This window comes from Pedobacter sp. 22226 (genome assembly GCF_052045455.1).
GTDB lineage: Bacteria > Bacteroidota > Bacteroidia > Sphingobacteriales > Sphingobacteriaceae > Pedobacter > Pedobacter jeongneungensis.
In genome coordinates this window covers 288,356-519,041 of record NZ_JBQEPB010000004.1, presented here as the reverse complement: position 1 = coordinate 519,041, position 230,686 = coordinate 288,356, and the positions used below count along the sequence as shown (strand labels likewise).

The following is a 230,686-nucleotide window of genomic DNA, read 5'->3' as shown; positions in this document are numbered from 1 at the left end:
CATCGGTAAGCACTTCGTTATAATCCATCCTAACTGCACCTTTGGTGCAATTTGCCACACAGGTACTGCATACACCACCCCGACAACTATAAGGAAGTTTAATTTTATTTTCCAGCGCAACATCTAAAATCCGCTTTGGCCATGGCACTTCAAGATTGTACAATTCTCCTTTGAAATTTAAAATAACCGAATAGGTATTTTTATCGACTATTTTTTCAGAACTATCATCTTCATCCACCTCATCTTCCGGCAGTACAAAAGTCTCTCTTTTAATCTGTGTAATATCGAAACCCATGCCCAATAAGGTAATCCGGCATAAATCCATGTAAATGATGGGTCCGCAGCTATAAAACAGCGCATTATCCCTATCGAAATGTAAATGTTCTTTGATTAATTTCTCAATATAGAATTTATTCAGCCTGGCTGTCATTAAGTTTTTACTGTTGCTAAAAATCCAGACAATTTTCAACCTGTCAGGATATTTTTGTTGCCATCCGATCAGTTCATCATAAAACAAAGTTTCCTCTTTCGACCGGTTACTATATATTAATGTAATCAAAGATTTTTTCTCGCGTACCAAAGCTGTTTTCATAATCGAGAACAATGGCGTAATACCCACACCAGCGGCAAAAAGAAAAAGATCCCGTTCCAGATTTTCTTCAGGCAAATAACTGAACAAACCCTGCGGTTCCTGAGCAAAAAGAACATCGTTTACCGAAGTTTTATGATGCAAAAACCTCGAGATCTCTCCATTCTCCACCCGTTTCACCGTAATGGCCAAAGGCTCGTTCACATCCGGCGAACTATTAAAAGAATAAGATCTTCTCACCTCTTTATGTTGCCCCTGAAAAACCAGCGACAAAAACTGTCCTGCCAAATATTTTGGATATTGATCTACTTCCTCAAATTGAAAGGTAATATTATCACCCGGTTGATTGATGATCTTATTGATGCGCAGTTTGAACATATTGCAAAGAAAGGAAATTGGTTTCAATAGTTCAATCGTTCATTGGTCATTAGTTTATTGGTAACTGAAAATGGGTTAATTGTTTCAATTGGTTAATTGGTTAACTGTGAATTGCAAACTTCTAACTGCAAATTGCCAACTGAAAACTGTTAATTGGTTTGTTGGTTAGCATAATGCAGAAAATATTTCCGTGTCAATCCGTGCATCCGTGGCTAAATGTTCATTAGCTCATTGGCCACTGGTTTATTGGTTAGCATAACGCATAAAATAACTCCGTACCTTAGTAACCTTGTGGTAAACAATATCCATCAGCAAAACAAATCGGTGTAATCCAACAATCTGTGAAACCACCGTAAATAAAAAGCGTCCCGATTTAAACCGGGACGCCTTACCAAATGCTTGTCTTTATCTTAATTATATTATTCGGCGTTGTAGGCCAATAATACGCGCGGTTTTGCGTAACCGTAACGTTTCGGATGTTCCATAATCTGTTTCATAGAAATCACCTTATAAACATAGCCACCGGTTTCGCGGTTAAGCCTCATTTTATAGTAATTATCCTGATTTTGATTATCGATCTGCTTGCGTAAGCGTCCGTCGCCAACATTGTAAGCCGCAGCTACCAATGTCCAGCTTTCTAAACCTTTATACATTTCTTTAATGTATTTACAGGCTGCAATGGTCGATTTGCGCAGGTTATAGCGCTCATCAACATTCCCATTTACCCTCAAACCATAGTTGCGGGCTGTGCCGGGCATAAACTGCCAGATTCCGGCTGCACCTTTTGGAGAAACACCCTGAGTCATTCCAGATTCGACCAAAGCCAAATACTTAAAATCATTGGGGATTCCGTAAGCAGCGAGAATGGGTTCAATTACAGGAAACCATTTTGCTGCTTTTGCATGCAGGCGATTGGTTTGGGTATTTCCGTAAGTGTGTGCTGCGAGAATTTTTTTCATTTTGCGTTCTACCTTTTTATCGCCTAATGGCAGGGTTTCTTCCGCGAAATTCAACTGTGCCATTAAAGATTGAGGGGTTTCCTCGTTTTCTACTTTAACGCTATCAGATTTGGGTATTGTAGTGTTTAATTTTTCTTCTTTTAAAAGACTTTTTTGTGCTAAGGGCATTTGGTAAGCGAACACTTTTGCCAAGATAAATAGTGTTGCCACTACCGCAAATGGTACGATGTGTTTCTTTAACATTTTCCTCCTTTTTTTGGTGAACTTATATAAAAACGTTGGCAAAGGTAAAAAATAATAAGCACATTATCAAACAGTTACAGAAATAAGGTCGAAAATCGGCCTCTAAAGTGCTTTAAACGTGGATTTTAAATTTTGATTTTCAGACAAATTTCCCTATATTAGAGGCTATTTTTTTATCTGATTTTTCAGCTCTTAAAATTGTTATGTTCATCATTTTTTCATAAATTTGCAGCCCGCATTTTTAATGCGTTAAAAGCGTATCATGATAAATAAAAACAACAGGAACAGTCGGGATGACAAGTCCAAACCAGGCAGTCGGAGAACAGAAGGCAGAAGTAGTTCGGCCGGGTCTGACAGAAAGAGATCAGACGACAAAGACAGCAAATTCAAAAAATCATCCGATTCTAAAGAAGGCTTCAGACCCAGAAGCGCAGACGGCAAAGATTTCAAATCAAAATCTTTCGGAGACAAAAAAGATTTCAAACCAAGATCAGGCGGACGTGATTTCAAATCAAAAGATTCGGAGCCACAAAGTTTCAAATTCGGCGATCGCGAGTTTAAATCAAAAGATGCAGCATCAGAAGACCGCGGTTTTAAACCGAGAGAAGGTAAATCAAGAGATTACAAGCCAAGAACCGGCGACCGTGATTTCAAAGGTGGATCGAGAGACTATAAACCAAGAACCGGAGACAGGGATTTTAAACCAAGAGAAGGTGGTGCAAGAGATTATAAGCCAAGAACAGGAGAACGTGATTTCAAATCTAAGGATGGAGATTCGAGAGATTTTAAACCGAGAACTGGCGACCGCGACTTTAAACCAAGAGAAGGCGGATCGAGAGATTACAAACCAAGAACAGGAGAACGCGATTTCAAATCGAAAGATGGTGGATCGAGAGATTTCAAACCTAGAGAGGGTGGCTACAAAGATTACAAATCGAGAGGTAAATCAGACGATTTTAAGCCAAGTGCCGGAAGTTCTAGAGATGTAAAACCAAGAGAGCCAAGGGAAGGCGACACCCGTCCGTTTAGAAAACGCGAGGAGGCACAGCCAAGAGATACAGAATTTAACCGCCCCGAGCGCACTGTAATTACCCAGGGCCGTAAAACAAATGAAGATAAAGGCTTAATTCGCCTGAACAGATATATTTCAAATGCAGGCATCTGCTCCCGTCGTAAAGCCGATGAGTTAATTATTGCCGGTATTATTACCGTAAACGGCGAAGCCATTACCGAGCTGGGACATAAAGTTGACCCTTCAAAGGATTTGGTTCGTTACAACGGAGAATTACTAAAACGTGAGAAAAAAGTTTACGTTTTATTAAACAAGCCAAAAGATTACATCACCACTACCGACGATCCACAGGAACGCCGTACAGTAATGCAACTGGTTGATAAAGCCAGTCGCGAGCGCATTTACCCGGTTGGCCGTTTAGACCGCAATACCACCGGTTTATTATTAATGACCAATGATGGTGATTTAGCAGATAAATTATCTCATCCTAAAAACGGCATCACTAAAATTTACAATGTAGAACTGGATAAATCTTTATCACAGGGCGATTTAAATAAGATTGCTTTTGGTTTAGAATTAGAAGATGGCTTAATTAAACCTGATAACATTTCTTACGTTACAGGCGGAACCAAAAAAGAAATCGGTATCCAGATCCACAGTGGAAAAAACAGGATTGTTCGCCGTATTTTTGAACACTTAGGTTATAATGTAGAAAAATTAGACCGCGTAGTGTATGGCAATTTAACCAAGAAAGACCTTCCTCGTGGCAGATGGCGCTATCTTGAAGAACATGAATTGGTTCAGATTAAACATTTAATAAAATAGTATTTGAAGGCAGCCAGTTGGCTGCCTTTTTTGTTATTATTGTTTTTTACCACCAAGTGCACAGAGAAAAAGTACAAAGGTTACCGCATAGGCATCCATTGGAATCAGTCTCTAATAATTAAGAAACATCTTTCCGTGTTTTCTGTACCTCCGTAGCCAACTTTCTTTATATTTGTTAAAATCAATACCATATTTCATGAAAAAACTTAGTTCACTGCTCATACTTTCTATATTTTCGACCCTTACTTTTGCCCAGAAAACAAATTACAATCTGATTGTAGGCACTTACACCGCACCAGGGAAAAGTGAAGGAATTTACACTTATAACTTTGATGCATTAACTGCCGCTACAAGCATAAAAAGTATTGCAAAAAACACGGCAAATCCTAGTTATGTTGCCGTTTCGCCCGATAACAAGTTTATTTATGCCGTTAATGAAACCGGAGCAACCAGTACGGTAAGTGCATTTAAATATGATGCAAAAACAGGTGAGTTAACCTTTTTAAACAACGTTGACAGTCATGGGGCTGATCCTTGTTTTATTACGGCTGATGCAAAAAATGTAATTGTTGCCAATTATAGTGGTGGCAGTTTAGCCGTATTTGCACGAAAAGCTGATGGTTCTTTAACGGAAGCTTTACAAGTGATTAAACACACCGGAAAAAGCATTGATCCGAAAGGCAGACAGGAAAGCGCTCATGTACACATGACAAAATTTACGCCGGATCATAAATATTTAATTGTCAACGACCTGGGTGAAGATCAAACTTATATTTACAACTACAACCCAACTTCGAAAGAAAAAATATTAACGATAAAATCAGTGCTTAAAACCAATGCAGGTACTGGTCCAAGGCACATTACTTTTAGTCCGAATGGAAAATTTGCTTATCTGGCACACGAATTTAACGGCAGCATTACAGCTTTTACTTATGCAAACGGAACGCTAACCAAAATCCAGGAGATTGGCACGACCCCAAAAGATTTTACAGGCAAGGTTGATGGAGCAGATATCCACGTTTCGGCAGATGGAAAATTCCTATACGAAACCAACCGCGGCGATGCCAATAGCATTTCTGCATTCTCTATCTTACCTGCCGGAAAGCTGAAATTTATTGAAACCGTAAGTACATTAGGCAAAGGACCAAGAAATTTCACAATTGATCCAACCGGAAAATTCTTATTAATCGGACATCAGTACACCAACAACATTGTTATTTTTAACCGCAACAAAACCACAGGTAAATTAACCGATAGTGGTAAAAGAATCGATGTTGGTGCGCCGGTTTGTTTAGTGTTTAACTAATCAGGAAGCCAATGGAAAACTTCGATTGGACCAAATTCACCCTCAGGATCGCCATTAAAGCAAAGCTTGAGGACATTTACAACGCCTGGACAAAGCCCGGTGGAATTGAAAAATGGTTTTTAAGCGATGCGTTTTTCACTGATGAGAATCATGTATTGCTCAGTAAAAACCAGAATGCACTCAAAGGAGACCGATACAAATGGATCTGGTACCTTTATGATGACATCGAAAACGGAACAGTAACCGAAGCAAATGGTACAGACTATTTTCAGTTTACTTTTGCCGGAAATTGTCTGGTTGAGATCAAACTTAGTGAAGAATTTGAGTACACCGTTGTAGAACTGACCCAAAAGAATATTCCTGAAGATGATGATTCAAAAAAAAATATCCGCTTAGGCTGTCACAACGGCTGGAGTTTTTATCTGATTAATTTAAAATCTGTTTACGAAGGCGGTTTAGATTTAAGAAATAAAGATAACCGGTTTAAGCCGATGCTGAATAATTAAAACATAATAATAATTCGGAATATTAGCTATTGATATTCCTTAGACTACTTTAAATAATTTTCCGTTAGAATAAAAATGAATAAAAAATTACTGATACTTCCATTTCTGGCATTAATTGGATTGGAGGCATGCCAAAATAAAACAAAGCAAGGTGATGATGAAAATGGAGAACAGACTACCGTAAAATTATCATCCCCCGATTTTAATGCGGATAGTGCCTATGCCTATACTAAAACGCAAGTTGATTTCGGTCCACGGATTCCGGGTACTGCTGCACATCAGAAATGCGCAGATTATCTGGTTGCCAAATTAAAATCGTTCGGTGCTGAAGTAAGTGTACAGGGAGCGCAAACAAAAACTTACGATGGTAAAAGTTTTCAGTTAAAAAATATTGTTGCCGCTTTTAATCCGGGTAAAAAAGACAGGGTTTTAATTACAGCCCATTGGGATGCGCGCCCTTTTTCTGATCAGGATGCCGATCCGGCAAATCACACCAAAGCATTTGATGCAGCCAACGACGGCGCCAGCGGTGTAGCGGTTATTTTAGAAATGGCGCGCCAGATTCAGCAAAAACAGCCCAATGTTGGGGTAGATTTCGTACTCTGGGATTTAGAAGATTATGGCAAGGCAAATGATGAAACACCCGACGAAACCACCTGGTGTTTAGGTTCTCAATATTGGGCCAGAAAGGCAATTGCTTCAGGCTATAAAGCTTTGTACGGCATTAACCTGGACATGGTTGGTGGTGGCAATGCTCAATTTACCCAGGATGAAATTTCGCGCCAGGCTGCCCCAACGGTGGCCGATAAGGTTTGGGACATCGGGAATGAGATTGGTTACTCTTCTTATTTCACCAAAATTCCGAGCGGAAAACTGGTAGATGATCATTTCTGGATGAATAAGGCAGGCGTTCCTTCTATCGATATTATTCATTATAACGACAACAGTGGCTTTTACATCAACTGGCACACCCAACTGGATAATTTAGCAAATATTGACAAAAATACGTTAAAAGCCACCGGACAAACGGTTTTAGAAACCATTTACAGAGAAAAATAAATGGCAACAATGTGCAATTGTTAATTATTTTTAAGACCATACACCAAAGAAACTTTTATATTCGCCAAATAATATTATCTAAACTAATAATGAAACAATTATTTTCAACTGCAATAGCTTCGCTTTTAGCCTTAGGTGCTTTTGCCCAAAAGAGTGACGGGACAACCAAATCTTTAGTAAATGCTGAAAAGGATTTCGCTAAGTCGATTGCCAAAAATGGAGATAAAGAAGCATATCTGGATTATTCATCCCCTAATACATTAGTATTCAGACCAAATCCCGTTAATGCAAAAACTTTTTATACTGGAAAGTCAGGTGCTGAAAAAGATGTAACCTGGACGCCAAATCTGGCAAAAGTATCTCGCAGCGGCGATTTAGGTTTTACTACAGGTCCGTACGAAATCGGAACTTCAGAGAAAAAATATGGTCAGTACCTTTCGATCTGGAAACCGGAAAACGGCAGATGGAAATTAGCAATCGATTTAGGTACGGAAAGCAATAAACCTTTGGCCAGTGTTACGCCATCGTTTGTGGAGCCAAAAGATCATGTTGCGCCAAAATTCTTAAACGAAAGAGAAATTAAAGCCGGTAAAGATATTATCTTAACAACCGAAAAAACGTTAAACACTTTACTTAAAACGCACGGAATTGCAGCATTTGGTGGTTTTTTAACCAGTGATGCACGTTTGCTTTTCCCGGGTAATGAAGCCATTGATGGAAAAGGAAAAATTATTGCGTTTTATAACGGTATGATCAGCAAAATTAATTTAAAAACCACTGGCGTTGATAAAGCTATCGGTAGCGATTTAGCTTATACCTATGGTGTAGCAACTATCGATTATAAAGCTGATTTGCGCGAAAGTTTTAACTACGTTTTTGTTTACGAAAAAGCAGCAGATGCCAGCTGGAACTTAATAGTACAGGCTTTTGTACCTGCAGAAAGATAAAGCAACAATGTGAATTAAAGAGGGCTATCGATAAAAAGAGGCCCTTTTTTTATGTCGGCATTTTGCATTTACCTGCACAACCATTCGGGTTTAGCCCCGATTGAAGCGGTATCCTTGCAGCGCAGCGAAAAGATATAGCGCAAAGCGGGAACAAACATTAAAAACAGCACAATTTTTGCGCTTCAAAAAAAATAATGACAAATAACACAGCCTATTTCACTTTTAAAACCCATGCATAAAAAATTACTTCTATCCGTTACGCTCGCGTTATTCTTTTTTAATGTTTCGGCCCAAAAGAAAAAATTCGATATACAGGGGAAAGCCGGCGCAAGGGGAATCATGCCCGAAAATACCATCGAAGGTATGCTGAAAGCCTTAGATTTAGGCGTTGCTACCCTGGAAATGGACGCCGTTATATCAAAAGATAAACAGGTGGTACTTTCGCAGGAGCCTTATTTTAACAACGAAATTTCGCTGCAGCCGAATGGTAAAGCGATAACCCTGAAAGACCAGAAAAATTTCAACATTTATAAAATGGACTACGAGCAGGTGAAAAAGTTCGATGTGGGGAGTAAGGTGCACAGCCGTTTTCCGGGACAGATGAAATTTAAGGCTTATAAACCCCTGCTTTCGGAAACCATAGATGCTGCCGAAGCTTATGTGAAAGAACACAAACTGGCTAAACCGATGTACAGTATTGAAACCAAAACGATTAAAAATGGCGATAATGAATTCCATCCTGAGCCCGCAGAGTTTGTAGATCTGATTATGGAGGTAATTAATGCTAAAAAGTTAAGTAAAAGGGTCATAATCGAATCGTTTGATATGCGTACGCTTCAATACCTGCATGAGAAATACCCTAAAGTACAAACTTCGTTACTCATTGATGAGAAAGAACCTTTTGAAGATTATATTGAAAAATTAGGTTTTAAACCAACTATTTATAGTCCTTATTCCGTTCTTGTTGGTAAAGGGCTGGTTGACCGCTGCCATGATATGGGTATTAAAATTATTCCATGGACGGTGAATACGGTTAAAGAGCTTAAATATTTTATGGATTTAGGTGTAGATGGCGTGCTTACCGATTATCCTAATATTATGAGCCAGTTGGATAACTAAGCTATCACTGGTGTCTTATCGACCGAAATAAAACAGCATTTAAAATGCCGTGCTATTACACGCTCGTTTGGAAACGAGCGTGATCAACTCAAATTTAACCTATCGGCCGGTGTCACACCGACCGAAATGAAAGTTTAGCTGGTTGGTGTGACACCAACCAGTAAGAAAAGAAAACCTAATAAACAAAAAAAGCGCTGAAAATCAGCGCTTTTTTTGTTTGATCTTTACTAATGCCTAGTGGTGCGATTCAGGCGCTTCTGTGTGGTGTGCTTCAGTTTTCTCGTGCGAAGAAGTTTCTTCACCATGGTGAAAAATTGGTCTTGTGAAAGCCACAAGCAGGATTAAAACAATAATCCAGGCCGTTAATGGTAATGCCCAAATGCCTTTAGTTTGCTGAACTGGCGCGTGTGAATCGTGAGCTGACATATCGAATATTTTTGATTTAAGAATTTATGCTTTGTAATTGTGTGGTAAAGATAATAACAAAATTAAAATAAAAAGATAAAATGCCGATTAATGCAAAAGGATAAAAGGCTTAGCCCTTTATCCCTGTAAATCATAAATCATTTTTTTGGTGCTGTTCATTTTGCTTTTAATGCGGTTCTGATGTTCAAGTAAAGCACTGTGTTCATCCTGAACGGCATTAAAGAGTTCTGCTTTTTTAAAATAGTTCGCGGCTTCTGTAAAATTCTGTTGCTGCTCGGCATGTAAACCTAAACTTTCATAAATATGGGCTTCGCAAACACCAGCAATGCTTAAAGCTTTATCGGCAATTTGTTTTACCAGTTTATGCATTTTGAGGGTAATTACCAGCTTTAAATAAGGTTCATACACATCCGGAAAATCAGCATCAAGCTCTGTGCAGCGCTTGTAATAATAACCAGCAGTTTTGTAATCTTTAAAACGCCCGTGATAAATATCTCCCAATTGAAAATAACCCCTGGCGTAATCAGGATCGAAGGCAATGAGCTCATTAAAATACTGAAGTGCTTTAGGCAGCTCGCCCCAGTGCAATTCTTCAATGGCCTGCAGATATTTCTCTTCTACAGTAGTATAAATGTCCATAACGGATATCATTAATTAGTTAAGCGGTATTTTGCTTAGCAAATGGGTAATTAATTGATTTTTTAAATTTTGGTTTTATGCTATGATGGCAAAAACGCTAAGGGTTGGGAAGGAAATTTAAATTAATACCCAAACCCTTTATGCCACAAGACGGGCTAAAGTGCGATTTTTGGATATGTAATTGACGTAGCATTGCTGTAAATTTGATGCAAAGATATTTATTTTCAACAAATTGCAAATTATTTTTTTCGACCAATCAGCTTTTCATATTAACAAGCGCATTTTTAATCTGCCGCCGGTGCCTTAAAATATGAACAATGGCATGTTCGAGCATCTGTTCTACATCATACTGTTGCCCCCACCTGGTATTGATTTTTTTGGATTGATCGAACTCCTCCATTACAATATTGGGGTTTCTGATGAAAAAATCTTCATTGTATTTTAATGCCTCCCGGATTCTTGACACATAAAATGCTACCTGATCAAATTGTAGGCGCTCTGGCCTGATAGTTTCCAATCCAATGGAGTTTTCGATATAAACTGCATAACTGAACATCGAAGCGCTTACGTGTGTTAAAATGGCCTGAATTGAGATGCAATCAGGGTTTGAACTCTTTGGTTCGATGGTTTGAAGCAACTGCTGCTGGCTGATTGGCTTAATTATTTCAATCAGCTCATCAACCGCTTTTTTATATTCATCCATAAGTGCAGCAATTGCACCGGTAAGATTATTGGCTTCCATCGTTAAACAAATGTAATTGTTTGCCTGAGACTTTTATGTTGGTCGGATTTGTAATCCCGACCTGTGTATAAAAGGATTTCAAATCCTTAGTTCGTTAAACGGGATTGCAAATCCCGACTAGCGGAATAATTTATTCGCATAAAAGCCGATATGAGCGACAGACACGTTAACGTAAATAACTCCTAAAAGTTACCGTCATTTCGAGCGGAGCACAGCGAAGTCGAGAAATCTAACATCGAGATAGATCTCTCCATTCCACTGCGTTTCAGTCGAGATGACGATTCTATTACAATAAATCTTTAATGATTTTTTCGATTGATAAGCCTTCGGCTTCGGCCCTGTAATTACGCACAATACGGTGACGTAAAATAGGTTCTGCTACGGCTTTTACATCTTCAATATCCGGAGAATATTTTCCGGTAACTGCTGCGTGGCATTTTGCGCCCAGCACTAAAAATTGCGAAGCACGCGGACCTGCACCCCAGCTAATGTACTTATTCACGGCCTCGGTAGCAAATTCGCTATTTGGACGGGTTTTAGCAGCCAGCTTAACGGCATATTCCAAAACATTATCTGTAATGGGAATATCACGGATCAGTTTTTGGAAATATTGAATATCATCTGCATGGATAATTTTCTGCAGCTGCGTAGTTTTGTTACTGGTGGTATTTTTAACAATGTTCAGTTCATCTGCAAAAGCAGGATAATTTAACTGAATATTAAACATAAAACGATCCAGTTGAGCCTCGGGTAAAGGGTAAGTCCCTTCCTGCTCAATCGGGTTTTGTGTAGCCAGAACAAAAAATGGTTTTGGTAAAGTATGGGTCTGGCCGGCGGCGGTTACCGATTTCTCCTGCATGGCTTCTAACAATGCAGCCTGTGTTTTTGGAGGAGTACGGTTAATCTCATCAGCGAGGATAATATTAGAAAAAACAGGCCCTTTTATAAACTTAAAGTGCCTGTCTTCTCCTAAAATCTCTGCACCGATAATATCGCTCGGCATTAAATCGGGTGTAAACTGGATCCTGTTGAAATCGAGGTCTAAAACAGAAGCCACGGTTTGTACAAGTAAAGTTTTGGCTAATCCGGGTACGCCGACCAACAGACAATGTCCGTTACTGAAAATGGCGATTAAAACAGATTTTATGATGTCATCCTGTCCAACTACTACCTTACTTATTTCGGCTTTAATGTTGTTGAAAGATTGGTGAAGTGCATCAACAGCTTCTACTTCGTTCTTATACTGCATTGGTGTTATTTTGCGGCTGTGGTTTTAGTCCAGATTTTTAATTCATCACAGGTATTAAATTCGTCGTCGATTTTGATATAAGTGCTTTCGCGACGTTTCTCAAACCATTCGCTTAAAGTACGATTAATTTTATCACTTTGTGCAGCATCCCTGATTTTTGGAAAATCCTGTTTCAGGTTTGCTTTGTGTGGTGGAATTTTAGATTTTAAATAAAGAATGCGGTAACCTTGTTTTCCATCAGGAGCTGTAAATAAATCAGGTTTAGAAACACCACCAATTTTCATACTATCGATTACCAAAAACACAGATGGATCTAATTTGTCAACCGGAATAAAAGTACTTCTTGCCTGAACGTTTTCGGCATTAAGCATCATACCACCATTATACTTAGTTTCTTTATTATCCGAATACAGGTTAGCAGCAGCCGCAAAACTTATTTTTTTACCTATAATGTTATTGTAAATACTATCTGCGTGAAGTTTTAAACGTGTTAAACTTTCTGGTGTGGTTTTAGGCATAATTAAAATGTGCCTTACGTGCACCTGCTCGCCCCTGCGCTCTAATACCTGTAAAAAGTGAAAACCGTAATCTGTTTCGAAAACCGGTGAAATTTCACCAGCCTTCAATTTAAAAGCCCATGCGGTAAATTCTTTAACCATGGTGTTTCTATCGATAAAACCATAATCACCACCGTCGGCAGCAGAACCCGGATCTTCCGAATAGGTTTTAGCCAATACTCCCATATCTTCGCCTGCTTTAACCCTTAAACGCAGCGCTTCGATTTTATCGCGGAATTTTTGTTTCTCGGCCCTGGTTAACTGAGGATTTAAAATCACCTCACCAACTTCTACCTCAGTGTTAAACTCGGGAATGCTATCGCCCAATGATTTGAAATATTTTTCAACTTCCATTGGGGTAACGTTGATGTTTTCGGTAATTTTTTGCTGCATTTTCTGTGCAATCAATTCATCTTTTACCGATGGTCTGATTTCATCCTTATATTGCAGAACCGATTTGTTCAAAAACTGTTCTAAACGCTCTTGTCCACCCGCACGCTGCATACTGTAACGCATGCGTTTATTTACCTCATCATCAACCGCGCCATCTTCTACCATTACCGAATCGATTTCGGCCTGTTGTTTAAGGAGTTTCTGGGTTAAGGTTTGCTGTAAAATTTTACATTTAATCTCATCATTGGCCGGGTTACCCTGATAAAGGTATTGGGTGTATTGTTGGTTTAAATCCGATAGCAGGATAATGTTATTTCCTACCACAGCAGCAACTTTATCTACAGTATGCTTTTGCGCATAACTGTTTAAAAACAGGCAAATTAAAGCGGTTGCTACTAAAAAAACTTTCTTCATTCTATTTGTTATATTTTGCAAATTTAATATTTATGCTCACTCTAAATCAATTCTGGTTATGGCTTAGCAAGCTTTTTAAGCTCATTATCGTTAATCTTAACCTGATATTTTTGTTTAAGGCTTTTCAGCCATTTATCCTCTAAACTCAGCTGATAATCGGCAATTACCTCGCCCCTAACTTCGCTCAGGGGTTTGTTATAGTTTTGTTGGTTTTTATTGTAAAAATCATTTATCGCCTGGTCATCTTCCTGTGCCTTGTTCCAGATTTTTTGTTCCGAAACGTTGAACATTAAAACACCTTCGCGGTATTCATTCAATAAAAAATCGCGGTCTTTATTACTACCACCAACTTTTTTATGCGTTATTAATGCGTCCTCATATGTTTTAACTTCTTCCTGATAACTGGCACTTTTATCCAGTCCCATATCGCGGGCATCCAAAACTTTGAGTTTAAAATTTATATACAGGTTTAAATAAGCTTGTAAGGTATCGTAAGCAGCACTGATGTTTCCATTGTGGCTTTTTTTGTATGCCCACATAAACTCCCTGGCACTGATTGATTTACCGTTTACAACAGCCACGTTTTGTGCAAACGAAATGCTATAAATAAAGCTAAAAACAAATAGGCAGTAAGCTTTCCTCACACAGAGCACTCTATAAATTTTAAGGGATAAAAGTAACAATTAGCGACGCTATTATAAGATATTTAACTAATTTTAACAGAAATTATTATCCTACAAAAATACGAATGGAAAACCAGGTTACCAACAATGCAAACGCTTTACGTTTATTTTTTACCGACGAAGTTTTCGTGGTGAAGGATGAAAGTGTAGAAATTAGGCCTTTGCGTAATCCTGAGCCGGTTTTTGTTTCGGAAAAAGTTTCTGTTGTTGAAGAAAAAGAAACGGTTTTAAAGGCAGAAACTGTTCAAATTCCGGCAATTAAAACTACAGAAACACCAAAAGTTTATCCACAAGCTCCTGAAATTCCGCCTATTGTGGCCGAACCACTACCCGAAAAAACGTTTAAATTTTTAGGTGGAAATAAAAAATCGGTACTGATACTGGTGAATGATCAGCAGCATGATGTAAGTACGGAACAAGGCAGGGAACTGCTTCGTAAAATTGTAAAAGCGGTTGATCTGGGTACACCTGATTTTGCAGTATTGAACTATGCAAATTACAAAGGGACAGAATATGTAGAACTGCACCGCTTTTTTAAACCCGTTATTATGCTCTCTTTCGGGGTGGAAATTGCAGAATTAAAATTAAACCTCACCTGGCAGAACGAAATCATCATTCACGAAAGCACCAAAATCATCTTTGCACCAAACCTTCATCATCTGGATAGTGATTTAACTGCGAAGAAAACGCTTTGGGGCCACCTGCAGAAAATTAAATAGCTTGGGAATGGAGTATAAAGTAGTATCAGGTTTTTAGCATCAGGTTATTAGTATCAAGTATCAAGATGTGGTATCATAGCCTTTACGTTAAAACCTAACCTTTCAACATTCCAACTTTTTAACCTTTCAACTTTTTAACCTTCCAACATTTCAACCATCCAACATTTTAAAATGAAAAAACTCGTTTTTGCCACCAACAATCAACACAAAACAGAAGAAATACGCGCTGCACTTGAAGGTAAATATGAAGTACTGAACCTGGAAGACATTGGCTGTTTTGTCGACATACCTGAAACGGCAGATACTTTTGAAGGTAATGCAAGTTTAAAAAGCGGTTACGTGGCAGAACATTTTAATTTAGACTGTTTTGCAGATGATAGCGGTTTGGAAGTAGCGGCCTTAAATAACGAACCGGGTGTGTACTCTGCAAGGTATTCTGGAAGTCGCGACAGCGCAGAAAACATTCAGCTTGTTTTAAAAAAACTTGAAGGAAACAGCAACAGGAGAGCCAGGTTTAAAACGGTAATTTCGCTGATGCAGAATGGCGAGAATCATATTTTTGAAGGTGTTATTGAAGGAACCATCAGAACCACATTATCTGGTTCGAAGGGTTTTGGTTATGATCCAATTTTTCAACCGGACGGCTATGATATCACCTTTGCTGAAATGGATATGGTAGAGAAAAACAAAATCAGCCACAGGGCCATTGCACTAAAGAAAATGATTGATTTTTTAAGGGGGTAGAGCGTTATAGTTTGAATAGATTAATAAATTTCGAAAGGTCGTCCTTTCGACCGCAGCGGAGAAATCTGCATACTTAAATTTTTCTTTTATATTTCTCCATTTCACTGCGTTCCAGTCGAAATGACGACAATACTAATTACATTTTACCAGCTGGCTTTTTTACCTGTAAAGTATCTTTTTTCACCTGAACACTATCCTTTTTTGGTAAAATGGGTTTAATACCAAAGTTAGCGGTATCTGCCTGCTTGCTAACTGGCAGTTTCTTATCCACATTTAAACTGTCTTTTCCCGGTACAATTTTTGGTTTATCAATAGGCATGTTACTGGCAGATTTACCTACCGGAACAGCTGTTTTTGCACCTGCAACAACAGGTTTGCCCGCCACGGTTTTTGCTTTTGCCTTGGGCTTGGGCTTCCCTGAGGAACCAACAGCATCTTTTTTTGATTTTGGCCGCTCGCTAGGTTTCCACGAAAAACCCTTTAAAGCATGATCTTTTGCTATGGTATTTTCGGGGTTTAGTGCACCTTCAACCCCTTTGATGTACACGATATCTTCGATGGCATTTTCCGTATTCTTAAAAATAAACTTAATTCTGCTGCTTAGCGTTTGGTTCATTTCTTTGTACACTTTTGTACTGTCATCCTGGGTATAATAAATACTTTCGGCGTTTCCATCTACATAAAGATTCTTCAATTTTCCGTTATAAAAGAAACCAGTCATTAATCTTCCTTTTATTTGGTTAAATCTTAACGAATCTTTTGGTGTATTAACCAGAAATGCATTTTTAATAGCCTGTAAATTATTCAGCTTTTTGTTTTTGAACTGCACATAAATGGTATCGCCAACCTGTTGCGAGCCTTCCGACCAGATAATCGGGTTACTGTAACAGCGTAAGGTAGAATCGGCACTGGTATAAAAAAGACTATCGGTTTTGGCCTGAATATTTGTTTTAAAGATTTTAACACCATGGTAAGCCTTAATAATACGCGCCTGAACAGTATCAGCAGGGTTAAACTTAGCAGTATCGGTCGCTTTGCCAGGCTTTAGATTTCCAATCGCTTTTGTTAAACTGTCTTTAATGCCAGATTTAGTTACCTTATTTTGCAGACTATCAATTTTTGTTTTTGAAACATCCTTAGTAATCAGCGCTGATTTGTTTGTAATCTTTTTCTGCATGCTGTCGATCTTCATTTTTGAAAGATCTTTTACATTTAAGCCGGTTTTATCCGTTATTTTCTTTTGCAGGCTATCTGTTTTAAATTTAGGTAGGTTTTTAATCAAAGAATCGGCCTTGTTTTTTAACACATTACTCTTTTGCAGGCTATCGGGGTTAATGGTGGATAGCCCTTTGCTGAGTGAATCTACTTTCGATTTTAAACTATCGGTACTTTTATCTTTCAGGTTGAACAAATCTTCCGTTTCAGCATCGCCTTTACCTTTTTTCTTTTTGTCTGCCCTTCGTTTACTTCTGTCTTCTTTTTGGGTAGACTGGATTTCCGGTTTCACTTTTGGTTCGCCCTTTTCCTTTTTCCCACCGCCATCTTCATCGTCCTCTCCAACCTGGTTATCGGCTTTAATTGAAATTTTGGGAATCAGTTTTAAAGTTTTTTGCAATACCATTTGTGTTTCTAAGGTATCTGCCCCCATCCATAAACTATCAGGCCTTTTTTTATTTTTCACCATTACCGAATCTTCGGTACCAATACCCAGATAGGCATTCCGGGTTACAAGCGTACGTTGATCAAGCTTATAATAATAACCTAAATCGCCGAACATTTTCATCTTATCCTTGGTGTCAGAAAAAACGATGTTTTTAACTGCCTTGCCAATTCCTTTTTTGCCGTAATAATATAAACTATCCCCTTTTAACGATCGTGTACCCTGTGTGTAAAGATTTTTCTTGCCGAAAAAAGCATCTTCCGTCATGGTATTATACTGGCCATTTTCGGTGTAAAGGTTATCGTCTTTTCCTTTGATATTGGTTGGGCCATAAAAGAAAGTCCATTTACTTTGAGTGTTGTAACTCATTGTATCTGATTTAATTACCGATTGCGGTGTAACCACCACCACATCGTACCTAAAATAAGCATCGTTTGAATTACTAAAGTAATAGCCGTTTTTACTGGTGAGTGTTACCTCTTTATTTACAATTTTACCGCCGCTGGTATAAGTACCTATTTTGCTGAGTGTATTATAATCTAAAATATTGGTGGTTAAAACTGATGTTGGATCGATCATCCTCACATTTCCCGTTAAATGCGCCTGCTTTTTATTTCCGTCATATTCCAGCTGGTCTGAATAAATATCGGTGGTAAGCTGGTTGATGTGCACATTTTTATAAGCTTCAAAATAATTCCGCTCGCTGTAAAACACAGCACTATCGCAGGCTAAAGTGGCGTTATCTTGCTGAAAAACAACAAAATTCAGATACGTCGCTTTCTTTTTAGTGTCACCTGAGATATGCCGGTAAGAAACAATCTTGATCTTCGAAGCGGGTTGCTGACCAAATAAAAATACCGGACTGATTAAAAGAAATAAAAAGACAAATAGTTTTTGCACACTACAAAGTTAGTTTTTTGTTCCGAACGTTCGGAATACCAGTTAAAATTAAATATTTTTGGTGGATGTTACCCGTACAGCCATTTCAGGATTTTATTGAACAGCAGCAATTATTTGTTCAGGGTAACAGGATTCTTTTGGCCGTTAGCGGAGGAAAAGATTCGGTATTAATGTTGCATTTATTTAAAGCGATAGGCGTTGATGTTGGAGTAGCACATTGTAATTTTAATTTAAGGGCCTGTGAGGCACAACGTGATGAAAGTTTTGTTGCATTACTGGCCAAAAATTTAGGGTTACCTTTTTATGTAACGCATTTTGACACCAAAAAATATGCAGCCGAAAATAAAATTTCGACGCAGATGGCCGCCCGTGATCTTCGCTACCAATGGTTTGAAAAAATCAGGCTTTCGGAGCAGTACGATTACATTGCCTTAGCACAGCACCAGAATGATGCGGTTGAAACCGTATTGATTAACCTTACCCGTGGCACAGGAATTAGCGGATTGCATGGCATTTTGCCTAAGCGCGACCGGTTGATCAGGCCTTTGCTGTTCTTAAACCGGCAACAGATTGAAGAATTGGTGACCGACAACAACATCGATTTTGTGGAAGACAGCTCGAACGCCAGCACCCATTATACCCGGAACAAGATCAGGTTACAGGTTGTACCGCATTTGCAGGAAATTAACCCAAACCTGGAGAAAACCTTTGCCGAAAATATTGCCCGTTTTGCTGAGCTGGAAACTTTGTTAAATGTTCAGGTTCAAAAACTGGCAGATAAAATTTTAAACAAAAGGATTGATGGCATTTATATTCCTTTAGCAGAAATTACACGATTAAAACCTCAAAAGCTATTACTTTACGAATTGCTTAAGCCTTTTGGCTTTGGTGAGAATGTAATACAGGAAATCCTGGATAGTTTAAAGGCACTTAGCGGAACACATTTTTTTAGTTCAACCCATCAGGCCATTATCAATAGAAATGACCTGGTAATTGTTGAAAAAAGTGCTTCGGTTAATGCCAATCAGTTTATCCACCCGGCTACCGAAGGCATTGTTTTCGGAGATCACGAAATAGTATTAAAATTTACAGAAGAAATAAAATTCGAATCGAACCCGAATAAAGCCTATATTAATGCCGGTAAGCTAATTTTTCCACTGGTATTGAGGAACTGGCAAAACGGGGATAAATTTATCCCGCTGGGTATGAGAAGTCTGAAAAAAGTAAGTGATTATTTTATAGACGAAAAAGTTCCACTACATTTGAAAAACACCACCCCTATTTTAGTAAACGGAAATGGCGAAATTGTTTGGATTGCAGGTATGCGACAGGATAACCGATATAAATTAACTACTGCAACAAAAAAAGTTGCTATATTCGAACTCAAAATTAAATAAGTGGAAAGCAGATACGCCTATATCGAAAAACAATACATCGGCCGCGATTATGTCCGCATTTTTATTCGGTTAATTATGGCTGCTTTCTGTTTTGCGGCCTACGTATATGAGCGCGACCGCGATAATACTCAGGATCTGTTTCTGGTGGTAGGCTTCGGGATTATCGGTGTTTCTATGCTCCTGTTATTTCTGATCCAGTATAAAATTATTGTAGATAATGGCAGCATGGTACTGGATGGACTCTGGACAACAAAACGGGTTAAAATAGATTTAAACAGCATTGTTGATGTGCGCAAGGCAACCTATAGCCGTTATTTTTTTAATAATCCTGTTTATAACCTCCATACCAAAGGCACTATCCGTTTCTATTCGTCAGGTAAAGATGCCGTTGTATTAACCGATCGTGATGGTTTAGAATATTTCATAGGCACACAACGACCTAATGAACTGTTTTTGGTGATTAAAGAGGAAATGAGAAACCTCAAATAGTTGCACTCGTTTTCTCATAAAAATCTCTACTTATTATCTAGTCTTTATTATTGCAATAGGCCGACACGCATTATAGATTAAAATCGGGTACATTTGCGGTAACAACAATACGTTTATAATGAAGATAGGAATTGTTTGCTACCCCACTTTTGGCGGTAGTGGAGTAGTTGCAACAGAACTTGGTAAGGCGCTTGCTAACGAGGGTCATCAGGTTCACTTTATCACATATAGTCAGCCGGCCAGGCTCGATTTCTTTTCTGCTAACCTTTTTTATCACGAGGTTTCGGTTAGGAATTACCCGCTTTTTGATTATGCTCCTTACGAATCGGCATTGGCCAGCAAACTGGTAGATGTTGTCCGTTTTGAGCAACTGGATGTATTGCATGTTCATTATGCCATTCCGCATGCTTCTGCTGCTTTTATGGCCAAACAGATTTTAGCCAGTTATGGCCTTCATATCCCGGTGGTAACCACTTTGCACGGTACCGATATTACTTTGGTGGGTAAAGATCCAACCTATAAACCTGTAGTAACTTTCTCTATTAACCAAAGCGATGGCGTAACCACCGTTTCGGAAGATTTAAAAGAAGATACCTATCGCCACTTCGAAATTACAAAAGAAATTAAAGTCATCCCTAATTTTATCGATTTTAGCAGGTTTAGTTTACAGGCAAAAGATCACTTTAAAAAAGCAATTGCCCCAAATAACGAACGGATTTTAATCCACACCAGCAATTTCAGAAAGGTAAAACGTACAGAAGATGTAATCAAAATTTTCGAAAAGGTACAGGCGGTAATTCCATCAAAACTGTTAATGGTTGGCGATGGACCGGAGCGTGTGTATAACGAACAGCTTTGCCGGTCGCTTAACATCTGCGAAAATGTGCGCTTTTTAGGTAAACAGGATGCCGTAGAGGAAATTTTATCAGTATCTGATCTGTTCTTAATGCCTTCAGAATCAGAAAGTTTCGGATTAGCTGCATTGGAAGCCATGGCTTGCAAAGTACCGATAATTACCACCAATGCCGGTGGTTTACCGGAACTTAATGTAGATGGTTTTTGCGGTTACATGAGCAATGTTGGTGATGTTGATGCCATGGCCGCCCACGCCATGGAAATACTGAAAGATGATGAAACATTGAACCGTTTTAAAGAAAATGCTTTTACAAGAGCACAGGATTTCGATCTGAAAAAAATCCTTCCGGAGTATATCAATTATTATAAAGAAGTAATAGAAAACTCTTTACAAGCTAAATATTAACCGCTTATTGCGTTTTATGATATGAAGTTTTGCAGTGTAAATGCTGCAAAACTTTTTTTGTGCCCAATTTTACCATTAGGTTAGGTTATTGTTAATATTTCAAAAAACAAAACTTTCTCAAAATCAAATGATTATAAATCGTATCTTTGCGGCCTTGAAACGGTTTGGCGGATAGAATTGCTAAAGTCGTTTCATCAAAATTAAAAAAGAGGTTAGCCCAAATGAAAAAAATAGTTGATTACAGAAAGCTTTTGAACGTAGATAAAAATGCTGAGTTAAAAGAGCTTAAATCGGTGTACCGTACATTGATGAAAGATTGTCACCCTGATAAATTTCAGCAGGAAGAAGAGAAATTGGATGCAGAAGCAAGAAGTAAAGAAATTATCGAAGCTTACCATTTCTTAGTAAGTATTGCGCCTGAAACCCGTGAGCAAAATATCGAAACGTACACACAAACCACTACTTTATCTAACATTCAGGATTTCGAATACAAACAACAGGTATTAAATATCCAGTTTTTTGATGGAAGTGCTTACGAATATTTCGATGTGCCAAAAGCAATTTATGTGAAACTGGTAAATGCCGATTCTCCGGGACGTTTCGCCCGCAGACATATTTTTAACGAATTTCCTTACCGCAACGTTGCAAGGGTAGCGGAAACAGCATAAAGTCAATAACTAAAAAAGGTCCTGATGAAATTTCATCAGGACCTTTTTTTACACCTTCATTTATGAATCAGCGATAATTTATTGTTAATACCCGGCGTGCTAAACCAATTTTTCTCATCGTTTAAACGACTCATGACTTTGGACTATAGACTCAGGACTACTTAAGCCTTACTCCAGGTCGTTCCCTCTTTACCATCCTTAAGCTGAATACCCAATTCCTGCAATCCGATACGGATACGGTCTGAAGTTGCATAATCCTTATTGGCTTTTGCCTCGGTTCTTAGATTGATTACCATATCTAAAACGCCGTTTAAGTCGTTTCCTCCGGCATCTTCATCCTTCAAACCTAAAATATCGAATACGAAATCGTTAATCAGCTGTTTTAGTTTTTCTAAAGCTTCGGCTGAGATTTTCCCTTTACCATCGTAAACGGTATTGATGATGCGAACGGCTTCAAAAAGCTCTGCAACTAAAATCGGACTGTTAAAATCGTCATTCATGGCTGCAATGCATTTCTCTTTCAATGCATCAATATCAAAATCGTTTTGCTCAGAAACCGATAGTTTATCTAGAAGGCCAATTGCCGACATTAAACGGCGGAATCCTTTCTCCGAAGCATCCAGAGCATCGTTAGAAAAATCTAAAGTACTGCGGTAATGTGCCTGCAACATGAAAAATTTCACCGTCATCGGGCTATAACCTTTTTTCAGTAAAGGGTGGTCGCCCGTAAACAACTCTAAAGGAAGAAAGCCATTACCGGCCGATTTAGACATGCGTGTGCCATTTACCGTAAGCATATTGGTATGCATCCAGTAGCGTGCAGGCTGTTTATGGCTGCAGGCTTCAGATTGTGCAATTTCGTTGGTATGGTGCGTGGCCGCTAAATCCATTCCACCACCGTGGATATCAAACTCGGCGCCTAAATATTTAGCGCTCATGGCCGAACATTCAATATGCCAGCCCGGAAAGCCCATGCCCCATGGCGATTGCCATTGCATTAAAGTTTCAGGTTTGGCTTTTATCCAAAGGGCAAAATCCAGCCTGCCGCGCTTCTCATCCTGTCCACCCAGTTCGCGGGTATTGTTCAGCATGTCTTCCAGGTTGCGGTTGGTTAAAATGGTGTAATTATATTCCTTACTGTATTTTTCTACATCAAAATATACGTTACCGTCCACCTCATAACCATAACCATTCGCAATAATCACCTTAATCATTTCTATCTGCTCAATAATATGGCCGGTAGCCGTAGGCTCAATACTGGGCGGCTGGGTATTAAACATGCGCAAAACATCATGGAAACCCAAAGTATATTTCTGTACAATTTCCATCGGCTCAAGCTGTTCCAATTTTGCACGCTTTGCAAATTTATCATCACCTTCATCCCTGTCGCCCTCCAAATGGCCGGCATCGGTAATATTGCGCACATACCGCACCTTATAACCAGCATATTTAAGGTACCTGAAAATTAAATCGAAAGAGATAAAAGTGCGACAGTTGCCCAGGTGCACATCGCTATAAACGGTCGGACCGCAAACATACATCCCAACATTGGGTGCATTTAAGGGTTGAAAAAGTTCTTTTTTGCGTGAAAGCGTATTGTAAAGCTGTAAGCCAGTATCCATATTGCAAATGTAAGATTTAGTTAGAAAGTTAAAACCTTTAAAATGGTAATGTTTGGCTTATGATTTTTAGCTAACATTTATCCACTGGGCAGAATGATTATTTTATACTGTTGGATTGTTTGATTGCTATATTGTTTTATTGCCAGTTTGTTATTTGGAAAGCTGCTTTAGTGCTCATCGGTTACAGCAGTCCCTCTTCCGCTGTAGCTTCGCCGAAGAGGCTCAGGCTGCCGCTCCAATAGGGTTTAGGTGGCACGGGCTGGTGTTATTAGGAAGATAACCAGCAAGCATCCGTGTCGTCAGGATGTACATATGAATAATTTTTTAATCCTAATTTAGCTTAACATAATAAATTTTCAACAATGGTCGAAATCAGGGTAATAACCGAAAAAGATGCAGAAAGTGTAGCCGGGCTATCCACACAATTGGGTTACCAAAGCAATATCGAACAAACACTGTTCAGGATCAGGCAAATCAGCAACAATAACAATAACTGCGCTTACGTTGCCCTGCTCGATAATAAAATAGTCGGCTGGATCCACGGTTTTTACACTTTAAGGATAGAATCAGATCCTTTTGTCGAAATCGGCGGATTAGTTGTTGATGCTGAATACCGCAACCTAAAAATCGGGAAACAGTTAATTGATCGTGTAAAACTTTGGGCAAAACAGCAACAAGTAAAAAAATTAAAAGTGAGGTGCAATACCAAACGCACCGAAAGCCATCAGTTTTACGAGCGAATTGGTTTTACAGAGAACAAACGGCAGATTGCATTTGAAATGGATCTGATTTAGACCTCATATATAGTTACAGTTAACCTGACGAACCCAACTATTATTACAACCCTCAAACATTTCGGCATTGCAACAATTCAATCCTATTCATTAACTTTGTACCATGATTGATTTACCGGTAGTACCTGCTGTAACTGAAGTTAAACGCAAACCAGATTGGTTACGCGTAAAATTGCCCGTTGGTAAAGAATATGCACAAGTTCGCAGTTTAGTAGACACGCATAAGCTGCATACCATCTGCGAAAGCGGAAACTGCCCGAATATGGGCGAGTGTTGGGGTGCAGGTACGGCAACTTTCATGATTTTAGGGAACATCTGTACCCGCAGCTGCTCTTTCTGTGCCGTGGCAACGGGGCGCCCCTTAGCAGTTGATGTTGACGAGCCTAACCGCATTGCCGATTCGGTAAGGTTAATGGGTGTAAAACACTGCGTAATTACTTCGGTAGACCGCGATGATTTAAAAGATGGCGGTTCAATTATCTGGGCTGAAACCCTACAGGCCATCCGCAGAGAAAGCCCGATAACTACTTTAGAAACCTTAATCCCCGATTTTAAAGGTCAGTGGGATAATTTATACCGCGTTTTAGAAGAACGCCCTGAGGTGGTATCGCATAATATGGAAACCGTTAAGCGTTTAACCAGACAGGTACGTATCCAGGCTAAATACGACAGAAGTTTAGAGGCTTTAAAAAGAATTTCAGAATTTGGTTTAAGAACCAAAACAGGTATTATGCTTGGCCTTGGCGAAACTGAAGAAGATATTTTCGAAGCCATGGATGATTTAGTGGCCAATGGCGTGCACATCCTAACCTTAGGTCAATATTTACAGCCAACCCGCAACCACCACCCTGTGGTAGACTGGATCCACCCTGATACTTTTGCCATGTACAAAGAAGCTGGTTTGGCAAAAGGATTAAAATATGTAGAAAGTGGTCCGCTGGTACGTTCATCTTACCATGCAGAAAAACACCTTTTCCCGATTGAAGGGATAGCATAATTCTATTTCTTGGAAATAGATCTGTAATGTTTTAAAAATCGCACTCTCAGATGGAATGCATTTTTAAAACATTTTTTTGCTTTTGGTGTTCTGTATTGTATCTTAGTGACCAATAGTGACTGCATTAAAAAAATTAACCCTATCTGAGCCTGAACTTGTTCAAGCACTGCAATCGAAAGATCCGGCGGTACTAAAAACACTGTACAGCATGTATTCGTCAGCACTTTATGGCGTTATTTCACGCATTATTACCCACACAGAGCTTGCAGAGGATGTATTACAAGAAACTTTTGTAAAAATCTGGCAGTCTGCAACACACTATGATCATACAAAAGGACGTTTGTTTACGTGGATGATGAATATTGCCCGCAATTTATCGATCGACAAACTCCGTTCTAAAGATTTTAAGAATTCACTCAAAAACCAAGATATAGAAAATAACGTAAGTTTCGTTGATGAACAAAACAAGGTTACGTTTAATCCTGATGTTCTTGGTGTTAAGCAACTTGTAGACAACCTTAAACCGGATTTACAAGCAGTTCTTGATTTAGTTTATTACAAGGGTTTCACACATGTGGAAGCCGCAGAAAAGTTAGATCTGCCATTAGGTACGGTGAAAACCCGGATCCGGTTGGCTATTATTGAATTGAGAAGGAATTTTAATTGAGCGTGGAAAATTTAAAAGCATATATCGAATCTGGAGTACTTGAACTGTACGTTTTAGGTGATTTATCACCTGAAGAAGCGTTGCAGGTTGAGGAAATGGCATCTCAAAGCTCCGAGGTAAGAGATGAAATAGCTGCCATTGAGCAGGCTATGGAGCAATATGCTATGCAAAATGCTGTAGAACCATCTGCAGATGTAGAAATAAGATTATTCGAAAAGTTGGGATTAAGTGAAGTTGAAGAGAATGTGAATGTTCAACCCGAACCAATTTATACAGAAGAACCAAGAATTATACGTTTAGATGGAAGTGATGCCAAAGTGAGAACTTTACGTTACGCCTTAGTTGCTTGTATAGCTTTATTGGTAGTAAGTACAGCTGCATTGTTTATTACCTATAACAAGTTGAACGCTGCACATGATCAGATTGCAAGTTTAAACCTGGATAAGCAAAAGTTTGCCGGCGTAGTAAATAAACTGGAGTTTGAAAACCAGGGCTTAGATAATATGGCTGCCATGGCCGATAGCAAAGAATGGGCAACCATCAGAATGGCAGGACAGGCTTTTAGCCCAACTTCTAAAATGAAGGTGTACTGGAACAAAAAAGATAAAAGTGTACTGATTAATTATGTGGCGATGGATTTACCTAAAACCGATGCAGAACACGAATATCAGTTATGGGCTTTGGTAAATGGAAAACCGGTAAGTTTAGGCGTATTCGGTAAAACTGATTCGACCAATAACGAAGCACTTGTAAAAATGCAGACCATTCAGGAGGCACAGGCCTTTGCCGTAACCTTAGAGCCTATGGGCGGAAGCGTTAACCCAACCATGGATAAATTAACCGTAATGGGCGGTGTATAATCAGAAGTTATTTAATCAACATATTAAAATCCCGGCATTGATAAAATGTCGGGATTTTTTGTTTCCTTCCTGCTTGAATGTTATTTCGATTGAAGCGCAGCGAAACGGAGAAATCTAAAAGTGGGGTAAAATATTCGAAAATTTCCTAATAAAGGTAGTTAAAGCTGCGCATTTATATTAGAAAATGATCATTTAAAGCTCCGTAGGTGCTGTAGTCCCGTTATTCACTCCAATCTTTTTATTGCTAATATTGCTACCAGGCAAAGGGTTTATTTTAATATTACTCAGGCAATAAAAAGGATTTTCGTTACTACCGGGTTTAGGAATTGATGTGCGTGGCTCCTGGCCATTTAACCGTTGTGCTGCGCCCTGCAACCCTCAATAGTTGTACGGCCCGTGCCATTTAAACCTGACAGGAGCGAACACCGAACGCAGAGAGGTAAAGCGAATGGCAGGACTGTCGTTGTCTAAATGCTTCTGTATGTGCTTTCCAAAAAAGCGGATAAATATTTTTTTACTGAAAGAAGCGCAATACATGATTAACACATGCAGAGAGACCTTATCATAAAGATCTCTCCGCTCCACTGTGTTTCGGTCGAGATGAAGATTCGGTAATTATGATTTCGCGGCGTATTTCACTTCTTCGTAAGGCTGCACCAGCACCCATCCTTCGCCAAAAAATTCCAGCTGGAACGATTCGCCGCTTCCCCTGCCGATAAAAGAACCGAAAGTTAAATTGGTTTTAATGTTTGGGGTTAAATTTTCAGACCAGGCCACGGTAGCATTAGGATCGGTATAAACCGGTTGATTAGCTGTAACCCTCAATAAAATCGGTTCGCCATGCGTGGTAATGGCAATATAACCGCTTCCAGATAATTTCACCTGAAATAAACCGCCGCTCATCATTCCGGCGATGCTTTTGAGCATTTTAATTTCGTTTTTAATGTTTTCTTCCAATGCTAAAACATCATTCCCATTAACAAAAACCGATTCGTTTTGAAGTTTAATGATTTTAACCTTTTTGCCTTCATCAGCCAGGTACAATTTACCGGTACCGGTTGCGTGCATCAGTGATGTTCCTTCACCAGAGATGGCTTTTTTTAATAAACCACCCAAGCCCTTGCTTAATAAACCTTCTCTTTTAAAATCGATATGACCAATATATGCCACCATTGAGCCTGCTTTGGCCAAAATCTTTTGGTTTTTCAGGTTAACTTCGAGCATGGCGGGTTTTTCCAATTCAAAAAAATCGTTTTCTGCCGGGTTTTCTGCCGATTCCTTTATGAGTTCGTTCAGCGTGTATTCTTTTTGTGCCATAATAATTTCGTTTTCCTTTTTTAGATATCTGATTAAATATTCCCTTAAGCTATAAATTATTAACTATAAATATAGTAGAAACAGGGATATTTTTTTTTACACATTGACTTAAAACTATCTGGGGATCAATAATTTAATTTCTCCTGATATTCTTCTAACCACTTGTGAAGCGGTAACCACGAAGTGCTCATGAGCCAGATCATCACCAGCTTTCCCATGAATGTAACAGGCTAAAATGGCAGCATCTGCAACTGTATATCGCTGCGCCACAAAGCCTGCAATAATTCCGGTTAAAATATCGCCCATCCCCCCTTGCGCCATCGCCGGATTACCAGTCGGGTTAATCAATACTTTGCCCGTTGGAAGACAGATAAAAGTATATTGGTTTTTAAGTATGATAACAATCTTTAATTTTTTTGCCTGTTCTCTGGCCGATTGCACCCTGTCCCACCAGCTTTCATGTTCGCCAAACAACCGATCGAACTCTTTCATATGGGGGGTAAGAATGGTGTTTGGGGCAAGTTTATCGATCAGATCGCGTTTTTCGCCCAATATATTCAAGGCATCCGCATCAATTATTAAAGGCTGTTTAAACAGAACTAAACTTTCTAATAATTTTTCATTTTCAGGATCTGTTCCTAAACCCGGTCCGATGGCTATGGCCTGGTATTTTTTAAGGTCTTCAATTCTGGTGTATTCATCTCTGGGCAATGCCATCACCTCGGGCAAGGTCGTATTTAACGCAATTAAACCACCCTGCGGAATACAAGCCGTAGTTAAACCTGCACCGGCATGCAAACAAGCCATTGATGAAAGCAGAGCGGCCCCCATGGTATTGGTATTCCCGGCGATAATTAATGCGTGACCATAGGTTCCTTTATGGCTAAACAATTTCCGCGGGCGAAGGATATTTTGAATATCACTCTCTTCAATCAACTGAAAAGCAGCATCCTGTTTTTGAATAAACCCTTCATCCAAATCAATTTCTACTACTTCAAATTTTTCGGTTGCAGCTGCAGATTCGGGAAAGAAAAAGTTAATTTTTGGACGTTGAAAGGAGATTGTTTTGTAGGCTTTGATGCCATTATATACTTCAGGCAATTTTCCTTCAGCAAAAAAACCTGTAGGTACATCAACAGCATACACCTTTTTATGTTGTTTGTTAATAAACTGCACCAGCTCTTCATAATCGCCAGCCAGCGCTTTATTTAAACCAGAACCTAAAATGGCATCAATTACTAAATCTGCTTTAAGGCTTTTCAGCTCGGAAGGCTGGTTAATAACTACTTTTTTGCAGCGCGATTCGTCTATCCGTTGCAGGTTAATGGCAAAATCGTCGCTTTGCTTGTTACTGAAGTTGATGATATACACTTTTATATTCTGATAACCATTAGCCAGCAGCAAATGGGCAACAGCCAATCCATCTCCCCCATTATTTCCTTTGCCGCAAAAAACAGCAACACTTTTAGTGGGATCAAACTCATCTCTCAAAAAACTTTGTACAAAGGCCCTGGCGGCTTTCTCCATCAGATCGATTGAAGCAATTGGTTTGTTTGCAATGGTAAACTGATCGGCACTGCGCATTTGGGCAGAAGTTAGCAACGTTCGCATCTTACTAAGATAAAGTGTTTAAAATGATTAACCCTAAAGCACAGATAATGTTTTTATCCACCCTGTCAAAATAGGTTAAAGTAAAACGGACCGATTTAAATTAGTCCTTATTTGCAAGCAATGTATATATTAGACAAATAATAACATTCAGAAATCTTTAACGTTTTCTATTGAATTAAATTAAATCTCAAAACAATGAATCAAAAACCATCGAATGCATTCGTGGCTGCGGCCTGGATGGCATTAGGTATCGGAATGATCGGCTTTATTGTAGGCCTGTGGCGTTCGGATATGCTCCTCAACGAAAAAGGATATTATTTTACGGTATTGATGTTCGGCCTTTTTGCTGTAATCTCTTTACAAAAAGCTGTTCGCGATAAACTGGAAGGAATTCCGGTTACTGAAATTTATTACGGCATCAGCTGGTTTTCTACGCTGTTAACCATCACCTTACTGGTAATTGGTTTGTGGAATGCCACTTTACTGCCTAGCGAAAAAGGTTTCTATGCTTTTGCATTTCTACTCTCTCTGTTTGGTGCCATTACGGTACAGAAAAATACAAGAGACAGCCAGATTGTGAATAAAAACCGCGGTGCGGAGTAATGCTTAGCGGCTGTATCATTAGCGATTTCACTTTAGGCGCTGCCATTTTTGAGCCTGTCGAAACACCTTAAAGCGTATTTAAGTGAATCCTTCGACAGGCTACTATGCGCAGAATCCTGTTCAGCTGTGAAAACCTGTAGCAAAACTGAAAAGACTATGTCTGATAAAATAATTATTGGTGTTACCGACTGCAGCAAGTACGCCATTTACCGTGACTGGGTATTATCTTACAACAAAAATGTAGAAGTAATCCAGCTCGGGTACAAGCTTAACAATTTCGACGAGATCAAAAAGTGCGACGGTATCGTTTTAACCGGAGGTGAAGACGTACACCCAAGATTTTATAACCATCCCGAATATTATCATTATTGCTACGAGGATGATATCGATGAAAAACGTGATGAATTTGAATTTCAGGTTTTAACCTATACCGAAGCCCATTCAATTCCGGTTTTAGGCATATGCCGTGGCATACAGGTTGGGAATGTATTTTTTGGCGGCACTTTAATCCCCGATATCGCAACCTGGGGCAAATTTGATCATTCAAAAATGCACGATAAATCAGACCGCTATCACGAAATTTTGGTGAATCCTTCTTCATGGCTTAACCAGATTGTTAATACTGACAAAGGCCTGGTAAACAGTAACCACCATCAAAGCACTGATAGAACTGGAAAAGGGCTTGTAGTGAGCGCAATCTCTCCTGATGGGGTTACCGAAGCCATGGAACGATTGGAACCAGAAGGAAAATCGTTTTTATTATTTGTACAATGGCATCCCGAACGTTTAAAAGATCAGCAAAGTCCGTTTAGTAAAAATATACACGAGGCATTTATTCGTGCGATAAAGTTAAATATTAACCACAGCTAAAAAGGGTTAACACAGATCCTTATGATTATTACATTTTAAAATCTGTTGCAAAAACAAAGAATACGCATATCATTAACCCGGTAACTGAAGAAATCATTACCAGTTTAGAAAAGATAATTTGACCACGCTTCTTTGATAAACGAATTTAATATCATGTCAAAAAATCCAGCTATATTATAATTAATATGGAAGATAAACAGCTCATTGAAGGCGAAATTGCCGAATATCTATTAACTGATGATGGAATACTGATTTCGTACAGTAAAAGTATTTTACGTACCGTAGAAAATATTTCGGCCAATGTTGCACTGGTGAAGAAAATCACGGGAAATAAAAAAGTTCCACTGTTAATTTATTTAAAAAATTCGCCGGTTCCGGATAAAGAAACAAGAAAATTCTCGACAGAGCAACTGCCCCAAATTTATACTGCAATGGCCATGGTTTCGAAACCAGGTCTGGCGCAATTGATTATGAAGATTCTTTTCAAGTTTCAGATTCCGCCTATCCCCATGAAATCTTTTACAGATGATAAAAAAGCAATGGAATGGCTGAAGCAGTTTTTGTAAGTGAACCTTTATTTGTATCATTAAATATTACTAAATATTTAACACTCCATGAAAAAAAACATGATTTACGGTATCTTACTCTGTACGGCATTTTCGTGTAATGATGCTGAAACACAAACCAATAATAAAGAAACACCTGCAGCACTACAGGACGACAAATCGTACAATATTATTTCGAAAAGAGGCAGTGGGGATTTAATAGAAAATTTATATGCTGATGCAGTAAGTAAAGATTCTGCGCTAAAGAAATTGGCAGAAAGTATCAATGAAATCAGGAATGGAAAAACTGATTCGTTAAAGAAATTTGATATTTATGATAGAAAAAACCAGGAGTACTTCACATCTGCCAATTACCATTTAAAAGAGATCAAAGATTCTCTGTTAAGAAAAAGTTTAACCACACTGATAGCCAAAAATCTCGAAGAATATAACGACAAGGTTTCATCGCATCGAAAACTGGTTAAAACGATAAATGCCAAAATGGTTTCTTTAAACGACCTGGAACTGGCATTAAAAGTCTCCAGAACATTCCCATTGATCAAAAAATACCAGAAAGAAAACCTGCCAAACCAAAAATCTATTTTAAATTTAAGACAGAACATCGATCAGGCGATTAAGCTGGCAGATACGCTTTACAAGAGTAAAACACAATGATTCCGATAGATAGAAGATATCCGCAAAAACTATGAAAGGTATAATGATGCGACCATCCTAAAAATTATTTCAGGAGCTAAAGGTTCATTAACCACAATAATAAAGAGATTTAATCGAAAAAGGGTAGAGTCAGCCGAGTAAAAACTCCTGTTATTCCATTAATAAAATCTAAATCATGACTACTCCAGCGCACACTAAAAATAGCTGGTTAATTAAGCAACGTTTTTTTAACCGGCATCCCAAAGAATTATTATTTACCCCACAATTCATATCATTTGGCAATCAAAAACTATCGGTTTCGACAATAAGTGATTTATCCCAGGGAGAGCCACTACAATACAGGTTTGGCATCGAATGGATTAGAGGATTTGAATTTACGGTTGGGAGAAAGTATCAACTATTTATTAAAAATGGAGATGGGGAAACGATTAAAATAAGTTTCGGTTCTTATTATGGCATAAATAAAATCTCCCTATTTAACCAATATATAGAAATATTAAACCAATTATGGCGAAGTTATTTCGATGGTTTAGTTGATCAATATCTGGAGCTTTTCAAGCAAAAAATACCATTTACTTTGGCTAATGTGAAATTTGATGAGTTTGGCATTAAAATTAAATCCGCAAGCTTCATTAAAGAAGAAGAAAAATCATTGCCCTGGGATGATGTAGGTACCAAAGATTACCAAACCTATTTTGCCATATTTTCGAAACAAGCCCCATCACTTATCAATAAAGGTTACAGCTACTTAGATAACTGGAATACTAGAATTTTATATAGCGTTGTCCAAACCATATTATTAAGAAGAAAAGGCCAAAAAAAGTTTGATAATTAGTCTTCTATTCTCCACGCCCCTTTCTCATTGCACTCTGCCAATTGCTCAAATTAAATCTTTTTTAATAAATTGCGGATTATACTTATCCGGTTAACCCGTTTTAATAATTTTAATGAAAAAGTTATTTCTGATTATCTCCTGCTGCTTCTTTACAGCCAATACATTCGCTCAATCTATTGTTACAGAAACTGAAACCGGCGATGCTGAAAGCGCTGTAGCGCAAACACCAATTGCCATTATTCCGGAACCTGTTTCATTGGTAAAAAAAACCGGAACCTTTACCTTACCCGAAAATGTAATTATTCAATCGGTTAAAAGCGGGGAGTTAAAGCAATCTATTGCTTACTTATCAGATCGTATTACCACTGCTACAGGCAAATTTGTAAGCACGGTGAGTAATTCCAGTCACCCAACCATTAAACTGATTTTAAACACGCAGGAGGATACTCAACTCGGTAAAGAAGGTTACAAACTAAACGTTAACCCTACGCAAGTGGTAATTACCGCGAACCAGCCAGCAGGTATTTTTTATGGCGTACAATCGTTAATCCAGCTTTTTCCTGCCGAAATAGAGAGCAAAGAACTGGTTAACGATGTGAAATGGAAAGCACCTTGTGTGGATGTAACAGATTATCCTAAATTGGGCTGGCGCGGTTTAATGTTTGATGTAGCCCGTCACTTTTTTACCAAGCAGGAAGTAAAACAGTTTATTGATGACATGGTACGTTATAAATTTAACTTACTGCATTTGCACTTAGCGGATGATGAAGGCTGGAGAATCGAAATTAAAGGTTTGCCTAAATTAACCGAAGTTGGTGCCTGGAGCGTTAAAAAAACAGGAACCTTTGGCGATTTTACGCCACCAACTCCTGATGAGCCCCGTACTTATGGCGGTTTTTATACCCAGGAAGACATTAAAGAACTGGTACAATATGCACAGGATCGTTTTGTAAATATATTACCCGAAATTGATGTTCCGGGCCATAGTTTAGCCATTATTGCTTCTTATCCGGAGTTATCATGCACGCCGGATGCGGTGAATTATAAAGTACGCTCAGGCGAAAAAATTATGGATTGGAGCCGTGGTGCGCCGCCAACAGCCCTGGTCGATAATACCCTTTGCCCTGCAAATGAAAAAGTTTATGTTTTTTTAGATTCAGTACTTACACAAGTAGCCAAACTTTTCCCTTTCGAATACATCCACATGGGCGGTGATGAAGCGCCTCATAATTTTTGGGAAAAGAACGATCAGGTAAAGGCATTAATGCAGCGCGAAGGTTTAAAAACCATTCCGCAGGTACAGGCTTATTTTGAAAAACGGGTAGAACAGATTGTGATTTCGAAAGGTAAAAAATTTATGGGCTGGGATGAGATTCTGGAAGGTGGCGTATCGCCAACAGCTGCAGTAATGAGCTGGCGGGGAATGAAATACGGTATTCAGGCCGCTAATGATAAACATAATGTAGTAATGAGCCCTACTGATTTTGCTTACCTGGATTATATGCAGGCAGATCAGATTACAGAACCAAAAGTTTATGCCTCTTTAAGGTTAAATAAGGCTTATCAGTTTAACCCGGTTCCGGCTGGTGTAAATGCGCAGTATGTTATCGGCGGGCAGGCAAACCTTTGGACGGAACAGATTTTCACCTTCCGCCAGGTAGAATATATGGTTTATCCGCGTGCATTTGCCATTGCCGAATCAATATGGAGTCCTATTGAAAAGAAAAACTGGACCAATTTTGTTGATCGTACGCAACAACACTTTAAACGCCTGGATTTAGCAGAGATCAAATATTCGCCGGCCATTTACGATCCTATTTTTACCGTAAAACGCAGTGCTGATAAACAACTGATGATAGAGCTTACACCTGAAATTGACGGTTTGGATATTTATTACAGTTTTGATAATTCTACTCCAGATCGTTTTTATCCAAAATATACTACTGCACTGCAGGTTCCGAAAGATGCCAGTATGTTGCGTGTAATTACGTATCGTGGTAAACAACCAATCGGCAGACTGATTAGTATGCCTGTTGCGGATTTACAGAAAAGGGCCCGTTAAACAATCAGCATTAAGATTCCCGCCTTCGCGGGAAAGACGAAAATATTAATAATGGGAAAAGAAATCGAGCGCAAATTCTTAATTGATCAGCAAAAGTGGGATAACCTTAACAAACCTGAAGGAAAACTCTTCAGGCAGGGTTATTTACTTACTGATAAAGATAAAACCATACGGGTAAGGGCTACGGAAACCAAAGGGTTTTTAACGATAAAGGGCCAAACCGTTGGGGCCACAAGGCTGGAATATGAATACGAGATCCCGGTTGGTGAAGCCACAGAATTATTAGATCAATTCTCGCAATCAGAACTTTCTAAAACACGGTACGAAATTACATTTAACGGCAAACTTTGGGAAGTGGATGTATTTTCAGGAGATAATAAAGGCTTAATTGTTGCCGAAATTGAACTGGAAAGCGAAGATGAACATTTTGATTTACCGGATTGGGTAAGCAATGAAGTTACCGAAGATGCAAAATATTATAATTCTAACCTTACCATTAAACCCTTTAAAGATTGGGTTTAAATTTCCAAAGTCTGTTTCGTAATAGTTGGGTTTGCGTTAGGGATTGTAAGGGTTTAGTACCGGTTCTTCATCGGTACCGGAGCGAAGCGCAGCCCTGAAAAGCCCGCCCTTTGGGGAACGCCCAAAGCAGTTTGCAGTTCTCAGTTTACAGCTCTCAGTTTGCAGTTCTTAGTTTGCAGTTCTTAGTTTGCAGGTTTTTAAACGATGCAGCTCTCAATGAGGCCTATAAAAACATGAATAACCCGGTTTAAGCCTGTGAGGTCTATACAGCATTTAAAATTTATTTAAATTTTCTACCGGATTTTCTTTTCTATTTAAACTCATTTCCTATATTAGCCTTATCGAATTCATCCTATCGATAGCAAAAAAGAAATTATCCCAGTTTCTGTGATTTGCAAATTCAAATAATATCAATTATAAAACCAAAAGGATGAAAACAAGTAAATTTTTAATGAGCATGGTTGTTGCGGCTACACTGTTTTGTGTGGGTTGTAAACCAAACGATGCGGCTATTCAGGCTGCAATTCAGGCCAAAGAAGCGGCTGGCATTACGGTAGCTGTTACCAAAGGGAACGTAACCTTAACCGGCGTTGTTGACGATGAGGCAATAAAAACCACAGCAGGAGAAATTGCAAAAGCCGAAAAAGGAGTAAAAACAGTTACCAATAACTTAATTATTAAACCAACTGATTTACCGGTAGTAATTGCAGATGATGCTGTTTTAATTAAGAATGTTGCCGATGCCACAAAAGATTTCCCAACGGTGAAGGCAGCGGTTAAAGATGGTGTGGTTTTATTAACCGGCGAAATTAAAAAGGCGTCGTTAATTACCCTAATGCAACATTTAAGTGCGTTAAAACCTAAAAAAATCGACAATAAACTAACCGTTAAATAATTCTAGTGATGGCATTAACAGATAAATATAAGGCATTAACCGATGCTGCAAGTGCAGCAGGTATAACTGATTTATTGGTAAGGGAACAGGATGGCGTTTTATACGTAGATGGTACTGCAGCCGACGGCGCAACCAAAGACCACCTTTGGGAAGTTTATAACCAGATTGATCCGAACTTTACTTCCGGCGATTTGGTGCTGAACGTAAATGTAGCCATTGATGCGGCCGTAACACATGCAAAGGTAATTACAGAAAGCAGTAATTTAAATATCCGCAAAGGCCCGGGTACCGATCAGCCCGTTGTAGGTAAAGCGGCACATGGTGAAGTGATTACTTTGGTTAACAGAAGCAACGATTTGTGGTGGCTGGTTAGAACCAAAGATGGCGAAGAAGGTTATTGTTATGCACAATACCTGGAAGCGCAGGCATAAAAAAAGACTTGGCAGGTTTTAAAAAACCTGCCAAGTCTAATCAATAATAATCTATTTAGCCAATGGCAAGCCTGCATTTGGCTTAATAATGCCTTTTAGTTCTACATCGAAAACCAATGGTGTAAACGGATTGATCGGTCCGCCGCCATTTTCACCAAAGCCTAATTTAGATGGTAGTATCATTTTAATCTTACCACCTACCCCAATCAGCTGAATACCCTGAATAACACCTTGTGGCAATTGTCCTAAGGGTAAACTGCGCGGTACATATTGTACGCTTTCTGAGAAAATTCCAGCTTCTTTTGCAATTTTAGCATCCGAAGTATCGAAAACATTTAATGTTCCGTTCGACTTTTTATTGGTAAACTGACCGGTATAGTCCATTAGCACTGTATCGGTTAAAGTTGCCCTTTCTGAATTTCCTGGTGCGGTAATCACATACTGCAAACCAGATGGCGCAGTAGTTACTTTCAGGTTATTCTCCTCTACATATTTAGCTATTTTGGCCGGTTCTACCGTTTTGTTTTTTTCGTTTAAAGCTTTGTATTCTGCCTCGAAGAAAAGTCTTTTCTTTGCCTCAAAAATAGAATCAGGATCTTTTCCTTTATGTAATACTTTCTCAATTTTAATGGTGAAAGAAGCAATATTCGATTTTAACCCTTTTGGTTTCGGCTGTCCGGAATATTTCTCCATCGAATCGAGGTTTAGTTTAAAAACTGCGCTATCGCCTTCTCCAAGCAATTTCAAGCCAGAAGCTAAATCACCTTTAAACATCGATTTACTGATGGCAAAAAAAGCAGGCCGCTCATTATCATAAGTGTTCACCATTACCGAATCGGGATTGGTATTGGTTTCTACCGTTTGTACACCGTTTAATTTTACATAATCGCCATCCTGAATTTTTGGCTTACCGTCACTTTTATAGATCTTGTAAGTCATATCTCCTTCACCCTTTTCGAATTTGTTACAGGCAGATAGTCCTGATGCTGCTGCCAAGAGAATAATTATTCCTTTTTTCATTTAATATATTAATTAAAAATCAACCTTTAATCCGTTTCGGGATATTAGGCCATTTTATTAGATCAGACAAAGATAGACTATAATAAGTTTTTACGAATCTTTGCAAAGTTTTTATTTCTTGGTTCTGCGTCAAAAAAAATCAGGCAAAAAAAATCCTGCTTAACTGAATAAGCAGGATTTGAAATATGTTTTCGAAAAATTATTTTTTAACTGGAGCTGCTGCTGCCGGAGCTGGAGTTGCTGGTGCTGGTTTTCCTTTGATAATGTCTTTAATTTCAAGATCAAAAGCAATCGGGCTGAAAGGCATAATACCAACTTGTGGTGCGCCTTGCTCGCCATAACCTAGGTTAGAAGGAATAATAACTTTGATTTTACCACCTTTACCAATTAACTGTAAAGCCTCGGTAAATCCTGGAATAGTACCACCAACCGGCATTTTTTGAGGTCCGTAAGGTTTGCCTGCTTTAAATTCGTTTTCAGCTTTAGCCAGTTTCTCGTCGCTTGTATCGAAGATTTTATATTTACCATCTTTACCTTTTTTAGTTACTCTACCAGTATAATCAATTAATACGGTATCGCCTAAAGCTGGTTTTTCTGCACTACCAGGAGTTTCGATGATGTAGTGTAAACCACTTGCAGTAGTTTTGGTTGCCAGTTTAGTATCTTCTAAATAAGCTTTAAGTTTAGCAGGTTCTGCAGCTTTCTTTTTCTCTGAAGAAGCTTTATAATCAGCCTGGAAAAATTCTGTTGCTCTTTTGTTGAAAGTAGAATCAGCTTCGCCAGCTTTTTTCTTAAATACTTTCTCAATTTTAACAGTGAAAGTGATGTATTTATCGTTTTTAAACTGCTCTGGTTTTGGCTGTTTGCTATGGAAAGCCATCGTATCCAAATTCACTTTAAAAGTTGCGCTATCGCCTTCTCCGAACAAGGTTAATACATCGTTCATATCGCCAGCATACATTTTTTTCTGTGCAGGAAATACAGCAGGAGTTTCGCTATCGAAAGTGCTTGATAAAACTGAATCTTTATCGTTTTTCTGGATAAAATTCATTTTAACGATGTCACCTTCTTTAATTTTTTCGTTACCTGCCGAGTGGTGGATGGTATATAATAAACCACCAGCTCCCTTTTTCTCTTGTTTACATGCCGCTAAGCCTAAAGTAGCTGCTGCTAGAATAATAATTCCCTTTTTCATTTATTAATTTGACTTTTTTAAGTTTTAGTGTTTATTTCTTGCCCTCAGGCGATCAATTGTTCTTTATATTCTGCTAATATCGATTTAAATTCGTTAACTACATCAGCTAACGGTTTTTCTGCTGCGCCACCGGCCGCATTTCTATGTCCGCCACCGTTAAAATATTTTTTACAGATTTCATTTGCAGGGAAATCTCCGGTAGACCTTACCGACAATTTAACCTTATCGGTACGTTCGATAATCAAAGCTGCCAAACGGATTCCGTTGATTGATAATGCGTAATTTACCACCCCTTCTGTATCGCCGGTTACACTGTGGTATTGGGCTAATTCTTCTTTTGTAACCGAAATTATAGCAGTATTGTATTCTCTTAAAACCTCTAATTTGTTTGACAGGCAGTAACCTAAAAAGCGTAAACGGTTTTCGCTGGCATTATCATATACCAATTGATGGATTTTCCAGTGCTCGGCACCTAAATCAATCAGGTTTGCGGCAATCCGGTACACTTCAGAAGTTGCAGACTCGAAACGGAACGATCCGGAATCGGTCATAATACCCGTGTATAGGCAAGAAGCTACATCTTTATTAATCCCGGCCTGATCATCCAGCTGGTTCACAATAAAATCATAAACCAATTGTGCCGCTGCACAGGCATTAATATCCCAATGGCGGTAATCGTCAAAATCCTCCGGTTCGAGGTGATGATCGATCATGACTTTTTTAGCACCTGCTGCCCTTACCAATTCGCCCAGTTCGTTAATGCGGCTTAAGGTATTAAAATCAAGGCAGAAAATGATCGATGCTTCATCTACCAGTTTGGCGGCCTGTTCTTGCTGTTCAGTAAAGATAATTACATCACCGTTATTCGGCATCCAATGTAAAAAAGTAGGATAATCTGTTGGGGTAATTACCCTTACATGGTGGCCTTTCTGAATTAAATATCCATATAATCCCAGCGATGAACCCATCGCATCGCCATCAGGTTTATGATGCGTAGTGATCACAATCCGTTGTGGCGTAGCCAATAATGTTTTTAATTCAGTTAGTGTAAGCATATATTTTTCGAGCAGCAAAGCTAAGTAAATTTAGAATAGGATTAAAGGATTTTAGGATTAACAGGATCATATAGAACAGGATTAAAGGATTCCGGGATTTGCAGGATGATGGGGCAACATGATTAAGTTAGGCGATTTGGTATATTTCACCACAGACAGCCGGTGGCTAAAAACCTGAATTATCGTGCCTGATTAACGATTTAATGCATTTTTACCATCCTGAATTGATGGTTATTGATTATTCATCAATTAAAACGTATTTTTGCAAAAAATTTGATATCAAAAGCACAATGAGCACTAACAGAACTTTTACCATGATTAAGCCAGATGCAGTAGCAAACGGCTACATCGGATCGATCATTAACGACATTACCAATGCAGGTTTTAAAATCATTGCATTAAAATATACTAAACTTACCGACGAAACTGCTGGCCAGTTTTATGCAGTACACGCTGAGCGTCCGTTTTACAAAGATTTAGTAAGCTTCATGTCTTCAGGACCAATTGTTGCAGCTATTTTAGAAAAAGACAATGCGATTGAAGATTTCAGAAAACTGATCGGCGCTACTAACCCGGCTGAAGCTGCAGAAGGAACTATCCGTCAGAAATATGCAAAATCTATCGATGCAAATGCGGTTCACGGTTCAGATTCTGACGAGAATGCAGAAATTGAAGGTAACTTCTTCTTCAAGGCTGACGAGCGTTTCTAATTTTCACGAACACAATATTTATTTAAAACCCCGAAATTTCGGGGTTTTATTGTTTTATCTATTTTGTATCTTTCGGCCTTAAAAATAATCAACACTATAAAATAAATAATGAAAAGAATTTTCTTAGCGGTATGTTTATCGGGTATCGCTGTTGCCTCTTACGCACAAACCAAAACAGCAGCAAAAAAACCTGTTGCCAAAAAACCGGCCACAGCCACTAAAACATCAACAGTTAAAGCTGCTGGCTTACAATCGTCCCTGGATTCTACCAGTTATGCCTTTGGTACCTCTATCGGTACAGGTTTAAAAACAACCGGTTTATCTACCTTAAATTACGATGTATTATTGAAAGGCTTAAAAGATGCTTTTACAGGTGGCAAGGTAATTTTAACTCAGCAACAGGCACAACAATGCATCAACGAAGCGTTATCTAAGGCATCATCAGTAAAAAACAAAGCAGAAGCTGAAGCAAATAAAATTAAATACGCACCAATTATGAAAGAAGGACAGGATTTCTTAGAACAAAACAAAAAACGTGCAGGTGTACAAACAACTGCAAGTGGTTTACAGTATGAAGTTTTAACCGCTGGTACAGGCGTTAAACCACAGGCTACCGATTCGGTATTGGTACACTACAAAGGCACATTGTTAAACGGAAAACAATTTGACAGCTCTTACGACAGAGGCGAACCGATTTCTTTCCCTTTAAACCAGGTAATTAAAGGCTGGACAGAAGGCGTACAATTGATGCCGGCTGGTTCTAAATACAAATTTTTTATCCCTTACAACCTGGCTTACGGCGAGCGCGGAGCAGGAGCGGATATTCCACCCTACAGCACTTTGATTTTCGAAGTTGAGCTGTTAAAGGTTAACGGAAAATAAACTCTATTCGTCATTTCGAGCGAAGTGCAACGAAGTCGAGAAATCTATCAAGACAGATCTCTCTCCCGAATATTCGGGACGTTACAGTCGAGATGACGATTTTTTTTTGAATAATCCTTAGTCCGTCATTTCGGGCGGAATGCAACGCAGCCGGGAAATCTGCCGAGTCGATTAGTTGTTAACCCCTCACCACAAAAAATCTCTTTAGAATTGAGCTAAATAACCCCACAATTAAAACTTTATTTAATATTCGATGTTAGCTATTACAAATTAACATAGATATGAAAAAAGCATTCCCTTTAGCACTGATCGCATTTTTATGCACTACCTTAAGTAGTTGTGAACTAGTAGAAGGTATATTTAAAGCCGGCGTTTGGGTGGGCGTAATTGTAGTTGTAGTAGTGGTTGCGCTGGTAATCTGGATTTTATCCAAAATATTCGGCGGAGGAAGGAGTTAATCCTGAGTCTACAGTCCTTAGTCGGGAGTTTAATTCCCATTAAAATATAAAGGGCATGAGTTTTAAACTGATGTCCTTTTTATTTTGCCTATAAAAATATCATTTCGGTAATTACCTCGCTCCCGGCATGCTCATTCAGCTTTTGAATAATGCCCTGGCGCACCATAATCAGTTCGTTTTTGATTACTGATGATTCTATGCGCAAAAACAGTTTTTTATCGTGGATATAAATCTGTTTCGTCCGGTTAGCTATGGCGGTGCCCATAATCTCCGGCCAAATCGACAAAATCGAAGTTTCATCAAATTTACGGCGCAAACGATACACATCCAGCATTTTGCTGATGGCATCTTTTACGGTAACATCATTGGGTTTACGCATTTTCTATGGTTCCGTTATCAACTTCAAACAAAGTTACATCAACTTCTATTTTTTCGAAAATTGATTTTACCCTTTCTTTTCCGGTATCTGTAATAAATATCTGCCCAAAATCATGGTGGGAAACCATTTGCATCAGTTTTTGAACGCGGTGATCGTCTAGTTTATCAAAAATATCATCCAGTAACAGCAGCGGTTTAAAACCTTTGTTTCTCGCGAGGTAAGCATACTGGGCAATTTTTAAAGCAATTAAAAATGATTTCTGTTGACCTTGAGAACCAAACTTTTTTAAAGGCATGCCACTGATTATAAAAGCGAGTTCATCTTTATGGATCCCGGTTGTGGTCCGTTCCAATACACGGTCTTTCTCTACCGATTTTTTCAACAGCTCTTCAAAAGTAGCGTCATTTAACTGCGATTGATAATTCAGCTCAACAATTTCCTTATTTTCGGTAAGGTAGATATAATAATGATTAAACAACGGAATAAATTCATCCATAAAAGCTTTACGGATGGCAAAAATTTTATTCCCGGCAATAATCAGTTGCTCATCTAAAATTTCGAGCAGAGTTGGGTCGTATTTTCGGGTAAGGGCAATCTGCTTTAAAAAAGCGTTGCGGTTTAACAGGATGCGGTTATAGGTAATCAGCTGATCGAGGTAATGTGCATCGGTTTGCGAAATTACGTTATCGATAAATTTCCTCCGCTCTTCACTCCCTTCCATAATCAGATTTACATCATAAGGCGAAACCATTACCACCGGGAAAAGTCCGATATGATCGGCCAGTTTATCATATTCCTTTTTATTTCGTTTAAACTGTTTTTTCTGGTTGCGTTTTACCCCACAGGAGATTTTTTCGTTTTTTTCGTTGCGGTCAAAATCACCCTGGATCATAAAAACCTCTTCGCTGGTTTTTATCTGCTGACTATCGATCGGGTTAAAGTAACTTTTACATAGACAGAGGTAATGGATGGCATCGAGCATATTGGTTTTGCCCGAACCGTTGTTACCCGTAAAAACGTTCACAGTTTCCGAAAAATGGAGATCTGCATCGCTATAGTTCTTAAAATTTAGAAGGGTAATGTTTTTTAACCACATAAATATGTCACAAATTTACCGTTTTTTAACCTCTTAACATCCATTGTTTAAAATTAACGTTAATTACATTTAAAAAAATTGTACTTTCATAGCAAGGAAAAAATTTAGATGGTAGCACAAAAAATGTTAGAGGGAAATGTTCTCTGGTCTTACGACCACGAACTGACCAATGAAAAAAGTTCAGGCTGGATCAAAAAAATTGCCGGTTTATTCTCGTTTTTAAAACCGCTTCATAATCATGAAGGTAATATCCTGTTGGCATCAAATGGTCTTTTTATTACCGGCGATGAGCAACTGGAACTTCCATTATCCCATATAGAAGAAGTTTACATGGGCTTTGATGATGTTTTCCCGGCCTCATCTGTAAAAAACTTCGGTTTGTTCTGGCAACCAATCAGGATCCGGTCGACCATTAGCCGTTCCGAAAGCCAAACCGTGTACCTCGTAATTAACCATACGGGGATTTTTAGCGACAACCAAACCTGGTTTAATACCTTAATTAGCCTGCTGCGTTAATTGTTGAAGGTATTTTAATCTTTCCTATCCTAAATAACTAATGTTTAATTAAATACTTCAAAATAAAGATTGATACTTTGATTGAAAAATGTATTTTTGCAATCTTAAATTTTTTAAACAAACATGTCTACAACAGATAACCAGACAATTCAACCAACTAAAAAAGGTTCATTTTTACAAGAGAATAATAAGAGCTTACTGTTTATTGCAGGTGCTGTAGTTTTATTAGTTTTAATATATCTTTGGTATCAAGGCGTGTATTTAAAAGGTCGTGCTGAAGAAGCTGCCAGCAAAATGTATAAAGCAGAACAATTTGTTGGGGTAGATTCATTATCAAACAAAGCAGTAAAAGGCGAAGGTGGTTACCCGGGCTTAGAGCAGATTGCAAAAGAATACGATAACACCAAATCGGCAAACTTAGCCAATCTTTATTTGGGCGGTATCTATTTACGTAAAGGCGAATACAAACAAGCGATCGAATCGTTAAGTAAATATAGCGCTACGGGTAGTCCCGTTGCAGATCCATTGGCTTTAGGTTTATTGGGTGATGCTTACAGCGAGTTGAAAGATTTTAAACAAGCAGCAACTTATTATAAAAAAGCAGCAGATAAAGCCAGTAAATTTACTTCGCCAATGTTCTTAAAAAAATTAGGATTGGTTAACGAAAGTCAAAATGATTTTAAAGGCGCTGTTGAAGCCTATACTAAAGTAAAAACACAATATCCGGAGAGTGCAGAAGCGCAATTAATTGATGCTTACATTGCAAGGGCTCAGGAAAAAGTTAAATAATCATTAACTAACTATATTTTATTAAAAGATCATCGAAAGATGGTCTTTTTTTGTTTAATAACCCTCTGTTATCTCAACAACTCCATGTTTGGTTAAGTTACCAAACAAATAAGAACAGCCGTTTTTTTCTGGAAATCAGGTACAGATGCTTTTAGGTTGATGCAGTCCCGCTCTCCGTTTCTTCCGATGCCAATTGATCTGGTATGGTAATTTATAGATATGCATCGGAACCACTGCGATCGGGTTTAGGTGGCATGGTTTTGTTGTGCTATTTTGGGTTGCAGGATGCAGAAAAATTGTCTTCAATGCTCTGTGAGGACACAGACCATGGATTAGTCGAGATAACTACAACTAAGAACATCCGTTTTTTTTTGGAAATCACATGCAGATGCTTTTGGTTGATACAGTCCCGCTCTCCGTTTTTTCCGATGCAGATTAATCTGGCACCATAATTTATTGATAAGCATCGGAACCACTGCAATCGGGTTTAGGTGGCAGGGATAGTAATGCTATTTTGGGTTGCAGGATGCAGAAAAATTATCTTCAAATGCTCTGTGAGGACACAGACCATGGATTAGCGGGATGACAGCATGAACAATTAACCCCTGAGCGTCGTCGAAGAGTAAACAATTAACCGATTAACCAATAAACTAATGGCCAATAAACCAATGACTAATTAACTAATGACTAATGAACTTCTTACTTATTAAAAGCCGTCATAGTATGCGCTGGCCCGATGGTAACGAAACTTTTAATCAGTTCTACACTTTTATCAATTAAAGCAGGCAGTTCCAATTGTTCGTTTTTATCAAATAAGCCTAAAACAAAATCTACCTGCCGGCCTTTGGGGTAATCGTTACCGATGCCGAAACGTAGGCGTGCATAATTTTGTCCGCCGCAAACTTCTTCAATGCTTTTTAAACCGTTATGACCAGCACTCGAGCCTTGTAATTTCAACCTTAACTTACCCAATGGCAAAGCAAGGTCATCTACTATTACCAGCACGTTCTCAGGCGCAATTTTCAGTTCTTTCATCCAATAGTTAACCGCCTTACCGCTCAGGTTCATAAAGGTTGTTGGCTTAATTACGTGTAGTTTTTTGCCTTTAAAGCTCACTTCCGAATAATATGCGAGGCGGATATTATCAAAACTACCACCTAAACCTTTAACCAGTTCATCGGCAATATCAAAGCCAATATTATGTCGGGTATGTGCATAATCCGGTCCGATATTTCCCAAGCCAACTATAAGATATTTCATGGGGCAAAGGTAGAAGCTTAAAGCGAAAAGACCAAAGACTAAAGCGAAAAGTCGGAAGTTAAGGGTCCGAAGTCCTGAGTCGTGAGTACTAAGTCAAAATACCATTAAGGGGGGGTAGCGTTGGTAAATTGACCGCTTAAAAAACAAAAAAGCGTTCCGACTTAAATCGGAACGCTTCATCTTATAATCAGGAAATCCTAAGAATCCTGATTATTTTTTACCTTTAGCAGCTTCAGTTTCTGCTTGTTTTAATGCTCTAGACATTGCAACAGAAACGATAGTATCTTCAGGAGTGTTAGTGATCACATATTTCTGACCTTGAAGATCGCGAACACGGAACAAGCTACCTACTTCTAATTTTTCTAAGCTTACTTCTACGTTTTGTGGCATATCAGCTGGTAATGCTTTAACACGTAGTTTACGTAATTTCTGGATTAATTTACCCCCCATTTTAACACCTGGAGAAGTTCCTGTTAATTTAACCGGGATCTCCATAACGATTTCTTTCTCGTCGAATAACTGAAGAAAATCGATGTGCATTAATACGTCGGTAAGTGGGTGAAACTGAGTATCTTTAACGATAGCTTTAGTTTTAGTACCGTTTACATCGATTTCCACAAAATTAACTTCCGGGGTATAAATAACATCTCTTAAATCAGCAATGACCACAGCTAAGTGTTGTTGCTCTTTTCCACCATACAATACCGCCGGAACTTTACCTTCGTAACGAAGTTCCTTGGCATCGCGTTTCCCTACGTTCTCTCTTGGAGAACCGCTAATTGCGATTGTTTTCATTTTTTATTTATTTAATTATTAGTAGTAAGTATTAAGTATCGAGTATCAAGACTTTAAGCCTTTAACTTTTTACCTTCAACCTTATTTAAACTCTTTTTTATGTTTAACTGGTTAATTGTTCAAATTGGTTAACTGAAAATAAATCTAAATTAACCGATTAACCAGTTTATAAAGTTAAACTACACTTAACTTTATACCTCTTTTTTTGTAAAGCGTTAGGCGGCTGGCGTTTTAACCGCTTATCGCAACACGCTAAACGATTTGCACTACACCCTAAACAAATCACTAATCGATCCATGCTCATTTACATTGGCAATTGCCCTTGCAAATAAACTTGCGGTACTTAAAACCCTTATTTTCGAACTTTCCTGTTTTAACGGGATTGTATCGGTAACAATCAGCTCAGTTAACACCGAATTTTCTACGGTTTCTATTGCTTTGCCTGATAATACCGCATGTGTACAAACGGCCCTTACACTTGCAGCACCATTTTCCATAATCAGGGCAGCAGCTTTTGATAAGGTTCCGGCAGTATCGCAGATATCATCTATCAATACTACATCCTGTCCGGTAACATCACCAATAATCGACATTGATTCAATTTCGTTGGCACGTTTACGGCGTTTATCGCAAATAATTACCTCTGCATTAAAAAACTTGGCAAAAGTACGCGCCCTGTACGAACCGCCCATATCTGGCGATGCGATGGTTAAGTTTTTTAAGCCTAAGCTTTTGATATAGGGAACAAAAATTACCGATCCATCTAAGTGATCAACCGGAATATCGAAGAAACCCTGTATCTGTGCAGCATGTAAATCCATCGTCATGATGCGGTGGATACCTGCTGACTTTAATAAATTGGCCACCAGTTTGGCGCCGATTGCTACACGCGGTTTGTCTTTTCTGTCCTGACGGGCCAAACCATAATAAGGAACCACTGCTGTAATATAATGTGCAGATGCTCTTTTAGCGGCATCAACCATTAGCAAAAGTTCCATTAAGTTATCGCTGGGCTGATAAGTAGACTGGATTAGAAAAACATCGCTACCACGGATCGACTCATCAAAGGAAGGTTGAAACTCTCCATCGCTAAATTTGTGGATGGTTACGCTACCAAGTGGCTTGCCGTAGTGTTCGGCAATTTTCAGTGATAATCCCTTAGAACCTGTTCCGGAAAAAAGTTTTACCGGGTTAAACTGCAATGGCATGGTCCGTGTGTAGTTTACGGTTAAAAAAAATCGGATCATGTAGATTTAAACATGATCCGACGTTAAATTTCTGTTGTCCGACCTGGATTCGAACCAAGACAAACGGTACCAAAAACCGTTGTACTACCCTTATACTATCGGACAAAATTTATCAAGGATATTCTCCTCGAAAGGGAATGCAAATGTAGGAACCTTATTTTAATTATGCAAGAGTGATTTTAAAATATTTTTAATTTCTTTCCTGCTGTTCTTTGTTTGCGATGCAAAGATAAAAAAATGATCATATCTGATGCAACATTTTATTTTTTTCTACGACTTTTTTTACTGCGAACCACTTAAATCATTTATTATCAAAGACTAAATTTTTACTATGAATTACTCAAGGATCAACACCATTGGAGGCTGGCTCTGTTTTACCATTGCCGCACTCACGTACATTTTAACTTTAGATCAATCGGTAAGTTTCTGGGACTGTGGCGAATTTATCTCCTCAGCCTTCCGAATGGAGGTAGTGCACCAGCCTGGCGCCCCCATTGTCTCTATGATCCAAAGATTATTTTCCACACTGGCTTTTGGCGATAAAACCAAAGTAGCCTACTTCGTAAATATTGCTTCGGCGCTTGCCAGTGCGGGTACTATTTTATTTTTATTCTGGACCATTACTGCCCTTGCGAAGAAGACAGTGGTTAAAAAAGGTGAAGAAATTAGCAAGCAACAGATCATCGGCATTATGGGTGCAGGTGTGGTTGGTGCGCTGGCTTATGCCTTTTCTGATAGTTTCTGGTTTTCGGCGGTAGAGGCTGAGGTTTACGCCATGTCGTCGCTTTGCAGTGCTATTGTATTTTGGGGCATCTTAAAATGGGAATCGCAGGCCGATGAACCAAAAGCAGACCGGTGGTTACTTTTTGTAGCTTATATTATGGGGCTTTCTATCGGTGTGCATATTTTAAACCTGCTTACCATCCCTGCATTAATATTTGTTTATTATTTTAAAAAGAACCCAAGCCCTACCTGGCAAAGCATTGTAAAAATATTTTTTGTTTCTGTTGCAGCTTTAGCGGTGGTGCAATTTGGCATTATTCAATATGTAGTATCGCTTGCCGCGAGTTTCGATTACTTTTTTGTAAACACCATGAACCTGGGTTTCGGCACAGGAATATTATTTTTTGCGGTTTTATTAATCGGAGGCTTAGTTTATGGTATCCGTTATTCTATCCTTAAAAATAAAAGGGCTTTAAACCTGATTTTGCTATTCACCGTATTGCTTTTGTTCGGTTACAGCTCTTTTGCACTGTTGGTTATCAGGGCGCAGGCCAAACCCAATCTCAACAATTACAATGTAGATAATGTATTCTCACTTTCGAGGTATTTAGGCCGCGACCAATATGGCGACAGGCCTTTACTTTATGGCGAGAATTACAATTCAGAAAAAACTGATATTAAGGAAACAGGTAAAATTTTCCGCAAAGGGGATAAAAAATATGAATCTGCCGGAACAAAATCAGCTTACGTTTTTGCCGATAAAACTTTAATGCCAAGGATGTACAGCGATAAACCCGAGCATGTACGGTTTTATAAAAACTATATGGGTTTTGATGATGAATATAAACCTACGCTGGCAGATAATTTAAAATATCTGTTCTCTTTCCAGGCGGGACAGATGTATATGCGTTATTTTATGTGGAATTTTGTTGGAAGGCAGGACAATGAGGATGGGCAATTTGGCGGAAAAGATGGCAACTGGCTTAGCGGCATTAAACCGGTTGATGCGATCAGATTGGGCAGTCAAAAAAACCTCCCCCCCTCTATTGTGGAGAACAAAGCTTATAACAGGTTTTTCTTTTTACCTTTAATTATCGGCCTCATCGGAGCCGTTTGGCATTTTAAACGCAACCAGAAAGATGCCGGCATTATCGGTTTGTTATTCATTTTTACCGGAATTGCCATTGTTGTTTACCTGAATTCTGTTCCTATTGAGCCCCGCGAAAGGGATTATGCCTATGTAGGCTCATTTTACGCCTTTGCGATATGGATTGGCTTAGGTGTATTTGGATTGAAGGAATGGGTGTTTAAAAAGTTAACACCGGCACGGGCGGGTATTTTTGCATCGGTTATTGCATTATTTGGTGCGCCAATAATAATGGCCAACCAGGGCTGGGATGATCACGATCGTTCTCAAAGCCATGTAGCGAGGGATATGTCGGTAAATTACCTAAAATCATGTGCGCCCAACGCCATTTTATTTACCTATGGTGATAACGACACCTATCCGGTTTGGTATGCGCAGGAGGTAGAAAATGTGCGTCCGGACGTACGCGTGGTAAACCTGAGCCTATTTACTGCCGACTGGTACATTGATGGCATGCGGAAAAAGCAAAATGAATCGGCTCCATTGCCCATCACCTTAAAACCTGAACAATATGTTGAGGGTACGAGAGACATTATGTATTATCAGGATTATAAAATTGCCCAACGCGTTGAATTGCAGCAGATTTTAGATATTCTCCTCTCCGACAATGACGATGATAAGGTAACCATGAACGATGGTTCCAAGTACAATGTGCTTCCGACTAAAAACCTGAAACTTGCCGTAAGTCCGCAACAGGTTTTAGATACCGGTACTGTACCCAAAGAAGATGCGGGGAAAATTGCAAGTAGTATGGAATGGACTTTCAATCAAAATTACGTAACCAAGGGAACGCTTGCTTTATTTGATATTTTAGTGCACAACAACTGGGAGCGGCCGATTTATTTTACCGGCGCCATGCCTGATGAGCAGTATTTAGGATTGAACAAATACCTTTATTCGGAAGGTTTGAACAAAAGGCTGCTTCCTTTGAAACCCGATACAGCCATCACGGAAGATTATGAACGCATTAATATTAAACCATTGTACAATAACCTGATGAATGTTTATAGTTATGGTAACATTAAAAATGCCAACCATTTAGACAGGCAATCGGCTGATGATGTAACCATGCTCTCGAATATGTTTAACGGTTTGTTAAACGGCATGATCAACGAAGGTAAGATGGCGGAAAGTAAAAAAGTGGCAGATAAATACCTTGAAGTAATCCCAGCTAAATTTTACAGCATGCGCCAGGTAATGAGCACCTATTATTTTACTGAAAGTCTTTACCGCTTAAACGACTTAAACCATGCCAATGCAATGATTAAAAAAACAGCCGATTATGTTGGGAAAGAACTGACCCACCTGGCCGATGTTTCGGAAAGTAAAAACCAGTTAACTTCTGAACAGGATGTACGTTTTTACCTTAGTTATTTAGGTCAGATGGTAAAATTAACAGAGGTATTTAAGCAAGCCGGGTTGAGCAAAAGCCTTGAAAAACAATATAATGATTTGTTTGCGCGTTTCGCACCATATGCAAACGGTTAACCCAAAAACATTCTAAATTTTAACCCATAGGCAGATTTTAAGATTTTTGCTTATGGGTTTTTATTTTCCAAATCGCTTTAAATCCTTTATGTTAACTGGCTTAGGCCGTTAAAAATTGTTAAATCAATCTAAAAATTTACCTGTTTTATCGACTAGAATAGTTAATTTCGGCAGCATTTTTATGTGAAAACAATTTTTAATATCATTAAACAAACCAATGAATTATTCAAAAGTTAATAATATAGTAGGCTGGATCTGCTTTTTAATTGCTACACTAACTTACGTTTTAACCTTAGAGCCTTCTGCAAGTTTCTGGGACTGCGGCGAATTTATCGCATCGGCATTCAGGATGCAGGTTGTACACCAGCCGGGTGCACCTTTATTCTTAATGATCCAGCGTTTCTTCTCTATTTTCGCAACAGGAGATTTAACCAAAATTGCTTACTGGATGAACGTGGGTTCGGCCGTTTCAAGCGGAGCGACTATCTTATTCTTATTTTGGACAATCACTGCACTGGCTAAAAAAACAATATTAAAAGCTGGCGAAGAACTGACTACAGGCAAACTGATCAGCATTATGGGTGCCGGTGCCGTTGGTGCTTTAGCTTATACTTTTTCTGATAGTTTCTGGTTCTCGGCTGTAGAATCAGAGGTTTATGCGCAATCGTCGTTATTTACTGCTATTGTTTTTTGGGCCATCCTTAAATGGGAAGCACATGCCGATGAGCCACGTGCCGATCGCTGGTTATTGTTTATTGCCTATATCATGGGTTTATCAATCGGTATCCACTTGTTAAACTTATTAACTATTCCGGCACTTGCTTTTATCTATTACTTCAAAAGAACAGATAAAGCAACAACAGCAGGGATTTTCAAAACACTTATTGTTGGTATCTTAATTTTAGCGGTAATTCAATATGGAATTATCCAATACCTCGTTTCGTTCGGTGCTTATTTCGATCTTTTCTTTGTAAATACTTTAGGTTTAGGTTTTGGAACCGGAGTTTTATTTTTCGCTATTTTATTAATAGGTGGAATGGTTTGGGGCATCCGTTATTCGATTAAACACCAAAAGAAATTATTGAATTTAGGTTTACTTTCTGTGGTATTAATCATTTTCGGTTATGCATCTTTCTCGATGATCATCATCCGTGCGAAGGCAGATCCAAACTTAAATAACAGTGCTCCTAAAGATGCTTTCTCTTTTCTTAGCTACTTAAACCGCGAACAATATGGCGACAGGCCACTGGCTTACGGACCAAATTATAACTCTGAAAGAACAGGGGTAACGGAAGGAAAAACCATCTGGAGAAAAGGTAAAGACAAATACGAAGTAGCGGGTAAAAAAACCGACTACGAGTACAACAACAATACGTTACTGCCACGTATGTACAGCGATGATGCAAGGCATGCGAGTTTTTACAAAGAATGGATGCACCTGGATGATTCAAAAAACCCTAACCTGGTTGATAATGTGGGCTTTTTGGCCAGTTACCAGATCGGTTACATGTACATGCGTTATTTCTTCTGGAATTTTGTTGGTCGCCAGAACGATGAGCAAGGTCAGGGAAGTGGTTTTGAAGGGGAATGGATCAGCGGGATTAAACCTATTGATGCTATGCTGAGAGGCGATCAAAGTCATTTGCCACCTTCAACTGTTGATAATAAAGCTTATAACCGCTTCTTCTTTTTACCATTAATTATGGGAATAATCGGTGCGCTTTGGCATTTTAAACGCAACCAGAAAGATGCTGGTGTGGTAGCTTTATTGTTCTTCTTTACCGGTATTGCGATTGTATTGTATTTAAATCAGAAACCATTAGAGCCACGCGAAAGGGATTATGCATATGTAGGTTCGTTCTATGCCTTTGCCATATGGATCGGTCTTGGGGCGCTCGCCATAAAGGAATGGTTATTTAAAAAATTAACCCCAACCACGGGTGCCATTGGTGCCACGGTAATCGGTTTACTGGCCGCTCCGGTAATCATGGCTGAGCAGGGCTGGGATGACCACGATCGTTCTACCAAACTGGTTCCACATGATATTGCATTGGATTATCTTCAATCGTGTGCGCCAAACGCCATCTTATTTACTTATGGTGATAACGATACTTACCCGCTTTGGTATATCCAGGAGGTTGAAAATGTACGTCCGGATGTGCGTATTGTAAACTTAAGTTTGTTCGATACAGATTGGTACATCAATGGTTTAAGACAAAAACAAAACGAATCGGCACCATTGCCAATTACCATGAAACCTGAGCAGTATGTACAGGGCGAAAGGGATGTAATGCCATACGATGATTATAAAATTGCAGGCAGTATCGAACTTAAAAACGTAGTTGATTTATTGTTATCAAATGACGATAGTGATAAGGTACCGATGCAGGATGGCACAAAATCGAACTTCCTGCCGACTAAAAACCTAAAAATTACAATAGATCCGCAACAAGTGGTGAGCACAGGAACGGTGCCGGCAGCTGATGCTTCGAAAATAGCAACAGAAATGGACTGGAAGTTTAACAAAGGTTATGTAACCAAAGGTACGTTGGCCATGTTCGATATCCTTGCCCACAATAACTGGAAACGTCCTATTTATTTCGCATCTACCGTGCCTTCTGAGCAATATAATGGTTTAGATAAATATTTGTACAGCGAAGGTTTAGCTTTACGTTTATTGCCTTTAAAAGCTGATACAACGGCGTCAGACGAGAGGCCTGAGCAGTTAAATACGCCTGCGATGTACAATAATGTGATGACCAAGTTTAAATGGGGCAATATGAAAACTGCCAAATACTTAGATCCACAATCATCTGATGATACTTTTATCTTCACCAACATTTTCAGCAGCTTAACCGGCAGCCTGATTAAAGATGGTAAAATTGATGAAGCGAAAAAAGTTGTAGACAAATATTTTGCGGTAATGCCAACTGATAAATTCTTCGGTATCCGTACCGTTGTAGTGAAATTCTACATGGCCGAAAACCTATATAAATTGGGCGAAACGGCGAGGGCGAATGATATTATGGATAAATCCGGAGAGTATATTAACAAAGAATTAACCTACTTAGCTGATATTTCTCAATCGAAAGGTTTAACCGGATCGCAGAATATTCAAACTGGTTTATATTACCTGGATAGGATGATTAAAACCAGTAAAGCTGCTGGTCAGGATAAACTGAGTGATAAACTACAGAAAACATTTAATGCTTTAGAGAGCCGTTTATCAGCTTTCTTCCCGCAACAGGGTCCGCAGCAATAAGCGGATATTGAAATAGATTATAAAGCAGCTGCATTAATTTGTAGCTGCTTTTTTATTGTCCAAACCTATTGCGCTTGCGCTCGTTTCTAACGAGTTCATTAATAGCTTTACGATTTTATCGTAAAATATGATATCCTATTTATACGTTTGAAACGGGAATGAGCAATGAACACTATACTAATCCTATGATCTCTCTCAATAAATAAATATATTTATTACATGTCAGATCAATATCAAGCCAGGGATCCGGAAGGAATTTATTTTCTAACCTTTACAATTGTGGATTGGGTTGATATATTCACACGGGTTTCCTATAAAGAAATCATTATCAATTCGCTAAAATATTGTCAATCAAAAAAGGGATTGACGCTTTACGCCTATTGCCTAATGACCAATCACATACACCTTATTGCGTCTGCCAGTGGAAATACAAAGCTTTTTGAAATTGTTAGAGATTTTAAAAAATTCACAAATAGAGCGATTATCGAAGAAATTAATTCAGGGAATGAAAGCCGTAAAAAATGGTTATTAAATAAATTCGAATTTGCAGCAAAATATTCAACCCGCATCGAAAACTATAAAGTTTGGCAAGATGGTTATCATGCTGTTGAATTAATTACTCCAGAGTTTACCTATCAAAAACTAAATTATATACATCAAAATCCGGTTCGCGCTGGAATTGTAGCTGATCCCGAGCATTACACATATAGTTCTGCATCTAATTATCATACGCTTGGTGGACTATTAGAAATTGAATTGTTAGATGTAAATTAATACATAAATAGCTGTGTAGTATCGTAAATACGATAAGTTATTTACACGCTCGTTAGAAACGAGCGCGAGCAACCCTTGAGCAACCTTGATAAATGCTTGCGCTCGTTTTCCAACGAGTGCAGCAATAGCCCTACGATTTTATCGTAAAATCCAGAAATATACAGATACTAACACCGTAAGATACAGTATCCTATTTACACGCTCGTTAGAAACGAGCGTGAGCTACTGATAATGTTCGCGCTCGTTTCCAACGAGTGCAGCAATAGCCTTACGGTTTTATCGTAAAACAGATAGCCCATTAATCAAACCGTAAAATACGAAATCCTATTTACACGCTCGTTAGAAACGAGCGCGAGCAATCCACAAAAAAATCCTGTTCAGCATTACCGAACAGGATTTCCAATTTTATTTTTAAAAATAATTATTCGTTTACAACGCCCATCGCACAGAATTTGTCAATTCTTTGTTCGATCAGCTTATCGGTTTTTAATTTACCAAGAGCGGTTAAATCTTTTACAATATACTCTTTCAACGTTTTGCCCATCAATTCCGGATCCTGGTGTGCACCACCAAGCGGCTCAGGGATAATGCCATCAATCAGTTTGTTGCCAAACATATCGTCAGAGGTTAACTTAAGGCATTCTGCGGCTTTCTCTTTAAAATCCCAGCTTCTCCATAAGATAGATGAGCACGATTCAGGAGAGATAACCGAATACCAGGTATGCTCCAGCATATACACTTTATCGCCGATACCAATACCCAAAGCACCACCAGAGGCACCTTCGCCAACAACAATACAAATGATTGGCACACGCAATACCGACATTTCCAACAGGTTTCTGGCAATCGCTTCACCTTGTCCACGTTCTTCTGCCTCTAAACCCGGGTAAGCACCCATTGTATCGATAAAAGAAACCACAGGTTTATTAAATTTCTCAGCTAAACGCATTAAACGTAACGCTTTACGGTAACCTTCAGGGTTAGCCATCCCGAAATTACGGAACTGACGCTCTTTGGTGTTTTTACCTTTCTGGTGACCAATAACCATAACCGTTTGACCATTAATGGAAGCAAAACCACCAATAATCGCCTTATCATCCTTTACCGTTCTATCGCCATGCATTTCGATGAAATCATCACAAATCATGTTAATATAATCGAGGGTTTGCGGACGATCAGGGTGACGGCTCATCTGAACCTTGTTCCAACCGGTTAAATTTTGATATAAGTTATTGGTAGTTTCATTTAATTTACCATCAAGCTCGTCTAACGTGGCAGACATATCTACCTTGGTTTTTTCGGCAACTTGCTTAACCTTTTCTATCTGCTGAACTAAATCGGCAATAGGTTTTTCAAAATCGAATGATGTTTTTATCTGCTGCATAATTGAACCACAAAAATAAGTAATTATTTTTAGTTTGTAGCGAACAGTTTTTTTGTTTGCGTTTTAGTGGATAAATTACTTTAGCAAGACTGATAAAGAGCGTTACAAATACGATTTATTTCTTTTTTTTGGAAAGCAGTTGCAATGGTGCTTGGGTTGGTGCTCTCCCGCCATCGTTGCTGCTCCGATGAAAAATCGGGAGCATCCACTAAGTCGGGTTTAGATTACAACAGTTCCTGCTACTATGAGGGGTTTCCGTGCCACCGCCTGATTACACCAAACGGTCCTACGGAACGTAAACGCCAATCATAATTGGCTATCCGGGAATCGTCCCGATGGGACGCTCTGTGTTATAAAACCTTACGTTCCATCGGCCAATTTTTAATTTTCGTTGGATAAGGCGTCCCATCGGGACGCTTCCCAGGTAGAAAAAAAATAATATTTTATTTTTTGTGTCGTTCCATAGGATCGTTTCATTTTTCGCTAAAAGAAAAATATTTGGCAACCATGCAGGATCTCCGTGCCGCAGACCAATCCCCCTTAGCCCTGATTGAAATGAAAAGCCCGCAATCCCGGTTTTTCATCGGGAGAGGACTTGTAATGTAAAGCAGGACGAACAATTAATCATTGTACAGCATCTGCGCTCCAAAAAAAAATAAAAATTATTTTAAAGCATTTACAATAATTAGCCAGGTGATGAAATCTTTAACGATTTACCTGAAATCGCTAGAGATTTCTCCATTTAGTAGCACTTCAATCAAAACGATGACCAATTTTTTTAAAATTTAGCCGCCACGCCTGCTTTTGGCAATGCTTTTTTAATAAACTCGCGGATATGGTTATTCGCTGTTTTCAGGTCATCCTTACGCAGGTACATCATGTGCCCGCTGCGGTAACCTTCCCAGCTCATTCTATCCTGAAGTTTACCCGCAGCATCTAACTGCCACATGCTGTATTTGGCATTAAAATAATCGCAGGCGCCATCATAATAGCCCGATTGGACTAATAAATGCAGGTATGGGTTTTGCGCCATGGCCTGACGGAGGTTATCCCCTGTCTGATCGCCGGTTTTATCCCAGGGATATACCGAACCGAACATGTTATATTTTAAATCGGTTTTATAATTAAGTTCGTTACGGATGTACATATTAATGGCTGGCGTAAAGGAGTGCAGCCACGAAGTCAATTCAGCATTATAATCAGGTCCTTCACCTGCGCCCATTTTATCGATGCCACGGTAGCGCGAATCTAAACGGCCAACAGTAAAACCTTTGTCCCTTAACAATTCTTTCCAAAAGAAATCGGTAGGTATGTTAAGGTTATAATCTAAAATCACTTTTTCTGAAAGGCCAGAATAACGGGCCATTTTTGTTGCTATGGCTTTCTTTTTATCTGCACTCAGCATGCCGCCCTGCGAAATGGCCGGGATCAGCTCGTTGATGGTAAAATTTTCTACTTCGGGCAACATTGCAGTTAAATCTTTGCCCTGTAAATCGGCTGCCAAAGCTTTGTGGTACCAGGCAGTGGCTGCAAAATAAGGCAAACGCAGCGCCGCATCAACCGGGCCACTACGCTCAATACCCAGCTCAGTAGGCGATACGAGCACCACACCGTTTAAATACATCCATTGATTGTTCTGCAGCTCCAAAGCCAAACCCGAAACACGGGTGGTGCCATAACTTTCGCCAATTAAAAATTTTGGCGAGGCCCAGCGATTATTACGGGTTACAAAAGTATTGATCCACTCGGCCAGGTATTTAATATCGGCACGTACGCCAAAAAATTTATTAGTCGGGATATCTTTGCTCACCGCTCTCGAATAACCGGTATTAACGGGATCGATGTAAACTACATCGGCAACATCTAAAATAGAATATGGATTTTCTTTATAACCATAAGGTTGTACAGGATAACCTTCGTCGTCGATGTTCAGCACCACCGGGCCGGTATAGGCAATGTGCATCCAAACGGAAGCAGAACCTGGTCCGCCGTTAAATGAGATCACCAAAGGGCGCTTATCCCGGTTTTGTACATCGCTACGCTCGTAATAGGTATAAAACAAGCCGGCAATGGGTTTACCATCTTCATCCCAAACCGGAAGTGTACCTGTGGTAGCTTTGTAAGGAACAGCTTTTCCATCAATGGTTACCGAGTGATTGGTTACAACCGAGCTTTCTACCTTAATGGTTCGCTCATTGGCTGATGATTTGGGTTCATCTTTAACGGTAACCTGTGTAGTGGTTACGGTTTCTTTCGATTGATTCTTTTTCGGTGCCTGTTGTGCATGTACAAACAATGTGGCACACAAAAATGTGGTGAGTATAAATCTGAATTTCATTTGAAAGTTAGTTTGGTGCATAAATATCAAATTAATGCGCCGTTAATCAAAAAAACTGATTAGAAATGTTACCATAAAAAGCCTGCCTTGCCCAAAAAGCAAGGCAGGCATAAGGTTCACACTATTTTACAAAGTCTTCTGATCTAACTTCTGTCCAGTATTTACGGATTCATTATTTTAATCAGATCTTTGGTAACCTTAAAATTTGGATGAACAATTGTATTATCATGTGGCGAAGTAAGTGCAGCATCTCTATCAATTGCATAGCTAACCACTCCACCTTTTTTGCTGCCTCCGGTTGGCTGCCACCTTGCATAATCGTATGCCCTGCCTGTACCATTTTGGGGGTAGAAAACATCATCCCAATAATTACCCGGATATCCGTTTTCCTCATAAAAGGAGAACCCCGGTACAAATTTTTTCGACGGGATATTAGGTGAAAAGGTATTCCAGGTATTCTGTAATGTAGACGAGCCCCTGCCATAAGCCTGAAGCCATACATAATCGATCATTCCACATACATTTTTAAAAAACGGAGTATTGCCATCCTGATTGGTATCATAGGTGAGCAGTTTCCCTGTTCCTGATTTTGGCCCCAGGTAGGCGGATAGGGCTGTATAAATTCCCGTTTTCTCTGTTAATTCGGCACCTGTAACATTATGCTCAATATCGATGTCGAAGCCGTCCAAACCATATTTATTAACCGTTTCATCCATTATTTTTTTGGCTGCGGCAGCGTAACCGGCGGCATTCTGACCGGCACCTGCCGGCATGGTTAAAGAGCCCGTAATAATCACTTTTGTTCCTCTCGCATGCAGGTATGGAATATAAACATCCTTTAGCTTCGTCCAGTAGGGCGAATCGCTTGGGGTGTAATTCGTAAATACAATTACTACATCCAGGCTATCAGGCAATTCAGTCATAACCGGATCATTCGCATTTCCACTTACTACCCTATCACGCCAGGTACGATAAAACCCCGCGGTTATCTGGTGATCACTTTTTTTATAGGCAATAAGGTTCTCCAGGCTGGTGCCTGATGCTAAAGCAGACTGTTTATTTTTTAATGACAACTGATTTTCCTGTTGATCATCAACAGCATTTTTTTTACAGCTACTCAAATTAACGATTACAGCTGAGGTAAGAATGACCAAAGCTGCTTTTTTAAAGATTTTCATAGGTTAAATATTTAGTTAAAGTTTTTTTTAGAACTTAATCCAAATACAATACCAGCAATAAAATTTCTGTTTATTCCATTACTGATATTTTGGGTGTACGACAAAATATAGTTCCAGAATCATTTAGCGCTGCTATTTTTATTCATAAAGAAATTCCATTTTTTTAAAAGAAAACAAAAGAATGAATTTACCTGCAATTCGATTCGGGGAAAATCATCTACAAAATGTAGAAATTTAACCCCAAAAATATTGAGCCTTAATCAAAATGGATTACTTGTAGTAACATAAAAAACCAGCAAAGCTTTTGGCAATGCCGGTTCTGCAAAAAACTGCTGCAAATAAAGCAGTAGACCTATATTAAGTAACCAGCTAACCTTTTTGGAGCAACTTTAACATGAGCAGGTGTAAAACTGCTAAAAATGCAAATGATAAAAGCGATGGCTGCCATCAACAAGGTAATTGATTTTTCATTTTAACTGGTTTAAACAGGTTGAGATTTATACAATGGCTCTGGTTTGAGACGCTATTATACAGCTAAGTTAAAATTTTAATTATCAGCTTTTTACCAAAAATGCTGCGCAAACGTTTGCCCAAAATCAGATCAGATAAAAAAGCCGACAACGCAATAATGCATTGTCGGCTGAATGATAAACCGGGATGATTTATATATTATTTATCCCACCAAACCCTGCCGGTGAGGTTATCGCCACCAGGTACAGCTGAAGAAGCTGCTTTGTAATTGGTGTTATTTTTAGCCGCTTCTTCTACCGGGTATGGGAAACGGCGTGGAATAGTACCATTAGTAGCATTGCCTGGATAAACTACCGGGGTTAAAGCCGGAAACCCAGATCTGCGCCAGTTAGACCATGTTTCATAAAAATCGAGCATAGTACAGGTATGTAACCAATATTGAGTATTGATCATTTCTAAACCGTTTGCTGCAATGTATGGATTGGCTGCAGCATAAGCATCAGCAACAGTACCCGAAATGGCTAAGCTTGCATCATACTGCGATAAAAAAGTAATACCAGCTGACAATCCACTGGCGTAATGGTTAGCAGCAGAACCACCTATTGCCCATCTTTGCGCAGCTTCTGCTAATAAAAGTTCGCTTTCGGCATAGGTTAAAATAAAAGTTACACCGTCCTTTTTAATCATTGCCGGATTTGGTGAAGAGTAAGCCGGAAACGTGGTATAAGAGGCATCCTGCCTCACATCCCTTCCAGCAATCCCGCTTAAATCTTTCCCGTTAGGCATTCCTTTCTGCACAAGCGGATCAGCACTGTAATTAGGGTTTTGAGCTTTACTGTTTTCATCAAGAAAAAGTCCGGTAACGGCAACTTTTCCTAATCGTGGATCGTTTGCGGTTTTTAATTTATTGATAAAAGTCTGCGACCATTTCACATAATAATTTTCCTGCCCACCATCGCCTGCCAATACCTGGCTATTACGATTTTGAGTTACCCTCGCACCTGAGACATCATGTTTTACAAAAGCATTATCATCATTACTGATCATTGTTTTACCGATTACCTTCTGAGCGTAGGCCTTAGCCGTATTTTCATCAACTTTGGTTAAACGCATAGCAATGCGCAACAGCAAAGTGTTTCCAAAGCGCTTCCATTTATTAATGTCACCTTTGTAAATGGCATCTCCGGTTACTTTATCGCCATTAACATCCAATGCATTTGTAGCCTCTTCTACCTCTTTTAATAAATCGGTATAAATGGCCTGTTGTTTATCATATTTTGGTGCAAGATTACCGGTATAATAACCTTGTCCAGCTTCTGAGTAAGGTGCATCGCCATACAGGTCGGTAATGCGCTCAAAAATCAATGCTTTCCATAAGCGGGCCACCTGACGTACATTATTATATTTCGGAACCCCTTTTGTAAACTCTACAATATCTACAATCGGCTTAACCTGTTCTACATAAGCACCTACTGTAGTACTGCCCCAGTAAGCTGCGGTATAACCTTCGTTCAGTAAATATTTATCTCCTGCCCAATAACTCACCACGGTAGAAAGTCCCTGCATCATGGTAGAAGAATAAATTAAATTTCCCCTCCAGGTATCGTAAGCAAAATCTATACTGCCTGTATAAGTAAGTTGTGCAGTGGTTAGGGTATAATTAGGATCAAATGTTGCTGCGCCGTAAGCAGATGGGTTGGTATTAATATCCTCGAAATTTTTGGTACAAGCCGAGATCATTAACATGCCGCTACAAAGTAACAGGCTATATTTTTTTAATATGTTCGTTTTCATTGTTCTGTCTGTTTAAAATTTAAAGCTTCACACTAAGGTTTATACCAAACGTTCTAACCGGTGGTACACCACCCAGTTCCAGTCCTGGAAAAGTTGCGTTATAACTCGATTCAGGGTCGATATTATCCGTTTTTTTCATCAGGATAAACAGGTTCCTGCCTACAAGGCTCACATTTAAGCCCTGTATTTTGTTGTTGAACATTTTTGCAGGGAAATTATAACCCAAAGTCATTTGCCTGAACTTGATGAAACTTGCATCCTGCACAAATTTATTAGACACATTATCTGCTGATAGCTGATAGTAAGTTGCGGCCGTGTTACCCAATGCTTCGCGGTTTTCGAGCGTAGCCTGGTGTAAACCAAAAACATAACCATAATAATCAGTTGCAGAGAATACCTTCCCCCCCCATTTACCATCAATTAGGAAAGATAGGGTTGCACCTTTATAATTAAACTCGTTGTTCCAGCCTGCAAACCATTTATTGTAAGCAGAACCATAGGCAACCAGGTCGCCACGCTGCGGAGCATTATTTGCACCCAGCATAATATTTCCTGATGCATCATACTTATAATCGTAAGCCATTACCTGAGAAGCAGCTTTACCCGGAATGTTCTGTAAAAAGCCTACGCCCGATCTTGAAGTAGCAATCAGGTTTGAGGTAACCCCATCAGCAAGCGAGATCACTTTATTATCGTTATATGATCCGTTTAAAGAAGAAGTCCATACAAAATCCTGGTTCTTTACCACCTGGCCAGATAATAGCAGCTCTACCCCTTTATTTTCGATTTTACCAGAGTTCAAAACCGCACCACTAAAACCAGTTGAGGTAGAAGTGGTTACAAAAGTGATTTCATCTTTAGATATTTTTTTGTACCAGGTAAAATCAAGATTTAAACGATCGCCGAAAAAGCGCATTTCGGTTCCTATTTCCAATTCTGATGCTTTAGAAGCTTTTAAAGCAGAATTTGGAATATTTACGTTCGAAATGGTGCCCAATGGCAGTCCGTTTAAAACTTCGCTTCTTAAACTATAAGTCAGTAAGGTTTGATAAGGATCGGTAGCCTGACCAACTACAGCATAACCTGCCCTAACTTTACCAAAGCTTAAGAATGATGGTTTCCAAAGTTCAGAGAAAACAAATGAACCGCTAATGGAAGGATAAATCACATTTAACTTATTATCTTTACCAGGAGTGGCCAGGGTAGAAAACCAATCAGTGCGGCCACTACCGGTTAGATATAAAATATCTTTATAGGCAAGTTCAAGCGTACCGTACACCGATTGTGTTTCAGCTTCGGATGCCACATAAGCCACCGATTTATTTTTAGCATTTAGAATATTATAAACCCCAAACACGGCAAAATCAGAACCACTGTTTGTGGTTTGAGTTATACTTGTTCTGCGGTAACTACCACCTATATTTGGTGTAACAGAGAAATCTTCATCTACTTTAAAAGGCTTTCCGATTAATACATCCACATTGATATCAGCAAATTTAGTGGCTTGTTCTACAATTTTACCAGGCGCATAATACGCTGTACCAGATGGAACTACATTTTTATACGTATCGTTATAACCATCGCGACCAGCACGTCCCTGTAAAAATAAACCGTTATCGAAAGTATAGCGGGCGTTAAAAGAACTGATCAAACGGTCGCGTTTGGTATCATTTACAAATTCGTTTGCCGCAAACCATGGATTAGTTGCATATGCATTGCCTTTATTATACTGGATTTCATTTCCATTGGCATCTTTCCATGGATCGAGATCTTTTACACTTACACTGGTTGGTAAAAAAGCTACGTTATAGTTGGCATTACCTGCACCATCCGAAACCATTGGCCTGTTTTTGGCCTGCTCTAAAATATAGTTCATGCGGGCATCAATGGTTAAGCGTTTAATTGGGTTAAAAGTACCTACCAGGTTAAAAGACTGCCTGTTTAAGCCAGAGTTTGGCACAACAGAATTGTTATGAACATCATTTGCAGATAAACGGATGGTACCCCCATCAAAACTCTTGTTTAAAGCAACCGTGTTAGACCATGTGCCACCCGTGCGGTAAAAATCTTCGATATTATTTTTCTGCGCAGAATATGGCCTGCTTACGCCATCAAACTGAACCACATTAGATCCGTCTAATTTTGCACCCCAGCTTGATCCTCCTACCTGTGCTGCAGCAGCGGCATCAGTTGGTTTTACTCCATTGGCGCCTTGTCCGTAAACATATTGCCAGTTGGTTCTGTCCATTACCTGTTCTGCAACATAATTGGTATTAAATTCGATGCTGTTGCCTTTTCCGCTTTTGGTGGTAATCAAAATTACACCTGCTTTAGCACGGTATCCATATAGGGCCGCAGCGGCAGCACCTTTTAATACTGAAATACTTTCAATATCATCTGGATTCAAGTTTCCGACTGCATCTCCTAAATCTGGAGCATTATCGTACTGACTACCCGAATTGCCATTAGCATTTAGGTTATTTAAACCTACCGGTTTATTTTCCATTGGCACACCGTTAATAACATATAAAGGCTGGTTGGTTTGGCTTAAGCTTGATACCCCACGAATGGTTACGCTTGTTGCGGCACCAGCACCACCAGATGTTGAGCTGATATCTAAACCAGCTACTTTACCTACCAAAGAGTTAGCCACATTATTTTCTCTCGCCTGGGTTAAGGTTTCGCCACCAATCTGCGTAACCGAATAACCTAAAGCCCTTCTTTCTTTTTTAATACCCAGAGCCGTTACTACCACATCGGTAAGCTGTTTGGTATCTTCAGTTAAAATAATATTAATGCTAGTTTGTGAGCCAATGGCTACTTCTTTGGTCTGAAAACCCGCATAAGAAACCACCAGAACTGCATTTTCAGGTGCGTTTAAAGTAAATTTTCCGTTTATATCTGTTGAGGTACCTATCCCCGTTCCTTTAACCCTTACACTGGCACCTGGTAAGCTGCCACCCTGGGCATCTTTTACCGTTCCCGAAATAGGAACCTCTTTATTTTTGCTAATGACAATTAAGCCACCATCAGAAACAGAATATTTCAGGTTTGTTCTGTTTAAAATGGCTGCCAAAACATCGGTAACCAAAGTATTGGTTACAGTAATGCTTACATCCTTATTAACAGGAACGTAAGACGAGCTGTAAACAAAATGGTAACTGCTTTGCTGCTCAATAATCTGTAAAACCCTGGCCAGTTTTGTTTTCTTAACATCTAATGAAATTTTTTCCTGCGAAAAAACCGATGCGGAAACATTAAGGCAGGTAATGAACACCATAATACAGGCTAGTTTCATTAGCATAATGAATTTTAGGAGCGCTTTATATTTGGGGCGCCCTTGCAGTAAGTAATAATAAATCATATTTTTGTTTTTTTTGGTTGCATAAGTTCCTGGCAGCAATCTGTTTGCGCATAAACTGCCATTAATTGATCAAAAAAGAAATTCAAGAGGGCGGTGCTCCAACACCGTCCTTTTTTCTTCTTATTTTGAGATGATTACCTGTTTCCCCTTTATCTCATATTTAAAATTATTTTCAGTTGCTTTTAAGGCGTGTAATACCTCTTCTATACTCTCGTTGGTAATGGTTGCCGTAAAACGGTATTTTTCCAAAGCCGGATCGGTAAAGCTGATTTCAACATTATACCATTTCTCGAGCACATTTTTAATCTCATCAAAATTCTGGTCGTAAATTTCGATCCGGTTCTGTGTCCAGGCCGTTTCTACAATAGTACTGTCCTTAATTTTGGTATAGTGATTAATGGTTATTTCGGGCTGTGGCGCCATCGGCTTAACCAGTTTGTTTTTTTGCTGCTGCGGCATCACTTTGTAAAACGTAACCTTCTGGCTCGGCTTTAAAGTAATTACACCGCCGTTTCCGTTTACGCCTTCCATGGTAATTAAACCGCGGATTAAGGTGGCTTCTGAGCTAATTTCATCCGGATAAGCTTTTACATTAAAAGCGGTACCCAGTACATTGATGTTAAAATCGCTGGTATGTACTTTAAAAGGCTTATCCTTATTGTGCTTTACATCAAAAAAAGCTTCACCAGTTAAAGTAACTTCTCTGTATTTATCGTTAAAATCTTTAGTTAATGATAGAATACTCTTAGCGTTTAAAAGTACCGAAGTACCATCCGGTAAAATAATTTTTTTCCGCTCGCCGCTTTTTGTGGCAAAAGTATAAACCATCTGAGCTGGTTTATTTGCCTCACTGTTTTTATAAAAAGTATTATAAATTAAAACGACACCAAACACCAAAATTACCGCTGCTGCAATTTTAACCCACAAATAACGGTGCAGTTTTACCACCTTTTCTTCAGGGGCAGAAAACATATGTTCTTTAAAATTTTCTACCTGCTTGGCCAGCGGACGTTTATTTCCGCTCAATATTGCATAAAGCTTTTTTGCCTCTGCAATTACTTCCACCTGCTCAGGGTGTGCATTAATATACTTCTCCCAATATCCAATGCATAGCTTATCCGTTCCGGCGCAGTATTGCTGGAAAGTGCTATCGACAAGAAAATCTTCTGCATTGAATTTACTTCTATCAACCATTCTTTTTGCCTTTTATATAACAGTGCCCAAAAACTTTACTTTTTCCTAAGGAAATTTTAACTTTTTTTTAACATCACCGAATATATGCACTGCAATAGCTTTAAATAAAGAAATTTAATTTGTTTAAACTAAATTTATGAAGTTTAAAAGGGGTTAAACACGGAAATAACTTTGGAAGTTTTCTGATTATTTTTTGGGCGTTTTAATCCGCTATAGCTCCTGGTTACCCTTCGATTCCGCTCAGGGTGACAGTTAATCCCTATCCCCTCTTAATGGAAAACCCAATTTTTCATGATCTGGAAAGCAAGTGTATCACTTTTCGGTTTCACCCGCCCCGTGCTGCGTTACAAATCCTCGCCCTCATACTTCGGGCTGTGGGTTTTCCACTGTGCCCGGGTTTAGCTTGCAGGGTGAGCAGAACTATTAAAGGTTTTTGGCTATCGCCGGAACAGGACCTTGTTAAATAAACGTGACAGGAGCGACAGCCCCGAATTTTTCATGAGGGCTATAGCAGATGGCAAAGCAACAGCACCGATGAAAAACAGACCGCTGGTTTTCGGATAAAAAGTGTTGTTACCTTTCTATTAGACTCTGAATAACACAAAAAAAGATATCACAACTGCAGCTGATCCCCTATAGATCTCTCTATTCCGCTACGCTCCAATCGAGATGACGGAACGATTAGATTTACGAAGTCATCCTTTTGCTCAGGCCCCAAATGATGTAACGCGAAGATTTTATGCGTTAAATTCCTTCCGCAGGATTTTAAGCGCATCGTAAATGGTATTGTAGGCAGTTTTTATTGTCTGATTGCTTTGTTCTGCAATCTGCTCGTAACTTAAACCCTCGAAAAATTTTAAATGGATCAGTTGTTTTTGCTTAAAAGTGAGTTTTTCCAATGCATTTTTGAGTTGATGTTTTACAAGCTCGTCGCTCTGCACCTTTACTATAAACTCTTCGTAACTCATTTCCATCCAATCGCCATCGGCGCCGGCATTAAAAAGTGCATCGTTAATTTTGCGCTTTCTTTCGAGAATCCTCAGCAATTTGCGTTTAAGGAAGGTTCGCAGGTAGGCTTCAACATTATCAACGCGGGTTAGGCTCTCGTGTTTCTCCCAAATGGTGGTAAAAACCAGGTCGGTGGCTTCGCTGGCAGTATCTGCATCAGCACAAACCCTGATCCCGAAATTAACCAAAGGATAATATAGTGCGGCATAGAGGTCAAAAAACGCATTTTTATCGCCAGTCCGTAACCGTTCCCATAATAAATGATGCGCTAATTTGTTATCCATTAAGTTGTTAGTTGTTATCGCAATATTAACTAAAAACAATAAGATTATTACTAAGTTTCAGTTCGTGACGACATGAACCGAGGGAAAAATGTTTGCGCTCGTTTCCAAACGAGTGCATAAATAACTAAACGATTATATCGTTTGCAAACGATAAACTATTCAACGCTCGTTAATAAACGCGAGTTAGCGAAGGATAGAATAATCAACTAAGGTTGAATAAATAAAAAAAGTCGTTATTGCGATGCATGAAGTAATCTTAAAGCACGCTTTAAGATTGCTTCGTCGGCTGAAAAAGCCTTTTCGCAATGACGACTCCTCCCTGGTTTTGGAAACCTGATAGGTTTAAATATTTATTTTAAAGCCGTTTTACTAAAAATATGGTATTCTCCGGGGGCTAAAGTTTGGGCATAAATGCTGGTGTTTAAATTAATACCTGTACCTACTCCATCAATCCAGCTACCAGCCGATCCGAAATCGATATTGGCAGTTTGATTTACCACATCAAAATTACCCACCACCACAACGGTATTGCTGCCTTCAGTTAATTTGATGTATTTAATTCCGCCTGCCAGGTTATAGGTTGAACTGGTTGAATTAAAAATGCTGTTGTTCTTTTTTAACCGGATAAATTTTGCATAGGCATCGTACAATGCTTTGCGGCTCGGATCGCTGTAATAATCCCATTTAATTGGTTTTTCGCCCGTTCTGTCATTAAAATCGATGTTGATATCGTAACCCAGTTCTCCAAATTGCCAAACCATTTTAGGTCCGGGGATGCTGAATAAAAAGGCGGCAGCTAGTTCTTCTCTTTTTAATGAGGTGGCCAGGTTTCCTTTAATTACATAACTGCCAGAAGCATTTCCATAAGTGATATTCTTAAAGTTTAAACGCTCCTCGTCGTGACTTTCGCCATAGGTAACCAAACCGTCAGATTTGGTAAATCCATGATTGGCATAAAAGCCCCATTGAAAGTTAGAATTATCCAGCCAGCCCATGGTAGCCTCGTTCATATTGTAATTGAGGTTGTTCCATAGCATCATGCCATCGTCGGCCAATACCTTTTCTTCTGATTGTTCGGCAAAATGTTCTAAAATCACATAAAAATTATTGGCATCCACACTTTTAATAAAAGCATTATAATCTTTCCAGATGGCGATACGGCTGGCATCGTATAACCTGAACTGCGCATCATCTGTTGATGCTTTCTGGGTAAAACCTTTCGAAAGATCGAAACGGAAACCATCAATTTTATATTGCTGCATCCAGAATTTCATCACATCTTTCGAGAATTTTTTAGTGGCCGGGCTTTCGTGGTTAAAATCATAACCTACATTAAAAGGATGTTTGGCATCAACATTAAACCATGGGCTATTCGCTGTAGGTTTTGACCCATCAAAATACAATTGTACCATCGGCGATTGTCCGAAAGAATGGTTCAGCACCATATCCATAATCACGGCTATACCCCGGCCATGGCACTCATCGATAAAATTCTGCAAAGCTGTTTTAGTACCATAGTACTTATCTGGCGCAAAATAAAATGACGGATTGTAACCCCAGCTCAAGTTTCCTTCAAACTCATTTACCGGCATTAATTCGATGGCATTTATGCCCAGGCCGGTTAAATAATCGAGTTTGGCCAATGTTGAAGCATAATTATGATCAGTTGTAAAATCGCGAACCAGCAATTCATAAATCACGAGGTTATTTTTATCCGGACGGGTAAAACTGTTATTTTTCCAGGTATAAGTGAGCTGATTGGCCTGCATTACACTAACAATGCCTGTGGTTTTACCTGTGGGATAAGCCTTTAAATTTGGGTAAGTTGCAGCCGAAATGTATTGATCGTTATCAGGATCGAGCACTTTTTCAGAATAAGGATCGGCAACTTTCAGGTTTCCATCTACATAAAACTGATAGGCATATTCGGTAGCAGGATTTAGGTTATCAATTTGCACCCACCAATAATTTCCATCGGTGGTATTTTTCATCGGTGTTGCAGTTACAGACCAGTTGTTAAATTCTCCGATCAGTGCAACCGATGTTTTATTCGGTGCATACAAGGTTACAATGGCCGATGTTCCGTTATTAATAAACACAACACCATCTTTTGCACCTGCAGGTAAATCGGCTTTTTGGTTGGTTGGCGTTGGCTCAACACCACCATCAGACGCTTTTTTACAGGCGGTACTAAACGCTGTTACCAATAGCAACAGGTAAATGATTGTTTTGGCTCTTTTTGTTTCGTGCAGACACGAAGCAACGCGGTTGGTTATTCTTTTCATTTGGTTAAAATTTCAGGATTTAGCTTATATGGGTTCGTGTCGCCACGAACAAGAGCGAGTTTTTTACCACAGAGAACACCGGGTTTTTAACAGCGTGCACTGAAAATAAATATGTATGTTATTCGGCCTGTGTCGCCACAGGCCGAAATATGGGTAATGATCTGTGAGGACACAGACCATGGAGTTACCATAGAATTAATGTTTTAGACTGATCGATTTTCTTCTACTTCGAGTTTTGAAGCTAAAGCACCATCTGTATTTTTAGTTTCTCTAATAAACACATAACAGATTACAGCGGCCAAAATCATCAAGCCACCTCCTAATTGTACCGCTAAAAGTCTGTCGTTATTCAAGACATTTCTCATTAACCACCCAAAACCTAATGAAGCAATGATTTCGGGTAATACGATAAAGAAGTTGAAAATGCCCATATAAATCCCGATTTTATCTTTTGGTAACGAACCGCTCAACATGGCATAAGGCATAGAAAGGATACTGGCCCAGGCAATCCCAACACCTGTCATACATAAATACAACATGTTTTTATCGTGCACCCAGGCTACACTGATCAAACCAATGGCGCCGCAGACTAAACAAAGTGCATGTGTGGTTTTGCGACCCAACGCATCGGCAATTTTTGGTAAAACCAGTGCGAACAAGAAAGTAATTACACTATAATAAGCCAGGGTTAAACTGCCAAAATCGGCACCATGGGCATAAACCGGATCTGCAGCATCTCTACCGCCAAAAACATTAACCGCTACGGCAGTGGTGTAATAAAACCACATTAAAAATAAACCCGGCCAGGTGAAAAACTGCACCAAAGAAACGATCTGCATTCTTTTGGGCATGTTCCTTAAAGCATGAAAAATTTCGCGGGCACCACCTCCAAAACCTTTGTTGCTTTCTTTTACTTTTTCTTTAAAATCAACATCCTGTGGCGGATATTCTTTGGTGGTAAAAACCGTCCACAATACCGCGGCGAAAAAGAAAAATGCGCCGATATAAAACGAAAACTTCACATTTTCGGGAATATTTCCCTGTTCTGCGGTATTGGTTAAATGGAAAACATTGTTCATGATCCACGGCAATGCTGAAGCCACGCTTCCACCTAAACCAATCATCATGCTCTGCATGATAAAACCGCGATTAACCTGACTATCAGGTAATTTATCGGTAACAAAGGCACGGAAAGGTTCCATCGCGATATTTCCAAAAACATCCAAAATCCAGAGCAATCCCGCAGCCATCCATAAAGCACTGCTATGCGGCATAAAAATGAGCGCAATACTGCTCACAATGGCACCAATCATAAAATAAGGTCTTCTTCTACCCCATTTTGGGTGCCAGGTACGGTCGCTCAGGTAACCAATTACAGGCTGTACCAGTAATCCGGTTAAAGGTGCTGCCAAAAACAACAATGGAACCTGATCGGGATTAGCACCCAGGTTTTCGTAAATACGCCCCATATTGGCCCTTTGTAAATCCCAACCGAACTGGATCCCGAAAAACCCCACGCTCATATTAATGATTTGTGCGAGTGTTAATCTGGGGTTCTCGAATATTGTTTTTAAGCTCATTTTGTTTGGTTTAAGCGCTTAGCGCAGGGCGTATAGCGTTCTTTCTGTTAAATAAATTATTTTAAATACTATTCATCTGTTCACCTTTTTTACCGCTAAACGCATGGCGCCAGGTGCATAGCACAGACTTTTAAAATTCTATCACCTGAGCGCTAACCGGCGCCAGGTTTACGGGTATGCTTGTTCCTGCGGGAATATTTAATTTTTTATCTGTTAACAGTTCCGTAACCGGAGATGAGTTTTTCACTTTTAAAATCTGATCAGGGATTTCGATGTTAGCGGTTAAAATTTCTGTCCGGTCGAAATTGGCCACTACCAATAAACGCTGTTTGCCAGAATAACGGATAAAAGCATACATGCGGTTATTCATGTTTCCGGTAAGTGGCACCTCATAAATTTCGCCATTAACTACGGCATCACTTGTTGAAGTTACTTTTAGCAATTGCTGATAGTAAGCCCTTAAGTTTTGTTGGGAAGGGCTTAATTTTCCTCCATCGAACAATCCGCCGTTCATCCATTTCTGGTGATCAGGAACGCCCCAATAATCAAAAATTGTGGTGCGGTTATCATCGCCGCCAAAACCTTCCTGACCTCTGCCCGGTTCGCCGACTTCCTGTCCGAAATAAAGCATAACCGGACCAGCGCCCAATGTTGCCGAAACAACCATTGCAGGTAAAGCCAGTTCAGCTTTACCTGCAAATCCTGCCGATGCAATGCGTTCTTCATCGTGGTTTTCTAAAAAGCGTAACATGTGTTTGCCAAAACCAGCACTTTCTACCTGCCACACGTGTTTAATCGCTGCTACATCTGCAGTTGGTTCATTTCTGATTAATTTTTTAAGGCCATCGTATAAACCTACTTTATCGTACAGGTAATCGAATTTACCCTCTTCTAAATATTGTTGGTACACTTTCGGATTGTAAGCTTCTCCCAGGAAAATCAGATCAGAATTTACTTTTTTAACCTGCGGAATTACCCAGTTCCAGAATGCAATCGGCACCATTTCGGCCATATCGCACCTAAACCCATCAACGCCTTTACGCGTCCAGTAGATTAAAATATCGCGCATTTTTAACCAAACCGGAGGAATGGGATCAAAATATTGTTTTTCGCTATTCTGATAATCTACACCATAATTTAATTTAATGGTTTCGTACCAGTCATCATATTTGGGCCGGGCAGAAAATATATTATTACCTGTGGCTTTTGCAGGATTTTCTTCAAATTTACCATCCTGTAGCGCTGAAAGCGGCGTTTTTTGTCCGTTTGTTGGAACCGTTAAAGCCTGATCCGGGATATAATAATAATCATTTTTTGTGCTAAAGGCTTTGGTTACATCATCCTGTGCGCCAAAGTCGGTTACGCCATTTGGCTTTACATAAGAATGGTAGCTCCTGGCAACATGATTTGGAACAAAATCAATAATCACCTTTAAATTTTTGGCATGTGTTCTTTTAACCAATGCTTCAAACTCTTTCATCCTTTTTTTAACATCAACTGCCAGATCGGGATCAACATCATAATAATCGCGGATGGCATAAGGCGAACCCGCCCTGCCTTTTACCACATCGGCGTCATCAACCTTGATTCCGTAAGCAGAATAATCGGTTAAACTGGCGTGTGCAATGGCTCCTGTGTACCAAACATAGTTTACATGGAGTTCTTTTATGCCATCGAGTGCTTTATCGGTAATATCATTAAACTTACCAGAACCATTTTGCTCAATGGTTCCGTAAGGGATATTAGTGGTATTTTTATTCCCGAACAAACGGGGCAGTAACTGGTATATAACGATCTGTTTATCGTTCATTTTGGGATGTTTTTGTGCAAAAGATGATGATGAAATAAATAAATAGAAAATTGTCATCATGCAAACAACCGCATTAAGATTGATTCGCCGTTCCTCCTCGCAATAACGAAGTATTGAGAAAGTGACATCTTCCATTTTACATTTTACCTCTACAATCATACCAACTCGGCGTTATTAACTTCAATTTCGGCATTTCCGGCCAGTTTATAGTTCTGATTCCGGATCCCGATTTCTAAATCAACAGCGGCATGGTTTTTAATGCTGATGCCGTTTTCAGTGATATTGATTTTCAAGGTTGCCCCTCTAAACCCAATGGTAAAGGAGAACGATTTCCATTTGCCAGGCAAAAACGGGTTAAACTGCAGTTTACCGTCGCGCACACGCATGCCCGCAAAACCTTCTACCACACTCATCCAGGTACCGGCCATAGAGGTAATGTGCAAACCATCTTCGGTATCGTTGTTATAATCATCGAGATCTAAACGGGCGGTACGTAAATAAAATTCGTAAGCACGGGCCTCGTCGCTTAACTTCGCAGCTAAAATACTGTGGACGCAGGGCGACAAAGAACTTTCGTGTACGGTACGCGGTTCGTAGAAATCGAAATTACGTTTAAGGGTTTCGAGGTCGTAATCTTCTTCAAAGAAATATAATCCCTGTAATACATCAGCCTGTTTAATAAAGTTTGAACGTAAAATCCTGTCCCAGCTCCATTTCTGGTTAATTGGTCTTTCGCTGGCAGGCAAATCTTTAACTAAAATTTGCTCTTTATCTAAATAACCATCCTGTTGTAAGAAAATGCCTAGTTTTTCATCCTCTGGATAATACATTTTTTCGATAATATCAGCCCAATCGGCAAATTCCTTTTGGTCGAAGTTTAAGCTTTTTAGCAGGCTGTTATATTTTTCTGGTTGTTGTGTTTCTACAATTTTAGCAGCTTCTGTGGCATATTTCATGCACCATGTGGCCAGAATATTGGTGTACCAGTTATTGTTTACGTTGTTTTCGTATTCATTTGGACCAGTTACGCCAAGCATTACATATTGCTGTTTATCGCTGCTCCAGTTAACGCGCTGTTTCCAGAAACGGGCAATGCCGATTAGTACCTCCAAACCGAAATCAGAAAGGTAGCTTTCATCGCCGGTGTAACGGATATAATTAAAAATGGCAAAGGCAATGGCGCCGTTACGGTGGATTTCTTCGAAAGTGATTTCCCACTCGTTGTGGCATTCTTCGCCGTTCATCGTTACCATTGGATAAAGCGCTGCACCATCTTTAAAACCTAATTTCGCTGCATTTTCGATGGCTTTACCCAATTGTTTGTGGCGATAAACCAATAAGTTTTTGCTTACTTCCTGCGGGGCCGTGGCCAGATAAAAAGGCACACAATAAGCTTCGGTATCCCAATAGGTAGAACCTCCGTATTTTTCGCCGGTAAAACCTTTCGGGCCAATATTTAAGCGGTCGTCTTTACCGGTGTAGGTTTGGAAAAGCTGAAAAATATTGAAACGGATAGCCTGCTGGGCCGAAACATCGCCTTCGATAATGATATCGCTTTCTTCCCATTTAGTAGCCCATGCTTCGGTTTGCTCTTTTAATAAAGTATCGAAACCTTTGCCTGAGGCCTTGGCAATTACAGATTTGGTTTCTTTTAAAAGTGATTCTTTTGGATAATTTTCGGAAGATAAATTAGCCGCGATTTTAACCAGAGTGATTTCTTCGTTTGCTTTAACATCTACCGAAAAAGTTTGTCCGACGAATTTCTCTTTGCGCACAGCTTCCGGATTAAAGTCTGATTTTTCTGCATTTTTATACAGTTCTATATTGCTTCCGGTGCAAACTTCAAATTCGGTTTTCTTTGTTCTTAGTTTGATGTAAGCCTCAGTTCCTGAAATTTCATCAGCAACCAGATCCCAGAATTTTTCATCGTAGTTACTGTCCTGATTTTTAACATCACCATCAATAAAAGGTGTTAAAGTTAATTTACCATCAAAACCCAGCGGCGTAATGCTGTAACGGATGGCCCCAACTTCATCATCGGCTATGCTGCAAAAACGTGTTGATTTAACTTTCAGGGTTTTACCGCTTTTTAATTTCGCAGTAAAACTACGCTCTAAATATCCGGCGTGCATATTCAGCACACGTTTAAAATCGCTTACTCCGGCAGTTGCCAAATCAAGGATTTCACCGTCGATTTTCACTCCAATACCTATCCAGTTGGCTGCATTTAAAACTTTTGCGAAATATTCGGGGTAACCATTTTTCCACCATCCCACACGGGTTTTGTCGGGGTAGTAAACGCCTGCAACATAGTTTCCGGGTAAGGTTTCTCCGGTATAGGTTTCTTCAAAATTGGCACGCTGCCCCATACGGCCATTGCCCAGACTGAAAATACTTTCTGAAATTTTATTTAAATGTGGATCAAAGCCTTCTTCGATAATATTCCACTCATCTGCTTTAATGTAATTTTTCATAATATAGTATCAGGTAGTTAGTATCAAGTAATTAGTATCTGGTATCAAGATAAATTCACTACTTGATACTTGCTACTTAATGCTTGAGACTCCTTTACAACTCTTCTAAATCTTTAACTGTTAATTTGTCTAATCCGCTTACTACCACATCTGCCTGGGTGAGTATGCTTTTTTCACCGATTCCGATGGCTTTCATACCACCTCTTTTTGCGGCTTCTACACCTGCAACGGCATCTTCAAAAACCACACATTCATCGGGTTTAAATCCTAGAAGTTCGGCTCCTTTCAAAAATACTTCGGGATCGGGTTTTGATTTGGTTACCATATTGCCATCTACAATTTCATCGAAGAAATGGGCAAGGTTTGTTTTTTCTAAAATGATGCCTGAGTTTTTACTTGCTGAACCTAAAGCCAGTTTGTAGCCGGCCTGGTGTATTTCGGTTAAAAAATCAACGGTTCCTGGCAAAACTTCTGCAGGTGTCATTTTGGTAATCATATCTACATACCAGCTATTTTTTAAGGTGGCCAGTTCTTCTTTCTCTGCATCAGTTTTTTCTACGCCACCCCAGGCCAAAATTTTATTTAAGCTTTCTACGCGGCTAACGCCTTTTAACTGCTCATTTTGCTCTTCGGTAAAATCGAAACCCATGGTGTTGGCCAAACGCTTCCAGGCCTTGTAATGGTAAACTGCAGTATCAACCAGTACGCCGTCTAAATCGAAGAGGCAGGCTTTGATGGAAGATGTTGGATGTAATATGTTAGATGTGTTATCTTGCATGTTTTTATCTCTAGCCGTCGAATGAAGTCGACAGCAATAAATTAATTTAGCTCCAGTACCAGCGTTGTTTTAGCGGGCACTTTAATGTTTTTAAATTCGGTGTTTTCGCCGGTGATTACGTTTTTGGCGGAAGTAATTCCTGTTGTTCTTTCGGCGAAGCGATCGGTATTTAATGTTTTATCTTTCTCTGTGTTATTTACAACAACCATTACGGTGCCTTTTGGTTCTGCATTGTAGCGGAAATAAACATAAATATCATCCTGTGGCACAAATTGCATCAATTTACCTGTTTGCAGGGCTGCGCTGTTTTTGCGGAAATCAGCAAGCGTTTTTACAAAATTAAAAGCTTCATTTTCTTTGTTTGTACGACCATCGGCAACGAATTTATCTTTTTTGTCGCCTTCCCAGCCGCCTGGAAAATCGGAACGGATTAAACCATCGGGATTGGAAAAGTTTTTCATCAGGATTTCTGTTCCGTAATACATCTGAGGAATGCCACGCATGGTTAACAGAATACTCATTCCCATTTTATATTTGTCGAAATCTTCGCCCACCATCGAATAAAAACGGCTCATATCGTGGTTATCCAGAAAAATGCAGTTGGTATTCGGGTTTTTGTAAAGAAAATCGTGCGCCAGGGTTGCATATAAACGATTAATGCCATCAACCCAGCCATTTTTACCATTGATACCTTCGTAAATGGCATCTTTTAAAGTTGCATCGGTAATGCCCTGAAGATGGGTATCGAAACCGCGGTTAACGGTATTTCCTCCGGTAAAGAAAGCCTGATTGGCCACAGCGGTAACCAATGTTTCGCCAAAAACCGATAAATGCGGAAATTCTGCCTGAACTTTTAAAGCCCAGTCGGCCATGTAAACCGGATCGTTATAACCGTAGGTATCTAAACGTAAACCATCAATACCTGCATACTCGATCCACCAGATGTGGTTTTGGGTCAGGTAATTTTGTACATAAGGATTACGCTGATTTAAATCAGGCATTGAAGGTACAAACCAACCATCAAGCATCTGTTTGCGGTCGGCAGCAGAAGCATGAATATCCATTACCGTTTGATCGCGGTAACTGGTTTGTGTATATTTTGGCCATTGGTTTAACCAGCTTTTCATCGGTAAATCTTTATAAAACCAATGCTGGGTACCAATGTGGTTGTGTACAATATCTTTGATCACTTTTAAACCCTTTGCATGCGCAACCTCAACATACTTTTTGTAAAGTGCATTGGTACCATAGCGTGGATCTATTTTGTAGTGATCGGTTACCGCATAACCATGGTAAGAAGCATGTGGCATGTCGTTTTCTATCTCCGGGGTCATCCAAACGGTAGTAATTCCCAAATCTTTCAGGTAATCGAGGTGATTGATTACACCCTGAATGTCGCCACCATGACGGTAGTACATGCTATCGCGGTTTAATGCAGTTTCGGCTAAGCCCTGCACCACATCATTGCTTTTATCGCCATTCGAAAAACGATCTGGCATTAAAAGGTAAATAAAATCTTTGTTGGTTACACCCTGAATCCTGCCGGCGCTTTTATCGCGGTTTTTTAATTCGTAAGTGTAAGTAAATATCTTTTTTCCGTTAACGGCAAAGTTAATCGGGAATTTTCCGGCTTTGGCAGCGGGAGCAATTGTTAAATCAAGAAATAAATAATTCGGGTTTTCAACTTTATTAACTTTTAGAAGCTTTACACCCGGATAAGTTAAAGAAACGGAACTTGAAGCAATGTTTTCACCATGGACCAGCAACTGCAGCTTAGGATTGTGCATGCCTGTAAACCAGAACATAGGTTCAATACGTTCTAATTGCTGGGCAAAAAGGTTATTGCCTGATAAAAATATAATCAGGACGGCTAAAAATGTCCTTTTTAAAAAAGAAGCGTTAGTTTGAGCATTTAATGGCAACTGAGAAATTGAAAAGGTATGAAATCTGTTCATGCTAAAACTTTAAAGTTTTAAAAAAAGCCCTGCAGTATGCAACTGCAGGGCAGATAATAAGGATTAGTTTTTAACCATTGTAGCTTTTTTAGCAGCTACATCTAAAGTAATGGTATAAGTTCCGGGAACGGTTACGGAAATGTTGTCGCCGTTATTGGTTAAAGCAGTTAAACTGCCACCCAGGTTAACTGTCCAATCGTGTTTGAACCTGAATTTCAATGCACCAGCAGTTAAGGTAGTTTTGATAGAATAATTATTAGATTTTCCGTCATTTACCACTTTCATATCAGTATCATTGTTCCAGCCGCCTAAGGTAGCATCTCCAATAATCGACCACTCGTTTGGTGTTGTAAAAGCGATGGTTTTGGCATTTAAATCAACGGTTACCTGTTTCACAATGGCATCCGGCGATTTTAAATTATCGCCAGCACTACTGCTGATTTTGCCTGCACCTGCATCGCCATAGGCAACATCCCATTTTTTGGCAGGTGTAATTTTAAACTCCAGGTTTCCGGCGGTATAAGCAATCATACCCGTATAAACACCATTGCTTGATAAAGAAATTAAACTATCGGCAGTTGTTGGATCCCAGCCCTGGTAAGCACCCGGAACGTAAATCCATGCTGAAGCCAGATAAGGCGTGGCATTTAACGTAATTACGTTTGAATAAGTTAAATCGTTTACGGCAGCGCCTGATTTTAACCTTACTTCTAACTGGGCAGCAACACCAACTTTCCCACCCAAAGCCAAAATCATATTGTTGATTTCGGTTACGGTTGGTGCATAAGTTTTAGTGGTAACCACCACCTCTTTTGGAGCGGCAAAGTTAGTACCCTTTAAATCAAACTGCAGTGTTGAGGTTACCGGCACTACATAACCTGATGATGTGGCCAGCGGATAACTTAATGTTAACGCCGGCTGCGCCCCATTTGACTGTACCAAACTCAATGTGGTAGCAGATGCGGTTAGTGTACCGGCTGCGCCAACAACTGAAACCGTTTGGGTTTCGTCTTTTTTACACGACCAAAGCGATAGTGCTACAAAGCAAAAGGCCAGGGATTTGAAAAATATTGATTTCATCTCTTATAAATATTAAGATTAATAACCTGTGTTTTGAACCAGATTCGGATTGGCAATTAAATCTGCCGCCGGAATCGGATAAATGTTGCGGTAAGCTGGAATAGAAGTTCCGGCTTTAACCCCACCTTTAAATGGCCATAAGTAAGTGCCACCGGTAAATTTACCAAAGCGCACTAAATCGGTACGGCGGTGACCTTCCCAATATAATTCGCGGCCGCGCTCATCGAGATAAAAATCTACTGTTAATGTTGCCGGAACCACATTACCTGATGTATTGCCATAAGCACGTTGGCGCAATGCATTAACATATTCGAGCGCTTTCCCTGCATCGCCACCTGAACCACCACGGGCAACCGCTTCTCCGTAAATCAGATATTGCTCAGCCAAACGGAAAATGGCAAAATCCAGAGAGCTGAACGTTCCGTTTAATGAAGGAGGTATGGTACTGGTACCAATGATGTTTTTAAATTTTGTAACACGTAATCCATCTGTAAATACGCCAATTTCATCAACCGTATTTTTAGCACCAAAGAAAACACCTCGTTTATCTAAAGTTCCGTTTGCATCAGGAAATAATGCAGGCAAATTCTGACGGGTTCTGTTACCGCCCCAACCACCACTTGGCACACCATAAGATGCTGTACCCATATCGGCGTTAATCCCAGCATTAATCAGAAATGTAGTACCTCCGTAATTGGTACCGGTTACCCCATCATAGTTAATGGTTAAGATGTTTTCGGTATTGTTGATGTTGTTATCTGCTTTAAAAAGATCCATATAACTGGCTTTTAAGCTATAACCGGCAGCAATAACCTTGCTCGAGTAAGTAATGGCTTCGGTATATTTTGCGGTTCCGGTGTACACCTGTGCATTTAAATATAACCTTGCCAGTAAAGCCCAGTCGGCACCTTTATCTGCACGGCCATATTCGTTGCTGCGCGCACCGGCTAAATCACCTTCAATTGCTTTCAATTCTGATTCGATATAAGTAAAAAGGGCAGCCCTTTGGATCTGTTTTGGGGCAACTTTACCAATTTCATCGTTTTCGGTAACAAAAGGCGGATTACCAAAAGCATCTAAAAGCACCCAATATTGGTAAGCGCGTAAGAAACGGGCTTCAGCACGGTAACGGGTAATATCTGCAGCATCGGTACCTGTAATGTTGCGCGAAGCTAATTTCTCTGGCGTACTTTCGCGAAGAAATTCATTACAAACCGTAATCTGTAAAATACTTCTCGAATATAATCCCCTTAAAAACTGGTTATCTACACTTGGTGTGCTGTAATCCAGTTCCGGAATACCGGTATCACCCCAGGCACAAATGGCCTCATCGGTTACCAGCTCCTGCGAAGTCCAGAATAAACGAAGGAAATCTGCAAAACCTGAGTTTAGTCCGCCAATATCGCTGTTATCCGATCCGGTAGAACTGGTTAGTGCATAAGCCGCATATAGTTTAACCAAACCTTGTTTGTAACCTGCCGGAGTAGCATAAACGGTTGCCGAAGTCACATCGTTAGTGGGCAATACGTTTAAATCATCTTTTTTACATGAATTTAATGACAACAATAAAACACCTGATGTCAATATTATTTTAAATGAGTTTTTCATTTTTATCTCCTTATTAAAAACCAACATTAAAACCTAAAGTGTACGTACGCGGACGTGGATACAGGTTATAATCAATACCACCGCTCAACTCAGGATCTATACCATTGTATTTGGTTACGGTAAAAACATTCTGGCAGTTTGCCGATATCCTTAACGATGCAGTTCCGGTTTTAGATAATTTGCCGGCGTTGTAAGAAATACCTGCATTATCCATTTTCAGGAATGAAGCGTTTTTGATATAATAATCGCTTAAGAACTGGTTGTTCTGGAAATTGGTTGCCAGAAAATCTGTAGATGCATTGTTGATTACACCTGCCGGACTTAAGATATTCGCCCTTACACCAAAGTTTGAAGAAACGTTGTCGTATATGTAATTGCCGAAGTTTGCCCTAAGTGAAGTGGTAAAACTCCATTTTTTGTACGAAAAAGAAGTGTTGAAACCCAGGGTAATGTTCGGATCCGGTGATTTATAAAAATACTGATCGCTCGTATTGATTACCCCATCTTTATTTAAATCTTCATAAACACCTTCTAATGGTTTTCCATCGGCATTATACACCTGTTTGTACACGAAAAACGATCCGGGAATCTGGTTAACTGCGTTGTATTTTAAGGTTACACCAGTACCACCTGTAATATCACCCGCTCCCACTTTCGAAGCCGGATCAGGATTTAAGGTTAAATTGGTTACTTTTCTTTTGTTGTAAGCCACGTTTACACCAAAATCCCAGCTGGTATTTTCGGTTTTGATTGCCGAGAAGTTTAAACTTCCCTCAACACCCTTAACATCCATATTACCCACATTTGTAGTTAACTCGTTGTTAAAGTTTGTACCTACCGGAATATTGATTTTACTTAATAAATCAGATGTTTTTTTGTAATATACATCGATGCTTCCATATAAACGGCCTTTCATAAAACCATAATCCAAACCTGCATTATAGGTAGTGGTGGTTTCCCATTTCAAATCAGGATCGTATGCTGCCGGAGTATAATAGTTGTAAAAAGTATTGCCGATCTGGTATTGGCCGGTATTGCTGTTGGCATAATATTTTGATAAGTAATCGTAATAACCGATACCATCTTTATTACCTGTTTGACCGTAACTTAAGCGGAGTTTTAAATCAGATACCGAAGTGCTGTTTTTCAGGAAATTCTCGTTAGAAATTCTCCAGGTAAAAGCAGCTGAAGGAAAATAACCCCAACGGTTTTTCTCTGCGAATTTAGAAGAAGCATCAGCCCTTAAAGTTCCTGATAAAATATATTTATCGGCTAAAGTGTAAATAAACCTTCCGTAGTAAGAAAGCAATTTATCGCGATCGGTAGAGAAAGGAAAAACAGGAGTTACCAAAGCCTCTCCGGTTCCTTTGTAAGAAGTAAAGTTGAAACCGGTTTTGGAGTTATCGTAATACCCGTAACCTGCGGTTACATCAAAACGGCTTTTAATACTTTCTACCGTATGTGCATAGTTTAAGTAAAACTCAGAAAGTTTGTTGGTTTCTGTATTCAAAGAGTGGGTGTATGATCCCAAAGTTGAAATGCTCTGTGCGGCAAAAACCGGGATACGAACCTCACCATAACCTTTAGACAGATCGTAACCTAAGTTTAAATTGGCGTGCAATTCTGGTAAAAAATGGAAAGAGTAATCGAAACGTGCATTACCAAAACTTCTTTCGGCATTACCGTTATTATCGTTTAACCTGATTAAACCAACCGGGTTGCGCGGTGCATTAGGATTTACAGAACCATCGCTTCTTAACCATTCGTAATAGTTACCAAAATTGTTATTTGCATTAACCGCTTGTGTAGGATCGAACTGGATGGCAGCCCCAACAGCACCGGAGTTAGCAAAATGCGACTGGGTTAATGCACCTTTTAAATTCAGGTCGATTTTTAAATGATCCTGGAATAATTTTGGCGAAATACTGATTGCACCCGTACCACGCGAAAAATGATCGGTAATTAAAAGACCCTGCTGATCTAAATAACCAGCAGAAACACGGTAAGGAACACCTTTAAAAGAACCTGCAATGCTTAAGCTGTTATCGGTAGAAAAGGCATTCTGATAAATTTCATCCTGCCAGTCGGTATTAGAATTGCCCAGTAAAGCTGAAAATTTCTTGCCATCATCGTATGAAGCATTTGGATTGGCATTTACAAAATCGCGGATCTGACCTGATGACAGGATATCAACCTTTTTAGCTACCGTAGCGATAGAGTTATTGGTGCTGAAATTAAACACCGGCGCACCTGATGCACCTTTTTTGGTGGTAATTAAAATGACCCCGTTTGATGCCCTCGAACCATAAATGGCTGTTGCATTGGCATCCTTTAAAACGGTAAACGTCTCAATATCGTTCGGGTTAACCAATGATAAGGGACTTGGTGCATTACCAATAGAGTTACCACTGAAAGGAACCCCGTCAATTACAATAAGCGGATCGTTACTGGCATTAAGTGAAGCACCGCCACGGATACGGATGGTACTCCCCACCCCTGGCTGACCGCTGTTTGAAATAATGTTCACACCGGCAACTTTACCCTGAATCAGTTGCTCAGGTGTAGTAATGGTACCTTTCTGGAAATCTTTCGAATTTACCGTACTGATAGATCCCGTCAGGTTTTTCTTCTCTGCCGTACCGTAACCAATTACCACCACCTCATTCAGTTTTTGTGCATCGGGCACCAACTGGAAATTTACGGTAGCATTTGCCGAAACGCTAACAGTTTTATCAAGGGTTTGATAACCGATAAAACTTGCCGATAAGGTAACCGAACCATTCGATAAACCTGCAAGTTTAAAACTACCGTTGCCATCTGTTGATGTACTTCTGGTTGTACCTTTTACAATTACAGAAGCGCCGGGCAATGGCAGACCGGTTTCGTCAAGCACTCTACCAGATACTGATCCGGTTTGTGCTTTTACCATTAATGCTGAAAAAACCAACAGCACCAAAAGCCCCTGTTTTAACAGGTAAAATACTCTCATATTTGAAGCTCGTTTAAGTATAAAAATTTGGTTAAATATTATAGTGATTTACACATAGGCCTAATTTACAGCTGTTAATGAGATTTCAAAATTTATTTAATAAATATATTTCGGAGCTAAACCAGCGCTTAAAATTCGGGTTAAAAACCAGCTTTTAGACGGGTCTAAAATATCATATTAAATAATTGTTAATTATTTAATTAATTGATTTACAAATAATTATAAATGTTAAATTTCAATTTAAAGTGTAATTTTTACACTAAGCTATTTTTGAGGTATTTTTCGGGAACGTTCCCGAAGAAATCAGATCAAAATTTCGTCATCTTTCGGGAACGTTCCCGAAAATCGGACAGAATTCTGCGTATTTTACACTAAGTGAAGAAATTTTTTGAAAAATTACAGGTTAAAAAACAGTGATTTTTTGAGTCGGTTTTTACCCTTTTCCGGTCGAATTCCGCTTGATTATTGCGGACTCCAAAACCACCTCTTTCGATTGATTTTTATCGGCGTTATCATCCAGAATAGTGAACAATAATTTTGCAGCCTGCTCGCCTATTTCGGTAGCGGGCTGGGTAATGGTAGTGAGTGATGGATTTAATAAGGGAGCAATTTCCAGACTGGAGAAACTGATCACTTTTAAATCGTCAGGGATGCTGATATTCAGATCGTAACAGGCATAGTATGTGGCAAAAGCCAAACGCTCTACCGAGGTAAAAACACCATCGGGTTTTAATTGTGTTAACGCTTCTTTAATAATGATGCTGTTTTCTTCGTAACTGTTGCTGCAATCTACAATCAGGTTTTCTTCAAAAGGCACCCCGTGTTTGGCAAGGGCATCGATATAGCCCTGCATACGCGTTTTACCGATAGATAAACTTTTGTTTACCACTAAATAGGCGATTCTTTTGCAACCCTGCTCAATTAAATGTTCTGTTGCCAGAAAACTGCTGTTGTAATCGTTGGTAATTACCCGTGGGGTTTCAATGTCTTCGTAAATACGATCGAAAAATACCAGCGGTAACCGTTTTGCCCCAAATTTATTCAGGTAATTATGATCGTTGGCTTCACCTGAAACCGACATGATAATCCCATCTGCCCTCCCGTTATGCAAATGGCGGATAAAAGTAACTTCTTTCTGGTAATCATCATCAGTTACATAAATGAGGATATGATAACCGTTTTCCCTCGCCACACGCTCAATGCCGTGAATGGCCTGCGAAAAATAATTATTGGCAAGTTCGGGTACAATTACGGCGATGGTTTTACTTTTTTGCTCCCGTAAATTACTGGCGTAATGGTTGGGTTGATAGTTTAATTCTTTCGCCTTGGCCAGTATAAGCGCCTTGGTAGCGCCACTAATGTCGCTATTATCCCTAAAAGCCCTCGAAATTGTAGAAGTAGATAGATTTAAAGCTTCTGCTAACTTCTTAATATTGATACTATCCATTTTTGGCGACTCAAGCTAATTCGATTTGAATTAACGCTGTAAATATAAAATATTAATGCGCGAATATCTGCTATGTAAAATAAATTATCGGTTAATTCACTATCGCGGGAATAAAATAGCTGCACTTTGCCAATTGACATTAATCAATATTTGATGTAAAATTCTTTAAATAAATATTCGTTTTTTTTAAAACAAAAAGCATCTTTACGGCATTAATCATTATACGCTGTCAATTATCTTCTCATTTACCTGTTGCGAAACAAAACTATATGGAAATAAAATTACAAAATGGGAAATAAGAAAATACTCATTGCAGACGACGACGAGGGCATTGTTGATGCTGTAACGATGATTTTGGAGGTAATGGGTTATGAGGTTGAATATACCTATGATGGCGGAGCAGTAATTGATGCGGTTAAAAACAGACCTGATTTGATTCTGCTTGATATCTGGATGAGTGGTTATGATGGAAGGGATATCTGCAAACAGCTAAAAAACGATCCTGAGTTTAAGGAAATTCCGATTTTAATGATTTCTGCAAGCAGGGATATCAGGCAATCGGCACTTGATGCCGGTGCAAACGATTTTATGGAAAAACCATTTGAGATGGATTCGTTATTAAACAAGGTAGAAGTTTTATTAGATTAAACCCTTATTATCATAGAGACGTCACCCTGATCCGATTATATCGGATTTATTTCAGGGATTAAGATTGCGTTAAGCTTTATCTTGACTAATAAGAATTAGCTCTAAAAAGATCCTGAATCAAGTTCAGGATGACGATCGCAGAGGAAACCGAGCAGCAAATCTTATCTGTATAAGCGCTGCTAATCATTCAACTTCCTTAAAATAAATCCGTTCAGGCAGCTGTTTAAAAACAAATTCGGTTACGTTACAGAGCCAAAGTTTATGGTTTTTAAATTCGCCCCTAAGCTTTCCAGCATATAATCTCCACCTCCGCCCAGATTTTCTTCACGAACGTAAACCAGGTTTAAAATTTCGGCATTTTTGATCTGTTCATCTGCCATCAGCAATTTGCATTCGCTTTCATTCGCCGAAATCCAGTTTAATAGTTCATCAGCTCCTTCTACCATTTGTAAATCTTCAATAGATCCGCTCCATTCGGGTATATCGGCGTACCATTCGTGTTTAGCATTTTTATAAAAGCGGATTACTCTTTCCATATTTTGTAAAGAAAAAAATTCTATTCCAATAATACTAAAAAAAATAGCGAAATTTAGCTATTCCCGATGTCTGATGAAACCCCAATAGCTTTAAGAAAGATTATCCACATTGATATGGATGCTTTTTATGCGTCGGTAGAACAACGTGATTTCCCAGAATACCGTGGAAAGCCACTTGTTGTGGGAGGCAAACCGGATAGTCGCGGAGTAGTATCAACCGCAAGCTATGAAGCACGTCAATACGGAATCCGTTCGGCAATGTCCTCAAGCAAAGCTTATCAGCTCTGTCCTTCAGCCATTTTTGTGTATCCGCGTTTTGATGCATACACCACGGCTTCTAAAGCCATCAGGGAAATTTTTAGCCGTTATACCGATCTGATTGAGCCTTTATCTTTAGATGAAGCTTATCTTGATGTTACTGAGGATAAACTGGGAATTGGCTCTGCCATTGATATAGCACAATCAATTAAAGACGCGATTAAAAACGAACTGAATTTAACGGCATCTGCAGGGGTATCGACCAATAAATTTGTGGCCAAGGTTGCTTCGGATATGAACAAGCCTGACGGCTTAACCTTTATTGGCCCATCGAAAATTGAAACTTTTATGGAAAAACTCCCGGTAGAGAAGTTTTTTGGTGTGGGTAAAGTTACGGCGGCCAAAATGAAGGCCATGCAGATAAATACGGGAGCGGACCTGAAAAAATTAACCGAAGAACAACTGGTTGCCCAGTTCGGAAAATCGGGAAGGTTTTATTATAAAATTGTACGCGGGATTGATGACCGGCCTGTGAGGGCCAACCGTGAGGCAAAATCGGTAGGTGCGGAAGATACTTTTGCGGAAGATACCAACGAGGATTCGGTAATGCAGGACCTGCTGAAAAGGATCAGCGAAATTGTAGCCCAACGCCTGGAAAAGCATCAGTTAAGTGGTAAAACGGTGACTTTAAAAATAAAATTTGCGAATTTTAAGATCATTACCCGCAGCAGGTCTTTTGCTGTACCGATTAATAAAGCGGAAGTGATTTATGCTGAAGCGATAAAACTTCTGGAGGAAGCGGATATAGGCATAAGCCAGATCAGGTTGTTGGGGATTACTTTATCGCGGTTTTATGATGATGTTGAGATTGAAAAAACAGAGAATAACCAGCTGGAATTTGAGTTTTAGGTTTAATGGTATGTTGAGACATGTACCAAGGCCAAAAGAAAGTCGTTATTTCGACTGGAGCGCAGCGGGACAGAGAAATTTTTGAAGTTTATTTGAAGCAATCTAACAGATTTCTCCACTGCGGTCGAAATGACGATTTATCTCATTTGATAACTACCGTAGTTTTTTACCATATGAGGCATTTAAGAAACATATAAGCCTATAATGTTGCAGCACTAGAAATATCGTCATTTCGACTGGAGCGCAGCGGAAACAGAGAAATTTTTGAAGTTTATTTGAAGCAATCTGACAGATTTCTCCACTGCGGTCGAAATGACGATTTATCTCATATGATCACTACCGTAGTTTTTTACCATATGAGGCATTTAAGAAACATATAAGCCTATAATGCTGCAGAACTAGAAAAGTGTCATTTCGACTGGAGCATGCAGATCCTTCACCGGTTGCGGAATGCCTGCCTGTATAGGCGGGGAGAAATTTTTGAAGTTTATCTGAAGCATCTGGCAGATTTATCCACGGCGGTCGAAATGACGATTTATCTCATGTGATCACTACCGTAGTTTTTTACCATATGAGGAATTAAATAAAATATAAGTTGCAGGTTGCCTGGTGATTAGTTATTTGCAATGGCCATTGTTTATAAACCCGATTGAACGGAAATCCTTTTTGTTGCAGCAACTTACACACGATCACTAACACCTCACAAAAAGATTGCAGGGAAAGCGGGGCCGGAGACAGCCAAGAACCACAGCCGATCATTTTCAAAACATATTAAGATTGCTTTATTCGAGGCCGATGGGGACTAGAAATATCGTCATTTCGACTGAAGCGCAGCGAAATGGAGAAATCTATGAACAAGATAATTTATGAGATATCCAGTTAGATTGCCCGGCTATGTTACACTACGCCCGAAATGAAATCCTAGGAAGACAACAGGGATAAAACACCCCGTCCTGCGGACACCCCTCTGAAAGAGGGGAATGGAGTGCACGATGGGAATACAAAAGGTCCTGCAAATTAATGCAGGACCTTTGACTGTTAATTTAAAGGGTGAGAATCTTATTTACTGTTTAATTTATCGGCAAGCATTTTCATATAGAAACCGCCCACAACGCTACGGGCCTTAAAGTTATCGCGGATACCGGTATTTGAATCATAAAAATCGTTCAAAGGCACTCTCGATTCTGTTTCGATGGCATGTTTATAAACCGGATGAACCAAAGCCTCGAATTCTTTTTGGGTTGGTGCAAAAGTTGCCGTCCACAAAATCCAGTCGTTTTTGGTATAGGCTTTTCTACTGTCTAATGGAATACCGTATCTGTTTTGTTTGGTGAGGTAATATTTGGTTTCGGTATCGTAAATCTTCTGTGGAAACAGGTTTAAGTTTAACACTTTATCCCAAACCAGGTTGTATTTCTGGCTCCAGGTATCTTTATTGTCGAAGGTTAGGGCATAATGGTCGCCGGCATCAGCCATTTCTATCCATTTTGGCACCATGCTTTCGGCAATATCCCTGTATTTTTTGGCTACATCATCGTAACCCAGGGTCTTGGCCATTTGGGCATAGCAGGCAATACCTACAATCGCTTTTACCGATAAATTGGCATTACGGGCCAGGTGACCAGCAAAATCATCGGTACAAAGTTGCGTTTTCGGATCTAAACCCTCTTTGGTTAAATAATCAACCCAGGTGGTTAATGTTTTCCAGTGTAATTTCGCGTAATCGGCATTTCCCTGTGCCTTGGCAATGGCAGCTGTTAAAATGATCATATTGCCTGATTCTTCAACCGGCATTGGTTCGCCATAAGTTTGTCCGTTGGCCAATGGGTAGGTACCCAAATCGTGTGCGGCCCAGGGGTGAGGGTATTTTCCGCTTTCGCTGAAATAGAAAATACCATTTAACATACCTTGCAGTAACTGCGGATTGTAGATAAGGTACAACGGTGCAGACGGATAAGTTACATCAACGGTATTAATGAAACCACCGCTGTTATTCTCTTTTGATAACCACAAAATTTCACCCTGCTGGCTTTTAACCAAAGTGTGTGCTGCAATACTCTGGCGGTAACCTAGAACGCACAGATCGGCATACTCTTTACCGCCTGATTTTAAGGCATCGGCATATAAGGTTTTATTAAAAGCTTCACATTTCTGAATCACCGCTTTATATTCATCTGCCGCAGCAGTTAATTGCCCTTCAATGGTTTCTTTACCAGAAGTGTTCCAACAGGGCCTTAAATTTTTGTTGAAATATTGAACAGAATAAATTTCATCGTAACCCAACTCAACATATTTTTCTACAGCAGCTTTCCCTACCGCACCAAATGGAATGATGGTGTTAAGCGCCAGCATTTTGCCCTGCTTAGCGGTTGAAGCGGAATTGCCCTTTCTAAAAGCATCAGCTGCATCTTTTTCGGCAGTTACAAACTGAATGGCGTTACTGGTTTTTGGAGCCGCTACATAAAAGTAACCCCAATCAATGCGCATATCATCACTGGCTTTTTGAAGGATTGGCTGTTCTACCGTTCCCGTTTTCAAAACCGATAATTTAACTGTTGCGTATTTGGTTGCCGTAACTTCTTGCGAAGGGCGGTAAACTGCAATGTTAGAAGAAGCACTTAAATACACTTTTACCTGGTGTGTTTTACCATCGTTGGCCTTAACCTGATAAGAAACGTAAGAAACCGGGCGTGCAAACAAACCTAAATCGTTCATTAACAACGGTGAGGTAAAAGTTAGTTTTAAATCAATTTTGCCACAGGTAAAGTTGTAAATGGTTTGCGTAGCATTAATATCAACACTTTTTTGCTTAGCCAGCTGTACTTTTTCGGCATTGTCTTTTAGCTTATCTACCAGGCCAAAATCAAGGAAACGGCCGCCGGCGGTATTGATCAGGTGGATGGCAATTACGTTAGCTCCTGCCTTTAAGGCACTTTTATCGCTATTGCTTAAAGCAATGTACTGGAAATTGTTTGTCCAGCCTTCTTTGGTATAAATTTTCTTGCCGTTCAAATAAACTTCGATATTATCGTCGTGGTTTATTTTTAAGAACAGCTCATTTATTGAGGCCGGATTAGTCACGTTAAAAGTTCTTCTTACCCAGATATCGTGCGATTTCCAAAGTGTTTTTACGTTTTTGGCATCATCGCCAATGGGTGCGGTGCCGGTTTGCCAGTTGCCCGGGTTGTAGTTTGCAGCTTTCCAATCGCCTTGTGGCTCGCTTTCTGTATATTTAACTTCGTAACCTTTTTCGTCAGAAGCAGGTACAACTGTTTTATAGGTAGTGGTTTCTTTACCTAAAAAGCGATAAATACCGCCATCAACATTAATTAAGCCTAAAAGAGAATTATCGGCGCCGGTCCAGTGTTGGGTAGAAGATTCGTTTAATTTATCGGTAGCAGACCAGATACTGAAATAGGTATTGTGCGTAATTAAGGGGTAAGCGGGTGCCTTTCGCTCCTGCGCTTTTAGCAAACTCCCGACTAATATGCAGCCAAGTATGCCGAAGAATTTTAAGGTGTTGGTTTTGTTCATAATTTGTGTGTGTATTGAAGTATGATCGTATATTATGGTTAGATTAACGCTGGTTAAACGTTTTACTAAAGTATAAAATATAATTTACTTTGAAGAAAGATTTCATTTTTTAATTGTCTGATTGACATTTAAACTCATAAGCTAAAAAAATACATGAAGTTTTTAAGCCTCATGTATTTTTCAAATGTGTGGAGCGTATTTAATTATGGTTGTTTTTTGTTGATCGTCCATTCGCCCAGTTGAAACACACGGCTTCCCCTGTTGGATTTAATGTACAAACGGTAGAATTTATAAGCGATGTAATTATCAAAGTGGAAAAGTTTGGTTTGTTTCCTGCTCGGACCATCATTTGTATTTTCCCACGGACAAGCCGTAACGGTATGCAGGTCGGTATATTGAATGCCATCTAAAGAACCCTGTAAAATCCAGTACCTTGGATCGCGGTCTGCAGCATCGTTGCCCGATGTTAAGGTATACGCACCCACCACCTGTGGCGTATTCAGTTCGAAAGTACATTTTTGGGTACCATCAAAACCAGCCTGTAAAAATTTGGTATTGATATCCTGATCGACTAATTTTTTAGAACCTTCCGGAGAATCGGGACCCGCACCAGCCTCCAGGTTTACCGAAAATTTCCCTCCAACAGTTACCATGTAGTTTTCGCCATATTTGGTAGGATCGAAATTAGGATCAACAATTTTTAAGTTAATCTCTTTTGTAGCCGAATACCCCTGCCCGTTTCTGATTGTTAAAATTACACGATATGTACCCGGAAACCTGTAAACGTGTTTTGGTGAGATTTCTACTGAGGTACTATCATCGCCAAACTGCCACAATAACGTTTTATAATTAGTTGGAGTGGCTGTAAACTGAACTTCCTGGTACTTTACCGGATTTGGAATGGTATAATCAAATGTAACCAATGGTTTTGGTTCTTCCACTTCCGGAACAACTTCATCGTTACCGCTTTTTTTACATTTTACCGTTAACACGACGATAAGCAGTAAAAGCGAGCAGACGCTCAATAATCTTTTCATATTACTTTTCATATCAATTCAAGTTTAAGGAGTTGGAAATAATTGTGTTTTAGGTACAGCGCGTCGGCCTGTAATTCCTGCTGAAGGCACTTCATATTCTAAATATGCCTGCTGTCCGCCAACATTTTCACGATGATGTGCTTCAATTCTATATCTGATACCACGTTCTAAATGTATCGTTGCATTTCTTTCCGGCTTATCCCATTGGGTGGTATAATCGTTTATAATAGCTTTCCCGTTGATAAACAACCGACATCCATCGTCCCAGCGGGTTTGGTAGAAAATATAATCGCCCCTTACCGGCGCAAGGAATTCGCCACTCCATTTTGTAGCAAAATTATCCCTGCTTAACGATTCTCCGGCTGCATTTTTAACGCCGTCAGGCCAGCCATCTCCCGAAAATTCTATTGTTCCATCAACCCTTGTAAGAAAAGGTGCCCGGCCATCATCAGGATCTAATTGAGTATTGGTGTAATATTTAGCGATTAAACCTGTTCCGTTCCCCAAAATTGGCGAGTTATTATCTAAGTTCACATTTGGATCGATGATTACAATCACTTTTCCTTTTGTAGGATGGATTACATGATTGGTATTTTCGGCAAGACTTAATGCAAAGGCGAACTTTTTATTGGCTACGATATTTGCATCGAAAACCGGCCAGGGTATGGTTAACCGTACTGTGGCACTGCTGGCACCTGTATTAAACCTGATTAAAGTATCGAGTGAAAAATCTTTTGCCGCCAGATGAATGGCATCAGCAGGAAGCGTACCTCTCGAAACTAAAGTAGCAATGGTATCTACATTATCTCTCACCTTTACATTAAAGGCTGTAGAAGGGGCATTTTCCAAACTGATAATAAGCGGAAAAGTAACCCCGGCCGGCCCCACAATATAATTGCCCTGATAAGCGATGCTATAAGTACCACCACCCTGCAGCGTAAGAAAATGTACATCAGAAGGTTTAAGTAATTCGGAGGTATTGATGACTACCAGAATGGTCGATTTTCCATTGGCAATTTTATTTCCTTTACCTGGCGAAGAGAGTTTTAAAGCAAAAGCCACTTTTTTACCGAGATAACGCTCTAAGGTAGCCCTGCGTACAATGGCAATACCTTCGGCATTATCTGTTCCGTAGGCGACATTAATTACCGTTGGATATTCTACCGCGGCTGAGGGCATTAATATGGCATTGGTTAACCCTCCGTTATTGATTAACTGGGTAACAGTATCGTTATTAAGGGTTAAACCCACCTGGAAAGCCTCTTCGGCCATACCCGAAAGGGAAATTTTAAAGGGTACCCTAACAAATTGATTGTCGATGGTTACATTGCCCACTACAATACCCTCGCCGGTAATGCTCCTGTTTGCAGCATCGGGCAGTTTTAAATCCTCTACCTGCGATTGTTTACAAGAATAGGCACCAATAATGATGGTTAAGCCCATTACCATTGAATATATAATTTTTTTCATTTTCGATATTTTTTAAATGATCCGAAACTATTGTTATTGATCTAACCAAACCCTGCCGTCAAGCGCCCAGGTTTGTTTATTTGCTATTTTTAACCAGTTGATTACCTGTGCAGGGATATCAGAGGTTTGGGGCACTAATGCAGCGAGTGTGCTTGCCGATGGCGGACAGATTAAATCGTTAAAATTTTCCCATGCATAAGGTCCAAGTAATTTAAAATCGCGTGCCTGAGAAGAAAGATCAACCATTTTATCGCTGTTTCCATCTGTAGCTGGCCAGTAACCCACCAGGAAATTGTATGATGGGTGACTTTGATCGATAGAAGTTTCGCAGGCATATTGCCCGATTACGCCATCCGGAACCGACAGTTTAAAGAACCTGATATCAGTTACATAATAATCTGGTTCTCCATGCCCGTCACCATTTAAGAAACCCAGTTTCAATGCATTTGAATTGGCCAGAGAGCCGGAATTGGTAATTTCCAACTCATTGTTAAAAACACCGTTGGTATAGGTACGGATAAACCTTTGGTTACCGCGCTGCTCTAATTTTACCGATAGGTTTTCCCATCTGCCCTGAACCAGGTCTCCGCCCCTGCACTGGCGGTAATCGCCATCTTTTGTGCCCCTCCATTCGAAATACCAGTATTTATCTTCCAGGTAAATTACCCAGCCTACACTTGGATGACCGCTAGACCATTCGTTCCGTTTACCTAAAATGCTAGGGTAGAAAAGTTTCTCCTGATTCTTTTTAACCTTCAGTTCGATGGTCATTTTGGTGGTATCATCAATATTGTACACCGTTGCATCTTCGCCTGCAATTTCTGCCCTTACCTCTTTACCCGTCATTTTAACTGTTTTACCTAAGTAACGGTTACCTGTAAAGGGTTTAACCAAAATTCTTTTGCTGTAGGTAGAACTGTAATAGATTACAAAAGCATTATTAGCAGGCTTGCTAAAAATTGTCTGGTCATCTGCATTTGGCGGCAGGGTAAATGCCCCGCCATCGCTTGAAGCGATTACAACCAGCCAATCTTCGTTGATGTAGTTTGTGCGTTTTTTTAAAGCCGCCATGATCTCGCCTACACTGCCATCAAATTTTTCGATGGCCGATTTATAAGCCGGAAAAGAATTATCATAGCCCGAAGCCATACCTGCTTTATCTACATCGGTAAAATGACCCACAATTACCGATGCGGTATCGGTATTTAACTGATTGATAACTGCCGCCTTCACCTGGTCATCGTTGGTTACCAGGCTACTGATATCGGCCCCTGTGGTTAACGATTTAAATACGGTTGATGAAGTATAAGCTGCAATTTTAATCTGCGGTTTTACCTCTTTAATCCTTTTAAAAATAATTGGATAGTTCTGCAGGTTGTTATTGGTTAAATTATCATCGTTTACGAGGTGTTTTCCTTTTTTTACCCCGGTAAGCATATTGGCCCAATTGCTGGCATTCTGCGTAACTTCGGGTTCGTTTAATGCTACCCAGCTATAAATGGAGGTTGGAAGTAAGGCGTTAATATTAGGGATATTCGCCGTTGATACCGACTGACCCCTGGCACCATCAACAATGAGGTACAAAACCTTACGGCTACCATACCTTACTTTAGTGGTATCGGTACCATCTTTTGGGGTAAGTGTTCTATCGAAATCTTTATTACAGGAAAATATGGCCGTTGTAATTATTGCGGCCATCAGACCGATCAATAATTTATATTTTTTCATCATGCTCATCATAATTTATCTTGGTTAGGCGTCTTATTCAATGGTTACTCTCATAATGCTATTAAATGGCTGGTTATCGAAGCGGCTAAAGCCACCGATTAGCAACAATGCTTTTTTGCCATCTGCAGATTTTGTTTCAATTACATCAGATAAACTTCCCTGGAAAGGGCCTGTTGCATTGTAACCTGGCGCCAGTAAGCCTGCTGGTGTAAGTACCATAAAGCCATTTCGGGTTACATTGTTATATTTTCTGAAATAACCACTTACTACAATCAGCCCGTTCGAAATCTGCTTGGCAAACTCCGGATAACCACCTTCAAATGATCTGGCACTAAACGATTCGTCAAGGCTGCCATCTTCATTAATCAAAGCTATTCCATTGGCCGGTTTGCCATTGTATTTGGTAAAACTTCCGGTAATCAGATATTTTCTGGTGGTGGCATTATAGGTTAAATTACCAATGCCATTATCTGCCCCGGTACCCGGATTAAAAGAAGGATCAACTGTTCCGCTGGCTGTTAAACGCAATATGCGCACCGCAGGCTGATCATCGAATGTACTAAAGTTACCAAACACCATCAGTTTTTCTAAATTGGCTGCATCGGTATGCATGTAGGTACCAATAGGCCCGTTTGCGCTTACATTCCCTTTGTTTGTTGAGGTGTTAAAACGGTAAGTTTTATCCAGTGAACCATCTAGGTTAAACCTTAAAATCTGGCGGATTTCGGTACTGTCTACAATAACGGTATCTCTGGTAAAATCATAGTTATCTTTATTATAGGTGCGTTTAACATAGTACCTGAAATCACCTGTGGCCAGTATTTTTCCCTGGTGAGGATATATTCGGCTGATATAAGCATTTGTACCGCCATTAAATTTTGGAAACCATTTCTGGGTTACGGTATCGGTAACGGTTGGTTTTCTTTTAGTCTGGATTTTAACAGTATCTATGGCGCCATTTGTGAACAGCGTAGTAATGTTACTGATGTTTTCGGTACGTTGATTGTAGCCACTAAAACCACCGGCAATAACAAAACGGCCACCTACCTCAATGATTCTTGACAACGATCCGTTTGCCCCTTTTCCGGTTCTGAATGTGCGGTCGTAATCACCATCCAGCGAGGTTCTGGCAATCCTGTTGATCGGTGTAATAAATCCTTTATTATCATAATTGCTAAAACTGCCGATTACGATGGCCCTTCCATCAACCATTTCGTAAAACTGGCTTACAAAATTATTTGCACCTGATGTTGCTTTCCAGGTAATGTCATTTTTAATGATACCGCTTACCGTAAACTGTGGCCCCAGAATTAACTGGTCGCCAATGGCAATAGAGGTAATACCTGTACTGCCGGCATCAGGTACCTTAACGGTAATTTCAGTTGCGGTTACGTTTACTACTTCAGCCTTTTCTCCATTAAACATAAAGGTGAGCTGATCTTTATAAGGCAATAACCCCGTTGCTTTTACGGTAACGGTTGTACCTACAATACCCTCTGCAGGTGTTGGCGGTGCTGTTTGACTGATGGTTATGCCAAGTGGTTCTTTTCCACTACCGTAGGGTTCGGCACCTAGTTCTTCTCCTTTTTTGCAGCCCTGGATGGTTAAGCTAATGAGGAAAAATACGGTTAGAATATATTTGATTCTTTTCATGATTTAATTCTTTTCTAATAAAACCTATTTACTTCCACCTGGCAGTAACCCGCTAATAAATACATCGTTCCAAAACTCTGACTGACTAAAACCAAGATATGCGCCGGTATAACTTAAACTATGCACCACTCCGTTGGTTGGTTTTATATCAGACGATGCAACCGGCACCGTTATCCAGTTATCATTTGGCTTTGATACATCGGGAATATAAGAAAACACTAACTGCCTGTAACCAATATACTTAACTCCGTTAGCATCGCTAAAGTTTACCCCGATATTAGCTACGCTGTTATTGTAATCATAGTACAGCGCGCCGGGGTAAATGCTGCGCAGGCCAAGATCGATTTGCGGGTAATCCTTTAAGCGGTTTACGCCTTTAAACATGTAGCGCTGCAGGTATTTTTTCCATATTGCAGGCGGAATCTGATCTAAGGTTTTAACGGTATCTTTACCGGTATAAAACAAAAAGGTATTTAAGCCTCCTGTTCTAATGGTGCCTATGGTTCTTCTTACCACATCATCATCAAAAGCGAAGAAGGTAAAATCTTCTGAAGTGAACTGTTTCTCCATACCTGCGAGTTTTACAATCTGCGCCACGGTATCGAAAGGAACTTTTTTGGCTTGCAGGTATTGCAGCATATTGCCCGGATAATCAGGATTTGCCCTGCCTCCATCTATATAATATTCGTCACGTTTACAGGCATTAAGCAAGAGTAAAAGTGCTGCACATATCATTATTAGCTTTTTCATATCTTCTAAATCTTTCTTATAAATTAATTACCTCCGTTAACCCAATACTCGTTTAATACCATATACGGGTTGTTATTCAACGCGTTCGAACTGATTGGCCAGGTCCATGCGCCACGGTTAAATTTATCAGCTGTAAGTACATTGTAAGACCACTGGCTGCTTAAAATTCTTTTGGTACGCACGAGGTCGAAATAATGATGGCCTTCGCCGATCAATTCCCTTGACCGTTCGTAAAAAATAAAATCTTTAAGGTTTCCGTTACTTGAAGTGTATGGAGAGGCACCTGCACGGAGCCTGACCATATTTAACAATTTAATGGCATCATTATCCTGATCGGAATTGGCCATTGCTTCTGCGGCCAAAAGAATTTCGCCACCATACCTGAAGATCATAAAGGTATTATCAGGGTTGGCATCTTCTTCACCGGTAGAAAATGAGTTCTGGGCAAATTTTAACATCATAAACTTTCCGTTATCCGCAAAAATATCCTCGTTAAACCAGGTGGTAATCCTTCTGTCGCTGCCATCCTGAAATATTTTCTGCATGTACTCTCCCCTGTAGTAAGCAAAACTTACACGGTGGGTATATTCTGGCCTTTTATATGGATAATGCAAAAACATATCGGCAACCGGGGCAAGATTTGTGTTGGCATCACCGTAATTGATACTGCGGTAAAACTCGAACAAGCTCTCATCCGACCGGCCTTTTATCACTGTGGCCCACTCATTTATCGGCAATAACCTGTAGGCATTGCTTGCAATAAGCTCACGACCAAGATCGGCAGTTTCCTCATAGTATTTTTTAGCATTACTGGGATCGAAACCCGCATTCCACATGTTCATTTCCATCATCAGGGCAACAATACTCCCCCTGCTAGCCCTTACGCCTTTCAGCGCAGGATCGGTATAGGTCCATGCGATATCATTTTTGTAGGTTTTAAGGTCGGCAATGCATTTGTTTAACACCGATACAAAGTTCTCTCTTGGTAATGCAGCAGAATGAAACGGATCGGTATAATACACCACATTTCCGTACAGGCGTACCATAATAAAATAACTCAATGAGCGGATAAATGCGGCCTCTGCCTTGAATGATTTTTTTTCGGCTTCGGATACACCGGGGATGCCTTCATCAAGTTTAGCGATTAGAATATTTGCTCCCTGGATGGCCTGGTAATACCCTGTCCAGTCGGTTATTCTGTAAAAATTATAATTAATGTCATTAACCCATGGCACTCCGCCGCTAAGTAAGGTTAATAAATTGTTTTTGCCTAAAACCTCTACAAATGAGCGTGCCGGTGCATGGTCTGACTGGCTCTCATAAAGTACTTCGCCCGAGCGGTACTCGCCTGTTGCACCAATGTAATGGGTTTCGTTGTACTTGTTAAAAACAATTCTTGATAAATTGTAAATATTGGCCACCACATCATCTTTAGACTGGAAGTAGTTATTTCCTGTTAATTTATCTAAAGGCTGTACATCGAGGAACTTTTTACATGCAGGCAGGCAAAAAGTTGCGGCTATAATGATCGTATAAATGATAACTTTTTTCATGATAGTATTAATTAGTTGCCTGTATTAAGTTCTAAGTTTAAACCAATGTTATAGGTACGTGGAACAGGATAACCTGTTGAAATATCTCGGCCTAAAGAGGTTACGTTTTCAGGATTTGGCCCGCTGTATTTAGAGAAAGTAATCAGGTTGTTGGTAGAGGCATAAATCCTTAACTGGTTAAGCCCGAACCTGCTGATCAGTTTCTTGTTAAACATGTACGAAACGGTTACGTTACTCACTTTAAAATAACTTCCGCTTTCCTGCCAGAGGGTTTGATCTGCACGTAAAGGCTGGATCTGATCAAAACGTTTATAATCATAAGGATAAGGGTATTTTGCAACATCGCCGGGTGACCTCCAGATATCAAGGTCGTTTAAAGGCACTACTGATTTTTGCGAGAATGGATCACGCATAATACCAATCCTATCGGCTAAAGCATTGTTCAAAATCGTTCTGTCGGCGGTATAGGTTGCATAAATATTTAATCCCCAGTTTTTGTACCTGATGTTTGTAGACACCCCGCCCGTAACCAAAGGCTGCGAGTTTCCGGTTACTTCATAATCCCTGCCATCTAAAATATAATCGCCGTTAACATCTTTCATGATCGGATCGCCACCCAGGAAAAACTGACCGTTTGACTGGTATCTTTTTCCGGTAACGGGATCTACAGGCACATCGGCATCGGTTTTGTAAACGCCCTGATTGATTCTTAAGTAATTTGATAAGGTATTTCTACCAACACGGTAAACATTGTGTTGTAAATAAGCCGACTCATCGAACTTAATGTACTGGCCATTATACTCGGCCGGTAATTTTAGCAGTACATCGCGGTTTAGCGCTCCGTTTACTGATACCGATATATCTAAATCCTTGCTCACCACCGGCCTAACGGTTAGCATTAACTCTGTACCGTAGTTGGCAATACCCAAATCGTTACTGGCCAGTTTATTAAAACCTGTAGTATTGGATAAGAACCTGTCGAAAAGCAGGTTATCAACCTTTTTAAAATAAGTATCGAAGTTTACAGAAATCCTGTCGTTAAAGAAACCTAAATCAAAACCTAAGTTATACTGTGTGGTGGTGGTTGGTTTTAAGTTTGGATTTGGTACAAGATCAAAATCGATACCGATGGTTGGGTTGTTGTTAAAATTACCGTTAAGGTTATAAATACCATAAATACTTTGCAGGTTGCCTGTAGGCACAATGTTTTGCCCCCATGTTAACCTTAAGCTACCATACGATAACCATTTTTTATCGGCCAGCCAGTTTTCTTTGTTAAAGTTCCACCTTAAACCTACCGATGGGTTTTTAGAGTATGGATTTTCTAAACCACTTGATGATGTTCCATCTAAACGGTAAGAGAACTCGGCAACATATTTTTTATCGTAATCGTATGATAATGAACCCGCAAATGATGCAATGGTTGCATTTCTGTAATTGCTTAATACACCACCACCTCTCGAGTTATAGTCGTCATAACCAATTGGCCCCTGTAACTGATCGTTCGGGATCCTTTCCTGGCGGGTAATTCCTGCCTGTGCACCCTGTTTATAAATCTCATTAAAGGTGTTAATGAAAAGGTTGTGTTTTTCGCCAAAAGTTTTTGCATAAGTAATACCGTTACGGTTATACAACTGATAGTTCCTGCCCACATAATCGTAAAGTTTGGCATACTGGCCATTTGCGGCAGCTGGTGTAAAGGTAGATTCGGTATCTGAAGTATAATCGTAACTTAAGGTAGATGATAATGCCAAACCCGGGATAAATTCGTAACGGGCTTCTACGTTGGTTCTTAAATTTCTGGAGTTATTATCATTTAACGTTTGCAAAGCCGACAATACACCGCCTGTTGCCTGATAAAATGATGGAGGAGGCAATAATGTAGAGGCCTGCCCGTTTTCTGCAACTCCCGACTGAAGTAAACCTACACCATTACCTTTGTTCTGTTTACCTACCGAGCCATTGATGAAACCAAAAAACCTGAATTTATCGTTTGGTTTAAACTCCATGTTCATGTTGAGGTTATAACGGTCGTAACCTGTATTTTTAATTACCCCTTTTTCGGTATAGTAACCTAAGTTTGCCTTATAGTTAAATTTAGGATCGCCGCCATCAAGTGCCAGGTTATGGCTCTGGTTATAGGTTGTCTGGAAAAACACATTCTGCCAATCGGTAGAATTGTTCCAGTAAGCGTTTAAACTGTCAGATAAAAAAGCCGTGTTCGAAATCCTTCTGATATCATCAACATTTGAGGCATTCAGGATGATTTGCTGGATTTTTAATGATCTTTCAGAATTTCCGCCCAAAGTTTCGCGCAGTTTAGGCGGGGCATTAACGAAAGCATTGGTAACATATTTAATTCTTGGCACTTTAGAGTTACCTCTTTTAGTGGTGATGATGATTACACCATAAGCCCCTCTTGAGCCATACATGGAAGTAGCCTGCGCATCTTTAAGGATCTGGATATTTTCGATATCTTCCTGAGGGATCAAAGAAAGCGGACTAACACCAGGACCCTGTGATTGAAACCCAAATTCGGCAGCTTTATCGGCATCCAGTGGTACACCATCAATAATATATAAAGGCGATGTTGGTTGTAAAAACGATTCGTTACCACTGCCGGATATGCTTAAGCTCGATAAACCACGCACCTGTACCGATCCCCTGAAACCTGGTGCACCGGTATTGTTCTGAATATTTAACCCCGGAACTTTACCTTGCAAAAGTTGCTCAACATTTGATACCGGAATATCCTGAACATCTTTCGCCTGGATTAAAACCGACGATCCTGTTGTGGTTTCCTTGCTCCTTTTCTGGTAGGCCACAATAATTACCTCATCTAAAGCTTTACGGTCTTCGCTAATGGTAACTGTAATGTTGGTAGCGCCGGTAATTTTTGTTCTCTGTGTATTAAAACCCAGAAATTTAAATAACAGGTTTCCTCCAACGGGTACATTAACCGTAAACTGCCCTTTCCCGTTGGTTTGGGTAAGGCCTTTATTGGTTTCTTCCAGAATTACGGAAACTCCCGGAACCCCCTGTTTTGTTTCTTTATCTACAACCGTACCATTCACAATGATGTATTTTTCCTGCGAATAAGCACTCGTGCCGCAAATCATGCACACAATAAGTAGTGCATAAAAAAGTATATTTCTTTTCATAATATTAGCGTTAAATATCACCTACTCGCTGGCGAATTTTGGATTCTCGTTTTTAAAGTGAAATACAATTTCCCAGTCTCCGGCTTTGTAAATGGCGAAGTCGATGCCGAAAACCGCTACCGTACGTCCGCCGCCAAAAGCACCCCTGGAGTAACTAAGCTCAGCCTTTGCCCTCGAACCCCCAAGCGCATACGAGGTTGGAATTTCTACCAACGGAATTGGATAAGCCACATCGTACTGCACATATTTGTCGGTTTTTTGCATGTTAAAGCCATGGATCATTTTATCCCACTGTGTTTCGTTAAAAAAAGCGGGGTTAATTTCTACCGAATCTTTATTTAAAGCCTTGATCCTTAACGAATGGCCATTGCCTCCGGTAAACGGACGGATATAAACCACTATATCTTTTTTATCATTATCGCTTACCAAATTTTTGTTGGAAGTAGCGCCAATTACATTGCCTATGTATGGGCGGATATAATCTCTTAATTTTTTATCCAGGGGAAATTTCGGATCGGGTGCAGGTAAACCTGTGTAAGCATTAAAATCGTTTGATGGCTCATACGGGCGCTCGCGGAAAGGCCTGATCTGAAAATCCTTGATCAATCTTTCCCCGCCGGTATTTTTAACCTTCACATCAAAAAAACGGGTATCCTGACTAAAGTTGGTGCTATCTGTTGGCCTTGGGGCAATTAACTGGTTGGTAGATGAAGCCCACAAAATGAACTGACCGGAAGAACGCATTTCGAATAACTGGTGCTCCTCGATTTTTCTTTTTGCTTCTATCTCTGCTAAACTTTTTTCGAGGCCAGTGTATGGCGCCGTCCAAACATAGGTTGGTACCTTTTGGAAAATATCACTTACTGGTCTTCCATCACCAAACCTTGCATTCACGATTTCGAAAGTGATGGGCGCAGTGGAATTATCGCCATTAAACCCTCCAATCAAATTATTACGGCCAATAATCGGTTCGAGAATTTTATTGCTAAAATTTACATTGTTGCTTAAGTAATCTTTTTCTTCTGGCAAATTATACAGCTTTTTACATCCGCTTGCCATAACCAGCACAAACAGTACAAAAAGAAGTTCCTTTTTTACGATTGATTTCATAAGTCTTTCTAATTTATTTTTTCCGTACTCCATCACCTATTTCGTTTTATTAATTGTCCATTCTGCAAGCTGAAATGTACCGCCATTCCTTAATTCTGTAATGTTTATACGGTAATACTGGTAAGCAACCGTGTTGGTACACCTAAATATTTTTTGCTGGTACCTTTCTTCGAAAAAGAAGTTGGTAACGCGGTGCAGTTCGGTCCAGTTAACCCCATCCTGCGAGCCTTCGTATGTCCAGGCCTTAGGATCTCTTTCCGGGGCATCGTTAGCTGATGTTAATGTATAAACCGACGATACTTCTGGTGTTTTAAGTTTGAATTGCATGGTTAAAAACCCATTTATATTGCATAAAAACTTAGTGTGGTCATCGCCATCGATTACTTTTTTAGAGTTTTCGCCACTGGTTGGTCCACCGTCGTTTTCACGGTTGGAAGAGAAAGTACCTCCTATGGTAACCATTAAATTTGGTGGAGGCGGAACAAAAGTTAAACGGGTAACAAAGCCATCAAAACCGAAGGTATGATCGGGACTGATGACATGAACAACTCCATTTTTAGTTCTGATGTTGTTTGAAGCCGTTGTACTGGTGGCCCAGTTTCTGATAAACTTACTTTTTTTAGTATTGCTAAACTCGATCACTTCTGGTCCGGCACCAACCTCGCCCGATGCCGATCCTTTGGTTGATTTTGCATGCATCGGATAGGCAACTTTTACGCTGGTTAGGTTTAAACCATCCTGAAGTTTTAAAGAATCAGTTGTTTTTACTCCTCTGATGATGTAATAAGATACCATCGTATCCAGTTGTATGCCATCAATATTAGATAAGAATAAAGGATCCTTATCAGATAATTTCCTTAAACTGTTTAAATTTTTTAAAGCCAGCTGAAAGCTCGGATTGGTTACGGCAAACAGGGTTACATTACTATCGGTAAGTGTTTTCTTTAAACCCATCCGGTCAATCGCCACAATGAGCGAATCGTACACGCCAGGTTTACTTTTTAAATATTCGTAGGTATTTCCTGCAAAAGGAACTGCCTCATCAGAAGCATCGTAATAGCCCCCGTTCTTTTTACAAGCCGAATACATCAGGGTGAGCAATAAAAGCATAGCTGCTGTCCCCACATATTTTACAAAATTTTTCATCTGTTTATTATTTTAATGGTGATGAAGCCTCCATAATCCCGAAAGACCATAGTGGTTTCATATATCTATTATTTAGCGCCAGTAAGGGTTCTGGGTTAATAAATTATTCTGCAATAAAAGTTTGCGCGATATTGGCCAATAAATGCCTCCCGAGTTAATCAGGTTCATAAATTTGGCATCGTTCTGTCTTATTTTATTGTAGCGGATTAAATCGTACCACCTCTGGCCTTCGCCCATTAATTCGCGGTGACGCTCTTCGAAAATCATTTTTAAGATATCATCATTCAAATTAAAGCTGAATGATGAACCCGCAACAGTTCTCCGGAGAAGCACGTTTAGCAATTCGTTGGCAGCACCTTCCTGATCGCCAAGCACAGACAGCGCTTCGGCACGTAATAACACGATATCTTCCAACCGCGTAAAAATTAATGCACTGGTAAAGTACCTGAAGTTAGGATCAGTGGTACCCCCCTGAATTACCTTTATTTTACTAAAAATTGGATATTTGCCATTCAGGTTGGTGAAATAACGATCGTATTTAGACTGACCTAAGGTATCTACAGCAAATCTTTCGTCGTTTGGCCAGTTAAAATATTTTAAGATCGAATCTTTTGGCAGATAAATATCAGGGATTGCTTTTGTGGTAATTGGTTCGGCAAGTGTAAGCTCTTCTATATGGCCTGTTGATGAACCATCGATATGACCATAATCTGAATTAAAGCCAAACATCTGCCTGAAGTTTTTATTATAGAAAAAGCCATTTGAGTTTGATAAATCCTGGCTGGATGTAAAGCCTCCACCACTTTTTCCGTAATTATCTTCTACAAATTTTGCGTATTTCGCTACGTTCGAGTAATCGGCTGTCCAGGCGGCAACATGCGCTAAAACGGCATAAGCTGTAACTTTAGTTGCTAATGCACCTCCCCAACGGGTTCTGTCTTCATTATAATAGTTACTTGGCTGCTGTATATCGCCACCACTGTAAATGTATGGCAGGTCGGCAGCAGCTTTTAAAATTTCAGATTCTACCCAGGCCAAAATTTTTGCCTGACTTTCTCTTGGTTTATTTTCAAATACCCCCTCATTAGAAGAAATAATGAATGGCACATCGCCCCAGATCCGCACCATGTAGAAGTATGCAAAAGCCCTTAAAAACCTGGCTTGTGCAATATCAACCGTCATGTTATTATCAGAGTAGCGTTTATCGGTTGCTTTAACATGCCCAACGTTTTCAAGAAAAACATTCGCACCATTTACAATCGCATAAAATCTGGTCCAGTCTGAAAGTGATTCTACCACCGGATAAGACGCATTTAAATTATTGCTGATAATGGCTTTTAAATCCTGACGTTTCGGACTGGTAAATTCGCCGGTTCTTACATCGCCGTAAATCCAGTGGCCATTGTTATCAGATAATGCCGAGCGCGTAAGGGCATAAACCCCCATAATACCGGCACGCGCATCCTCAACCGTGTTCCACATGTTTTTCTCGCCCACAACCCGGGTAGAATCTGTTTCCAAAGCCTTATTACAACCCGATAAAGCAATTACAGCAAGCAGAAATGAGTATAATATTTTCTTCATCATTGTTGATGTTTTGTTTGTATTTCTTTCCATATTATAATTCCATTTTAACACCCAACGTATAGGTTCTTGGGATTGGTTGACCGTAGCCTGTATCAATGCCATCGTAACCTACCAGTTCAGGATCCTGACCCGTGTATTTGGTAATTACGAACACATTATTTACCGAGCCATATACATAGATTTTATTCACCTTAATGTTTTTACGCTTTAAAAAGTTGCCAAAATCATATCCAAGAGAAACTGATCTTAATTTTAAGAATGAGCCGTTTTCAAGGAACAGATCCTGATCGGTACGGTAAGGAATTATGGTACTCCAGGGATTATATAAAGGATATTTGCTGTAATCGCCTCTTTTTTCCCAGAAGGTGATTTCTTTAACCGATGCTACATCTGTACTTCCTTCGTGGTTTACAAAATCGAAACGGTTAGCCATTTCTTCATTAATGATTTTTCTGCCAAGATTAAAATACAGGTTGGTATTTAAAGTCCAGCTGCCATACCTGAAAGCGTTATCAAACCCTCCTGCCAGAACCGGCAAAGAATGTCCTTTTAATACTTTGTCTTTTTCATCGATAATGTTATCGCCATTTTGATCTTTCCATTTCGGATCGCCGGCTTTTAACGGTGTACCATTGTATTTTAAAGGCTGTCCGTTAACAACAGGCACCTGACTGTTTGCGGTATAAATCCCTTCATTTTCCAGTAACCAATACTGATCTACCGGTTCACCAACTTTTAAAAACCTGTTACCGATGATAATTTCGTTCAATCCTCTTGGCAAGGCGGTTAGTTTATTACTGTTATGGTTCAGGTTTAACGAAGAGTTCCATGAGAATTTGCTTTTAGCAATTACCAGCGCACTGATGGTTAAATCTACACCGGTATTGCTCATATTCAATCCACTCTCGATAGATTGCTTGTAACCATATTCTGCATATGACGGGATGCCCAGCAATTGGTTTTTCTCTGCTTTGGTATAAAAATCAAGCGCTACATGCAGGCGGTTTTTAAGCATGGCTACATCTGCACCAATATTTAACTGATCTGAATACGACCATGGCACACCATAACCTACCCAACCGAATGAATATGGCCTGGTTAATACCCCGATTGCATTATAACCCGGAACAGTTAAATTTCCGGTGTAACCAACCGATGCACTGTACTGAGGCCCCTGTGCATAATTATCAAAGGTAAAAGCCCTGCCCATTCTGCCCGCGCTGGCACGCAACACCAGGTCGTCGATAAATTTTTCGTCTTTAAGCAGTTCGTTTTTGATGTTCCACGCTGCTGAAACGGTAGGCGAATAAAACCAGCGCTTTGTTGGTTGTGCATTTGATGAACCATCTGCCCTTAATATTCCCGATAAAAAGTATTTATCATTGTACGAGTAATTTACCTTACCATAAAATGATAACAGGTTATCGGCGGTTTTATCCAGGAAACGATAAGTTAACTCTCTTGGAAATGCTGTTGGCACCAGGTAGTTGGGGTTATCGGCACCGTTATCGAGTTTAGGTTTAGAATCCAACAGGTTGATTTTGATATAATCATTGGCCCCTTTATAAGCATAAGCATAGTTGTACTTATAAATATCCCATATCATGGACTGGCCCAGTTCGAAATGAAAATCGTGTACTTCTCTAAGTTTCAGATCATAAGTGGCCTTATTTTCCATCATTAGCCTTTGGTTAAACCCATAATAGTTAGAGGCATAGCTATTACCCTGCAACAATGTTCTTGCATAGAAAATATCCCTGTAACCTTCGTTATAATCTACATTGAAAGATGAGCTGATGTTAAATTTGCCCAATGTGGCCACCAGTTTGGCAAAGCCCTGGATGCTATTGGTTTTGTTATCATCAAAACCTTTACTGTATGAATTTAAGTAACTGGCATAATAATCTTTATTGGGTGCCAGCGGTGCACTTAGGTCAGGAAAATAGTTGATCTGTGCAAACCTGTCTCTTAAGGTTCTGTTTCGATCGCGGTTTAAACGGTTACCATTAATCATGGCCGAAAACAACAACCATTTAACCGGTTTCATGTTGATATTGAACATGGCGCTATAACGATCTAAGCCAGTATCATCAGCAACGCCACTGCTTTTCGTATTCCCTAAAGAGAACCTGAAATTTGCACGGTCAGAACCACCGGTTAAGCCTAAGTTAATGCCATAAACTAATGCATTTTTATAATATAAATCGGTCCAGTTAGATTTGCCGCTATATACATTATTAAGCGAATCACTTAAATATACCGGATAAGCTTCATCATCAGAGTACCTGCCGTTAGTGGTATAAATATCGTAGAAACGCTGTCTGAATTCATTCTCATACTTACCGTTAATGGTGTTTACAACTGGCTTTTGTGCCATACCGATATACGAGTTAAAACTGATGCTGCGCGAAACACCGTCAGGAGCTTTTGTTTTAAGCAGGATAACACCATTTACACCTCTTGGGCCATAAACAGCCGTACTGGCCAGATCGCTCAAAACTTCTATAGAAGCGATGTTGTTCATATCAATCCCGGTAAGCAGGTTAGTGGCAGGACCAATCCTGTTGAAATCATACTGCTGGATATCAAAAGCGAAAGGATGCTCGCCAATTAAAGGCACACCATCCAGCACCACCAATGGCTGTGAGGCATATACATCTTTTTTAGACAGCAACGGCATTGGCGCTCCTCTTAAAAACATATTTTGTATGGTTCCCGGTTCGCCTGAGGGCTCCTGAACATACAGGCCGGCAAAATTGCCCTTTAAATTTTGCTGTAATGAAATGGCCGGGAAAAGAGAAAGGTCTTTGGTATCTTTCTGCACACCACCCGATAGTTTGTTATAAACTGTTTTCTGACTGATCTGCTTTAAACTATCTTTCCGCAGTGAATCTTTTAGGGGTACGAACTTAATTTTCGTCGTATCCTGAAAGATCAAATAATTAATTGTTAGGCCTTTACTGATTTTTTTGCCCGCTGCAAAAACTGGTAAAACGTTTAATGTAAACGCGGCAAAAAAGACAAGGCACGCCCATAAGTATCGCATAGTTAATGGATCTTTAATTGGTAAAAAAATGATTCTTAAAATTTATTTTTTTGGAAACGGCAAGATATATCCTTGATTAGGGAGATAGGTACTTCTGGAGTAATAGTTAGGGATTCTCATAAAATTTAGCATTTGGTTAAATCAAATATATATATACTAAATCGTTTTAACAACAAATTGTCATTTTTATGAAATTTTTATTAAATCCGATAATAATATTCAATTATTAACAATAAATGTCAATTTGACACATAAAAAAATCAAATATTATTAAATTATATTAACATTTTAATCCGCTAGAAAACAGCATATAGCGATATTTTACACCCCTGATTACAATAAATTGAGTGATATTATGTTGCAGGAAATAAATCTAGTTAAACGTTTTACCTAAACTGTTTTTAAGCAGGTTTTAACTACGTAATTATAGTATAACAATCAATATCTGTGTACATCACACTTAACATAGAATTAATATTACAGAATAGCTTCCATAAATGCATTGTTTGAAATACGAATCATAAATTGCTGAACCGCAACTATTTTTCTGTAGCAACATGATAAAGAGGATCTTCAATGATATTTACCTCAATAATTTCGTCCGCATTTTTTAGAAGGCGCTTACAATCTTCGCTAAGGTGCTTTAACTGAAGTTTTTTATTGGCTAAGCGGTACCTTTCGGTAAGTTTGTTTAGGGCATCTATGCCCGACATATCAAAAACCCGGCTGTGTCTAAAATCAACGGTAACCGTTAAAGGATCATCGGCAACATCAAAAAGTTCGTTAAAATTGGCTACTGAGCCGAAAAACAATGGACCGAATACTTCGTAGTGCTTTACACCATCTACATCAATATACCTGCTGGCCCTTATCCTTTTAGAGCTTTGCCATGCAAAAACAAGCGCCGAAATAATTACGCCGATTAATACTGCCAGGGCCAGATTGTGCAACCATACGGTAATTACGGCTACTAAAATACCAATAATAATATCCTGTTTGGGCATTTTATTGATTACCCTGAAACTCATCCACTCAAAGGTACCAATAGCTACCATCATCATTACGCCAACCAATGCAGCCATAGGCACACGGTCGATTACCGGGGCGCCTATTAAAATGATGAGCAATATGGTTAATGCAGCAATAATGCCCGATAACCTGGCCCTCGCTCCTGCCGAAAGATTTACCAGTGTTTGCGCAATCATCGGGCAACCGCCCATACCGGTAAAAAAACCATTTAACATATTGGCAATCCCTTGCGCAATGCTTTCACGGTTGCGGTTCCCTTTGGTTTCGGTAATTTCATCAACCAGGTTTAAAGTAAGCAGTCCTTCGGTTAAGCCCACACCGGCCATAATAAGCGAGTAAGGGAAAATAATTTTAAGCATATCGAGATTCAACGGCACTTTAGGGATATGGAATGGCGGGAAACCACCGTTTACCGAGGAGATATTCTTTACCAGCCTGGTATCGATACCAAAGCAAAGCACAATTAAAAAAACCACGATGATGGCCACTAAAGAAGCTGGAACAGCTTTCGTTATTTTGGGAAGGATAATTACAATGGCTACGGTAAGTAAAACCAAACCAAGCATAATATACAAAGGCGGACCGCTTAACCATTCCACCCTACCGTTTACCAGGGTTTTAAACTGTTCTAACTGCGACATAAAAATGATCACGGCCAAACCATTCACAAAACCGAACATTACCGGCTGCGGAACAAGCCTTACAAATTTGCCCAGCTTAAAAAGCCCGACCATAATCTGGATTACACCCGCCAGCGCTACCGCAGCAAACACATATTCAATGCCCTGCGTTTTCATTAAGGCGATAAGAACAATTACCGTTGCTCCTGCCCCGCCCGAAACCAAACCTGGCCTTCCGCCTAAAACAGCAGTCACTAAACCCATTATAAAAGCGGCATATAAACCAGTTAATGGAGGAAACCCAGCCAGGATAGCAAATGATAATGATTCGGGGATCATCGTCATGGCAACCGTTAAGCCTGCAAGGATTTCGGTTTTATAGTTTATTTTTTTTGAAAAATCGAAAAGCTGCAGGTAGGGTTTCATGTAAGGAATAATATTAGAGGAAACAAATATCCGATTTTATAACAAAATACAGTTGATAATAATTTCATTCCGATTGATAATATACCCTCTTATGGAATATTGGTGCTCAATTGCTTGTCAGGACTAGACCTATATTTAATCTGCGTCCTTCGCGTCATCTGCGGGAAACAAAAATCCTGCAAACAGATCTTTTACCACTGGAGATATCAATAACCAAATCAGCTAAAAATGCCGGTACATAACTTGCTAATCAAACGGTTGCGCGGAGTTTTACCGGCAATCATTGTTTACAAGGCCCAAATAATTGATATTCTGAAAGGAAACGTAGTCATTATAAGACCCTGGGTCTATTTACTTTAGCATTTTCGAATACAATAACAGGCTATTAATTGTCACTTTTACATTTCTTATTGCCTGTAATACGTCTTTTTCTGCCTTATTCACCCCAGCACCGCATTTTATATTGCCACAAACGTTTGCGTGGAGTTTGCTCCCCCATTTATTTGATCGCAAGTGGTTTCATTTCTAAATTACGGCTTCAGCCGTTCGAAAAGCTGCAACTAAACTATTAACTAACAAAACAAACAACCATGAACAAATTAAAAAAAAGGCAAGCCCTTCTAACCGGCTTGTTTTTAATGTTCTCTCTTTTGGCCTTTGCGCAGGTAAAAATTACCGGTGTTGTAAAGGATAGTGATGGAGGAACTGTACCAGGTGCAACCGTGATGATTAAGGGAACCAGCACTGCTGTAAGTACCACACCCGACGGTAAATTCTCAATCAACGCTCCGGCAGATGCCATCTTAACAATCTCTTTTATTGGTTATGACCCACAGGATGTGCCTGTTAATGGTAAAACCACATTAAATGTAGTGCTTACATCTTCTGCCAAATCGCTAAACGAGGTGGTGGTAGTGGGTTACGGCATGCAAAAAAAGGTAAACTTATCCGGTTCGGTAAACACGGTAGATACCAAAAACATTGTAAACCGTCCGGTTACTTCGCTTACCAATGCTTTACAGGGCGCCGTACCCGGCATGGCCATTAAAGCTACACCTGGCGATGTTGGCGGCGACATTGGTACCATTAACGTACGTGGACGGGGTAATTTAGGTACTTCAGAGCCGCTCTTCGTGGTAGATGGGGTAATTGTAAATTCGGGTGATTTTGCCCGCATCAACACCAATGATGTAGAAAACATTTCGATCCTGAAAGATGCCTCGGCCTCTGCCATTTATGGCTCGAGGGCTGCCTATGGTGTAATATTAATTACGACCAAACGAGGAAAGAAGGGCGAAATGACCATTAATTACAATGCTTATTACGGCATTCAATCGGCAACGGTTTTGCCAAACTGGGTTGGCGCTTATGATTATGCTACTTTGCGTAACGAGGCTGCGACCAATGCAGGTAAAGCTCCGGTTTACTCGGCCAGCGATTTAACCAAGATCCAGAATCAGTCAGACCCGGATCGTTTTCCGGATAACGACTGGTATGCTTTAACCTTAAAAAACACTGCTCCGGTAATGGAACATGCCATTAATGTTTCTGGTGGTGATAAAACCAGGTATTATTTAAGCGGAGCCTATTTTAACCAAAACTCCCTGGTTCCGGGAAAAGATTTAACACGTTACTCGTTAAGGGCAAATACCGAAACCCAGGTAAGTGATAAATTTAAGGTAGGTACCAACATCTCATTTATCCGTGATGGTTTTGATAATAAAAACGGATTAATCGATTTTACCAGTTTAAACAGGCTTACTCCATTAGTGGTAAATAAACAAACCAATGGTAACTGGGGCAGCATGAACGGTGGTAAAATAGACGGAACGCTTGCCGCAACCAATACGGTTAGGAAGCTGGAAGAAGGTGGCCGTAACTCGTACAATACCAACCGTTTTATTGGTAATTTAAACGGAACTTACACACCAGTAAAAGGTTTAGAGATCAGTGGTTTGGTTTCTTACAATTTCTATAATACCTTAAACAGTGCATTTATCAGCACCATTGATCCGATTCCGGATTTTAATACCGGTGCACCACTTAGCGGAACGGCTGTAAATACCAACCAGCTTACGGAAGAATGGCAAAACATTGGTCGTTTGCTAACCCAGGCAACCGCCAGCTACGAAAAAACAATAGATAAACATTACGCCAAGTTGCTGGCAGGTGCTTCTTACGAAAATAACAACACCAGGATAATCAAAACCATCCGCAAGAACTTTGTAAGTAACGATTTAAATGCCATAGACGGTGGTTCAAGCGATCCGTTAAATACCACCGCATCAGGCAGTATTCAGCAAAAAGCTTTCGAATCGGTATTTGGCAGGTTTAACTACGCTTATAACGACCGTTATTTATTCGAAGCCAGTGTAAGGTTAGATGCTTCTTCTCAGTTTGCTCCTGGCCACCGCTGGGGTGCGTATCCATCATTTTCGGGTGCATGGAGAATCTCACAGGAAGATTTCATGAAAAACATCAGCTGGATATCTGAATTAAAACTCCGTGCATCGTGGGGTAAACTGGGTAATGTAAATAATGTAGGCCCTTACGATTATTTCGATGGTTTAAAAACAGGAACTGCAGCAATCCTCGACGAATCTAAACAGGATGGTGTTTTCCCGAATAAAATCTATAATCCACGCTTATCATGGGAAAAAATCGACATGACTAATATTGGTGTGGACGTGAATCTTTTCAAAAAGCTGAGTCTTCAGGTTGATGCCTTTGACCGTTTAACCAATGATATTTTATTGCCCGACCCAACTATACCAACAGAAGCAGGTTTAGTAACTGATCCTGATCCACTTAAAACCCAAAATCCATCTATTAACCTTGGTCAGGTGAGAAACAGGGGCTTCGAACTTTCGTTAACGTACAACGGACAAATCAACGATTTTAAATATTCAATCGGTGGTAACCTGAGTAAAATCTGGAACAAAGTGGTAAGCTTAGGTGATGCTTCAGAAACGCCTCCAAGCGGATATTATATCAACAGGGTTGGTCAGCCGATCGGTTCGTTTTACATGTGGCAATCAGACGGCTTATTTGCAAGCGATGCGGAAGTTGCCCAGCATGCATTTCAGGCCAATGGAACAAAAGCTGGTGACATTAAATATGTAGATCAGAATGGCGACCATAAAATTGACGGAGATGACCGCGTAATTGTAGGTAACGATGTGCCTTACCTTATCTATGGACTTAACTTTTCGGCAAATTACAAAAACTTCGATTTTTCAGTTTTAGCCAATGGAGTAAGTGATGTTAAGGTATATCTGGAAAGTGAAGCATCACAGGCTTTCTTTAACGGTGCTGGTGCAAAAGAATATGTATTAGACCGATGGACTGCCGCCAATCCTAATCCAAATGCAGCCTACCCAAGGGTTCTGGTATCTGGCGATAATACACAGAACTTAAAACAGTCTGATTTCTGGTTATTCAATGCAGATTACTTAAGGATTAAATCGTTAACCCTGGGTTACAGCTTGCCAAAATCGGTATTGGATAAAATTAAAATCAGGGGATTGAGGATTTATGCATCAAGCAATAATCCGTTTACCATCCGCGGCGATAAAAGGTTAAAGGATTTCGATCCGGAGGCTGCTTCTCAGCGTGCAGCTTATCCACAGTTAAAAACTTATTCGTTCGGTATTAACCTTACCCTTTAACAAAAGCTTTTTATGAAAAAATTAATATATATATCGTGTTTAACTTTTGCCAGCCTGGCGATAAGCAGCTGCAAAAAATCGGCAATCGATTTTATTCCACAAAATGAGGCTTCGAACGCTACCTTCTGGAAATCACAAAAAGATGCCACTTTAGCCTTAAATGGTTGTTATGGTTATTTAAATAATGCTTTTAATAACGCCTACGATGATGGAGGATCAGACAATGCCTATGCCCAGTATCCGTGGGAAAGCAATGCCACAGCTATTGCTGCCGGTAACATCAATGCCACAATTGATCAGGGTTATAACAGCCGCTATGTCTATATCCGCAGGTATAACTATTTTCTGGATAATGTGGGCAAAACACCAATGGGTGCCGATTTAATGAAAAGATTTATTGCCGAGGCAAGGGTTTTAAGGGCATTAACCTATTTCGATCTGGCCAGAACATTCGGTCCGGTGCCGTTATTAAAGGTAGCGTATAGCGATCCGCACGAAACCGGAATTGCACCAACGCCAGAGGCCGAGGTGATTAACTTTGCCATTGCTGAAATTCAGAGTGCGCTAACCGATCTGCCGGCCACTTATCCTGGAGGCTCAAGTGTTGAAACCGGACGAATTACCAGCGGCGCAGCATGGGCCATTTTAACCAGAATACAGTTACAATATGGCAAATATGCCGATGCGGTTGCCAGTGCTCAAAAAGTAATGAGTGCAGGTTATCAGTTGTTCAGGGTAAGTACATTAGCTCCTGCTGATACGCAGGATGATTTTGGTTCTTTTGTAACTTTCGCCAATGACGCCGAAAAACAGAAATTTTATAAAGGTTTGGCCAGTTACGAGCAACAGTTTTGGCAAATTAATGAGGGAGCCAGCAAAGAGAACATTCTGGTTTCCCAGAATATTACCAATTCCTCTTATGAATATGGTAACGGTTTAAGAACCTTGTTTCCTCCGGGCAATTTAGGCGGATGGAGTTCGATTACCCCTACACAGGAAATGGTAGATGCCTACTGGGATAAAAATGGCAATCCATTTACTCCACCCGATGCAGCTACAAGGGCAAGCAATTATAATAACGGAACACCAAATGCGGCCTATGCAGATGAATTTAAAAACCGCGATACCAGACTTTATGCCAGCATATTATTCCCGGGTACACCCTGGAGCCGCTTTGATAGTGGTTATAAATTCTCGTGGGGAAAAGGCGGTGGAAACAACAGTGTAACCGGTTACAACTTTAAGAAACTGGTAGACCCTGCTTTTACCCAAAACGATTGGGATGGCGCACAGGATTTCCCGATCATCAGATACGCCGAAATCCTGCTGGCTTATGCCGAAGCTAAAAATGAATTAAGCGGACCGGATGCGAGCATCTACGCGGTACTCGACGATATCAGGGACCGTGCCGGAATGCCGGCTGTGGTTCAGGCTACTTATAATACGAAAGAAAAATTAAGAACATTCATCCAGCAAGAACGCCGCATCGAACTGGCAGCAGAAGGTCAGCGTTTCTTTGATATCAGACGCTGGAACATCGCCAAAGATGTAATGAAAACCACTCACGATATCACCAACAGTCCGGTGCAGGAGCGTGTATGGGAATCTAAATTTGTATTGATGCCTTATCCTCAGGCAGCCTTAGATGGCAACCCGAATTTAAAGCCTGCCCAATCGGCAAAAGGTTATTAGAAAAAAAGTCCCGATCTAAAATCGGGACTTTTTTTTTTGTCTGGAAAGTCAGGAGACCGAGGTCGGGAAGTCCGAAGAAAAATAAACCTTAATTTCCAATGGTGAAAAAGTCGGGAAGCCGGGAGACCGAGGTCGGGAAGTCCGAAGAAAATAAACCTTAATTTCCTTAACCTCTTAATGGTGAAAAGTCCCGAAGCCAGGAGACCGAGGTCGGGAAGTCCGAAGAAAAATAAACCTTAATTTACTTAACCTCTTAATGGTGAAAAGTCTGGAAGCCGGGAGACCGAGGTCGGGAAGTCCGAAGAAAATAAACCTTAATTTCCTTAATCCCTTAATGGTGAAAAAGTCCCGAAGCCAGGAGACCGAAGTCAGAAAGTTTAACGTATAAGTAAAAAAGCTTATTACATCTTCCTGCCTTAATAGTAAATCAAAAATACCCTTTATCTTTATCACCCAACATGCACCACGAATTGAGAGCACATATAGAAAAGATAGTCCCGTTAACAGATGAAGAATTTGCTTTTGTAAAGGAACATTTTATCACTAAAAAATTCAAAAAGCATCAATTCCTCATTCAGGAAGGAGAAAATGTAACCTATTCTTATTTTGTAGTTTCAGGGCTTTTAAAACTGGTACATACCGACTATTCAGGCAAGCAGCACATTGTTTCGTTCGCCATGGAAGACTGGTGGGAAAGTGATTACCTGGCCTATTTTACACAAAGTAAGGCAACCATGAGTTTAGAATGCCTGGAAGACACCGAAGTATGCTGCTTTACCCTCGAAAATTACCGTAAATTATGTGCCGGCCTGCAAAAGATGGAACACTTTTTCTTACAGAAAGCAAACTTTGGCCATATCGGATCTCAGCGCCGAATTTTATCTTTACTGACCTCTAATGCACAACAGCGTTACGAACAGCTGTTGAAACAATATCCTGCCTTGTTCCAAAGGGTACCTAAATCATTACTGGCTTCTTATCTGGGTGTTTCGCGCGAAACATTGAGCAGGTTTTCTGTTTAAAATAAACCATATTATGATGGATACTGAAACAAGTTCAGCATGACGAAACGCTTAGCAAACTTATCCAACTAATTCAACAACTGCTTTTTAAATACATTCGGACTAACGCCCACTTCCTTTTTAAATAAACGCGAGAAATAAGAAAGATTCTCAAACCCCAGTGCGTAGGCAATTTCCGAAACCGATTTGTTCTCTCCGATCAGGCGGTTTTTGGCTTCAGATATTAAATAAATATGAATATGTTCAAGGGCTGTTTTTCCGCTTTCCTGTTTTAATACATCAGATAAATAACCTGCAGAAATATTTAACCGTTCGGCCATATAATTTACCGAAGGTAATCCTTTACTCGCCAGTAATCCCCTGGCCACATAATTGTTAATCTCCTCATTAAATCTGGTTACCGTTTTGCCCGAAATCTCTGTCCGGTTAAGGAACTGTCTTTTGTAAAACCGCTGACTATACTTCAACAGCGTATCTACATTTGCCAAAATCAATTCCCTGCTGTATTCATCCTGGTTATTAAGGTATTCATTTTCAATTTTATGGAAAAGTTCCCATACCGTTGTTTCCTCACTGGGCGAGAGGTGCAGCGCTTCATTGGTTTCATAATCAAAGTAATGGTACTTTTTAATTTCATCATGCAGGTTATGCCCGTTCAGGAAATCCTCATGGATAAAAATCAAAAAGCCATCTTCCTCAAATTCGAGGTTTTTCATTTCAATAATCTGGTTGGGCTTAAAAAACATCATCGAGCCGTTCTCATGGTCGTATTTAGTACGCCCGTAAAGCACCTGCCCGGCAATAATCTTTTTAAAACCGATCATATAAAAGTCGCTCGTAAATTCACGGTCGCCCATGGTACACGTGCGGTCGCAATGGTAAACGCTAAATAAAGGGTTTTCGGGTGGTGGAAGCACATTTTCCCGATGCAGCTCTACCAAACTTTTATAATGTTTCATCCTGTAATATCATTACAAAAACAAGCTACGCAATTACCCGCATAGCTTGTTATTTAAACCTTTAATATGATTGATTAATGACCATGTGCCTCTGCAGAAACCGTTGCCCATTCTTCAAATTCGGCCAAACGCTCTGCATAAACCTTTTTAACACCAGGATATGCAACCTTACCCAAAAGAAAATGTAAAGGCGGGTTTTCGCTATCAATCAAAGCCAGTACCGCTGGTGCTGTAGCTTCTGGTTTGCCCCAGGTATCAGGTGTTGCTCCTTCAGCAAATGCTTTTTTAACCGGCTCGTACACTTCCAGAGGTGCTGTCTGGAAAGCCGAAGCACCCGACCAATCGGTAGAAAAACCGTTTGGTTCTATTAAACTCACGTTAATACCAAAACCTTTTACTTCTGTAGCCAGTGTTTCGCTTAAACCATTAACCGCATATTTAGAAGCATTGTATAAGCCCAGCACCGGTAGCGTTACCAGTCCTAAAAAGCTCGATACCTGGATAATATGACCGCTTTTTTGTTCGCGCATTACCGGCACCACCGCCTGTGTTACCCACAGCAACCCAAAAAAGTTGGTTTCCATTTGTGCACGCGCCTGTTCTTCGGTAGTTTCTTCAATAGCACCAAATAAACCAAAGCCAGCATTGTTGATCAATACATCAATTCGGCCGAAATGTTGTTTAACCTTATCTATTGTTGCAAATGCGGCGGCCCTATCGTTCACATCCAATTGCAGAGGAAGTACCGCATCGCCGTAAGCCTCAACCAGGTCGTTTAAATCGTTGGTATTTCTTGCGGTCGCTGCAACTTTATCGCCACGTTCTAAAAGGGCCTTAGCCCAGATTTTACCAAAGCCGCGAGAGGCACCGGTAATTAAAATTATTTTCGACATCTTTTTCTTTGTTAAATATTGATAACAAAGGTATTGGCCATGCTTCAAAGCGATTTATACAAAACACGGAAGTATTAGCACATTTTAAGGGGGGATTAATATTCACTAATAAGCCATAGGTTTAAAAGCACAGGATATTCTTTTTGGAGCGCAATTTTTGTGCTGATAGGTCGGGTTCCGTCCTGCTGTTTGTTCAATCCTTTTGGTGGAACTTGCTCCGAAGAAAAAATCATCGTTTCCCAAAAGGGATTTCACTGCCATCAGGGCTATTTAACAACGGCCGGGTAAAATCCACTAAAGGATTAAAAATACAAAATGACGGTGGTTATAATAAAGCAGGTATTCAATACCAGCAATAGGTTTAAAAGCAACAGGATATTCTTTTTGGAGCGCAATTTTTGTGCTGATAGGTCGGGTTCCGTCCTGCTGTTTGTTCAATCCTTTTGGTGGAACTTGCTCCGAAGAAAAAATCATCGTTTCCCAAAAGGGATTTCACTGCCATCAGGGCTATTTAACAAGGGCTGGGTAAAATCCACTAAAGGATTAAAAATCCAGCTGACGGAATAATCATATTAAATAAAATTACAGCTATATAAAAGGCCGCTACAATATAAAATCGCAACAGCCTGATTTAATTATTCAAGCACCCTGTAATTACTTAAGTTTTAGTGATGTATTTCGACAATGGAAAATCTTTATACTGCCAGTGGAAACTCAACTGCTCTATCTTTTGTGCACTGTGGTAGCCCGAAATATTAACCAGTTTAGGGTTAAATCCGTCGCTAAGATCGGCTGTAAAATAAGTATTGCCAATGCTGCCTCCACCAGCGGTACCAGCTTTTTGGGTACTAAACCAAAGGCCATCTACGTGGCGGTTGGCGTAACCAGTTACATGGTTGATGTATTCGCCATTGCCTACCGTTAAAGTTTCTACCGAACTGCCGGCTTTTCCCTTTAAACCTTCAGATGTTTCGCTTCCATCGTAAAACACTTCCAGCCCGCATAATCCGCCAGCTTCGGCATATATTTTTATCTTACTGATTACACCATTCTCTTTTCCTTTAAATTCTGTTGTTTTATATGGTCCGCCAAACGAGCCTGTTGTTTTACTGGTAATGGTTTCCTCATATTTGGCATGTTCCGGATCAAAATACTTCCAGAGTTTTGCAGGAAGTAAAAATTCATCGAGTTCTGTGCCGTATTGAACCCTAACCTGGTTTTTACGTTGCTCTGCAGCATTGCCGGCAAGTTGTTTATAATCTTCGTCGCCTATTCTATTAGAAGTAAACCTCCATTCCATTTTCCAGCCGTCGTAAGTATCAACCGCTTCCGAAACATGGGTATCGCGTGGCAATTTGCCTCTCCCTTCAATGGTATAATCCCTCCTGTCTTTTACCTGTGCCATCCTGAAATCCATCACGGCTTTTCTGCTTTTCTCTACCTCAGCGCTATATTCTTTTATTGAGGCCCTTAGTTTCCGAAGGTTATTGGCTTTAACCGCATCAGTGGCCTCAATACCATAAAGGTCTTTATACTTGGTTACCATCAGGTTCCTCAGGGCAATCATTATTGTACCTAAACCCACCAGGTAAGGCAATACTTCTTTCGATTGATGCAGAAAATGAGGCTCTCTTCTTACAATACTTAAAATTACATCGTCAATTTTACTCCCTTTTAAGCCGCTCTCGGTATTGATTTCTGCAAGGCTTTTTAATTGCCCTTCCAGCATTTCTTTAAGTTGTTTTAACTGCGATTCTTTAATCAGTTCCCTGATCCGCGCATCTACATAAACCTTCATTTGCTCCCAAAGATTGGCCAGTTTATCTTCCTTGCTCCAAAAATGCTCAACAATCGCTTTAAGTCCACCACCAACTTCGGGCAGTACACCAATAAGCCCTAAAGCAGCGGTATGGGCCATTTCGTTAATTTCTATAAAAGACGCCGGACTATCGTCGACAGGTTGGTTAATTACCGCTACAGGTTTAAAAAGCTGGTTATCGGTTGTGGTTAAACGGTGCTGTACCACCTCGGCATTATCAGCTGTACTTAAGCCATAAACATCGAGATATTTGCCACTGTTAAGGTTCATGATGCGGTAATATCCGTCACCTGCAGGTATAAACCTGAAATGCAGGTTAGCTTTGTTGGGTTCCCAATGCCAGGAAATGGGGCGTACCCCGTCATCTTTTGAACTATTATGTATAGCTAAAAAACGTTCTTTGTAAGGCTCCATTAAAATCCAGTGGAAGTTGTTTCCAAAATCGAACCGAAATTGCTGCTGTTTGTTGTCAGGATCGAATTTCATCTGGATCAATCCAATTCCGAGATTGGTGTTGGCAAAGCCAAGTGCTTTTGCACTATGCTTCGCAATCAGGTAATAGCTCTGATTGGCTAAAGGTTTAAACGACATGGGATGAGGGTAATTAAATTTAACTAAATGTATCTAAATTAATCTGGATACAGGATCATCATTAATGAGTAAATGCGAAATAGTCCGGAGACCGAGTTTGGAAGATCGTAATGATGGAAAAGGTAAGATGGGATAAGTCCGAAAGTCGGGAAGACCGGGGTCGGATGATAAAGGATATAGAATGATGGATGATGGAAAATGTAAGATGGATGATGGGATAAGTCCGAAAGTCCGAAGACCGGGGTCGGATGATAGAGTACATAGAATAGCGACCCGGCTCTGCGTTCCTTGTGCTCTTCTCTCTTTGCTCTTTGCTCTTTGCTGTTAAATTAGCTTTTTTTTGCCACCGATGCACAGAAAACACGGAGGATTTGGTAAACACTTCATTTTTACTAATTCTGATTGAAGGATATACAGAAGGTAGTTTTTGTAAAAGCAGAAAATCCTATTAAGGCGGCATCACATCCGTCGCGTTTTACCCCTTAACTTGTCGTTTTTGCACGTTAACACCTATGGCTAATGCCTGTATCTTTGAGTAAACTAAATAAGAAAACAAATATGGCAACTCAAATTTTTGTAAATCTGGCTGTTAGCGACCTTAACAAATCAGTAGAATTTTTTACCAAACTTGGTTATACTTTTAACCCGAAATTTACCGACGAAAAAGCAACCTGCATGATCATCAGCGATACGATTTATATGATGCTGCTCACCAGAACCTTTTTCCAGACTTTTACCCAAAAAGAAATTATTGATGCCCACAAAGCCATAGAAACTTCCATTGCCTTATCGGCCGATAGTAAAGATGAGGTAAACGCCATGGTAGATAAAGCGGTAGCTGCAGGTGCAACCATACCGAACCCGTCTACAGATTATGGCTTTATGTACCAGCACAGTTTCGACGATCTGGATGGCCACCACTGGGAATATGTGTGGATGGACCCAAATGGTATGCCGGAGCATCAGGACTCATAATATAATGCATCATAAAAAGGCAGGCAACGATTTTTCGGGCTTGCCTTTTGCTTTTTCTATTGTTGATATCAGCCAGAGGCTGGCACCACCGAAAGACTACCTGCTTTTGGTAAATAAGAATTCTGCCCCCTGTGAATTGATCAGGATTAAATTATCGCGATCTGATTTAACTACGCTATAAATCTCCTTGCGTGGCGGTTCTATCATAGTACGCTGTGGCTTAAGATCAACAAATACATCACTTCTTTTTTGTAGAAATTTGCTGAAAGGGATAATTACACGGTTATAACCTATAAAATCAACTGTGAAATATTGGATTTTTTGTGATTGATCCACCCGCAGACTGGTTTTTCCCTCCGACATCGAATCTGCAGCAAAAACAATATTAAATTCTCCATCCCTTAAAGCAACCTGCACACCATTCATCGGTATTTTGCCGTCAAATGCCTGAACAAAGATATAAGTGTATCCGTACAGCTCTTTACCGGTGTTGATTTTATAGGTAGATGAATCTTTATCTTCCAGCTTAAAATAGTTCAGGTAAAGATGATCATTATCCATTCTAAATGATCCCTCACCATATTTGCCGCTAACGTGCCCGGTTGATCGATCTGTGAAACCAGAGCCATTAAAAGTTAATGTTCGTGTGCCTGCATCTACGCCGGCAGAATAAATGTAAGTGCCTTTTATTTGTGCAAATGAAATTCCTGTTATTAAAAGGAGGATAGCTGTAATCGCGTATTTGTTAAGCATATTACCCGTTTATGGTTTTAATTTAAAGGTCTGAAATTTCGTCTAAGTGTTTCGCTGCGGCAGCTGGTATTATTTCGAAAATTTAATTTTCTTTTGGTATGCTTTCTTAATTTCAATCAGTATCACGCCGTTAGCGCCTCTAGCACCATATATTGCTGTTGCCGAGGCATCTTTTAGTACTTCTATTTTCTCAATCCATTCAGGCGATATTTCACCCATCCTGGAAGGATCGATGATACAGTTTTTACGACCAGCATACACATAGCAAAGCGGCTTTTGATTTACCGACACTGCTGCAATGCCCCCCAGCATAATCCTTCGCTCGGCGATTAATTTCACCACAATGTTGTTGTTAATGTAAACCTCCGCTTTCGAAAAACCTGGTAAATTAAAGATGAACTTACTAAGCATATCCCTATCGGTCAGCCTAAGTTCAAATCTGCCAGTTGAGTCGGTAACGGCCAGCACCTTTTCATCGCCCTTTTTCCTGATCTCTACACCACCTAATGGCCGGCCATTTACATTATCGGCCACTTTACCCATAATCATAATACTTAAAGGCGGCAAACTATATGGTGCTTCAAAGGGTAAAGATGAAGATTTAGGATGTTGTTCGCTGGATAATGCCTTAGGTTTTAAATTTTGTGCCTGGGCCGGACTAACTACAAATGCACCTAAAGCGAATGGCATTAGCCAGTGCCAGCTAAGCTTTGACGAGGGCAAAACAAGCTCCCGGTTTAACTGGCTGGCAAGCACCCTTCCACACACATTTTCATTTTTATTTTGAAAGAAAAGCAATAATTCCTTATCTGATTTGGCCGTAAGATCAAGAATGTTTTTTTCGCAACGGCTGCAATGATGGTTTCCATCTGCGCGTTCAATCTCACTCCATTGTTGTGTACAGGGATTGGTTAGTACTAATTGTAGACTTTTCATGCTTAAGGTTTTAAAGAAGATGCAATAAGGTATTTTATTCCATAATACAATCAGCCGGTATTTTATTGTTCTTCTAAAACATACAAATCTTCTCAAAGAGAATTTTTCGCCATCTATGGAGTAATCTTATCTATTCATCGACTACACCTTTAGTTCGGTATCGTTTTAATCTAAATTAGTCATACCGATTTTAGATTAAAATAATTAAAGCACTTTTTACAGATAGTTCGTGCAGGTAAATGCGCTTATTATGAAATAATAAAATCGTATTGAAGGGAAACCTTCGTGCCAGCTAATAATTAACCAAACACTAAACTACATCATGAATAATATGCATTGTTTTAAACCGGCCTATGAGAAACAGTATATTAAATTTATCTGCTAAGTAGGGGTAAACGCCGCCATCAGCCATACATAAACGATGCTAAATCCGGCATTAACAGAATGCAGGGCGTAACAGCTTAGATCGATCCAAAATCCCGGAAATTAGCTTAACAGGCACTGTAAATACCTGCTCAAATATCGGCATATACATGGTTTTTAGGGATCATCCAAAAAGCACTTGCTAACCCAAATACACCAACTCCTGCATCACCATTTAACCAATAGTTGTAAAGTATGCTGCTTTCTTTTTGCGCAGTATTAAATGATGTTCTAAAAGGAGATGATATGGTGAAAAACAAAATAAACTGATAATAATATACTGTAAACAAAATGAAGAAAATTTATTCAACCATCAGTGCCATAAAAATCGCATTTCCCGGTGCAACCGGTGATCTGTGTAAACTGGCATTTCTCGGCCTTACTGTGCTAGGCTTACAAAACACGGCCAAGGCCGGAGGAATTGTAACCAATAAAACCGGTGTTTCAATGCTAATAACAAGGCCCGCAAACAATTTCGGGAGCAAAATATTTAAACCCGTCAATGGATTGGTAACTGATGAAACAGGAATTCCACTGCCTGGCGCAACCGTTGTTGCTAAGGGCACCAACGCCAAAACACTTACAGACAGTGATGGAAAATTTGCGTTAAATGTTCCAGACAATGCCACAACCCTGGTAATTTCATACATTGGCATGGAGTCTCAGGAAGTGAACATCAGCAACCTGAGCAACGTAACTATAAAGTTAAAGCCCTCAGGCAGCGCCAACCTGTCAGAAGTAGTGGTTACCGCGTTAGGTGTAAAACGCGAAAAAAGGGCGCTTACCTTTGCGGCACAGCAACTTGCAGGTACAGAACTTACCAAAGCCGGAAGCCCCAATTTTATGGAGGCTTTAAGCGGTAAAGCTGCTGGTATTGATATCGGAATAAGTAATTCAGGTGTGGGCGGTTCAACCAAAACAGTATTAAGGGGTTCAAAATCTATTGCAGGAAACAGCGAAGCCCTTTTTGTAATTGATGGAGTTCCTGTGGTAAATAACAAAGCGGGGCAACCGGGCTCTTATGGCGGAACGGATGGTGGTGATGGTTTATCAGCACTAAATCAGGACGATTTTGAATCGGTTACTATTTTAAGGGGTGCAAACGGATCCATTTTATACGGTAGTCAGGGTGCAAACGGTGTAATTTTAATTAATACTAAAAAAGGTCAGGCCGGAAAAGTAGCCATCGCTTTAAATTCTACAACAAATTTTAGCACTGCAGCTACATTACCAGAATTTCAGTTTAATTATGGTGCTAAAGACGGAAATGATAGAAGCTGGTCTCCATCAAAGGGAAATTACCAAAGCAACTATATTGATGATTTTTTTCAGACAGGCGTAAACACCATTAATTCAATATCCGTATCCGGAGGAAATGAAAGAACAACTACTTATTTTTCTTATGGAAATAACTACGCCACAGGCATTGTGCCTACCAGTACTTACAATAAGCATAATGTAACTTTAAGTCAGGAAACAAAATTATTTGATGATAAGCTTACACTTAGCGCGAATGTAAGGTTCTCTTACGAAAAATCAAAAAACCGCCCCGGGGCAGGTTATTACAACAACCCGTTAACGGGATTATATTTATTTGCCCGCGAGAGAAATTTTGATGATTACAAAACCAATTATCAGATTTTTGATGCTACCCGAAATTTGTACAAACAAAACTGGTATTCGAGCGAAGAAAAACAGAACAACCCTTATTGGGAATTGTATAACGACCCAAAACTTTCTACCAGTAACAGGGTAATTGCTACGGCAAAAGCATCATACGCATTTTTACCGCATTTTAAATTTGATGTACGTGGAAACATTGATTATAACGATAAACTATTGGACTATCGTTATGCTGCAGGCGGTAACCCGGTAAGTGTAAGTTCTAACGGAACCTGGAATTATACCAAGTATAATGACAAGGCCTTATATGGTGATGCCATTTTAAGCTACGACAATACTTTTGGTAAATTCAATTTAAATAGTGTATTGGGAGGAAGTATCCAGGATTATACGTTTAATGATGGGATGACTTTTGCAAATGGTATAGTACCGCTTCAGTACCCAAACTTTTTTAGTTTCGCAAACCTGCCATATAATTTAGTAATTAATCAAACCTATAGCAGGGTACAAAAACAAGGCTTATTTGCAAATGCTTCTTTAGGCTTTAAAGATATGATTTATTTAGATCTGGCAGGCCGTAATGACTACGCATCTACACTGGCGACTACCGGAAATGACTCCTATTTCTACTATTCAGGTGGTTTATCGGCAATAATAAGCCAAATGATAACCCTGCCTAAAGAAATCAATTTCTTAAAACTGAGAGCATCAACATCAAAAGTAGGTAATGAGGTGCCCTATAATATTGTAAACCCTGGCAACACCATAGGTGGTGCAGGTGGGCCAGATGGCATAGGCGGTATTAACAGAAATACACAAACACCATTTGCAACATTGGTACCCGAAAAAATAATCAGTAACGAGATTGGTTTGGAAAGCCGTTTTCTAAATGATAGGTTAAACTTTGATATTACTTATTATAAAAATACAAGCACGAATCAATTTTTATCTTTAACAGCTCCTTCGGGCTCTGGTTATACTTTTTATTATGTAAATGCGGGTAAAGTAACTAACCAGGGTTTTGAGCTAACACTGGGTGGATACCCGATAAAAAATGACAATTTTACCTGGAACTCAACGCTGAATTTATCGCAGAACAAAAATAAAATTGTAGCGCTTATAGCCGAAAATCCAGAATACCAGGTAGGTAGTAACGATGAGGGATTTAATTCAATCATTAAATCAGGCGGTTCTTTTAACGATTTATACATTTATAAGCTTGCACGTAATGCAACCGGCCAAATCATATTAGATGCCGATGGAAAGCCAACCAGAACCACTAACCAAGAATATGCAGGAAATTTAAACCCGGATTTTATCAGCGGATGGAACAACACATTCACGTACAAAGATTTCACTTTAAGTGCTTTGGTATCGGCTAAGTTTGGTGGTGTTGCCTTTTCTAAAACAGAAGCTTTCTTAGATTCATACGGAGTAAGTAAAAGAACAGGCGATATTCGCGATGCCGGACCAACCATGCCAATCAACGCCATTAAAGGGAATACACCCGTTACATCAATCGACCCGGAAGAGTACTATAAGGTAGTGGGCGATCGAAATGGAATTATGGAACCTTACGTGTTCTCCAGAACCAATGTTCGTTTAGCGCAGGTATCATTAGCTTACACTATACCTGTCAAACGTTCTGCTATTAAGTCGGCGTCTGTTTCGTTAATTGGCCGTAACTTATTCTTCTTCTACAAAAAAGCACCTTTCGATCCGGAGCAAGCAATGAGTACAAACAATAGCAATCAGGCAAATGATGTTTTTGCAATTCCTGCAACCCGTTCTTATGGACTAAATCTTAAGTTAAACTTCTAATATCTTAATAATGAAAAAATTATGTTTAATGGTGCTTGCTTTGATTTTACTCAATTCCTGCACCAAAAATTTCGAAGAGATAAATACAAATCCGAATCAGATAACAGATAAGATGTTAGAACAGGATTTTAATTTAGTAGGTTCTTCTTTTTCAGTGATGTTATTTAACCTAATGGGACACCAGGTTGAAGAAGATTTGTGTTACGATAACTGGATGGGCTATATGGGTACACCCACCCCTTTTGTTGGGAATGTAAACAACACCACCTATTACCTGCGCTGGATTGATTCTTACTGGAACCGTATATACGGCAGTGTAATGTCACCTTCAAAACAGGTAATACAACTTGCCCAGGAAAAAAACTTACCATTGTTTGGCGATTGGGCAAAGTTGGTTAGAATTCTGGCAATATCTAAATTAACAGCTTTACACGGACCGGTAATTTATTCTAACTATGGAACTTCAGGATTGGGTTCAATTAAATACGATAAAGAGTCAGATCTGTATAACAATATGTTTACGCAATTAGATCAGATTGAAGCAAATCTCAAAGCCAACACATCGTATGTGGGCTTTATCAAATTCGACCCAAGTTATAAAGGCAATATCAACTCATGGTTAAAATTGCTTAATTCAGTACGGTTGCGTTTGGCCATGCGTTTGGTTAAGGTTAGCCCTGCAATTGCTAAAACACAGGGCGAAAAAGCTTTGTCAGACCCGGTTGGATTAATTACCACTAATGCCGAAAATTTCCTTGTACCTCTTAATGGCAATGTAATGCCAGTTGCAACAATCAGCTTTGACTGGAATGATACACGGATGGGTGCTACAATGGAATCTTTTATGGTAGGCTTAAAAGATGGCCGTATAGCTAAGTATTTTAATGAAGTAACCGATGCTTCATTAGTTTCTGATCACCCTGCTTATAAATATAAAGGTATCCGCGGCGGAGCATTTATAAATGCCAAAGATGACAGGGTTTCGTATTCAACGGTTAATACAGATTTCAAATCAGTACAAAAGCGAAGAGGGTTTACTGCATCGGAAACAGCCTTTTTAAAAGCTGAAGCGGCATTAAGAGGCTGGGCCGGTGCCGGCGATGCCAAAACCAATTATGAGGATGGCGTTCGTTTGTCGTTTGCCGACTGGGGAGCTGCCGGTGTTGATGCCTACCTGGCAGATGCAACAAGCAAGCCTATTAATTATGTTGACCCAAAAGACAGTAAAAATAATTTCACGCCACTTTCTACCATTACGGTAGCATGGGATGCAGGCGATTCTGATGAACTGAAACTGGAAAAAATTATCACCCAAAAATACTTGGCTACTTTTACCAATACTTTAGAGGCCTGGGTAGATTTTAGAAGAACAGGATATCCAAAAATTCCGCATGTGGCTAAAAATGACAGTAGTCCAGATTGGGGCATTATAGCACCCAATCAATGGATAAAACGACTTGTATTTGTACCTGCAGAAAGAACCGGGAATGCTACGGCTGTGGCAGAAGCGACTACTTTTTTAAGCTCAGGTAAGGACGACATCGCTTCACGCCTGTGGTGGGATACACCTGCAACGAGTAATTTCTAAATCATTTAAATAGTGCTTTAAAAAATGGCTGCCTTTATGGTGGCCATTTTTGTAAAAAAAACACTAATAATGTCACATTCTGATTTTTCGTGTGTCTTTTATCGATATGAATAAAGCCATACTTTTTGCAACCCTTTTATGCGCTTCCATCACTCAAAGTATTTGGGCGCAAAAATCTGTAAACCTGATCACTACAGATATTGACCATTTCTGGCAGGCTTACGATAAAATTATCTCCACAAAAGATACGAGTGCGCAATACGCGTATCTTAGTACCTTATTTCTGGAGAAAGCCACGCCTGGCCAAAAAGCAATGATAAAGGCCAGGAACTATACTACAAAAGATTACCTCAAAATTATTACGGAGCAACAAACTTATTTTAATTCCATCCGTGCCAATACCTTAAAAGCGAAAGATTATGCAAAGGCCATCGCCATAAAAGTTGAAAAACTGAAACAACTTTATCCGGCTTTAAAGCCCGCAGAAATCTACTTTACGGTTGGTGCCTTTAGAAGTGGCGGTACTACCACAGGTAAAATGGTACTGATTGGAAGTGAAATTGCCATGGCTGACGAGCACCTTGAGAACCTGGTTTTTACCAATGTCCATGAATATGTGCACACTCAACAAAAAACAAATATGGGCGACAATCTATTGGCACAATGCGCAATGGAAGGTGTTGCAGAATTTGTTTCTGAAATGGTGATGGCCAGTCCTTCTACTGCTTCCGCCATAGCGTACGGCAAGGCAAATACTAAAAAAGTGATGCAGGCATTTTCCTTGCAGATGTTTAATACCGGAAACGGCTTTTGGTTGTATAGCGATGCCGAAAATCAGTTTGGTGTAAGAGATCTGGGCTATTATGTGGGTTATGCCATTGCCGAACAGTATTATACAAAAGCGAGTGATAAAGCAAAAGCGATTAGCGAAATGATTGAGCTAGACTACAACAATGCGGAAGCTTTATCTGCCTATGTGGATCAGTCGGGTTATTTTGATCAGGCGGTTAAGCAATTAAGTGATGAATATGAAAAAAACCGTCCTTTTGTGGTGAGTGCGATACCTGAGAAAGTTACAGATTCAGCAGGTTCCTTAAAATATACAGTGAAAATCCTCTTTTCAAAACCAATGGATAAACGCTTCAGAAACTTTGAATATGGCCCATTAGGTAAAGACAATGCCATGTACATTAAAAATTTTATTGGCTTTTCTGCGGATGGCAGCGCTGCAACATTCGATACGGAATTAAAACCCGGCAGGCAATATCAGCTTGTACTTGGAGAAGGATTTAAGGATGCGAATGGCATAACGATGAAGCCTTACCTCATCGATTTTAAAACCGGAGATAAATAATGTTCAACAATTAAGCGTAAATATTTCTCTGCTGAACCATTAGGCATATCAACTTATATGGCCTTATATTCCTTACATGGTAAAATATTCACAGCTTGAAGAATCGTAGAGGTAAAGGGCTAAAACAAATTTGCTTGCTCTGGTGGGCTTCCTTCTCCTACGCTCAAAGTAAATTTTTCGATCAGCTCAAAACAAAAAAAGCGAATAACTTTCGTTATCCGCTTTCAAGCTCCCTCTGCTGGGCTCGAACCAGCGACCCTCTGATTAACAGTCAGATGCTCTAACCAGCTGAGCTAAGAAGGAATATTTATTTATTCTGGTTGTACTTTACTAAATTTGATCAAAATCCTTTGATCGTTTCTTAACTCTGATTAATCCCGCACCTGCGGGACTCAACCAGCTGAGCTAAGAAGGAATATTTATTCTGGTTGTAATCAATAATGATCAAATTCCTTTGATCATTTCCTAAAACGAGGTTATATATACCTTTAAGTAACTTTACCCTTGTTCGTTTTGGGAGTGCAATATTAGCGCTTTTAAATTATTTATGCAAAAAATAAATAAAATATTATTTAAGAAAATGTTGCTCCGTTTAAAGCAGAGCAACTTTTCTTTATTTTAAAACTGAATATCAAATAGTTATCAATTTCTATTTTATAATCCAGGGGGCTAGATTAATATCATCTACCCCATTATACTGACGTTGTAATGCCACTTTAAGGTTATCGCCATTGGTTGTTCTTTCGATCGTGGTGTATTGAAAACGTTTCGGAATCCTCTGGCTGTTACCCGTACCCGGCCCGGTCTGGAATTCAGGAATATTGGTTCGGCGGTACTGGTAATAAGCTTCGAAACCTGAGTTTCGAAAAAAGGCAAGGTATTTTTGTGTTAGAATCTGTGTTAAACCTGTAGCCGTATTACCTGCATATTTAACCGCAGTTTGTGTATAATAATCAGTTTCGAAATTGAAATTAACACTGACGCTTTCAAATTCACCCAGTTTACCATCCTTTTTAAGAAAAGTAACTACATTACTTCCATCTTTAATGCCATAGAAACCTATAGAAGCCTGAATACCTTTTTTATACCAGCTTTCGGCATCGCCATTGGCCCAGCCACGGTTAATGCCTTCGGCTTTGATAAAACACAATTCCGGGTAAGAAATAATGAAAGTATTTTCGGCCGTATAACCACTGTAATACCTGTAACGGCCAATAAGTGAGTATAAACCTTTCTGCACTTTATCCAACATCACCCCCTGATCTTCGCCTGAGTTTGCACCCACAAAATTGCGGTAATCGGTAATCGCATATCCATTGGCTTCTGCAATTCCCCTGGCAGGTTCTGCCACCATATAAGCGCGGGGATCTTTCAGCGCAGAAAGTGTATTTAAATACGTCCCCGCCATGTTATAGCGCAAAGCATCGTTACCAAAATTATCCTTATTGTTAGGATACTTGTTAAAACTCTCGTTATACACAAACTGAAGGTTATCGGCCATACTGTCCATCACCGGATATTTGGTCGGGTTATCCAATACTGCTGCAAACTGTTGTTTTACCTGCAGATCGGCATCATCAACCCTGTTGCTCAAATGGATCAGCACTCTTAGTTTAAAAGTATTAACAACTTTTTGCCAGGCCACAAGGTCATTTTTAAGGTAAATATCGCCCTTTAACTCTTTATTGCCTGCAGCAATTAAAGTGCTCAGGTTTTGGTTGGCTTCTTCTAACCAAAGCAACGATTGTTTAAAAACATCTTTTTGGGTGTCGTATTTTGGTGTAAGATTGGCTACGCCTTTTAAAGCCTCCGCCATGGGGATATCGCCCACCTTTAAACTCATTTTCACAAAGAAATAAGCTTTAAAAAATTTGGCCAAAGCCAGGTAAGGTTTGCCCACCTCGCCACCTAAACGGTTGGCTTCTTCTTCCATTTTCCCTACGTTTTTGAGCGTGGTATAATCTAATGAAGCGCCTGTCCAATCGTAATTATTGGTTGCATAATAGAAATAATTTGCTGCGGTGTATTGATTCCAACGTTCAGAACCTGAAAACGGCGCTTCGTACATGTCGTATAAAATACCATTCAGGACTAAGTTTGGCGGCACACTTTCGGCCTGGTTTGGGTTTTTAAAGTTGTCTTCAAATTGTTTCTTACATCCGCCGCAAACTGCAACTGCAATGAAGAGGAACAAAATTTTATATATCGTTTTCATAATCTTTTGTGCTAACAGTTAAAAAGTAACATTCAGGTTAAAGCCCACACTTCTGGTGGTTGGCGTTTGCAATGTAGAAGTACCTTCTCTACCCGAATACTGATCTACATCCACATCGTTGTAGGTAGAATTAATGAAATACAGGAGGTTACGGCCCACTACCGAAATATTGGCCGAACGGATAAAAGTACCTTCCAGTAATTTTTTAGGCAACTGGTAACCAAAGGTTACTTCGCGCAATTTGGCATAGGTACGGCTCATCATCGTATTTTCTTTCGCACCGTAAAACACGCCTAAATAATCCTGTAATAAAACAGGGGTATTATTTGGAGCGAAAGCAAGATCGCCATAATTGGTAATTACACCGGTAACCGGATCAAAGTTGAGTTTACCGCTATTGGCAACCACTACCCCATCGCCTACCCATGTACCTTTATAGTTGGGATCGCTAACGTGGATATAATCCTGATACCTGGCATCACCCATTTTACCCTGGATGGTTTCGATCTGGCGACCGCCCTGGAACGATTTTAACCTTACATAATCCTGCATTACACCGCCCACTTTACCATCTAACTGGAAGCTGAAAGAGAAATTCTGATACCTGAATTTATTGCCGATACTCCATACCCAGTTCGGATCGGCATGACCTAACAATTGATTAACCGGCAACAAGATCGGCGTTCCGCTTGCGGTATGGATCACCTGCCCGCCAGGTGTTTTGGCCAGTACAGAACCATAGATGTTATCGATACGGTCGCCGGTTTTGAAGAATTGATCAACCGATGTTTCGCCTGGAGCCAGTTCTTTATAAATCTGTTTGTAGGTAGACCAGTTGATCATCACATCCCAGCCAAATTTATCGGTCATGATTGGTGAACCTGACAAGCTCAGCTCTACCCCGCTGTTCTGTGTTTTACGGCCATTAATCGTATTTAGTTCATAACCCGAAGCCTGCGGAATGGCTTGTTTAATGATTTTTGGTCCGTCGATGTACCTGAAATATGTGGCTTCGAAGCCTAACCTGTTTTTCAGGAATTTAAGGTCGATACCACCTTCGTAATTGGTTCTGCTTTGCGCCCTGATGCTATTTAAATCGATAAGGCTATTGGTATAATACGCACCGGTTTGGTTATTATAGGTTTGCCTGATGGTGTATGGAGAGGAAAGGCCATAAACTGGACCACCATAAGACGAATTATATTCTGCGCCATAACCCAGCGGATAACTTTGCAATGGCGTGGCGCCGATATAATCCTGCGTGCCCAAACCAGGATCTTTAACGTTGGCGTAAGATACCCTTACTTTTGCAAAAGAAATAAACTCAGGCATTTTAACATAATCAGAAATTACCGAGCTTAATGAAACTGAAGGATAAAAAGCCGAATTATTGTTTGGTGGCAGTGCAGAGTTTTTATCTACACGGCCTGTAGTATTGATGTTGAGGTATTTTTTAAAACTTAAATCAACCGAATAAAAAGCACTTAACACCAACATTTTAGAGTTAAAATCGAAAGCCTTAACCGGATTTTTAGAGTTAGAGAAGTTATACACATTCGGAACGTTGAGGTAATCGGTTGTGGTAAAACTCGAGTTATAACTGAAGTTACGGGCGTTACCTCCTCCAAAAGCGCTGATCTCGAATAAATCACCAACATTTTTGTTGTATTTTAAAATTAGCTGGGTATTGTTTTCGAACATGCTGCGGCGGTCTTCCCTGTAATCGCCCAAACCTTCTTCACGACCGTAAGGGTGTGCAGAGAATGGCATTTTCTCTGTTCTTAACTGATCGTAGGTAGAAATCTGTGTTTTTAATAATACATCCAATCCTTTGCTTACATTATAATTTAATGAAGCATAACCGTTAATATCGTTCTTTTTATGTCCGCGTAACCACTCGTACGACATAAAATAAGGGTTATGGTAACGTTGGTATTCGGCATAAATAGATTGGATACCTTCCTTACCCGGCTGCCAGTAGTTTTTCATATCATCAATATTCCAGTCTGCACCACCCCAAAGCGTCATGTTGTAAATCACACTGTTCGGACCATAGTTTACATCAGGAATATTATCCGAAAACTGACGGCTGTAATTGATATAGGTTTCTGCCCTTAACTTCGGCGTGATGTTATAAGAACCGCTTACATTAAAATTATTGATGTTTAACTGAGTATTCGGGATAATTCCTTTCTGGTAATTGTTAGAGATGGAAACCCTTAAATTGTACTTATCATTTGCTGAAGATAACGCCACATTATTGGCAGAAAGCAAACCTGTTTCGATAAAACGCTTTAAATTATCTTTACCGCGGGCTACCCATGGCGTACCCTGGCGCACACCGTTTACCACCGGGCTATCGTATTGAGGGATTAACTGACCTTCAAATTTCGGCCCCCAGATATCATAATCACCATCATTTAAACCACCGCCTTTACCATCGCCAAAGGCATAGGCACTGTGTTCACCAGGTCCGTATTCGTCCTGGCTTTTTGGCAAAGCGATAAAACCCTTGTTAAACTGAGTGCTCGAGTTTAATTCTACAGTAAAACCTTTGTCGCTCAGTTTGCCTTTTTTAGTAGTGATTAATAAAGCACCGTTATAAGCCTGATAACCGTAAAGTGCCGCCGCAGCAGGGCCTTTAAGCACCGTATAAGTATCAATATCATCAGGATTGATGTTCCAGGTATCCGAATTGATCGGCACCCCATCTACCACCACCAGGTTTACATCATTACCACGCAGGTAAAGTGATGAGCGACCCAAAAGTTCGGATGATACACCGACAGTTAAACCTGCAACTTTACCCACCAAACCATTTACAGGGTTGGCTTCCCTTGCTTTTACCAGATCGGCACCTTTAACTTCCTGAATGGCATAACCAAGGTTCCGTTTTTCTTTACGGATTCCAAGTGCGGTAACCACTACTTCGTTCAGGTTTTTAGAATCTGTTTTTAAAACGATGCTTAGGTTTGCACCGGTAACCTGCACCTCTTGTGTTAAAAAACCGATAGAGCTTACTACAAGCATTTCGCCTGTTTTTGCATCGAGGGTAAAACGGCCAGATAAATCGGTAGAAGTGGCTTTTCTGGTACCTTTTATCAATACACTTACACCTGGGATCGGCTGCTGTGCATCATCCTTAACGATACCGGCTATTTTTGTTTGCGCCCATGTAAAATAGGGCGTGAGGCATAATAACAATAAAGTTATCATGCACATCTTCATCTTGTAGAGATGTTTCATTTATCTATAAATTGTTTATGGTTTATAGATGCAATGATAAGATCTGCATGTTAGCCTAATGCCAACTTTTAGTTAACAAAACAGCCTATTTTTGTTTAGTATTTGTTAACTAAATATTTTCTTAATGCTTTCTGCGGCGTAGCCAGCACTTGCAGTCATTCCTTTACCCCCAATAGCTGTACGGATGTGGATACGGTCGTCCAGATCGTATGTTACAATATGTTTGGAGGGGTGCTGCGGGTAAAATCCGGCCCAGGTTGTTTGCAGTTTACGCACATCGAAATCGACGATGCGTGCTGCTTCTTCCAGCATTAGTTCGTTAATGTGATGGCTTAGATCAAAACCCAGATCATCGAAATGGTTCACATCAGCATACACGTGCGAATCACCAATGATGATGCTGTTATCTGCCGCTTTTTTAAACAGGATGTGGATGCCCCATTTTTTCAATTCTTCGTAATGCGCTGGTGTTTTAATGGTTTTGAATGAAGGACAATAATGCTCAAAACTTTCGTAACGGCGGGTGGTTAAACCCGTTAAAATATTGCCTTCCAGCTTTACATCAGGCATCGGAATGCTGCGCATCATCTGCAATTTGCTCACCACAATTCCGCTTTCGCTAAACAGTTCGGGGTAGAGCAATTTAAACTCATAACCATTGCAGATAATGGCTTTCTCTGCCGTAAAAAGCTTAGCGTTGTTTTTTAACCCAACTTCTACCCCGGCATCTTTGCTTTCGCAGGCGGTAACCGGGCTGTTATATTTAAGCGTGTATTTTTCAAATTTTGTCTGCATGTACTGATGCAAACGGTGAATCATCTGATCGGGTGCCACACTGATTTCCTGCGGAAAAAAGAGGGCTTCTTTAGCATAGGAAGCTTTAATGGCAGGATACTTTTTTAAAATCGCATCCTGACTGAGCAATTCTGTTGTATAACCGATGATATCGTAATGTGCCTTCAACTCGTGAATTAAAGTGCATTCATCATCATCAGAGGCGATGTACACACTGCCGTTCTGCTGCACAGAAATATCATATTCCCGCTGGATGGATTTGTAGATATCCAGTCCGGCTACACCGTACTCAAACCATTCGGCTTCCATACCCGAGGGCACCACCTGACCAAAATTGCGTACGGTAGCACCTACCGGAAAATTGTCTTTTTCGAGCTGCAATACCGATTTACCTAGCATTAAAGCATGGTAAGCGTGGAAAGTACCTAAAATACCTCCGCCAATTACAATAAGATCGAATTGTTTATTCATGTTTGTTTATTTTTTTAAGATGCTTTTAAAATGCACCTGTGTTATTATTGATTAAAGATCCTTCGATCACGCTCAGGATGACAATTTAATTTAGCATCCGTTATCTCGATTGAAGCGCAGCGGAACGCCCGCCTGCTTCGGGCAGGGAGAGATCTATCCCGAGACAGATTTCTCCACTTCGTTGCACTTCGGTCGAAATGACGGGTTAAGTGGGAGTTTTGTTTATAATAACAGAATGTAAATAATTGATAATCATAATTCTTATTTTTTATCATATAAGACATACGAGAGCATTTAAGTTTAAAACCTCATCCCAATCAGATAGCTATCTGATTTTCCCTGTGCTCACCCCCGATGGTTACCCGAAATGACGGTATCTTTAAAAACCATACTTCCCGCTGCCTGCATCTTTTTATTGGTAGCCAATGTTTTCCTTCTGAAATACACCAGTGAAAGTACGCTGCATGCCCCACCAATTAGCGGAACGGCAAACAGACACTGTTTAAAAAAGTGCATCCAGCTGATATTGGTTTCTCCGAACTCATGGAGCATCAATACCGAAAAACTGCCTACATAACCAATTGAATCGGCTACATACATAATGAAACCGATATTGCTTTTATAGTGAAAATTGGCAATCATCCGCTCAAAAAAAATGGCATTATACGGGATGTAAGCCATGTACAATCCCATTCCGAGTAAAGCCATCCAGGTAATTGGCCCCATGTACCCGCGATCGAAAAAGTAAGTACTCACACCAATCAATAAACAGCCGGCAATAATCATGACGTGGATTACTGTAAATGCTTTCAGGTTGTCTTTAATCAGGATTAAAAGCCCCATCATCACCAGTACCACCACCGAAATCAGTGTATCAATCTGCGTATAAATGTGGTTGTTATGAATACCTAAACCATTCCAGATTTCGACTTCAAAATTATCGCGCATATCGCGAATACAGGTAAGCAGCACATAAATAATAATGGTTAAGATAATACCCGGTAAAAAAGCGGTGATAAAAGCCTTCCGCTGTTTTGCATCCATAGGCACCCTTTTGGTTCTCAGCTCCTGATCTTCTTTAGATGGCGGCGGAATTACTTCCAGGCAAAAAACAAAGAGCAGTAGTGCCGGTAAAAATACCAGACCTGTTAAAAAGGGCATCCAATAATCACTTACTGCTGCGAACGACATCAGCGTACGGGCCACCGTTTTTACAAAACCGGAAGCAAAAATTAAACTGATCGACATTAATGCGCCCATAAACTCAGTGGTTTTTCTTCCTTCGAGGTAACTGAACACCAAACCCCAGATCATCCCCAATGGAAAGCCGTTTAGGAATAGAAACACGATATTGTAGGGCGCGGGCACCAGTGCAAAACCAAGCAGCGCGAGCCAGGAAAAAAGAATCAGAAAAATGATGCTCCGGGCCCGGTTACTTTTTCCCGATTCGGAAATAAAACGGATCCCGTAAAATTTACTCAGGGTGTACCCCACCATTTGTGCAATAACCAGCCAAACCTTATAATCAATGTGTAAAAATTCCTGATGCTCGAAAGTAGCAGATGCAAAGGCTTTCCTGAACGCATACATACTGGTATAACAACCAAAGGCTGCAACGCCACCAATTACCGTAACCAGCCAATAGGGCCAGTGCAGTGCTTTTTTGCGGGCAATATGAAGCAAACTCATTGCGTTATTAATTTAAACCCCGCGGTTACATTAAGGCTGTAAGCCAACTTACCTAACACGATTAACCTAATTTCCATCATAATAACATTAAAAACACAATAGTAAACAATGTTTATTATTTGTAAACAAATGATAAGTTATCAAATTGTTAAATCTGCCAGGCTCGGATAGCTTATTTGCCAAATGCTTCTAATACCGGCTTTCCTCTCCAGCTTTGCGGCTGTTGCAGCCTCATTAACCAGGCCAGTGTAGCTGCTGTATCGTAAGTAATAATAACGTTTTTTATTTCGTGGTTTTTACGTACGCCGGGACCAGAAATAATCCACGGAATCTGTACTTCATCCAGCGATTTACCACCATGGCCTTTACCCGTTCCACCGTGATCGGCAGTTACTAAAATAATGGTTTCATCGGTAATGCCAGCATCGTTAACAGCTTTTAAAATTTTACCAATGCGCTGATCTACCAGCTCCAGTTGTTTGTAATAAGCCGGCGTGCGGTGACCAATGGCATGACCTGTATTGTCAGGTTCATCCAGATGCAGGAAAGTAAAATAAGGCTTTTCGTTTTTGATGATCGCAGCAGCAGTATCGGTGCAGAAATCATCTTTTTCTTTTCCGTCTACAACAATACTTACCGCTTCTTTTTCGAACAGGTAACCAATACCATTCCAGCTATAAATAACAGCTGTTTTAGCCGTTTTTTTCTGATCCCTGATTACACTGAATATGGTGGGGAATATACCATAAGAAGTTTTGGTTACCGAAGGGATTTCGGGTACCTTGCTGTTCCATTCGGTATAACCATGCTCGGTTGGACCAGCACCCATCAATAAAGATGCCCAGTTAACTGCGCTTGATGAAGGCAACACACAACGAGCTTTATCCGTCCACGAGCCATTAGCCATTAAAGCTTTAAGGTTTGGCATATTGGCCTCCTGCAGGGCATAACCTCCAAATCCATCGCAACCGATCAGGATGATATGTTTAATTTTTTTTGATTGTGCCTGAACAAAAACACTCAGGAAAAGCAGCAGAAATGTGCTTTTTAGAAATTTTTTCATTTTCATATTTTTACCGGTTAAGGTAGGGTTGATTTATGAAGATGAAGATAAAAATTTGTTAAGTATAAATAAACTTTGTTTACTAAATTGTTACTCGAAAAAATAAACAACCAACATCAATGCCTTCGTATCGCCAATATTAACAGGGGTATGAGAAAGTCTACCGTCGAAAAGCATGGAGTCGCCTTTTTCAAGGATCACTTTCTTTTTCGCAAACTGGTATTCCACCTTGCCTTCTATCATGTACTTAAACTCAAAAGCTTCGGTTTTAACCATTGGACGATGTGCATTTACTTCAAGCTCGAGTAGTACAAAATCGGCAGTAGAAAATTTAATGTTTTTGGTTAAAATACGCGAATAGTTAAAGCCAACGGCTTGTTCTTTTTCGAATTTCTGGTAATTATCTTTCCGTTTAACAAGCACAGGTGCATCTTTTTTATGAAAATTGATGTCTTTAAAAAAGCTGTTTAAATCAATTTCCAGGCTTTTAATAATGTCCATCAATACCATTAAGGATGGGATGGTTCTGCTGTTTTCGATCTGAGAAATAAGGCCTTTACTTACTTCTGCCTTATCTGCAAGTTCCTGAACGGTGATGCCAAGTTCTTTACGTCTTTCTTTAATTTTACCGCTTATCTGTAAAAGAATTTCTTCCTGCATTGTTAAAATAGATATTAATACTGCTAATGTATTATTTTATTCCTGTATTCTAAATGAAACATCACTTTCGTTACACCTTAAACAGGCAAACAGTGGTATTCTTTTTACCACAGCGAAAACAGAGATAAGGCACGGAGTACACAGAAATTAAAATTCTGCGGTGAGCAGCCCGATCGATGAGAACCAAAAGAACATAAAACTTGCTAACAGATTTAAAAAGATACTTGCAAAAAACAATTATAAAATCGGCCGGTGAAACACCGGCCGGTAAAGTTTTAACGGTAATGACCATGTACCCAATGACGGCCGCCGTAAGGGCCAACATTATAATGTCCGGGTACCCAGTGGGCACGTGGCGCACGTGCACTAACTACGCAGGCACTAAAATTAAACGCCATAACCAATAAGAGCAACGCATTAACAATCTTTTTCATAACCTAACCTTTTTAAGTGAAAAAATAATTCAAGCTTTACGCTGTGTGTTTAATTTGGACAGGTGCAGGGTAAAAAAGGTTTAATAGGACAGGATTAGTTTAATTTAAAATAGTAGAATTTACTTTTTTATTAAATAAACTAATCCTGCTGTAAATGCATTAGTTTGATTATACCTTGTTGATTCAATTTCATTAGTATGATACTGTTGATCTGTTAAAGATTTGTAATAATGAAATTTAATAGACAAAAAAACATTCTTAATGATATGATATTCCAATTCAGCTTTACTACTTATACCAAACTCTAATCTATTGTCATATATTGAATCGAATTTATGCATATATTTAATTCTCTCCAGCTTTACTATATCATTTTCTTTGGCATCGCTATTTATTTCAAAAACATTTGGGGCATTCCCCTCTATTTCACTTCTTAACCAATAAGCGTAATAGCCCCCCAGAGACATTGATAAGTTTATTCTTTTTTTCGAAAAGAAACAAAACTTCAAGTTGATTGGAAATTGTAAATATGTATTATTTACTTCATTAAGTATTCCACTTACATTCACCCATGAATATTTCTTTTCCAAGAAACCAGGAATCAATTCCAACAATAGTAATTTACCAAGTCTATAATTTAAGTTAACACCCAAAATATAACCTTGCCTTTCCTTTGTCTTTAATGCTGTATCAATTGAAGTAATATTTAATTGATTATTGGTTATTCCAAAATCAACACCAACACTAAATTGAGCATAAACTCCGTTTAAAAAAAAGAAGAGGGAAAGAAAAGTTAAAAGTATTTTTTTATCAACAATCAAATTATTTATATCTTTTAACACCTTAAGAAGGAAAATATATTTTTGGTCCTTTGAAAAAGATATTGAATGATTTAACAATAGTACTCCTAGGGGCTCCATTATTTGGAACGACATCAAACGAAATCCTCAGAACATGATTTCTCAATTTTTTGTTTTCGGTTACCGGATAAGCCATTAGCATGTCAAAAGTATCACAGCCAGAACAACTTGAAAACTGTTGCAAAGGAATTTCATAGTCCGCAATATTGACAAACCCCATCTGACTTACTACTCTGGTTGTATTATTTGTTAAATCACTTTTCAAATAAGGCTTATCCCCATCATATTCGGTATATTGTGATGGGAAATGCGCAGGGTTTAAATCATCTGTATCATCCAAATAATTTTCATAACTAATTATTTCCTGTTTTAAATTTTGTATCGCAGCTCCCGTTGTAGAGTTGTTGATTACATTTGGATTCCAAATGATGCTATATGAGTTAGGATCTAATTTCATGAAGTTATATACTATACCGGTACTTGATGTGCCAACTGTTAAATGACTCTCAGGAACAGAGGATAAAGTCATAACGCCCATTGCTTTAGTATACAAAGGACTATATCCCGTAACCGATTCTTGGCCACTACTACCAGGAATTACCATTGTTGGGTTACTGATCTGATAAGTGTCGGTAGAGGTTCCTGCTAACGTGTATGTTGTGTTAGTAGTTAAATTAACATATTGCTTTGTACTATCAGTACCAGCCCCGCTAGCCCCTCCATAAATTGCATTCACAACATTTTTAATATTCCCTTGAATACCTGACTCCATAGAACTTTTAAGAGAAGTTGCGAAAAGGTTGCTCAATTTAAGGTCATTTATTATAGAAATAGAAGAAAGCTGCAACGCTCCTGCAAAAAAGGAAGATAGTAAATCTGGAGCAGGAACAGGCTGGGCAATTGTTCCTTTAATACTGCCTTTTGAGGTACCGTTAATTTTAATGTCGCTAATATTAACCGAATTAACAGACCATTCCATTAAATTGGTAATGGCCGATTTTGTACCTACATTGGGATCATATGCCATTTCAAACTCGGCGGCATACCAGGTTCCGGTTGATGTTGTTCTATATTGCTGTACCAATGTAGAAACATTATTGGTTGTGCTCAAATCTGCCGAACCTAATGAAGAATAGCTCAGTACAGGCAGAGGATTAGCGTTATTTTTTTGTGTTAAGGAATGAGCAATATTGCTACTGGGTATCGGGGTATTAGGCGTTAAATAAAAATACCCTCTTAATAAACCTCTGTATCTATTATATAGGACAAAGAATGCGGGTTGTATAAATTGCGTTGGGCTAAATGTATTATAGACAAGTTCCCATCCATCAGATTTTTTTATATCTGTACCATAGATACTCGGAAAAGATTGATTTGAATTACTTGCCCATGGCACTAATATTTGCGTTCCGGCTGGTGTTGGCATGTAATCAACTGTTTCCCAATCAAAACTGTAAGGTATAACTGTATTTTTTGTAGGGGATCCTAATTTAATATACCCTTGCTCTTGTTCTTTTTTACAGCCAAAACAAAAGAGTACCAATAGAATAATAAAACATGATAATTTAATTTCTTTTTTCATTTTAGTAGCTTAATTATGGTTTATAGTTATATAATAAATATAAAGAGCACACTTCAAAGAAAAACCATGTTTCAATTTGATAATAAATTAATAACAAAGACTTAATAATAAAAAGACTTTGTTACCTAATTAAACCTACTAATCGCTAACTCAAGCTGCGTATCTTTTCCTTCAGATAGACGCTTATAGTTAAAAGGAGAAATGATGTCTGGGGTAATGCCTTTTGACTCATAAAATTCTCCGTTAGCGCCTATGAATTCTACAGAAGAACTTGTTACGGTTAAAAAATCACCAACATCAAATGAACCAGAATTAAATATTGACGAGTCGGAAACCGGACCTGTTGCTCCGTATGTTTGCTCGCCGATAAATAAGTTATTTTTAGATCTCAAAGCGATAATAAATGTTTCAGACAAGGAAGCGGAAAAAATGTCGCCTAAAATTATGATGGGAACGTTAACGTTATATTGCGGATCACTTTTTAATTTAGCTTCTATCCAAGGAAAATACCCATATTTTTCAATTCCATTTTTACTTCTCGAAAATCCAAAAACAGTATCACGATTAATTAACTTGCCTCCTATAAAATTTAAATCTTCAATATTACCTCCAGTATTATTTCTTAGGTCTAATATAATGCCTTTGGTTTGCCCATTTATGTTTTTAAGTTTTGAGAAGAAAAATGCTAGTGCCTCTTGCACTTTATTACCATCATTTAATTGATAAGATTTTTTAAGTGCAAAAAAATTACAATGGAAATAGAGGATATTCTTATTAATTGTTCCGGCAAGTGAATTTATCAATTCGCCATTAATATTAATACTGCCTTTACCCCCAAAAAAACCGGCATCTAAATAATTTTTAACAACATCATCATAATTATATCTATCATGAAAACCGGCAATTTTATTTTTTCTATTAATTGAAGGAAAAATAACGGAATCCCTAATTACCTTATCATGAAAAAGAATATTAAAATGACCATCAATCAATGAACCGGTAATTTCTTTGAAATAACCAACAGCCTTTCTTTTCGAAACATCGCTATCATCCAATCTATCAAATAATGGCTTATATTTTGCATATACCATGTCCCAATTTGTTGGATCTTTATCCCAATAAACATATCGATTATTCAACTTGTACCAGAATAATTCAAAAATTTCATTGAAATTCCGCGGATTCTCATAATCAGAAAGACCATCATGTTTACAGCTATTGAAAAAAAAATATACCATAATGATCAATAAAACATTTTTCACAGAACTGTGATTTGCAAATAATAATAATAATAATAATAATAATAAGCTGAACTCAATCAATAGCTTATGCAGGTAACTGGCAATACAATTCGGATATAATAAAATTGGCAATTCCCTATCGAGAATTGCCAATAATTACTGAGATTAATTCAAGTGTAATCAACAATATTATTTAAATCATAAGATTAGAAACTATACCTCAATCCTAATTGCATCTGGTAACGTGATGCAAAGAAATCTTTTGAATAAGAGGTTACATCACTTTGTTTAAAGGTGTATACCGGATATGCTGTTGGTGTACCTGCAGTTTGAACTTTAATACCCATACTAGCCATAGAGTTATAAGTATTAGGAGAAAAATACTGAACTCCCCAATCTTTATTAACCAGGTTGGTTAGGTTGATGATATCATAAGTTAAAGTAAGTACATGCGGGTGTTTTCCTTTTGCAACTTGTAAATCCTGAGAGAAACGGAAATCAGCCTGAACATTCCAAGGGGTACGTGCACCGTTACGCTCTGTAAAATCGCCACGACGGCTGCTCAGGTATTTATCACCATTGATATAGCTATCAAACGCTGCTGCCTGTGCAATTCCATCAGGTGTATTGGCAAAAAATTTCTGTGTTTCGCCTACAGCTGGTACATACATTAAACTTACTGTTTGTCCGGTTCCGTTGATCCTCGTGTTTACTAAACCCAATGAATATGGAGAACCCGACTGACCGCTGAAGAACAACGAGAAGTTAGACACATATTTACCGTTTTTAGCCCAATCTAACCTATAATTAATGGTTGAGATAATCCTGTTGCGGATATCGAAGTTAGAGTAAGCCAAACCTGCATTGTTAGGGCTAAGCGATTGGTTTAATTGCCAGTTAGATTCCATTGAGTTACGGATACCGTTGGCAATATCTTTCGATCTTCCGTAGGTATAAGCCACCATCATATCTAAACCGATAGGAAGTGATTTACTTACCTGTGCAGTTAAACTGTATTTATAACCTTTATCGGTGTTCGATAACAAATATGCGTTGGTAAACAATTTATTGATTTTCCCATTACCGTTTGGCCCAGATGTTGTGCTGTAAATCGGCTGTTGTTTTTGCGTATCGTAAACCATGTAAGTAGGATTATCTACATAGTTGATCTGTTGAAACTGTACGTCTTTAATTACCTGACTAAAAATTCCTTCAACTGTAAATTTCCACTGATCGTCTGTTTTATAATCAAAAGCTAAATTACTTCTCCATGCTTTTGGCATTTTAAAGTTGTTATCCACCAAATCTACCTGTGTAGCACCGCTTGCATCTTTAACATTTACACCTTGTTTGGTTACATAACCAGCTTCGCCATTACCGGTTAAAGCATCTTTAATCGGATCTGAACCTGCAGCAGGTTTCACGATTTTGCTAGGATCAGCATTTGTATAAACATACGATTTATCAAAAGCACCGTAGTTTACACCGTTATTGTAATAAGCATAACCGATCCACGCAAAAGGAACACGGCTGGTAAATAAACCGGTACCACCACGCATAACCAGGCTTTGGTTGCCCAACACATCGAAATTAAAACCAACACGTGGAGAAATCTGAATTTTGTTCAGAAATTTTCCGGTAATTGACGATGGCTGTGTATAGGTATAAGTTGTGCCGTAGTTTGGATCAACCGGAGAGTTTGTTGTTTTTGTACTCAAAGATGGCATATCAGGCAGGTTCGCCATATCAAAACGTAAACCTGGTGTTAATTTAAAACGGTCGCCGATACGGATTTCATCCTGACCATAAACGCTGTACATATTTACATTAAATTCTGCAGTTGGGTTGGCAATAATGTTATCACGACTGTTATCATCGTAGTTATAACTGGTACGTACCCTGTTCGGCTGGTTAGCCAGGAAATCTGGAATACTGCTATAAGCCACACGGCCATTCCATGAGTTAACAAAACCATAATTAATTTTATAAAACTCATTGTGTGTACCAACTGTAAAGGTGTGGATACCTGAGCTATAAGTATAGTTATCGGTAAATTCGAAAGTATTTTGTTTCATGTTGAAGATACTGGCCTCACGATCGGTACCTAAAAACAATGTTCCACCGTTTGAAGCAATCTCGATCTGCGGTAAAGCCGGATTAGACAGCGGATCACGATAATCGTGTACGGTAGAGTAACCCACAATTAAGTTGTTGGTAGCTGCGTTTCCGAAGCGGGTTTTCAGATCGGCAACGGTCGAAGTCTGGTTATTATTCTGTCTGAAATCGATACCGCCAAACCTAAAGTTAGACTGATCTCTTTCCAAATTTGTTGCTTTCGAAATAATGGTGTTATTTCTGATCGTTAACTGGTTGTTTTCGTTGATATTCCAATCTAAACGGTTAAAGAATTTGTTAGATTGTGAATAAATGTTGTAATCGCCAAACGAACCTGCATCTACACCGTAAACATTTTTCATACGGTCAGAAATCTGCTGAGCTTCTGCCAGTGTAAGCAATTTCATATCTGATGAGCCTGCACCTAAAATAACCGGATCTTGACGGCGGGTAATCTCCTCATTGGTAAAGAAGAACAATTTATCTTTAATAATCGGGAAACCTACACGGAAACCGGTTTGATAATCGTGGAATGCTGAAGGCTCTTTGCTGTTATCGCCGATTTTGTTTCTGCCAATTAATGAAGCATTACGACCATAACCGTAAACCGATCCAACTACTTCGTTGGTACCACCACGGGTTACGGCGTTGATACTACCACCTAAAAAGTTACCTACTTTAACATCGTAAGGCGAAAGAAGAACGGTAACATCCTGGATGGCATCAAGTGAAACCGGATTGGTACGGGTACTGCTTCCCGGCATGCCCGAACTTCCGCTCTGGCCACCTAAGGAAGGACTGAAACCAATCGCATCATTATTAATTGCACCATCAATGGTTACGTTATTGTACCTGAAGTTGGTACCACCAAAGGTATTATCTTTACTGCCCTGAGGCGTTACGCGGGTAACATCCTGTAAGCTGCGGTTCATGGTAGGCAGGGTTTTAATCTGACCTTCGCCAATGCTTGTACCCGCACCAGATTTTGTTCCGCCTTTTTGCCCCTTCACACTTACTTCGGCCAGTTGGTTGCCTTGCTCCTGAAGATCGATATCAAGTTTTACATCATTACCCAAGGTTAAATAAATGTTTTCTTTTACCACCGGACTATAACCCACAAAGGTTACAGTGATTTTGTATGGCCCGCCCGGGTTTAAGTTACCAATGCGGTAAAGGCCGTTTTCGTTTGACGAGCCTTTAGATACCGTACCTGTAGGCACATGCACCATAACAATGGTTGCGCCGGGGATGATACCTTTGTTATCCTTAATCTTTCCATTAATACTAGACGTTGTAACCTGCGCCTGAACTAATGTGACCAGGAGCACAAGAATACTTACTAGGGATAGTACACGTGATTTCATTTTCTGTTATTTTATTTTGGTACAAAACAACAGCACTAATGTTAATTCAATATTAAGAGCAGATTAAGTTTAACCTTGATTTAACAATATAAAAATGAGAATTAAATAATGGCAAAACAATTCCTTAACAGGCCTTTTGAGGCCGGAATATGATGAAGAGCGATATGCTCAAATATCAATCAGAAAGATGAAGATTTCGTGAAGATTTTACAGGAAAGTTGAGGGATGGAACGTTAAAAAGTTGAAATGTTGGAATGTTGTAGCGCCTGGTGAATAGTGTTTGGAAAGTTAACCAATAAACAAATGACCAATGAACGAATGAACCTATTCCCTATCTTTGCCTCCATGACAATAAGATTAGCCGTTACAGCAGATATCCCTCAAATTATGCAGCTGGTAAAGAAAGTTGTACCCTTAATGCGTGCCGCCGGAAATTTTCAGTGGGGAGATGATTATCCCAATCCGGAAGTTTTTGCGAAAGATATCAGCATCGGGCAGTTATGGGTTGCCCTGTTGGAAAATCAGGTTGTTGGGGTTTCGGCCATTACCAACGATCAGGATGAAGAATATGCGGATGCCGGTTGGGACATTACCGAAAAAGCGATTGTAACACACCGTTTGGCCGTTGATCCCGATTGCCAGGGCAAGGGCATTGCAAAAGCTTTAATGCAACAGGCAGAACTGGTTGCCGAAGCAACAGGAGTTAAGATTTTAAGGGTAGATACAAATAGCGAGAACAAGGCCACACAGGCACTCTTCCCAAAACTTGGCTATACTTTTAGTGGCGAAATTGGTTTGGCCAAACGCCCGGGTTTGCGGTTTTTCTGTTACGAAAAGCTGTTATAGTTATTTATACCCTTAACGAACCGCGGAAAGCCCTTGCGGCATAATACGATTGTGCACCGTTATGGTAAATAAATACATGGTCGTAGCGCCGATCGCCAAAAAGGGCACCGCCGAGTTTTCTGATTGCAGGTGGGGTAAAAATCCAGCTCGAAGTTTTATTGTCGAATTTTCCGAGTTGCTGTAAATTACGGTATTGCGCTTCGGTTAATAATTCGATGCCCATTACAGCAGCCATATCAACCGCATTATTTTCGGGTTGGTGTTCTTTTCTCGATTCAAGTCCTTCGCGGTCGTAGCAAACACTTCTGCGGCCTTTAGGACTTTCGGCCGAGCAATCGTAAAAAATATATTCGCCGGTAGCCTCGTCATAATCTACCACATCGGGTTCGCCGCCGGTTATTTCCATTTCGTCCAACACCCATAGTTTTTCAGGGTTTACTTCAAGTTTCGCCTGTACTTTAGCCCATTCTACAGCTGTATGCCTGTTCATATTTTCTCTAAAACGGTTTTCTAAAGTTTGAAGCAGTTCTGCCGTTTGGGTTGAGGAGAGTTCTTTTTTGTTTGTTTTACTCATAATTGATTAATTTATTTTCAAAATATCGTCATCTCGAGCGGAGTGCAACGTAGTAGAGAGATCTATCGAAGCAGATATCTCCCTGCCCGAAGCAGGCGGGCGTTGCACCGCGTTTCAGTCGAGATGACATTTTATAGCGGGACTATATGGTTAAACCAGCTTTTCATTTTTGAGGTTGCAAGGCGCACAAACCCTTGTACATAAACCCGACAGCAGCGACAGCCTCCGATTTTTTCTATCGGAGCTATAGCGAATGGCGGGACTAAAAACCGCCAAGCACCACAAGCCGTTCATTTCCAATCTTAAATCATTCCTTTTTGCATAAGCGCAATACCAGTCCTCACTTTTGAACTTCAAGAGCGTATCATCAATTAATGTTTACCCACCCATAGTAGTAAGATTGCTTCGTGCCTCGCAATGACGATCTGTCGCGATTAGTAATCCCAAATCGTCTGTTTTTCTAAAGATTTACCGGCCGAAATGAAGGTACTTTAACACTAATCGTTCAATCCTTTACTACTTAAAATTTGCGGCATATATTTCTCAATCCTGGCTTCGCGGGTTTTGGATTGTTTAGCAGACGAAAAATATAAATTTAGCTTTTACGCATCGCTGCCTCCTATGTTGTTGCTTTCCCGAAACTTCGGGATAACGCTTCAACCGGGGCTATATGGCCAAACCAGCTTTTCATTCTTGAGGTTGCAAGGCGCACAAACCTTTGTACATAAACCCGACAGCAGCGACAGCCTCCGATTTTTTCTATCGGAGCTATAGCGAATGGCGGAACTAAAAACCGCCAAGCACCACAAGCCGTTCATTTTCTAATCTTAAATCATTCCTTTTTGCATAAGCGCAATACCGTCCTCATTTTTGAACTTCAAGAGCATATCATCAATTAATGTTTACCCACCCATAGTAGTAAGATTGCTTCGTGCCTCGCAATGACGATCTTTCGCGACCAATAATCCCAAATCGTCTGTTTTTCTAAGGATTTACCGGCCAAAATGACGGTACTTTAATACTAATCATCCAATCCTTTACCACTTAAAATCTGCGGTATGTATTTTTCCACCCTTGCTTCGCGGGTTTTGGATTGTTTAGCAGACGAAAAATATAAAAGATATCCGCGCTGGCGCCCTGGCGTTAAGGCTTCGAAAGCTGCTTTTAAATCCGGAATTTGGTCCAGTTTGCTTTGAAACTCTTCCGGAATTGCATATTCTGTTGTTTTTTTTAATTCAACTTTCAGTCCGGCCTTTTCTATCTCAATGGCTTCCAAAATATAGGCTTTTAAAATTGCCTTCATTTCTACAATCTGCAATGCGTTGGTAAAACGGATTTGCCTCGAAGATTGTACATTCTCCGTTTGCTGGATCAAGATAGTTTCCTTATCTTTCAATAAAGCACCTTTAAAGAATAAAAAAGCACAGTATTCTTTAAAATCGTGGATTAAAACGATATTATTTCCATTAAGCGTGTAGCAGGGGCAACCCCATTTCAATTCTTCGGTAAGTCCGCAATCGAGGGCAATTGTTCTTAACAAATTTACTGCTTCCTGCCATTTTTTGGCTTTGTTAAAATAAAAATCAACTTTTGGATTCATCTTATTTATGGATTAGTTGAAACAATTTTCCTTTCTGCAGGCCTGAAATACCACGAAAGTATTGTTAACACCAACAATAACATCGGCCCGAAATATGCTGAAAAACTATGATCGGCGACCGAAATATGTGAAAAAACAGCACCAGACATGGCAAAGAAAAAACCTGCATAAGCCCACTCTTTAAGTAACGTAAATTTAGGAATAAGCATGGCAATAACGCCTAAAATTTTCCAGATGCCCAATAAGGTGAGGAAATAAACCGGATAACCTAATTGGGTAAAAAGTGCGACTTCATCTTTCGTTTTCAATAATTGTACAATACCGGTTGATAACATGCCCAGGGAAAGCCAAATGGTAGCGATCCAATAGATAATTTTGTTTCTCCTTTTCATGGTTTTTTATTTTAATTGACTGACAATATTTTGCAAACGGTTATGTGCCATGTTAATGCCCTGGGCAAAAGGTAAAGAGAGGATCTGATCCCTTAACCCAACCGATTTGTATATCACGTGCATGGTGAGTTTGCTCCTTTCAGCGCTCAGTTTTTCGAAAGTTAAAAATTCAAGCTGTGCCGCGAAAGGCGTATTTTCCATTTCGAATGTCCTGGTGATTTTTTCTTCGGGCACAAATTCATGGATTACACCACTGGCTACAAAAGCTACGTTTCCTTTGTTATCTGAAGTTTCGAAAGCATAACTGCCGTGTTTTTTATTTTCGAGTTTCAGTACTTTGGTACCCATCCATTGCGCAACAATTTCGGGTTCTACGTAAGCTTTAAAAAGCAATTCAACAGGAAGATCAAATTCCCTGGTAATTACGATTTCCTGTTTGCCATTTTCGGCATTAATTTTTGTTTTCTGCTCCATTTGGTTCTATTTGGTTGGTTTATAATTTTTCATAATATCTTCCAGTTTGTTAAACCTGTCGTCCCACATCTGGCGGAAAGGTTCGATAAAATCAGCTATTTCTTTCATCTTTTTGGCGTTGGTATGGTAATGCACTTCCCTTCCGTTCTGTTTCTGCTCCAGTAATTCGCACTCCGTAAGGATCTGCAGGTGTTTAGAAACTGTTGGTCGGGCCGTATCGAAATTGGCCGCTATAGCGCCAGCCGTCATCGATTGTGTGGCGACCAATAATAATATTGCCCTGCGGGTAGGGTCGGCAATGGCCTGGAATACATCTCTTCTTAAATTCATTATGTAGCTATTTGACTACAAATATAAATGTAGTCATTTAACTACGCAAATTTTTGAGAAGATTTTTTTAATGGCATAGGGTAAGAAAGAAGATTTGTCATCCTGAGCGTAGCGAAGGATCTTTAAGTTACAGCAACAAAAGTCGTTATTTAAGGCCTATGCCTGATTAAAGCAAAGGCGAGTGTGAAACAGATTCTTCGCTGCGCTCAGAATGACAGCGGAACGGAAATTTCGGTCCGTGGAGACACGGACCGAGGCATTGAAGGATAAACAATTTGTCAATCCTGAGCGCAGCAAAGGATCTCCAAGTTACAGCAACAAAAGTTATTATTTTAAGGCCTATGCCCGATTAAAGCAAAGGCGAATGTGAAACAGATTCTTCACTGCGCTCAGAATGACAGCGGAACGGAAATTTCGGCCCGTGGAGACACGGACCGAGGCATTGAAGGATAAGCAATTTGTCATCCTGAGCGTAGCGAAGGATCTCTAAGTTATAGCAACAATAGCTGTTATTTTAGGCCTACGCCTGATTAAAGCAAAGGCGAATGTGAAACAGATTCTTCGCTGCGCTCAGAATGACAGTGGAACGGAAATTTCGGTCCGCAGAAATACGGACCGAAGCGTTGAAGAATAAGCAATTTGTCATCCTGAGCGCAGCGAAGGATCTCTAAGTTATAGCAACAAAAGTCGTTATTTAAGGTCTATGCCTGATTAAAGCAAAGGCGAATGTGAAACAGATTCTTCGCTGCGCTCAGAATGACAGCGGAACGGAAATTTCGGTCCGTGGAAACACGGACCGAGGCATATTATTTAAAATCAGGCACAGGGAACAAATATCCACCGAACAGGATGTATGACCATAACAACGTCCAGAAGATATTGAAAATCTGGGCCGTAACAAAAGTAAATGCCGGCCGGCCACCCTGCAGTTTTACCAGTGATGAAAACTTAGCCTCCATACCAATCGAAATAAAGGCAATGGCGAACCAAACGGTACGTAATCCGTTTAGGGTTGGCGCAACACTTTTTGCAGTTGTAGGCGATAATAAGAAAGAAAACACCAGCGATGCAGCAACAAATCCCAGTACAAATTTCGGGAAACGCTCCCATACAATTTTAAGTCCCGGACTTTCTGCTTTAACCAAAACCTCACCATTTTCGCCTTTTGGTTTTTTATAAGCCCACCAGATGGCGATAAAAAACGCCGCTACACCGATAAATACATTTTGCGAAAATTTCGCAATTACTCCGGCTTTAACGGCTATTGGTCCAACCAGATCACCTGCTGCGGTAACTGTTGCAGTGGTATCTAACGTTCCGCCCAGCCAGGCACCACCAATTACATCCGGAATGTGGAAATACCTCACGGCCCAGGGCTGGATAATCATCATGGGTATGGCCATAATCAATACCAATGTGGTTACGTAAGATAATTTACGTTTATCGCCGTTAATGGCCCCTGCAGCAACAATAGCAGCTGAAACACCACAGATGGATACGGCTGATGCTAAAATCACACCAAATTCATCATCCACTTTCAGCCTGCGGCTTAACCATAGGGAGAAAAACCATACTGCCGTTACTACAATAACCGCCTGCACAATTCCGGGTAAACCTGCTTTAATTAAATCGGCAGATAAAATAGTGGTTCCTAAAATTACCAGACCAGTTTTAATGTAAAACTCAGACCGTACAGCTTCTCTCAACCAATCGGGCAATTTTACTACATTCCCTAAAAAAATTCCGATTAGCAAAGCAAACACCACATATTCCAGTCCGAAATAAGATACGTTTTTATTGCCTCCAATAATGAAAGAGATAATGGCAAAAAAGTAGATCAGCGAAAAACCTGCAGCAAACCTCGCTACGTTACCACCAGAAAGGCCGATGGCTATGGATGCAAGCGCCAGAAAAATGACACCTGTTTCTAAAATGAGTAGTAAATTCTGGCCTGAAAGGATTTTATTAAAAAGATCGTCAGAGGTAGCCCATTTATAAGCAGGTAAAGTAATGGTTGTGCCGTTATTGGTTAAATAAAGTACGGTGGCAATAATAATTGTACCTAAAATTACCGCCCACCAATCTTCGGTAAGCGATTGTAAAAATGTTTTTTTATCGGGCGTTATCCCTGCATCTGTTAAAGCTCCCGTAGTGCCTGAAGCATTGTTTTGTGTTGACATCGTTTTTTCTTTGTGGTTATCTGATTTTTATATTGAAAATATCTTTTAATGCTCTTTTTGCAGCATTGTAGCCGCACATGCCGTGTACTCCACCTCCAGGCGGGGTAGACGACGAGCAGATGTACAATCCTTTAGCCGAGGTTTTATATGGCGACCACCTTAAAGCCGGACGTGTAAATAATTGCCCCAGGTCTAATATCCCGCCGTTAATATCGCCGCCGATATAGTTACGGTTATGCGCTTCCATCTGTTCGGTATTCATGGTATGTTTGGCCAAAATCCGATCTTTGAAACCAGGTGCAAAGCGCTCCACCTGGTTTTCGATTAAGGCTGTCATATCCTGTTTTGATCCGTTTGGAACATGGCAGTAAGCCCAGGCCGTTTGTTTTCCTTCGGGTGCACGCGATGGGTCGAACAAACTCTGCTGTGCCAAAAGCACATAAGGTTTTTCGGCTTGCTGGCCTTTACTGGTCATCAGTTCGCCTGCGGCTATCTCTTCAAAAGTATTGCCCAGGTGTATGGTACCCGCCCCCCGGCATTCTTCGGCAGTAAACGGAATAGGACCATCTAATGCCCAATCTACCTTAAACACACCCATACCATAACGGTAACGTTCGAGCTGCCATTTGTAAATACTGGAGAATTTATGCCCGGCAATTTGTAATAACTGTTTCGGGGTAACATCAAAAAGCACCGCATGGGCAGAAGGCAATTGATCTAAAGAAGTTACAAAGGTTCCGGTTTCGATTTTCCCGCCAAGTGATTTAAAATAACTGGCCAATGCTTCTGCAATAAATTTTGATCCGCCTTTGGGTATCGGCCAGCCTTTGAGGTGTCCGCCAGCCAATAATACCAAACCAATGGCTGTGGTGCTTAAATTGCTTAAAGGTTGTATGGCATGTGCGGCCATCCCGCCAAAAAGTCCGCGGGCATGTTTTTCTTTAAAACGTTTAACAAAACCCGTAGCGCTGGTTAATGCTTTTAGGCCAAAACCTGCCATGGCCAATGGGTGTTTAGGAAAATGTAAAGGTCCTAACGCATCTTCATCAATCAACGGCCATGCAGTGGTGATGTTTTCCATTAAGGAAGTATAAGTTTTTGCATCGCCACCCAAATAATCAGCTGTTTTATGGATAGAATGGTCCAGTATAGCAGCGGTACCATCATCAAAAGGATGTGCCGCAGCCAAAACGGGCTGTAAATATTCCAAGCCAAAATCTCCCAGGGGCAATGTTTTAAAAAATGGTGAAGCCAGTGCCATGGGGTGGATGGCCGAACATACATCGTGTGTAAAGCCGGGCAAAGTGAGTTCAGCAGAGCTCAATCCGCCTCCAATTACGTTTTTACCTTCTATAATTAAAACGGAAAGTCCCTGTTGCTGCAAAAGAATGGCCGCAGCCAGTCCATTTGGCCCCGATCCTACTACAATTGCATCATAATCCCGTTTTTCTAGTTTCATCTGGTTATTTTATGGTTTCCGGTTTAAATAAAACGGTCCCGTCGTTTTTAATCTGCCATGCAGTGATGGGATTCATGTGGTATCCGCCCAGGTTTACGCCACGGGCCTCTGCCAATTGTGCCAAAGTTGGCTGTAAATAGCCGGTTTCATCGGTCACACGGCTTAATATTTCAGTCGCTTCACCCTTCCAGTCCCACAAATACCTGAAATAGGTATGTGCCTTGCTCAGTACGGGTTCCTGTAAATTAGCCATTTGCCATGTTCTTCCGGCATCGGTACTAACTTCTACTTTTTCTACCTTTCCCCTGCCGCTCCAGGCAATTCCACGAATCTCTACCCAACCCTTATTTACCTTTTGGGGATAAGATGGATAGGTGATGATGGAACGCGCATCCAACTCAAAGCTAAACATTCTGATTTTATCTTTTACAGGGTAAGTATATTTTGACGTTTCTTCCCTGGTCATGTAGGGTTCTTCGGAAAGTTCGATGCGCCTTAACCATTTGATATTCATGTTCCCTTCAAAACCGGGCAAAAGTAACCGGATTGGATAACCCTGCTCAGGCCTTATGGCTTCACCATTCTGGGCATAAACAATCATAGCATCATCCCAGGCTTTTGCAATGGGGATGGTACGGGTCATTATTGCCGCATCCGAACCTTCGGCCAAAAACCATTTCGCCTTATCGCTGACGCCCACTTCATTAAATAGGGTAGAAAGCATTACACCTGTCCACTCACTCTGACTGGTTAGCCCGAGGATATCCTGTGGGGTCATTTCGGCTTTACCGGTACGGAAATTACCGGCACATTCGATAAAACAGGTTCGTGTAACAGATGGGAACCTTTTAATATCGGCAAGGGTAAATTTCATCGGGTTATCAACCAATCCGTGAATAAGCAACTCGTGTTTTGCCGGATCGATGGTTGGAATACCGGCATGATGACGTTCGAAATGCAAATCGGCCGGCGTTATGGTACTGTGCAGATCCTGCAAAGGTGTACGCGAAGAAATATCAGAAGGTTTGCGTACAGGTTGCTCAAATGGTGAACGTTTCCCCAGCGGACTAGGCCCGGGGCCAACAATTTTGGTCGGATCATCTGCAATTTCAGGAAGAACCGGCGTTTCAGCGGGTACTTCATCAGCAAATAACGATTGTACAGGTAAAACTGCCGCAGCAATTACCCCTCCCAATAAAGTTCGCCTGCTGATTTTACCAGTGGCTTTTTTCTGATCTTTGTTATCGAGCTTCTCCATTACTTTATTTCAGGCCCTCCTTTGCGATCGTCCATAATAAACAGTTTTTTTGCCGGCATTACTATTTTAGGAAGGTTTTTAGCATCGAGTACCACATCTGCTTTGATAATTTTGTTGGCATTGAGCAGGTAGGCCGTGATGCTGTAAACTTCGTTGTTGCTTAAAGAACCGGGAAGATTGTAGGGCATGGCACGGCGCATATAATCGAACAAAGTGGTGGCATAAGGCCAGTAATTGCCAATGGTTTTGGGTTTGCTGGTAGCCAATGTATCGCCCACCAAAGCATTTCCCGGGAGTTTTACACCTGGTTTTTCGGTACCATCAACGCCATGGCACATTGCACATTTTTGAGCGTACAATAACTTTCCTTTTTTTACATCGCCCTGTCCTGCCGGTAATCCTTTCCCATCCGGACGAACGTCGATATCCCATGCCGCAATTTCCTGTGCGGTAGCCGGGCGGCCAAAACCGAATTTAGCCGGCCGCTTTAAGCTATCCGATAAAGGCTTTTTTCCTTGTGAGGGTATAAATGCCGTTTTTAGCGACATTAATAACAACATTACAGGGCATGCGAGTATGAGTACCGTTTTTTTGTTCATCTCCTTAATATTTACCCGCGCTTAAAGTACTTTTTGGCAATACATATTGCCGGTCGTAACGATCGAGTACCACGTAAATAGAATCTTTTCGCTCATTGATGCCCGAAAGGATAACCCTCGAACCATCGGTGGTATCATACCTCAGTACCATGCGATGGCGTTTTACTTCCCTTGGCTTTTCTTCAAATTCGCGGTCTCTGCGGGTAGACCATGCGGCTTTATCGATCATTTTATTTTCATCGCCGATGTGTTGCCATGCGGTTTTACTAATCCAGTTGTCTTCTTTTGGTTTGGCTTCTCTGGCCTGATCTGCACCTTTGCGTCCACCCCTTAAAGCCATCACATTTTTATCCTGCAGGTACAGCACTTTATCTACGGTATCTGCATAATAATGAAATGCCCTTTGACCACCGGCAACACCACTGATTTCGAAAGTGCGCTGGATATCGCGCATCGGGCTACCGCCACCATTTGATGGATCGATGAGTACTGGTCGATTGATTTTGAAGGTTAGTGTGGTCCAGTTTTCGAAAGTAGCTTCCTGCCAACGGGTAGAATCGAGCGGATTAAACGGAATAACTTCTCCGTTAATTTTAAACTCGCTTACACGATAATTTCCCCTTAGTTTTTTAACGCCGGCGGTTGCAGGCTGTTTGTAGGGATCGTATTTAAAGTTAATCACCTCGGTATAGGTAAGCACGCCGAAAAAGATCACAAAAGTGAGCACTTTTAAGGTAATGCGGGTGTATTTAAGCCATGGTTTTCGAAAATCGGGATATACCCTGAACGGAACGGTATAACGTTCGAGAATGAGCAGGTTGTATAATTTAGGAAAATCATCGGCAGCGATAAATAGCCCGAGTAACACAAAATAAAATGCGTAAACATGTACACCGCCATCGTAAGCATAGTTTACGAAAGTGATATCGCCTAGCGCAGCCGCTAAAAGTATAGCGCCAAATGTGCTGGTTTTCCGGAAGAAAAGCATGGCACCGGCAACAATTTCGACCACGCCTCCAAAAACCTGGTACCAGGGCACTACACCTACCGAAAGCCAGTATATTTTTTGTGCGGTAAAATCGCCAAAATTACTGTTGAGCAAACCCAGTGAGGGATAAGGCATCTGCGTAGGGAAAAGTTTGGTAAAACCGAAGCCAATAATGCCGATCCCGGCACGGTAACGCACCACTACCCTGATCCAATAATAAAGGATGTGATAAGATTTACGCTTGCGATCAAAGGCCGTCCAGATTAATGCACCTACGAGTGCAAATACCAATGCGATGCCCCAATCTATATAATCGGCAAGAAAACTTCTCTTGGACGGTAAAGCTGCACCATTTTCGTTTTGTGCTTTTTTGTCGCCAACTTTTTCTGCCTTATTCTTTTTGACACCATCTTTTTTAGACGATTCATCACCTGATGGCGAATCGGTAACATCACGCGAACGCTGTCCGCCAAAAAGCGATAAAAAGCTGGGCTGGAAACGGGCAATATCGTACAAATCGCGGTAATGCGGTCGCGACCAATCTAAGGTAAATACGTTTTTATACCAATTGGCCGAAAATGGAATAGACATGGCGAGGAAGAAAATAAACAGCACCCGGAAGCCAAATTTCTTTTGCCACGACCATGGCTTTTTAGCTTCAGCTTGTTGCGCCGTTACCCAGTTTTCTATATCCTGTTGTTTTATTTCAGACATAACATTATAGTTTAAGTGCTTTGCGGCGGCTAAGCTTTAAAGGATATTTTTTATCGATTTTATTCAATACCAAATAAATCGAATCGCGGTGCTGATTGGTACCTGAAAGGATGATGGTTGCACTATCAGGACGGCTATAATTTAACCGCAACTGTTCGCCCTTGTAGTGTGGATTTTTGTTATCCAATAACAATACATGGTTCAGCGAATCAATTGTATAACTGTAATAATGCCTTCCGGCGGTACCAGCCAGTTCATAATCACGGTCTTTATCATTTTTAAATACCTGTTCATAATTTGCCGAATCAACAATTACCTTCCGATCGGAACGCACGCTGATGGTGGCCCATTTTTCGAATACCACATCTTTCCAACGGATGGAATCTGCAGCAGCGTAAGGCAATACACGGCCATTGATTTTGAATTCGCTTACATTATAGATCCCGGCAGCTTTGGCTAAACCTTTGGTGCGTGGAAACTGGTAAGGATCGTGGTGGAAACCCGAGTAAGTTTTAAAACCATAAAGGAAGACGAAAAAGAAAATAACCAGCGTTTTAAGCACCAAACGCAGGGATTTGGTTTTACCCACAAAATGTGGTTTAAAACTGTTGGGAGCAGTAGGCCGCTCGAGTGAGATAAGGTTATAAATCCGCTGTGCATCAAACCAGAGTACAAACAGAGCGAAGGTGATCAGGTAAGTGGCATACACAAACTCACCACCTTCGTAAGCCAGATTGGAAATAAATACATTTCCGGTAAATACCAGGATAATTGCTGCACCGATGGTAGCTGTTTTGCGGAAGAACAATAACAAACCCGCGAGGATTTCGATAGCGCCCAAAAACGCTTCGTAAGAAGGTACAATGCCCAAACTCATCGAAAATATTTTCCAGTCGGTAAAATCGCCATAACTGGTATTTAAATTACTGATGGAGGGAAAAGGTGCCTGCAAAGGAAAAAACTTGATAAAGCCGTATCCGATGATGCCAATGGCCAAACGGTAACGCACCACAACCCTTAACCAGTAATAAAACTGGTTGTAATCGATATCTTTATATTTCGATTTACCCCAGGCTACCGCGCCAATTATTGCAATTATTGCAACAATGATCCAATTGATAAAACTATCAGCACCAGGCAAGAACTTTGCAGATAAACGCGTAAGGTTAAAGATATCGCCATAGCTGATGTGAAACCAGTTAAAACCAAAAACAATTTTAAAAAAATCGACACTTAAAGGAATGGCCTGAAGGATAAAAAAAAGAAAAAAGAACCTGAATATCAGCTTTTCCCTAGCGGTCCATACAGGCGGCGATGGTATATTGGTATTACTCATTGCTTTAATTTTTAAGGATTAATTTGAAGCGGTATTACCTGATTTCCGTGGTTCTTTAATCACCTGCCTTTTGGCCAGGTCGTATTTCTGGCCTGCACCTAAAAAGAAAAATGGTCCGTTTGAAGCCGTAAAATCTTCACGGTTATTTACAACATGTTTTTCGCCACTGTTTACAATGGTATTGTAATCGTAAATGGCCACAAATGAATGTCCGAGCACCTGCAACGTATCACGCTGTACCAGAATGGCGGTTGCCTCGTTCAGGCCAATGCCGATAAAATCAGGGGCTTTACGGATAAAATCAACCAGATCATACTGGCGGTTACGGACCAATAAATGTTGATCGATAGCTGAATATTTAAGGAAACCTAAACCCTGGGTATGGTCGCCCACCAAAACCTGTGCGCCTTTGGTATCGCCTCTCCATAAAAAAGAACCAATAATACTTGCCCCGGCCGAGCTGCCTGCAATTACACCTCCCCTGTTCAGCACATCGATAAAAGCCTGATGCGTAAGGGTATTGAGGTAAGAATCGGCAATACGCCACTGGCGGCCACCTTCAAAATAAACTGCGGTTGCATTTTTTAGGGGAGCGATAAATTTTTCGCTATTGGCTTCTTTGAAATCGCTGGTGTGGAAAAGGGTGACATTTTTAATTCCTGTCTGACGTTTTACCTCTTCTACCCCTTTTTTATCATAAGCTGCCGAATCGCCCGATGCAGTAGTAACCACTACCAGTACGGCTTTATCTTTACCACCGGCCAGTTCAGTAAATTTCTCCCAGATATCGCGTTGCGAACCCACATTACCACCAATAATGAGCAGACTTCCTTTTTCGGGGCCATGCCGGGTATCAGATTTTTTTACGGTAATGGGCGATGATTGGGCAAAGGCCGAAAAACCGAATGCGGTTAGGGCTAAAAGAAAAATGCTTAATTTTTTCATGATCAATATTTTTAATAACCAGGGTTACGGTTTGGTCCTGCCAATTGCGGATCAACCAATGTTTCGTTATAAGGAATCGGAAAAAGATAAAGGTGTTTATCAGGCAGGGCCAGCACGGTTTGTGCACGGTCTGTACGCACCAGGTTAAACCAGCGATCGGCTTCGAAAGGGAATTCTACCTGACGTTCTTTTTCGAGTGCCAGTAAAATCTCACTCAGTGTAGCCGCAGTAGTTGCACCAAGTCCGGCACGGCTACGCACCGAATTCAAATCGGTTTCTGCGCTGTTAGCACCAATGAGGTTGCCCTGTTGCGCCCTTGCTTCTGAACGGATCAGGTATAATTCGGCAATACGAATAACGTAAGCCGGATCGGTACCCAACGGATTACGGTAATATAATTTTCCGTACCATAAATTGCCCGGAGGCGCGGTCTGTGCAATTAAAGTATTGCGGTTACCGCCAATTGCCGGGTTATTTAATAAAGCAACTAAAGCATCATTCGGCGACCATTCTCTACGTCCGCCCAAAGCAGGTGGCAACCACCAGTTGCTGTGTCCGTTGGTGTTCGAAGTGGTATAAGCCAGCTCCAGTACCGATTCGTTTGTAGTTACGGCATTATTGGCAAAAAACGCGCTGTATGGTGCCACAAGCGAATAATTTGCATTATCGTTAATTACCGACGTAGCAAATTGCTCGGCCAACGCCCAGTTTTTCTGATAAAGGTAAAACCTGGCTTTAAGTGCCTGAACTGTCCGTAAGCTTACCCGGTTACGGCTTACAGCTGTTGGAACCAAAGTTTCGGCGGCGTTTAAATCTTTTAATACCTGTGCGTAGGTATCGGCCAAACTGCTGCGTGGAATATCGCTGTTATCTGATGAGTTATTGGTCGGTTTTAAAATGAGCTGTACACCACCCCAACCACGTGCTAGATCAAAATAAGCCAAAGCACGCACGAAATAAGCTTCGCCAAGGTATTGATTTTTCAAGGTTGTGGTCAATAAAGGATCGCTAACAGTAGGCACCTTATCAATAATATAATTAGCCTGAGATATGGTTTTATAAATAGCCGTCCATGCCGACTGCACATAACCATTGGTAGCAGAAGTAAGGTGTTTGGTAATCTCATTTGGATCAGACTGGGACCCCGACCACTGAATATCTCCGGCAGATAAATAAGAAAGCGCCGGGAAGTTTGAGCCATAATAACTGTTGGCCGCCAAAAGGTTAAATAAACCATTTACGGCAGTGGCCGCAGTACCGGCATTGATAATGGCCTGATCCTGATCTACCTGCAACTGGGGCTGTACCTCCAGAAACTTTTTGCAGGAAGTGAACAGGATGATGACTGCGAATATGTATATAACTTTTTTCATGATTGATTATTCGGTTTAAAAAGTAATGTTTGCACCTATCTGGAAAGTACGTGGCACAGGTGGCGTACCTAAATCATAACCGAGTACGGTAGCCGATGATGATACATTGATCTCCGGATCCGGACCTTTGTATTTCGTCCACAACCAAAGGTTTGAACCACTTGCATAGATCCTTACAGAATTCATTCTGGCTTTTTTGATAAAGTCTTTGGGCAGGTTATAACCAAGGGTTACATTACTAAGGCGAAGGAAAGATCCGTCCTCAATGTTACGGCTGGTTGGGCTCAGGGTGTAATTTTGTCCGTAAGCGGTTAGCCTTGGCATATTGGTAATATCGCCGGGTTTCTGCCAGCGGTCTAACTGGTAAACATCCATGGCCCTGTTGGCATCGCGGGTTCCGCCACCTTCGAGAAAATAATTGTTGTTATTGTAAACCTTATTGCCATAAACAAAATTGAAGAACACCGATAAATCGAAGCCTTTGTAGCTGAGGTTATTGGTTAAACCCCCGTTAAATTTCGGTAGCGCATTGCCCACCGGAACAATATCATTCGCGTTGATTACACCATTGTGATCGGCATCTTCGTACACCGCATTTCCGGTCTGCGGATCAACGTAAAGCTGGTTATACACATAAAAAGTGTACATTGATAAACCCTGCACCATACGTTCGGCAGCATAAGCGGCAACCACCGGTGTAGGTAGTTTTTCAATTTTATTGATGTTACGCGAAATATTAAAATTGGTACTCCATTTAAACGCACCATCGAGATTAACGCTGCTGATATTCAGTTCCAATCCTTTATTGCTCATTTCGCCGGCATTGGTAAGGATAGAAGAAAAACCTTTACTCGAAGCTAACGGCAAATTAAGCAACAGGTTGCTGGTGTATTTATCGTAAACATCACCGCTTAAGGTCAACCGGTCTTTAAAGAAACTCAAGTCAAAACCAATATTGGCCTGACGGGTGCTTTCCCATTTCAGATCAGGATTGGCCAATTGCGACGGCACCGTACCCGGATTGTTCTGATAGTTGGCTCCGGCACCCCATAAACCACGTGAGGCAAAATCGTTGATCCCGTTCTGGTTTCCGGTTACACCAATACTTCCGCGGAGTTTTAAGTCTGAAATTATGGCAACATCTTTTAAGAAATTTTCCTGTTTAACACGCCATGCTAAACCTGCAGAAGGGAAATATCCCCATTGGTGGTTGGCGCCAAAACGTGAAGAACCATCGGCACGGATACTGAAAACTGCATAATATTTTCCACCGTAATTATAATTTAAACGGGCAAAAAATGAAGATAATGTATATTTAGATTCAGATGCAGATGAAGTGGTATTAGCGGCAGAGGCAATCTGCTGGAACGAATCGTTCGGGAAATTGGTACCCTGTGCGAGGGTCTGGTTAGATACTGATCCCTGTAATGAATTACCGATCAAAGCACCAAAAGTATGTTTGCCGGTAACGTGGTTATAATTTAGGGTTTGCTCGTTTGTCCAGATGGTGTTATTGCTTACACTTGAGGTACCCAGGTTTTTGTTCGCAATACCCAGGTTGGTTAAACTGTTCCAGTACTGAAACTCATTGTACTGGTTATAATCAACACTCCAGCTGGTTTTAAAGGTTAAATCTTTGGTAATATTCACTTCGCCATACAGGTTACTAATTAACCTGTTACTGGTGCTGTTCATATTCGTATTGTTTAACAGGACATCAAGGTTGTCAAAACCAGCCCATTTGCCGGGTGTTCCATCAGCATTTACCTCCGGAAGATAAGTTGGGGTATGCAAAGCCGACTGTAAAATCCCACCCTGTGGCCCATCCCCTACACGTGCATTGGTGCGGTAAGTTTGCGTAAGAATATTACTGGTTCCGATTTTTACGTAATCGTTGATTTTCTGATCAAGGTTCAGCTTAAAACTCCCTCTTCTGAAATCGTTTGTTTTCAGGGTTGCCTCCTGTTTATTTAATCCTCCACCAATATAATAAGTGGTTTTATCGTTACCTCCTGAAACAGAAACATCGTAGTTTTGCAACAGTCCGGTGCGGAAGGCTTTATTTAAACGATCATAAGTATTCTGATCTTGTGGCAAACCACGTGGTGCCGGCGAAGCAGTAGGATTATCGGTTAATGCCCTAAAAGGCTGAAACCTGTAAGTAGTAGCCGGGCTTGTTCCGTTTGCTGCAGCAATTGCAATGGCATCGGCGTTTGAATTGCGGTAAAATTCATTAATTAGTTCAGCGTGCTGCGGACCATTTACCAGGTCCCACAATTTTGGTGCTTTTGCCACACCTACATAAGCACTTAAACTTACTTTTGGCGCAGTGTTATATTTACCGCGTTTGGTGGTAATCACAATTACCCCGTTGGCTGCACGGGCACCATAAATAGCCGTTGCATCGGCATCTTTTAAAACGGTAACACTTTCTATATCATCCGGACTGATATCCGACAGGGGGTTATTCGCCTGCCCCTGGGTAGTAATACGTTGTAGCGATCCGCTGTTTACATAAACACCATCAATTACATACAAAGGATCGTTGCTGGCATTGATAGAAGTTGTACCGCGGATGCGGATAAACATTCCGTCGCCAGGAACACCGGTAGAAGTGCTTACCTGCAAACCAGGAGCTTTACCCTGCAACTGCTCGGCAAAAGTGGCGGTTGGTTTGGCCCTTACTTCATCAACAGCAATGGTAGAAACCGAACCGGTTAACGATTTCCTCGTTTGAGTACCGTAACCAACTACCACTACATCGTTTAACTGACTGTTTACTTCTTTTAACCGGATAGTTGTAGGACTGCTACTTACCACAATTTCTTTGGTTTCGTAACCTACAGAGCTTAAAATTAAAGTATAAGGCAATTTCTGACCGGTTACAAAAACAAATTTTCCATCTCCATCGGTCGAAACTACGTGTGTAACGCCTTTAATGCGCACTACAACGCCAGGCAATGGTTGTTTAGTTAAAGAGTCGATTACTGTACCTGCCAGTTTGGAATTTATGAGTGGCGGAGGCTCAACCTGGGCAAAAATTTTAAAGGGTGCGGCCAGCACAGTGAGGAGCAAAATGAGGCTGGCCAATAAGAATGGTTTTTTCTTATGGAGAAATATTTCCATATTTAACGGGTTTTATGTTAATGATTCAATTCATTGGATAAAGCTGAATGGGTATCAGTGCGTGATTGGCGTTACTGAACTGATATTCCGTGATAACCGGCGAGGCTTCCTTGCCGGTTCTTTTTTGGCAATAATTTCAACACATATTTAAGGGGGCTTGGTGGTCAGGTTTTAAGGTATCATAGGTTTAACCCATAACTTTTCGGGAAAAAATCAAAATCAACAACAGCACATATTCCCATGGAAATAGATATTTAAAACAGAGCGTTTAATGTTAATATCAGAGATAGAGGATGTTTGGGGTGTTATTGTTGCATTCATGATCAGCGCAAACATATTGATAAATATTTAATCTACAAAATCGATAGACTAACTATTAATAATGTTACACGGGTTATGTTGTTGAATTTGAGTGAATGAGGTAGAAGTATATTAAAACGGAATGTTGTTATAAACAAAAAAGCCTTACAATTTCGTTGTAAAGCTTTCAAACCGGCTCCCTCTGCTGGGCTTCCCGAAAAATCGGGATCTTACTCTCCAGCAACCCTCTGATTAATTCCGCAACTGCAGGACGCTGACCAGCTGATCCGGAAGGCTCTTAAAATGTCCTTAACGCAAAAAACCACAACTTTCATTGTGGTTTTTGAAGCTCCCTCTGCTGGGCTTCCCCAAAGAGCGGGATTTTACTCCCCAGCGACCCTCTGATTAATCCCGCAACTGCGGGACGCTAACCAGCTGATCCGGAAGGCTCTTAAAATGTCCTTAACGCAAAAAACCACAACTTTCATTGTGGTTTTTGAAGCTCCCTCTGCTGGGCTTCCCGAAAATCGGGATCTTACTCCCCAGCGACCCTCTGATTAATCCCGCAACTGCGGGACGCTAACCAGCTGATCCGGAAGGCTTTGAAAATGTCTTTAAACGCAAAAAACCACAACTTTCATTGTGGTTTTTGAAGCTCCCTCTGCTGGGCTTCCCGAAAATCGGGATCTTACTCCCCAGCGACCCTCTGATTAATCCCGCAACTGCGGGACGCTAACCAGCTGATCCGGAAGGCTCTTAAAATGTCCTTAAATGCAAAAAACCACAACTTTCATTGTGGTTTCTGAAGCTCCCTCTGCTGGGCTCGAACCAGCGACCCTCTGATTAACAGTCAGATGCTCTAACCAGCTGAGCTAAGAAGGAATATTTATTTATTCTGGTTGTACTTTACTAAATTTGATCAAAATCCTTTGATCGTTTCTTAACTCTGATTAATCCCGCACCTGCTGGACTCAACCAGCTGAGCTAAGAAGGAGTGCTGGTTGTTTCCTAAAACGTGGTTATTGATGCTTTACAACATACATACCCTTGTTCGTTTTGGGAATGCAATATTAGGGCTTTTAAATTATTTATGCAATATTTGCAGTGAAAAAATTTAGAAAAAAAATTAATACAAAGATATGAGCCTGATAATCATAGGTACTGTAGCTTTTGATGCTATTGAAACTCCTTTCGGAAAAACGGATAAAATTGTTGGTGGCGCTGCAACCTACGCAAGTTTAGCTGCTTCTTACTTTTATAATAAAGCAAAAATTGTAGCAGTGGTTGGCGATGATTTCCATCAGTCAGACATCGATACCTTTACCAATCACGGCATTGATACCGAAGGATTACAGATTAAAGCAGGCGAAAAATCATTTTTCTGGTCGGGGAAATACCATAACGACATGAACAGCCGCGATACTTTAATTACGGAATTAAACGTATTGGAAAACTTCGACCCGATTATCCCTGAAAGCTATCAGGACTGCGAATACCTGATGTTGGGCAATTTAACACCACAGGTACAGCAAACTGTAATTAAACGCCTTAAAAACCGCCCGAAATTAATCGTAATGGATACCATGAACTTCTGGATGGACATTATGATGGACGATCTACTGGAAACCATTAAACTGGTTGATGTATTAACGATTAATGATGCAGAAGCCCGTCAGTTATCAGGCGAATACTCGTTAGTTAAGGCGGCAAAAAAAATCCTTGCCATGGGACCAAAATACCTGATTATTAAAAAAGGTGAACATGGTGCATTATTGTTCCACGAAGATCAGATTTTCTCTGCTCCGGCGCTACCATTGGCAGAAGTTTTCGATCCAACCGGTGCGGGCGATACCTTTGCAGGTGGTTTTATCGGTTATTTAGCGAAAGTAGGTACCATCAACTTCAATAACATGAAAAATGCGATCATTTATGGTTCGGCACTGGCTTCTTTCTGCGTTGAAAAATTCGGAACAGAAAAGTTGTTAAACCTAACTGATGAAGAAGTTGCCGCAAGGATTCAACAGTTTGTAAGCTTAAGCGCGTTTACAATAGAAGCTTAATCAGTTCTCAATTGGCAGTTTTCAGTTGACAACTGGCAATTGAAGACAAACGAACCGCAGGTTTAGAGAAGAATTTCTTCTAAACCTGCGGTTTTTTTAGCCCATTCCGTCATTTCGACTGTAGCGTGCCGATTTTTCATCGGTAGCGGAACGGAGAAATCTATCTCGAGACAGATCTCTCCGCACCGGTTGATAAGCACTTACTTTGACAATCTTTTTCGGCTGTATGCATAAAGATTGTCAAAATTTAAGCCACCGAAGCTAGATCTAAGTCAATTAATCTCGCCATTGCATTACGTTTCGTTTCACCTACTAAAACCCTACCGCTGCAGGCTGCCTGTTCCTTAAATTAATCACCGTTCTGCTGATAACCGGTTGCAAGGCAATCAGAATAATCGATAGTAAACAAAGCACCGCAATCCATTCATAATAGCTTACACAGAACTGTAGAAACGTTTGCTTTTGCACAGCTTTATTGAGCAAGCCAATTGCCGCTTTACCAGCTTCATCGCGAGGCATCCCCCTGCTGTTTAGTACCGATTGATACATTTTTAACCTATCCGGCAGGTTAAAATCGAGTAAAGTAAGGCTACTTCGCAAATCATCGTTATGTTTTCCTTTAAAGTACAACTGATAGAAATTAATAAAAGCTAAACTCAGGCTAAAAGTCGAAAAACGAACGAAAATCCCTACAGAAGACGCCGACTGACTCATATTTTCAGGTACTGATGACATAATAAACATCACAATCGGCGACATTACCATACCCGCACCTACACCCTGCATAAACAAAGGCAGGTAAAAATTATCCGTTCCTGCTTCGGTTGCAAATAACTGACACATCCATATAAAAAACACAAAAAGGAATACAAAACCGGTTACCCACAGTATTCTTAAATGTCTCTGACGAATAAGAAAACGGATCGCGATGATAGAACCAACTACCACCCCGGCGATATTAAAAATCATCATTTCATTAGCATGCAGCGAATCCATTCCTAAAACCATTATAAAATAAGAAGAAGTTAAACCGAAAGCACCGCGAATGATATACAGAATTACCAAAAAAACAATCCCGATGGCGAAATTCCTCGATTTAAACACCGACAGATCAACTGCAGGTCTTTTCAAAGTACGCTGCCGGGCTATCGAAACCACAAACAGAAACAGAATGGCCAATATAGAATAAACAATGCTTTCGTCATCCAGCCAATCGTACTCCTGCCCATAAACCAATACGTAAGCAATTAGCACCAACATGGTTGAGAAAAGTACAAAACTCATCCAATCTATTTTATAGAGTGGTGTTTTGCGCAAAATGTGCACACGATTAATTACACTGAAAAGCAGCACGGCACTTGGTAAAAAGCAGAAAATAATGGCCTTATAAACCACATTATATTCATAATTTTCTACAATGGGCACCGAAAACAATGCTGTAAGGGGCGATACACAAAGGATCATTCCATAAAAAATGGTATAACCGGTTTCTTTTGCATGTTCTGATTTTAAGCGGCTAAAAAGCAGATTCAGCGAAATGCTTGTTAAACCACAGTTTACAATTCCCTGTAAAAAACGAAGGGTAAAAATCAGCCATATTTCACGCGTATGGTAACACCAATAGGCAATCAGGATTTCTAAAATAATACAGATCAGCAGGTAATCTTTGGTAACAACCCTGGCAAAAAACCGCCGCTCTACCACTGCAAAACTGGCTACGGCTGCGTAAAACATCAACATCGAAAACTGGATATCGGAGGCACTGGCCCCATAATAACCCGCTGCAGCGGTACCATCAGCGGTAGATAGTGCAAAAAGCAATACGGATGATAGAAGCACTGCAAAAATGCTCAATATCACCAGCCATTCAGGTATCCTTGTTTTAAATATCGGCAAACGATCAGTCATTTTTTTTCACTTTAACACTGGCACTCATGCCCGCACTTAACGCATCAATCCCTTTATCCTGCTTATCCAGGCGGATACGTACGGGGATTCTTTGTGCAATTTTAACAAAGTTCCCGGTCGAATTATCTGGCGGCAATAACGAAAACCGCGAACCTGTTGCACCGGAAAGGGATTCTATTTCACCTTGAAACGACTGTCCGGGGAAAGCATCTACTTCTACATTTACCTTTTCACCAACATGCATTTTAGCAATCTGCGTTTCCTTAAAATTGGCCACTACCCATTTCCCTGCGCTGCGATCAACCAGATAGGCGATGGTTTGGCCGGTTTGAACCAATTGACCGACCTGTATCGTTCTTCTGCCCATTTTGCCATCGTAAGGTGCTACAATAACTGTGTAGGAGGTATTCAGGTTATTTCTTTTTACTACTGCTGTTCTTCTTTTTATTTCAGATGCCAGTACTTCGCTCTGCACTTTAATATCGTTCGTTCTCGAAATGGCAGTTGCATAATCTTCTTTGGCCGCCAGGTATTCGGCCTGTGCTACCTGCAATAAACTTTCTATCGTTTCTAATTGCTGGCGTGTGGCCGATTCTGCATCGAAAAGTTTTTTATAGCGGTTATATTCTGTTTGCTGTTTCCAGAGTTTTGCTTTTGCTGCGGCAATTTTAGCTGCAGCAACCAAAGCGGTACTCTGCGCGGTTTTAATGTTACTCTGCTGTACCGAAACCTGCGCTTTGGCATTTAACAACGAAGCCGAAGCCTCATCCTGCTGTACGGTATAATCGTCATCATCAATAAGTACCAGCGTATCGCCTTTTTTCACTTCCTGGTTTTCTTCAAATTTTACTGCTTTAATGTAACCGCTTACCCTTGCCGTTACGGGATTAATGTACTCATCCACCTGCGCATCGTTGGTTTCTTCATATTTGATATAGCCGAAAAGGGTTTTCCCACCCCATACCATTAGCACCGCTAAAACGATGAGCGCGATGATGGTGGTAATTCTGCTGATGATTTTATCGGCTTTGCTTTGTTTCTGTGTGTTCATTTTATAAATTTCCTACGGCTTTTTGTAATTGATAATATTGCATTTTGGCATTCACTTTTGCAGTGGTCAGTTCGAACCTCGATTGCAGTAACTGGGTTTCGGCATCGAGTAAATCGGTTAAAAGCGACAACTGGTTGAAATAGGTATTCTGCACAATGCGGTAGCTTTCTGCAGCCTGTTTAATGTTCTCTTCGGCTAATGTGATACGCTGCACCGATTCTTTATAGCGGATATAGTTTTCCTGCACTTCCTGGCGGATATGATCTTTTACATCCTCATCTTCTACTTCCTGCTGATGTACTTTAATTTCCGCTTCTTTTACTTTATGCTGATTGGTGTACCACGATGAAATCGGAATTTTAAGCTTAAGCCCCACCATACCATTACTGTAAAGCGAAAGTGCATAAGGGTAAAACTGGATCTGCGGATAAGCAAAAGTATATTCACCGAAGAAACCCAGAGAAGGCATGATATTCGATTTTACATTTTTAAGCTTCAGTTTAGCCAGTGCCTGCTCTTTTTCCGAAATCTGGATCTTATACGACGATGTTTTTGCATCATTAAAATATTCATTAACCTGTTTTAACGCAATAGCATCTGTTTCCTGGTCTGAGATCTGTGGATTTAAAGGCGCATCATCTGCCCTGCCGATTAAAATGTTGAGTTTATGTTTGGCAATGCTAATGCTGTTCTCGATTTCGGTAAGCAACATCTTTTGTTTCGAAAGGCGTAATTCGGCTCTTAATACATCGCTTTTTAATATCGTGCCGTTTTTATAGAGCTGGTTAATTTCCGCAAGCTGCTTTTCGCGGTCGCGGATGTCCTGCTCCAGCAAAACCCTGTAAGAAATATTGCGGAATACATCATAAAAATAAACGGCCGCCGTATAATGGATTTCCTGTTTGTTCTGGCTTTTTTGGATCCTGCTCAATTCACTTTCTACTTTCGAAGCATTAATTTCGGTAGTGGTTTTTCCGCCATTATAAATATTGAAATAAGCATCGGCACCGGCTTTATAATAAGTAGGCGCAACAGGAAACTGGCTTGGGGTATGGAATAACCCGTTTTCGTAAATCGGTAACGGAAAAACATGGGCATAAAGTCCTTCGGCAGCAATTTCAGGCAATCTTTCGGCCTTACTTACTTTTACATGCGCATCGGCACCCTGCACGTTAAGTCCTTGCATCTGCATCTTTTTATTGTTGCTATCGGCCAGTGCCCAAACCTGATTAATGGTAAAATTGCTTTGATCGGGAACGGCTTGCGCATGTACAAAAACTGATGATAAAAGAAAGGCCATGCATACCCAGAACATTCTTTTACGCTTTAAAAAAATCATATCTGTTAATTAATGATGCAAATTTCGCTACAGATTTGTTACTTTGTTTTATCTAAACTGACAGATATTTATTCAAACCAGCCAAATGATAAAAGTTAGCAACGAAGACCTTTTATTTGCAATCGACGAAAAACCAGAAACCATGTATGTTTGGCATAGCAGGTTCGAAGACCGATTTCAAGACCATACCCATTTAAAGGGGCAGCTTACTTATGTAGAAGGCGGCATTATTTTTTTATACACTAAAGAAAAATCTTACTTTTTGCCTGCCCGGCATTATGTCTGGATTCCTGCCGGGGTAGAACACCATTTACAACACCGTTACCATGCCGCCATTGTGCGAAACATTTATTTCGACACCACTACCGATGATGAAAACCCATTTTACAAACAGATTGGCATTTACCCGGTAAATAACCTTTTGCTCGAAATGTTCCTCTTTTCGGAGCGCTGGAATGGAAACATTATACCCAAAACGCATGAATACGATTTTTTAAATACGCTAAAAAACATTTTGCCGGTGGTGAGCGAACATCCGCTGCCTATTGCGCTCCCTACTACCGAAAACATGCGGTTGCGCCCGGTATTACGGCACATAGTAGATGGCCTCTCCGATGATGGTATGAGTTTAGAAAGCGTGGGTAAGGCCATGGGCTTTAGCGAACGTACGCTCTCGAGGTTATTTCAATCGGCTTTGGATACTTCCTTTTTTCAATACCTGAAACTGGCCCGGATGATTAAAGCAATGGAAAAATTATTAGAAAGCGATGCCACCATTAGCGAAGTGGCCTACCAGGTGGGTTATAACAGCATTTCCTCTTTCAGTAATACTTTTTATAAAATGGTAGGCAAAAGGCCGTCTGAATTTAAGGAGTTAAAACAAGCTACGCTCACTAAAATGAACCTGGTTTAACCAGTACGGCAATGGGCGTAAATTTCTCGAAAACAGCTTCTGTATGTGGTGCGTCGGGCAGTTCGTCGGTTAAATCCTGTCCAGCCCAATGTTCATAATGTTTACCGTTGCGCCATAACCTGCTATCCGTCATATCATAAATCAGTCCTTTGTAAGCCACCCAAATCTGTTGTTTGTCCTGTCCGTTGCGTAAGGCTAGCTGTTGTTTGGTATAAGCGGGTAAATCCATTGATGTTAATTTCGGGTTGAAGATAGAAAAATTTAAGAAGACAGTCTCTCCAGAGATACCGTCATTTCGAGCGGAGTGCAACGCAGTCGAGAACCCGAAGGCTCAGCGAAGCTAAATCTATTGAGCACAGATCTCTCCCCGCCTGTACGGGCAGGCGTTCCGCAAAGGTTCCAGTCGAGATAACGAATTTTATTGGTTAGAAGCGCAAAACCGCTGCAAAACACTTAATTTCTTCCCATTTTACGCTTGTACGCTTTGCTTCCTCGTACCTCGTTGCTGCAGGGTACCGCTCCAACCGGGGCTAGGTGGCCAGGGCTTTATTTCATCTTCGGGGTTTGCAGGGTGCACAAACCCTTGTTGTTAAACCCGATTGTAGTGGTAGCTGCCGGCTTCACGCCGGCACTACAAACGAAAAGCGGGACCGCAGCCCCCTAAGCATTACCAAACATTCATTTTCCAGCAAAAAATCAACGAATTTGATCTTACGCTACGCTTTTATTCGCTTTAGCCTTAAAAACCTCATACAGATAAACATTCATCAACAACAGGCCCATTAAATAAAAATGATCTTCGAAAGGGATTGTTCCCACCCTAAAACCTAGATTTTCTTTGTTATTGTACATCACCACCGGAATAGCCGTTAAAAATCCATTCACGATATAAAAAGGAATAAGCGAAACGAAATAGGCCCTGTAAAATTTATACATAAACCTGAATTTTACATTTAAATATTCTACATACCCCAATACCAAAAGTAAAAAACCGAAATTGATACATGTGTACCATTTACTATAGCCAAAAAATAACATGGCCACACACAAACCCAGAAATAAATTGCTCAACGCCAGACTATATTTCTGCAGATGGTTTTTCGGGAAATAAACATTTAAACACTCGTAAATAAACACACAGGCGTAGGGAACGGTTAAAAAGAAGAGCATTTCTTCTAAAGGTAAGCCCATTAAGTTTATACCGATCAAATAATCGGGGTTGAACGACCACACATTAAGTTTGGTAAACAGCATATCCCAGATTAAAAACATTACTCCGGTAATTAATATGGCAGGAAATATAAATTTCCATTTGCTAAAGAAATGCACCTTTTTATCGAAAGATAAAACCAGCGGAAAAAAAATTACGGCGAGGTTAATAAGTAAATAGGTATAATTCATTTAGAGGTGTTTCTTTAAAATTTTAATGTCTGCAGGTGTACATTTTTTACTATCAATCATAAATCTGGCTACATTTTTAACCAGTTCATCATCGGCAAGGCCAAAATTTTCATTTTGATAATGTTTAATAATTTCCTTTTTATCTGTTGCCAGATCTTTACTAAAGCCTAAAAAAGCAGGGGTATAAAACTCGATTGAAAAACGCATAAAACGGATTTCCATATTTTCTTTATCCATATCTATTGCCCTTTGCATGGTTTTTAGCGACCGGCTTACATATTTAATCTTATTATACGGATTCCACGAATGTTTTGCTTTTAATGCTTCTAGAGTACCTGTATAGCCGGTAATCAAAGCCGTTTTATTTGGCAGTTTATTCAATTTGGTAAATAAAGAATCGGTGAGTTTAGCGTTTTCTACCGCTTTAACCATGTTGGTTTTCAATACCGCAATTTCGTGGGTAGATAACTGGGCATAAGTGATATTGCTTGCTGCAAAGAGCAGAAAAAAGATAATGCGTAATTTAATCATGTTTGGGTGTAAAGGTAAGAAAAGCTGAGCGCATTTGCCCCACTGTCATCCTGAGCGCAGCGAAGGATCTCTAACCGATGAAACACAGAACCCCAAACATCACCTTACCATCAAAGCCAGTGAAACATTTAAGTAAGTGCTAATACAAAACAGATTCTTCACTGCGTTCAGAATGACAAATCTTTTACACCGCTGTCATCCTGAGCGCAGCGAAGGATCTCCAACCGATGAAATACAGAACCCAATACCACCTTACCATCAAAGCCAATAATGCATTTTAGCAAATGCTAATACAAAACAGATTCTTCACTGCGCTCAGAATGACAAATCTTTTGCCCCACTGTCATCCTGAGCGCAGCGAAGGATCCCCAACCAATGAAATACCGTCCCCCAAATATCACTTTACCGTCAAATCCAGTGAAACATTTAAATAAGTGCTAATACAAAACAGATTCTTCACTACGTTCAGAATGACAAATCTTTTACACCGCTGTCATCCTGAGCGCAACGAAGGATCCCTAACCAATGAAACACAGAACCCCAAAATATCTTTTTACCAAAGCAAATTCGATATTTTGCGATTGTGCAGCTATTAAACAGATTCTTCACTGCGCTCAGAATGACAAATACTTTATTAAAAAAAATATTTATTTTTAATAATGGATCATAATTATTTCGTTTACATCTTAACAAACAAGAACAAAACTGTTGTTTATACCGGAGTAACCCATGACCTGGAAGTAAGACTTAAGCAACACATAGATAACAAAGAAAATAAATTTGCTTTTACATATAAATACAACTGCCACTACCTGGTTTATTTTGAGAGATTTGAACACATTGAATTTGCTATTGAACGTGAAAAGGAAATAAAAGGCTGGACAAGGACAAAAAAGAATGCTTTAATTGAATTAAAAAACAAAAACTGGAATTTTCTTAATGATATGGTTATTGAAGAATAAGTCGTTTCTACAACACTTAATCTCACTGTCATCCTGAGCGCAGCGAAGGATCCCCAACCGATGAAATACAGAACCCTAAATTTTACCCTTACCAATGCAAATTCGAGGTTTCGCAATTGTGCAGTTATTAAACAGATTCTTCACTGTGTTCAGAATGGCAAATCTTTTTCCACTGCTGTTATCCTGAGCGCAGCGAAGGATCTCCAACCAATGAAACACTGAACCCAAATATCACCTTACCATCAAAGCCTGTGAAACATTTAAGTAAGTGCTAATACAAAACAGATCCTTCGCTACGCTCAGGATGACAAAGTCTATTGAATGACAAAAAACAAAAACAAAACGCAATAAATTTACTTTATTTACACCATGGAGAAAAAACCCAGGGTAACCATTATTGGTGCCGGCTTTGCGGGCCTGGCTGCTGCTGCTTTACTTGCAAAAGACGGCTGCGAAGTTACAGTAATCGAAAAAAACGAAATGGCCGGCGGACGTGCCCGTACCTGGGAGAAAGATGGTTTCCTGTTTGATATGGGTCCAAGCTGGTACTGGATGCCTGATGTTTTCGAAAATTATTACCAGCTCTTTAATAAAACAACCTCTGATTTTTACGAGCTGAAAAGGTTAAGCCCTTCTTACCGCATTTACTTTGGCAAAGATGATACGCTTGATGTACCGGTAACATTAGATGATTTATACCAGTTGTTCGAACAATTAGAACCTGGCAGCACTAAAAACCTCCAGTCCTTTCTAGATCAGGCCAAATACAAATACGATGTGGGCATGAATGAGTATGTTTTTAAGCCTTCGCACAGCGTAATGGAGTATTTCGATCCGCGTTTAGCCGCCAGCGGAATTAAACTGCAGCTTTTGGGCAATATGCGCAAGCACGTTCATCAACTATTTAAAAATGAGCGGTTAAGAAAATTGTTAGAATTCCCGGTTTTATTTTTAGGAGCTACACCACAAAATACCCCGGCCCTGTACAGTTTAATGAACTATGCCGATCTCGTTTTAGGTACCTGGTACCCACTGGGTGGTATGCACAAAATTGTAGACGCCATGCAAAACATTGCCGAAGAGCAGGGTGTAAAGTTTATTTTTAATACTGAAGTAACCAAGATAGCAGTTAAAAACAATATTGCCGAAGAGGTGATTACCAATAAAGGCAGTTTTAAAAGCGAATTTTTTATAGGCAATGCCGATTATCACCACATCGACCAACACCTTTTTGATGCGCCATACCGCAATTACAGCGAAAAATACTGGAACGAAAGAACCATGGCCCCTTCCTGTCTTTTATTTTACATCGGTTTAAATAAAAAACTGGATAACATACTACATCATAACCTGTTTTTCGATGAAGATTTCGATCAGCATGCCGAAGAAATCTATACCGATCCGCAGTGGCCATCAAAACCATTGTTTTACGCTTGTTGTCCTTCGGTTACCGATCCGGGTGTAGCACCGGAGGGTTGCGAGAATCTTTTCTTTTTGGTTCCGCTTGCACCAAATTTAAAAGATAGCGAAAGCAAAAGGGAAGAATATTTTAATTTATTAATCGACCGGTTTAAAAATTTAACCGGAAACGACATTAAAGATAACATTCTGTTTAAACGCAGTTATGCCATGAATGATTTTGTAGCCGATTATCACGCTTTTAAAGGAAATGCGTATGGATTAGCAAACACTTTGAAACAGACCGCCTTTCTAAAACCGAAGATGAAAAGTAAAGTAACAAATTTTTTATATACGGGACAATTAACCGTTCCAGGCCCCGGAGTGCCGCCTGCAATCATATCCGGGCAAGTGGTAGCAAAAGAAATAAAAAAAAAGTTAAAAAAAGCTTGACAAATTTAAAATTTCCCTTATCTTTATAACCACAAAACAAAAACACTGCAATAAAGCTTCAAAACACATAATCGTTCGGGGTTTGCATTTGTTTCGAAATAAGAGAGAAGGCGAATTGTTGAAAGAAAAAATAAGAATCAACTAACCAAATATATGATAAGCAAAAAGGCCTGAAGTTTCAGGCCTTTTGCTTTTTAAGACATTTTGGGATGAAATTGCATTAATCTACTCCAGGCGACCAATTAATTAAATGACGTCATTTCAACTGTAGCATAGCAGAATGCCTGCCCGTACAGGCGGGGAGAAATCTATTCTAGGCAGATTAAGCTTCGCTGAGCATTCGGGTTCTCAACATCATTGCATTCCGCTCTAAATGATGATACCGTCAATGGAAATAAAGAACACAAAAAAGGCCCAGATAATATCTGAGCCCCTGGTTTTTCGATTGATGTATCTTAAGCCATTTCGGTAGTGGCAATTTCTTTCGAATATGTTTTTAAGTATTTTTTCAAAATTCCTCTGGCTACGTGGATACGTGTCTTAACGGTTCCGATTGGAATTTCAAGCATATCAGCAATTTCGTGGTATTTATATCCTTCAAAATAACGGATAAACGGCACATAATATTCTTCCGGCAATTGAGAAAGAGCTTTATCTATATCGCCTAATACAAATTTACTCTCTGCCTGGTTTTTAGTAGCACTATATGAAAGGTTCGCTGAAGAAATATCTTCGCTCTGTGTAATTAAAGTATTGGTTTTTACCAAACGACGGTAGTTATTAATGAAAGTGTTTTTCATAATGGTAAATAACCAGCCTTTCAGGTTCGTACCCTCCTTAAACTTATTATAATAAGTAATTGCTTTAAGCATGGTGTCTTGAACCAAATCATTTGCGTCTTCTGCGTCTTTAGTGAAATTTAAAGCATAAGACCTAAGTGATACCGAGTGATGATTAACCAGATGATTGAATTCAAATTTTGTCATGATTTTTAGCTTTAGGTAGATTAAAACAAATTATTGCTTATTCTACTAAACCTAAACAAACTTAGTACCAAAAATTTCTGGCACGGTGCCAAAAGCGTAAATACATCCTACAGCAACTTTTCGTCACAGAATATTTACTTCCCGTTCTAAAGTGACTCCAAAAGTAGACTTTACACTGTCTATAATTTGTTCAGAAAACTGATAAACTTCTGTGCCAGTTGCGCCGCCATGGTTAACTAAAACCAAAGCCTGGTTTTTCCAGGTACCGGTATTGCCTACAATTTTGCCTTTCCAGCCACATTGCTCGATTAGCCAGCCTGCTGCCAGTTTAATTTTATTATCTGGTGTTGAATAATGCACCACATCGGGGTGTTTAGCCACAATATCTGCAAATTCATACTTTTCGATTACCGGATTTTTAAAGAAACTACCTGCATTGCCAATGGTAGAGGGATCAGGCAGTTTACTTACGCGGATATGCGATACGGCTGCAGAAACATCTGCAATGTTTGGGTTTTCAATGCCCCTGGCCTGAAGTTCTGTTTCAATTGCACCATAAGAAGTATTAATTTTTGCTGAGGAAGACAATCGAAAAGTAACCGAAGTAATGATATACTGCCCTTTTAATTCACCTTTAAAAATACTTTCGCGGTACCCGAAATGACAATCAGCATAGGTAAAGGTTTTAATTGTTCCGGTTTTGATTTCAAATGCAGTACAACTGTCGAAAACATCTTTCAATTCTACGCCATAGGCACCAATATTTTGTATAGGCGATGCCCCAACCGTGCCCGGAATTAAACTTAAATTTTCTACCCCAGCAAAATGGTGCGCTACACAATAGTTTACAAAATCGTTCCAAACTTCACCAGCTCCCGCAGTTACTGATACTTTATCTTCAATAATTTCAGATTTAATTCCCTTGATGCTAATCTTGATGACTAAGCCATTATAATCTTGAGTAAACAACACATTACTCCCTCCGCCTATAATAAACAGCTTTTGAGAGTTAACCAGGTCACGCTGAAAAAGTTCCTTCAAATCATCTTCCGAAAATATTTCGGCAAAAAAATGAGCCTTAACATCGATACCAAAGGAGTTATAAGGTTTTAATGAAATATTTTCCTGAATTTGAAGCATCTTGATTTTGTGTTATGCGGCAAAAGTAAGAAATAAATAGATAGCGTAATTTAAAGATGTGGCATTTGCTCCCCAATTAATTTACAGCTAATTATTCTACAATTTTTGTAATTGCCTTATCAAAGTGAAAGCTTTTAACTGCCTGCTGTGGCGCTTCTATTTTAACGCCGGTAAGCTGCCAGCCGATAAAAACAGGTTTGGTTTTGGCAAGCTCCAATAAACGGTATCTTTCTTTTGTCAATTTTGCGCTGATTAAACCCACACTATCAGATTCAGCCTGACTTAAATGCTCAATCTCGCTTTCCAATTTAGCTAAAGTAGCATCCAGTTCATTCCCTTTTGCAAGGCTATCGCCATAAGCTTCTGGAGAAATATTATAGAGACTATCAAGCTTTGCATTATCGAAACTGAATTTTTGGTTACTGTCTTTATACTTAGCTTCTATAAGTTCAACGGCCCGGTCCTGATCGGTTTTTGCTTTTTTATGGCATGATGTAATAACAACAAATGATAAAAATAAACAGCAATAATAGATTTTTTTCATAGCACAAGTTTAAGATACAAGTACAAGCACCTTGCCAAGAATAACCACTGCTAAATTCATGAAGCATTATTCTTTTCTTCATCGATTTTCTTTTTAATTGCTTTTCCTTTATTACTGTTTTTAAACGGTTTGAGAAGGTTGTGTATAATTCTGCCGGTGAGCTAAAATCTTGCATGTATCATCCTCCAAAGAATAGTGCAAAGCAAAAAATAAGTTTTCTCATCAGTTTTATATTTACAACATAAATACAAAACTAATCAATTAGTTAGAAAAATATGTTAATCATTTTTTATTAGGTTCTTCCTTACAAACAACAACCCAAAAGCTTTTCCTTTCTCCTTACCTCTGTTTTTGTGGTGGATTTTATGCGCTTTCCTCACTGCCTGTAAATAAGTGTTATTGCTTTTAAAGGTTTTAAACCTACGGTGCACAAACCAATCGTGCACCACAAAATAAACCATGCCATATAAAGAAATGCCTAAGCCGATAAAAAACCTGTAACCCAGCTCATCTCGATCGGTGTACATTAAATACAAGGAAAGTGCAGCGAATAATAGCGCAAAAATATCGTTCCACTCGAAAAATGATTTCGCTTTCTGGTGATGACTTTTATGCATAAACCACAGCGGTCCGTGGAATAAATACTTGTGTATAAACCATGATAAACACTCCATCAAAACGATGGTAAATAATACAGTTAAAACGTTAAGGAATACTGACAAGATTTATAAATGATTGGTTTGTAAAGATATATAAACAGCAGAAGAATCAAAAATGCGTCATAGAATTGTAAGCTTAATGCGCTTTTGAACAAACCCTTCATGACAAATGATTTTTTAGCACTATTTTTGACTAAAATATTAAAAAAGTCAGAAAGTAGAAAAGTAAAATGATTGTAGCCGATAAAAAGAGAGAGCAGATTATTGATGGTGCGATAAAACGCTTTATCCATTTTGGTATTGGTAAAACCACAATGAATGATATTGCAGAAGATCTTTCCGTTTCCAAACCATCGCTTTATTATTATTTCCCGGATAAAAAACATTTAATTATAGGCGTAATAGAAAGGGTATTCCATGATTTTTTTGAACTGATCAAAAAGAAATACAATCCCGATCTTCCTTTAGAAGAGATTCTTTTTAACACCATAGACGTTAGAAACACCTTTTTTCAAAAATATTACATGTTGCGGATTACCGAAGGTATTCCTGATTTATTAAATGATGATGTGATAAAAGGCAAGCTACAAACCCTAAAAGGATCAGAAAAAGAATTCTTTGCAGAAATTTTTAGCCGCGCAAAAGAAAAAAGGGAAATAGAGCACGATGATACTTTCCATGTGGCAGAGCTTTACCTCGAAAGTTTGATGGGCCTTTGTACCATGTGCATAATGGAAACAGGTAAAGATCTTTTCCCGGATAAAAAGGCATTTAATAAAATGACGCTGAAGCAAAAAAACCTCACTACCATATTTGTAAGGGGTTTAAGATGCGCAGATTGAAATAAAAACTTAAATAGATAAGAACCCAAAAACAAAAAAACAATACATTATGCTTAGAGTAAAATTGGTAAAATTAATGCTTCTACTGCTAACCGGCTCGGTTTTACCCCAGCTGGTAATTGCACAGCAGCAGGTTACCTTAAAAGATGCGCTAACCTATGCGCTCCAAAACAATACAAAGGTCCGGAATGCGAAACTGGATATTGAAGGCGGAAGATATAAGGTAGAGGAAGTTAGGGCGCAGGCTTTACCTCAGCTTACAGGAAATGTGGGTTTAACCTACAACCCGATTATCGGTCAATTGGTTGCAAATTTCGGAGGGGAGACACAGGCGATTAAATTGGGCCAGAACTGGAATTCGACTGCGGGTGTTCAACTTTCGCAACAGTTGTTTAACCAACAGGTTTTTACCGGTTTACAGGCTGCAAGATCGAGCGAAGAGTACTATAGCCTTACTTCGCAATTAACAGAAGAGCAGATTATCGAACTAGTTGCCAACAATTATTACCAGGTTCTGGTAAACAGACAACAGCTTAACGTAATCGACACCAACATTAAAAATGTGAAGATTGTAGAGAAAATTGTTTCGAACCAGTTTAAAAATGGTTTGGCCAGAAAAATTGATGTTGACCGTATTAATGTTAACTTAACTAACCTTACTACACAACGTGAGCAAACCATCAACGCAATTACACAATTGGAAAATCAGTTAAAATTCTCGATGGGTATGCCGGTTTCTACACCAATTATCCTGCCTGCTACCGAATTAACTGAAGTAACTACCTTACCTGTATTTACAGATTCTATCGATCTGGCCAACAGAACAGAAGTTAAACTTTTGAACAATCAGGATAAACTTTTATCGCTCCAAAGAAAAGCTTACGTTGCTGAATATTATCCATCACTGGCTTTAACCGGAAATTACACGTATTCAAGCCAGAGTGACGGTTTTGATTTCTTAAAATCTAATGCTGCTGCAATCGGGTATGGCGCATCAGCAGTTGGACTAACTTTAAAAGTGCCAATTTTTAACGGCTTTTTAACACGTTCAAAAATCCGCCAGGCAGATGTAAATATTAAAAAAGCACAAGAAAGCAGAAAAGAATCTGTAAACTCTTTAAACCTGGCTTACGAGAACGCTAAAATACAGTTGCGCAACAACCTTAACACCATTAAATCGCAACGTAAAAATGCCGATTTAGCTCAGGAAATTTACAAAAGCACACAGAACAACTATAACAATGGCTTAGCTTCTTTAACTGATCTTCTGGATACAGAAAATGCACTTACATCGGCACAGAACAGCTATACACAGGCTTTATTGAATTACAAAATAGCCGAAATACAATTAATAAAATCAAACGGAAATATTAAATCGCTAGTACAATAGAAATGAAAAGAGTAATTACCATAATTATCGTAGTTGTTGTTGCCCTTGGTGCAATAGCTTATGTTTTAAGCAACAATAAAAAGAAGAATGAAGAGAAAACTGCTTTCATTGCTAAAGGTGGTGGCGCTGTTGCCGTTCGTGTTGCTGAAGTAGAGAGAAAAGCTGTGAATTTAGATTTTGCGGCTAACGGAAACTTTGTTCCAAAGCAGGAACTTAATTTCTTATCAGAAAATGCAGGTCGTGTTACCGCCATCAATGTTGATGAAGGCGACCGTGTAAGCAAAGGTCAGGTTTTGGCCCGTATTGATGCAGAAATTATCAATACCGACAGAGAAACCGCTGAAGCTACTTACCAGAATGCGGTAAGGGATGAGGCAAGGTACCAAAGCTCATTCCAAACTGGTGGTGTTACACAACAACAGTTAGACCAGGCTAAACTGGCTACTAAAAATGCAAAACTGCGTTTACAGGCTTCGCAAAGAAAATTAAGCGATGCCAACATTAAATCGCCAATTAACGGTATTGTAAACAAAAGATACATTGAGGTTGGTGCTTTTGTAACCGCTCAGGGTACCCAGTTATTCGAATTGGTTGATGTTTCTAAATTAAAACTGAAAGTTAACGTAAACGAATCGCAGGTTGCAAATCTTAAAATCGGCGATCAGATCGAAATTAAATCATCTGTTTTCCCAACGGATAATTTCTCTGGAAAAGTAACTTTTATTGCGGCAAAAGCGGATGGAACGTTAAACTTCCCGATTGAAATTGAAGTAGACAACAGCCACAAAAACACCTTAAAAGCAGGTATGTACGGAACAGCAATATTCAAGTTTCCTAAACAGGCTCCAAGCATTATTATTCCGCGTACTTCCTTTGTGGGTAGTGTAAGCAGCAACCAGGTTTTTGTATTGGATAAAGCCAGCAATACTTCTAAAACCCGCAATGTAGTGGCCGGTCGTATTTTGGGCGACAATGTTGAAATTCTTGATGGCTTAAAAGAAGGAGAAACTGTAATCATCAGTGGACAGATTAACTTAACTGAGGGTGCTCCTGTTAGTATCGTAAAATAAGTTAAAGGAATTTTTCGGCTTTTAAAACGCGATATGCCAATCGCAAAACGCAATACTAATTAAAATGAAGATAACAGATATATCTATAAAAAGGCCTTCGCTGGTGATTGTGGTGTTTACCGCACTTACTTTGCTCGGGCTATTAAGTTACTTTTCGTTGGGTTATGAATTACTTCCAAAATTCTCTAACAACGTAGTATCTATTTCGACCATCTACCCTGGTGCTTCACCAAATGAGGTTGAAAATACCGTAACCAAAAAAATTGAGGATGCGGTATCATCGATGGAAAACATTAAAAAGATCAACTCTGTATCGTTTGAGAGTTTATCAACCGTTACCATCACCCTTACTGATGCAGCAAACATCGATATCTCCTTAAATGATGCACAAAGAAAGGTAAATGCCATTCTTTCTGATTTACCGGAGGATGTTAAAACGCCATCATTAAGTAAATTCTCGCTGGATGATTTACCGGTAATTACCATGTCGGCCTCGGCCAATATGGATGATATTACTTTTTACGATCTGATCGACAAACGTATTGCCCCGGTAATTTCGAGGGTAAGCGGTATTGCGCAGGTTAACCTGGTAGGTGGTTCGGAGCGTGAAATTCAGGTTTCATTAGATGCTGATAAATTACAGGGTTATAACCTTTCGGTGCCACAAGTGCAGCAACTGATCCTTTCTTCTAACCTGGATTTCCCTACAGGAAGTGTAAAAACTCAAAACCAGGACGTATTGATCCGTTTATCGGGTAAATACAGAAGTATGGAAGAATTGAGAAACCTGGTTTTAACCACCTCGAAAGATGGTGCACAGATCCGTTTAGGTGATGTGGCCGATGTTCAGGATTCGCAAAAAGAAACCGAAAAACTGGCCCGTATCGATCGTAAAGCATCTATCGCTATTCAGATCATTAAACAAAGTGATGCCAACGCGGTAGAGGTAAGTAAAGGTGTACACGCCATTATCGCTAAACTTAAAAATGAATACGGAGCCAATAAGCTTGATATCAGAATTGTTAATGATAGCTCGATCTTTACTTTAGAATCTGCAGATGCGGTAATCCACGATTTAATCCTTGCGGTTATTTTGGTGGCCTTTGTAATGCTTTTCTTCCTGCACAGTTTGCGTAATGCGTTAATTGTAATGGTATCGATTCCGGTTTCATTAATTGCTACATTTATCGGAATCAGCCTGTTCGGTTTTACTTTAAACTTAATGTCGCTGTTGGGGCTATCGCTCGTGGTAGGTATCCTGGTGGATGATGCCATTGTGGTACTGGAGAATATCCAGCGACACATGGAGATGGGTAAAAACAAAGTTAGGGCAGCATCTGACGCGACAAGAGAGATCGGTTTCACGGTTGTATCCATTACCTTCGTAATTGTGGTGGTATTCTTCCCTATTGCGGTAAGTACCGGTCTGGTTTCGAACATCCTTCGTCAGTTCTGTATTGTGGTAATTATTGCAACACTACTTTCATTGGTGGCTTCATTTACCATTGTACCCCTTATTTTCTCACGTTTTGGTAAGTTAGAACACATAGAAGGCAAAAATATATTTGGCCGTTTTATCCTTTGGTTCGAAAAACAGTTAAAGAAATTTACCCTTTGGATTACCAGCATTTTAACATGGTCGTTAAACCATAAAGCGTTAACTTTAATCGCCGTTGTGGTAATGTTCTTAAGTTCATGCGGTTTATTGGTGGGTGGATTTATCGGTTCTGAGTTTTTCCCTAAATCGGATAAAGGCGAATTCTTAGTACAGTTGGAGTTACCTAAAGATGCTTCTTTAGAGCAAACCAACTTCCTGACACAAAAAGCTGAAGCTTATTTAGATAAACAACCAGAAATTACCCAGTTAATTACTACTGTTGGACAATCAACAGGTGATTTTGGTGGTACGCAGGCAACAGCCTATAAATCAGAAATCAACGTAAAACTTGTTGAGCGCGATCAGCGTGAAGGCGTGTCTTCTGATATTTTCGCCACCAAAATGAGCCGTGCACTGGCTAAAGAATTGGTAGGAGCAAAAGTAAAAACGGTTCCGATCAGTATCCTGGGTATTGCAGAAAATGCACCGATCCAGTTAGTGGTAATGGGATCTGATTTAGATAGTGCTTTAAAATATGCTGAAGGTGCCCAAAAAGTGCTTGCTTCGATTCCGGGTGCTACGGAGATTAAATTATCGGTAGAAAAAGGAACCCCTGAGATTAACGTGCAGGTAGACCGTGATAAAATGTCGGCTGTTGGTTTAACCCTACAAACCGTAGGTTCTACCATGCAGACAGCCTTTGCGGGTAATACCGATGGTAAATACAGAAAAGGTGAATACGAATACGATATCAATATCCAGTATCAAAACTTTAACCGTCAGAATATTGACGACGTACGTAACCTGATTTTTGTAAACGCTGATGGTAAACAGATTAAATTATCGCAGTTTGCTACCATTACAGAAGGTTCAGGTCCGAGTCAGTTAGAGCGTTTAAATAAATCTACTTCGGTATCAGTTAAGGCTCAATCAATCGGTAGACCAACAGGAACCGTGGTTGCAGAATTCCAGGCCAAACTGGAAGAAATGCAAAAAAATGGTAAGCTAAAAGCTCCGGTTGGTGTAAGTTACAGCTGGGCGGGTGATCAGGAGAACCAGAGCGAAGGTTTTGGTACTTTAGGTATCGCTTTATTAGCCTCTATTATTTTGGTTTACCTCATTATGGTTGCCCTTTACGATAGTTTTATTTACCCACTGGTGGTAATGTTCTCGCTTCCGTTAGCGGTAATTGGGGCATTGTTGGCACTGGCTTTAACCAATAACTCAATCGGTATCTTCACCATTTTAGGTTTAATTATGCTGATGGGTCTGGTAGCGAAAAACGCGATTATCCTGGTCGATTTTACCAACCACTTAAAGGCAGAAGGTAAAGAAACCAAAGAAGCGCTTGTTTTGGCCAACCATGCTCGTTTAAGACCAATTTTAATGACAACCATCGCCATGGTATTCGGTATGCTTCCAATTGCATTGGCAAGCGGTGCCGGTGCAGAATGGAAAAATGGTTTGGCATGGGTTATCGTAGGTGGATTAACCAGTTCGTTATTCTTAACCTTAATTGTAGTACCGGTTGTGTATTTAATATTCGACAGAATGTTAGAGCGCTTTGGTTTCAACAAAAAAGGGAAAACCATTGATGAACTGATGGAAGAACCATATGATCATAAAGATGTAAATGAATACGATTTAGATCACGGACATTAATCACCATCCATATTAACAATCAATAGCCCCGACCCAAATCGGGGCTTTTTTGTGGAGTGCTTAACGCTCTTGATGTACTATTGTGGCAAAAACAAATCATCCATGGTCACTTCATTCTGTACCAGGCCAATAGAATACATATTATCTTTAACACCATAGGTTGTAACCATTGTTAGAAATAACGCTTTTCTGGTTTTGCTCTGTTGACGGAATATCTCAAGTTTGTACTGTAATTCTGCAGCGTAAGCTTTATCTATTGCGAACCCGGTATTTGAAAATTTCATTTCACATACACTAATCACATTATCTTGTCTGTCTAACAAGAGATCGATCTGTGCGCCGTTTCCATCTTTTGGAGCATGTCGCCAGGCTGATGTTTCTGTAAAAACTCCTGAAATGCCCAGTGCCTGCTTAATATTACCGGTATGTTTCATGCAGATCCCTTCAAAGGCATAACCACTCCAGCTCTTCCAGGAAGACGTTGATGATTTTTTTAGCCATGTACCTGCACCGGTGGCGCGAGAATGTTCGATAAATTTAAGATAAAAAAGGCTGTATTCGTCGCTGAGTTTGTAAATGCTCTGATTGGCATTCTTTTGAAAAGGCAGGTGCGGAGTAATAAAACCAGACTCCACAAGTTCCTCGAGTAAAAGACTGGTAGTCCCTCCACTCTGCAGGTTACATGCCGCAATGATTTCGTTTCTTGTTAATCCCGATGGTTTGTCTGCAAGTGCCTTTACTACAGAAATGTGCCTGCCTGCGTTTTCGAACAACGAGCGGTAAAGGTTTGCAAATTCTGTTGAGAGGAGGCCATCCTTAGTGAAACAAAGCCTGTCGATAGCCTGAATAGCACTTTCCCCTCTTTTAAGTTCTTTCAGGTAATGTGGCACACCGCCCATTGCCATAAAAATATTTAGCACCTGATAACGGTCAAGATGGATATTATTGCTTTTTAAATATTGTTCTGTCTCATACAAGGTGAAAGGTAAAAGGCGTATTTTACGCGTCAGCCGATTGTGCAGGCCTCCTTTGTTATTTACAACCTTTTTAATCATCCAGGTGGCAGCAGATCCACATATCGCAACAATGAGGTTCGGCTGTTGTGAAGCCCATTGGTTCCAAAAATATTCAAATGCAGAAAGAAAACCTGATTTATGTGAACTTAGCCAGGGGAACTCGTCAAAGAAAATTACAGCTTTTCTTTTTTTAAGTATAGGGGTTGCAAATTCTCTAAGTTGCCAGAAGGCTTCTGTCCAGTTTTTGGGTGCTGCAGGAGTTAATGGGGAATATAATGCATCTGCCATGGCCTTGCTAAAATTAAGCAATTGCTCAGCTGCATTTGCATCATGAACACCCGAAAGTTCAAAAATAAGCTGTTTCTGAAAGACTGAGCGGATCAGGAAAGTTTTTCCAACCCTCCTCCTGCCAAAAACCGCTAATAATTCTGATGAGGACGACGTAAGTGCCTCTGACAGTATTTTTTTCTCAGCAATTCTTCCAATGAGCAATTCCATTTCTTTTCTTTTTAATGTTAATGATGAAAAACAATTTTATCCGCAGCCAAAATACAACTCAAATATATGGTTTTGGCTGTAGATAAAAAATTTATCCACAGCCAAAATGCATCAAAAACATATAGTTTTGGCTATGGATAATGAATTTTATTTTAATAAGCTATCTTCATATGTAATCAGACCGATGATTTTTTTACCACAGGAACATTGAAAAATACAGTTAAATAACTTGTTCTGAGCCATGCGCAGATAATTCTACAATACTTTCAGCAAACAAATTATGTACCCACATTGTATATTAGGGATTATGTTCAAAATCATCCTTAGCCTGTTCCTAATCTTTTCCACATTCCTCGTAAAAGCGCAACATCCACCCGTTTTCGCCGCCATGAGTACCGATTCGAGTTTTATTAAACTCTGTAATCTGGATATTACGTTAGTGAAATACAGCTACAAACCCAACGGCGTAAAGTTTTTGGTGGTGCACGACAATGAAGATACCGGTGTTAAAGCTGGTTTCGATTATATCCGCTGGTATGGTGGCGAATTGATCGACAGTCAGTATGGAGCGGTGAGAGATTATTACTTCAGCTATATGGACGATCAGTATCGTATTGATCCCAATGCGATATATACCGAAGTAGGTGTAAATACCCGGTTAAAAAAAGATAAGTTCAGTTCTAATGAAGTGGAGAAAGCAATACTAAGCGCGGGCAAACAAATTGTTGATTTTTACGATCCAAAAACTACAGGTTATTTTTTAACACTTCATAATAATGCTGATGGAGGCTTTGGGATCTCATCTTATTTACCAGGATATGACCTGGCCAGTACGGCCGATTCTGTTTACATCAACTTCCAGATGGATGGTGATGACCTGATTTATGTAACCGAAGCAAGATTATTCAGCAGTTTAAAAAAAGCAAATGTTAATGTAATCCTGCAATCTAAATTCGCAACCAACGATGGTTCACTTTCGGTTTATGCCATGCAGAATAATATTCCTTATATTAATGTAGAGGTACAGCACGGGCATCAGGAAGAAAATTTCAGGTTAATCGAACTCGCAGTTGCTACCCTGAAGGAACATGGAATAATCAGGAAAGAATAGACAAGACATTGTAGAAAATTTAAGCTTATTATTCTATCAGTTGGTGTCTCTCCGCCCGAAATAAATCAAAGACAAATTAGTAGTTTAAGATTTGGAAATGAGCATACAGTAGTTCATGGAGGCTTGCAGTCCCGCTTTGCGCTTTATCCCAATGAAACCTGTGAAACAAGCAAGCATACCAAAAAATAATAAACAATAATGCTTAAATCGGGATGCCCGCTACATTGGGTTTATGAACAACGGTTTCTGCAACCTGCAACCTTAAAAATGAAATACTTGCATTAGATACCTGGCCCCGGTTGAAGCGTTATCCCGAAGTTTCGGGACAGCAACGAGGCACGAGGAAGCAAAGCGTACAAGCGAAAAACGGGAAGAAATTTATTTTTTCTGTACTGAACTTGCGCTCCAAATAATAGATATGTTTTTTATGGAATGAAATCCTAGTTTATAGCTTTTATCTTCGTAACCAAAAAAGTGATCAGCAGGCCAAAAACAGAAATGATCCCGAAGGAATAACGCAAGCTGGATAACTGCGATACGTAACCAATTAATGGCGGACCGAACAAAAAAGCAAAATAACCTATACTCGATACCATAGTGATGGCCTTACCTGCAGGCACTTTTTTATTGTTACCGGCAATGCTGTAAACCATCGGTACAATACTCGAAACCCCCAGACCGATAAGCATAAAACCAAAAATAGCCACAATAATATTTGGGAATATTACAGCCAGTGCCATACCAATTGAGATAATGGCCCCGCTGATTTGCAACAGGTTTTTCCGTCCGAATTTGCTGATCAGATAAACACCTAAAAACCGTCCGCTAGCCATCATAAACATAAACGATGCATAGCCGATAATGGCTTTATTATGAGGCAATTTCACCACGTCTTCAAAGTAAATAGCACTCCAATCGAACATTGTACCTTCGGTAGCCATGCTGCAAAAAGCGATAATACCCAATAAAACCAGGATGCCCTGCGGCATGGTAAAAAACTTTGTTTTTTCAGCCGGAACATCAGGTTTGTTATTGTGATCTAATAATTTTTTTGAACTAAATACTACATTAGTCAGTGATATTAAGGCAACGATCCAAAAATGGGTGTACATCCCAAGTTTTAAGTTCACCAATCCAAGCGCAATTAATGCCCCGGTTAAATTCCCAATGCTCCAGGCCCCGTGGAAGGAGCTCATTATCGGTTTGCCATAATAATTTTCACCGGCAACTCCCTGGGTATTCAGGGCAATGTTGCAAAGATTACCTGTGATGCCAAACAGCACCAAAAAAGCGGCCAGCTGCCAGCCTGTGCTTGCCAAAGCCAAAAAAGTTAAGGCAATGGCATAAAGCGGTGCAGTGGCCCTGAGCATTTTTTTGCTACCGAAATGTGTAGTCAGTTTTGCAGAAAAAAACATCGTAATGATCTGCCCTGCAGGCAATGCGAAAAGAATAGATCCTAATTCGGCATCGTTTAAACCCATCGAGGCCTTAAAAGTGGGAATCCTGCTGGCCCAACTTGCAAAACAGACGCCTTGCATAAAATAGAAGGCTGATATGGCTAAACGGACTTGTTTTGGAGAGCTTTGTGCTAATACAGGTTTATTTTCTTGGTTAACTAAAATTTCCTTGTCTTGCGTACTTTCTTCCAAAATTGATGTTTTAAATAATAGATTAAGCTGCAAAGTTCCTTAAATCTATTGGAAATACCGACTATTTTTTGATTTTAAATCAAAAAATTTGCAATGATTAGGGTTAAAATGTTAAATTTTCCATTTTTCCTGTTCGTAAGCACTGTCCCAAAACATCCATTCCAACCGTGTAGCCATTTCGAAAGCAACCAACATTTTCTCCCTGGTTTCTTCATTAACTCCTCCAGCCAGCTGATCGGTAATGGCAATTGCTTTTTCTACTGCAGCGGCAAATTCTGCTCCGGCATACATATCGATCCACCTTTTATAAGGATTCTGATCTCCGGTTTGTTCTGCCAAAATATAGTCTCCTACAGCTTTATAAATCCAGAAACAAGGTAGCACCGCCGCAGCGGCAACTTCGACACTAGCGTAAGCCGCCTGATTAAGGATATAATTGGTGTACAAAAGTGTAGATGGCGTAGGCGCAACTTTATCTGGCAAACCAAATTCTACAAAGTAACTCTCGTGTAAACTCCGCTCGGCAAAAATTGCTCCTGTAGAAAATCCGGCAAAAGCCAGTATCAGTTCTGCATCCTGCATTCGGCCACTAATGGTGCTCAAAGTCCGCCCAAATTCCAGAAGGTAATAAGCATCCTGTGCTAAATAGAAGATAAATTTTTCTTTGGACAAAGTGCCATTGCTCAGTTCGGTATTAAAGGGCATGGTTAAAATTTTATTGTAGATGGGTTTAACCCTTTCCCATGCCTGCTCACTCCATTTCATTGGATAATTAATTTTAGGGGATTAAAAAAATGATTTAAAGGTCCGTTGCCCTGCCCTGTATTTATTTCGCTGCCCGCTTGTAAGGCATTGCTGATATAATTTTTTGCATTTTTAATTGCGGCCAGTAAATCGTTGCCTTTTGCCATTTCAGCTGCTATGGCTGATGATAAGGTGCAACCTGTTCCGTGCAGGTTTTTGGAGTTGATAAAAGCGCTTTCCAATATCACCGGGGCATCGTTTCCAGCAATAAAGACATCGTAAATTACCGGCCCGGCTAAATGACCGCCTTTTACCAAAACTGCCTTTGCTCCTTTTTCAATGATTTTGCGTCCTGCAGCAATCATATCATCGAGGTTATGGATTTCCTGATCAGCAAGGATTATGGCTTCATCAATATTGGGGGTAACCAGGCTTACGATGGGGAACAATCTAGCGATTAACTCATTAATGGTATCGGGTTCAATTAACCGGTGACCACTGGTAGCCACCATTACCGGATCTAAAATAACCGGAACCTGCTTGGTATAAGCCTTTAGTTCTTTTTCAATCACCTGCACCACTTCTGCACGGTTAATCATCCCGATTTTAATGGCCACAGGTGCAATATCTTCCAACACCGCCTGGAGCTGGTCTTTAATCATTTCAGCCGGAATACCATGCACGGCTCTCACCCCCATGGTGTTCTGTGCGGTTATGGCAGTGATTACCGAAGTGCCAAAGCAACCTAATGCAGAAAAGGTTTTTAAATCGGCCTGAATGCCTGCCCCACCCCCACTATCAGAACCGGCTACTGTTAATACGTTAATGTAATTCATAACAAAGACTTCATTTTGTGATACAACTTCAGGAGTCTTCAAATGCAGAATGCATTGTGCACAGCTTGTGCAGACAAACTAATTTTCCTACGCCGGCATGATCCGGATCAGGTTCATTTATAGGTCGTAAGGTGTATGGTTTAGGGCATAGGGTTTTAACCTGTCGCCTTTTACCTCTTACTTTTCACCTATAAAACGGGTATATTCTCAGCCAACTGTTTTGAAGGCACCCCTAAAGTTTATTTTATGTCGCAATATAAGGCTTAGTTTTTATTATTGGGAAAAAAAGGTGAAAGACTAAAGAGCAGAGGTGAAAACGCCCCACTTCGTGATGTCGACCGCAGCATAGCGGAGCACCCGCCTGCTACGGGCAGGGAGAGATCTACCTCGCAATAGATCTCTCCACTTCGCGATGCTCCGGTCGAGATGACGTAACTATAATAAATGAACTCTGGAGTTTAATAATTCGCGATTGGGTTGGGGGTGAGGTAACTGGATAGATCTCTCGACTACGTTGCACTCCACTCGAGATGACGGAAAAATTAAACAAAAAATCCCGGTATAAATACCAGGATTTTTTAAGATTTATTAAACAGATACTGAAACAAGTTCAGTATGGTGACAGAATGTTAAATATGTATCGCCCTGTTATCAGTTGCCGCAAGTGCAGCTTCTTTTAATGCTTCAGTATAAGTTGGGTGAGCATGGCAGGTACGTGCAATATCTTCGGCAGAAGCACGAAATTCCATTGCAATAACGGCTTCAGCAATCATATCTGCAGCACGCGGACCGATCATGTGTACACCTAAAACTTCGTCAGTAGCAGCATCGGCTAACACTTTAATAAAACCATCGGTATCCATACTCGCTTTTGCACGTCCGCTGGCTTTAAAAGGGAATGAACCTGCTTTATATTTTACGCCTTTTTCTTTTAATTGCTCTTCGGTTAAACCTACAGAAGCAACTTCTGGCCAGGTATAAACCACACCAGGAATTAAGTTATAGTTGATATGCGGTTTTTGTCCGGCAATGGTTTCGGCAACATAAGTACCTTCATCCTCTGCTTTGTGTGCCAGCATGGCACCGGTAATTACATCACCAATGGCATAAACACCTTTAACCGAAGTTTCCAAATGTTCGTTAACCGGGATTTTTTTACCTCTTTCTTCTACTGTGATTCCGATTTTATCTAAACCTAAACCTTCGCTATAAGCCGTACGGCCCACAGCAACAATACAGTAATCAGCATCTAAAGAAATGGTTTCGCCTTTTGGTGTTTCAGCAGTAACCGTTACAGTTTTACCTTTATTGGTTGCGCCGGTAACTTTGTGGCCCATGTAAAACTCCATGCCCAAAGTTTTCTTTAAAACACGTTGAAGTTCTTTACCTAAACCAGCATCCATTGTACCGATAATTGAGGGTAAAAACTCTACCACAGAAACTTTTGTACCTAAACGGGCATAAACTGAACCCAATTCCAGGCCGATTACACCACCACCAATAACCACCATTGTTTTTGGTACTTCTTTAATATTTAAAGCTTCGGTTGAAGTAATGATGCGTTTTTTATCGATCGGTAAAAATGGTAAGGCTGTTGGTTTAGAACCTGTAGCAATAATGACATTTTTAGCAGATAATGTTTCAGTAGAACCATCAGCTTTGGTTACCAGAATGGTATTTTTATCTACAAAAGAACCAACGCCTTCAAAAGAATCGATTTTGTTTTTCTTGAACAAATAGGTGATACCGGCTGTATTTTGAGCAACAACATCGTCTTTACGGGCGATCATCTGTTTCATATCAACCTTTAAATCTTTTAAGTTGATACCGTGAGTGGTAAATGTATGGGCAGCGTTGTGGAAATGCTCTGAAGAATCTAACAAAGCCTTAGATGGGATACAGCCTACATTTAAGCAGGTACCTCCAAAAGTTTTATATTTTTCTACTACTGCAGTTTTTAAACCTAACTGAGCACAACGGATTGCGCCTACATAACCGCCCGGCCCTGAACCGATAACAACGACATCGTATTGCATAATTTCTTGATAATTTTAATTAGCAAATGTAGGGAAAAAAGGCGGAAAGCTGAAAGCAAATTGGCCAATACTAAATGGTGCATTAACAGGTAAGCAAGGGCTGAGCCTCAATATAATGCCATAACAAAGCACAAAAGTCCGTTGGTTTGATGAGCGTACAAAACATTTTACTTTCAACGTATAAAATGTGCTGTTAAATTCAAACCTAACGGACTAATGAACGGGGGCGTTAGTAGGAAGTTTTTAGTCGGAAGTCCGGAGTTGGTGTTAAGCGATTGGCGTTTCGCGTCTGGCGTTAACTAAACGATATACAATCCACGCCATGAACCATCAACCATTAAACCATTAAACCATTGACCAATGAACTAATGACTATTGACTAATGACCAATAAACTACAGAACCAACTACAAACTATACGATGCTGAAGCACTCAAAACCGCCCCGCTTGATGTACCTTCACTTTTCAGTTCCCCGTCAACATAAATGCGTGCTTTTAAGGTAGAAGTCGCATTTGCACCTGTTGCACCGGCAGCAATGTTTAAAGAGATGGTTCCGGCAGGTACCGTGATTTCCTGACTCGTCCAGGTAGTGCCGCTTAAGCTGGTTGCAGTGGTTACCTGGGTATCATAACCATAAACTACCGTACTGATGTTGCTGCCAGCGGAGGCTTCAAGTTTAAAAACTACCTTGTGCGAACTTTTTGAAGGAGTTTCTGCATCGTCTTTTTTACACGACATTAAGCCGGTAAATAAAACCAACGCAAAGAAAGAAAGTACAAATGTTTTAATTTTGATGTTTTTCATAATTAGATTTTAAAAAATAGAACTGCAAATAAACAAATGCGTGTTTTGCTGTGCAATAACCGGAAAACACCATTTTTTTCTACCTGATTTCAGGTATATTCTGACTTTAATTTCTGGTTGATGGATAAAGCATGCATTTTTAGTTTTAATGAGAAATTACATCCCCCTGTTTTTATCCCTGATTTTCTGTTCTTTATATGGCAGGGCACAGTTGCAACCGGTAGACAAACGATATACCGACAGCCTGAACAGCCTAATTAATGGCAATGCACCCGATAGTATAAAAGCTATAGCCGGTTTTAAACTAACCGATTTTTGGGCTGATAATGATAGTACAAAAGCAGTAGCTTTTTTAACTAATGCAAGAAACCACAGCAGGAAAAACCCGGTTCTTTTTGCCAGGTCATATTGGTACGAATCTTTAATTTACCTGGAAAAGGATTACCCAAAGGCAGAAAAGCTACTTATCCATGCCGATTCATTATTGAGCAGGTTTAACACAAAAGGTATTTACCGCTTAAGATCGATGGTTTGGCATAACTATGCTTTAATACAACAACATAAGGATGACCTCAAAACCACGCTGGATATATTGATTAACCGCGCTTTACCCCTTTCTAAAAAGGCTGGCGAAAAAGAATTTATCTGTACAGAATATGTTTCTATTGGTACCATACTGATGAACATCGGTCAATACGAAAAAGCAAAGCCATACCTGCACCAGGGCCTGAGTGCCTTAAAAGACGCTACTCCCGATAAATATTACCTGCTCGTTAATCTATACATCACCATATCTCAAAATTATTATCATTTAAAGCATTACAGCGAAACCAAAAAGTACCTCGATCTTGCAAAAATAATATTGGATAAGTCGGATCATGTTCGCACAGGCTATCCAATGGCAGTATTCTGGCTCGATTACTATAAAAGCACCACCCGTTATTTCATTAATACAAAGCAGGAGAAACTGGCCCTGGCAGATGCCGGCAAGGCAATTAAACTAGCTGAGCAGCTGAAAGATAATTATACGCTACAGGAAATTGTATTTGAGAAATACCGGATCCTTTTCGATCAGAAAAAATTTGCCGAAGCCAGAAAAACATTGTTACAGGTAGTCGGTCAGCCAGAAATTAACACGCTTGCAACCAACAAACTCCGGCTAACCGAGGCGCTTTCGGAGGTAAATTACGAACTGGGCAACTTTAAAGAAGCTTACCAATTGCTCAAAAAAAGCAAGTTGCTTAACGATAGCCTCAACGAAGATAAAACCAAAGAAGATATTAATGCGCTGGAGATTAAATATAAAAATGCCGAAAACCAGAAAAAGATTGCCCATTTAAACGCAGAAAAAAAGCAGCATGCAGCGATTATCAAAAACAATAAAATCACTACTCTGCTGCTCATTGCCGCTTCATTTTTTCTCCTGGTAATTATTATTCTTTTGTTCTTCTATTTTAATGGCTATAAAAAACTGGCAGAACAGCGGGCCATTAACTATAAGCAAAAAGTGGCTGATTTACAGCAGAAACAACAGCTGGAAATTAGCCGGGCGATGCTTAATGCCGAGGAAAAAGAAAGAAACCGGGTAGCACAAGACCTGCATGATGGGCTTGGCGGAATGCTATCGGGACTGAAAATAAACTTATCCAATTGGGCAAAACACCGTGAAATGCAATTGCACGATGTAGAATTACAACGGATTGTTACCCAGTTAGACGGTTCTGTTACCGAGCTAAGGCACATTGCAAGAAACATGATGCCGCAAACTTTATTAAAATTCGGACTGGAAACGGCACTGAAAGATCTGGCAGAATCGGCCATGAGCCATGAGCTGCATATCGATTTTCAGGCATTAAATATCTCTAAAAACATTGCGCTCGAAGAACAGATCATCATTTACCGGATTGTACAGGAAATCCTGACCAATACCTTAAAACATGCCCGCGCTACTGAAGTAGTTTTGCAGTGCAGCGAGAACGAAAACCACTTTTACATCACCATAGAAGATAATGGAAAAGGTTTTGATACTGCAACATATAAAAAGGGAATGGGCATAGAAAACATCAAAAACAGGGTGGCTTACCTCAAAGGAAATTTTGAAATTGATGCTCAACCCGGCAATGGTGCAACTGTTAACATCGAAATCCCAATTAGTTATGAATAAGAACATTAAACTAGCCGTTGTGGACGATCACCCGATTGTGATCCAGGGAATTGTGTCGCTAATTAACAACCTCGGCAATATGGAAGTGGTAGGCAGTTTCCAGTCGGGCAACGAATTAATTATTTTTTTAAATGATCATGAACTGGATATCCTGTTGCTTGATATCATGCTGCCCGACATCAATGGCATTGAACTTTGCGCCCAGGTTAAGAAAATATCGCCGGCAACGGCCGTTATTGCCATTAGCAACCATACCGAAAGGAGCATTATTATGCAGATTTTACAAAACGGTGCCAGTGGTTATATTTTAAAAAATGCTTCAGTAGAAGAACTAAAAAACTGCATCGAAACCGCGCTTAACGGAGAACTGGCTTTTAGTAAAGAAGTGATGGAAATTATTGCCAAACCATCAATCAACGATTTAAAAGGCCGCCCCAAATTTACCAGGCGCGAAAAAGAAATTTTACGTTTAATAGCACAGGGAAAAACCACAACAGGCATAGCCGACGAACTTTTTTTGAGTCCGCTTACTGTAGAAACCCACCGCCGCAACATGATGCAAAAACTCGACGTTAAGAATTCCATTGAGCTGATTAATATGGCTACAGAACAGTTGCTGATTTAGCCGGGATTTTTGAGTTGGAATTTTTGAGTTCGGGGTTGGGAGCTGGGAGTTTGGAGTAAATTTTTCTATGAACCATCAACCAATAAACCATTGACTAATGACTAATAAACCATTGACTAATGACCAATAAACCCCTCTTAAACCTCCTGCCCAAAAGTCAGCAGATTACTATCCGGATCAAGCATGGCAAATTCTTTCTGCCCCCAGGGTTTCGTTTGCAAACTTCCGGCCGGATGGATACTTTGTTGCGTATCCAACATCGATTGGTAAAGTCCGTCTATATCATTGGTACGGATGTAAACCTGGCCATAGTTTTCTTTGGGATCGAGTGCTTCGAATAAAAAGAAGTGAATCTGCACATGGTCTTTCTGCACCATCAGGTAATCACTAAAATCGGCACTGCCAATATCTTTAAAACCCAGTTTATTTACATAAAAGTTTCTGGTAACTGCTTTATTCCGCATGGGCAGTTTCGGATTGATTGCTGTAAGCATATTTTTTTTATTTCAAAAATGAGGATTTTTCTCAAAAGCAGCACTTGATCGAAATCAGGAAATTTAATGGCTTGCCCTAACCCGACTTAAGGTTTCAGGAGCGATTTTAAGATAAGAAGCAATCATTTTAACCGGAAAAACCTGAACAATAAGGGGTTTGGCATTTGTAATGTAGCTATACTTTTGTGCCGGACTTAATGCATGATCGAAGAGATAAGTCCGGTGATTTGGCTGGTTAAAAACCCGACCGAAGCTTAAAAAAGATTGTGATTTTACAATCAGTTCATGCAGGTGCTGTAAACTCAATTCAATAACTTCAGCAGCCTCAAATGCTTTAATGGCGGTGTGTGATGGTTTTTGATCGATCAAGCTCGGGTGGTTATACATCCATTCTTCCGGCAGGTGCAAATCGATAATTGTTTCATTTATGCCATCAGATTGAAACTGAAAAAAGGATCCCGACAAAATGAAATAAACAGATTGGCAAATTTCACCCTGGCGCAATAGCAAATCATTTTTCCTGAATACCTTCCGCCGGATTTTTTCTTCAAAAAGAAGCATATCCTGAACTGAAAACGATCCGACACTGGCTAAAATTTCCTGAACAGACATGGCATTAAACTTATTGATCAGCAATTTTTCTTGTTATTAAATATGCAACAATCAAATTGGGTATCCAGCATAACCAGGCAACAACCAGATAGGCTTTTGAAAAATCACCATAAATCATTATCAAAACCGGAAGCCATATCCTCAAAGTAACCGCAGCAAAGCAGGCCGCATAACTATAAATCATCATTTTTTGATGTTTTACAATTTCGCCGTTTTTAATGGATAAATAAGCTTTTAGGGTGGTGTAGAACCAAATGATGCCTAAACAGATAAATCCTGCAGAAGAAACCACTCCACCAGTGGCGAAAAAACCAATATAAATACCTGCCAATGCACTAAGCAGTACCGCAACAACATATACTTTACCAAGTTTTCGGTGTAATTTAATACGTCTGTTTCTCATTTTCGGACTGAACTGTATCCAGCCAGTAAACAAGGCGATTCCCCCTAAAACAATGTGCGTATAAAAACCGATGTTCCAGAAAGTATTGGTTAAGAGTTCAACGGATTTTGAATTTAAAAGACCAAATTTTCTGTCGATCAAAAAGTAAATTATCGGATAAAGTCCAATCAGCATCGAGAAGGTAGCCAATAAAATCCATAATCCTTTTTTCACCATAAAAATTTCTATTGCTTTCTGCTAAGCTAGTTAATTTTCCAAAACTAAATCAATCCCTTTTGCAGCATAAATTCTTTGGCATTGGCAAAACTAAGGAAAAGTTCATCGGCTATTTTTAGTTTTTGGTGTGCACGTACATTGTTCTGTATCGCGTAACAGGTAATGCCTGCAGCCATGGCCGATTTAACGCCGCTTAAGGTATCTTCAAAAACAATGCATTCGTCCTTCGCCAAACCCAATCGCGCTACGCAGAGGTTATAACTTTCAGGATCAGGCTTTGATTTACTCACATCTGTCCGCGTGATAAACAACCTGAAATACTTCGCTAAACCATTACGCTCAAAAACTGCTTCAACATCAATTTTCGGACTGGCAGTAACCACTGCAAGCGTAAGTCCTTTTTCGTAAGCAAACTGCACAAATTCTAAAGCAAATGGCATTAACCGGATATCCGTTGTTCTAAAACCATCAAAAGTTATTTTCTCCCTCCTATCAATAAAGCTGTCTAAATCTTCATCAATTTTATACCGGTCGATAATCGTTTTTGCGTTTTTCGGTAGTGGAATTCCCGCATAATTGCTTAGCCAATCTTTAAAATCGATGCTTACATTATAGTCACACAAAAAGGTGTTCCAGCAATCGAAATGAAATTTCTCCGAATCGATTAATGTACCATCTAAATCGAAAAGCAATGCTTTTATTTTACTCATTATAAATTATAAGTTGGAATTGGTTTAAGGAATAACTTCGAACAGGAAAAACTGCTGTACCTGCGATTTCCCAAAATTATTATCGACACAAAAAATTAAAGATTGATGTCCGTTTGCAAGTTCCGGACCAAAAGTTACCCCTTCAAAATTATCGATATGCCTGTTTAAAGTATCAAAATCGAAAAGTAGTTTTTTGGTTAAAGGCTTCGGCGGATTTTTCGCAAAAGATGCATTATCGATTTCATTTTCTGCACCGTTCAGGTCAACCAGGTAAAGCTTTAAAAAAGTATGGTCATCATGCCCTTTTGCCCAGGCCCTTTCCATAACCAGAAGCGTATGGTTATTAACCGCCAGTATTTCAGAAATGCCGTTAATATTCCAGTCGTTATCTACAGTAGGTTTCACCGGTAAATCGCCCAGGTTGTACGCATATTGTGCCACATTCTTTTTTGTGGCCACATCGAATTTCAAGATCCGCGTTAAAGCCTTATCATATCCAAAAGAAGATTGCGGGCCATCCTGATATAAAGGTTCTTCTAAACTGGCATATAATGTTTTGTAATGATCGGCAAAGGTCAGCCCTTCAAACAATGCATTTTTACGTGCACCGTTCTCCGTCTTGGTAAAGTGAAAGCCTTTTGGCAGTGGTAAAGTATCCAAAAATTTTCCGGCCGTAGAAATAAAAGTTAGGCTGGGCTGAACGATTGTAGTATCGCCATTTTTAAATAACCGCTCCCCCTCACTGCTCCAGATTAAATGTTTAGTAAACGGATTATAACGTACCGACTCGCCATCTGGTTTTACACTTTTATCCGTACCATATTTGGGATATTGCTTTCCATTTTCCTGTAGGAGATAGGTAACACCGGTAATCCGGATGGTATCAATTTTATTTGCTTTGAGATCAATCTGTGCGGTATAAATCCTCGCCGGACTAAACTGCGAGGGATCATCACTGATGAGGTAATATTGATTTTGCGCTGCATCATAATCAATGCCCGATAAACCGCCCACCACTGTATTTTGAAAATTTAAGTTTAGCGGCAAAACGTATTCGTGAAGAAATTTAACCGATGAGATACTGGTTTCTACCTGCTTAACCGCCACATTTTTGGTTACAGAACAGGAGGAGAATACAACAGCAAAAAGAGCATAAACAAAAAAGAACTGGCGTATGGGTTTCAAATCGACATGTTTAGGATGTAAAAATATGGATTTTGCTGCAACAATTAATAGTTTTTGCCACGGAGGCTCAGATGAGCACGGAATAATTCTATCCTGGATAAGGTATTGACTACCAAAAAATATCTCCGTGCCAATCCGTGCATCTGTGGCTAAAAAAAAGTAGGATGGTAATATCCAATTACACTTATAGTTTTTGCCACGGAGGCCCAGATGAGCACTGAATAATTCTATCCTGGATAAGGTATTGACTACCAAAAAATATCTCCGTGTCAATCCGTGCATCTGTGGCTAAAAAAAAAGTAGGATGGCAATATCCAATTTCTCTTATAGTTTTTGCCACGGAGGCTCAGATGAGCACGGAATAATCTCATCCTGGATAAGGTATCGACTATCAAAAAATATCTCCGTGTCAATCCGTGCATCTGTGGCTAAAAAAAGTAGGATGGCAATATCCAATTTCACTTATAGTTTTTGCCACGGAGGCTCAGATGAGCACGGAGTAATCTCATCCTGGATAAGGTATTGACTACCAAAAAATATCTCCGTGCCAATCCGTGCATCTGTGGCTAAAAAAACTTGGAGGGCAACATCCAACTTTACTTCCTTAATCAGCTTAACTCCTTAATGATAAAAAACTTCTCCGAGTCAATCCGTGCATCCGTGGCTAAAAAAAAGTCGGATGGTAACATCCAACTTACTTCCTTAATCAGCTTAACTCCTTAATGATAAAAAACTTCTCCGTGCCAATCCGTGCATCTGTGGCTAAAAAAAAAGTAGGATGGCAATATCCAATTTCTCTTATAGTTTTTGCCACGGAGGCTCAGATGAGCACGGAATAATCTCATCCTGGATAAGGTATCGACTATCAAAAAATATCTCCATGCCAATCCGTGCATCTGTGGCTAAAAAAAAGTAGGATGGCAATATCCAATTTCACTTATAGTTTTTGCCACGGAGGCTCAGATGAGCACGGAGTAATCTCACCCTGGATAAGGTATTGACTACCAAAAAATATCTCCGTGCCAATCCGTGCATCCGTAGCTAAAAAAAAGTCGGATGGCAACACCCAACTTTACTTCCTTAATCAGCTTAACTCCTTAATGATAAAAAACTTCTCCGTGCCAATCCGTGCATCCGTGGCTAAAAAACAATAGGATGGCAATATCCAACTTCAATTACTTCCTTAATCAGCTTAACTCCTTAATGATAAAAATAAACTCACCATTAAGAAATTAAATTCAATAAGAAATAAAAAATGCTGATCACATTTAACATGACCAGCATTTGATTTAAATATTAAAATAGTTCTAGAACAACTTACCAATTACGCGGTAAGTAACATTTGTCCCATCCACTATTTCTTCATAATACACATCATCAGGCGAAACAAAGTATTTCTCATTTTTAATCGTCACCTCTCTGCAACCTTCAGGCAATTGGTTAATGATATCACCAATATTGTGCGTATCCACCGGACCATCTGTCGTATTTAAAACCCCATCTTTTCCGGCTACCACATACACTGTTTTACCATCCGCATTTTCTTTTTGTGTATAGTAAACACCTTTATATTCGTAATAATCTACCCCGTTAATGGTTACCTGATTTGCATCCGATGGTAAATTCGGAACCTCAGCACCAACTGGCGGCGTTACCACTTCATATTGATCATTGTTTTGCTGATAGAATAAACCACCGGAATAATAAAACTGGTTCGGACCATAATAAAAAGGATAATAACCGTAAGGCAATACACCAATCCTGAAACCTAAAAACGGTCTGTAAAAATTGTAGTAACTATAGTATGGTCTGTAATATGGCCTCCCGAAACCAGGTCTGTAACCATAACCCGGTCTGCCATACCCCGGACGATAGCCCGGCCTGTTATAACCATAACTTGGTCTGCCTGAACGGATGCCCGGAGAATAACTGCCCCTGCCGGGTGCACGCATAGATGGCTGACGGGAAATGGAACCCCCGCCCCTTGACGAACCAATAGAACCTGATCTGCCTCCGCCGAAAGAACCTCCGCCACCACCACCTCTGCTTGCCCGCTGCGCAGAAACACTTTCGATACTTAAGGTTGCAATCATCGCTGCTGCAGCGAAAACAACCAATCCTTTATTTAATAACCTATTCATTTTTTTGTGTTTAATTCGATTATCAATATGACGGTTAAAATTCTTAAAAGATTATCCCTTAACAACATTTAACTAAATTTTGATAAAGCAATGACGAATAGAAGGTTATTCACCACAAGTCAGGAAGACACAATTTCTTTTTCACCCCCAAACCTCCAACCCCGGTCCCCCGACTTTCGGACTATTCCATCTTCCATCATTAACAAACCTTTTACCGGCTATTTTTTCTAATCAATCACTAATCACCTATATTTAAATTTTATTCCCAAAAACTAAAACAAATGAATCTTCAAAGAATTTTTGGCCTGCTGTTTTGCCTGTTTATTTCCAGCAAATTATTTGCCCGGCAAACTGATTCGGCCTATGTGAGAGAGAACTATACCAAAATAGAACGCCAGATCCCCATGCGTGATGGGGTTAAGTTATTCACTTCCATTTACATACCCAAAAATCAAACCAAAAAATATCCTTTTTTAATTAACCGTACCCCCTATACCGTTGCCCCTTACGGCGAAGATAAATATAAGCTGAGCCTGGGCAATTTCCCGGCAATGATGCGCGAAGGATTTATTTTTGTTTACCAGGATGTGCGCGGCCGATGGATGAGTGAGGGCACTTTCGCCGATATCCGCCCGCAAGTGCTGGGCAAAAAAGGTAAAACTGCCATCGATGAAAGTACAGATACTTACGACACCATTGATTGGTTAATAAAAAATGTAAAAGGCAATAACGGTAACGCCGGCATTTATGGCATTTCGTACCCGGGTTTTTACTCTACTACTTCCTTGCCAAATGCGCACCCGGCTTTAAAAGCCGTTTCGCCACAGGCGCCCGTTACCGATTGGTTTTTAGGAGATGATTTTCACCATCGCGGCACTTTATTTTTAATGGATGCCTTTAGTTTTATGGGCAGTTTCGGCGTCCCGCGACCAAAACCCATTACACCCGATAAAGGGCCAAAAGGCTTTCAGTTTCCGATTCAGGACAATTACCGTTTTTATCTGGAAGCCGGTTCAGTTAAAAACCTAAAAGACCGTTATTTTGCCGATAGCATTAAATTCTGGAACGATTTATTTAAACATCCAAATTTAGATACCTTCTGGAAATCGCGTTTAATTACCCCACATTTAACCAATGTAAAACCTGCCGTTATGGTTGTAGGAGGTTTCTTCGATGCAGAAGATGCTTATGGTACTTTTGCCACTTACAAAGCCATCGAAAAACAAAACCCTGGTGCAAACAATATCCTGGTAGCCGGCCCCTGGTTTCATGGTGGCTGGGTACGCAGTGATGGTTCTTTTCTTGGCGACATCAACTTCGGCAAAACCACCAGTATCGATTACCAGCAACAATACGAGCTACCTTTCTTTAAACATTATTTAAAAGGTGAAGGCGATTTTAATGCTGCAGAAGCAAACATTTTCGTAACCGGAAGTAACGAATGGAAAAAATTTAAAACCTGGCCGCCACAAGACGTAGAAACCAAAAACCTGTACCTACAACCCAACGGAAAACTGGCTTTCGAAAAGGTGGGCCGAACCGATAGCTGGGACGAATATGTAAGCGATCCCAATAATCCGGTTCCTTATCAGGATGGTATTCAGGCCAAACGAACCCGAGAATACATGATCGACGATCAGCGTTTTGCTGCCCGCCGGCCAGATGTTAAAACCTACCAGACCGATGCTTTAACAGAAGATATTACCCTAACCGGACCGGTACTGGCCAACCTGGTGGTTTCTACCACCGGAACTGATGCCGATTACGTGGTAAAACTGATTGATGTTTACCCTGAAGATGCCCCTAACCCGGTACCTAACCCAAAAAACCTGATCATGGGTGGTTACGAGATGCTGGTACGTGGAGAGATTATGCGTGGCAAATACCGCAACAGTTTCGAAAAGCCCGAAGCTTTTGTTCCGGGAACAATTACCAAAGTAAATTATCCTTTGCCAGATGTAGCCCATACCTTTAAAAAAGGACATAAAATTATGATCCAGATCCAGAACTCCTGGTTTCCTTTGGCCGATCGCAATCCACAGAAATTTATGGACATTTATCAGGCCGAGCCACAGGATTTCCAGAAAGCAACACACAAGATTTATCATGATGTACACAACAGTTCTTTTATTACCGTTTCGGTGTTAAAATAAACCCGTCCGCCCCGGTTCGTGTCCCCACGAACCGGAACAGAACCAAATTCTTAGCTTATTATTCTTAAAAAATGAAATACCTTAAACTCATCATCATCCTGCTTTCAGTCTCCACGGCCTTTGCGCAAAGCGATGCAGGATACCCAAAGTTAAACTACACCAAAAAAGAAGTGTATATCCCCATGCGTGATGGCACCAAACTTTTTACCGCCATTTATACGCCTAAAGATGCCTCAAAGGATAAAAAATACCCGATGATTATGCAGCGCACCTGCTATAGCGTTGCCCCTTATGGCGAAGATAAATTTCCCGCACGTTTAGGCCCTTCAGAATTAATGATGAAAGAAGGATATATCGTGGTAATGCAGGATGTACGCGGACGCTGGAAAAGTGAAGGTACCTGGACAAACATGACACCTGTAATCGACAATAAAAAAACAAAGAAAGATGTAGATGAAGGTTCAGACACTTACGATACCATCGATTGGCTGGTTAAAAATGTAGCCAATAACAATGGCAAAGTAGGCCAGTGGGGAATCTCTTATCCGGGTTTTTATACCGCAGCCGGCATCTTAAGCAATCACCCTGCATTAAAAGCTTCTTCGCCACAGGCTCCGATTTCGGATTTCTTTTTTGACGATTTCCACCACAATGGGTCATTTCTACAAAGCTATTTCTTTACCTTTCCGGTATTTGGTGTTCAGAAAACCGATACTACTTCAAAAGCCTGGTACAACAACCAGATGATTTTGCCAAAAACAAAAGATGGCTATCAGTTTGCTTTAGATCTTGGCCCTTTAACCAATGCCGATAAATATTACAAAGACAACTTTTTTTGGCAGGAAACCGTAAATCACCCAAACTACGATGAGTTTTGGCAAAAACGCGGATTGTTAAAACACTACAACACCATTAAACCTGCCGTAATGCTGGTGGGTGGCTGGTACGATGCCGAAGATTTATCAGGTCCGCTAAACATTTACAAAACCATCGAAAAGAAAAACCCCAATGCCTATAATACCATTGTTATGGGACCATTCGGACATGGAAGATGGAGCCGCGAAACCGGCCATACCATGCACAGCAATGTTTATTTCGGCGATAGCATTGCCACTTTTTATCAAAAGGAAATTGAAGCCAAATTCTTTAACCATTTCTTAAAAGGCAACGGAGATAAAAACTCTGGCTTGCCAGAAGCCTACATGTTCGATACCGGTAAAAAACAATGGGAAACCTTTACAAAATGGCCAACTGAAAAAGCCAGCAAACAAAAATTATATTTGGGTGCCGATGGCAAACTGAGCATGACTGCCCCATCAGCAGCTGGCTCAGTAAATTACATCAGCGATCCTTTAAAGCCGGTTCCATATACCGAAGATTTAACCACAACCTTAGGTTTCACCCCGCACAATTACATGAGCGAAGATCAGCGTTTTGCGGGCAGAAGACCAGATGTGCTTGTTTACCAAACCGATGTATTGGATAACGACATTACCTTAGGCGGCGAAATCATGTCGCACCTCAAAATTGCCACTACCGGTACCGATGCCGATTTCATTGTAAAACTGATCGATGTGTATCCTGCCGATGAACCGAACAATCCTTACATGCCAAACAAGAACATTACCTTAAGCAATTACTGGCAAATGGTACGTTCGGAGGTAATGCCGGCCCGTTTCCGCAATAGTTTTGAAAAACCTGAAGCTTTAGTAGCCAACCAAAAAACAGAGGTGAACTTTCAATTGCAGGATGTATTGCATACCTTTAAAAAAGGACACAGGATTATGATCCAGGTGCAGAGTACTGCTTTTCCGTTGTTTGCCCGTAACCCTCAAAAGTTTGTAGAAAACCCATATAAAGCAACAGAAGCCGATTATATTAAAGCCACACAAACCGTTTTTAACGACAGCTTTATTGAGGTTGATGTGATCAAATAAGCTAGATTGTCATTGCAAAGCCCCGGCTCGTGTCTCCACGAACCTGAAATTTATCCAATCAATAAATAAATGAAAAAACTATTATTCATCCTCGCAGCCACCCTCAGTATTTTAACTGCGCAGGCACAACTACTCTAAAAGCCCCGGTTCGTGTCTCCACGAACCGGAAACTTATCCAATCAATAAATAAATGAAAAAACTATTTATTCTTTTCGCCCTTGCTTTCAGCATTCCTGCCACAAAGGCACAAATGCTGGGCAAAAACCAGGTAAACTCCAGGGCCGATAGCCTCCGTGGAACACTTACCCCTTTGCGTACCTGTTACGACATTAATTATTACCATTTAGATGTGAAAATTGATATCGATCAGAAATCCATCACCGGAAGCAACGAATTTGCCTTTACCGCCACACAGGATTTTACTAAACTCCAGTTCGATCTATTCGACAACCTTAAAATAGAAAAGATAGTGTACAGGGACACAGATTTACCTTTTACAAGAGAGTATAACGCTGTTTTTGTAACCTTCCCCAAAGCCATTAAAAAAGGAAGCAAAGATAAATTCACTGTTTTTTATTCAGGGAACCCAACTGTGGCCAAAACCCCGCCATGGGATGGTGGTTTCATTTTCAAAAAAGATGCCGCAGGCAATCCCTTTGTTTCTGTAGCCTGCCAGGGATTGGGAGCCAGTGTATGGTGGCCAAATAAAGATCACCAGAGCGATGAAGTAGACAGCATGCTCATCAGCATCAGCATACCGAATACTTTGCAGGAAATATCAAATGGAAGGTTAAGAAATACCGTCGATAAACCCGATGGTTACAAACAATACAACTGGTTTGTAGGTAACCCCATCAACAATTATGATGTAACTTTTTATATCGGTAAATATGCACACTGGCAGGATAGCTTTGCCGGCGAGAACGGAAACCTGAGTATCGATTACTGGGCATTACAAACCGACAGTGCAAAAGCCCGCCCGCACTGGGATGCCGATGTTAAACCCATGTTAAAATGTTTCGAATATTGGTTCGGTCCTTACCCATGGTATAAAGACGGATACAAACTGGTACAGGCGCCGCATTTAGGAATGGAGCATCAAAGTGCCGTTGCCTATGGCAATCAGTTTAAACAGGGTTATTTAGGCAGAGATTTAAGCGGTACCGGCCATGGATTAAAATGGGATTTCATTACCATCCACGAAAGCGGACACGAATGGTTTGGCAATAACATCACTTCAAAAGATATTGGCGACATGTGGGTGCACGAAGGTTTTACCAATTACTCTGAAGTGTTGTTTACCGAATGTACTGAGAACAAGACAGCTGCCGATGAATATGTTATCGGATTACAGAAAATTATCCGCAATGATATTCCTGTAATTGGTCCTTATGGCGTTAACAAAGAAGGTTCAGGCGATATGTACCCCAAAGGTGCAAACCTGATCAGCATCATCCGCCAGCTCATTAATAACGACGAAAAATTCAGGCAAATCCTCCGTGGATTAAGCAAAACTTTTTATCACCAGACCGTAACCACTGCCCAGATCGAAAATTACATCGCCAAACAAAGCGGTTTAAAATTAGATAAGATTTTCGATCAGTATTTACGTTACACCAAAATACCGGTTCTCGAATATAAAATCGACAATGGCAGTTTATCTTACCGCTGGGTAACCGATGTTAAAGGTTTCGATATGCCTGTGCGCGTAACCCTAAAAACCGGTGCTTATACTTTAATTAAACCAACAAACAATTGGAAAGCTATTAAAGTTGATGCCAGCATAAATGCCGGTAACTTTAAACACGATCCGCTGTTTTATATTAATGTTAAGAAAGGGTAATACCCGCCAAACTTCGGAAGTTTCCCCGGCCCTGTAACCCGGCAACTTCCGAAGTCGCCCAGGAACGATAATTTTCAACTTGTGCAACTTTTCCCAAAAACAACCGTCTTATAAGAAAAGCTCATTATTTATCTAAAAAATAAAATCTATAACCATGAAAAAAGTATTTGCAATATTATTGGCATCATTAACACTAACCGCTGGCATTAACGCAATTGCAAAAGACGGCACAGGCATCAATGTATCAGGCAAAAGGAACGACGACCGCAACGTTAAAAATTTTAACGGCGTAGCTTCAGCAGGCCCCATCAATGTAATTGTAACTTTAGGCAATACCGAAAGCTGCCGCCTGGAAGGCGATGCAGAAGCAATTGCTTCGATTGTTACCGAGGTAAAAGGCAATGTTTTAATTATCCGCCCACAAACCAGTATCAGAAGCTGGTCTAACAAATACGAAGGCAAAAAAATTACGGCTTACGTGACCGCAAAAGAGCTGGCCAGCTTAACCATAAGCGGCTCCGGTAACCTCACTGTTAACGGTAAAATCAGCACAGGTAGCTTAACCACAACGGTAAGTGGCTCGGGCAACATTAAAGCTTCTGCCGATGTAGATGATTATAGTGGTGTAATCAGCGGTTCTGGTTCCATAAGCATCACTGGCGGTGCAGATCATGCAAAAGTGGTCATCAGCAGTTCAGGTACATTTGCCGGTAAATCTTTTTCAACAAAAACACTAACCAGCACCATCAGCGGTTCGGGCACTGTAAATATTGCCGTAAGCGAAAGCATCAGGGCGGTAATCAGCGGATCAGGAAATGTAAATTACTCCGGCAACCCTACTATCGATAAAACCGTTATCGGTTCAGGCGGTGTAAGAAAAGTATAAAATCAGATTCCTCATATAAAAACGCCCGAAGCAATTCAGGGCGTTTTTTTTTGCGTTTACATTTTCCCTCATAATGAATAACCTTATAGGCCCTTATATGTCTTACATGGTTAATATATTAAGAAAAATCGTAATTGCGAGGCACGAAGCAATCCTACTACTATGGGTGCACATTTAAGCTATGCTCCGCAACAATAACCCCTCATAATAAATAACTTATATGCCCTTATATGTCTTATATGGTTTAATACATCAAGAAAAATCGTCATTGCGAGGCACGAAGCAATCCTACTACTATGGGTGCACATTTAAGCTATGCTCCGCAACAATAACCCCTCATAATGAATAACTTATATACCCTTATATGTCTTATATGGTTTAATACATCAAGAAAAATCGTCATTGCGAGGCACGAAGCAATCCTACTACTATGGGTGGGCATTTAAGCTATGCTGCGCAACAATAATCCCTCATAATGAATAACCTATATGCTCTTATATGTCTTACATGGTTAATACATCAAGAAAAATCGTCATTGCTGAGGCACGAAGCAATCCTACTACTATGGGTGAACATTTAAGCTATGCTCCGCAACAATAACCCCTCATAATAAATAACTTATATGCCCTTATATGTCTTATATGGTTTAATACATCAAGAAAAATCGTCATTGCGAGGCACGAAGCAATCCTACTACTATGGGTGAACATTTAAGCTATGCTCCGCAACAAAAACCCATTGTAATGAATAACCTTATATGCCCTTATATGTCTTACATGGTTAATACATTAAAAAATGATTATCTCATGGTTCCTGTCTCCACCAACCACAATTCTTTTAAAACAGCATCCGTTTATTTAAAGAAATTCAATTTAATATCCCTTCATTTGTATATTGAAACCGGCTTAACACAACATTGACCAGTAAGCATACCAATCATGAGTTTATTCAACCTATTTAAAAAGAAAAACACTGCAGAAGAAAATGCCCCGTTAACAGAAAATGATCCATTGGAGAATTTTCCTGAGCTCCTTAGCGCCAAGCTTTTATTCCTTAAAAAACCAATTCTCGATAGCAATCTGCTTTTAGCTGAAGTAGAAAAACATTTTGCGAAAGTCGACCATTCCTTCACAAAAAGTACCCTGATTTTTTCTTTTCCCGATCATACCATTCAGCTGGCCGACGGCGCTGTTCCCGCACAATGCACCATCATGATACCCGATCAGGACGAAGCCGAAATCGACCTTCCAGATGCTGCCTTTCAACAAAACTGGCATTGGCCCGAAGCCAATCAGACGGCTAAAAACTGCAGCTATGAAATATTGGTAACAGATTTCATGTCGAGAACATTACCCTACAAGGAAAGGCTTAATTCATTTATGGATTTCCTGGTGGCGGTGATCAGGGTAACTCAACCAAATGCAGTTTATTCCTCACCCGCACAGAAAATTTTAAACCCTGCCAATATCACCAGCATTTGGGATACTGATAAAATGCAAACCCTAAATGCCATCTGTAATGTACGGCTTTACAATGTGAGCAGCGATGCAGATCACAAAGAATTATTAATGGATACCATAGGTCTTCACACCATCGGATTGCCGGATTTTCAAATCAGGTTCTCTGTGGCAAACGAAAATGAAATCGCAAATTTATTATGGACATATGCTTACTATGTTTATGAATACGGCGATGTGATCTTAGATGGAAATTCACTCGAAGGAGTAAACGCAGGTTCAAAATGGAAATGTGAGAAACAACTTTCGCTTGTTGCCCCCGGGAGAATCGTAGTAAATGTTATTCCGGATTAATTATCTTCGCTAATCTACCTGCCCTCATGAAAAAAATAGTATTAGTTTCTTTATTGATCTGCACCGTAAGCTTTGTTTATGCGCAGGAGCAAACGCTCGATAAAAAATACCGCCCCGTGGTAACCAGTTTCATTAATGCGGTTAAAAGCGGAAATATTGAAAAGCTGGGCAGCAAAATCAGCTACCCTTTAAACAGGGCCTATCCCATCCCGCCCATTAAAAACAAGCAGGAATTTGTTAAGCGTTACAAAGAGGTTTTTGATGATAATTTAACCAAAAAGATCATTAACTCTAAAGTAAATACCGATTGGGATGCCGTTGGCTGGCGTGGCATTATGTTGCTAAATGGCGAATTGTGGCTTGATACCAATGGCAAACTCCTTGCCGTTAACCACCAATCGAGGTTAGAAGCCAAAGAGCAGGCCAGGTTAATTAATGTTGAAAAAAGCAGTCTGCACCCATCCATCAGCAATTTTATACAGCCTGTACTCGTTTTCGAAACGGCACAATACCGGGTGAGGATTGATGACCTTGGCAATAACAATTACCGCTATGCTTCATGGCCTATAAAAAGTAAAATGAGCGACAAACCCAAACTGGTTTTAAGCAATGGGAAATGGGCACCCGATGGCAGCGGCGGTAACCACAATTACCAGTTTAAAAGCGGCGATTATTTATATACCTGTTTCATTAACGTAATGGGCGAAGAAAGTACGCCACCAGCCTTATTGGTGATTAGTAAAGCAGGAAAAGAAATTTTATCCCAGCCCGCAAAGAAACTGACCCCTTAATTATTTGCTTATGCTTACCGAAACCTTAAAAAAACTTTTTAACAGGGACCTTACCAGACTGAAATCGGAAATTGAAGCCTACCGGAACGAAGCTAATTTATGGCAGATAGATCGCGGTATTGCAAATTCGGCCGGAAACCTTTGCCTGCACCTCATCGGTAACCTGAATACCTACATCGGCGCTACTTTGGGCGGCACCAGTTACATTCGCAACCGCGAACTCGAATTTTCCTTAAAAGATCTCCCGCAGCAGGAGTTGCTTAAAATGATCGACGAAACAAAAACCATCGTTAACCAAACTTTGGAAGGACTAAGTAACGAGCAAATAAGCGGCGAATACCCTCTACTCGTTTTCGATGAAAAAACTTCCACCGAATTTTTCCTTGTGCACCTCACCACACATTTAACTTATCATCTGGGGCAGATTAATTACCACAGAAGGCTGTTAGATCAGGAATAAGTTTAAGCGTGAGGCGTTTAGCGTAAAGCGAGCCGTTTTAGATTTTATCACAAAGAGTTCAGCCCATATCGTTACGTCATCCCGACCGGAACGTCGCGAAGTGGAGAGATCTATCCAGTTACCTCACCAGAGTTCATTTATTATCGTTACGTCATCTCGACCGGAGCGTCGCGAAGTGGAGAGATCTACATACTTACCTCACCCCAAACCCAATCGCGAATCTTAACCAAAGAGTTTAGTCACCATAGTTACGTCATCTCGACCGGAGCGTCGCGAAGTGGAGAGATCTATCCAGTTACATCACCCCCAACCCAATCGCGAATTCTTAAACTCCAGAGTTCATTTATTATAGTTACGTCATCTCGACCGGAGCGTCGCGAAGTGGAGAGATCTACATAGTTACATCACCCCAAACCCAATCGCGAATTCTTAAACTCCAGAGTTCATTTATTATAGTTACGTCATCTCGACCGGAGCGTCGCGAAGTGGAGAGATCTACATAGTTACATCACCCCCAACCCAATCGTGAATTCTTAAACTCCAGAGTTCATTTATTATAGTTACGTCATCTCGACCGGAGCGTAGCGAAGTGGAGAGATCTACATAGTTACATCACCCCCAACCCAATCGTGAATTCTTAAACTCCAGAGTTCATTTATTATAATTACGTCATCTCGACCGGAGCGTCGCGAAGTGGAGAGATCTACCCAGTTACTTCACCCCAACCCAATCGTGAATTCTTAAACTCCAGAGTTCATTTATTATAGTTACGTCATCTCGACCGGAAAGTCCCGAATATTCGGGAGAGAGATCTACATAGTTACATCACCCCCAACCCAATCGTGAATTCTTAAACTCCAGAGTTCATTTATTATAGTTACGTCATCCCGACCGGAGCGTCGCGAAGTGGAGAGATCTACCCAGTTACCTCACCCCCAACCCAATCTCGAATCTTAACCAAAGAGTTTAGTCACCATAGTTACGACATCTCGACCGGAGCGTCGCGAAGTGGAGAGATCTACCCAGTTACCTCACCCCCAACCCAATTTGACAATCAGAACTCATTAAGGATTCATCCAGTCCACACATTCCCTGGCGATCTATTCCATTACAATAACCTACATTTTAATTTTTCACAAAAAACATTTAACTTTTTACAAAATCAATCGAATTTATTAAAACATACATCGAACTTTTTACAACTTACATTATACTTTTTAAAACAGTATTTACATTATTATAAAGAGACATTTAAAATCTTTCAACCGCATTTACATTTCTTTCAACTTCAATCGTAAAACTTTCATAATTAATTCAAAATCGTTCAAATGTATTTGCAAATCTTTATACCACATTTACATTTTTTTTAAAGCATCATTTAATTTTTTTAACCTATATTTAAAACATTCAATGATGCATTGCCGTAAAGGCAACCGCATTAACTATTGTTAAATCATCCCCGATAAACTGAATACTTTTTTTATCACTTAACAGATTTACAATATGTTGATTCTAAATTTAATCCCCATCTTCGTTGCAAGGGGTATCGAGAGGCCTTCAACCTATCTCATTAAAGCTGGTTTCAGTGCACATTCTGCACACTATCTCTTACATGGCAAAACCCGGTCTGTCCGGCTAGACCACATCGAGAAACTATGCAAACTTTTAATCTGCGAGCCAAGCGATCTTTTTGTATGGTATCCCGAAAAAAATGAGAATATCCCCGATACCCACCCCATTACCAGACTGAAAAAACCAGAGATAAACGAAAGCATCACAAACCTGATAGCCGATTTACCATTTAAACAGCTTGCAGCAATAGCGGCAGCAATTAAAGAAAAGAAAGAAGACGGGCTTGCACCACAAACAAAAAAGGAGGCTTAAGCCTCCTTCAATATCTTTTAAAACTGAACCCCGATTAACCACATATTTTCGATGTAATTAATTTTCTGGCTTGCCTTATCGTATTCATCCCAGCCTGTGGTATGCACATTGGTTAAATTAGTTGCTCCAAACTTAGTGGTATTCTGCAAATAAACGTTTTTCCAAACGTAAAACTTAAGCCCGATTTTAGCCGAAACCCCATAACCCGAAATATTCCAGTGGTTGTTTCTGCCCAGGCCAAATAAACGCACATCAGAACGGGGAACCATCAACCCTCCGCCTAAACCGGTTTCTAAAGTTAGCGAAGTATTGCCGCCAGGTGCCACCCAGATATCATCATAACGCTCCACCTCAATATTGGCGTAGTTAAAACCATCGGTATGTTCGTAAGTAAGCATGCTTTCCTTAACATTTATACTTTGCCCATTATAATCACCAGCCAATGCGCCTGTAGCCACATTTTCAGGGGTAATATTTGGTCCGATATGACCGGTAATGGCCACCGTTTGAGGAATATCCATTACATATTTCATGTGGTCCCAGCCGATAGAAATACTGTAATTATCTTTGATAAAATAACCCAAGCGGATGTTATATTGTGGTACCGTAATTAATCCCGGGTTTAAATAATCCCAGCTTAATTTTGATTGCCTGTCGTGTGCAACCACATCTTTTAAAGTAAAATCATAATTCGGCCCCTGAAACCTGATATCACTCTTACCGTACCAGGAACTGTTATAGCCCCAGTGAAAAAAGAAATCGCCCTTACGCGAAAAATTCCTCTTATGCTCAGGATTAAATAAGCTTTTCGAAGTGGGTGTATGATCTGTTGTTGAGCTTGGAGCCTCCTGTGCCTGCATCCGCTTGCCAAACAAGAGTGCTAAAAATAGAATGGTAAATTTTTTCACGCGGCAAATTGAGCAAAAAGACCAGTCATTTACAACACCTTTAACATTTGGTAAGCTTTATGATACAAAAAATGACTTTAAATCATTAAAACCTCGTATAAACTGCCAGCTGAATAATGTTGTTGATGGTGTTGTGGGTTAAACCATGACTAGCCTGATTCATATAGCCGGCCTCCAGATCAAACTTTTTCGAAAAGCGGTAGCCCACAGCAAGATAGGCCCTGTTCTGATCGAACACACTATTATTAATTTCGCTCTTATTTTGAAGATTTAAAAATACCTCATTTTGCAAAGCCACAAAAGGCCCCTTTGTAAATGCTGGCTGCGTTTTTTGTAAAGGCTGGATTAACCTGAAGAAATAACGGAACCGCTGCGAAAACACATCTTCACCTGTTCTGCCGATAAAGCGCTGCTCTACCCTAAACCTGTGACTGGCAAATACCGAACTGATTTTATGGTTGTAAATATACTGCTCAAAAATGCGGTGCTCGTGTAGTGTCAAATCTGCCGCTCCGGCAACCTCCGTGGTTGTAGTTTGCCACAAATACCCCAGGGCAACATTACTTTTATCATTAATGAAATATTGTACCGCAGGCCTCACCAGAGTATTGCGCACATAACCCCAGTCATCCGCAGAACGAACCTGAAAATCGAACTGTAATCCCCATTTATCATTAAATTTAGTATTGTTTAAAAACATAAACCAACCCGAATGATGATATTGGGTTTGCGCATACAGCTTTCCTGATGCCATGATGAGAACCATCGCGGCAGATAATAATATTTTTTTCATAAAAAGATAAACCGGTTTTATCTGTGTGCCGCTAAATTAAGAGATTTATAGTAAAATAAACGAACAGTCTTTTAATTAGTCCGGAAGTTGGGGGACGGATGTCCGAAGTTTTCAGCCCTGATTCCAATTTATTAACCTCTTTGCGCCTTTGTGGTTAATTAAACCGAAATGTAATCGCCTGATAAAAAACGTTCAGTAACACTAGCCTCTGTGTGTGCGCTGTGCCTTTTCTCTCTTAACGCTATGGTAAAAACAGGCGATACCGTCTCCTCCTTTGCAGTTAAAAACAAATTTCATTTAACGTTAAACAATTAAAAATATATCTTCGTTAAAGATTTGGGCATTAGGGCATTTTCAACAACCTAAAAATTGCGCTTATTTTAACATTACAAAACGTAAAAAAGAACAAAAATGATTATCGAACCTAGAATGAGGGGCTTTATCTGTTTAACCGCACACCCTGATGGTTGCGCACAAAACGTAAAGAATCAAATTGAATATGTAAAATCAAAAGGAGCTATTGATGGTCCTAAAAAAGTATTGGTAATTGGCGCTTCAACCGGTTTCGGTTTAGCTTCACGCATTGCTGCTGCTTATGGATCAAGCGCTTCTACCATTGGCGTATTTTTCGAAAAAGCTCCTTCTGAAGGAAAAACGGCTTCACCAGGCTGGTACAACAGTGCCGCTTTTGAAAAAGAAGCACATGCTGCCGGTTTATATGCAAAAAGCATTAACGGCGATGCCTTCTCAAAAGAAATCAAAGAAAAAACCATCGAACTGATCAAAGCCGATCTTGGTCAGGTTGATCTCGTAATCTATAGTTTAGCTTCTCCGGTAAGGAAACATCCTGATACCGAAGTATTGCACCGTTCTACTTTAAAACCAATCGGTGGTACCTATACCAACAAAACTGTCGATTTCCATACCGGTAATGTGTCTGAAATTTCTATCGAACCAGCTACCGAAGAAGATATTACCAATACCGTTGCCGTAATGGGCGGCGAAGACTGGGCCATGTGGATTGATGCCCTTAAGGCAGAAAACTTACTGGCCGAAGGTGCCACTACCGTAGCATATTCTTACATCGGCCCTGCATTAACCGAACCGGTTTACCGCAAAGGAACCATTGGCAGAGCAAAAGACGATTTAGAAGCAACCGCTTTCAAAATCAGCGATAAATTAAAAGATATTGATGGCAAAGCCTATGTATCAGTTAACAAAGCATTGGTTACACAGGCAAGCTCGGCTATTCCGGTAATTCCATTGTATATTTCATTATTGTACAAAGTGATGAAAGCCGAAGGCGTACACGAAGGTACCATTGAGCAGATCCAGCGTTTATATGCAGATCGTTTATATACCGGCAGTCCGGTTCCTGTCGACGAAAAAGGAAGAATCAGGATCGACGATTGGGAAATGCGTGAAGATATCCAGGCTAAAGTTGCAGAACTCTGGAAAGAAGCCACTACCGAAACTTTACCAGCAATTGGTGATTTACCAGGTTACAGATCTGATTTCTTAAGCTTGTTTGGCTTTGAAATTGATAAAGTAGATTATCAGAAAGATGCACAGGAAGTAGTGGAAATTGAAGGTTTGGTAAACTAATAACATCATAACCACGAGATGTCGTCATTTCGACTGTAGCGCAGCGGAATGGAGAAATCTATAAGTTAATTACAAACGGCTGGCCTTATAGCCGGCCGTTTTTATTCCCCCGATAATATGAATTTCGATTTACAACCTACACTAGAAAACGATCTGATTAAAGTAGTTCCTTTAAAAGAGTCTGACTTTGAAGCACTTTTTGCTGTAGCTTCCGATCCGCTGATCTGGGAACAGCACCCCAACAAAGACCGCTACAAAAGAGAAGTGTTCGAAAATTTCTTTAAGGGTGCAATGGAATCGAAGGGTGCTTTTATCGTTTATGAAAAAGAAACCAACAAAATAGTGGGCAGCTCCAGGTACTACGAACCCGATGAGGCAGACAATTCTGTTGCAGTTGGCTATACCTTTATTGCACGCGAATTTTGGGGCAAAGGACACAACAGGGCTTTAAAAACCTTAATGCTTGATTATGCTTTTCAGTTTGTAGATAAAGTAATCCTGCACATCGGCGCAACCAATTTCCGTTCGCAAAAAGCATCAGAAAAGCTAGGCGCAATTAAAATCTCCGAAATCGAAGTAGCTTACTACGGTGAACCCGTAAAATGGAACTTCGTTTACCAGATTGATAAAGCAAACTGGGTAGCTTAATCTCTGGTATCGCCATTTCGAGCGGAGTGCAATGCAGCCTGGAAATCTAACAGTTTAACCACAGATTTACACCGATAAACACAGATGCAATTACCTTATCTGTGTTCATCCTTTCATCTTGGTTAATACAGCAGAGAAAAACTGCCACGGAAACGCAGAAACACGGAGAATCTTAGCGCAATTATAAGCCGCAAAATTCGTCATTGCGAGAAGGCTTTTTCAGCCGACGAAGCAATCTTTCCAGCAAGGATCATCAACAGGAAAGATTGCTTCGGCCGTTCCTCCTCAGCAATGACGACCCTATTCATAGGTCTGTAAATATATCATAGCCGAAAGAAGTGAATCATCCCGGAGTGCTGTCATTTCGAGCGGAGTGCAACGCAGCCGGGAAATCTAACAGTTTAACCACAGATTTACACCAATAAACACAGATGCAATTACCTTATCTGTGTTCATCCTTTCATTTGTGGTTAATATTCCCTTATCCAAACCTAAATCACAAGAGCATAACCGAATAAAATCGTATTTATCCTTTAGTATTGTTATCTTTGTTTAATTCTCCATTCCACTCACCTTTCAAAACAAAACAATTAAATAAAATATGGCTAAATCTCAGGCAACATACAGTAAAAAAGAGAACGAAAAAAAACGATTAAAAAAGAAAAACGACAAACAAGAGAAAAAAGAAGAGCGTCAGGCAAATGCTAAAAAAGGCTTATCTCTTGAAGACATGATGGCTTACGTTGATGAAAACGGAAACATCTCCTCTACCCCGCCAGATCCGAAAAAGAAAGTGGTAATCAATACAGAAGATATTCAGATCGGTATTTCAAGACAAGAAGACATCATTGATGAAAATCCTGTTAAAAAAGGAACAGTTACTTTCTTTAACGACAGCAAAGGTTACGGCTTTATTAAAAACACCGAAACCCAGGATAGCATTTTCGTTCATGCAAACGGTTTAATCACCCAGATTAAAGAGGGCGATAAAGTAACCTTCGAAGTAGAAATGGGCCAAAAAGGACCAACTGCTGTTAAAGTTTCAAAGGTTTAATTACCTTAATCCAATTCTTTTTGCAATTCCGGATTGCAAAACATGATTAAAATTCTGCAGAAAACTCTGCTGCGCTAGGTTTTATAACCATATATAATTCCGTCTATTAAGCATAAAACCTTGCGCATAATTTTATTCATCATACTTATTTTCTGAAAACCCGGTTTAGAAAATAAATAATCTCCACACATTCCTGTTATATGCAGTAGCCCGAATAATTTAAAATGGGCAACCTATATTTCATGGCTGTCTTTCTTTTTTTTCTTTACGCATTAATGCTTATTTTATCTTGCTGTAAGTAAATGACATAGGATTACGATGTAACAAAATTGTAGCTTTTATCAGGTCGCAACCGTTTATAAAAATAAAAAAGATGCAATCCCGGTGTGGAATTTGCATACGGTTTACATCATTACAGTACACACAAAGAAAAATACATTATGAAAAAGTTAATAGCATTTGCACTGGTTGCATTTTTAGGAGTATCAACAGCGATGGCCCAACAAGTAGATTTACGTAGAAAAATTAATGTAAGCGGAACCGCTGAAACAGAAGTTACCCCTGATATTATTTACATCGGTATTTCGCTTAAAGAGTATTTAAACGGAAAGAAAAAAACAGATATTACCGAACTGGAAAAACAACTGTATGCTGCAGTACAAAAAGCAGGCATTGCAAAAGAAAACTTAACCATCAGCAATTTAAGCAGCTGGAATTATGAAACAGAGAAAAAGAAAAACCCTGATTTTTTAGCAAGCAAACAATACCGGTTAAAAGTAAGCGACCTGAATAAGTTCAATGCAATATTAGAAGCTATCGATGCCAAAGGAATTGCCAATACCAATATCGAAAGCTACGATTATTCTAAAATTGAGAGCTTAAAAAAAGACCTTAAAATTAAAGCCTTATTAGCTGCAAAAGATAAAGCAACTTATATGGTAGAAGCTTTAGGTAATAAATTAGGTAGTGTAATTGAAATCCAGGATGGTGGAGACAATGTAATACAACCGGTTTACAGAAATTTCGCAATGAAAGCTGAAATGGCTGATGCTGCCGCCGCTCCGGAAATTGATTTCAAAAAAATTAAACTGAATTTCACAGTAAATGCCATTTTCGAGATCAAATAAGCATTTTAACACTTAATTTAATCCTTTTTAAAACCTACCAGAACAATTTGGTAGGTTTTTTGTTAGGTAGAGGTCGAACACTAAAAAATTAGATATTATGAAAAAATTCATCTACACGTTAGCCTTGATTTTCTCTTTAGGCATTAGTTTTAATTCAGCTCAGGCAGCTGATAAACCTGCGAAAAACCCTACAGAATTAACTGCAGAACAGGCAGTGAAACTGGAAAAAATTAAAACCCGTGTTGAAGAAATCAGAGACATGGATAAATCTAACTTAACCAAAGCAGAACGTAAAGCTTTACGCAACGAGTTAAGAGAATTAAAAGGTCAGGCCCGTGCCGTTTCCGGAGGTGTTTACCTTTCGGTTGGTGCAATTATCATCATCATCTTATTATTGATCTTGATTTTATAATCAGTAAAAACACTCATCTATCTATAAAAACAAAAAGCTTTGCATTACTGCAAAGCTTTTTTTATGCACCTCACCCTTGTTAACGGGCGAAGAATATGCAGTGTCTGTGCTTTCCCTCTCCTGCAGGAGAGGGATGCAAAGACAGAAAAATTAGCAATTCCTTTAATAGGGTGAGGTTAGTCAATCATTTCAAACCCTGTATATTTCACCAGTGCTTCCGGAATTTTAATTCCGTTTTCGGTTTGATAGTTTTCTAAAATAGAAGCCACAATACGAGGTAAGGCCAATGCACTTCCGTTTAACGAGTGTGCCAGCTGTGCTTTGCCTTCTTTTCCTTTAAAACGTAATTTTAAACGGTTGCTCTGGTAAGTTTCGAAATTTGATACAGAAGAAACCTCTAACCACCGCTCCTGTGCAGCACTCCAAACCTCCATATCGTAAGTCATGGCAGAAGTGAAGCCCATATCGCCGCCACATAAACGCAATACACGGTAATGTAATCCAAGCTCCTTCAAAAGTGATTGAACATACATGCTCATATCTTCCAAAGTTTCGTAAGATTTATCCGGATGGGTAATCTGTACTACCTCAACCTTATCAAACTGGTGTAAACGGTTTAAACCGCGAACATGCGCACCATAAGAGCCAGCTTCTCTACGGAAACAAGGCGTATAAGCTGTATTTTTAATCGGTAAATCTTCTTCCTTAACAATTACATCGCGGTATAAATTGGTTACCGGAACTTCGGCAGTGGGAATTAAATATAAATCATCAACAGTTGAGTGGTACATCTGTCCTTCTTTATCGGGCAATTGTCCGGTACCAAAACCTGAGGCTGCATTAACCAGGTGAGGCACCTGCATTTCTTTATAACCCGCAGCTGTAGCATGATCTAAAAAGAAATTGATCAATGCACGTTGCAACCTTGCTCCTTTTCCTTTATATACCGGAAAGCCGGCACCGGTAATTTTTACGCCCAGTTCGAAATCGATAATATCATACTTAGCAGCCAGCTCCCAATGTGGCAAAGACTTGGCTGGTAGTTGCGCAGGCTCACCATGAGTTAAAACAACCTCATTCTCATCTGCTGTAGAACCCTGTTTTACCAAATGGTAAGGCAGGTTTGGCAACTGAACAATTAAGTTGTGCTGAGCGGTTTCCAGCTCGTTCAGTTTATCGCTCAGGCTTTTGATATTTTCTTTATGAGAAGCCGTTTGCGCTTTAATCGCTTCTGCCTCTTCTTTTTTACCCGTACGCATTAAATCGCCAATTTGTTTGGCAGCTGCATTCGCCTCAGCAGAAATATTATCCAGGGAAGTTTGTGTTGAACGGCGGTCTTCATCAATTTTAATGATTTCATCTACCAGTTCTGGTTGTTTAAAATTACGGATACTTAAACGTTCTAAAACTTTCTCTCTATTTTCGCGGATATAGTTAACTTGCAGCATTATTTAATTTTTTAAGCAAAGATAATAATTAAGTCGTCATTGCGAACGCAGTGCGGCAATCTATCCATAAAAAGATTGCTTCGTCGTTCCTCCTCGCAATGACGAATGTAGAAAAATATGGATGGCAAACTATTTCTCGTACCAACGCCCATAGGCAATTTGGAGGATATGACCTTTAGGGCAATCCGTATATTAAAAGAATGCGATTTGATCCTCGCCGAAGATACCCGCACCAGCGCCCCGATGCTCAAACATTTTGGGATTGATAAAAGGGTTTTCTCGCATCACCAGCACAACGAACATAAAGCAACTTCAGAGATTATTAAGTTTTTACATGAAGGACAGAAAATTGCGCTAATTTCTGACGCCGGCACACCAGCCATTTCCGATCCGGGTTTCTTTTTGGTGCGTGAAGCCATTAAAAATGATATTGCAGTTGAATGTTTACCGGGAGCAACCGCTTTTGTACCGGCTTTGGTAAACTCGGGCTTACCTGCAGATGCCTTTTGCTTTGAAGGATTTTTACCAGTAAAAAAAGGCCGGCAAACCAAGTTTAAAAAGTTAGCAGAAGAAGACCGCACCATTATACTTTATGAAAGTCCGCACCGTTTATTAAAAACCTTAGAAGAATTTGCACAATATTTGGGGGCAGACAGGCCGGCATCGGTAAGCAGAGAACTGACCAAGATGTTCGAAGAAACGGTACGCGGCACATTGGTAGAAATAAAATCACATTTTGAAAACAATACATTAAAAGGAGAATTTGTAATTTGCATAGCGGGGAAACCCAATGTTAAGAGCAAAAACAAATACGAGGATGCTGAGGAATAGCTTGTTTTAAATTAGAAATATGGAAAGTTTAATTTCAGATCATTTACACGAAATAAAAAATCTCTTTAAAAAATACGATGTTAAAGAGGCTTATTTATTTGGTAGCGCTGCCAAAAATAATCTAAAAGAGGACAGTGATATTGATTTTTTAATTAATTTTTCTAATCAATCTGATTTTGAAAGCTACGGAAATAATTATTTCGATTTACTTTATGCCCTACAGGATTTATTAAAAAGAGATGTTGATTTATTGGCTGAAGAAACATTAAGTAATCCTTATCTTATTGAAAGTATTAATCAAAGTAAGATTCAATTGATATGAGTACGTTAGAAGAAAAGAAACTGCTTACCGATATTAAAATTTCGATTGAATCTATTTATGAGCATTTGGAAAACAACTTCGCTTTTGAAATTTATAAAGCGAACAAAACCAAACGAAGAGCGGTTGAACGTGAACTTGAAATTATAGGAGAAGCCATTAATAAGCTACTAAAGATAAATCCCGAAATCATCATTTCATATTCAAGACAAATTGTTGATTTAAGAAATAAAATAATCCATTCATATGACAATGTTAATGATATGGTTATATGGAAAATTATAATTAAAGACATACCAGTTTTACAAAAAGAGGTAGAAAATTATCTCGAAGACAAAATTTAAAAATATTATGACAAGTATAGATAGATTTTTAAGTGACGAACAAGATCCTAAAGCGGTTGAAAAAGTTATTGGAAAATTAAACGACCTGTTAACTACAGGCGAAGAGCTTTTATATTTAGCGGTACAAAAAAAACCTGCAGTAAATTTAATGCCGGATAGTATCGCGATCTCTAACAAACGTATTTTTTACTGCGAGCCAGGCAATTTAGGTTTAACCATGAATTTTAAAGATATTTCGTGGAAAAACATTAAAGAAGTTTCTTTCAAGGAAGATTTTTTTACCTCTAAGTTTATCTGTGTACCACAGAGCGGTGAAAATATTGTAACCGAATATATTCCAAAAGTACAGGCCCGTAAACTACATCAGTCAGCCAGCCAGCAACTGGAAGAATATAAAGAAATGCTGCGTCAGCAAAAATTGGAAGAAAACCGTGCAACAGCGTCTCTTACCAACGTAAATGCGCAACCTTTAGCCGAAATTCCGGCTTATGAGCCAACTCCGGAGCCTATTCAACCTGTTATTCAGCTGGCAGAAGTTGTAGAGGAACCGGAAGATGAAACGACTTTAAAATTACGTAAACTTAAAACTTTGTACGATAAACACCTGATTACGCAAGAGGAGTATGAAGCTAAAAAAGCGGATATTTTAGATAGTTTGTAATTAATACTGTCATGCTGAGGCAATGCTTGCCCCGATCTATCTCGGGAAAGCATCCATAACATAATT

At 39.9% G+C, this 230,686-nt stretch carries 179 protein-coding genes, 2 tRNA genes and 1 pseudogene (1 of these 182 only partly in view); 71 read left to right on the top strand and 111 right to left on the bottom strand.

Annotation, left to right across the window (positions count from 1 at the left end):
• Both ACTJKC_RS11750 and ACTJKC_RS11745 read right to left on the bottom strand, forming a co-directional pair.
• On the bottom strand, positions 1-967 hold the 5' portion of the coding sequence (locus ACTJKC_RS11750) for a 2Fe-2S iron-sulfur cluster-binding protein (protein WP_440792103.1). 74 nt of this gene lie to the left of the window's left edge; 967 of the gene's 1,041 nt are visible here — the first part of the coding sequence; its start codon is at positions 965-967; its stop codon lies beyond the left edge, outside the window.
• Positions 968-1,386: 419 nt separating this feature from the next.
• Positions 1,387-2,169: a lytic transglycosylase domain-containing protein gene (locus ACTJKC_RS11745; protein WP_344853478.1), complete on the bottom strand. Its 783-nt coding sequence runs from the start codon at positions 2,167-2,169 to the stop codon at positions 1,387-1,389.
• A gap of 262 nt (positions 2,170-2,431) precedes the next feature.
• Between ACTJKC_RS11745 and ACTJKC_RS11740 the strand changes: the two genes are divergently transcribed.
• The 6 genes from ACTJKC_RS11740 (at position 2,432) to ACTJKC_RS11715 (ending at position 8,943) form a co-directional block, all read left to right on the top strand.
• Complete coding sequence (locus ACTJKC_RS11740) at positions 2,432-4,006, top strand: pseudouridine synthase (RefSeq protein ID WP_344853479.1); 1,575 nt, start codon at positions 2,432-2,434, stop codon at positions 4,004-4,006.
• 196 nt (positions 4,007-4,202) lie between these two features.
• On the top strand, positions 4,203-5,312 hold the full coding sequence (locus ACTJKC_RS11735) for a lactonase family protein (RefSeq protein WP_440792100.1): 1,110 nt from the start codon (positions 4,203-4,205) through the stop codon (positions 5,310-5,312).
• An 11-nt stretch (positions 5,313-5,323) separates the two neighbouring features.
• Positions 5,324-5,818 carry an SRPBCC family protein gene (locus ACTJKC_RS11730; RefSeq protein ID WP_440792098.1) on the top strand — a complete coding sequence of 165 codons (495 nt, stop codon included), beginning with the start codon at positions 5,324-5,326 and terminating at the stop codon, positions 5,816-5,818.
• Between the two features lie 75 nt (positions 5,819-5,893).
• A complete protein-coding gene (locus ACTJKC_RS11725; RefSeq protein WP_440792096.1) occupies positions 5,894-6,877 on the top strand; it encodes a M28 family peptidase in 984 nt (327 codons plus the stop codon).
• An 89-nt stretch (positions 6,878-6,966) separates the two neighbouring features.
• Positions 6,967-7,824 carry a nuclear transport factor 2 family protein gene (locus ACTJKC_RS11720; protein WP_440792094.1) on the top strand — a complete coding sequence of 286 codons (858 nt, stop codon included), beginning with the start codon at positions 6,967-6,969 and terminating at the stop codon, positions 7,822-7,824.
• Positions 7,825-8,055: 231 nt separating this feature from the next.
• Positions 8,056-8,943 (top strand): glycerophosphodiester phosphodiesterase family protein, encoded by an 888-nt coding sequence (locus ACTJKC_RS11715; RefSeq protein ID WP_440792092.1) that lies wholly within the window; start codon positions 8,056-8,058, stop codon positions 8,941-8,943.
• Between the two features lie 234 nt (positions 8,944-9,177).
• Here ACTJKC_RS11715 and ACTJKC_RS11710 read toward each other — a convergent pair whose 3' ends face one another.
• The 6 genes from ACTJKC_RS11710 to ACTJKC_RS11685 all read right to left on the bottom strand — a co-directional run bounded on the left by ACTJKC_RS11710 (position 9,178) and on the right by ACTJKC_RS11685 (position 13,944).
• A complete protein-coding gene (locus ACTJKC_RS11710; protein ID WP_025144195.1) occupies positions 9,178-9,369 on the bottom strand; it encodes a hypothetical protein in 192 nt (63 codons plus the stop codon).
• A gap of 117 nt (positions 9,370-9,486) precedes the next feature.
• Positions 9,487-10,008 carry a tetratricopeptide repeat protein gene (locus ACTJKC_RS11705; RefSeq protein WP_440792090.1) on the bottom strand — a complete coding sequence of 174 codons (522 nt, stop codon included), beginning with the start codon at positions 10,006-10,008 and terminating at the stop codon, positions 9,487-9,489.
• 256 nt (positions 10,009-10,264) lie between these two features.
• Positions 10,265-10,750, bottom strand: a complete 486-nt coding sequence (locus tag ACTJKC_RS11700; RefSeq protein WP_440792088.1) for a DinB family protein — start codon at positions 10,748-10,750, stop codon at positions 10,265-10,267.
• 286 nt (positions 10,751-11,036) lie between these two features.
• The gene (locus tag ACTJKC_RS11695; RefSeq protein WP_440792086.1) at positions 11,037-11,999 is read right to left on the bottom strand and encodes an AAA family ATPase; all 963 of its coding nucleotides are present in this window, start codon (positions 11,997-11,999) and stop codon (positions 11,037-11,039) included.
• Between the two features lie 5 nt (positions 12,000-12,004).
• The gene (locus ACTJKC_RS11690) at positions 12,005-13,363 is read right to left on the bottom strand and encodes a peptidylprolyl isomerase (protein WP_344853487.1); all 1,359 of its coding nucleotides are present in this window, start codon (positions 13,361-13,363) and stop codon (positions 12,005-12,007) included.
• 56 nt (positions 13,364-13,419) lie between these two features.
• Positions 13,420-13,944, bottom strand: coding sequence for a hypothetical protein (locus tag ACTJKC_RS11685; protein ID WP_344853488.1), 525 nt, complete (start codon positions 13,942-13,944; stop codon positions 13,420-13,422).
• Positions 13,945-14,111: 167 nt separating this feature from the next.
• On the opposite strand from ACTJKC_RS11685, the gene ACTJKC_RS11680 reads away from it, so the two are divergent.
• Positions 14,112-14,765, top strand: coding sequence for a hypothetical protein (locus ACTJKC_RS11680; protein WP_440792082.1), 654 nt, complete (start codon positions 14,112-14,114; stop codon positions 14,763-14,765).
• 171 nt (positions 14,766-14,936) lie between these two features.
• Positions 14,937-15,509, top strand: a complete 573-nt coding sequence (locus ACTJKC_RS11675) for a non-canonical purine NTP diphosphatase (protein ID WP_440792080.1) — start codon at positions 14,937-14,939, stop codon at positions 15,507-15,509.
• A gap of 136 nt (positions 15,510-15,645) precedes the next feature.
• Here ACTJKC_RS11675 and ACTJKC_RS11670 read toward each other — a convergent pair whose 3' ends face one another.
• The gene (locus ACTJKC_RS11670) at positions 15,646-18,069 is read right to left on the bottom strand and encodes an OstA-like protein (RefSeq protein ID WP_440792078.1); all 2,424 of its coding nucleotides are present in this window, start codon (positions 18,067-18,069) and stop codon (positions 15,646-15,648) included.
• Positions 18,070-18,134: 65 nt separating this feature from the next.
• Between ACTJKC_RS11670 and tilS the strand changes: the two genes are divergently transcribed.
• From tilS to ACTJKC_RS11650, 4 genes are all read left to right on the top strand, one after another.
• Positions 18,135-19,466: a tRNA lysidine(34) synthetase TilS gene (gene tilS, locus ACTJKC_RS11665; protein WP_440792076.1), complete on the top strand. Its 1,332-nt coding sequence runs from the start codon at positions 18,135-18,137 to the stop codon at positions 19,464-19,466.
• On the top strand, positions 19,467-19,955 hold the full coding sequence (locus ACTJKC_RS11660; protein WP_025144182.1) for a hypothetical protein: 489 nt from the start codon (positions 19,467-19,469) through the stop codon (positions 19,953-19,955).
• Positions 19,956-20,073: 118 nt separating this feature from the next.
• The gene (bshA, locus tag ACTJKC_RS11655; protein ID WP_344853497.1) at positions 20,074-21,216 is read left to right on the top strand and encodes an N-acetyl-alpha-D-glucosaminyl L-malate synthase BshA; all 1,143 of its coding nucleotides are present in this window, start codon (positions 20,074-20,076) and stop codon (positions 21,214-21,216) included.
• 221 nt (positions 21,217-21,437) lie between these two features.
• Complete coding sequence (locus ACTJKC_RS11650; protein ID WP_344853498.1) at positions 21,438-21,884, top strand: KTSC domain-containing protein; 447 nt, start codon at positions 21,438-21,440, stop codon at positions 21,882-21,884.
• Between the two features lie 161 nt (positions 21,885-22,045).
• On the opposite strand, the gene cysS is transcribed toward ACTJKC_RS11650, so the two are convergent.
• Positions 22,046-23,506, bottom strand: coding sequence for a cysteine--tRNA ligase (gene cysS / locus ACTJKC_RS11645; protein WP_440792073.1), 1,461 nt, complete (start codon positions 23,504-23,506; stop codon positions 22,046-22,048).
• Positions 23,507-23,868: 362 nt separating this feature from the next.
• Here cysS and ACTJKC_RS11640 point away from each other — a divergent pair, with 362 nt between their 5' ends.
• The 4 genes from ACTJKC_RS11640 to ACTJKC_RS11625 all read left to right on the top strand — a co-directional run bounded on the left by ACTJKC_RS11640 (position 23,869) and on the right by ACTJKC_RS11625 (position 26,824).
• Positions 23,869-24,300: a GNAT family N-acetyltransferase gene (locus ACTJKC_RS11640; protein WP_440792071.1), complete on the top strand. Its 432-nt coding sequence runs from the start codon at positions 23,869-23,871 to the stop codon at positions 24,298-24,300.
• 103 nt (positions 24,301-24,403) lie between these two features.
• Positions 24,404-25,297, top strand: coding sequence for a lipoyl synthase (gene lipA / locus ACTJKC_RS11635; protein WP_025144173.1), 894 nt, complete (start codon positions 24,404-24,406; stop codon positions 25,295-25,297).
• A gap of 115 nt (positions 25,298-25,412) precedes the next feature.
• A complete protein-coding gene (locus ACTJKC_RS11630) occupies positions 25,413-25,964 on the top strand; it encodes an RNA polymerase sigma factor (protein ID WP_344853501.1) in 552 nt (183 codons plus the stop codon).
• Positions 25,965-25,966: 2 nt separating this feature from the next.
• Positions 25,967-26,824: an anti-sigma factor gene (locus ACTJKC_RS11625; RefSeq protein WP_440792068.1), complete on the top strand. Its 858-nt coding sequence runs from the start codon at positions 25,967-25,969 to the stop codon at positions 26,822-26,824.
• A 615-nt stretch (positions 26,825-27,439) separates the two neighbouring features.
• Here ACTJKC_RS11625 and ACTJKC_RS11620 read toward each other — a convergent pair.
• Together ACTJKC_RS11620 and ACTJKC_RS11615 are read right to left on the bottom strand one after the other, a co-directional pair.
• Entirely contained in the window at positions 27,440-28,141 is a 702-nt protein-coding gene (locus ACTJKC_RS11620) for an AIM24 family protein (protein ID WP_440792066.1), read from the bottom strand.
• A 114-nt stretch (positions 28,142-28,255) separates the two neighbouring features.
• Positions 28,256-29,752: an NAD(P)H-hydrate dehydratase gene (locus tag ACTJKC_RS11615; RefSeq protein ID WP_440792064.1), complete on the bottom strand. Its 1,497-nt coding sequence runs from the start codon at positions 29,750-29,752 to the stop codon at positions 28,256-28,258.
• Between the two features lie 195 nt (positions 29,753-29,947).
• On the opposite strand from ACTJKC_RS11615, the gene yiaA reads away from it, so the two are divergent.
• The 9 genes from yiaA (at position 29,948) to ACTJKC_RS11570 (ending at position 37,190) form a co-directional block, all read left to right on the top strand.
• Positions 29,948-30,355: an inner membrane protein YiaA gene (gene yiaA / locus ACTJKC_RS11610; protein ID WP_344853504.1), complete on the top strand. Its 408-nt coding sequence runs from the start codon at positions 29,948-29,950 to the stop codon at positions 30,353-30,355.
• Positions 30,356-30,511: 156 nt separating this feature from the next.
• Entirely contained in the window at positions 30,512-31,225 is a 714-nt protein-coding gene (locus ACTJKC_RS11605) for a gamma-glutamyl-gamma-aminobutyrate hydrolase family protein (protein ID WP_344853505.1), read from the top strand.
• Between the two features lie 185 nt (positions 31,226-31,410).
• The gene (locus tag ACTJKC_RS11600; protein ID WP_440792061.1) at positions 31,411-31,791 is read left to right on the top strand and encodes a DUF7793 family protein; all 381 of its coding nucleotides are present in this window, start codon (positions 31,411-31,413) and stop codon (positions 31,789-31,791) included.
• Positions 31,792-31,839: 48 nt separating this feature from the next.
• Positions 31,840-32,445, top strand: a complete 606-nt coding sequence (locus ACTJKC_RS11595) for a hypothetical protein (RefSeq protein WP_440792059.1) — start codon at positions 31,840-31,842, stop codon at positions 32,443-32,445.
• Between the two features lie 175 nt (positions 32,446-32,620).
• Complete coding sequence (locus ACTJKC_RS11590) at positions 32,621-33,280, top strand: hypothetical protein (RefSeq protein ID WP_440792057.1); 660 nt, start codon at positions 32,621-32,623, stop codon at positions 33,278-33,280.
• A gap of 112 nt (positions 33,281-33,392) precedes the next feature.
• Positions 33,393-35,342, top strand: a complete 1,950-nt coding sequence (locus tag ACTJKC_RS11585) for a beta-N-acetylhexosaminidase (RefSeq protein WP_440792055.1) — start codon at positions 33,393-33,395, stop codon at positions 35,340-35,342.
• Positions 35,343-35,393: 51 nt separating this feature from the next.
• Positions 35,394-35,864: a CYTH domain-containing protein gene (locus tag ACTJKC_RS11580; protein WP_440792053.1), complete on the top strand. Its 471-nt coding sequence runs from the start codon at positions 35,394-35,396 to the stop codon at positions 35,862-35,864.
• Between the two features lie 430 nt (positions 35,865-36,294).
• Positions 36,295-36,759, top strand: coding sequence for a BON domain-containing protein (locus ACTJKC_RS11575; protein WP_344853511.1), 465 nt, complete (start codon positions 36,295-36,297; stop codon positions 36,757-36,759).
• A gap of 8 nt (positions 36,760-36,767) precedes the next feature.
• Positions 36,768-37,190 carry an SH3 domain-containing protein gene (locus tag ACTJKC_RS11570; protein ID WP_344853512.1) on the top strand — a complete coding sequence of 141 codons (423 nt, stop codon included), beginning with the start codon at positions 36,768-36,770 and terminating at the stop codon, positions 37,188-37,190.
• A gap of 51 nt (positions 37,191-37,241) precedes the next feature.
• Here ACTJKC_RS11570 and ACTJKC_RS11565 read toward each other — a convergent pair whose 3' ends face one another.
• From ACTJKC_RS11565 to ACTJKC_RS11555, 3 genes are all read right to left on the bottom strand, one after another.
• Entirely contained in the window at positions 37,242-38,210 is a 969-nt protein-coding gene (locus ACTJKC_RS11565; RefSeq protein ID WP_440792050.1) for an FKBP-type peptidyl-prolyl cis-trans isomerase, read from the bottom strand.
• Between the two features lie 199 nt (positions 38,211-38,409).
• Positions 38,410-39,405 (bottom strand): FKBP-type peptidyl-prolyl cis-trans isomerase, encoded by a 996-nt coding sequence (locus tag ACTJKC_RS11560; RefSeq protein ID WP_440792048.1) that lies wholly within the window; start codon positions 39,403-39,405, stop codon positions 38,410-38,412.
• Positions 39,406-39,449: 44 nt separating this feature from the next.
• Positions 39,450-40,460 carry a DHH family phosphoesterase gene (locus ACTJKC_RS11555; protein ID WP_440792046.1) on the bottom strand — a complete coding sequence of 337 codons (1,011 nt, stop codon included), beginning with the start codon at positions 40,458-40,460 and terminating at the stop codon, positions 39,450-39,452.
• Positions 40,461-40,750: 290 nt separating this feature from the next.
• Here ACTJKC_RS11555 and ACTJKC_RS11550 point away from each other — a divergent pair, with 290 nt between their 5' ends.
• The 3 genes from ACTJKC_RS11550 (at position 40,751) to ACTJKC_RS11540 (ending at position 42,510) form a co-directional block, all read left to right on the top strand.
• The gene (locus ACTJKC_RS11550; RefSeq protein WP_440792044.1) at positions 40,751-41,170 is read left to right on the top strand and encodes a nucleoside-diphosphate kinase; all 420 of its coding nucleotides are present in this window, start codon (positions 40,751-40,753) and stop codon (positions 41,168-41,170) included.
• Positions 41,171-41,278: 108 nt separating this feature from the next.
• Entirely contained in the window at positions 41,279-42,052 is a 774-nt protein-coding gene (locus ACTJKC_RS11545; RefSeq protein ID WP_344853516.1) for an FKBP-type peptidyl-prolyl cis-trans isomerase, read from the top strand.
• A gap of 281 nt (positions 42,053-42,333) precedes the next feature.
• The gene (locus tag ACTJKC_RS11540) at positions 42,334-42,510 is read left to right on the top strand and encodes a hypothetical protein (protein ID WP_315424920.1); all 177 of its coding nucleotides are present in this window, start codon (positions 42,334-42,336) and stop codon (positions 42,508-42,510) included.
• Between the two features lie 88 nt (positions 42,511-42,598).
• On the opposite strand, the gene ACTJKC_RS11535 is transcribed toward ACTJKC_RS11540, so the two are convergent.
• Both ACTJKC_RS11535 and recF read right to left on the bottom strand, forming a co-directional pair.
• Positions 42,599-42,889, bottom strand: coding sequence for a DUF721 domain-containing protein (locus ACTJKC_RS11535; RefSeq protein ID WP_344853517.1), 291 nt, complete (start codon positions 42,887-42,889; stop codon positions 42,599-42,601).
• Positions 42,882-43,985, bottom strand: a complete 1,104-nt coding sequence (recF, locus tag ACTJKC_RS11530) for a DNA replication/repair protein RecF (protein ID WP_440792042.1) — start codon at positions 43,983-43,985, stop codon at positions 42,882-42,884. The genes ACTJKC_RS11535 and recF overlap by 8 nt, the downstream gene beginning before the upstream one ends.
• A gap of 123 nt (positions 43,986-44,108) precedes the next feature.
• On the opposite strand from recF, the gene ACTJKC_RS11525 reads away from it, so the two are divergent.
• Together ACTJKC_RS11525 and ACTJKC_RS11520 are read left to right on the top strand one after the other, a co-directional pair.
• Positions 44,109-44,501, top strand: coding sequence for a hypothetical protein (locus tag ACTJKC_RS11525; protein WP_440792040.1), 393 nt, complete (start codon positions 44,109-44,111; stop codon positions 44,499-44,501).
• Between the two features lie 123 nt (positions 44,502-44,624).
• Entirely contained in the window at positions 44,625-45,290 is a 666-nt protein-coding gene (locus ACTJKC_RS11520; protein ID WP_344853520.1) for a tetratricopeptide repeat protein, read from the top strand.
• Between the two features lie 699 nt (positions 45,291-45,989).
• Here ACTJKC_RS11520 and pth read toward each other — a convergent pair.
• The 3 genes from pth to ACTJKC_RS11505 form a co-directional block, all read right to left on the bottom strand.
• The gene (gene pth / locus ACTJKC_RS11515; RefSeq protein WP_440792038.1) at positions 45,990-46,550 is read right to left on the bottom strand and encodes an aminoacyl-tRNA hydrolase; all 561 of its coding nucleotides are present in this window, start codon (positions 46,548-46,550) and stop codon (positions 45,990-45,992) included.
• 210 nt (positions 46,551-46,760) lie between these two features.
• Positions 46,761-47,345, bottom strand: coding sequence for a 50S ribosomal protein L25/general stress protein Ctc (locus ACTJKC_RS11510; protein ID WP_344853522.1), 585 nt, complete (start codon positions 47,343-47,345; stop codon positions 46,761-46,763).
• Positions 47,346-47,611: 266 nt separating this feature from the next.
• Positions 47,612-48,553, bottom strand: a complete 942-nt coding sequence (locus tag ACTJKC_RS11505) for a ribose-phosphate pyrophosphokinase (protein ID WP_344853538.1) — start codon at positions 48,551-48,553, stop codon at positions 47,612-47,614.
• Between the two features lie 370 nt (positions 48,554-48,923).
• Here ACTJKC_RS11505 and ACTJKC_RS11500 point away from each other — a divergent pair, with 370 nt between their 5' ends.
• The 3 genes from ACTJKC_RS11500 to ACTJKC_RS11490 all read left to right on the top strand — a co-directional run bounded on the left by ACTJKC_RS11500 (position 48,924) and on the right by ACTJKC_RS11490 (position 55,986).
• Positions 48,924-51,950, top strand: coding sequence for a glycosyltransferase family 117 protein (locus ACTJKC_RS11500; RefSeq protein ID WP_440792035.1), 3,027 nt, complete (start codon positions 48,924-48,926; stop codon positions 51,948-51,950).
• A gap of 217 nt (positions 51,951-52,167) precedes the next feature.
• Positions 52,168-55,212 (top strand): glycosyltransferase family 117 protein, encoded by a 3,045-nt coding sequence (locus ACTJKC_RS11495; protein ID WP_440792033.1) that lies wholly within the window; start codon positions 52,168-52,170, stop codon positions 55,210-55,212.
• A gap of 219 nt (positions 55,213-55,431) precedes the next feature.
• A complete protein-coding gene (locus ACTJKC_RS11490; RefSeq protein ID WP_440792031.1) occupies positions 55,432-55,986 on the top strand; it encodes an REP-associated tyrosine transposase in 555 nt (184 codons plus the stop codon).
• A gap of 421 nt (positions 55,987-56,407) precedes the next feature.
• On the opposite strand, the gene ACTJKC_RS11485 is transcribed toward ACTJKC_RS11490, so the two are convergent.
• The 17 genes from ACTJKC_RS11485 to ACTJKC_RS11405 all read right to left on the bottom strand — a co-directional run bounded on the left by ACTJKC_RS11485 (position 56,408) and on the right by ACTJKC_RS11405 (position 87,007).
• Positions 56,408-57,370, bottom strand: a complete 963-nt coding sequence (locus ACTJKC_RS11485; RefSeq protein WP_440792029.1) for an acetyl-CoA carboxylase carboxyltransferase subunit alpha — start codon at positions 57,368-57,370, stop codon at positions 56,408-56,410.
• 778 nt (positions 57,371-58,148) lie between these two features.
• On the bottom strand, positions 58,149-59,708 hold the full coding sequence (locus tag ACTJKC_RS11480; protein WP_440792027.1) for a S10 family peptidase: 1,560 nt from the start codon (positions 59,706-59,708) through the stop codon (positions 58,149-58,151).
• A gap of 161 nt (positions 59,709-59,869) precedes the next feature.
• Positions 59,870-60,886, bottom strand: a complete 1,017-nt coding sequence (locus ACTJKC_RS11475) for an EndoS/ChiA family endoglycosidase (RefSeq protein WP_440792024.1) — start codon at positions 60,884-60,886, stop codon at positions 59,870-59,872.
• Between the two features lie 669 nt (positions 60,887-61,555).
• The gene (locus ACTJKC_RS11470; RefSeq protein ID WP_440792022.1) at positions 61,556-63,151 is read right to left on the bottom strand and encodes a SusD/RagB family nutrient-binding outer membrane lipoprotein; all 1,596 of its coding nucleotides are present in this window, start codon (positions 63,149-63,151) and stop codon (positions 61,556-61,558) included.
• A gap of 19 nt (positions 63,152-63,170) precedes the next feature.
• A complete protein-coding gene (locus ACTJKC_RS11465) occupies positions 63,171-66,449 on the bottom strand; it encodes a SusC/RagA family TonB-linked outer membrane protein (RefSeq protein WP_440792020.1) in 3,279 nt (1,092 codons plus the stop codon).
• Between the two features lie 186 nt (positions 66,450-66,635).
• On the bottom strand, positions 66,636-67,709 hold the full coding sequence (locus tag ACTJKC_RS11460; protein ID WP_440792018.1) for a FecR family protein: 1,074 nt from the start codon (positions 67,707-67,709) through the stop codon (positions 66,636-66,638).
• A 737-nt stretch (positions 67,710-68,446) separates the two neighbouring features.
• Complete coding sequence (locus ACTJKC_RS11455; RefSeq protein WP_440792016.1) at positions 68,447-69,001, bottom strand: RNA polymerase sigma factor; 555 nt, start codon at positions 68,999-69,001, stop codon at positions 68,447-68,449.
• A 350-nt stretch (positions 69,002-69,351) separates the two neighbouring features.
• On the bottom strand, positions 69,352-71,286 hold the full coding sequence (locus ACTJKC_RS11450) for an alpha-amylase family glycosyl hydrolase (RefSeq protein WP_440792014.1): 1,935 nt from the start codon (positions 71,284-71,286) through the stop codon (positions 69,352-69,354).
• Positions 71,287-71,489: 203 nt separating this feature from the next.
• Positions 71,490-72,866 (bottom strand): MFS transporter, encoded by a 1,377-nt coding sequence (locus ACTJKC_RS11445; protein ID WP_440792012.1) that lies wholly within the window; start codon positions 72,864-72,866, stop codon positions 71,490-71,492.
• Positions 72,867-72,996: 130 nt separating this feature from the next.
• Positions 72,997-74,676: an alpha-amylase family glycosyl hydrolase gene (locus ACTJKC_RS11440; protein ID WP_440792010.1), complete on the bottom strand. Its 1,680-nt coding sequence runs from the start codon at positions 74,674-74,676 to the stop codon at positions 72,997-72,999.
• A 155-nt stretch (positions 74,677-74,831) separates the two neighbouring features.
• Entirely contained in the window at positions 74,832-77,150 is a 2,319-nt protein-coding gene (locus ACTJKC_RS11435) for a glycoside hydrolase family 65 protein (protein WP_440792008.1), read from the bottom strand.
• A gap of 94 nt (positions 77,151-77,244) precedes the next feature.
• Positions 77,245-77,928, bottom strand: coding sequence for a beta-phosphoglucomutase (pgmB, locus tag ACTJKC_RS11430; protein ID WP_440792006.1), 684 nt, complete (start codon positions 77,926-77,928; stop codon positions 77,245-77,247).
• A 41-nt stretch (positions 77,929-77,969) separates the two neighbouring features.
• Positions 77,970-79,883, bottom strand: coding sequence for a glycoside hydrolase family 13 protein (locus ACTJKC_RS11425; protein WP_440792004.1), 1,914 nt, complete (start codon positions 79,881-79,883; stop codon positions 77,970-77,972).
• Between the two features lie 63 nt (positions 79,884-79,946).
• Positions 79,947-80,963, bottom strand: a complete 1,017-nt coding sequence (locus ACTJKC_RS11420; RefSeq protein ID WP_440792002.1) for a SusE domain-containing protein — start codon at positions 80,961-80,963, stop codon at positions 79,947-79,949.
• Positions 80,964-80,981: 18 nt separating this feature from the next.
• Positions 80,982-82,571: a RagB/SusD family nutrient uptake outer membrane protein gene (locus tag ACTJKC_RS11415; protein WP_440792000.1), complete on the bottom strand. Its 1,590-nt coding sequence runs from the start codon at positions 82,569-82,571 to the stop codon at positions 80,982-80,984.
• Between the two features lie 13 nt (positions 82,572-82,584).
• Positions 82,585-85,560: a SusC/RagA family TonB-linked outer membrane protein gene (locus ACTJKC_RS11410; protein ID WP_440791998.1), complete on the bottom strand. Its 2,976-nt coding sequence runs from the start codon at positions 85,558-85,560 to the stop codon at positions 82,585-82,587.
• Between the two features lie 433 nt (positions 85,561-85,993).
• Positions 85,994-87,007: a LacI family DNA-binding transcriptional regulator gene (locus ACTJKC_RS11405; RefSeq protein WP_440791996.1), complete on the bottom strand. Its 1,014-nt coding sequence runs from the start codon at positions 87,005-87,007 to the stop codon at positions 85,994-85,996.
• A gap of 288 nt (positions 87,008-87,295) precedes the next feature.
• Here ACTJKC_RS11405 and ACTJKC_RS11400 point away from each other — a divergent pair, with 288 nt between their 5' ends.
• Positions 87,296-87,655, top strand: a complete 360-nt coding sequence (locus ACTJKC_RS11400; protein ID WP_344853253.1) for a response regulator — start codon at positions 87,296-87,298, stop codon at positions 87,653-87,655.
• Between the two features lie 183 nt (positions 87,656-87,838).
• On the opposite strand, the pseudogene ACTJKC_RS11395 reads toward ACTJKC_RS11400, so the two are convergent.
• Both ACTJKC_RS11395 and ACTJKC_RS11390 read right to left on the bottom strand, forming a co-directional pair.
• A pseudogene (locus ACTJKC_RS11395) lies at positions 87,839-87,895 on the bottom strand (hypothetical protein); the annotation flags it as partial.
• Positions 87,895-88,191 (bottom strand): DUF6717 family protein, encoded by a 297-nt coding sequence (locus ACTJKC_RS11390; protein ID WP_440791993.1) that lies wholly within the window; start codon positions 88,189-88,191, stop codon positions 87,895-87,897. The pseudogene ACTJKC_RS11395 and the gene ACTJKC_RS11390, both read right to left, overlap by 1 nt.
• A gap of 66 nt (positions 88,192-88,257) precedes the next feature.
• Between ACTJKC_RS11390 and dinB the strand changes: the two genes are divergently transcribed.
• Entirely contained in the window at positions 88,258-89,358 is a 1,101-nt protein-coding gene (gene dinB, locus ACTJKC_RS11385; RefSeq protein ID WP_440791991.1) for a DNA polymerase IV, read from the top strand.
• A gap of 1,059 nt (positions 89,359-90,417) precedes the next feature.
• Here the strand turns inward: dinB and ACTJKC_RS11380 are convergent.
• The 13 genes from ACTJKC_RS11380 to ACTJKC_RS11320 all read right to left on the bottom strand — a co-directional run bounded on the left by ACTJKC_RS11380 (position 90,418) and on the right by ACTJKC_RS11320 (position 113,208).
• Positions 90,418-92,892: a glutaminase domain-containing protein gene (locus ACTJKC_RS11380; RefSeq protein WP_440791989.1), complete on the bottom strand. Its 2,475-nt coding sequence runs from the start codon at positions 92,890-92,892 to the stop codon at positions 90,418-90,420.
• Positions 92,893-93,095: 203 nt separating this feature from the next.
• On the bottom strand, positions 93,096-93,941 hold the full coding sequence (locus tag ACTJKC_RS11375; protein ID WP_440791987.1) for a PKD domain-containing protein: 846 nt from the start codon (positions 93,939-93,941) through the stop codon (positions 93,096-93,098).
• A 12-nt stretch (positions 93,942-93,953) separates the two neighbouring features.
• Positions 93,954-95,399 carry a PA14 domain-containing protein gene (locus ACTJKC_RS11370; protein WP_440791985.1) on the bottom strand — a complete coding sequence of 482 codons (1,446 nt, stop codon included), beginning with the start codon at positions 95,397-95,399 and terminating at the stop codon, positions 93,954-93,956.
• Between the two features lie 33 nt (positions 95,400-95,432).
• Positions 95,433-97,130 (bottom strand): alkaline phosphatase family protein, encoded by a 1,698-nt coding sequence (locus ACTJKC_RS11365; protein WP_440791983.1) that lies wholly within the window; start codon positions 97,128-97,130, stop codon positions 95,433-95,435.
• 30 nt (positions 97,131-97,160) lie between these two features.
• Positions 97,161-98,780 carry a DUF5008 domain-containing protein gene (locus ACTJKC_RS11360; RefSeq protein ID WP_440791981.1) on the bottom strand — a complete coding sequence of 540 codons (1,620 nt, stop codon included), beginning with the start codon at positions 98,778-98,780 and terminating at the stop codon, positions 97,161-97,163.
• A 24-nt stretch (positions 98,781-98,804) separates the two neighbouring features.
• Complete coding sequence (locus ACTJKC_RS11355) at positions 98,805-99,530, bottom strand: hypothetical protein (RefSeq protein ID WP_344853243.1); 726 nt, start codon at positions 99,528-99,530, stop codon at positions 98,805-98,807.
• Positions 99,531-99,553: 23 nt separating this feature from the next.
• Positions 99,554-101,083 (bottom strand): RagB/SusD family nutrient uptake outer membrane protein, encoded by a 1,530-nt coding sequence (locus tag ACTJKC_RS11350; protein ID WP_440791978.1) that lies wholly within the window; start codon positions 101,081-101,083, stop codon positions 99,554-99,556.
• An 11-nt stretch (positions 101,084-101,094) separates the two neighbouring features.
• Positions 101,095-104,244 carry a SusC/RagA family TonB-linked outer membrane protein gene (locus tag ACTJKC_RS11345; RefSeq protein ID WP_440791976.1) on the bottom strand — a complete coding sequence of 1,050 codons (3,150 nt, stop codon included), beginning with the start codon at positions 104,242-104,244 and terminating at the stop codon, positions 101,095-101,097.
• 21 nt (positions 104,245-104,265) lie between these two features.
• Complete coding sequence (locus ACTJKC_RS11340) at positions 104,266-105,354, bottom strand: DUF5007 domain-containing protein (RefSeq protein WP_344853240.1); 1,089 nt, start codon at positions 105,352-105,354, stop codon at positions 104,266-104,268.
• Positions 105,355-105,390: 36 nt separating this feature from the next.
• Complete coding sequence (locus ACTJKC_RS11335) at positions 105,391-106,500, bottom strand: fasciclin domain-containing protein (RefSeq protein WP_440791974.1); 1,110 nt, start codon at positions 106,498-106,500, stop codon at positions 105,391-105,393.
• A 72-nt stretch (positions 106,501-106,572) separates the two neighbouring features.
• Complete coding sequence (locus ACTJKC_RS11330; protein WP_344853238.1) at positions 106,573-108,117, bottom strand: RagB/SusD family nutrient uptake outer membrane protein; 1,545 nt, start codon at positions 108,115-108,117, stop codon at positions 106,573-106,575.
• Between the two features lies 1 nt (position 108,118).
• Positions 108,119-111,133, bottom strand: a complete 3,015-nt coding sequence (locus ACTJKC_RS11325) for a SusC/RagA family TonB-linked outer membrane protein (protein WP_440791971.1) — start codon at positions 111,131-111,133, stop codon at positions 108,119-108,121.
• A 539-nt stretch (positions 111,134-111,672) separates the two neighbouring features.
• Positions 111,673-113,208 carry a SulP family inorganic anion transporter gene (locus ACTJKC_RS11320; RefSeq protein WP_440791969.1) on the bottom strand — a complete coding sequence of 512 codons (1,536 nt, stop codon included), beginning with the start codon at positions 113,206-113,208 and terminating at the stop codon, positions 111,673-111,675.
• Between the two features lie 590 nt (positions 113,209-113,798).
• On the opposite strand from ACTJKC_RS11320, the gene ACTJKC_RS11315 reads away from it, so the two are divergent.
• The 3 genes from ACTJKC_RS11315 to ACTJKC_RS11305 all read left to right on the top strand — a co-directional run bounded on the left by ACTJKC_RS11315 (position 113,799) and on the right by ACTJKC_RS11305 (position 119,590).
• Positions 113,799-116,876 carry a SusC/RagA family TonB-linked outer membrane protein gene (locus ACTJKC_RS11315; protein WP_440791967.1) on the top strand — a complete coding sequence of 1,026 codons (3,078 nt, stop codon included), beginning with the start codon at positions 113,799-113,801 and terminating at the stop codon, positions 116,874-116,876.
• Positions 116,877-116,888: 12 nt separating this feature from the next.
• Entirely contained in the window at positions 116,889-118,568 is a 1,680-nt protein-coding gene (locus ACTJKC_RS11310; RefSeq protein ID WP_440791965.1) for a RagB/SusD family nutrient uptake outer membrane protein, read from the top strand.
• A 458-nt stretch (positions 118,569-119,026) separates the two neighbouring features.
• Entirely contained in the window at positions 119,027-119,590 is a 564-nt protein-coding gene (locus ACTJKC_RS11305) for a Crp/Fnr family transcriptional regulator (protein ID WP_440791963.1), read from the top strand.
• A gap of 68 nt (positions 119,591-119,658) precedes the next feature.
• Here the strand turns inward: ACTJKC_RS11305 and ACTJKC_RS11300 are convergent, their stop codons facing one another.
• From ACTJKC_RS11300 to ACTJKC_RS11285, 4 genes are all read right to left on the bottom strand, one after another.
• Complete coding sequence (locus ACTJKC_RS11300; protein WP_344853232.1) at positions 119,659-120,549, bottom strand: helix-turn-helix domain-containing protein; 891 nt, start codon at positions 120,547-120,549, stop codon at positions 119,659-119,661.
• A 74-nt stretch (positions 120,550-120,623) separates the two neighbouring features.
• Positions 120,624-121,442: an SDR family NAD(P)-dependent oxidoreductase gene (locus ACTJKC_RS11295; protein ID WP_440791961.1), complete on the bottom strand. Its 819-nt coding sequence runs from the start codon at positions 121,440-121,442 to the stop codon at positions 120,624-120,626.
• A 294-nt stretch (positions 121,443-121,736) separates the two neighbouring features.
• Positions 121,737-121,916: a hypothetical protein gene (locus ACTJKC_RS11290; protein WP_440791959.1), complete on the bottom strand. Its 180-nt coding sequence runs from the start codon at positions 121,914-121,916 to the stop codon at positions 121,737-121,739.
• 184 nt (positions 121,917-122,100) lie between these two features.
• Positions 122,101-123,852, bottom strand: coding sequence for an RICIN domain-containing protein (locus ACTJKC_RS11285; RefSeq protein ID WP_440791957.1), 1,752 nt, complete (start codon positions 123,850-123,852; stop codon positions 122,101-122,103).
• A 558-nt stretch (positions 123,853-124,410) separates the two neighbouring features.
• Here ACTJKC_RS11285 and ACTJKC_RS11280 point away from each other — a divergent pair.
• On the top strand, positions 124,411-124,827 hold the full coding sequence (locus tag ACTJKC_RS11280) for a VOC family protein (RefSeq protein WP_440791955.1): 417 nt from the start codon (positions 124,411-124,413) through the stop codon (positions 124,825-124,827).
• Between the two features lie 96 nt (positions 124,828-124,923).
• Here the strand turns inward: ACTJKC_RS11280 and ACTJKC_RS11275 are convergent, their stop codons facing one another.
• The 3 genes from ACTJKC_RS11275 to ACTJKC_RS11265 form a co-directional block, all read right to left on the bottom strand.
• Positions 124,924-125,580 (bottom strand): hypothetical protein, encoded by a 657-nt coding sequence (locus ACTJKC_RS11275; protein ID WP_440791953.1) that lies wholly within the window; start codon positions 125,578-125,580, stop codon positions 124,924-124,926.
• A gap of 69 nt (positions 125,581-125,649) precedes the next feature.
• A complete protein-coding gene (locus ACTJKC_RS11270; RefSeq protein ID WP_440791951.1) occupies positions 125,650-126,516 on the bottom strand; it encodes a hypothetical protein in 867 nt (288 codons plus the stop codon).
• Between the two features lie 515 nt (positions 126,517-127,031).
• Positions 127,032-127,229 carry a hypothetical protein gene (locus tag ACTJKC_RS11265; RefSeq protein ID WP_440791949.1) on the bottom strand — a complete coding sequence of 66 codons (198 nt, stop codon included), beginning with the start codon at positions 127,227-127,229 and terminating at the stop codon, positions 127,032-127,034.
• A gap of 1 nt (position 127,230) precedes the next feature.
• On the opposite strand from ACTJKC_RS11265, the gene ACTJKC_RS11260 reads away from it, so the two are divergent.
• From ACTJKC_RS11260 to ACTJKC_RS11250, 3 genes are all read left to right on the top strand, one after another.
• Positions 127,231-130,383 carry a SusC/RagA family TonB-linked outer membrane protein gene (locus ACTJKC_RS11260; protein WP_440791947.1) on the top strand — a complete coding sequence of 1,051 codons (3,153 nt, stop codon included), beginning with the start codon at positions 127,231-127,233 and terminating at the stop codon, positions 130,381-130,383.
• 10 nt (positions 130,384-130,393) lie between these two features.
• Positions 130,394-131,971 carry a SusD/RagB family nutrient-binding outer membrane lipoprotein gene (locus ACTJKC_RS11255; RefSeq protein ID WP_440791945.1) on the top strand — a complete coding sequence of 526 codons (1,578 nt, stop codon included), beginning with the start codon at positions 130,394-130,396 and terminating at the stop codon, positions 131,969-131,971.
• Positions 131,972-132,077: 106 nt separating this feature from the next.
• Positions 132,078-133,325, top strand: coding sequence for a hypothetical protein (locus ACTJKC_RS11250; RefSeq protein ID WP_440791943.1), 1,248 nt, complete (start codon positions 132,078-132,080; stop codon positions 133,323-133,325).
• Between the two features lie 229 nt (positions 133,326-133,554).
• On the opposite strand, the gene ACTJKC_RS11245 is transcribed toward ACTJKC_RS11250, so the two are convergent.
• From ACTJKC_RS11245 to ACTJKC_RS11190, 12 genes are all read right to left on the bottom strand, one after another.
• Positions 133,555-133,628 (bottom strand) — tRNA-Asn (locus tag ACTJKC_RS11245).
• 346 nt (positions 133,629-133,974) lie between these two features.
• Positions 133,975-135,540, bottom strand: a complete 1,566-nt coding sequence (locus ACTJKC_RS11240; RefSeq protein ID WP_440791941.1) for a SusD/RagB family nutrient-binding outer membrane lipoprotein — start codon at positions 135,538-135,540, stop codon at positions 133,975-133,977.
• Positions 135,541-135,558: 18 nt separating this feature from the next.
• Positions 135,559-138,786 carry a SusC/RagA family TonB-linked outer membrane protein gene (locus tag ACTJKC_RS11235; RefSeq protein WP_440791939.1) on the bottom strand — a complete coding sequence of 1,076 codons (3,228 nt, stop codon included), beginning with the start codon at positions 138,784-138,786 and terminating at the stop codon, positions 135,559-135,561.
• A gap of 105 nt (positions 138,787-138,891) precedes the next feature.
• On the bottom strand, positions 138,892-140,052 hold the full coding sequence (locus ACTJKC_RS11230) for a TIGR03364 family FAD-dependent oxidoreductase (protein ID WP_440791937.1): 1,161 nt from the start codon (positions 140,050-140,052) through the stop codon (positions 138,892-138,894).
• Positions 140,053-140,397: 345 nt separating this feature from the next.
• Positions 140,398-141,741 carry a DUF5690 family protein gene (locus ACTJKC_RS11225; protein ID WP_440791935.1) on the bottom strand — a complete coding sequence of 448 codons (1,344 nt, stop codon included), beginning with the start codon at positions 141,739-141,741 and terminating at the stop codon, positions 140,398-140,400.
• Positions 141,742-141,913: 172 nt separating this feature from the next.
• Entirely contained in the window at positions 141,914-142,804 is an 891-nt protein-coding gene (locus tag ACTJKC_RS11220; RefSeq protein ID WP_440791933.1) for an alkaline phosphatase, read from the bottom strand.
• A 90-nt stretch (positions 142,805-142,894) separates the two neighbouring features.
• Entirely contained in the window at positions 142,895-143,464 is a 570-nt protein-coding gene (locus ACTJKC_RS11215; protein WP_344853216.1) for a helix-turn-helix domain-containing protein, read from the bottom strand.
• A gap of 275 nt (positions 143,465-143,739) precedes the next feature.
• Positions 143,740-143,898 (bottom strand): hypothetical protein, encoded by a 159-nt coding sequence (locus ACTJKC_RS11210; protein WP_440791930.1) that lies wholly within the window; start codon positions 143,896-143,898, stop codon positions 143,740-143,742.
• A 119-nt stretch (positions 143,899-144,017) separates the two neighbouring features.
• Positions 144,018-144,740: an outer membrane beta-barrel protein gene (locus ACTJKC_RS11205; protein WP_344853214.1), complete on the bottom strand. Its 723-nt coding sequence runs from the start codon at positions 144,738-144,740 to the stop codon at positions 144,018-144,020.
• A 1-nt stretch (position 144,741) separates the two neighbouring features.
• Positions 144,742-146,340, bottom strand: a complete 1,599-nt coding sequence (locus tag ACTJKC_RS11200) for a hypothetical protein (RefSeq protein ID WP_344853213.1) — start codon at positions 146,338-146,340, stop codon at positions 144,742-144,744.
• Positions 146,341-146,465: 125 nt separating this feature from the next.
• On the bottom strand, positions 146,466-147,734 hold the full coding sequence (locus ACTJKC_RS11195; RefSeq protein ID WP_440791928.1) for a S41 family peptidase: 1,269 nt from the start codon (positions 147,732-147,734) through the stop codon (positions 146,466-146,468).
• A 53-nt stretch (positions 147,735-147,787) separates the two neighbouring features.
• Positions 147,788-151,060 carry a carboxypeptidase regulatory-like domain-containing protein gene (locus ACTJKC_RS11190; protein ID WP_440791926.1) on the bottom strand — a complete coding sequence of 1,091 codons (3,273 nt, stop codon included), beginning with the start codon at positions 151,058-151,060 and terminating at the stop codon, positions 147,788-147,790.
• 345 nt (positions 151,061-151,405) lie between these two features.
• On the opposite strand from ACTJKC_RS11190, the gene ACTJKC_RS11185 reads away from it, so the two are divergent.
• Positions 151,406-151,906, top strand: coding sequence for a GNAT family N-acetyltransferase (locus ACTJKC_RS11185; RefSeq protein ID WP_440791924.1), 501 nt, complete (start codon positions 151,406-151,408; stop codon positions 151,904-151,906).
• A gap of 4 nt (positions 151,907-151,910) precedes the next feature.
• Here the strand turns inward: ACTJKC_RS11185 and ACTJKC_RS11180 are convergent, their stop codons facing one another.
• From ACTJKC_RS11180 to ACTJKC_RS11110, 15 genes are all read right to left on the bottom strand, one after another.
• Positions 151,911-152,480 carry a DUF4256 domain-containing protein gene (locus ACTJKC_RS11180; RefSeq protein ID WP_440791922.1) on the bottom strand — a complete coding sequence of 190 codons (570 nt, stop codon included), beginning with the start codon at positions 152,478-152,480 and terminating at the stop codon, positions 151,911-151,913.
• Between the two features lie 1,021 nt (positions 152,481-153,501).
• Positions 153,502-154,080 (bottom strand): YdeI/OmpD-associated family protein, encoded by a 579-nt coding sequence (locus ACTJKC_RS11175; protein WP_440791920.1) that lies wholly within the window; start codon positions 154,078-154,080, stop codon positions 153,502-153,504.
• 5 nt (positions 154,081-154,085) lie between these two features.
• Complete coding sequence (locus ACTJKC_RS11170; protein ID WP_440791918.1) at positions 154,086-154,472, bottom strand: DoxX family protein; 387 nt, start codon at positions 154,470-154,472, stop codon at positions 154,086-154,088.
• A 6-nt stretch (positions 154,473-154,478) separates the two neighbouring features.
• Positions 154,479-154,946 (bottom strand): SRPBCC family protein, encoded by a 468-nt coding sequence (locus ACTJKC_RS11165; protein ID WP_344853206.1) that lies wholly within the window; start codon positions 154,944-154,946, stop codon positions 154,479-154,481.
• Between the two features lie 6 nt (positions 154,947-154,952).
• Positions 154,953-155,276, bottom strand: coding sequence for an ArsR/SmtB family transcription factor (locus ACTJKC_RS11160; protein ID WP_187592892.1), 324 nt, complete (start codon positions 155,274-155,276; stop codon positions 154,953-154,955).
• Between the two features lie 806 nt (positions 155,277-156,082).
• Positions 156,083-157,456, bottom strand: coding sequence for a YeiH family protein (locus tag ACTJKC_RS11155; protein WP_440791915.1), 1,374 nt, complete (start codon positions 157,454-157,456; stop codon positions 156,083-156,085).
• 16 nt (positions 157,457-157,472) lie between these two features.
• Complete coding sequence (locus ACTJKC_RS11150; RefSeq protein WP_440791913.1) at positions 157,473-158,915, bottom strand: phytoene desaturase family protein; 1,443 nt, start codon at positions 158,913-158,915, stop codon at positions 157,473-157,475.
• Positions 158,916-158,919: 4 nt separating this feature from the next.
• Entirely contained in the window at positions 158,920-160,173 is a 1,254-nt protein-coding gene (gene soxC / locus ACTJKC_RS11145; RefSeq protein ID WP_440791911.1) for a sulfite dehydrogenase, read from the bottom strand.
• Entirely contained in the window at positions 160,173-160,772 is a 600-nt protein-coding gene (locus tag ACTJKC_RS11140) for a c-type cytochrome (RefSeq protein WP_440791909.1), read from the bottom strand. The genes soxC and ACTJKC_RS11140 overlap by 1 nt, the downstream gene beginning before the upstream one ends.
• A gap of 4 nt (positions 160,773-160,776) precedes the next feature.
• Complete coding sequence (locus tag ACTJKC_RS11135) at positions 160,777-162,474, bottom strand: hypothetical protein (RefSeq protein WP_440791907.1); 1,698 nt, start codon at positions 162,472-162,474, stop codon at positions 160,777-160,779.
• A 4-nt stretch (positions 162,475-162,478) separates the two neighbouring features.
• Positions 162,479-163,810: a DoxX family protein gene (locus ACTJKC_RS11130; RefSeq protein WP_440791905.1), complete on the bottom strand. Its 1,332-nt coding sequence runs from the start codon at positions 163,808-163,810 to the stop codon at positions 162,479-162,481.
• Between the two features lie 18 nt (positions 163,811-163,828).
• Complete coding sequence (locus ACTJKC_RS11125) at positions 163,829-164,755, bottom strand: cyanophycinase (RefSeq protein WP_440791903.1); 927 nt, start codon at positions 164,753-164,755, stop codon at positions 163,829-163,831.
• Between the two features lie 11 nt (positions 164,756-164,766).
• On the bottom strand, positions 164,767-166,128 hold the full coding sequence (locus tag ACTJKC_RS11120) for a RagB/SusD family nutrient uptake outer membrane protein (protein ID WP_440791901.1): 1,362 nt from the start codon (positions 166,126-166,128) through the stop codon (positions 164,767-164,769).
• 15 nt (positions 166,129-166,143) lie between these two features.
• The gene (locus ACTJKC_RS11115; RefSeq protein WP_440791899.1) at positions 166,144-169,254 is read right to left on the bottom strand and encodes a SusC/RagA family TonB-linked outer membrane protein; all 3,111 of its coding nucleotides are present in this window, start codon (positions 169,252-169,254) and stop codon (positions 166,144-166,146) included.
• A 1,108-nt stretch (positions 169,255-170,362) separates the two neighbouring features.
• Positions 170,363-170,436, bottom strand: a tRNA-Asn gene (locus ACTJKC_RS11110).
• Between the two features lie 257 nt (positions 170,437-170,693).
• On the opposite strand from ACTJKC_RS11110, the gene ACTJKC_RS11105 reads away from it, so the two are divergent.
• Positions 170,694-171,614, top strand: coding sequence for a PfkB family carbohydrate kinase (locus ACTJKC_RS11105; protein WP_113950757.1), 921 nt, complete (start codon positions 170,694-170,696; stop codon positions 171,612-171,614).
• Between the two features lie 312 nt (positions 171,615-171,926).
• Here ACTJKC_RS11105 and ACTJKC_RS11100 read toward each other — a convergent pair whose 3' ends face one another.
• From ACTJKC_RS11100 to ACTJKC_RS11090, 3 genes are read right to left on the bottom strand one after another with little or no spacing between them, the layout of a single operon-like run.
• Entirely contained in the window at positions 171,927-173,522 is a 1,596-nt protein-coding gene (locus tag ACTJKC_RS11100; protein ID WP_440791897.1) for an MFS transporter, read from the bottom strand.
• Entirely contained in the window at positions 173,515-174,573 is a 1,059-nt protein-coding gene (locus ACTJKC_RS11095; RefSeq protein WP_440791895.1) for an HlyD family secretion protein, read from the bottom strand. The genes ACTJKC_RS11100 and ACTJKC_RS11095 overlap by 8 nt, the downstream gene beginning before the upstream one ends.
• A 1-nt stretch (position 174,574) precedes the next feature.
• Positions 174,575-175,912 (bottom strand): TolC family protein, encoded by a 1,338-nt coding sequence (locus tag ACTJKC_RS11090; RefSeq protein WP_440791893.1) that lies wholly within the window; start codon positions 175,910-175,912, stop codon positions 174,575-174,577.
• 85 nt (positions 175,913-175,997) lie between these two features.
• Between ACTJKC_RS11090 and ACTJKC_RS11085 the strand changes: the two genes are divergently transcribed.
• Entirely contained in the window at positions 175,998-176,825 is an 828-nt protein-coding gene (locus ACTJKC_RS11085; protein ID WP_440791891.1) for a helix-turn-helix domain-containing protein, read from the top strand.
• On the opposite strand, the gene ACTJKC_RS11080 is transcribed toward ACTJKC_RS11085, so the two are convergent.
• From ACTJKC_RS11080 to ACTJKC_RS11070, 3 genes are all read right to left on the bottom strand, one after another.
• Entirely contained in the window at positions 176,806-177,054 is a 249-nt protein-coding gene (locus ACTJKC_RS11080; protein ID WP_440791889.1) for a cytochrome b5 domain-containing protein, read from the bottom strand. The two genes, ACTJKC_RS11085 and ACTJKC_RS11080, sit on opposite strands and share 20 nt — an antisense overlap.
• A 482-nt stretch (positions 177,055-177,536) precedes the next feature.
• On the bottom strand, positions 177,537-178,226 hold the full coding sequence (locus tag ACTJKC_RS11075; protein WP_440791887.1) for a lycopene cyclase domain-containing protein: 690 nt from the start codon (positions 178,224-178,226) through the stop codon (positions 177,537-177,539).
• Positions 178,227-178,757 (bottom strand): hypothetical protein, encoded by a 531-nt coding sequence (locus ACTJKC_RS11070; RefSeq protein ID WP_440791885.1) that lies wholly within the window; start codon positions 178,755-178,757, stop codon positions 178,227-178,229.
• Positions 178,758-179,416: 659 nt separating this feature from the next.
• On the opposite strand from ACTJKC_RS11070, the gene ACTJKC_RS11065 reads away from it, so the two are divergent.
• Both ACTJKC_RS11065 and ACTJKC_RS11060 read left to right on the top strand, forming a co-directional pair.
• Entirely contained in the window at positions 179,417-179,719 is a 303-nt protein-coding gene (locus ACTJKC_RS11065; RefSeq protein ID WP_440791883.1) for a GIY-YIG nuclease family protein, read from the top strand.
• Positions 179,720-180,088: 369 nt separating this feature from the next.
• Positions 180,089-181,570, top strand: coding sequence for a phytoene desaturase family protein (locus ACTJKC_RS11060; protein ID WP_440791881.1), 1,482 nt, complete (start codon positions 180,089-180,091; stop codon positions 181,568-181,570).
• Between the two features lie 455 nt (positions 181,571-182,025).
• Here ACTJKC_RS11060 and ACTJKC_RS11055 read toward each other — a convergent pair whose 3' ends face one another.
• The 4 genes from ACTJKC_RS11055 to ACTJKC_RS11040 all read right to left on the bottom strand — a co-directional run bounded on the left by ACTJKC_RS11055 (position 182,026) and on the right by ACTJKC_RS11040 (position 184,962).
• Positions 182,026-182,556 carry an RNA polymerase sigma factor gene (locus tag ACTJKC_RS11055; protein ID WP_316824400.1) on the bottom strand — a complete coding sequence of 177 codons (531 nt, stop codon included), beginning with the start codon at positions 182,554-182,556 and terminating at the stop codon, positions 182,026-182,028.
• Between the two features lie 123 nt (positions 182,557-182,679).
• Positions 182,680-183,696 carry a UDP-N-acetylmuramate dehydrogenase gene (gene murB / locus ACTJKC_RS11050; protein WP_440791878.1) on the bottom strand — a complete coding sequence of 339 codons (1,017 nt, stop codon included), beginning with the start codon at positions 183,694-183,696 and terminating at the stop codon, positions 182,680-182,682.
• A gap of 91 nt (positions 183,697-183,787) precedes the next feature.
• Positions 183,788-184,240, bottom strand: coding sequence for a hypothetical protein (locus ACTJKC_RS11045; protein ID WP_440791876.1), 453 nt, complete (start codon positions 184,238-184,240; stop codon positions 183,788-183,790).
• A 278-nt stretch (positions 184,241-184,518) separates the two neighbouring features.
• Positions 184,519-184,962, bottom strand: a complete 444-nt coding sequence (locus ACTJKC_RS11040; protein WP_344853185.1) for a sterol desaturase family protein — start codon at positions 184,960-184,962, stop codon at positions 184,519-184,521.
• Between the two features lie 167 nt (positions 184,963-185,129).
• On the opposite strand from ACTJKC_RS11040, the gene ACTJKC_RS11035 reads away from it, so the two are divergent.
• The 4 genes from ACTJKC_RS11035 to ACTJKC_RS11020 all read left to right on the top strand — a co-directional run bounded on the left by ACTJKC_RS11035 (position 185,130) and on the right by ACTJKC_RS11020 (position 191,460).
• A complete protein-coding gene (locus tag ACTJKC_RS11035) occupies positions 185,130-185,741 on the top strand; it encodes a TetR/AcrR family transcriptional regulator (RefSeq protein ID WP_344853184.1) in 612 nt (203 codons plus the stop codon).
• Positions 185,742-185,790: 49 nt separating this feature from the next.
• The gene (locus ACTJKC_RS11030) at positions 185,791-187,131 is read left to right on the top strand and encodes a TolC family protein (RefSeq protein WP_440791874.1); all 1,341 of its coding nucleotides are present in this window, start codon (positions 185,791-185,793) and stop codon (positions 187,129-187,131) included.
• A 2-nt stretch (positions 187,132-187,133) separates the two neighbouring features.
• The gene (locus ACTJKC_RS11025; RefSeq protein WP_344853182.1) at positions 187,134-188,201 is read left to right on the top strand and encodes an efflux RND transporter periplasmic adaptor subunit; all 1,068 of its coding nucleotides are present in this window, start codon (positions 187,134-187,136) and stop codon (positions 188,199-188,201) included.
• A gap of 64 nt (positions 188,202-188,265) precedes the next feature.
• Positions 188,266-191,460, top strand: coding sequence for an efflux RND transporter permease subunit (locus ACTJKC_RS11020; protein ID WP_440791871.1), 3,195 nt, complete (start codon positions 188,266-188,268; stop codon positions 191,458-191,460).
• Between the two features lie 77 nt (positions 191,461-191,537).
• Here the strand turns inward: ACTJKC_RS11020 and ACTJKC_RS11015 are convergent, their stop codons facing one another.
• Positions 191,538-192,974 carry an AAA family ATPase gene (locus tag ACTJKC_RS11015; protein WP_440791869.1) on the bottom strand — a complete coding sequence of 479 codons (1,437 nt, stop codon included), beginning with the start codon at positions 192,972-192,974 and terminating at the stop codon, positions 191,538-191,540.
• Positions 192,975-193,281: 307 nt separating this feature from the next.
• On the opposite strand from ACTJKC_RS11015, the gene ACTJKC_RS11010 reads away from it, so the two are divergent.
• Positions 193,282-194,085, top strand: coding sequence for a hypothetical protein (locus ACTJKC_RS11010; RefSeq protein ID WP_440791867.1), 804 nt, complete (start codon positions 193,282-193,284; stop codon positions 194,083-194,085).
• 440 nt (positions 194,086-194,525) lie between these two features.
• Here the strand turns inward: ACTJKC_RS11010 and ACTJKC_RS11005 are convergent, their stop codons facing one another.
• From ACTJKC_RS11005 to ACTJKC_RS10985, 5 genes are all read right to left on the bottom strand, one after another.
• Positions 194,526-195,623, bottom strand: a complete 1,098-nt coding sequence (locus ACTJKC_RS11005; RefSeq protein WP_440791865.1) for an MFS transporter — start codon at positions 195,621-195,623, stop codon at positions 194,526-194,528.
• A gap of 222 nt (positions 195,624-195,845) precedes the next feature.
• Positions 195,846-196,499, bottom strand: a complete 654-nt coding sequence (locus ACTJKC_RS11000) for a TenA family protein (protein ID WP_440791863.1) — start codon at positions 196,497-196,499, stop codon at positions 195,846-195,848.
• Positions 196,496-197,314, bottom strand: coding sequence for a bifunctional hydroxymethylpyrimidine kinase/phosphomethylpyrimidine kinase (thiD, locus tag ACTJKC_RS10995; RefSeq protein ID WP_440791861.1), 819 nt, complete (start codon positions 197,312-197,314; stop codon positions 196,496-196,498). Before thiD ends, ACTJKC_RS11000 begins: the two co-directional genes overlap by 4 nt.
• A 629-nt stretch (positions 197,315-197,943) precedes the next feature.
• The gene (gene lpdA, locus ACTJKC_RS10990) at positions 197,944-199,350 is read right to left on the bottom strand and encodes a dihydrolipoyl dehydrogenase (RefSeq protein WP_440791859.1); all 1,407 of its coding nucleotides are present in this window, start codon (positions 199,348-199,350) and stop codon (positions 197,944-197,946) included.
• A 406-nt stretch (positions 199,351-199,756) separates the two neighbouring features.
• The gene (locus ACTJKC_RS10985; RefSeq protein WP_344853174.1) at positions 199,757-200,155 is read right to left on the bottom strand and encodes a hypothetical protein; all 399 of its coding nucleotides are present in this window, start codon (positions 200,153-200,155) and stop codon (positions 199,757-199,759) included.
• A gap of 148 nt (positions 200,156-200,303) precedes the next feature.
• Between ACTJKC_RS10985 and ACTJKC_RS10980 the strand changes: the two genes are divergently transcribed.
• Positions 200,304-202,319 carry an ATP-binding protein gene (locus ACTJKC_RS10980; RefSeq protein ID WP_440791857.1) on the top strand — a complete coding sequence of 672 codons (2,016 nt, stop codon included), beginning with the start codon at positions 200,304-200,306 and terminating at the stop codon, positions 202,317-202,319.
• A complete protein-coding gene (locus ACTJKC_RS10975) occupies positions 202,312-202,944 on the top strand; it encodes a response regulator (protein ID WP_440791855.1) in 633 nt (210 codons plus the stop codon). Before ACTJKC_RS10980 ends, ACTJKC_RS10975 begins: the two co-directional genes overlap by 8 nt.
• Before the next feature lie 137 nt (positions 202,945-203,081).
• On the opposite strand, the gene ACTJKC_RS10970 is transcribed toward ACTJKC_RS10975, so the two are convergent.
• The 6 genes from ACTJKC_RS10970 to ACTJKC_RS10945 all read right to left on the bottom strand — a co-directional run bounded on the left by ACTJKC_RS10970 (position 203,082) and on the right by ACTJKC_RS10945 (position 208,705).
• Positions 203,082-203,438: a bleomycin resistance protein gene (locus ACTJKC_RS10970; protein ID WP_440791853.1), complete on the bottom strand. Its 357-nt coding sequence runs from the start codon at positions 203,436-203,438 to the stop codon at positions 203,082-203,084.
• Positions 203,439-203,501: 63 nt separating this feature from the next.
• Positions 203,502-204,050 (bottom strand): Crp/Fnr family transcriptional regulator, encoded by a 549-nt coding sequence (locus tag ACTJKC_RS10965; RefSeq protein WP_440791851.1) that lies wholly within the window; start codon positions 204,048-204,050, stop codon positions 203,502-203,504.
• Positions 204,051-204,060: 10 nt separating this feature from the next.
• Positions 204,061-204,669 carry a DUF2306 domain-containing protein gene (locus ACTJKC_RS10960; RefSeq protein WP_440791849.1) on the bottom strand — a complete coding sequence of 203 codons (609 nt, stop codon included), beginning with the start codon at positions 204,667-204,669 and terminating at the stop codon, positions 204,061-204,063.
• A gap of 44 nt (positions 204,670-204,713) precedes the next feature.
• Positions 204,714-205,379, bottom strand: a complete 666-nt coding sequence (locus ACTJKC_RS10955) for an HAD family hydrolase (protein WP_440791847.1) — start codon at positions 205,377-205,379, stop codon at positions 204,714-204,716.
• Between the two features lie 24 nt (positions 205,380-205,403).
• Positions 205,404-206,564, bottom strand: coding sequence for an esterase-like activity of phytase family protein (locus ACTJKC_RS10950; protein WP_440791845.1), 1,161 nt, complete (start codon positions 206,562-206,564; stop codon positions 205,404-205,406).
• Positions 206,565-207,871: 1,307 nt separating this feature from the next.
• Positions 207,872-208,705, bottom strand: a complete 834-nt coding sequence (locus ACTJKC_RS10945) for a DUF6515 family protein (RefSeq protein ID WP_344853166.1) — start codon at positions 208,703-208,705, stop codon at positions 207,872-207,874.
• A gap of 281 nt (positions 208,706-208,986) precedes the next feature.
• On the opposite strand from ACTJKC_RS10945, the gene ACTJKC_RS10940 reads away from it, so the two are divergent.
• From ACTJKC_RS10940 to ACTJKC_RS10905, 8 genes are all read left to right on the top strand, one after another.
• Positions 208,987-210,858 (top strand): CocE/NonD family hydrolase, encoded by a 1,872-nt coding sequence (locus ACTJKC_RS10940; protein ID WP_440791842.1) that lies wholly within the window; start codon positions 208,987-208,989, stop codon positions 210,856-210,858.
• Between the two features lie 71 nt (positions 210,859-210,929).
• Positions 210,930-212,795: a CocE/NonD family hydrolase gene (locus ACTJKC_RS10935; protein ID WP_440791840.1), complete on the top strand. Its 1,866-nt coding sequence runs from the start codon at positions 210,930-210,932 to the stop codon at positions 212,793-212,795.
• 190 nt (positions 212,796-212,985) lie between these two features.
• Positions 212,986-214,638 carry a M1 family metallopeptidase gene (locus tag ACTJKC_RS10930; RefSeq protein ID WP_440791838.1) on the top strand — a complete coding sequence of 551 codons (1,653 nt, stop codon included), beginning with the start codon at positions 212,986-212,988 and terminating at the stop codon, positions 214,636-214,638.
• 154 nt (positions 214,639-214,792) lie between these two features.
• Entirely contained in the window at positions 214,793-215,524 is a 732-nt protein-coding gene (locus ACTJKC_RS10925) for a head GIN domain-containing protein (protein ID WP_440791836.1), read from the top strand.
• A gap of 938 nt (positions 215,525-216,462) precedes the next feature.
• Positions 216,463-217,335: a DUF4261 domain-containing protein gene (locus ACTJKC_RS10920; protein WP_440791834.1), complete on the top strand. Its 873-nt coding sequence runs from the start codon at positions 216,463-216,465 to the stop codon at positions 217,333-217,335.
• 26 nt (positions 217,336-217,361) lie between these two features.
• Entirely contained in the window at positions 217,362-218,126 is a 765-nt protein-coding gene (locus tag ACTJKC_RS10915; protein ID WP_344853157.1) for a hypothetical protein, read from the top strand.
• A 10-nt stretch (positions 218,127-218,136) separates the two neighbouring features.
• Positions 218,137-218,586, top strand: a complete 450-nt coding sequence (locus tag ACTJKC_RS10910) for a DUF1572 family protein (protein WP_440791832.1) — start codon at positions 218,137-218,139, stop codon at positions 218,584-218,586.
• Between the two features lie 1,503 nt (positions 218,587-220,089).
• Positions 220,090-220,470: a helix-turn-helix domain-containing protein gene (locus ACTJKC_RS10905; RefSeq protein WP_440791830.1), complete on the top strand. Its 381-nt coding sequence runs from the start codon at positions 220,090-220,092 to the stop codon at positions 220,468-220,470.
• A 17-nt stretch (positions 220,471-220,487) separates the two neighbouring features.
• On the opposite strand, the gene ACTJKC_RS10900 is transcribed toward ACTJKC_RS10905, so the two are convergent.
• Both ACTJKC_RS10900 and ACTJKC_RS10895 read right to left on the bottom strand, forming a co-directional pair.
• Positions 220,488-221,378, bottom strand: a complete 891-nt coding sequence (locus tag ACTJKC_RS10900; protein ID WP_440791828.1) for a hypothetical protein — start codon at positions 221,376-221,378, stop codon at positions 220,488-220,490.
• An 85-nt stretch (positions 221,379-221,463) separates the two neighbouring features.
• The gene (locus tag ACTJKC_RS10895) at positions 221,464-222,171 is read right to left on the bottom strand and encodes a DUF2490 domain-containing protein (protein WP_440791826.1); all 708 of its coding nucleotides are present in this window, start codon (positions 222,169-222,171) and stop codon (positions 221,464-221,466) included.
• A 411-nt stretch (positions 222,172-222,582) separates the two neighbouring features.
• Between ACTJKC_RS10895 and fabV the strand changes: the two genes are divergently transcribed.
• The 5 genes from fabV (at position 222,583) to ACTJKC_RS10870 (ending at position 227,017) form a co-directional block, all read left to right on the top strand.
• The gene (gene fabV, locus ACTJKC_RS10890; protein WP_440791824.1) at positions 222,583-223,776 is read left to right on the top strand and encodes an enoyl-ACP reductase FabV; all 1,194 of its coding nucleotides are present in this window, start codon (positions 222,583-222,585) and stop codon (positions 223,774-223,776) included.
• 117 nt (positions 223,777-223,893) lie between these two features.
• Positions 223,894-224,424 (top strand): GNAT family N-acetyltransferase, encoded by a 531-nt coding sequence (locus ACTJKC_RS10885; RefSeq protein WP_440791822.1) that lies wholly within the window; start codon positions 223,894-223,896, stop codon positions 224,422-224,424.
• Between the two features lie 601 nt (positions 224,425-225,025).
• Positions 225,026-225,478, top strand: a complete 453-nt coding sequence (locus ACTJKC_RS10880) for a cold-shock protein (RefSeq protein ID WP_316824371.1) — start codon at positions 225,026-225,028, stop codon at positions 225,476-225,478.
• A 440-nt stretch (positions 225,479-225,918) separates the two neighbouring features.
• Positions 225,919-226,605 (top strand): SIMPL domain-containing protein, encoded by a 687-nt coding sequence (locus ACTJKC_RS10875; RefSeq protein WP_440791819.1) that lies wholly within the window; start codon positions 225,919-225,921, stop codon positions 226,603-226,605.
• A gap of 97 nt (positions 226,606-226,702) precedes the next feature.
• A complete protein-coding gene (locus ACTJKC_RS10870; RefSeq protein WP_344853148.1) occupies positions 226,703-227,017 on the top strand; it encodes a hypothetical protein in 315 nt (104 codons plus the stop codon).
• A 176-nt stretch (positions 227,018-227,193) separates the two neighbouring features.
• On the opposite strand, the gene serS is transcribed toward ACTJKC_RS10870, so the two are convergent.
• Positions 227,194-228,465: a serine--tRNA ligase gene (serS, locus tag ACTJKC_RS10865; RefSeq protein ID WP_440791817.1), complete on the bottom strand. Its 1,272-nt coding sequence runs from the start codon at positions 228,463-228,465 to the stop codon at positions 227,194-227,196.
• 117 nt (positions 228,466-228,582) lie between these two features.
• Between serS and rsmI the strand changes: the two genes are divergently transcribed.
• From rsmI to ACTJKC_RS10845, 4 genes are read left to right on the top strand one after another with little or no spacing between them, the layout of a single operon-like run.
• Positions 228,583-229,296 carry a 16S rRNA (cytidine(1402)-2'-O)-methyltransferase gene (gene rsmI, locus ACTJKC_RS10860; protein WP_440791815.1) on the top strand — a complete coding sequence of 238 codons (714 nt, stop codon included), beginning with the start codon at positions 228,583-228,585 and terminating at the stop codon, positions 229,294-229,296.
• 19 nt (positions 229,297-229,315) lie between these two features.
• Positions 229,316-229,618, top strand: coding sequence for a nucleotidyltransferase family protein (locus ACTJKC_RS10855; RefSeq protein WP_440791813.1), 303 nt, complete (start codon positions 229,316-229,318; stop codon positions 229,616-229,618).
• Entirely contained in the window at positions 229,615-229,959 is a 345-nt protein-coding gene (locus tag ACTJKC_RS10850) for a HepT-like ribonuclease domain-containing protein (RefSeq protein WP_344853144.1), read from the top strand. Before ACTJKC_RS10855 ends, ACTJKC_RS10850 begins: the two co-directional genes overlap by 4 nt.
• A gap of 7 nt (positions 229,960-229,966) precedes the next feature.
• Positions 229,967-230,620 carry a PH domain-containing protein gene (locus ACTJKC_RS10845; RefSeq protein ID WP_440791810.1) on the top strand — a complete coding sequence of 218 codons (654 nt, stop codon included), beginning with the start codon at positions 229,967-229,969 and terminating at the stop codon, positions 230,618-230,620.
• Positions 230,621-230,686: the final 66 nt, after the last annotated feature.

Coding starts and splice junctions, on each gene's coding strand:
- ACTJKC_RS11440 (WP_440792010.1), bottom strand. CDS start 74,676: ATGAACGATAAACAGATCGTTATATACCAGTTACTGCCCCGTTTGTTC.
- ACTJKC_RS10945 (WP_344853166.1), bottom strand. CDS start 208,705: ATGAATAGGTTATTAAATAAAGGATTGGTTGTTTTCGCTGCAGCAGCG.
- ACTJKC_RS11575 (WP_344853511.1), top strand. CDS start 36,295: ATGAAAACAAGTAAATTTTTAATGAGCATGGTTGTTGCGGCTACACTG.
- ACTJKC_RS11560 (WP_440792048.1), bottom strand. CDS start 39,405: ATGAAAAAGGGAATTATTATTCTAGCAGCAGCTACTTTAGGCTTAGCG.
- ACTJKC_RS10930 (WP_440791838.1), top strand. CDS start 212,986: ATGAAAAAACTATTTATTCTTTTCGCCCTTGCTTTCAGCATTCCTGCC.
- ACTJKC_RS11615 (WP_440792064.1), bottom strand. CDS start 29,752: ATGCGAACGTTGCTAACTTCTGCCCAAATGCGCAGTGCCGATCAGTTT.
- ACTJKC_RS11490 (WP_440792031.1), top strand. CDS start 55,432: ATGTCAGATCAATATCAAGCCAGGGATCCGGAAGGAATTTATTTTCTA.
- ACTJKC_RS11190 (WP_440791926.1), bottom strand. CDS start 151,060: ATGAAATCACGTGTACTATCCCTAGTAAGTATTCTTGTGCTCCTGGTC.
- ACTJKC_RS10925 (WP_440791836.1), top strand. CDS start 214,793: ATGAAAAAAGTATTTGCAATATTATTGGCATCATTAACACTAACCGCT.
- ACTJKC_RS11220 (WP_440791933.1), bottom strand. CDS start 142,804: ATGAAAAAATTTCTAAAAAGCACATTTCTGCTGCTTTTCCTGAGTGTT.
- ACTJKC_RS11295 (WP_440791961.1), bottom strand. CDS start 121,442: ATGTCGAAAATAATTTTAATTACCGGTGCCTCTCGCGGCTTTGGTAAA.
- ACTJKC_RS11425 (WP_440792004.1), bottom strand. CDS start 79,883: ATGAACAGATTTCATACCTTTTCAATTTCTCAGTTGCCATTAAATGCT.
- ACTJKC_RS11010 (WP_440791867.1), top strand. CDS start 193,282: ATGTTCAAAATCATCCTTAGCCTGTTCCTAATCTTTTCCACATTCCTC.
- ACTJKC_RS11640 (WP_440792071.1), top strand. CDS start 23,869: ATGGTCGAAATCAGGGTAATAACCGAAAAAGATGCAGAAAGTGTAGCC.
- yiaA (WP_344853504.1), top strand. CDS start 29,948: ATGAATCAAAAACCATCGAATGCATTCGTGGCTGCGGCCTGGATGGCA.
- ACTJKC_RS11305 (WP_440791963.1), top strand. CDS start 119,027: ATGCACCACGAATTGAGAGCACATATAGAAAAGATAGTCCCGTTAACA.
- pth (WP_440792038.1), bottom strand. CDS start 46,550: ATGAAATATCTTATAGTTGGCTTGGGAAATATCGGACCGGATTATGCA.
- ACTJKC_RS11035 (WP_344853184.1), top strand. CDS start 185,130: ATGATTGTAGCCGATAAAAAGAGAGAGCAGATTATTGATGGTGCGATA.
- ACTJKC_RS11700 (WP_440792088.1), bottom strand. CDS start 10,750: ATGGAAGCCAATAATCTTACCGGTGCAATTGCTGCACTTATGGATGAA.
- ACTJKC_RS10850 (WP_344853144.1), top strand. CDS start 229,615: ATGAGTACGTTAGAAGAAAAGAAACTGCTTACCGATATTAAAATTTCG.
- ACTJKC_RS11200 (WP_344853213.1), bottom strand. CDS start 146,340: ATGAAAAAAGAAATTAAATTATCATGTTTTATTATTCTATTGGTACTC.
- pgmB (WP_440792006.1), bottom strand. CDS start 77,928: ATGCAAGATAACACATCTAACATATTACATCCAACATCTTCCATCAAA.
- ACTJKC_RS10875 (WP_440791819.1), top strand. CDS start 225,919: ATGAAAAAGTTAATAGCATTTGCACTGGTTGCATTTTTAGGAGTATCA.
- ACTJKC_RS11365 (WP_440791983.1), bottom strand. CDS start 97,130: ATGATGAAAAAATATAAATTATTGATCGGTCTGATGGCCGCAATAATT.
- ACTJKC_RS11450 (WP_440792014.1), bottom strand. CDS start 71,286: ATGAAAAGAATAACCAACCGCGTTGCTTCGTGTCTGCACGAAACAAAA.
- ACTJKC_RS11480 (WP_440792027.1), bottom strand. CDS start 59,708: ATGAAATTCAGATTTATACTCACCACATTTTTGTGTGCCACATTGTTT.
- ACTJKC_RS11510 (WP_344853522.1), bottom strand. CDS start 47,345: ATGAAAACAATCGCAATTAGCGGTTCTCCAAGAGAGAACGTAGGGAAA.
- ACTJKC_RS11235 (WP_440791939.1), bottom strand. CDS start 138,786: ATGAAACATCTCTACAAGATGAAGATGTGCATGATAACTTTATTGTTA.
- ACTJKC_RS11600 (WP_440792061.1), top strand. CDS start 31,411: ATGGAAGATAAACAGCTCATTGAAGGCGAAATTGCCGAATATCTATTA.
- ACTJKC_RS11495 (WP_440792033.1), top strand. CDS start 52,168: ATGAATTATTCAAAAGTTAATAATATAGTAGGCTGGATCTGCTTTTTA.
- ACTJKC_RS11160 (WP_187592892.1), bottom strand. CDS start 155,276: ATGAATTTAAGAAGAGATGTATTCCAGGCCATTGCCGACCCTACCCGC.
- ACTJKC_RS11745 (WP_344853478.1), bottom strand. CDS start 2,169: ATGTTAAAGAAACACATCGTACCATTTGCGGTAGTGGCAACACTATTT.
- ACTJKC_RS11580 (WP_440792053.1), top strand. CDS start 35,394: ATGGGAAAAGAAATCGAGCGCAAATTCTTAATTGATCAGCAAAAGTGG.
- ACTJKC_RS11550 (WP_440792044.1), top strand. CDS start 40,751: ATGAGCACTAACAGAACTTTTACCATGATTAAGCCAGATGCAGTAGCA.
- ACTJKC_RS11120 (WP_440791901.1), bottom strand. CDS start 166,128: ATGAAAAAAGTTATATACATATTCGCAGTCATCATCCTGTTCACTTCC.
- ACTJKC_RS11005 (WP_440791865.1), bottom strand. CDS start 195,623: ATGCAAGGCGTCTGTTTTGCAAGTTGGGCCAGCAGGATTCCCACTTTT.
- ACTJKC_RS10905 (WP_440791830.1), top strand. CDS start 220,090: ATGTTGATTCTAAATTTAATCCCCATCTTCGTTGCAAGGGGTATCGAG.
- ACTJKC_RS11690 (WP_344853487.1), bottom strand. CDS start 13,363: ATGAAGAAAGTTTTTTTAGTAGCAACCGCTTTAATTTGCCTGTTTTTA.
- ACTJKC_RS11590 (WP_440792057.1), top strand. CDS start 32,621: ATGACTACTCCAGCGCACACTAAAAATAGCTGGTTAATTAAGCAACGT.
- ACTJKC_RS11445 (WP_440792012.1), bottom strand. CDS start 72,866: ATGAGCTTAAAAACAATATTCGAGAACCCCAGATTAACACTCGCACAA.
- ACTJKC_RS11130 (WP_440791905.1), bottom strand. CDS start 163,810: ATGAGTAATACCAATATACCATCGCCGCCTGTATGGACCGCTAGGGAA.
- ACTJKC_RS11545 (WP_344853516.1), top strand. CDS start 41,279: ATGAAAAGAATTTTCTTAGCGGTATGTTTATCGGGTATCGCTGTTGCC.
- fabV (WP_440791824.1), top strand. CDS start 222,583: ATGATTATCGAACCTAGAATGAGGGGCTTTATCTGTTTAACCGCACAC.
- ACTJKC_RS11025 (WP_344853182.1), top strand. CDS start 187,134: ATGAAAAGAGTAATTACCATAATTATCGTAGTTGTTGTTGCCCTTGGT.
- ACTJKC_RS10880 (WP_316824371.1), top strand. CDS start 225,026: ATGGCTAAATCTCAGGCAACATACAGTAAAAAAGAGAACGAAAAAAAA.
- ACTJKC_RS11735 (WP_440792100.1), top strand. CDS start 4,203: ATGAAAAAACTTAGTTCACTGCTCATACTTTCTATATTTTCGACCCTT.
- ACTJKC_RS11085 (WP_440791891.1), top strand. CDS start 175,998: ATGATAAAAGTTAGCAACGAAGACCTTTTATTTGCAATCGACGAAAAA.
- ACTJKC_RS10920 (WP_440791834.1), top strand. CDS start 216,463: ATGAGTTTATTCAACCTATTTAAAAAGAAAAACACTGCAGAAGAAAAT.
- ACTJKC_RS11270 (WP_440791951.1), bottom strand. CDS start 126,516: ATGAAAAGTCTACAATTAGTACTAACCAATCCCTGTACACAACAATGG.
- ACTJKC_RS11240 (WP_440791941.1), bottom strand. CDS start 135,540: ATGAAAACGATATATAAAATTTTGTTCCTCTTCATTGCAGTTGCAGTT.
- ACTJKC_RS11680 (WP_440792082.1), top strand. CDS start 14,112: ATGGAAAACCAGGTTACCAACAATGCAAACGCTTTACGTTTATTTTTT.
- ACTJKC_RS11070 (WP_440791885.1), bottom strand. CDS start 178,757: ATGATTAAATTACGCATTATCTTTTTTCTGCTCTTTGCAGCAAGCAAT.
- ACTJKC_RS11210 (WP_440791930.1), bottom strand. CDS start 143,898: ATGAAAAAGATTGTTAATGCGTTGCTCTTATTGGTTATGGCGTTTAAT.
- lipA (WP_025144173.1), top strand. CDS start 24,404: ATGATTGATTTACCGGTAGTACCTGCTGTAACTGAAGTTAAACGCAAA.
- ACTJKC_RS11520 (WP_344853520.1), top strand. CDS start 44,625: ATGTCTACAACAGATAACCAGACAATTCAACCAACTAAAAAAGGTTCA.
- soxC (WP_440791911.1), bottom strand. CDS start 160,173: ATGGAGAAGCTCGATAACAAAGATCAGAAAAAAGCCACTGGTAAAATC.
- ACTJKC_RS11360 (WP_440791981.1), bottom strand. CDS start 98,780: ATGAAAAGAATCAAATATATTCTAACCGTATTTTTCCTCATTAGCTTA.
- ACTJKC_RS11415 (WP_440792000.1), bottom strand. CDS start 82,571: ATGAAAAACTCATTTAAAATAATATTGACATCAGGTGTTTTATTGTTG.
- ACTJKC_RS10960 (WP_440791849.1), bottom strand. CDS start 204,669: ATGGTGAAAAAAGGATTATGGATTTTATTGGCTACCTTCTCGATGCTG.
- ACTJKC_RS11390 (WP_440791993.1), bottom strand. CDS start 88,191: ATGGAAAGAGTAATCCGCTTTTATAAAAATGCTAAACACGAATGGTAC.
- ACTJKC_RS11500 (WP_440792035.1), top strand. CDS start 48,924: ATGAATTACTCAAGGATCAACACCATTGGAGGCTGGCTCTGTTTTACC.
- cysS (WP_440792073.1), bottom strand. CDS start 23,506: ATGGATACTGGCTTACAGCTTTACAATACGCTTTCACGCAAAAAAGAA.
- thiD (WP_440791861.1), bottom strand. CDS start 197,314: ATGAATTACATTAACGTATTAACAGTAGCCGGTTCTGATAGTGGGGGT.
- ACTJKC_RS11030 (WP_440791874.1), top strand. CDS start 185,791: ATGCTTAGAGTAAAATTGGTAAAATTAATGCTTCTACTGCTAACCGGC.
- ACTJKC_RS11260 (WP_440791947.1), top strand. CDS start 127,231: ATGAAGAAAATTTATTCAACCATCAGTGCCATAAAAATCGCATTTCCC.
- ACTJKC_RS11155 (WP_440791915.1), bottom strand. CDS start 157,456: ATGTCAACACAAAACAATGCTTCAGGCACTACGGGAGCTTTAACAGAT.
- ACTJKC_RS11525 (WP_440792040.1), top strand. CDS start 44,109: ATGTTAGAGGGAAATGTTCTCTGGTCTTACGACCACGAACTGACCAAT.
- ACTJKC_RS10965 (WP_440791851.1), bottom strand. CDS start 204,050: ATGTCTGTTCAGGAAATTTTAGCCAGTGTCGGATCGTTTTCAGTTCAG.
- ACTJKC_RS10975 (WP_440791855.1), top strand. CDS start 202,312: ATGAATAAGAACATTAAACTAGCCGTTGTGGACGATCACCCGATTGTG.
- ACTJKC_RS11060 (WP_440791881.1), top strand. CDS start 180,089: ATGGAGAAAAAACCCAGGGTAACCATTATTGGTGCCGGCTTTGCGGGC.
- ACTJKC_RS11280 (WP_440791955.1), top strand. CDS start 124,411: ATGGCAACTCAAATTTTTGTAAATCTGGCTGTTAGCGACCTTAACAAA.
- ACTJKC_RS11455 (WP_440792016.1), bottom strand. CDS start 69,001: ATGGATAACAAATTAGCGCATCATTTATTATGGGAACGGTTACGGACT.
- ACTJKC_RS11505 (WP_344853538.1), bottom strand. CDS start 48,553: ATGCCATTGCAGTTTAACCCGGTAAAACTTTTTTCCGGAACAGGTTCT.
- ACTJKC_RS11470 (WP_440792022.1), bottom strand. CDS start 63,151: ATGAAAACGAACATATTAAAAAAATATAGCCTGTTACTTTGTAGCGGC.
- ACTJKC_RS11565 (WP_440792050.1), bottom strand. CDS start 38,210: ATGAAAAAAGGAATAATTATTCTCTTGGCAGCAGCATCAGGACTATCT.
- ACTJKC_RS11570 (WP_344853512.1), top strand. CDS start 36,768: ATGGCATTAACAGATAAATATAAGGCATTAACCGATGCTGCAAGTGCA.
- ACTJKC_RS11095 (WP_440791895.1), bottom strand. CDS start 174,573: ATGAACACACAGAAACAAAGCAAAGCCGATAAAATCATCAGCAGAATT.
- ACTJKC_RS11075 (WP_440791887.1), bottom strand. CDS start 178,226: ATGAATTATACCTATTTACTTATTAACCTCGCCGTAATTTTTTTTCCG.
- ACTJKC_RS10885 (WP_440791822.1), top strand. CDS start 223,894: ATGAATTTCGATTTACAACCTACACTAGAAAACGATCTGATTAAAGTA.
- ACTJKC_RS10935 (WP_440791840.1), top strand. CDS start 210,930: ATGAAATACCTTAAACTCATCATCATCCTGCTTTCAGTCTCCACGGCC.
- ACTJKC_RS11045 (WP_440791876.1), bottom strand. CDS start 184,240: ATGAAAAAAATCTATTATTGCTGTTTATTTTTATCATTTGTTGTTATT.
- ACTJKC_RS10845 (WP_440791810.1), top strand. CDS start 229,967: ATGACAAGTATAGATAGATTTTTAAGTGACGAACAAGATCCTAAAGCG.
- recF (WP_440792042.1), bottom strand. CDS start 43,985: ATGTGGTTAAAAAACATTACCCTTCTAAATTTTAAGAACTATAGCGAT.
- ACTJKC_RS11275 (WP_440791953.1), bottom strand. CDS start 125,580: ATGCTTAACAAATACGCGATTACAGCTATCCTCCTTTTAATAACAGGA.
- ACTJKC_RS11345 (WP_440791976.1), bottom strand. CDS start 104,244: ATGAAAAGAAATATACTTTTTTATGCACTACTTATTGTGTGCATGATT.
- ACTJKC_RS11090 (WP_440791893.1), bottom strand. CDS start 175,912: ATGATTTTTTTAAAGCGTAAAAGAATGTTCTGGGTATGCATGGCCTTT.
- ACTJKC_RS11215 (WP_344853216.1), bottom strand. CDS start 143,464: ATGCAGGAAGAAATTCTTTTACAGATAAGCGGTAAAATTAAAGAAAGA.
- ACTJKC_RS11290 (WP_440791959.1), bottom strand. CDS start 121,916: ATGATTTTTTCTTCGGAGCAAGTTCCACCAAAAGGATTGAACAAACAG.
- ACTJKC_RS11300 (WP_344853232.1), bottom strand. CDS start 120,549: ATGAAACATTATAAAAGTTTGGTAGAGCTGCATCGGGAAAATGTGCTT.
- ACTJKC_RS10910 (WP_440791832.1), top strand. CDS start 218,137: ATGCTTACCGAAACCTTAAAAAAACTTTTTAACAGGGACCTTACCAGA.
- ACTJKC_RS10915 (WP_344853157.1), top strand. CDS start 217,362: ATGAAAAAAATAGTATTAGTTTCTTTATTGATCTGCACCGTAAGCTTT.
- ACTJKC_RS11465 (WP_440792020.1), bottom strand. CDS start 66,449: ATGAAACTAGCCTGTATTATGGTGTTCATTACCTGCCTTAATGTTTCC.
- ACTJKC_RS11335 (WP_440791974.1), bottom strand. CDS start 106,500: ATGAAAAATTTTGTAAAATATGTGGGGACAGCAGCTATGCTTTTATTG.
- ACTJKC_RS11125 (WP_440791903.1), bottom strand. CDS start 164,755: ATGAAAAAATTAAGCATTTTTCTTTTAGCCCTAACCGCATTCGGTTTT.
- ACTJKC_RS11320 (WP_440791969.1), bottom strand. CDS start 113,208: ATGAAACCCTACCTGCAGCTTTTCGATTTTTCAAAAAAAATAAACTAT.
- ACTJKC_RS11585 (WP_440792055.1), top strand. CDS start 33,393: ATGAAAAAGTTATTTCTGATTATCTCCTGCTGCTTCTTTACAGCCAAT.
- ACTJKC_RS11420 (WP_440792002.1), bottom strand. CDS start 80,963: ATGAAATCAATATTTTTCAAATCCCTGGCCTTTTGCTTTGTAGCACTA.
- ACTJKC_RS11020 (WP_440791871.1), top strand. CDS start 188,266: ATGAAGATAACAGATATATCTATAAAAAGGCCTTCGCTGGTGATTGTG.
- ACTJKC_RS11180 (WP_440791922.1), bottom strand. CDS start 152,480: ATGAGTAAAACAAACAAAAAAGAACTCTCCTCAACCCAAACGGCAGAA.
- dinB (WP_440791991.1), top strand. CDS start 88,258: ATGTCTGATGAAACCCCAATAGCTTTAAGAAAGATTATCCACATTGAT.
- rsmI (WP_440791815.1), top strand. CDS start 228,583: ATGGATGGCAAACTATTTCTCGTACCAACGCCCATAGGCAATTTGGAG.
- ACTJKC_RS11230 (WP_440791937.1), bottom strand. CDS start 140,052: ATGAATAAACAATTCGATCTTATTGTAATTGGCGGAGGTATTTTAGGT.
- ACTJKC_RS11310 (WP_440791965.1), top strand. CDS start 116,889: ATGAAAAAATTAATATATATATCGTGTTTAACTTTTGCCAGCCTGGCG.
- ACTJKC_RS11620 (WP_440792066.1), bottom strand. CDS start 28,141: ATGGCACAAAAAGAATACACGCTGAACGAACTCATAAAGGAATCGGCA.
- ACTJKC_RS11400 (WP_344853253.1), top strand. CDS start 87,296: ATGGGAAATAAGAAAATACTCATTGCAGACGACGACGAGGGCATTGTT.
- ACTJKC_RS11540 (WP_315424920.1), top strand. CDS start 42,334: ATGAAAAAAGCATTCCCTTTAGCACTGATCGCATTTTTATGCACTACC.
- ACTJKC_RS10985 (WP_344853174.1), bottom strand. CDS start 200,155: ATGAAAAACATCAAAATTAAAACATTTGTACTTTCTTTCTTTGCGTTG.
- ACTJKC_RS11695 (WP_440792086.1), bottom strand. CDS start 11,999: ATGCAGTATAAGAACGAAGTAGAAGCTGTTGATGCACTTCACCAATCT.
- ACTJKC_RS10870 (WP_344853148.1), top strand. CDS start 226,703: ATGAAAAAATTCATCTACACGTTAGCCTTGATTTTCTCTTTAGGCATT.
- ACTJKC_RS11080 (WP_440791889.1), bottom strand. CDS start 177,054: ATGGATTTACCCGCTTATACCAAACAACAGCTAGCCTTACGCAACGGA.
- ACTJKC_RS11475 (WP_440792024.1), bottom strand. CDS start 60,886: ATGAAAATCTTTAAAAAAGCAGCTTTGGTCATTCTTACCTCAGCTGTA.
- ACTJKC_RS11485 (WP_440792029.1), bottom strand. CDS start 57,370: ATGCAGCAGATAAAAACATCATTCGATTTTGAAAAACCTATTGCCGAT.
- ACTJKC_RS11370 (WP_440791985.1), bottom strand. CDS start 95,399: ATGAAAAAAATTATATATTCAATGGTAATGGGCTTAACCATCATTATT.
- murB (WP_440791878.1), bottom strand. CDS start 183,696: ATGCTTCAAATTCAGGAAAATATTTCATTAAAACCTTATAACTCCTTT.
- bshA (WP_344853497.1), top strand. CDS start 20,074: ATGAAGATAGGAATTGTTTGCTACCCCACTTTTGGCGGTAGTGGAGTA.
- ACTJKC_RS11435 (WP_440792008.1), bottom strand. CDS start 77,150: ATGAAAAATTACATTAAAGCAGATGAGTGGAATATTATCGAAGAAGGC.
- ACTJKC_RS11710 (WP_025144195.1), bottom strand. CDS start 9,369: ATGTCAGCTCACGATTCACACGCGCCAGTTCAGCAAACTAAAGGCATT.
- ACTJKC_RS11650 (WP_344853498.1), top strand. CDS start 21,438: ATGAAAAAAATAGTTGATTACAGAAAGCTTTTGAACGTAGATAAAAAT.
- ACTJKC_RS10855 (WP_440791813.1), top strand. CDS start 229,316: ATGGAAAGTTTAATTTCAGATCATTTACACGAAATAAAAAATCTCTTT.
- ACTJKC_RS11715 (WP_440792092.1), top strand. CDS start 8,056: ATGCATAAAAAATTACTTCTATCCGTTACGCTCGCGTTATTCTTTTTT.
- ACTJKC_RS11350 (WP_440791978.1), bottom strand. CDS start 101,083: ATGAAAAAAGTTATCATTTATACGATCATTATAGCCGCAACTTTTTGC.
- ACTJKC_RS11405 (WP_440791996.1), bottom strand. CDS start 87,007: ATGGATAGTATCAATATTAAGAAGTTAGCAGAAGCTTTAAATCTATCT.
- ACTJKC_RS11410 (WP_440791998.1), bottom strand. CDS start 85,560: ATGAGAGTATTTTACCTGTTAAAACAGGGGCTTTTGGTGCTGTTGGTT.
- ACTJKC_RS11330 (WP_344853238.1), bottom strand. CDS start 108,117: ATGGAAAGAAATACAAACAAAACATCAACAATGATGAAGAAAATATTA.
- ACTJKC_RS11725 (WP_440792096.1), top strand. CDS start 5,894: ATGAATAAAAAATTACTGATACTTCCATTTCTGGCATTAATTGGATTG.
- ACTJKC_RS11355 (WP_344853243.1), bottom strand. CDS start 99,530: ATGAAAAAGCTAATAATGATATGTGCAGCACTTTTACTCTTGCTTAAT.
- ACTJKC_RS11135 (WP_440791907.1), bottom strand. CDS start 162,474: ATGTCTGAAATAAAACAACAGGATATAGAAAACTGGGTAACGGCGCAA.
- ACTJKC_RS10940 (WP_440791842.1), top strand. CDS start 208,987: ATGAATCTTCAAAGAATTTTTGGCCTGCTGTTTTGCCTGTTTATTTCC.
- serS (WP_440791817.1), bottom strand. CDS start 228,465: ATGCTGCAAGTTAACTATATCCGCGAAAATAGAGAGAAAGTTTTAGAA.
- ACTJKC_RS11595 (WP_440792059.1), top strand. CDS start 31,840: ATGAAAAAAAACATGATTTACGGTATCTTACTCTGTACGGCATTTTCG.
- ACTJKC_RS11720 (WP_440792094.1), top strand. CDS start 6,967: ATGAAACAATTATTTTCAACTGCAATAGCTTCGCTTTTAGCCTTAGGT.
- ACTJKC_RS11250 (WP_440791943.1), top strand. CDS start 132,078: ATGAATAAAGCCATACTTTTTGCAACCCTTTTATGCGCTTCCATCACT.
- ACTJKC_RS11460 (WP_440792018.1), bottom strand. CDS start 67,709: ATGGTTGATAGAAGTAAATTCAATGCAGAAGATTTTCTTGTCGATAGC.
- ACTJKC_RS11380 (WP_440791989.1), bottom strand. CDS start 92,892: ATGAACAAAACCAACACCTTAAAATTCTTCGGCATACTTGGCTGCATA.
- ACTJKC_RS11055 (WP_316824400.1), bottom strand. CDS start 182,556: ATGACAAAATTTGAATTCAATCATCTGGTTAATCATCACTCGGTATCA.
- ACTJKC_RS11285 (WP_440791957.1), bottom strand. CDS start 123,852: ATGTCGTTTAAACCTTTAGCCAATCAGAGCTATTACCTGATTGCGAAG.
- ACTJKC_RS11115 (WP_440791899.1), bottom strand. CDS start 169,254: ATGGAAATATTTCTCCATAAGAAAAAACCATTCTTATTGGCCAGCCTC.
- ACTJKC_RS11105 (WP_113950757.1), top strand. CDS start 170,694: ATGAGCCTGATAATCATAGGTACTGTAGCTTTTGATGCTATTGAAACT.
- ACTJKC_RS11000 (WP_440791863.1), bottom strand. CDS start 196,499: ATGAAATGGAGTGAGCAGGCATGGGAAAGGGTTAAACCCATCTACAAT.
- ACTJKC_RS11315 (WP_440791967.1), top strand. CDS start 113,799: ATGAACAAATTAAAAAAAAGGCAAGCCCTTCTAACCGGCTTGTTTTTA.
- ACTJKC_RS11015 (WP_440791869.1), bottom strand. CDS start 192,974: ATGGAATTGCTCATTGGAAGAATTGCTGAGAAAAAAATACTGTCAGAG.
- ACTJKC_RS11140 (WP_440791909.1), bottom strand. CDS start 160,772: ATGAACAAAAAAACGGTACTCATACTCGCATGCCCTGTAATGTTGTTA.
- ACTJKC_RS11675 (WP_440792080.1), top strand. CDS start 14,937: ATGAAAAAACTCGTTTTTGCCACCAACAATCAACACAAAACAGAAGAA.
- lpdA (WP_440791859.1), bottom strand. CDS start 199,350: ATGCAATACGATGTCGTTGTTATCGGTTCAGGGCCGGGCGGTTATGTA.
- ACTJKC_RS11165 (WP_344853206.1), bottom strand. CDS start 154,946: ATGGAGCAGAAAACAAAAATTAATGCCGAAAATGGCAAACAGGAAATC.
- ACTJKC_RS11100 (WP_440791897.1), bottom strand. CDS start 173,522: ATGACTGATCGTTTGCCGATATTTAAAACAAGGATACCTGAATGGCTG.
- ACTJKC_RS11185 (WP_440791924.1), top strand. CDS start 151,406: ATGACAATAAGATTAGCCGTTACAGCAGATATCCCTCAAATTATGCAG.
- ACTJKC_RS10980 (WP_440791857.1), top strand. CDS start 200,304: ATGAGAAATTACATCCCCCTGTTTTTATCCCTGATTTTCTGTTCTTTA.
- ACTJKC_RS11340 (WP_344853240.1), bottom strand. CDS start 105,354: ATGAAATCAATCGTAAAAAAGGAACTTCTTTTTGTACTGTTTGTGCTG.
- ACTJKC_RS11535 (WP_344853517.1), bottom strand. CDS start 42,889: ATGCGTAAACCCAATGATGTTACCGTAAAAGATGCCATCAGCAAAATG.
- ACTJKC_RS10970 (WP_440791853.1), bottom strand. CDS start 203,438: ATGCTTACAGCAATCAATCCGAAACTGCCCATGCGGAATAAAGCAGTT.
- ACTJKC_RS11375 (WP_440791987.1), bottom strand. CDS start 93,941: ATGAAAAGTAATATGAAAAGATTATTGAGCGTCTGCTCGCTTTTACTG.
- ACTJKC_RS10955 (WP_440791847.1), bottom strand. CDS start 205,379: ATGAGTAAAATAAAAGCATTGCTTTTCGATTTAGATGGTACATTAATC.
- ACTJKC_RS11605 (WP_344853505.1), top strand. CDS start 30,512: ATGTCTGATAAAATAATTATTGGTGTTACCGACTGCAGCAAGTACGCC.
- ACTJKC_RS11255 (WP_440791945.1), top strand. CDS start 130,394: ATGAAAAAATTATGTTTAATGGTGCTTGCTTTGATTTTACTCAATTCC.
- ACTJKC_RS11555 (WP_440792046.1), bottom strand. CDS start 40,460: ATGCTTACACTAACTGAATTAAAAACATTATTGGCTACGCCACAACGG.
- ACTJKC_RS11065 (WP_440791883.1), top strand. CDS start 179,417: ATGGATCATAATTATTTCGTTTACATCTTAACAAACAAGAACAAAACT.
- ACTJKC_RS11225 (WP_440791935.1), bottom strand. CDS start 141,741: ATGAGTTTGCTTCATATTGCCCGCAAAAAAGCACTGCACTGGCCCTAT.
- ACTJKC_RS11740 (WP_344853479.1), top strand. CDS start 2,432: ATGATAAATAAAAACAACAGGAACAGTCGGGATGACAAGTCCAAACCA.
- ACTJKC_RS10895 (WP_440791826.1), bottom strand. CDS start 222,171: ATGAAAAAAATATTATTATCTGCCGCGATGGTTCTCATCATGGCATCA.
- tilS (WP_440792076.1), top strand. CDS start 18,135: ATGTTACCCGTACAGCCATTTCAGGATTTTATTGAACAGCAGCAATTA.
- ACTJKC_RS11325 (WP_440791971.1), bottom strand. CDS start 111,133: ATGCGATACTTATGGGCGTGCCTTGTCTTTTTTGCCGCGTTTACATTA.
- ACTJKC_RS11175 (WP_440791920.1), bottom strand. CDS start 154,080: ATGAATCCAAAAGTTGATTTTTATTTTAACAAAGCCAAAAAATGGCAG.
- ACTJKC_RS11150 (WP_440791913.1), bottom strand. CDS start 158,915: ATGAAACTAGAAAAACGGGATTATGATGCAATTGTAGTAGGATCGGGG.
- ACTJKC_RS11730 (WP_440792098.1), top strand. CDS start 5,324: ATGGAAAACTTCGATTGGACCAAATTCACCCTCAGGATCGCCATTAAA.
- ACTJKC_RS11170 (WP_440791918.1), bottom strand. CDS start 154,472: ATGAAAAGGAGAAACAAAATTATCTATTGGATCGCTACCATTTGGCTT.
- ACTJKC_RS11705 (WP_440792090.1), bottom strand. CDS start 10,008: ATGGACATTTATACTACTGTAGAAGAGAAATATCTGCAGGCCATTGAA.